This window comes from Intrasporangium mesophilum (genome assembly GCF_054783095.1).
The window spans coordinates 1-230,686 of sequence record NZ_BAAGRF010000029.1 but is presented as its reverse complement, the minus strand read 5'-3'; the positions used below and the strand labels follow the sequence as shown (position 1 = coordinate 230,686).

193 protein-coding genes, 1 tRNA gene, 1 pseudogene and 2 riboswitches (1 of these 197 cut by a window edge) are annotated in these 230,686 nt (G+C 70.6%); of the genes and pseudogenes, 123 read left to right on the top strand and 72 right to left on the bottom strand.

What is annotated here, in order from left to right; all coding sequences use genetic code 11:
• The 6 genes from ACYVLP_RS20955 to ACYVLP_RS20930 form a co-directional block, all read left to right on the top strand.
• Positions 1–276: the final stretch of a sensor histidine kinase gene (locus ACYVLP_RS20955; protein WP_460629253.1), read on the top strand. It extends 849 nt beyond the left edge of the window; the window shows 276 of its 1,125 coding nt (coding positions 850–1,125); its start codon lies beyond the left edge, outside the window; the stop codon is at positions 274–276.
• Positions 273–1,037: a LytR/AlgR family response regulator transcription factor gene (locus ACYVLP_RS20950; protein WP_460629252.1), complete on the top strand. Its 765-nt coding sequence runs from the start codon at positions 273–275 to the stop codon at positions 1,035–1,037. Before ACYVLP_RS20955 ends, ACYVLP_RS20950 begins: the two co-directional genes overlap by 4 nt.
• On the top strand, positions 1,034–1,435 hold the full coding sequence (locus ACYVLP_RS20945) for a hypothetical protein (RefSeq protein WP_460629251.1): 402 nt from the start codon (positions 1,034–1,036) through the stop codon (positions 1,433–1,435). Before ACYVLP_RS20950 ends, ACYVLP_RS20945 begins: the two co-directional genes overlap by 4 nt.
• Before the next feature lie 52 nt (positions 1,436–1,487).
• Positions 1,488–3,074 (top strand): sodium/solute symporter, encoded by a 1,587-nt coding sequence (locus ACYVLP_RS20940; RefSeq protein ID WP_460629250.1) that lies wholly within the window; start codon positions 1,488–1,490, stop codon positions 3,072–3,074.
• A 240-nt stretch (positions 3,075–3,314) separates the two neighbouring features.
• Positions 3,315–3,605 carry a DUF485 domain-containing protein gene (locus tag ACYVLP_RS20935; RefSeq protein ID WP_452268943.1) on the top strand — a complete coding sequence of 97 codons (291 nt, stop codon included), beginning with the start codon at positions 3,315–3,317 and terminating at the stop codon, positions 3,603–3,605.
• A complete protein-coding gene (locus ACYVLP_RS20930) occupies positions 3,602–5,248 on the top strand; it encodes a solute symporter family protein (RefSeq protein ID WP_460629249.1) in 1,647 nt (548 codons plus the stop codon). Before ACYVLP_RS20935 ends, ACYVLP_RS20930 begins: the two co-directional genes overlap by 4 nt.
• 210 nt (positions 5,249–5,458) lie before the next feature.
• Here ACYVLP_RS20930 and proB read toward each other — a convergent pair whose 3' ends face one another.
• Positions 5,459–6,571 (bottom strand): glutamate 5-kinase, encoded by a 1,113-nt coding sequence (gene proB, locus ACYVLP_RS20925; RefSeq protein ID WP_460629248.1) that lies wholly within the window; start codon positions 6,569–6,571, stop codon positions 5,459–5,461.
• 228 nt (positions 6,572–6,799) lie between these two features.
• Between proB and ACYVLP_RS20920 the strand changes: the two genes are divergently transcribed.
• The 4 genes from ACYVLP_RS20920 to ACYVLP_RS20905 all read left to right on the top strand — a co-directional run bounded on the left by ACYVLP_RS20920 (position 6,800) and on the right by ACYVLP_RS20905 (position 10,745).
• The gene (locus tag ACYVLP_RS20920) at positions 6,800–7,483 is read left to right on the top strand and encodes a GntR family transcriptional regulator (protein WP_460629247.1); all 684 of its coding nucleotides are present in this window, start codon (positions 6,800–6,802) and stop codon (positions 7,481–7,483) included.
• A gap of 73 nt (positions 7,484–7,556) precedes the next feature.
• Entirely contained in the window at positions 7,557–8,576 is a 1,020-nt protein-coding gene (locus tag ACYVLP_RS20915; RefSeq protein ID WP_460629246.1) for a 1-aminocyclopropane-1-carboxylate deaminase, read from the top strand.
• Between the two features lie 131 nt (positions 8,577–8,707).
• On the top strand, positions 8,708–9,991 hold the full coding sequence (locus ACYVLP_RS20910; protein ID WP_460629245.1) for a glutamate-5-semialdehyde dehydrogenase: 1,284 nt from the start codon (positions 8,708–8,710) through the stop codon (positions 9,989–9,991).
• Between the two features lie 46 nt (positions 9,992–10,037).
• A complete protein-coding gene (locus tag ACYVLP_RS20905) occupies positions 10,038–10,745 on the top strand; it encodes a class I SAM-dependent methyltransferase (RefSeq protein ID WP_460629244.1) in 708 nt (235 codons plus the stop codon).
• 99 nt (positions 10,746–10,844) lie between these two features.
• Here ACYVLP_RS20905 and ACYVLP_RS20900 read toward each other — a convergent pair whose 3' ends face one another.
• Positions 10,845–12,020, bottom strand: coding sequence for a glycosyltransferase family 2 protein (locus ACYVLP_RS20900; protein WP_460629243.1), 1,176 nt, complete (start codon positions 12,018–12,020; stop codon positions 10,845–10,847).
• A gap of 76 nt (positions 12,021–12,096) precedes the next feature.
• Here ACYVLP_RS20900 and ACYVLP_RS20895 point away from each other — a divergent pair, with 76 nt between their 5' ends.
• From ACYVLP_RS20895 to ACYVLP_RS20865, 7 genes are all read left to right on the top strand, one after another.
• On the top strand, positions 12,097–12,783 hold the full coding sequence (locus ACYVLP_RS20895) for a DUF402 domain-containing protein (RefSeq protein ID WP_460629242.1): 687 nt from the start codon (positions 12,097–12,099) through the stop codon (positions 12,781–12,783).
• A gap of 9 nt (positions 12,784–12,792) precedes the next feature.
• Positions 12,793–13,002 carry a hypothetical protein gene (locus ACYVLP_RS20890; protein WP_460629241.1) on the top strand — a complete coding sequence of 70 codons (210 nt, stop codon included), beginning with the start codon at positions 12,793–12,795 and terminating at the stop codon, positions 13,000–13,002.
• Between the two features lie 2 nt (positions 13,003–13,004).
• Positions 13,005–13,682 (top strand): nicotinate-nucleotide adenylyltransferase, encoded by a 678-nt coding sequence (gene nadD / locus ACYVLP_RS20885; RefSeq protein WP_460629240.1) that lies wholly within the window; start codon positions 13,005–13,007, stop codon positions 13,680–13,682.
• A complete protein-coding gene (rsfS, locus tag ACYVLP_RS20880) occupies positions 13,679–14,086 on the top strand; it encodes a ribosome silencing factor (RefSeq protein ID WP_460629239.1) in 408 nt (135 codons plus the stop codon). The genes nadD and rsfS overlap by 4 nt, the downstream gene beginning before the upstream one ends.
• Positions 14,083–14,742 (top strand): histidine phosphatase family protein, encoded by a 660-nt coding sequence (locus tag ACYVLP_RS20875; protein ID WP_460629238.1) that lies wholly within the window; start codon positions 14,083–14,085, stop codon positions 14,740–14,742. The genes rsfS and ACYVLP_RS20875 overlap by 4 nt, the downstream gene beginning before the upstream one ends.
• A 116-nt stretch (positions 14,743–14,858) precedes the next feature.
• Positions 14,859–14,934, top strand: a tRNA-Ala gene (locus tag ACYVLP_RS20870).
• A gap of 265 nt (positions 14,935–15,199) precedes the next feature.
• Positions 15,200–15,523, top strand: a complete 324-nt coding sequence (locus ACYVLP_RS20865) for a 2TM domain-containing protein (RefSeq protein ID WP_460629237.1) — start codon at positions 15,200–15,202, stop codon at positions 15,521–15,523.
• Between the two features lie 110 nt (positions 15,524–15,633).
• On the opposite strand, the gene ACYVLP_RS20860 is transcribed toward ACYVLP_RS20865, so the two are convergent.
• The 3 genes from ACYVLP_RS20860 to ACYVLP_RS20850 all read right to left on the bottom strand — a co-directional run bounded on the left by ACYVLP_RS20860 (position 15,634) and on the right by ACYVLP_RS20850 (position 20,819).
• Entirely contained in the window at positions 15,634–16,209 is a 576-nt protein-coding gene (locus tag ACYVLP_RS20860) for an HdeD family acid-resistance protein (protein ID WP_460629236.1), read from the bottom strand.
• 139 nt (positions 16,210–16,348) lie between these two features.
• Positions 16,349–18,457 carry a caspase family protein gene (locus ACYVLP_RS20855; protein ID WP_460629235.1) on the bottom strand — a complete coding sequence of 703 codons (2,109 nt, stop codon included), beginning with the start codon at positions 18,455–18,457 and terminating at the stop codon, positions 16,349–16,351.
• 1 nt (position 18,458) lies between these two features.
• On the bottom strand, positions 18,459–20,819 hold the full coding sequence (locus ACYVLP_RS20850; RefSeq protein WP_460629234.1) for a CHAT domain-containing protein: 2,361 nt from the start codon (positions 20,817–20,819) through the stop codon (positions 18,459–18,461).
• A gap of 105 nt (positions 20,820–20,924) precedes the next feature.
• A riboswitch (guanidine-III (ykkC-III) riboswitch) is annotated at positions 20,925–20,988 on the top strand.
• 10 nt (positions 20,989–20,998) lie between these two features.
• Here ACYVLP_RS20850 and ACYVLP_RS20845 point away from each other — a divergent pair.
• The 5 genes from ACYVLP_RS20845 (at position 20,999) to ACYVLP_RS20825 (ending at position 23,357) form a co-directional block, all read left to right on the top strand.
• On the top strand, positions 20,999–21,313 hold the full coding sequence (locus tag ACYVLP_RS20845) for a DMT family transporter (RefSeq protein ID WP_460629233.1): 315 nt from the start codon (positions 20,999–21,001) through the stop codon (positions 21,311–21,313).
• Entirely contained in the window at positions 21,313–21,666 is a 354-nt protein-coding gene (locus ACYVLP_RS20840) for a DMT family transporter (protein WP_460629578.1), read from the top strand. The genes ACYVLP_RS20845 and ACYVLP_RS20840 overlap by 1 nt, the downstream gene beginning before the upstream one ends.
• Positions 21,667–21,727: 61 nt before the next feature.
• A complete protein-coding gene (locus ACYVLP_RS20835) occupies positions 21,728–22,111 on the top strand; it encodes an ArsR/SmtB family transcription factor (RefSeq protein ID WP_460629577.1) in 384 nt (127 codons plus the stop codon).
• Positions 22,108–22,617: an SRPBCC family protein gene (locus tag ACYVLP_RS20830; RefSeq protein WP_460629232.1), complete on the top strand. Its 510-nt coding sequence runs from the start codon at positions 22,108–22,110 to the stop codon at positions 22,615–22,617. The genes ACYVLP_RS20835 and ACYVLP_RS20830 overlap by 4 nt, the downstream gene beginning before the upstream one ends.
• 128 nt (positions 22,618–22,745) lie before the next feature.
• Entirely contained in the window at positions 22,746–23,357 is a 612-nt protein-coding gene (locus ACYVLP_RS20825; protein WP_460629231.1) for a hypothetical protein, read from the top strand.
• Positions 23,358–23,399: 42 nt separating this feature from the next.
• Here ACYVLP_RS20825 and ACYVLP_RS20820 read toward each other — a convergent pair whose 3' ends face one another.
• Positions 23,400–23,774: a thioesterase family protein gene (locus ACYVLP_RS20820; RefSeq protein ID WP_452268879.1), complete on the bottom strand. Its 375-nt coding sequence runs from the start codon at positions 23,772–23,774 to the stop codon at positions 23,400–23,402.
• A 136-nt stretch (positions 23,775–23,910) separates the two neighbouring features.
• On the opposite strand from ACYVLP_RS20820, the gene ACYVLP_RS20815 reads away from it, so the two are divergent.
• A complete protein-coding gene (locus ACYVLP_RS20815; RefSeq protein ID WP_460629230.1) occupies positions 23,911–24,558 on the top strand; it encodes a lysoplasmalogenase in 648 nt (215 codons plus the stop codon).
• Between the two features lie 87 nt (positions 24,559–24,645).
• On the opposite strand, the gene ACYVLP_RS20810 is transcribed toward ACYVLP_RS20815, so the two are convergent.
• Positions 24,646–25,608 (bottom strand): hypothetical protein, encoded by a 963-nt coding sequence (locus ACYVLP_RS20810; protein ID WP_460629229.1) that lies wholly within the window; start codon positions 25,606–25,608, stop codon positions 24,646–24,648.
• Positions 25,609–26,064: 456 nt separating this feature from the next.
• On the opposite strand from ACYVLP_RS20810, the gene ACYVLP_RS20805 reads away from it, so the two are divergent.
• The 3 genes from ACYVLP_RS20805 to plsY all read left to right on the top strand — a co-directional run bounded on the left by ACYVLP_RS20805 (position 26,065) and on the right by plsY (position 30,641).
• Complete coding sequence (locus ACYVLP_RS20805; RefSeq protein ID WP_460629228.1) at positions 26,065–29,031, top strand: leucine--tRNA ligase; 2,967 nt, start codon at positions 26,065–26,067, stop codon at positions 29,029–29,031.
• Positions 29,032–29,148: 117 nt separating this feature from the next.
• Positions 29,149–30,036 (top strand): DegV family protein, encoded by an 888-nt coding sequence (locus ACYVLP_RS20800; RefSeq protein WP_460629227.1) that lies wholly within the window; start codon positions 29,149–29,151, stop codon positions 30,034–30,036.
• Positions 30,033–30,641, top strand: a complete 609-nt coding sequence (plsY, locus tag ACYVLP_RS20795) for a glycerol-3-phosphate 1-O-acyltransferase PlsY (protein WP_460629226.1) — start codon at positions 30,033–30,035, stop codon at positions 30,639–30,641. The genes ACYVLP_RS20800 and plsY overlap by 4 nt, the downstream gene beginning before the upstream one ends.
• A gap of 126 nt (positions 30,642–30,767) precedes the next feature.
• Here plsY and ACYVLP_RS20790 read toward each other — a convergent pair whose 3' ends face one another.
• The 5 genes from ACYVLP_RS20790 to ACYVLP_RS20770 form a co-directional block, all read right to left on the bottom strand.
• Entirely contained in the window at positions 30,768–32,834 is a 2,067-nt protein-coding gene (locus ACYVLP_RS20790) for an efflux RND transporter periplasmic adaptor subunit (RefSeq protein WP_460629225.1), read from the bottom strand.
• On the bottom strand, positions 32,827–33,807 hold the full coding sequence (locus ACYVLP_RS20785) for a DUF5666 domain-containing protein (protein WP_460629224.1): 981 nt from the start codon (positions 33,805–33,807) through the stop codon (positions 32,827–32,829). Before ACYVLP_RS20785 ends, ACYVLP_RS20790 begins: the two co-directional genes overlap by 8 nt.
• Before the next feature lie 63 nt (positions 33,808–33,870).
• On the bottom strand, positions 33,871–35,094 hold the full coding sequence (locus tag ACYVLP_RS20780; RefSeq protein WP_460629223.1) for an ABC transporter permease: 1,224 nt from the start codon (positions 35,092–35,094) through the stop codon (positions 33,871–33,873).
• Complete coding sequence (locus ACYVLP_RS20775) at positions 35,091–35,804, bottom strand: ABC transporter ATP-binding protein (protein WP_460629222.1); 714 nt, start codon at positions 35,802–35,804, stop codon at positions 35,091–35,093. Before ACYVLP_RS20775 ends, ACYVLP_RS20780 begins: the two co-directional genes overlap by 4 nt.
• Complete coding sequence (locus ACYVLP_RS20770) at positions 35,804–37,177, bottom strand: efflux RND transporter periplasmic adaptor subunit (RefSeq protein WP_460629221.1); 1,374 nt, start codon at positions 37,175–37,177, stop codon at positions 35,804–35,806. Before ACYVLP_RS20770 ends, ACYVLP_RS20775 begins: the two co-directional genes overlap by 1 nt.
• Before the next feature lie 349 nt (positions 37,178–37,526).
• Between ACYVLP_RS20770 and ACYVLP_RS20765 the strand changes: the two genes are divergently transcribed.
• Entirely contained in the window at positions 37,527–39,083 is a 1,557-nt protein-coding gene (locus ACYVLP_RS20765) for an outer membrane protein assembly factor BamB family protein (RefSeq protein WP_460629220.1), read from the top strand.
• 117 nt (positions 39,084–39,200) lie between these two features.
• Here the strand turns inward: ACYVLP_RS20765 and purU are convergent, their stop codons facing one another.
• Positions 39,201–40,043 (bottom strand): formyltetrahydrofolate deformylase, encoded by an 843-nt coding sequence (gene purU, locus ACYVLP_RS20760; protein WP_460629219.1) that lies wholly within the window; start codon positions 40,041–40,043, stop codon positions 39,201–39,203.
• Between the two features lie 191 nt (positions 40,044–40,234).
• Here purU and ACYVLP_RS20755 point away from each other — a divergent pair, with 191 nt between their 5' ends.
• Together ACYVLP_RS20755 and ACYVLP_RS20750 are read left to right on the top strand one after the other, a co-directional pair.
• On the top strand, positions 40,235–41,368 hold the full coding sequence (locus ACYVLP_RS20755) for a helix-hairpin-helix domain-containing protein (protein ID WP_460629218.1): 1,134 nt from the start codon (positions 40,235–40,237) through the stop codon (positions 41,366–41,368).
• A complete protein-coding gene (locus ACYVLP_RS20750) occupies positions 41,365–43,887 on the top strand; it encodes a ComEC/Rec2 family competence protein (RefSeq protein ID WP_460629217.1) in 2,523 nt (840 codons plus the stop codon). The genes ACYVLP_RS20755 and ACYVLP_RS20750 overlap by 4 nt, the downstream gene beginning before the upstream one ends.
• A 92-nt stretch (positions 43,888–43,979) precedes the next feature.
• On the opposite strand, the gene ACYVLP_RS20745 is transcribed toward ACYVLP_RS20750, so the two are convergent.
• The 9 genes from ACYVLP_RS20745 to ACYVLP_RS20705 form a co-directional block, all read right to left on the bottom strand.
• Complete coding sequence (locus tag ACYVLP_RS20745; protein WP_460629216.1) at positions 43,980–44,867, bottom strand: DUF1295 domain-containing protein; 888 nt, start codon at positions 44,865–44,867, stop codon at positions 43,980–43,982.
• Positions 44,864–46,201, bottom strand: coding sequence for a class I SAM-dependent methyltransferase (locus ACYVLP_RS20740; protein ID WP_460629215.1), 1,338 nt, complete (start codon positions 46,199–46,201; stop codon positions 44,864–44,866). Before ACYVLP_RS20740 ends, ACYVLP_RS20745 begins: the two co-directional genes overlap by 4 nt.
• A gap of 30 nt (positions 46,202–46,231) precedes the next feature.
• Positions 46,232–47,755, bottom strand: coding sequence for a gamma-glutamyltransferase (locus tag ACYVLP_RS20735; protein ID WP_460629214.1), 1,524 nt, complete (start codon positions 47,753–47,755; stop codon positions 46,232–46,234).
• 160 nt (positions 47,756–47,915) lie between these two features.
• Positions 47,916–48,863, bottom strand: coding sequence for a LysR family transcriptional regulator (locus ACYVLP_RS20730; RefSeq protein WP_460629213.1), 948 nt, complete (start codon positions 48,861–48,863; stop codon positions 47,916–47,918).
• Between the two features lie 80 nt (positions 48,864–48,943).
• A complete protein-coding gene (locus ACYVLP_RS20725; RefSeq protein WP_460629212.1) occupies positions 48,944–49,636 on the bottom strand; it encodes a RibD family protein in 693 nt (230 codons plus the stop codon).
• Positions 49,629–50,612: a lysylphosphatidylglycerol synthase transmembrane domain-containing protein gene (locus tag ACYVLP_RS20720; RefSeq protein WP_460629211.1), complete on the bottom strand. Its 984-nt coding sequence runs from the start codon at positions 50,610–50,612 to the stop codon at positions 49,629–49,631. The genes ACYVLP_RS20725 and ACYVLP_RS20720 overlap by 8 nt, the downstream gene beginning before the upstream one ends.
• Before the next feature lie 139 nt (positions 50,613–50,751).
• The gene (locus ACYVLP_RS20715; protein WP_460629210.1) at positions 50,752–51,870 is read right to left on the bottom strand and encodes a glycosyltransferase family 4 protein; all 1,119 of its coding nucleotides are present in this window, start codon (positions 51,868–51,870) and stop codon (positions 50,752–50,754) included.
• Complete coding sequence (locus ACYVLP_RS20710; protein ID WP_460629209.1) at positions 51,867–52,265, bottom strand: 6-pyruvoyl trahydropterin synthase family protein; 399 nt, start codon at positions 52,263–52,265, stop codon at positions 51,867–51,869. The genes ACYVLP_RS20715 and ACYVLP_RS20710 overlap by 4 nt, the downstream gene beginning before the upstream one ends.
• A 6-nt stretch (positions 52,266–52,271) precedes the next feature.
• The gene (locus ACYVLP_RS20705; RefSeq protein WP_460629208.1) at positions 52,272–53,261 is read right to left on the bottom strand and encodes a zinc-dependent alcohol dehydrogenase; all 990 of its coding nucleotides are present in this window, start codon (positions 53,259–53,261) and stop codon (positions 52,272–52,274) included.
• A 79-nt stretch (positions 53,262–53,340) separates the two neighbouring features.
• Between ACYVLP_RS20705 and ACYVLP_RS20700 the strand changes: the two genes are divergently transcribed.
• From ACYVLP_RS20700 to ACYVLP_RS20680, 5 genes are all read left to right on the top strand, one after another.
• A complete protein-coding gene (locus tag ACYVLP_RS20700) occupies positions 53,341–54,141 on the top strand; it encodes a CDP-alcohol phosphatidyltransferase family protein (protein WP_460629207.1) in 801 nt (266 codons plus the stop codon).
• Positions 54,138–55,970, top strand: coding sequence for an alkaline phosphatase family protein (locus ACYVLP_RS20695; protein ID WP_460629206.1), 1,833 nt, complete (start codon positions 54,138–54,140; stop codon positions 55,968–55,970). Before ACYVLP_RS20700 ends, ACYVLP_RS20695 begins: the two co-directional genes overlap by 4 nt.
• The gene (locus ACYVLP_RS20690; protein WP_460629205.1) at positions 55,967–56,368 is read left to right on the top strand and encodes a hypothetical protein; all 402 of its coding nucleotides are present in this window, start codon (positions 55,967–55,969) and stop codon (positions 56,366–56,368) included. The genes ACYVLP_RS20695 and ACYVLP_RS20690 overlap by 4 nt, the downstream gene beginning before the upstream one ends.
• A gap of 68 nt (positions 56,369–56,436) precedes the next feature.
• Positions 56,437–57,339 (top strand): Sir2 family NAD-dependent protein deacetylase, encoded by a 903-nt coding sequence (locus tag ACYVLP_RS20685; protein WP_460629204.1) that lies wholly within the window; start codon positions 56,437–56,439, stop codon positions 57,337–57,339.
• Positions 57,329–58,366 (top strand): phosphotransferase, encoded by a 1,038-nt coding sequence (locus ACYVLP_RS20680; protein ID WP_460629203.1) that lies wholly within the window; start codon positions 57,329–57,331, stop codon positions 58,364–58,366. The genes ACYVLP_RS20685 and ACYVLP_RS20680 overlap by 11 nt, the downstream gene beginning before the upstream one ends.
• 11 nt (positions 58,367–58,377) lie before the next feature.
• On the opposite strand, the gene lexA is transcribed toward ACYVLP_RS20680, so the two are convergent.
• On the bottom strand, positions 58,378–59,085 hold the full coding sequence (lexA, locus tag ACYVLP_RS20675; RefSeq protein ID WP_460629202.1) for a transcriptional repressor LexA: 708 nt from the start codon (positions 59,083–59,085) through the stop codon (positions 58,378–58,380).
• 247 nt (positions 59,086–59,332) lie between these two features.
• On the opposite strand from lexA, the gene ACYVLP_RS20670 reads away from it, so the two are divergent.
• From ACYVLP_RS20670 to ACYVLP_RS20645, 6 genes are all read left to right on the top strand, one after another.
• Positions 59,333–59,755 carry a LysM peptidoglycan-binding domain-containing protein gene (locus ACYVLP_RS20670; RefSeq protein ID WP_460629201.1) on the top strand — a complete coding sequence of 141 codons (423 nt, stop codon included), beginning with the start codon at positions 59,333–59,335 and terminating at the stop codon, positions 59,753–59,755.
• Positions 59,756–60,142: 387 nt separating this feature from the next.
• Complete coding sequence (locus ACYVLP_RS20665) at positions 60,143–60,481, top strand: hypothetical protein (protein ID WP_460629200.1); 339 nt, start codon at positions 60,143–60,145, stop codon at positions 60,479–60,481.
• On the top strand, positions 60,478–62,274 hold the full coding sequence (locus ACYVLP_RS20660; protein WP_460629199.1) for an alpha/beta hydrolase: 1,797 nt from the start codon (positions 60,478–60,480) through the stop codon (positions 62,272–62,274). The genes ACYVLP_RS20665 and ACYVLP_RS20660 overlap by 4 nt, the downstream gene beginning before the upstream one ends.
• A 95-nt stretch (positions 62,275–62,369) precedes the next feature.
• Positions 62,370–62,783, top strand: coding sequence for a cyclic nucleotide-binding domain-containing protein (locus tag ACYVLP_RS20655; protein WP_460629198.1), 414 nt, complete (start codon positions 62,370–62,372; stop codon positions 62,781–62,783).
• Between the two features lie 488 nt (positions 62,784–63,271).
• Positions 63,272–63,769, top strand: a complete 498-nt coding sequence (gene nrdR, locus ACYVLP_RS20650) for a transcriptional regulator NrdR (protein WP_460629197.1) — start codon at positions 63,272–63,274, stop codon at positions 63,767–63,769.
• A gap of 170 nt (positions 63,770–63,939) precedes the next feature.
• A complete protein-coding gene (locus ACYVLP_RS20645; protein WP_460629196.1) occupies positions 63,940–66,876 on the top strand; it encodes a vitamin B12-dependent ribonucleotide reductase in 2,937 nt (978 codons plus the stop codon).
• A 176-nt stretch (positions 66,877–67,052) separates the two neighbouring features.
• Here the strand turns inward: ACYVLP_RS20645 and ACYVLP_RS20640 are convergent, their stop codons facing one another.
• The gene (locus ACYVLP_RS20640; RefSeq protein WP_460629195.1) at positions 67,053–67,298 is read right to left on the bottom strand and encodes a hypothetical protein; all 246 of its coding nucleotides are present in this window, start codon (positions 67,296–67,298) and stop codon (positions 67,053–67,055) included.
• Between the two features lie 39 nt (positions 67,299–67,337).
• Between ACYVLP_RS20640 and ACYVLP_RS20635 the strand changes: the two genes are divergently transcribed.
• Positions 67,338–69,278 carry a heavy metal translocating P-type ATPase gene (locus ACYVLP_RS20635; RefSeq protein ID WP_460629194.1) on the top strand — a complete coding sequence of 647 codons (1,941 nt, stop codon included), beginning with the start codon at positions 67,338–67,340 and terminating at the stop codon, positions 69,276–69,278.
• Positions 69,279–69,311: 33 nt separating this feature from the next.
• Here the strand turns inward: ACYVLP_RS20635 and ACYVLP_RS20630 are convergent, their stop codons facing one another.
• Genes ACYVLP_RS20630 through ACYVLP_RS20620 form a run of 3 tightly spaced genes read right to left on the bottom strand, consistent with a single transcriptional unit; the run spans position 69,312 to position 71,322 of the window.
• The gene (locus ACYVLP_RS20630) at positions 69,312–69,941 is read right to left on the bottom strand and encodes a DedA family protein (RefSeq protein WP_460629193.1); all 630 of its coding nucleotides are present in this window, start codon (positions 69,939–69,941) and stop codon (positions 69,312–69,314) included.
• A gap of 5 nt (positions 69,942–69,946) precedes the next feature.
• The gene (locus ACYVLP_RS20625) at positions 69,947–70,552 is read right to left on the bottom strand and encodes a phosphatase PAP2 family protein (protein ID WP_460629192.1); all 606 of its coding nucleotides are present in this window, start codon (positions 70,550–70,552) and stop codon (positions 69,947–69,949) included.
• Between the two features lie 8 nt (positions 70,553–70,560).
• Positions 70,561–71,322, bottom strand: a complete 762-nt coding sequence (locus ACYVLP_RS20620) for a DedA family protein (protein ID WP_460629191.1) — start codon at positions 71,320–71,322, stop codon at positions 70,561–70,563.
• 138 nt (positions 71,323–71,460) lie between these two features.
• On the opposite strand from ACYVLP_RS20620, the gene ACYVLP_RS20615 reads away from it, so the two are divergent.
• The 4 genes from ACYVLP_RS20615 (at position 71,461) to ACYVLP_RS20600 (ending at position 77,145) form a co-directional block, all read left to right on the top strand.
• Positions 71,461–71,937 carry a BlaI/MecI/CopY family transcriptional regulator gene (locus ACYVLP_RS20615; protein WP_460629190.1) on the top strand — a complete coding sequence of 159 codons (477 nt, stop codon included), beginning with the start codon at positions 71,461–71,463 and terminating at the stop codon, positions 71,935–71,937.
• Between the two features lie 13 nt (positions 71,938–71,950).
• Positions 71,951–72,919, top strand: coding sequence for a M56 family metallopeptidase (locus tag ACYVLP_RS20610; RefSeq protein WP_460629189.1), 969 nt, complete (start codon positions 71,951–71,953; stop codon positions 72,917–72,919).
• A gap of 72 nt (positions 72,920–72,991) precedes the next feature.
• Complete coding sequence (locus ACYVLP_RS20605) at positions 72,992–74,578, top strand: 3' terminal RNA ribose 2'-O-methyltransferase Hen1 (RefSeq protein ID WP_460629188.1); 1,587 nt, start codon at positions 72,992–72,994, stop codon at positions 74,576–74,578.
• Entirely contained in the window at positions 74,575–77,145 is a 2,571-nt protein-coding gene (locus tag ACYVLP_RS20600; protein ID WP_460629187.1) for a polynucleotide kinase-phosphatase, read from the top strand. The genes ACYVLP_RS20605 and ACYVLP_RS20600 overlap by 4 nt, the downstream gene beginning before the upstream one ends.
• 30 nt (positions 77,146–77,175) lie before the next feature.
• On the opposite strand, the gene ACYVLP_RS20595 is transcribed toward ACYVLP_RS20600, so the two are convergent.
• Both ACYVLP_RS20595 and ACYVLP_RS20590 read right to left on the bottom strand, forming a co-directional pair.
• Entirely contained in the window at positions 77,176–77,589 is a 414-nt protein-coding gene (locus ACYVLP_RS20595) for a transferase (RefSeq protein ID WP_460629186.1), read from the bottom strand.
• A 170-nt stretch (positions 77,590–77,759) separates the two neighbouring features.
• The gene (locus ACYVLP_RS20590; RefSeq protein ID WP_460629185.1) at positions 77,760–77,954 is read right to left on the bottom strand and encodes a hypothetical protein; all 195 of its coding nucleotides are present in this window, start codon (positions 77,952–77,954) and stop codon (positions 77,760–77,762) included.
• Positions 77,955–78,044: 90 nt separating this feature from the next.
• On the opposite strand from ACYVLP_RS20590, the gene ACYVLP_RS20585 reads away from it, so the two are divergent.
• Both ACYVLP_RS20585 and ACYVLP_RS20580 read left to right on the top strand, forming a co-directional pair.
• Positions 78,045–79,319, top strand: a complete 1,275-nt coding sequence (locus ACYVLP_RS20585; RefSeq protein WP_460629184.1) for an adenylate/guanylate cyclase domain-containing protein — start codon at positions 78,045–78,047, stop codon at positions 79,317–79,319.
• Positions 79,320–79,384: 65 nt separating this feature from the next.
• Positions 79,385–80,395, top strand: coding sequence for an aldo/keto reductase family protein (locus tag ACYVLP_RS20580; RefSeq protein ID WP_460629183.1), 1,011 nt, complete (start codon positions 79,385–79,387; stop codon positions 80,393–80,395).
• A gap of 81 nt (positions 80,396–80,476) precedes the next feature.
• Here the strand turns inward: ACYVLP_RS20580 and ACYVLP_RS20575 are convergent, their stop codons facing one another.
• Together ACYVLP_RS20575 and ACYVLP_RS20570 are read right to left on the bottom strand one after the other, a co-directional pair.
• Positions 80,477–80,728 (bottom strand): DUF4242 domain-containing protein, encoded by a 252-nt coding sequence (locus ACYVLP_RS20575; protein ID WP_460629182.1) that lies wholly within the window; start codon positions 80,726–80,728, stop codon positions 80,477–80,479.
• 71 nt (positions 80,729–80,799) lie between these two features.
• Positions 80,800–83,430, bottom strand: a complete 2,631-nt coding sequence (locus tag ACYVLP_RS20570) for an ATP-binding protein (RefSeq protein WP_460629181.1) — start codon at positions 83,428–83,430, stop codon at positions 80,800–80,802.
• Between the two features lie 311 nt (positions 83,431–83,741).
• Between ACYVLP_RS20570 and ACYVLP_RS20565 the strand changes: the two genes are divergently transcribed.
• Positions 83,742–85,253 (top strand): S8 family serine peptidase, encoded by a 1,512-nt coding sequence (locus ACYVLP_RS20565; RefSeq protein ID WP_460629180.1) that lies wholly within the window; start codon positions 83,742–83,744, stop codon positions 85,251–85,253.
• A 78-nt stretch (positions 85,254–85,331) separates the two neighbouring features.
• On the opposite strand, the gene ACYVLP_RS20560 is transcribed toward ACYVLP_RS20565, so the two are convergent.
• Entirely contained in the window at positions 85,332–85,517 is a 186-nt protein-coding gene (locus ACYVLP_RS20560; protein ID WP_460629179.1) for a hypothetical protein, read from the bottom strand.
• A gap of 132 nt (positions 85,518–85,649) precedes the next feature.
• Between ACYVLP_RS20560 and ACYVLP_RS20555 the strand changes: the two genes are divergently transcribed.
• Positions 85,650–86,588: a universal stress protein gene (locus ACYVLP_RS20555; protein WP_460629178.1), complete on the top strand. Its 939-nt coding sequence runs from the start codon at positions 85,650–85,652 to the stop codon at positions 86,586–86,588.
• A 28-nt stretch (positions 86,589–86,616) separates the two neighbouring features.
• Here the strand turns inward: ACYVLP_RS20555 and ACYVLP_RS20550 are convergent, their stop codons facing one another.
• Complete coding sequence (locus ACYVLP_RS20550; RefSeq protein WP_460629177.1) at positions 86,617–87,504, bottom strand: IclR family transcriptional regulator; 888 nt, start codon at positions 87,502–87,504, stop codon at positions 86,617–86,619.
• Positions 87,505–87,694: 190 nt separating this feature from the next.
• Between ACYVLP_RS20550 and aceB the strand changes: the two genes are divergently transcribed.
• Positions 87,695–89,314, top strand: coding sequence for a malate synthase A (aceB, locus tag ACYVLP_RS20545; RefSeq protein ID WP_460629176.1), 1,620 nt, complete (start codon positions 87,695–87,697; stop codon positions 89,312–89,314).
• 4 nt (positions 89,315–89,318) lie between these two features.
• On the opposite strand, the gene guaD is transcribed toward aceB, so the two are convergent.
• The 19 genes from guaD to ACYVLP_RS20450 form a co-directional block, all read right to left on the bottom strand.
• Positions 89,319–90,608, bottom strand: a complete 1,290-nt coding sequence (guaD, locus tag ACYVLP_RS20540) for a guanine deaminase (protein WP_460629175.1) — start codon at positions 90,606–90,608, stop codon at positions 89,319–89,321.
• A complete protein-coding gene (gene xdhC, locus ACYVLP_RS20535) occupies positions 90,605–91,426 on the bottom strand; it encodes a xanthine dehydrogenase accessory protein XdhC (protein ID WP_460629174.1) in 822 nt (273 codons plus the stop codon). The genes guaD and xdhC overlap by 4 nt, the downstream gene beginning before the upstream one ends.
• Entirely contained in the window at positions 91,423–93,897 is a 2,475-nt protein-coding gene (gene xdhB, locus ACYVLP_RS20530; RefSeq protein ID WP_460629173.1) for a xanthine dehydrogenase molybdopterin binding subunit, read from the bottom strand. The genes xdhC and xdhB overlap by 4 nt, the downstream gene beginning before the upstream one ends.
• On the bottom strand, positions 93,894–95,414 hold the full coding sequence (locus ACYVLP_RS20525) for a xanthine dehydrogenase small subunit (protein ID WP_460629172.1): 1,521 nt from the start codon (positions 95,412–95,414) through the stop codon (positions 93,894–93,896). The genes xdhB and ACYVLP_RS20525 overlap by 4 nt, the downstream gene beginning before the upstream one ends.
• A 196-nt stretch (positions 95,415–95,610) precedes the next feature.
• Positions 95,611–96,450 (bottom strand): bifunctional allantoicase/(S)-ureidoglycine aminohydrolase, encoded by an 840-nt coding sequence (locus tag ACYVLP_RS20520; RefSeq protein ID WP_460629171.1) that lies wholly within the window; start codon positions 96,448–96,450, stop codon positions 95,611–95,613.
• Positions 96,447–97,817: an allantoinase AllB gene (allB, locus tag ACYVLP_RS20515; RefSeq protein WP_460629170.1), complete on the bottom strand. Its 1,371-nt coding sequence runs from the start codon at positions 97,815–97,817 to the stop codon at positions 96,447–96,449. The genes ACYVLP_RS20520 and allB overlap by 4 nt, the downstream gene beginning before the upstream one ends.
• Positions 97,799–99,046: a glycerate kinase gene (locus tag ACYVLP_RS20510; protein WP_460629169.1), complete on the bottom strand. Its 1,248-nt coding sequence runs from the start codon at positions 99,044–99,046 to the stop codon at positions 97,799–97,801. The genes allB and ACYVLP_RS20510 overlap by 19 nt, the downstream gene beginning before the upstream one ends.
• Before the next feature lie 8 nt (positions 99,047–99,054).
• Positions 99,055–100,833, bottom strand: coding sequence for a glyoxylate carboligase (gene gcl, locus ACYVLP_RS20505; protein WP_460629168.1), 1,779 nt, complete (start codon positions 100,831–100,833; stop codon positions 99,055–99,057).
• Between the two features lie 84 nt (positions 100,834–100,917).
• Complete coding sequence (locus tag ACYVLP_RS20500; RefSeq protein ID WP_460629167.1) at positions 100,918–101,973, bottom strand: 2-hydroxy-3-oxopropionate reductase; 1,056 nt, start codon at positions 101,971–101,973, stop codon at positions 100,918–100,920.
• The gene (locus ACYVLP_RS20495) at positions 101,895–102,731 is read right to left on the bottom strand and encodes a hydroxypyruvate isomerase family protein (protein ID WP_460629166.1); all 837 of its coding nucleotides are present in this window, start codon (positions 102,729–102,731) and stop codon (positions 101,895–101,897) included. The genes ACYVLP_RS20500 and ACYVLP_RS20495 overlap by 79 nt, the downstream gene beginning before the upstream one ends.
• Positions 102,732–102,842: 111 nt before the next feature.
• Complete coding sequence (locus ACYVLP_RS20490) at positions 102,843–104,234, bottom strand: 8-oxoguanine deaminase (RefSeq protein ID WP_460629165.1); 1,392 nt, start codon at positions 104,232–104,234, stop codon at positions 102,843–102,845.
• Positions 104,224–104,550: a hydroxyisourate hydrolase gene (uraH, locus tag ACYVLP_RS20485; protein WP_460629164.1), complete on the bottom strand. Its 327-nt coding sequence runs from the start codon at positions 104,548–104,550 to the stop codon at positions 104,224–104,226. The genes ACYVLP_RS20490 and uraH overlap by 11 nt, the downstream gene beginning before the upstream one ends.
• On the bottom strand, positions 104,550–105,071 hold the full coding sequence (gene uraD, locus ACYVLP_RS20480) for a 2-oxo-4-hydroxy-4-carboxy-5-ureidoimidazoline decarboxylase (RefSeq protein ID WP_460629163.1): 522 nt from the start codon (positions 105,069–105,071) through the stop codon (positions 104,550–104,552). The genes uraH and uraD (ACYVLP_RS20480) overlap by 1 nt, the downstream gene beginning before the upstream one ends.
• Positions 105,072–105,309: 238 nt before the next feature.
• Positions 105,310–107,253, bottom strand: a complete 1,944-nt coding sequence (uraD, locus tag ACYVLP_RS20475) for a 2-oxo-4-hydroxy-4-carboxy-5-ureidoimidazoline decarboxylase (protein ID WP_460629162.1) — start codon at positions 107,251–107,253, stop codon at positions 105,310–105,312.
• A gap of 23 nt (positions 107,254–107,276) precedes the next feature.
• Positions 107,277–108,191: a factor-independent urate hydroxylase gene (pucL, locus tag ACYVLP_RS20470; protein ID WP_460629161.1), complete on the bottom strand. Its 915-nt coding sequence runs from the start codon at positions 108,189–108,191 to the stop codon at positions 107,277–107,279.
• Positions 108,192–108,435: 244 nt separating this feature from the next.
• The gene (locus tag ACYVLP_RS20465) at positions 108,436–109,698 is read right to left on the bottom strand and encodes a DUF6986 family protein (protein WP_460629160.1); all 1,263 of its coding nucleotides are present in this window, start codon (positions 109,696–109,698) and stop codon (positions 108,436–108,438) included.
• A 157-nt stretch (positions 109,699–109,855) separates the two neighbouring features.
• Complete coding sequence (locus ACYVLP_RS20460; protein ID WP_460629159.1) at positions 109,856–110,281, bottom strand: SRPBCC domain-containing protein; 426 nt, start codon at positions 110,279–110,281, stop codon at positions 109,856–109,858.
• 213 nt (positions 110,282–110,494) lie between these two features.
• The gene (locus ACYVLP_RS20455) at positions 110,495–112,948 is read right to left on the bottom strand and encodes a Tex family protein (RefSeq protein WP_460629158.1); all 2,454 of its coding nucleotides are present in this window, start codon (positions 112,946–112,948) and stop codon (positions 110,495–110,497) included.
• Positions 112,949–113,048: 100 nt separating this feature from the next.
• Positions 113,049–114,461 (bottom strand): amidase, encoded by a 1,413-nt coding sequence (locus ACYVLP_RS20450; protein ID WP_460629157.1) that lies wholly within the window; start codon positions 114,459–114,461, stop codon positions 113,049–113,051.
• A gap of 130 nt (positions 114,462–114,591) precedes the next feature.
• On the opposite strand from ACYVLP_RS20450, the gene ACYVLP_RS20445 reads away from it, so the two are divergent.
• The 3 genes from ACYVLP_RS20445 to arfC all read left to right on the top strand — a co-directional run bounded on the left by ACYVLP_RS20445 (position 114,592) and on the right by arfC (position 116,054).
• Positions 114,592–115,026, top strand: a complete 435-nt coding sequence (locus ACYVLP_RS20445; protein WP_460629156.1) for a hypothetical protein — start codon at positions 114,592–114,594, stop codon at positions 115,024–115,026.
• 165 nt (positions 115,027–115,191) lie between these two features.
• On the top strand, positions 115,192–115,470 hold the full coding sequence (locus tag ACYVLP_RS20440; protein WP_460629155.1) for a hypothetical protein: 279 nt from the start codon (positions 115,192–115,194) through the stop codon (positions 115,468–115,470).
• On the top strand, positions 115,467–116,054 hold the full coding sequence (arfC, locus tag ACYVLP_RS20435) for a channel accessory protein ArfC (protein ID WP_460629154.1): 588 nt from the start codon (positions 115,467–115,469) through the stop codon (positions 116,052–116,054). The genes ACYVLP_RS20440 and arfC overlap by 4 nt, the downstream gene beginning before the upstream one ends.
• A 53-nt stretch (positions 116,055–116,107) precedes the next feature.
• On the opposite strand, the gene ACYVLP_RS20430 is transcribed toward arfC, so the two are convergent.
• Positions 116,108–116,854, bottom strand: coding sequence for a hypothetical protein (locus ACYVLP_RS20430; RefSeq protein ID WP_460629153.1), 747 nt, complete (start codon positions 116,852–116,854; stop codon positions 116,108–116,110).
• A gap of 179 nt (positions 116,855–117,033) precedes the next feature.
• The gene (locus ACYVLP_RS20425; protein ID WP_460629152.1) at positions 117,034–117,690 is read right to left on the bottom strand and encodes a DUF6318 family protein; all 657 of its coding nucleotides are present in this window, start codon (positions 117,688–117,690) and stop codon (positions 117,034–117,036) included.
• 345 nt (positions 117,691–118,035) lie between these two features.
• Between ACYVLP_RS20425 and ACYVLP_RS20420 the strand changes: the two genes are divergently transcribed.
• From ACYVLP_RS20420 to ACYVLP_RS20410, 3 genes are all read left to right on the top strand, one after another.
• Positions 118,036–120,852: an McrB family protein gene (locus tag ACYVLP_RS20420; protein ID WP_460629151.1), complete on the top strand. Its 2,817-nt coding sequence runs from the start codon at positions 118,036–118,038 to the stop codon at positions 120,850–120,852.
• A gap of 31 nt (positions 120,853–120,883) precedes the next feature.
• Complete coding sequence (locus tag ACYVLP_RS20415; RefSeq protein WP_460629150.1) at positions 120,884–122,119, top strand: McrC family protein; 1,236 nt, start codon at positions 120,884–120,886, stop codon at positions 122,117–122,119.
• Positions 122,120–122,245: 126 nt separating this feature from the next.
• Positions 122,246–122,830, top strand: a complete 585-nt coding sequence (locus tag ACYVLP_RS20410; protein ID WP_460629149.1) for a DoxX family protein — start codon at positions 122,246–122,248, stop codon at positions 122,828–122,830.
• A 155-nt stretch (positions 122,831–122,985) separates the two neighbouring features.
• Here the strand turns inward: ACYVLP_RS20410 and ACYVLP_RS20405 are convergent, their stop codons facing one another.
• Positions 122,986–123,663, bottom strand: a complete 678-nt coding sequence (locus ACYVLP_RS20405; protein ID WP_460629148.1) for a VOC family protein — start codon at positions 123,661–123,663, stop codon at positions 122,986–122,988.
• Positions 123,664–123,760: 97 nt separating this feature from the next.
• Here ACYVLP_RS20405 and ACYVLP_RS20400 point away from each other — a divergent pair, with 97 nt between their 5' ends.
• Positions 123,761–127,099 (top strand): TM0106 family RecB-like putative nuclease, encoded by a 3,339-nt coding sequence (locus ACYVLP_RS20400; RefSeq protein WP_460629147.1) that lies wholly within the window; start codon positions 123,761–123,763, stop codon positions 127,097–127,099.
• 9 nt (positions 127,100–127,108) lie between these two features.
• Here ACYVLP_RS20400 and ACYVLP_RS20395 read toward each other — a convergent pair whose 3' ends face one another.
• Complete coding sequence (locus ACYVLP_RS20395; RefSeq protein ID WP_460629146.1) at positions 127,109–128,554, bottom strand: ADP-ribosylglycohydrolase family protein; 1,446 nt, start codon at positions 128,552–128,554, stop codon at positions 127,109–127,111.
• 228 nt (positions 128,555–128,782) lie between these two features.
• On the opposite strand from ACYVLP_RS20395, the gene ACYVLP_RS20390 reads away from it, so the two are divergent.
• Positions 128,783–129,145, top strand: coding sequence for a hypothetical protein (locus ACYVLP_RS20390; RefSeq protein WP_460629145.1), 363 nt, complete (start codon positions 128,783–128,785; stop codon positions 129,143–129,145).
• Positions 129,146–129,152: 7 nt separating this feature from the next.
• Here the strand turns inward: ACYVLP_RS20390 and ACYVLP_RS20385 are convergent, their stop codons facing one another.
• Positions 129,153–129,680 carry a hypothetical protein gene (locus ACYVLP_RS20385; RefSeq protein ID WP_460629144.1) on the bottom strand — a complete coding sequence of 176 codons (528 nt, stop codon included), beginning with the start codon at positions 129,678–129,680 and terminating at the stop codon, positions 129,153–129,155.
• 18 nt (positions 129,681–129,698) lie between these two features.
• Between ACYVLP_RS20385 and ACYVLP_RS20380 the strand changes: the two genes are divergently transcribed.
• The 4 genes from ACYVLP_RS20380 to ACYVLP_RS20365 all read left to right on the top strand — a co-directional run bounded on the left by ACYVLP_RS20380 (position 129,699) and on the right by ACYVLP_RS20365 (position 136,528).
• Positions 129,699–130,094 carry a hypothetical protein gene (locus ACYVLP_RS20380; RefSeq protein WP_460629143.1) on the top strand — a complete coding sequence of 132 codons (396 nt, stop codon included), beginning with the start codon at positions 129,699–129,701 and terminating at the stop codon, positions 130,092–130,094.
• Between the two features lie 23 nt (positions 130,095–130,117).
• The gene (locus ACYVLP_RS20375; RefSeq protein WP_460629142.1) at positions 130,118–131,335 is read left to right on the top strand and encodes a lipid II:glycine glycyltransferase FemX; all 1,218 of its coding nucleotides are present in this window, start codon (positions 130,118–130,120) and stop codon (positions 131,333–131,335) included.
• Between the two features lie 74 nt (positions 131,336–131,409).
• Complete coding sequence (gene hrpA, locus ACYVLP_RS20370; protein ID WP_460629141.1) at positions 131,410–135,399, top strand: ATP-dependent RNA helicase HrpA; 3,990 nt, start codon at positions 131,410–131,412, stop codon at positions 135,397–135,399.
• 94 nt (positions 135,400–135,493) lie between these two features.
• On the top strand, positions 135,494–136,528 hold the full coding sequence (locus ACYVLP_RS20365; protein ID WP_460629140.1) for a proteasome assembly chaperone family protein: 1,035 nt from the start codon (positions 135,494–135,496) through the stop codon (positions 136,526–136,528).
• Between the two features lie 64 nt (positions 136,529–136,592).
• Here ACYVLP_RS20365 and ACYVLP_RS20360 read toward each other — a convergent pair whose 3' ends face one another.
• Positions 136,593–138,386 (bottom strand): DNA polymerase, encoded by a 1,794-nt coding sequence (locus ACYVLP_RS20360; protein ID WP_460629139.1) that lies wholly within the window; start codon positions 138,384–138,386, stop codon positions 136,593–136,595.
• A complete protein-coding gene (locus tag ACYVLP_RS20355; RefSeq protein ID WP_460629138.1) occupies positions 138,379–139,527 on the bottom strand; it encodes a MalY/PatB family protein in 1,149 nt (382 codons plus the stop codon). The genes ACYVLP_RS20360 and ACYVLP_RS20355 overlap by 8 nt, the downstream gene beginning before the upstream one ends.
• A gap of 195 nt (positions 139,528–139,722) precedes the next feature.
• Between ACYVLP_RS20355 and ACYVLP_RS20350 the strand changes: the two genes are divergently transcribed.
• From ACYVLP_RS20350 to ACYVLP_RS20320, 7 genes are all read left to right on the top strand, one after another.
• Complete coding sequence (locus tag ACYVLP_RS20350) at positions 139,723–140,472, top strand: EcsC family protein (RefSeq protein WP_460629576.1); 750 nt, start codon at positions 139,723–139,725, stop codon at positions 140,470–140,472.
• Between the two features lie 49 nt (positions 140,473–140,521).
• Positions 140,522–141,262 carry a YkvA family protein gene (locus ACYVLP_RS20345; RefSeq protein WP_460629137.1) on the top strand — a complete coding sequence of 247 codons (741 nt, stop codon included), beginning with the start codon at positions 140,522–140,524 and terminating at the stop codon, positions 141,260–141,262.
• 90 nt (positions 141,263–141,352) lie between these two features.
• Positions 141,353–142,963 carry a DUF4192 family protein gene (locus tag ACYVLP_RS20340; RefSeq protein ID WP_460629136.1) on the top strand — a complete coding sequence of 537 codons (1,611 nt, stop codon included), beginning with the start codon at positions 141,353–141,355 and terminating at the stop codon, positions 142,961–142,963.
• Between the two features lie 151 nt (positions 142,964–143,114).
• Positions 143,115–143,229: riboswitch (SAM riboswitch) on the top strand.
• Between the two features lie 17 nt (positions 143,230–143,246).
• Positions 143,247–144,521 (top strand): homoserine O-acetyltransferase MetX, encoded by a 1,275-nt coding sequence (metX, locus tag ACYVLP_RS20335; RefSeq protein ID WP_460629135.1) that lies wholly within the window; start codon positions 143,247–143,249, stop codon positions 144,519–144,521.
• Positions 144,522–144,700: 179 nt separating this feature from the next.
• Positions 144,701–145,099, top strand: coding sequence for a universal stress protein (locus tag ACYVLP_RS20330; RefSeq protein ID WP_460629134.1), 399 nt, complete (start codon positions 144,701–144,703; stop codon positions 145,097–145,099).
• Between the two features lie 332 nt (positions 145,100–145,431).
• The gene (locus ACYVLP_RS20325) at positions 145,432–147,186 is read left to right on the top strand and encodes an RNA polymerase sigma factor (protein WP_460629133.1); all 1,755 of its coding nucleotides are present in this window, start codon (positions 145,432–145,434) and stop codon (positions 147,184–147,186) included.
• A gap of 186 nt (positions 147,187–147,372) precedes the next feature.
• On the top strand, positions 147,373–147,690 hold the full coding sequence (locus ACYVLP_RS20320; RefSeq protein WP_460629132.1) for a hypothetical protein: 318 nt from the start codon (positions 147,373–147,375) through the stop codon (positions 147,688–147,690).
• Between the two features lie 53 nt (positions 147,691–147,743).
• Here the strand turns inward: ACYVLP_RS20320 and ACYVLP_RS20315 are convergent, their stop codons facing one another.
• From ACYVLP_RS20315 to ACYVLP_RS20305, 3 genes are read right to left on the bottom strand one after another with little or no spacing between them, the layout of a single operon-like run.
• The gene (locus ACYVLP_RS20315) at positions 147,744–150,050 is read right to left on the bottom strand and encodes a transglutaminase family protein (RefSeq protein ID WP_460629131.1); all 2,307 of its coding nucleotides are present in this window, start codon (positions 150,048–150,050) and stop codon (positions 147,744–147,746) included.
• On the bottom strand, positions 150,047–151,291 hold the full coding sequence (locus tag ACYVLP_RS20310; RefSeq protein WP_460629130.1) for a DUF58 domain-containing protein: 1,245 nt from the start codon (positions 151,289–151,291) through the stop codon (positions 150,047–150,049). The genes ACYVLP_RS20315 and ACYVLP_RS20310 overlap by 4 nt, the downstream gene beginning before the upstream one ends.
• A gap of 13 nt (positions 151,292–151,304) precedes the next feature.
• The gene (locus tag ACYVLP_RS20305) at positions 151,305–152,303 is read right to left on the bottom strand and encodes an AAA family ATPase (RefSeq protein WP_460629129.1); all 999 of its coding nucleotides are present in this window, start codon (positions 152,301–152,303) and stop codon (positions 151,305–151,307) included.
• 515 nt (positions 152,304–152,818) lie between these two features.
• Here ACYVLP_RS20305 and mraZ point away from each other — a divergent pair.
• The 18 genes from mraZ (at position 152,819) to ACYVLP_RS20215 (ending at position 174,020) form a co-directional block, all read left to right on the top strand.
• A complete protein-coding gene (gene mraZ / locus ACYVLP_RS20300) occupies positions 152,819–153,250 on the top strand; it encodes a division/cell wall cluster transcriptional repressor MraZ (protein ID WP_452268780.1) in 432 nt (143 codons plus the stop codon).
• Between the two features lie 323 nt (positions 153,251–153,573).
• A complete protein-coding gene (gene rsmH / locus ACYVLP_RS20295) occupies positions 153,574–154,581 on the top strand; it encodes a 16S rRNA (cytosine(1402)-N(4))-methyltransferase RsmH (protein ID WP_460629128.1) in 1,008 nt (335 codons plus the stop codon).
• A complete protein-coding gene (locus ACYVLP_RS20290) occupies positions 154,578–155,315 on the top strand; it encodes a hypothetical protein (protein ID WP_460629127.1) in 738 nt (245 codons plus the stop codon). Before rsmH ends, ACYVLP_RS20290 begins: the two co-directional genes overlap by 4 nt.
• A 682-nt stretch (positions 155,316–155,997) precedes the next feature.
• A complete protein-coding gene (locus ACYVLP_RS20285) occupies positions 155,998–157,830 on the top strand; it encodes a peptidoglycan D,D-transpeptidase FtsI family protein (protein ID WP_460629126.1) in 1,833 nt (610 codons plus the stop codon).
• A gap of 11 nt (positions 157,831–157,841) precedes the next feature.
• Positions 157,842–159,542, top strand: a complete 1,701-nt coding sequence (locus ACYVLP_RS20280; RefSeq protein WP_460629125.1) for a UDP-N-acetylmuramoyl-L-alanyl-D-glutamate--2,6-diaminopimelate ligase — start codon at positions 157,842–157,844, stop codon at positions 159,540–159,542.
• Entirely contained in the window at positions 159,539–161,035 is a 1,497-nt protein-coding gene (locus tag ACYVLP_RS20275; protein WP_460629124.1) for a UDP-N-acetylmuramoyl-tripeptide--D-alanyl-D-alanine ligase, read from the top strand. The genes ACYVLP_RS20280 and ACYVLP_RS20275 overlap by 4 nt, the downstream gene beginning before the upstream one ends.
• A complete protein-coding gene (gene mraY, locus ACYVLP_RS20270) occupies positions 161,032–162,117 on the top strand; it encodes a phospho-N-acetylmuramoyl-pentapeptide-transferase (RefSeq protein ID WP_452268774.1) in 1,086 nt (361 codons plus the stop codon). The genes ACYVLP_RS20275 and mraY overlap by 4 nt, the downstream gene beginning before the upstream one ends.
• Complete coding sequence (gene murD / locus ACYVLP_RS20265; protein WP_460629123.1) at positions 162,114–163,604, top strand: UDP-N-acetylmuramoyl-L-alanine--D-glutamate ligase; 1,491 nt, start codon at positions 162,114–162,116, stop codon at positions 163,602–163,604. The genes mraY and murD overlap by 4 nt, the downstream gene beginning before the upstream one ends.
• Entirely contained in the window at positions 163,601–164,878 is a 1,278-nt protein-coding gene (gene ftsW / locus ACYVLP_RS20260) for a putative lipid II flippase FtsW (protein ID WP_460629122.1), read from the top strand. Before murD ends, ftsW begins: the two co-directional genes overlap by 4 nt.
• 7 nt (positions 164,879–164,885) lie before the next feature.
• Positions 164,886–166,001 (top strand): undecaprenyldiphospho-muramoylpentapeptide beta-N-acetylglucosaminyltransferase, encoded by a 1,116-nt coding sequence (gene murG, locus ACYVLP_RS20255; RefSeq protein WP_460629121.1) that lies wholly within the window; start codon positions 164,886–164,888, stop codon positions 165,999–166,001.
• Positions 165,998–167,473 (top strand): UDP-N-acetylmuramate--L-alanine ligase, encoded by a 1,476-nt coding sequence (murC, locus tag ACYVLP_RS20250; RefSeq protein ID WP_460629120.1) that lies wholly within the window; start codon positions 165,998–166,000, stop codon positions 167,471–167,473. The genes murG and murC overlap by 4 nt, the downstream gene beginning before the upstream one ends.
• Positions 167,473–168,279 carry a cell division protein FtsQ/DivIB gene (locus ACYVLP_RS20245; protein ID WP_460629575.1) on the top strand — a complete coding sequence of 269 codons (807 nt, stop codon included), beginning with the start codon at positions 167,473–167,475 and terminating at the stop codon, positions 168,277–168,279. Before murC ends, ACYVLP_RS20245 begins: the two co-directional genes overlap by 1 nt.
• Before the next feature lie 427 nt (positions 168,280–168,706).
• Positions 168,707–170,035: a cell division protein FtsZ gene (ftsZ, locus tag ACYVLP_RS20240; RefSeq protein WP_460629119.1), complete on the top strand. Its 1,329-nt coding sequence runs from the start codon at positions 168,707–168,709 to the stop codon at positions 170,033–170,035.
• Between the two features lie 183 nt (positions 170,036–170,218).
• Positions 170,219–170,980 carry a peptidoglycan editing factor PgeF gene (gene pgeF / locus ACYVLP_RS20235; RefSeq protein ID WP_460629118.1) on the top strand — a complete coding sequence of 254 codons (762 nt, stop codon included), beginning with the start codon at positions 170,219–170,221 and terminating at the stop codon, positions 170,978–170,980.
• The gene (locus ACYVLP_RS20230; protein WP_460629117.1) at positions 170,977–171,702 is read left to right on the top strand and encodes a YggS family pyridoxal phosphate-dependent enzyme; all 726 of its coding nucleotides are present in this window, start codon (positions 170,977–170,979) and stop codon (positions 171,700–171,702) included. The genes pgeF and ACYVLP_RS20230 overlap by 4 nt, the downstream gene beginning before the upstream one ends.
• Before the next feature lie 41 nt (positions 171,703–171,743).
• Positions 171,744–172,226 (top strand): cell division protein SepF, encoded by a 483-nt coding sequence (locus ACYVLP_RS20225; protein WP_452268766.1) that lies wholly within the window; start codon positions 171,744–171,746, stop codon positions 172,224–172,226.
• A gap of 163 nt (positions 172,227–172,389) precedes the next feature.
• Complete coding sequence (locus ACYVLP_RS20220) at positions 172,390–172,674, top strand: YggT family protein (RefSeq protein ID WP_452268765.1); 285 nt, start codon at positions 172,390–172,392, stop codon at positions 172,672–172,674.
• A 134-nt stretch (positions 172,675–172,808) separates the two neighbouring features.
• A complete protein-coding gene (locus tag ACYVLP_RS20215; RefSeq protein WP_460629116.1) occupies positions 172,809–174,020 on the top strand; it encodes a DivIVA domain-containing protein in 1,212 nt (403 codons plus the stop codon).
• 144 nt (positions 174,021–174,164) lie between these two features.
• On the opposite strand, the gene ACYVLP_RS20210 is transcribed toward ACYVLP_RS20215, so the two are convergent.
• Positions 174,165–174,449 carry a hypothetical protein gene (locus ACYVLP_RS20210; RefSeq protein WP_460629115.1) on the bottom strand — a complete coding sequence of 95 codons (285 nt, stop codon included), beginning with the start codon at positions 174,447–174,449 and terminating at the stop codon, positions 174,165–174,167.
• Positions 174,450–174,455: 6 nt separating this feature from the next.
• Positions 174,456–175,229 carry a hypothetical protein gene (locus ACYVLP_RS20205; RefSeq protein WP_460629114.1) on the bottom strand — a complete coding sequence of 258 codons (774 nt, stop codon included), beginning with the start codon at positions 175,227–175,229 and terminating at the stop codon, positions 174,456–174,458.
• On the opposite strand from ACYVLP_RS20205, the gene ACYVLP_RS20200 reads away from it, so the two are divergent.
• The 3 genes from ACYVLP_RS20200 to ACYVLP_RS20190 all read left to right on the top strand — a co-directional run bounded on the left by ACYVLP_RS20200 (position 175,213) and on the right by ACYVLP_RS20190 (position 177,561).
• Positions 175,213–175,752, top strand: a complete 540-nt coding sequence (locus ACYVLP_RS20200) for a TraR/DksA family transcriptional regulator (RefSeq protein WP_460629113.1) — start codon at positions 175,213–175,215, stop codon at positions 175,750–175,752. The two genes, ACYVLP_RS20205 and ACYVLP_RS20200, sit on opposite strands and share 17 nt — an antisense overlap.
• A gap of 62 nt (positions 175,753–175,814) precedes the next feature.
• Positions 175,815–176,636: a signal peptidase II gene (locus ACYVLP_RS20195; RefSeq protein ID WP_460629112.1), complete on the top strand. Its 822-nt coding sequence runs from the start codon at positions 175,815–175,817 to the stop codon at positions 176,634–176,636.
• Positions 176,629–177,561: an RluA family pseudouridine synthase gene (locus tag ACYVLP_RS20190; RefSeq protein ID WP_452268759.1), complete on the top strand. Its 933-nt coding sequence runs from the start codon at positions 176,629–176,631 to the stop codon at positions 177,559–177,561. Before ACYVLP_RS20195 ends, ACYVLP_RS20190 begins: the two co-directional genes overlap by 8 nt.
• A 138-nt stretch (positions 177,562–177,699) precedes the next feature.
• On the opposite strand, the gene ACYVLP_RS20185 is transcribed toward ACYVLP_RS20190, so the two are convergent.
• The 3 genes from ACYVLP_RS20185 to ACYVLP_RS20175 all read right to left on the bottom strand — a co-directional run bounded on the left by ACYVLP_RS20185 (position 177,700) and on the right by ACYVLP_RS20175 (position 179,980).
• Positions 177,700–178,539 carry a hypothetical protein gene (locus ACYVLP_RS20185; RefSeq protein WP_460629111.1) on the bottom strand — a complete coding sequence of 280 codons (840 nt, stop codon included), beginning with the start codon at positions 178,537–178,539 and terminating at the stop codon, positions 177,700–177,702.
• A 165-nt stretch (positions 178,540–178,704) separates the two neighbouring features.
• Positions 178,705–179,517 carry a hypothetical protein gene (locus ACYVLP_RS20180; protein WP_460629110.1) on the bottom strand — a complete coding sequence of 271 codons (813 nt, stop codon included), beginning with the start codon at positions 179,515–179,517 and terminating at the stop codon, positions 178,705–178,707.
• Positions 179,510–179,980, bottom strand: coding sequence for an RNA polymerase sigma factor (locus tag ACYVLP_RS20175; RefSeq protein WP_452268938.1), 471 nt, complete (start codon positions 179,978–179,980; stop codon positions 179,510–179,512). The genes ACYVLP_RS20180 and ACYVLP_RS20175 overlap by 8 nt, the downstream gene beginning before the upstream one ends.
• A gap of 391 nt (positions 179,981–180,371) precedes the next feature.
• On the opposite strand from ACYVLP_RS20175, the gene dnaE reads away from it, so the two are divergent.
• From dnaE to ACYVLP_RS20100, 15 genes are all read left to right on the top strand, one after another.
• Positions 180,372–183,989 carry a DNA polymerase III subunit alpha gene (gene dnaE / locus ACYVLP_RS20170; protein ID WP_460629109.1) on the top strand — a complete coding sequence of 1,206 codons (3,618 nt, stop codon included), beginning with the start codon at positions 180,372–180,374 and terminating at the stop codon, positions 183,987–183,989.
• Positions 183,990–184,053: 64 nt separating this feature from the next.
• Complete coding sequence (locus tag ACYVLP_RS20165; protein WP_460629108.1) at positions 184,054–185,157, top strand: winged helix DNA-binding domain-containing protein; 1,104 nt, start codon at positions 184,054–184,056, stop codon at positions 185,155–185,157.
• The gene (locus ACYVLP_RS20160) at positions 185,157–186,104 is read left to right on the top strand and encodes a pseudouridine synthase (RefSeq protein ID WP_460629107.1); all 948 of its coding nucleotides are present in this window, start codon (positions 185,157–185,159) and stop codon (positions 186,102–186,104) included. Before ACYVLP_RS20165 ends, ACYVLP_RS20160 begins: the two co-directional genes overlap by 1 nt.
• A gap of 136 nt (positions 186,105–186,240) precedes the next feature.
• Positions 186,241–189,636, top strand: coding sequence for an ExeM/NucH family extracellular endonuclease (locus ACYVLP_RS20155; protein ID WP_460629106.1), 3,396 nt, complete (start codon positions 186,241–186,243; stop codon positions 189,634–189,636).
• 243 nt (positions 189,637–189,879) lie between these two features.
• Positions 189,880–193,377: a bifunctional lysylphosphatidylglycerol synthetase/lysine--tRNA ligase LysX gene (gene lysX, locus ACYVLP_RS20150; RefSeq protein ID WP_460629105.1), complete on the top strand. Its 3,498-nt coding sequence runs from the start codon at positions 189,880–189,882 to the stop codon at positions 193,375–193,377.
• The gene (locus ACYVLP_RS20145; RefSeq protein ID WP_460629104.1) at positions 193,378–194,493 is read left to right on the top strand and encodes an alpha/beta hydrolase; all 1,116 of its coding nucleotides are present in this window, start codon (positions 193,378–193,380) and stop codon (positions 194,491–194,493) included. It abuts the gene before it with no gap.
• Positions 194,486–195,355 carry an SGNH/GDSL hydrolase family protein gene (locus tag ACYVLP_RS20140; RefSeq protein ID WP_460629103.1) on the top strand — a complete coding sequence of 290 codons (870 nt, stop codon included), beginning with the start codon at positions 194,486–194,488 and terminating at the stop codon, positions 195,353–195,355. Before ACYVLP_RS20145 ends, ACYVLP_RS20140 begins: the two co-directional genes overlap by 8 nt.
• A gap of 72 nt (positions 195,356–195,427) precedes the next feature.
• Positions 195,428–197,566 (top strand): S9 family peptidase, encoded by a 2,139-nt coding sequence (locus ACYVLP_RS20135; RefSeq protein ID WP_460629102.1) that lies wholly within the window; start codon positions 195,428–195,430, stop codon positions 197,564–197,566.
• Positions 197,567–197,610: 44 nt separating this feature from the next.
• Positions 197,611–198,978, top strand: coding sequence for a histidinol dehydrogenase (gene hisD / locus ACYVLP_RS20130; RefSeq protein WP_460629101.1), 1,368 nt, complete (start codon positions 197,611–197,613; stop codon positions 198,976–198,978).
• The gene (locus ACYVLP_RS20125; RefSeq protein ID WP_460629100.1) at positions 198,975–200,147 is read left to right on the top strand and encodes a histidinol-phosphate transaminase; all 1,173 of its coding nucleotides are present in this window, start codon (positions 198,975–198,977) and stop codon (positions 200,145–200,147) included. Before hisD ends, ACYVLP_RS20125 begins: the two co-directional genes overlap by 4 nt.
• Positions 200,148–200,319: 172 nt before the next feature.
• Positions 200,320–200,928, top strand: coding sequence for an imidazoleglycerol-phosphate dehydratase HisB (hisB, locus tag ACYVLP_RS20120; protein WP_460629099.1), 609 nt, complete (start codon positions 200,320–200,322; stop codon positions 200,926–200,928).
• A gap of 16 nt (positions 200,929–200,944) precedes the next feature.
• Positions 200,945–201,583, top strand: coding sequence for an imidazole glycerol phosphate synthase subunit HisH (hisH, locus tag ACYVLP_RS20115; RefSeq protein ID WP_460629098.1), 639 nt, complete (start codon positions 200,945–200,947; stop codon positions 201,581–201,583).
• A 92-nt stretch (positions 201,584–201,675) separates the two neighbouring features.
• Complete coding sequence (gene priA, locus ACYVLP_RS20110) at positions 201,676–202,419, top strand: bifunctional 1-(5-phosphoribosyl)-5-((5-phosphoribosylamino)methylideneamino)imidazole-4-carboxamide isomerase/phosphoribosylanthranilate isomerase PriA (RefSeq protein WP_460629097.1); 744 nt, start codon at positions 201,676–201,678, stop codon at positions 202,417–202,419.
• A complete protein-coding gene (locus tag ACYVLP_RS20105; RefSeq protein ID WP_460629096.1) occupies positions 202,416–203,288 on the top strand; it encodes an SseB family protein in 873 nt (290 codons plus the stop codon). Before priA ends, ACYVLP_RS20105 begins: the two co-directional genes overlap by 4 nt.
• A gap of 26 nt (positions 203,289–203,314) precedes the next feature.
• The gene (locus ACYVLP_RS20100; RefSeq protein WP_460629095.1) at positions 203,315–204,676 is read left to right on the top strand and encodes a DUF445 domain-containing protein; all 1,362 of its coding nucleotides are present in this window, start codon (positions 203,315–203,317) and stop codon (positions 204,674–204,676) included.
• A 144-nt stretch (positions 204,677–204,820) separates the two neighbouring features.
• Here ACYVLP_RS20100 and ACYVLP_RS20095 read toward each other — a convergent pair whose 3' ends face one another.
• From ACYVLP_RS20095 to ACYVLP_RS20080, 4 genes are all read right to left on the bottom strand, one after another.
• Entirely contained in the window at positions 204,821–205,603 is a 783-nt protein-coding gene (locus tag ACYVLP_RS20095; RefSeq protein ID WP_460629094.1) for an ABC transporter permease, read from the bottom strand.
• Positions 205,600–206,631 carry an ATP-binding cassette domain-containing protein gene (locus ACYVLP_RS20090; RefSeq protein WP_460629093.1) on the bottom strand — a complete coding sequence of 344 codons (1,032 nt, stop codon included), beginning with the start codon at positions 206,629–206,631 and terminating at the stop codon, positions 205,600–205,602. Before ACYVLP_RS20090 ends, ACYVLP_RS20095 begins: the two co-directional genes overlap by 4 nt.
• A gap of 173 nt (positions 206,632–206,804) precedes the next feature.
• Positions 206,805–207,530, bottom strand: coding sequence for a PadR family transcriptional regulator (locus tag ACYVLP_RS20085; protein WP_460629092.1), 726 nt, complete (start codon positions 207,528–207,530; stop codon positions 206,805–206,807).
• A 63-nt stretch (positions 207,531–207,593) separates the two neighbouring features.
• Complete coding sequence (locus ACYVLP_RS20080) at positions 207,594–208,127, bottom strand: MarR family winged helix-turn-helix transcriptional regulator (protein ID WP_460629091.1); 534 nt, start codon at positions 208,125–208,127, stop codon at positions 207,594–207,596.
• Positions 208,128–208,196: 69 nt separating this feature from the next.
• On the opposite strand from ACYVLP_RS20080, the gene ACYVLP_RS20075 reads away from it, so the two are divergent.
• Complete coding sequence (locus ACYVLP_RS20075) at positions 208,197–208,631, top strand: organic hydroperoxide resistance protein (protein WP_460629090.1); 435 nt, start codon at positions 208,197–208,199, stop codon at positions 208,629–208,631.
• Positions 208,632–208,648: 17 nt separating this feature from the next.
• Positions 208,649–209,686: an NADP-dependent oxidoreductase gene (locus ACYVLP_RS20070; RefSeq protein ID WP_460629089.1), complete on the top strand. Its 1,038-nt coding sequence runs from the start codon at positions 208,649–208,651 to the stop codon at positions 209,684–209,686.
• A 76-nt stretch (positions 209,687–209,762) separates the two neighbouring features.
• Here the strand turns inward: ACYVLP_RS20070 and ACYVLP_RS20065 are convergent, their stop codons facing one another.
• Positions 209,763–211,826 (bottom strand): elongation factor G-like protein EF-G2, encoded by a 2,064-nt coding sequence (locus ACYVLP_RS20065; RefSeq protein WP_460629088.1) that lies wholly within the window; start codon positions 211,824–211,826, stop codon positions 209,763–209,765.
• 195 nt (positions 211,827–212,021) lie between these two features.
• Between ACYVLP_RS20065 and ACYVLP_RS20060 the strand changes: the two genes are divergently transcribed.
• The 16 genes and pseudogenes from ACYVLP_RS20060 to tyrS all read left to right on the top strand — a co-directional run bounded on the left by ACYVLP_RS20060 (position 212,022) and on the right by tyrS (position 230,104).
• Positions 212,022–213,362, top strand: a complete 1,341-nt coding sequence (locus ACYVLP_RS20060; RefSeq protein WP_460629087.1) for an MFS transporter — start codon at positions 212,022–212,024, stop codon at positions 213,360–213,362.
• A gap of 282 nt (positions 213,363–213,644) precedes the next feature.
• Positions 213,645–214,265 (top strand): annotated as a pseudogene (gene infC / locus ACYVLP_RS20055) (translation initiation factor IF-3); the annotation flags it as partial.
• Between the two features lie 216 nt (positions 214,266–214,481).
• Positions 214,482–214,676: a 50S ribosomal protein L35 gene (rpmI, locus tag ACYVLP_RS20050; RefSeq protein ID WP_452268732.1), complete on the top strand. Its 195-nt coding sequence runs from the start codon at positions 214,482–214,484 to the stop codon at positions 214,674–214,676.
• 99 nt (positions 214,677–214,775) lie between these two features.
• The gene (rplT, locus tag ACYVLP_RS20045) at positions 214,776–215,162 is read left to right on the top strand and encodes a 50S ribosomal protein L20 (protein ID WP_452268731.1); all 387 of its coding nucleotides are present in this window, start codon (positions 214,776–214,778) and stop codon (positions 215,160–215,162) included.
• A gap of 61 nt (positions 215,163–215,223) precedes the next feature.
• Complete coding sequence (locus tag ACYVLP_RS20040; RefSeq protein ID WP_460629086.1) at positions 215,224–216,027, top strand: TrmH family RNA methyltransferase; 804 nt, start codon at positions 215,224–215,226, stop codon at positions 216,025–216,027.
• Between the two features lie 37 nt (positions 216,028–216,064).
• On the top strand, positions 216,065–217,192 hold the full coding sequence (locus ACYVLP_RS20035) for a sensor histidine kinase (protein WP_460629085.1): 1,128 nt from the start codon (positions 216,065–216,067) through the stop codon (positions 217,190–217,192).
• A 200-nt stretch (positions 217,193–217,392) separates the two neighbouring features.
• The gene (gene pheS / locus ACYVLP_RS20030) at positions 217,393–218,493 is read left to right on the top strand and encodes a phenylalanine--tRNA ligase subunit alpha (RefSeq protein ID WP_460629084.1); all 1,101 of its coding nucleotides are present in this window, start codon (positions 217,393–217,395) and stop codon (positions 218,491–218,493) included.
• A 1-nt stretch (position 218,494) separates the two neighbouring features.
• Positions 218,495–221,053 (top strand): phenylalanine--tRNA ligase subunit beta, encoded by a 2,559-nt coding sequence (gene pheT / locus ACYVLP_RS20025; protein ID WP_460629083.1) that lies wholly within the window; start codon positions 218,495–218,497, stop codon positions 221,051–221,053.
• 133 nt (positions 221,054–221,186) lie between these two features.
• Positions 221,187–222,230 carry an N-acetyl-gamma-glutamyl-phosphate reductase gene (gene argC, locus ACYVLP_RS20020; RefSeq protein ID WP_460629082.1) on the top strand — a complete coding sequence of 348 codons (1,044 nt, stop codon included), beginning with the start codon at positions 221,187–221,189 and terminating at the stop codon, positions 222,228–222,230.
• On the top strand, positions 222,227–223,399 hold the full coding sequence (argJ, locus tag ACYVLP_RS20015) for a bifunctional glutamate N-acetyltransferase/amino-acid acetyltransferase ArgJ (RefSeq protein WP_460629081.1): 1,173 nt from the start codon (positions 222,227–222,229) through the stop codon (positions 223,397–223,399). The genes argC and argJ overlap by 4 nt, the downstream gene beginning before the upstream one ends.
• A complete protein-coding gene (gene argB / locus ACYVLP_RS20010; RefSeq protein WP_460629080.1) occupies positions 223,396–224,370 on the top strand; it encodes an acetylglutamate kinase in 975 nt (324 codons plus the stop codon). Before argJ ends, argB begins: the two co-directional genes overlap by 4 nt.
• 154 nt (positions 224,371–224,524) lie before the next feature.
• Positions 224,525–225,709 carry an acetylornithine transaminase gene (locus ACYVLP_RS20005; protein ID WP_460629079.1) on the top strand — a complete coding sequence of 395 codons (1,185 nt, stop codon included), beginning with the start codon at positions 224,525–224,527 and terminating at the stop codon, positions 225,707–225,709.
• Entirely contained in the window at positions 225,706–226,191 is a 486-nt protein-coding gene (gene argR, locus ACYVLP_RS20000; RefSeq protein ID WP_460629078.1) for an arginine repressor, read from the top strand. The genes ACYVLP_RS20005 and argR overlap by 4 nt, the downstream gene beginning before the upstream one ends.
• A gap of 180 nt (positions 226,192–226,371) precedes the next feature.
• Positions 226,372–227,775: an argininosuccinate lyase gene (argH, locus tag ACYVLP_RS19995; RefSeq protein ID WP_460629574.1), complete on the top strand. Its 1,404-nt coding sequence runs from the start codon at positions 226,372–226,374 to the stop codon at positions 227,773–227,775.
• A gap of 71 nt (positions 227,776–227,846) precedes the next feature.
• On the top strand, positions 227,847–228,485 hold the full coding sequence (locus ACYVLP_RS19990; protein ID WP_460629077.1) for a DNA-3-methyladenine glycosylase: 639 nt from the start codon (positions 227,847–227,849) through the stop codon (positions 228,483–228,485).
• Between the two features lie 359 nt (positions 228,486–228,844).
• A complete protein-coding gene (gene tyrS, locus ACYVLP_RS19985) occupies positions 228,845–230,104 on the top strand; it encodes a tyrosine--tRNA ligase (protein WP_460629076.1) in 1,260 nt (419 codons plus the stop codon).
• Positions 230,105–230,686: the final 582 nt, after the last annotated feature.

The window sequence follows — 230,686 nt, the reverse complement described above, 5'->3', positions numbered from 1 at the left end:
AAGCCGGGCGCCGGAGAGATCAGCATCCTGGCCCAGGACGCCGATCACGAGTGCGTCGTCACCATCGAGGACAACGGCGTCGGAGAGGACCCCGAGCGGGTTCGACGAGTGCTCGCGGGCGAGCCGGGCTCCGACTCCGTGGGCCTGGCGAACGTCGACGAGCGACTGCGGGCGGCTTTCGGCGACGACTACGGCCTCGTCGTCGAGACGGCACAAGGCGCGGGGACCAAGGTCATCGTGCGGCTGCCGAAGTTCCGACCCGGGGTGCACGTATGACGGGGGTGATCGACGAGCAGCGGCTGTTGCGGGTCCTCGCCGTCGATGACGAGGCCCCCGCACTCGACGAGCTGGTCTGGATGCTCCAGCGGCACGAGTGCGTTCGCCAGGTCATCCCGGCCGGTTCCGGCGAGGACGCGCTCCGGGTGCTGCACGAGCAGCAGGTCGATGCGATCTTCATGGACGTCCAGATGCCGGGGCTCAGCGGCCTCGACCTCGCGCGGGTGCTCGCGCGGTTCTCGACCCAGCCGCCCGTCGTCTTCGTCACCGCTCATGAGCGCCACGCCGTCGACGCCTTCGAGCTCAACGTCGTCGACTATGTCCTCAAGCCCGTCCGTGACGAACGCCTCGGGCAGGCGGTCCGCCGCGTCCTGCGCCAGGTGCATGGGCGCGAGGCCGTCACGAGCCCGGAGGACGACACCATCCTGGTCGAGCTCGCCGGGGTGAGCCGGCTCGTCCCGCGGTCCGACGTGCTCTTCGTCGAGGCCCAGGGTGACTACGCGCGTCTGCACACGGCGACCGAGAGCCACCTGGTCCGGGTGCCACTGACCACCCTCGCCGACCAGTGGCGCGACTCCGGCTTCGTCCGCATCCATCGTTCGACACTGGTCGCGATCGGCCACATCAGCGAGTGGCGCACGGAGGGCGGCCGGACCACCGTGATCGTCGGCGGCCACGAGCTCGTCGTGAGCCGGCGGCATACCCGGGCTCTGCGCGACCTGCTCGCGCGGCGAGCCCAACCCCGCCGGGGAACCCCGTGAGCACCAACCCCTCCCGCCCCGACGAGGGCGTCGCACGCACGCAGCGGGTGCGCGTGACGAGCCCGAGGACCTCGGCATCCCGGACCAGAGCCGTCTCCATCGCGTCCGAGATCGACGAGCAGACCCGGCTGGGAGAGGTGTACATCACCTCGCTCATGCGCAGCCAGCTGCGGCTCGCCATCGGAGTGCTCGGGGTGGTCGCCCTGACGCTCGGGGCACTTCCGCTGCTCTTCTGGCTCGTGCCGGCGATCGGGACCCTCGATCTTCTCGGCATCCCAGTGCCGTGGCTGCTTCTCACCGTCGTCGCGTTCGCAGAGGTCATCGTGCTCGGCCGGCTGTACGTCCGGCAGGCCGAGCGCAACGAGGACAACTTCAGCGACCTGCTGGACGAGCGCTGAGCACCGAGCAATGAGCACCACGCGATGAGCACCGAGCGATGAGCACTGAGCGATGAACAACACCGCCAGCATCGTCGCGGTCGTCCTCGTGTCCATCACCTCGCTGGCGGTGGGCGCTTTCGGGCTGCGGCTGTCGCGGACGATGAGCGACTTCTATGTGGCCTCGCGCGGGGTGAGCCCGGTGCTCAACGCGTCGGCGATCAGTGGTGAGTACCTCTCGGCCGCATCCTTCCTGGGCGTCGCCGGGCTCATCCTTGCGCGCGGGGTGGACATGCTCTGGCTGCCGGTGGGGTGGACGGCCGGGTACCTGCTCCTGCTCGTCTTCGTCGCTGCGCCGCTGCGCCGGTCGGGGGCATACACGCTGCCCGACTTCGCCCAGCTGCGGCTCGAGTCGCTCACCGCGCGACGTGCCTCGAGCCTGCTCGTCGTGGCGATCGGCCTGCTCTACCTCATCCCGCAGTTCCAGGGCGCCGGCCTGACGCTGCGCACCTTGACCGGTGCGCCGTCCTGGGTGGGCCAGGCCGTGGTCGCGGTCGTCGTGTGTCTGAGCGTGCTGCCCGGTGGCATGCGCAGCGTCACCCTCGTGCAGGCTTTCCACTACTGGCTCAAGCTCTTCGCCCTGCTGCTGCCCGCTTTCTTCTTCCTCGGCGTCCTCGCGTCGCGCACGAACCATCCCGAGGTCGGTGCGGTCGACGTCACCGACTGGGTCCGCCCCCTCCAAGGCCCCAACGCCCTCTACCTGACGTACTCCCTGGTCCTGGCGACCTTCTTCGGCACGATGGGCCTGCCGCATGTGGTCGTCCGGTTCTACACCAACCCCGATGGCCGCGCGGCCCGTCGGACGACCCTTGTGGTCCTGGTCCTGCTGTCGGGGTTCTACCTGCTGCCGGTCCTCTACGGCGTCCTCGGCCGGTTCTTCGCCTCGGACCTCGTCGCCGCGGGGAGGGCGGACTCCGTCGTGCTCGAGCTGCCGAGTCGTGTCTTCGACGGCCCCCTCGCGCAGGGCCTCACGGCGGTGCTGGCGGCGGGTGCTTTCGCGGCGTTCCTGTCGACCTCGACCGGTCTCGTCGTCTCGGTGGCGGGGGTGCTCAGCCAGGACATCGTCCGGTGGGGGAGCGGCCGGCGGCAGGGCATCCGTGGCTTCCGCCTGTCCACGGTGATCGCCGTGGCGCTGGCCGTCGTGCTCACCTTCGCCTCTGCGGGGGTGCCGGTCGCGCACGCGGTCGAGCTCGCTTTCGCCGTGGCCGCGTCGACCTTCTGCCCGATGCTGCTCCTCGGCATCTGGTGGCGCGGGCTCACGGCGGCAGGCGCGATCTGCGGGCTTCTCGCCGGCGGTGGGCTGTCCATGTCCGCCGTCGTGTCGACGACGTTCGGGGTCCAGATGCCGGGCTGGCTCGGAGTGGTCATGACCCAACCCGCCGCGGTCAGCGTGCCGATCGCCTTCGCGACCATGGTGACTGTCTCGCTCGCCACGCGGTCACACGCGCCGGAGCACGTCGCGCAGACGATGGTGCGCCTGCACGCGCCCGAGCACATCGACCTCAACCGGGGGACGTTCCACCCCGAGCGGTGGGAGTCGTCCGAGCCCGCCGGACGGCATACCGCTCATCGTGCACGGGTGACCGCTCGTCGCAGCTGAGGCTGCGCACACCGACCAGTCGACGCCGCTGGGCGATGGGCCGTGGCGGCTACCTGCCGTGCGCGTCCCTCGGTCCCTACGGTGGCACGCAGCCGACCGCGTGGTCGGTGGCGCGGAGCAACAGGGGACGCCGGATCGCGCCGACCAACCAGGAGATCACGCACGACGAAACCGCCCCCGGAGGTGGCCCTAGTGAGCAAAGAAGCTCTCGAGCGCGTGGAAGACGATGCCAACGTCGCCATGCAGAACTCGCCCGAGTTCGCCGAGCTGAGAAACAAGTTCAGGCGATTCGTGTTCCCGCTGACCGCGCTGTTCCTGGCGTGGTACTTCCTCTACGTGTTCCTGTCGGTGTGGGCCAAGGACTTCATGGGCACCCGCGTCTTCGGGAACATCACGTGGGGCCTGATCCTCGGGCTCCTGCAGTTCGTCTCGACATTCGCCATCACGATGTACTACGCGCGGTGGGCCGACCGGGAGTTCGACCCGCGTGCCGAGGCCCTCGCCCAGAAGATGGGAGGGCACCACCAGTGAGCGCCGTCATCACCGCAGCGCCGTCGTTCGCACCCGCTGCCACCAGCGTCGGCAACCCGGCCATCAATATCGCGATCTTCGCCCTCTTCGTCGTCGTCACCCTGGCGATCGTCATCCGGGCCTCGCGCAACAACCGCACGGCGGCGGAGTACTACGCCGGCGGACGCGCGTTCACCGGGCGCCAGAACGGCATCGCCATCGCCGGCGACTACCTGTCGGCGGCCTCGTTCCTCGGCATCGCCGGGGCGATCGCCATCAACGGCTACGACGGGTTCCTCTACTCGATCGGCTTCCTCGTCGCGTGGCTCGTCGCGTTGCTCCTCGTCGCCGAGCTGCTCCGCAACGTTGGCAAGTACACGATGGCCGACGTGCTCAGCTTCCGGCTGCGTCAGCGGCCGGTCCGCATCGCAGCGGCGATCTCGACGCTCGTCGTGTCCTTCTTCTACCTGCTCGCGCAGATGTCGGGAGCCGGCGGCCTGGTCGCCCTGCTGCTCGGCGTCGAGGGCCAGGTCGGGCAGCGCGTCGTCATCGCGATCGTCGGCGTGCTCATGATCTTCTACGTCATCTACGGCGGCATGAAGGGCACGACCTGGGTCCAGATCATCAAGGCGGTGCTGCTCATCATCGGGGCCGGACTCATGACCATCTGGGTCCTGGCCAAGTTCGGCCTCAACCTCTCGAGCCTGCTCGGCGACGCGTCGACAGCGTCGCAGGAGGCCGGTGGCAAGGACCTGCTCCAGCCGGGCCTGCAGTACAAGAACCCGATCGACTTCATCTCGCTGTCGATGGCGCTGGTCCTCGGCACCGCCGGCCTGCCGCACGTTCTCATGCGCTTCTACACGGTGCCGACCTCGCGCGAGGCCCGCCGCTCCGTGGTCTGGGCGATCTGGCTCATCGGCATCTTCTACCTGTTCACCCTGGTCCTGGGCTTCGGCGCGGCCGAGCTCGTCGGTGCAAAGGAGATCAAGGGCGCACCGGGCGCGGTCAACTCGGCGGCGCCGCTGCTCGCCTTCCACCTGGGCGGTGAGATCCTCCTGGGGATCATCTCTGCGGTCGCGTTCGCGACGATCCTCGCGGTCGTCGCCGGCCTCACCATCACGGCGAGCGCCTCGCTGTCGCACGACATCTACAACACGGTCGTGCGGGGTGGGAACGCCACGCCGGAGGAGGAGGTCAAGGTCGCTCGGATCGCCGCGCTCGTCCTCGGAGCGTTCGCGATCGTCGGCGGCATCTTCGCCCTCGGCCAGAACATCGCGTTCCTCGTGGCCCTGGCGTTCGCGATCGCGGCGAGCGCGAACCTGCCCACGATCCTCTACTCGCTCTTCTGGAAGCGGTTCAACACCAGGGGTGCTCTGTGGAGCATCTACGGCGGCCTCATCAGCGCGATCACGCTGATCATCTTCAGCCCGGTCGTGTCGGGCAAGCCGGTGGACCCGGTGACGGGCAAGAGCCCGTCGATGCTCCAGGGTGTCGACTTCCACTGGTTCCCACTCGACAACCCGGGCATCATCTCGATCCCGCTCGGCTTCATCCTCGGCTACATCGGGACGGTGACGAGCAAGGAGTTCAACGCCGCCAAGTACGCCGAGATGGAGGTCCGCTCGCTCACCGGCCACGGCGCGGAGGTGGCGACCCACCACTGACGTCGCACAAGCACTAGCCCCATCGAGTGGCCACGCACCCTCCCGCGGGTGTGTGGCCACTCGCCTGCCAGGGACCTGGCAGCCGGGGCGGCTGCTGCTGCGTCGCAGGGTATGCCGCGGGGCGGCCCCACGCTCACGCCCGGGTATGCCGCGTGGCCGGGCCGGACGGCATACCGCGCGGGTGGGGCTGGGACTCGGGCTTGACCGGGGTCAGAGGATGACGAGGTCGTCGCGGTGGATGACCTCGCGCTCGTACTCGGGGCCGAGGTCGCGGGCGAGCTCACGCGTCGACCGGCCGAGCAGCGCAGGCAGCTCCGACGACGAGTAGTTGACCAGGCCCCGGGCGACGGGGAGGCCTGCGGGTGAGCACACGTCGACCGGATCGCCCTCGTGGAAGGTGCCCTCGACGGCGGTGATGCCTGCAGGCAGGAGTGACTTCTTACGGTGGACGAGCGCGGTGACGGCGCCGTCGTCGATCACGAGCCGACCGCGGGCTGTGGTGGCGTGCTCGAGCCAGAGGCGGCGAGAGCGGCCTCGCACGCCGATCGGCAGGAACACCGTGCCGACGTCCTTTCCGGCGAGCACGTCCGCGACACGGTCGGCGGCCGTGACCGAGGTGAGTACACCCGCAGCCGTGGCGATCCGGGCGGCCTCGATCTTCGTGGTCATGCCTCCGGTCCCGACCTTCGAGCCGCTCCCGCGGATCTCGACGTCGACAAGGTCCTGCGGCCCGCGGACAACGGGGATCCGCGTCGTGCCGGGCCGGCTCGGCGGCCCGTCGTAGAGCGCGTCGACATCGGACAGGAGCACGAGCGCCTCGGCGTCTATGAGATGCGCCACGAGGGCCGCCAACCGGTCGTTGTCGCCGAACCGGATCTCGGTCGTGGCGACCGTGTCGTTCTCGTTGACGATGGGCATCGCTCCGAGGTCGAGCAGACGCTCGAGGGTGCGGCGGGCGTTCGCGTAGTGCGTGCGGCGTGTCATGTCATCGGCCGTCAGCAGGACCTGGCCGACGACGATGTTGTGCGCCGCGAAGGCCTGGGTGTAGGCCGCCAGCAGGGCACCCTGCCCGACGGACGCCGCGGCCTGCTGGCTCGCGAGGTCTCGCGGGCGCGACGCGAGCCCGAGGGGGCGGAAGCCCGCGGCGATGGCGCCCGAGCTGACCAGGACGATCTGCGTGCCGGCCAGGTGCTGGTGTGCGAGCGCGTTGGCGAGCGCGACCAGGCGGGCGTGGTCGATGCCGCCGTCGGTGCCGGTCAGGGAGCTGGAACCGACCTTGACGACGAGGCGCCTGGCGCCGCTGATGACCGAACCCGGTGACACACCTCGACTCTAGTGAGCAGTGACGGGCCGCTGTGGACACGTCCACGCCCGGCTCGTCAGTCGGCGTGCCGACGGACATACGAAGTCGCCCGTGCGGTGGCCGACCATGCGTGGACGGTCGGTGATCGCGGGTTTGATGTGTCCGTAGGGACAGAGGGAGCTGCCGGCCCGACCTGCGAGACGACCGAGGGCTTGACCGAACCGCCCGAGTGATGTGCAATATATTGCATGCCAATCCCGCAGACCGACGCGCCGCCACGACGGGCCCTGCTTCGCGACGACGTCTACACCCGCCTGCGCGACGCGATCGTTGACGGGACCCTGACGCCGGGAGAGCAGCTGCGCGACCAGGAGGTCGCAGCGTGGTTGGGGGTGAGCCGGACGCCGGTGCGTGAGGCGCTGCTCCGGCTCGGCCAGGCTGGGCTGGTCAATGCCGCGCCGGGCCGGTCGACGACAGTCGCCACGCTCGACGCGCGTGCCATCCGCGATGCCCAGGCCGTCGTCGCGTCGATGCACCAGCTCGCCGTGGAGCTCGCCGCCCCCCAGCTCGGCGCGAGTGACATCTCCTCGATGCGGGAGGCGAACGACCGCTTTGCGACGGCCTTGCGGCGCGGCGACGCCGAGGCGGCGGTCGCCGCTGACGACGACTTCCATGCCGTTGCGGTCCGGGCCGCGGCGAACCATGCGATCGAGACGGTCCTCGAGCAGTTCACCCCGGTCCTGCGCCGACTCGAGCGGCTCCGTTTCTCGTCCCTGTCCGGCCGCGCGTCCGTCGCCCTGCACGACCGGCTCACCGACCTCTGCGAGGCGGGCGACACCGCTGCAGCGGCCGAGGTCGCCCACGAGACCTGGGAGACCCTGCGCCCGCTCATCGCGGCGCTCGAGGACGCCGACGAGGACCGACCCACCTGAACGGCATCCCCGATCAGCATCGGGATGCCGGGAACCCAGCACGCCGACCACGCACGCCACGAAGGAGACCCGCATGTCCATCCACGACTTCGAGCGCTACCCGCTCACGTTCGGCCCCAGCCCCGTGCACCGGCTCGACCGGCTGAGCGCGCACCTCGGCGGCGCCCAGGTCTGGGCCAAGCGGGAGGACGTCAGCTCCGGACTCGCCTTCGGCGGCAACAAGACCCGCAAGCTCGAGTACATCGTGCCCGACGTGCTCGCCCAAGGGGCCGACACCCTGGTGTCGATCGGCGGGTACCAGAGCAACCACACCAGGCAGGTCGCGGCGGTGGCCGCGAAGCTCGGCCTCAAGTGCCGCCTGGTCCAGGAGAAGTGGGTCGACTGGGACGACCCCGTGAACGACAGGGTCGGCAACATTCTCCTGTCGCGGATCATGGGCGCCGATGTGAGGCTCGACCCGGCCGGTTTCGACATCGGGATCCGAAGGTCCTGGGAGGACGCCCTTGCCGAGGTCGAGGCGTCCGGGGGCAGGCCCTACGCCATCCCGGCGGGCGCGTCCGAGCACCCGCTCGGCGGGCTCGGCTTTGCAGGCTGGGCGTACGAGGTGGCCGCCCAGGAGCAGGAGCTCGGCGTCTTCTTCGACACCATCGTCGTGTGCACCGTCACAGGGTCGACGCACGCCGGCATGATCGCCGGGTTCGCCGCGCTCGAGGACGCCGGAGGGCGCCAGCGACGGGTGCTGGGCATCGACGCCTCGGCCACGCTGGACAAGACCCGCGACCAGGTCGGCCGGATCGCCCGCAGCACCGCCCGCCTCATCGGGCTCGAGCGTGACGTGCGGGACGACGAGGTCACGGTGCTCGAAGGCTGGGCGGGCGACCTCTACGGCATCCCGGTCGAGTCGACCATCGAGGCGATCCGCCTGTCCGGGCGTCTCGAAGGCATGATCATCGACCCCGTCTACGAGGGAAAGTCGATGGCCGGGCTCGTCGACCTCGTCACTTCCGGCGAGATCGGCAGGGACTCCACCGTCCTCTTCGCCCACCTGGGCGGCCAGCCCGCCCTCAACGCCTACAGCGGGATCTTCGGCTGACGCCATCTCACGGTCCTGGGGTCGAATCCACGAGCCCGCGCTGCTGCGCGACGGGTCGTATGCCGGCCCTCGCGGTCCCAGCCCACGGAAAGGATGCGTGACCCGCCGCCACGCAGACCTACGCTGGTCGCATGACGCAAGCGATCGACCCTGCCGTCGTCGACTACGTGACCGGTCTCGCCGAGCGGGCGCGGGTCGCCTCGCGACGGCTCGCCCTGATGTCACGCGCCGAGAAGGACGCCGCCCTGCTCCACCTCGCCGACGCCGTCGAGGGCGCCGCACGCGCCGTCGTCGCGGCCAACGCGCAGGACATCGAGCGGGGCCAGGCCAACGGCATGACCGAGAGCCTCCAGGACCGGCTGCGTCTCGACGAGTCGCGCGTGCGCGCGGTGGCCCAGGCGCTGCGCGACGTGGCCGCCTTGCCGGACCCCGTCGGCGAGGTCGTCCGGGGGTCCACGCTCGCCAACGGCCTGCAGATCCGTCAGGTCCGGGTGCCGATGGGCGTCATCGGCATGATCTACGAGGCACGCCCCAACGTCACCGTCGACGCCGCGGGGCTAGCCCTGAAGTCCGGCAACGCGGTCATCCTCCGCGGCGGGTCGGCGGCAGCAAGCACCAACCACGCGCTCGTCACCGCCATGCGCGACTCCCTTGCCGCACAAGGTCTTCCGGTCGACGCTGTCGCCCTCCTCGAGGAAGGAGGCCGCGACGCTGCTCGTGCCCTCATGACCGCTCGCGGCTACGTCGACCTCGTCATCCCGCGTGGCGGAGCGGACCTCATCCAGACCGTCGTCCAGGAGTCGACCGTGCCGGTCATCGAGACCGGCATCGGTGTGTGCCACGTCTACGTCGACCGGCGGGCCGACCTCGACAAGGCGCAGGCCATCACGCTCAACGCGAAGACCCACCGCCCGAGCGTCTGCAACGCGGCGGAGTCGCTTCTCGTGCATCGCGACGTCGCGGCCGACTTCCTTCCCAAGGCTCTGACGGACCTTGCCGGGGCCGGGGTGAAACTGCACGTGGCACCGGAGGTCACCGAGTACGCCGAGGCTGCGGGTGCGGCATACGACCTCGCGAGCGAGGCCGACTTCGGCACCGAGTGGCACGGCCTCGAGATGAGCGTCGCTGTCGTCGACGACCTCGACGAGGCCATGGAGCGGATCCGCCGGTACGGCACGGGCCACACCGAGGCCATCGTCACCGAGGACCGTGCGGCCGCACGACGCTTCACTGCGGAGGTCGACGCGGCGGCCGTTATGGTCAACGCGAGCACGCGGTTCACCGATGGTGGCGAGTTCGGCTTCGGAGCCGAGATCGGCATCTCGACCCAGAAGCTGCACGCCCGTGGCCCGATGGCGCTGCCTGAGCTGACCACGACCAAGTGGGTCGTCGAGGGCGACGGACACGTGCGCTGACGGGCGCGCGGGGGGCACTCCGGACCTGATGGCATGATGTCCCACCATGGAAGGCACCGAGGTCCGCAAGCTCGCTGAGCTGGAGGACACCCACTGGTGGTACCGCGAGCGTCGTCACCTCCTTGCCAAGGCGATCGCCGGGATGACCCCCGGCCGCGCCATCGACATCGGAGCGGCCGGAGGTGGCAACACCCGGGTACTGCGTGAGCACGGCTGGGAGGCCGTCGCTCTGGAGTACGGCGCCGACGGCGCGGAGGTGGCCCACACGCGCGGCCTGGCCACGCTGCGAGGCGACGCCACGAGCCTGCCGCTCGCGGACGACTCTCTCGACCTGGTCATCGAGTTCGACCTTCTCGAGCACCTGCACGACGACGACGCCGCCGTGTCGGAGGTGCACCGCGTGCTCAAGCCGACCGGCACATACCTCGTCGCCGTTCCGGCCGACCCGCGGCTCTGGTCCAGCCACGACGAGGCGGTCGACCACGTCCGGCGGTACACCCGCGAGGGCCTGCTCGACCTGCTCGACCGTGGACGGTTCGAGGTGACGGACGTGCGCTCGTGGAACGTGCTGCTGAGGCCGGTGGTCGCGATGCACCGCCGGACGAGCAGTGGGTCGGACCTCGAGGACCTCAACCCGGTCGTCAACTTCGGGCTGCGCACCATCATCACGGCGGAGCGCTACCTGCCCGTCAAGTCCCTGCCGGGCGTCAGCCTTCTCGTGCGCGCACAGCCGCGCGGCCACGTGCAGGGCTGACCGCGCGGCCGCGTGCAGGGCTGACCGCACGGCCGCGTGCAGGGCTGACCGCCGGGCCCACCCCGTGGCACTGGGGCCGGACCCGAGGCTGCCGAGGAATCAGCCGAGCAGCTGGGTGTGCTCCGGCGTGCCGGCCGGTGCAGTGTCCGGCGTCGTGCCCTGGGTGCCCGGCGTCCGCTCGGGCGAGGTGGCGCCCGGGTGCCCGTTGGCGCTCGGGTTGCCGGGAGAGCCGGCGGCAACGAGCGGTGCGACCGGTCGCGCGACCGGCTCACCGGTCAGGTGGATCGGGGCCTGGGTCGGCTGCGCCGGAAGCGGCGTGTCGGTGGGTCCGTGCTCTCGGACCTCGGTGGTCATCGAGTCGTAGGCGATGAAGTACGTCGGGCGGCCCTGCATGTGGGCGTACATGCGACCGATGTACTCGCCGAGGATCCCCACGCAGACGAGCTGGACGGCCCCGACGCCCGCGACGATCGCCACCGTCGAGGTCCAGCCGGCGACGGTGTGCCCCTGCGAGCGGGCGACCAGCGTGTAGATGAGCAGGAGCAGCGCGAGCACCGCGCCGCCGAGGCCGGCGAACGTGGCCATCCGCAGCGGGGCCGTCGAGAAGCCGGTCAGGGAGTCCAGCGACAGCTTGACCATTTTCATCAGCGGGTACTTCGACGATCCCGCCGCGCGCTCCTCGCGCTTGTACTCGACGGTGTCGGACGGGAAGTTCAGCGCGGGGACGATGAAGCGGAGCACGCGGTTGTGCTCGGGGAGGCTGTTGACCGCGTCGACCGTGGCCCGCGACATGAGGCGGTAGTCACCCGCGTCGGCGTGCGCCTTCGTCGGCGACATGAGGCCGATGAGCCGATAGAACATCTGCGCGGAGAACCGCTTGAACCACGTGTCGGTGGACCGGTCGCTTCGTACGCCGTAGACGACGTCGACACCGTCGTCCTTCGCGGCGGCGAGCATCTGGGGGATGATCTCCGGCGGGTCCTGCAGGTCGGCGTCAAGGGTCACGACGTAGTCGCCGAGCGCGCACACGAGCCCTGCTGAGATGGCGGCCTGGTGGCCGGCGTTGGCGCGCAGCCGGACCACCCGCAGCTGGGGCCACTCGCGGTGGTAGCGCTGCAGCAGGGCCGCCGTGAGGTCCTTGCTCCCGTCGTCGACCGCGACGACCTCGTAGGTCCCACCCATCCCGTCGAGCAGGGGGCGCAGCCGGTCGACGAGCAGGGGGAGCACCTCCTCCTCGTTGAACATGGGGATGACGACGGAAAGCTCGGGAACCATGACATCTAGCCTACGGCCGCAGGTGGGCTCGAACTGTCACCGTGCTGGGAGCCCGCTGTGCCGTACCGTTCGGACGGTGACGTCGCCGAGACCAGAGGGCCGCGGGGACCGGACGCCGCGGGCCGGCCTGCCTTCCGTCGGAGGTATGCCGCCCGGAGGCCTCGCCGTCGGCACTTCCGTCGCAGGGCGCTTCACGAAGTGGGGCGGAGGGCCGCACTGGGAGTGGGCCGGTCGCTATCTCGGTGCGGACGTCCACGGCCACTGGTGGTATGCCCCGCCCGGCACTCGGTGCGTCCGCCCGGGGATGGACTTCGAGGAGGCGGTCGGCTGGGTCTCGATGGTGCCGCACATCGGGGCGTATGCCGCGGGCTTCTACCCGGACCCCAAGGAGATCAGCGTCTACGTCGACATGACGACCGAGCCCCGCTGGCAGCGCCGGACCCCGGGGTCTCAGCTGGGGGACGGCCCGGACGCCCCGCTGTGGGAGGTGGCCATGGTCGACCTCGACCTGGATGTCGTGCTGACCCGGGAGGGCGACCTGTACGTCGACGACGAGGACGAGTTCGAGCAACACCGCGTCGAGCTTGGCTACCCCGCCGAGGTCGTCGCGCTTGCGCAGCACTGGCGCGATGTGGTCCTCGACGCGGTCGCGGCAGGGGACGAGCCGTTCGGGTCAGTGGGGCCCGGGTGGCTCCGCCGGGCCGAGTCTGGAGCGCTCGGCGGTCTCCCGGCCCGCCGGACGGCATACGGGGGCTGGCGCTAGGCTGACGGCATGTCTGATCGTGTCTTCGCGCTCGTTGCCGAGGGGGAAGCCGCTCGCGAGCTCCCCATGCCCGTGATCGTCTACTTCTTCATCGTCTTCGCGATCTTCCTGGTCCTTCTCGGGATCACCTGGACGTTCCGCAACACCGCGTACAAGGTGCGGCGTCCGGCCGCGCAGGACCCGCGTCACCCGAGCGGACCTGACGGGTCCCACCACTGAGCATGCGCCTCGGCGTGATGGGTGGGACGTTCGACCCGATCCACCATGGCCACCTCGTCGCCGCCAGTGAGGTCCAGTCGCTCTTCGGCCTGGACGAGGTGGTCTTCGTCCCGACCGGCCAGCCCTGGCAGAAGGCCGAGCGCCGCGTCTCACCCGCCGAGGACCGCTACCTGATGACCGTCATCGCGACGGCCTCCAACCCGCGCTTCACCGTCAGCCGGGTCGACATCGACCGGCCGGGACTGACCTACACGATCGACACGCTGCGCGACATCAAGGCCGACCGCCCCGACGACGAGCTGTTCTTCATCACCGGCGCCGACGCGCTCGCCGAGATCCTGTCGTGGAAGGACGTCGAGCGGCTGTTCGAGCTCGCGCACTTCATCGGCGTCACCCGCCCGGGTCATGTCCTGTCCGACAAGGGCCTGCCCGAGGACCGCGTCACCCTCCAGGAGGTGCCGGCGATGGCGATCAGCTCGACCGACTGCCGCGCGCGGGTCGCCGACGGCGAGCCGGTCTGGTATCTCGTGCCCGACGGCGTCGTCCAGTACATCAACAAGTACCGCCTGTATGCCGCTGAGCCGGCCGAGGCGGGCAGCGTCCTGCACGACCCGTCGACCCGTCCGACGAGGACCACGCGGGCCGCGCTCGAGACCCATCTGTCCCAAGGAGACTCGTGACCGCTCCAGAACGTTCCCTCCAGCTGGCCAAGGCGGCGGCTGTCGCCGCCGACGAGAAGCTCGCCGAGAGGGTGATGGCCATCGATGTCAGCGACCAGATGCCGCTGACCGACGTGTTCGTCATCGCGTCGGCGCCGTCGGAGCGCCAGGTCGGGGCCATCGTCGACGAGGTCGAGGACCGCCTTCGTGAGCTCGGCAGCAAGCCGGTGCGGCGCGAAGGGGAGCGGGACGGCCGGTGGGTGCTGATGGACTTCGGCGACATCATCGTGCACGTGCAGCACGAGGAGGAGCGGCAGTACTACGCCCTGGAGCGCCTCTGGAAGGACTGCCCCGAGATCGACCTGTCGACGATCGACACGCCCGAGCGCCCCAGGTCGGAAGAGACCGAGGACGCCGAGGCGTGACCACCGGGCCCCACGCGCCGGGTCCGCGGCGGATCGTCATCATGCGGCACGCCGAGACGGTCGACAACGCGGCGCGCGTCTGGCAGGGGCACAAGGACACCGACCTGTCCGAGCGCGGGCGTGAACAGGTGCGCGAGGCCGCACCGCACCTCGCGGCATACGGCCCGGTGCTGCTGTTCTCCAGCGACCTGCGGCGCGCGGCCTCGACGGCTGACGCCATCGCCGAGCTGACCGGGCTTGACGTGCGCCTCGACGCACGCCTGCGGGAGGTGCACGTGGGGCAGTGGCAGGGGATGCATGCCGACCAGGTCAAGGAGCAGTACCCCGATCTCATCGCGGCGCTCGACCGAGGGGAGGACGTCCCCAAGGGCGTTACGGGGGAGACCCGCGCCGACGTGGCCGCACGGGTCGGCGCAGTGATGCGGGAGGTCGAGCGGGAGCTCCTGCCCGGCGAGACGGCGGTCGTGGTGGCCCACGGCGTCTCGGGCCGAGTGGCGGCGGCGGAGCTCGTCGGGATGTCGCAGGACCTGTCCGACCGGGTGCTCCGAGGGCTGGACAACTGTCACTGGGTGGAGCTCGTCGAGGCCGGGAAGAGCTTCTCCAACGAGAAGAGCTGGCGGATCGCCGGCTGGAACCTCGGCCCCTGGCGGAGCTGAGCTGACGCCGGCCGGAGCGCCTCCGGGGCGCCTGTGGCGGCGCCCGATCCGATTTGGGATCGAGCCGGACGACCCGCTATTGTTACGCAGTCGCTTCACCGAGGTGACACCCGTACGGGGCTGTGGCGCAGCTGGTAGCGCACCTCCATGGCATGGAGGGGGTCAGGGGTTCGAGTCCCCTCAGCTCCACCAGATGCAAGAAGGGCCGGACATGCTTTTTCGTCCGGCCCTTCTTGCTTCTAGGGATATGTATGGGGGACTCGGGAGGAGCGAGGCACGAGCGACGGCTCCCCTCAGCTCCACCAGATGCACGTAGGGCCGGACATGCTTTTTCGTCCGGCCCTTTCGGCATCTCGAGACGTGTCTAGGCAGGCCATTGCGCGACTGGGCCGCGGGACGTTCGCCTCTGGCGCCGCGATCGCTGCTCCGCGATGGTCGGACCAGGAGGTGCACGTCAATGGACAACGAGACGAACATCGAGCGCGTCGACGCGACGGTCGATCGCACGGGAGCACAGGGCGAGGACGGTTTGCGGGCACAGGCCATCGAGACGCTGAAGAAGAAGGCGGACTTCCGCGTGCACCTGCTGGTGTATGCGCTCGTCAACGGCATGATCGTCGCGATCTGGATGATGACCGGGAGCGGCTTCTTCTGGCCGATCTTCCCGATCGCCGGCTGGGGCGTCGGACTGGTGATGCATGCCTGGGATGTCTTCATGACGAGGCCCCCGACCGAGATCGAGGTCACTCGCGAGATGGACCGGCTGCGCGACCGCACCTGACCACGGCGGAAGCCGGGTGGACGGCGATGGGCCGGACGAGTCACGTCCGGCCCATCCTTGGGTTCCGCCACCGGTGCGCGCCTCAGGCGGCCACGCTCAAGCGGCCACGCTCAGGCGGTCGCTGCGGGCGGGGGAGTCGTTGCCGGGCTCGCGAGCTCAGCGGTCTCTGCGTGGTAGCGGCCCATGATGAGCAGCGTCACGCCCTCGATGAGTGCCTCGATGCCGACGAGAACCCCGAGCAGCGTCAGCGTCGCGGCCCAGATGTTGAACAGGACGATGAGGCCAAGGATGGTCGAGACGACGCCACCGATGATGAGCACGACGCGGTCCTCCTTGTTCGATGCCGACACGACGAGGCGGACGATGCCCGAGACGAGGAAGAGCGCACCGGCCATGAGAGTCAGGGACAGCGCCGCGACCGACGGGTTGCGCACCATGAACAGGCCGAGCACGAACATCAGCGCACCGGAGAGGGCAATGAGCCAGAATTGGCCGCCCTCACGGTGGAAGAACGAGGCGACGAACGCCACGATCCCCGACAGCAGCAGCATCCATCCGATGAACAGCACCGAGACGGCGGTCGCGATCACCGAGTGTGCGAGCACGATGACGCCGGCGAGCAGAAGCAGGATGCCAAGCACGATGTCCCACCCGGTGCGCTTGCGGGCGAGGAACACTTCAGACATGAGTTGTCCTTTCGACGTCGACCACAGGTCGACCACGGACGCCCGTGGCACCTCCATCGTCGTCACACCCGTCACTTTTGGGATCATCCGATTCAGGTGAGACAGACGACGCAGGCCCACGTATGCCGCTCGGGCCGGCTCAGCGCGGACGTGACGTGACGACGAACACCGAGTCGGTGCGCCAGTCCGCGACGGCCGCCGACGACGTGCTGGGACCGAGCCGGCGGGTCCGCGTGCCATCGAGGGCACGGTCGAGGTTGGACGCCTCGTCCAGGGACCGGTCGCCGTGACCGCCTGCTGAAAGGGCATCGGCGCCGCGGGTCGTCGTCGCCGGCGTGGTCGCCGGTGATGGGACGGCGGTGACGTCGAGCTCGGCCTGCTCGAGGGACCTGGGGTCGAACTCGATCGTGCCGGTCACCACCATGAGCTGGTCGCGCAGTGACACCGTCCCGGCCTGCCAGAGCTCGTCCGACACCTGGCCGACGAGGTCGACGCTGGTGGCCTCGCCGGGCCCCAGGGCGACCGACCCAGCCGGGAACGCGTCGGTGAAGATGCCGTAGGTCTCCGTCAGGTCGAGCAGCGCGGCCCAGAGGGGCTCGGGGGTCGTGTTGACGAGGCCCACGGTGAACTGCGGAGCGGTGTCACCGGCATAGGAGATGGTGACGGTGCCGCCTGCCCCGACCGCGCCCGAGGGTGTCTCGATGGTCAGCTGCACGGCCCCGGCGGGCAGCCGGGTGCCCGCGTTCGACAGTCCGGAGAGCCGCAGCCAGCGGGCCACGTGTTCGAGCGCGGCGATGGTCCGCTGCTCGCGGCCCTCGCCGGCCACGACGGGGACGAGCGGTCGAGTGACTCCGGGCCGCGTGATGACGAAGCCGCTGGGGGTCGCCTCGACGACCAGGTCGGCGACCTCGGTGCTGGTGCCCGAGGCAAGGTCGACGAGGGTCTCGTCGGCGTTGTCGGCCGCGGCGCGCAGGGCGGCAGTGCCCGCGTCGTCGCCGACGACGCAGACCGTCATGGGTCGCAGCGGGATCGACGTGACCACGGCGCGGTACACGAAACCGGGGTCGAGGTCCGGTGCGAGGGCCACGAGGCTGCGGTCGGGCAGGACCTTGGTCACCCGGGCGGTGGCGAGTGGAGAACCCGAGGTCGCCCCGGTCAGCGGGTACACGGCGAGCTCGGTTGTGTCGTCGCCGATCGGCTCCGGGACGCCATGGACGGCGCCCGAGTCGATGGACCAGCCGTCCGGCATACGGCTCAGGGTCAGGGGCCGCGGCGTCGCTGGGATCGCGCCGCCGAGGAACGGACGGTCGAGCTCGGTGGCGTCGGCCGACTCGAGCTGCGGGTGCTGGTCGGAGACGCGGCCCAGGACTTCGGAGGTCACCATCCGCAGGACATCCCGGTACGACGGCCGCCCGTCGCCGCCGAGCAGCGCCGTCTCGAGCGCCGCCGACAGTGCGCCCCGCTGGCGCCCGAGCACAGTCACTTCCTTGGCCCGCTCCGAGGACCGGCACGCCGCCAGCAGCACGTGACGGGCGATGGGCAGCGACCAGCGCGGGGCAGCATCCCAGCGCGAGGTCGAGGCCGCTGCTGCCGTCGGTCCCGTGGGTGCCATGTATGCCGTGGATGCCGTGGATGCCGTTGGTCCGGTGGGTGCCGTCGATGCCACCGGTGCCGTCGTTGCCGTCGCTGCCGTCGATGCCGTGGCCGCGAGCCCGGCTACGCCGTCGAGGAACGTCGTCACGGGACGAGGCCTCGGGTCGACCGGAGCGAGCCGTACGACCTCGTCGGCATCGCGCGTCCCACCACCGGAGTGGCAGCAGTCGAGCACGACGAGCACGTGGCAGCCGGAGGCCGCCACCCCGCCGACGAGAATGGCGAGCTCCTTGTCGGCAAGGTCCCAGCAGCCCGGCTGGCGGCTGTCGAAGCACACGATCGTCTCGTTGCGGTGGTCGGGCTCGATGGGCCACAGCTCCTCGGGCGTGGCCTGCTGGGAGCCGTGCCCGCTGTAGTAGAACAGCGCGACGTCCTCGGCGCTCGCGCGGCCGAGGTGCTCGGTGAAGTGCCGGGTGACCGCGCTCCGGGTGGCCTCGGCGTCGGTCAGAGTGAGCAGGTCGAGGTCGTCCGCGCCGACCCGCTGCCGCAGCACGTCGGCGAAGACCACGACGTCGTTGACGCATCCCTGCAGCTGCGGCACGGGTGACGGGTAGGCGTCGATGCCGACGAGGAGGGCGTAAAGGCGACCAGGCATGTCACGAGGCGTCCGACAGCATGGCGGTCTGCCAGGTGCCGGGACGGTTCTGGTTGTCGGAGGACCGGTCGGGGTTGCTGCTGAGCATCGACCGAAGCGCCCAGGAGTGGGGGAGTGGGAACGCGTCGCTGATGTTGAAGTTGACCCCGAGGACGGTCCCCCGCGAGGGTGCCAGGTCTCGGCCGATCGAGGTCCACGGCACCTTTGCCTCGAGCTCGTACCCGTCGGAGGTGTTTCGCCGGGCGACGGTGATCTCGGGATGGGCCTTGCCCTTGACGAAGACGAGCACGCCGCCCCGACCTGTGCCCACGGGGTTGATCGCGGCTGCGGCGCCACGGTCGTCGTTGTCGAGCAGACCGATGATGACGTGGAAGTCGCGGCCCGGACGCAGGGGCGCGCTGCTCTTGAGCTTGCTCGGGTCGGGACCGATCTCGAACGACACCCCGTCTCCCTGGAACCATGCCGACGCCGGAGTCTGCACCGGCCGAATGTTGTCGTCGGTGACGACGAAGTGCACGTAGAGGCCGTCGGCGTCCCAGAGCGCCTGCCACTGGCCGCGCAGGCCGGGCTGGCGGTCAGGCGACGGTGTGATGGTCGCGGTGATGTCGTGGAACGGGATGGACCGCCAGTCGTCGAAGGACCCGTCGATCGTCGGCGCGACCGGGGCGCAGCCGATGGTGAAGTCCGAGCCGGCCGTGCTGCCGAGCTGCTCCGACGATCCGCACGCGACGGAGACGAGGGGGCTCTTCTGCAGCAGGCTGGGCAGGAACCGCCAGGCGGCCAGCGCGGCGACGATGACGGCGAGGAGCAGGAGCGGCCGCACCAGCTTGCGGAAGCGGAAGCGGTGATCCGCCGGCTCCTCTGCCGAAGGAGTGGGCTCCTCTCTTCGGGACGGGCCCTCCGGGTGCGGCGGTTGCCGGCCCGTGAGCGGGAGGGCGATGGTCGGCGGCGCTCCGCCGCTGCCCGCGGCCAGGCTTTCCCCGTCCGGGACTGTGGTCGCTCCGACGTCATGAGTCCCGGACGGCCCGCCGCCGGTGGCCGAGGGCAGGTCCGGACCCGGCGCCCGTTCTGGACCGCCTTCGACGGTCGGCCGGACCCGCTCGATGAGCTCGGTGACGTCCTGGTAGTCCGGTCGCTCGGCCGCGATCTGCTCGAGCATCGGCAAGGCGGTGCCGGGCGCCTGCGCCGCCAGCGCCCCCTGGGCGGCGTCGTAGAGCGACTCGAGCCGAGACTCCGTGCGGCCGGTCGATGCGACCGCCTTCGCGGTGACGTTGAACGGCTGGTCGGCGCCGGACCTGAGCAGGACGGCGGTGCCCCATTCGGATGCCTCGTCGGACACGGCCATGGCCTTGCGGACCTCGCAGATGGCGGCGTCGATGCCGAGCCCACGGGACAGGAAGTAGTAGAACTCGTGGCTGAAGACGAGGGCGGCCCGGTCGGAGATCTCGGTCTGCATGGCCACCACCGCGGGCAGGCCCTGGCGCACGAGCGCCTGTCCGACGCCCGAGAAGGCATCGCGACCCGAGGTGCGAGCACCCTCGCAGGCGTTGAGAACGGCCAGCTGGAGGTCGCGCGCGTCGTGCAGCAGGGTGCCGAGGCGTGCGCCGCTGACCCGGTGGGCGGTGCCGTCCTCGCGCTCGAGGACGAGCACCCCTTCCTGGGCCTGCTGGTCGAACCCGCCGTGACCGATGAAGTGAAAGACGTGGTAGTCGTCGAGAAGGGCTCGTTGGAGCGAGGTGAGGGTCGCGTCCTCGAGCACGACGATCTCGAGCTGCCCGGCCTTGACCAGGTCACCTGTCGTCGCGCGCAGCAGCTGCTCCTCCCGCTCGACCGCGAGCTCGGGCATGTCGCTCGGGCTTGAGATCATCACCAGGACGCGCATCGGTGGCTCGACCTCGACGGCCGGAGGCCGGTCGGCAGAGTCGATGAGCCGCACGACCGGCGTTTCCTGCGACAGCGTGAGGAAGCGGTCGAGGCGCGTGTCGTAGAGGTACTCCCAGGGCACCGGGTCGAGGTCGGGCACCGCGTCGAGGCGAAGGCGCAGCCGCAGGTCCTTTCCCTGGCTCGTCGCCGTCGTCAGGCTCTCCCGGAAGGCCCTGGCCACCTCGCCGGCGAGCAGCGCGTCGCCGAGCCTGCGGCCATAGTCCTTGACGTCGACCACCCTCGCCTCGGCAGGCACGAGCCGGCGCGAGGAGACCCTCGGCGGCCCGACGGCATTCATGAACTGCGCGAGCTCGACGAGCGAGAAGGGGAGCGTGAAGGGCGCGGAGACCTGGCCGGCGGGCGACGCGACGACGCGTGCGGCATACCCCTGGCCCTCGCGGGTGACGGCGAGGTCGAAGTCGAGATAGTCACGGCTCATGGCAATCCTCGGTCTGCAGGAACCGCACCTGCACTCGACAGTACGCTCGGCCGCATCGGGTGATACACGATTTCTGCCGGACACGCCCGATTGGTACGATCGAGATGAGCACGCAGCAGTGCGTGCGCGGACGAGGGAGCCGTACCCGCCCAGCGACAAGACGGCCGGAACGGTTTGCCATGTTCTGGCTTGTGCTTGTCGTCTCCGGAGCGCTGGAGGCCGTGTGGGCCACCGCGCTCGCCGCGTCTGACGGCTTCCGCCGTCCTCGAGCGACGGCTTTGTTCGCCGTGTCGCTGCTGTTCAGCATGGTCGGCCTCGCCTGGGCGATGACCGGGCTGCCCGGCGGGACGGCATACGCCGTCTGGGTGGGCATCGGTGCCGTCGGCACCGTCCTGCTCGCAGTGGCCCGCGGCCAGGAGCGGCTCGGTGCCGCCCGCGCTGTGCTGCTCGTGCTGCTCGTGGCGTGCGTCGCCGGACTCAAGGCGGTGGCATGATGCCGTGGCTCGTCCTGATCGCGAGTGCCGTTCTCGAGGCAGTGTGGGCGTCCGCGCTCGCGGCCTCCGACGGGTTGTCCGTGCTCGTGCCGAGCGTGGTGTTCTTCGTCGCCGGGACCCTGAGCATGGTGGGCCTGGCCCGCGCGACGCGCTCGATCCCCATCGGCACCGCGTATGCCGTGTGGACAGGTGTTGGGGCAGCGCTCACCGTGGGCTGGGCGATGGCCTTCGGCGGCGAGGCGTTCTCCTGGGCGAAGGCGCTGCTGCTCGCCGGAATCGTCGCAGCGGTCATCGGCCTCAAGGTCGTGGGGCACGGGACGCGGACCGACGATCTTCCTCAACCAAACGGTTGACAAAGATGGAAGGCGAGTTCTAAAGTCGTTGTCAACCAATTGGTTGACGACGAAGGAGCGCATCGTGACCGACGACCGACTGTCGCGAGTGTTCGGTGCACTCGCCGACCCGACCCGCCGCGACATGGTCGCGCGCCTGACGGACGGCGACGCGACCGTCGGGCAGCTCGCCGAGCCGTACGGCATGACGGTTCAGGCCGTCTCGAAGCACCTCAAGGTGCTCGAGGAGGCCGGCCTGGTCACCCGCACCCGCGAGGCGCAACGCCGACCGGTCCATCTGGAGGCGGAGGTGTTCGACCTCATGACCAAGTGGATCGAGCGCTACCGCCGGCAGGCCCAGGAGCGGTTCACCCGCCTCGACGCCGTTCTCGCCGAGCTGCAGGACTCGGACACGGAACGCGCACAGAGCACCTCACACCGCACATCACAAGGAGAAGCATCATGACCATCCAGACCTACCCGCAGGGCACCCACGAGACGACCATCGAGGCCGACCCCAACGTGCCGACCGTCAAGATCGTCCGCGACTTCGACGCCAGTCCGGACACCGTGTTCACCGCCCTCACCGACCCCGACCTCGTCGCTCGCTGGCTGGGGCCCAAGGACACCCCGATGAACCTCAAGCAGTGGGAAGCGACGACCGGTGGCAGGTACCGCTACGACGCCGTCCGTGGCGGCGAGGTCATTGCGAGCTTCTACGGCTCGTTCCACGAGGTCCGGCGTCCGCAGCGGATCGTCCAGACCTTCACCTGGGAGGGCATGCCGGACGGCGTGAGTCTCGACTGCACGACCCTCGAGGACCTCGGCGACGGCCGCACCCGCGTTGTCGTCCTGTCGGTCGTCGACTCGTTCGAGATCCGCGACGCCATTCTCGCGAGCGGGATGGAGTCAGGGGTGCTCGCCGGATACGAGGAGCTCGACGCGATCTTCGCGGAGCAGGCCGAGGGCTGATCCGCTGCCGGGCCGACGAGGGATCCGGCGACCGAACCGGTCGCCGGACCCTCGACGGTTTCGGAGTCCACGCTCGGACCATCGACGTTCGCCGGGTCGAACCCATCGGCCCTCACTAGGCTCCCGGCATGGGTTCCTGGTGGCTCGAGGCGCTCGGCTGGGTCGGGTCCGCGGTGCTGGTCTGGTCGCTGCTGCAGACGCAGCTGCGGCGGCTGCGCGTGATCAACCTCGTCGGCTGCGTCATCCTCATCGTCTACAACGGCATCAACCACGTCTGGCCGATGGTCGGGCTCAACATCGTGCTCGGTGCGATCAACATCTGGTTCCTGGCACAGATGTCCCGCGAGCGCCACGACGCAGCGAAGTTCACGGTGCTCGAGGTCGAGGGTGACGACACCTACCTGCGTCACGTGCTGCGCCGACACGAGGCGGACATCCGCGAGACGCACCCCGAGTTCGTGCACGACCCGTTCACGGGCGACCCGGCGTTCCTCGTCCTCAAGGGCGACGAGACGGTCGGCGTCGTCGTCATGCGCGACGCAGGCGCTGCCACCGCACAACTGCTCGTCGACTGGGTTACCCCGCGCCACCGTGACCTCACGCCGGGGGAGTTCGTCTTCGGTCCCGACGGGCCGTTCCGGCGACGCGGCTACCATCGCGTCGTCATGCCGCCGGGGATGGTGGAGCCGTACTACGAGGCGCTGGGGTTCCGCCGCGAGGGTGACGCCTACGTGCTCTGATGTCGCCTGAGAGTGCTGTGGCGGTGGTGCGGCGCCGTGGGCTCAGACGAGCCGCTGGCACCTGGCCATGAAGCGGTCGGGGTCGACGACCGCCCGGTGCACCTCACCGCGGGCGACCTCCTCGCCGTCGACGTCCTTGACCGTGACGTGACAGACCAGGCGACGGCCGTCGTTGATCGGCTCGGCACAGAGCACCACGACCTCGGAGCCGACCGCGCTGCCCCGGATGTGCTCCATCTTGACCATGGTCCCGACCGTCGTGTGGTCCGCGTCGATGCTCTGCTTGCACACCTGGAACGCAGCGTTCTCGCACCACGTGATGAGGCGCGGGGTGGCCAGAACCTCGAGGTCACCGCTTCCGATCGAGGCTGACGTGTCGTCGGCGGTGACCGTGTGGTGGAACTTGCGCATCGGCATTGGACGAGTCTGACAGAGAACTCTGTACGTGCCGATCTCGTCTCCACTGGCGAGTCAGCGCGAGCCACGGACCCGGCTGGGAATCGGTCTGCGTGTCCCGCTGTGCACGGCCGCGCGCTGCTGCGAGTCTGGCCAGGTGACCACGCACCTGTGGGTCCTCGGCGTCGCGCTCGGCGTGACCGCCGTGATCAACTGGGGCTCGGTGCTTCGGGGCGACTACATCGTCGAGCGGATCACCAAGCCGCTGTTCGTGCTGCTCCTCATGGGCGTGGCATGGTCGCTGTACTGGGAAGGGCGGGTTCCCGGGTCTCCGACCCTTCTGCCCGTCATTGTCGCCCTCGCGTTCAGCCTCGTCGGAGACATCGCCCTGCTCAACGCGACGGAGGTCCGGTTCCTCGTCGGGGTCGGCGCGTTCCTGCTCACCCATGTCGCGTACGCCTGGGCCATCCTCGAGACACCGAGGGCGGCTGGATTTCCTTGGTGGTTCCTCGGAGCCGTGCCCGCCGTGCTGGTCGCCCACCAGCTCGTCGGCCGGGACATCGTGCGCCACGCCGGGCACAACCGGGGTCCGGTCTTCATCTACCAGCTGGTTCTCACGGCGCTGGTGCTCGTCGCCGCATGGAAAGGCGATCCGGTCGTGGTCATCGGCTGCGCCCTGTTCATGCTCTCGGACTCGATCCTCGGGCATGACCGGTTCGTGCACGAGCGCCGCTGGGCGCCGCTCGCCGTCATCGTCACGTACCACCTGGCTCAGGTGCTCATCGTCGTCGGGCTCTTCCGCTGACCGGCCCATACCGCCCCACCCCGTCGAGTGGCCGCGTCGTCGCGTCACCCGGGCCGGGGTATGCCGTCGAGTGGCCGCGTCGTCACGTCATCCAAGCCGGAGAGCTCTTGAGCGCCCTTGCATCTGGCGCTGGATCGCCAGATCCATGGCGTGGCTTGAGAAGAACCGGGGCTCAACCCTCGCCAGGTTGAGGTCGCCGATGTCGACATGGAGCAACTTCGCGAACCGGATCAGCGTCGTGCGCCGAGCGCCCGCACCGTTCAGATCGTCATTCCAGATCTCTTCCACCTTCCAGCCGTCGTCCCGCAGCCCGGTCGCTCGCCGGTGGTCGCGCCGCCGGCGCGCGACTCCAGAATGGAAGAGTCGTCCCTGGTACTCCCCGACGACCTTGACCGGCTGCCCATTACGGTCTTCCAGCTCCCAGACCAGATCACCCACACCAAGGAGTAGGTCAGGGTCCCACGAGGCGAAGATGGGTTCATTGAGCTTGGGCTCAGGCAACCCGCCCCGCGTAAGGACGAGGCGTGCGACGGACTCACGGGCAGAGGCAGATCCAACTCGGATCTCGCCATAAGCCTCGAGCAGGGTTCGCTTGCCGCGGGGGCGGACTCGCGAAAGAACACTTGTCAGGAGTGGTTGCCGGCTGCCGAGCCTGGTAGCACAGGCGTCCCCGAGGACGACCAGGTCGTCCAGTCCCACGGGCTTGCCGCTGCCTACGAGCTCTCCTAGGTCCGTCCAGGTATCGGCCAGGCCGACCACGGGTAGCCCGCCCACCATGACAACAGCTCGTGGATGGAGGGCGCGGTGCCCGACAAATCCGGAGATGCGAACTCGGTTCTTGGTGATCGGCCGAAGGACATGAAGCCGATCGTCGTCCGCCATCGCATACGAGATCGGCAGGTCCAAGAGGCGCGCAGCCGTGACATGAGAGAACGCGCTTCCGTCAGGCACAACCGATAGCGCCGCATGACAGGCGACGTGAAGGTCGTGTCGTGCCGCCGCTGCGAGGTGATCGATGACCCAGTGATCCGTCGACTGTGTTGAGAGCATGAGATGACCGTGGCCCCGCTGGATGTTCGGGGGTGATGCGGCGAGAGTTCTGTGGATAACGCGTGGGCGGCTGCCGGGGATGTTGAGCCGCGGCCGTGACCGCGGGGCCGCTCGACGGGGATTTGGGGCTGCCACGCGGTGTTGAGGGCGGGCCACTCGACGGGGATTGGGGCTGCCAGGGGGTGTGGCTTACCAGGCCACTCGACGGCATACCCCGGCTTGGTGTCGCGACCATGGGGCCACTCGACGGGGGTGGGGTGTGGCTACGGGGCCACTCGTCGGGATTGATCCGGGAGCCCTGCGCTAACCTTGGGCACATGGCTGGTCTGCTGCTCCTTCCGCAGCCGCGTTGACCAAAGCCGGGTTCCCGGCATCAACGCGGCTCCCCCTCCTGCGCGAGGGGTTTTCTTTTGCCCGAAGCACGCGATCACCCACGATGCGACGAAAGAGATCGACATGAGCGAGCAGACCCAGAGCGAGCAGACGCGCGGGAGCCGGGACGAGACCCCGTTCCGCTACACCGCGCAGCTGGCGCAGACCATCGAGAACGACTGGCAGGACCGCTGGGAGGAGGACGGGACGTTCAACGCGCCCAACCCCGCCGGTCCGTGGGCCGAGCCCGAGAAGGTCGCGCGCCTCGGCGAGAAGCTGATCGTCCTCGACATGTTCCCGTACCCCTCTGGTGCCGGACTGCACGTGGGACACCCGCTCGGGTACATCGCCACGGACGTCTACAGCCGGTACCACCGAATGCTGGGCAAGAACGTCCTGCACGCCCTGGGGTACGACGCGTTCGGCCTGCCGGCGGAGCAGTTTGCGGTCCAGACGGGCCAGCACCCTCGGAAGACGACCGAGGAGAACATGACGGTCATGAAGCGCCAGCTGCGGCGTCTCGGCCTCGGCTTCGACAACAGGCGCAGCTTCGCGACGATCGACGAGGACTACTACCGCTGGACGCAGTGGATCTTCCTGCAGATCTGGGATGCCTGGTACGACACCGAAGCGGTCCGTGCCGACGGCGGTCGCGGCAAGGCGCGCCCGATCTCGGAGCTGGTCGAGGAGTTCGAGTCCGGCCGGCGGACCGTGCTGAGCCAGGACGGCCGGGGGTGGGGTGAGCTCGGCTCGACCGAGCAGGCCAAGGTGCTGGACGGCTTCCGCCTGGCCTACCAGTCCGAGGCGCCGGTGAACTGGTGCCCAGGCCTCGGCACCGTGCTGTCCAACGAGGAGGTCACCAACGAGGGCCGCTCCGAGCGCGGCAACTTCCCGGTGTTCCGGCGCAACCTCTCGCAGTGGATGATGCGGATCACCGCGTATGCCGACCGGCTGGCCGACGACCTTGATGGGGTCGACTGGCCCGAGAAGGTCAAGCTGATGCAGCGCAACTGGATCGGCCGGTCCCAGGGTGCCCGGGTGACGTTCCCGGTCGAGACCGCCAGCGGGGAGACCGCGGGCATCGACGTCTTCACGACCCGCCCCGACACGATCTTCGGTGCGACGTTCATGGTCGTCGCGCCCGAGCACCCGATCGTGGACTCCCTGGTTCCTCAGGGCGACTGGCCCGACGGCTCGAAGGACTCCTGGAAGGGCGCCGACGGCGACGCGGGCGCGACCCCGAAGGCGGCGGTGGCGGCATACCAGCTGGCTGCCTCGCGCAAGGGCGACGTCGAGCGGCAGACGGAGGGACGCGACAAGACCGGCGTCTTCACCGGCTCGTGGGCGACGAACCCCGTTACGGGAGAGCGGATCCCGGTCTTCGTGGCCGACTATGTCCTGATGGGCTACGGCACCGGCGCGATCATGGCTGTGCCCGGGCAGGACGTCCGCGACTGGGAGTTCGCCGAGAAGTTCGATGTCCCGATCGTTCGCACGGTCCAGCCGGATGAGGGCCACCCGGACGACGAGCCCTTCCTGGGCGACGGGGTCGCGATCAACTCCGCCAACGACCGCGTCTCCCTCGACGGGCTCCATGTCGCGGATGCCAAGGCGCGCATCATCGCGTATCTCGAGGACGCCGGCATCGGCCATGGCACGGTGAACTACCGCATCCGGGACTGGCTCTTCAGCCGTCAGCGGTACTGGGGTGAGCCGTTCCCGGTCATGTTCGACGACGACGGGATCGGGTATGCCGTCCCGGACGACCAGCTGCCGCTGGCCTTGCCGGACGTGCCCGACTATTCGCCGAAGACGTTCGACCCCGACGACGCGACAAGCTCGCCGGAGCCGCCGCTGTCCCGGGTGCCCGAGTGGGTGAACGTCCAGGTCGACCTGGGCGACGGCCGCGGCCCGCGCCACTTCCGCCGCGAGACCAACACCATGCCGAACTGGGCCGGCTCGTGCTGGTACTACCTGCGCTACCTCGACCCGGCCAACCACGACGCGTTCGTCGACCCGGAGAACGAGCGGTACTGGCTGGCCCGCCACGGCACGCCCGTCGCCGGGGCGCCCGACGGCACGGTCGACCCCGGAGGCGTCGACCTCTACATCGGCGGCGTCGAGCACGCGGTCCTGCACCTGCTGTACGCCCGCTTCTGGCACAAGGTGCTGTTCGACCTCGGCCACGTCGCGAGCGAGGAGCCTTTCCGGAAGTACTTCTCACAGGGGTACATCCAGGCCTACGCCTTCACCGACAGCCGCGGGCAGTATGTCCCGGCCGCAGAGGTGCAGGAGCAGGCGGGCAGCCACGGCGACGAGGCGACGTTCGTCTGGAACGGCCAGCAGGTCAACCGTGAGTACGGCAAGATCGGCAAGTCCCTGAAGAACTCCGTGAGCCCGGACGAGATGTACGACGCCTACGGCGCCGACACCTTCCGCGTCTACGAGATGTCGATGGGACCGCTGGAGCTGAGCAAGCCGTGGGAGATCCGTGCCGTCGTCGGCAGCCAGCGCTTCCTGCAGCGACTGTGGCGCAACGTCGTCGACGAGGAGACGGGCGCGGTGCGAGTCGCCGATGTCGAGCCGGACCAGGCACTGACCACCCAGCTGCACCGCACCATCGCGGGTGTCCGTGAGGACTATGACGGGCTGCGGTTCAACACCGCCATCGCCAAGCTCATCGAGCTGAACAACGCCGTCACGAAGCTGGACGTCCCCCCGCGGGAGGTCGTCGAGGCGCTCGTGCTCATGATCGCCCCCATCGCTCCGCACATCGCGGAGGAGATGTGGCGGCGGCTCGGTCACGAGGGGGGCATCACCTATGCCGCTTTCCCGGTCAGCGACGCCACGAAGATCGTCGAAGAGCTCGTCACCTGCGTGGTGCAGATCAAGGGCAAGGTGCGCGACCGGATCGAGGTCGCCCCTGACATCACCGAGGACGAGCTGCGCGAGCTCGTGCTCGCGCGGGACAAGGTCCGCGCGGCGACCGAGAACGGCGTGCGCACGGTCATCGTGCGCGCACCGAAGCTGGCCAACGTCGTTCCGGCCTGAGCACCGACGGGCCGCGAACCACGCGCCACGGCTCGTCCCGTGGGAAGGTGCGTTCGTGGCCTGTCGACCTCTGGCGGGTCCTGCATCATCGACGTCCACCGGCGGAAGGAGCGAAAGATGACCATCCGGATCGTCACGGACTCGACGGCATACCTGCCCGATGAGATCGTGCGCAAGCACGGCATCGAGGTCGTGCCGCTGCACGTCATCGTCGGCGGGCGGGACCACATCGAGGGCCGCGACATCTCGGCCGCCGAGGTGGCCGCGGCCCTGCGCGAGTACACCATCGTCACGACGTCACGGCCGACCCCGCAGGTGTTCGCAGAGACCTACGCGCGGCTTGCAGACGAGGGCGCGACCCAGATCGTGTCGATCCACCTGTCGTCACAGATGTCGGGCACGGTGGAGGCAGCACGCCTCGCCGCTGCCGAGTCGCGGGTGCCGGTTGAGGTGATCGACAGCGAAACCATAGGAATGGCAATGGGATTCGCGGTTGTCACCGCAGCTGAGTCCGCGGGTGGCGGTGCAGACGTCAAGGCTGTCGTCGACTCCGCGTGGGCCCGCCTTTCGCCCTCCGGGGTGTTGTTCTACGTCGACACTCTCGAGCACCTGCGTCGCGGCGGCCGGATCGGAGCGGCGTCGGCGCTGCTCGGGTCGGCACTCGCCATCAAGCCGATCCTCGCGGTGCGAGGCGGGCGAATCGTGCCGGTCGAGAAGGTGCGCACCTCCGCCCGGGCGGTCGCGCGGATCGAGGCGATGGTCGTGGACCACGTCAGGACCGGCGCAAAGGTCGTCGACATCGCCGTCCACCATCTCGACGCCGCGGAGCGGGCCGACCAGATCGCAGCCGACCTGCGCACCATGGTGCCCGGATCTCCGAAGGTGTTCGTCGTCGAGCTCGGCGCCGTCGTCGGAGCGCATGTCGGCCCGGGCACGGTCGCCATTGCCGTCGCTCCCCATCCGTGCGAGCCCCTTCCCGGTGCATCGGAGGTCACCGGGTCGTGACGACGGGCACACTGCTCGGCTGGGTCGCTGCGGTTGTTGTCGCCTTCCTCATCGGCTCGGTCAACCCTGCCACGATGATCGCCAAGGTCCTCGGGAAGGACCTCGCGGCGTCCGGTTCAGGCAACCCCGGAGCGACCAACGCGGGGCGGGTGCTCGGGCGCAAGTGGGGTGTGCTCGTCGGCGTTCTCGACGTGCTCAAGGGCTTCGTGCCGACCTTCGCTGCCGCGCAGTGGTTCGGCCCACACGTCGCGTATGCCGTCGGCATCGCGGCCGTGCTAGGGCACGTCTGGTCCCCCTTCCTTCGCGGGCGCGGTGGAAAGGGCGTCGCGACGACGCTGGGCGCGATCCTCGGCGCGGCCCCGTGGGTGGCGCTCGTAGTCCTCGTCGTGTTCGCCGCCAGCGTGGCTCTCACCCGCTGGGTGGCGGCCGGCTCGATCTTCGGCGCTCTGTCGATCATCGTCGTGGCCGTGCTCGTGTGGACCGGTCACGCACCGGGTGACGTCTGGACGGGTGTCTGGCTCACGGCGGTCGCGGCGCTGATCATGTGGCGACACAAGAACAACGTCATCGGCTGGTGGCGCCAGCGGCACCTTCCCGACGCCTGACCGGACCCTGCGCCGCGAAGGACTGCTCGACCGCGCACCCCAGCACGAACGCGGCGTTCGGTCGCGAACACGCTGTCAGCACAGTGAGCTCGGCATCGAACGCCGCCTTCGGTGCGTCGGGGTGGGCTATCCGTTGCGGACGGTGCCTGCGCCGCCCGCCCCGTTGCGGACGGTGCCTGCGCCGCCCGCCCCGTTGCGGACGAAGCCGCCGCCACCGAGTCCACGCAGACCGGTGTTGTTCGTCGGGATGGCCGCCGAGACGTCGGCGATGACGACGACATCGCCCTGACTCAGGCCCGAGAGCACCTGGGCATAGCCTCCGCCGACAGCGCCGAGGACGACGTTGCGGGTCTCCGGCGTTCCGTTGACGATGACGCTGACGGTCCCCGAGCCGCCCGTTCGGCCACCCACCGCCGACACTGGAACGCGAAGTGTGTTCGCGCTGCCGCCGACGTCGACGGAGACCGTTGCCGAGGAGCCTGACGCGAGCGCGACCGACGGGTTCGGCACGACGACCTTGGCGGGGTAGGTCGGCGTTGAGCCGCTCGAGCTCGAGGCCGGCAGCAGGTCGACGGACGTCACCGAGCCGTCCTCCTGCCTGGTCCCGCCCGCAGCCGTGATCGTGGCCTTGAGCCCTGCGGTCACGAGCTTCACGTCCGCGAGCGGGACGTTGACGATGACCTGGGCCGCGCCGTCGCCGACGATCACGACGCCCTGGGACGAGGTCGCGGTCTGCCCGTGGACGAACGGGACCGAGGCGACGACACCGCTGATCGGCGCCTTGAGCGTCGCGCCGTCCAGGTCGGCCTGTGCCTGGTCGACGGAGGCCTGGGCCTCGAGGATCGTCACCCGGTCGGAGGCGATCCGGCTGCTCTGGCTCTGCGCCGAGCCGGCGCCCGACCCACCGGCACCGCCCGAGCCGCCCGAGCCGCCCGAGCCGGATCCGCCAGAGGGTCCGTTCCCGGCCGGTGAGCCCGACCCTCCGGTGCCGCCGTCACTCCCGCTACCGCCGGTACCGCCGGTGCTGCTGTTCGAGGACTGTGACGACGGACCGGACCCACCCTGGGCCGCCTGGGAGGCCGCCGCCGCCGCGGCCGCCGCGGCCACCTGCTGAGCCAGGTGGGTGACGCTGCCGGCCAGCTTGGTCAACTCGGCCGTCGCGGCCTGCTGAGCGTTCGCAACGGTACGGAGCGCAGCCGCACAGGTGGCCAGCTCGGCCTCCGAGGGGCCGGCCTGGGTCGTGCCGGTCGGTGCCGGCGTGCTCACAGTCGGGTCGGGGGTGTTCGTCGGCGTCTCGGTCGGTGGCTCGCTCGGCGCCGTGGTTGGCGAGCCGGCCGGCGGTGTCGGAGAAGCCGTCGACGAGCTGGTGCCGCTCGGCGTGGGGGCGCCGGTGGTCGTCGGGCTAGCCGAACCGGTCGGCTGGGGAGTGCCGGTCAGCGAGAACAAGGCCGGCCGTGCATTGCCGCGGCTGGGCGGGCCCGAGGTGCCCCTGCCCGTGCCGGTGTCGCCGAGGACAGGTGCGCAGGCCGTCTGCTGCTCAGCCATCGCCGTGTCGACCTTGCGCTGCGCCTGCCGGAGCCCGCTCAGGTCGATCGAGGTCCCGGAGCCACCGGCGGACGGGCGCGAGGTGGACCCGTGTGATCCAGACGGGGTGGACGTGGAACTGCCGCCGGGCGCGGAGGAGGTCCGCCCCGAGGACTGCTTGCCCGTCGAGGTCTTCGCACCCGAGCTCGACCCGCTGGGCGAGGAGCCGGAGCCGCCGGACCCCGATGAGGAGGACGCGGACGAGGATGTGGAGGAGGACGTGGAGGTCGAGCTCTCGTCAGCCTCGAGGCTCGCCTCGGCCTGGGCCAGGGTCGCCTCTGCGTCGAGGAGGGTCGCGCGCAGCGCGGTCGGGTCCATGGAAGCCAGGACGTCCCCGGCCTTGACCCGCTGACCGACCTGGACGGACACGGAGCTGACCGTGCCACTGGCGGGGAACGTCGCCGTCACCTGGTCGAGGCGGCTCACGGACCCGGTCAGGGTGAGGACGGAGTCGACCGGTCCGGTCGTGACGCGTACGGTGCGGTACTGACCGGTCTCGTCCGACGTCTGACCCAGCGCGACGGCATACCCGCTCGCCAGCACCAGCACGGCGGCGGCCGAGCCACCGACGACGAACCAGCGGCGGCGAGGCGTGCGACGGTCAGGCATTGGGAGTTCCCGTCGGGGTGGCACCCGGCCTGCCCCCGCCGCCACCGAGGCGGAACCCGGTCGTACACGACCCGTCGACCGGCTGGCTCAGCTGGATCGTGGTCGCCGTGACGGCCCCCGTGTCGTCAGCCTTCCCGAATGCGGTGAGGCACACGCCGACCTTCACCGCAGATGCGCTTGCCTTGCCAGCGGTCGTGAATGTCGTCGACGCCGCATAGGTGACGGTGACCGGGGACGTCGCGGCGCTCGTCGTGCCGTTCTGGTCTCGCCGCGCGATCGGCTGGACCGTGAACGAACCACCGTCGACGGCGGCCACCTTGCCTGTCGCACCGCGGAACTGGGCCCCGAAACCGTTGGCACCACCGGTGGGTGCCCCTGAACCTTGCGGCCGCGCCGTCGGCTGGGGTGCGCCGCTGCCGTTCCCGAAGCCACCGCCCCCAGGGCCTGCGCCGCCGGGGCCACCGAACCCACCGCCACCGGCCAGGCCGGTCGTCTCGCAGGTGCCGTTGGTCGCGGGGAAGATCTCGACCGTCGCTGCGGCCACCGTGGTGCCACCGGCCGAGCTGGCGCTCGGGGTGCTCGTGGGGGTCGATCCAGCTGTCCCGGCCGGTCGTGCGGGTCGGGCCGACACGCAGTCACCCACCCGCAGGCTCGAGGCGGTGGTCGCAGTCTGCGCGGTGAACTTGGTGCTCTTGGTCCACGTCACGGCGGTCTGCGACTGGGTGCTCTGCACCTGGGCCGTGTTGCCCGTGACGTCCGCGACGAGCCCCGACGTACCGGGGAAGCCGCGGCCGCCGCCGAACTGGCCCTGCCCGCCGCCGGCGCCGCCCTGGGCGCTGCCCTGGGCCGGCGCGGTGGCAGCGCCGGCGGGTGGAGTGGCACCGCTGCCACAGGCGGCCAGGGCGAGCACTGAGGCGAGCGTGGCGGCGGCGGCCAGGACGGTTCGGGTGCGTCGGTCGACGGAGTGGGTCATCTCAGTGCTCACTTCTGGTCAGGACGGGGTCGTCGGGTGGGTCGAGACGCTGGCTGCGCGCGGTCATTCGCTGCGGAGTGCGTCGATGGGGGCGAGTCGCGCGGCTCGGTTGGCGGGGTAGACGCCGGCGGCGACCCCGATGACGAGCGAGACGAGCAGCGCCGCGGCCGCGGCCTCGATCGAGAGCGATACGGGCTGGCTGATGAGGCTGGGGAGCACGACGGCCCCCACCAGCCCCAGAGCGAGGCCGAGCACGCCGCCGACGAGCCCGAGCAGGCTTGCTTCGACAAGGAACTGGCGCAGGATCACCCTCGGCGTGGCGCCGAGCGCCTTGCGCAGTCCGATCTCGCGGATCCGCTCGGTGACGGAGACGAGCATGATGTTCATGACGCCGATCCCGCCGACGAGCAGGGAGATGGCCGCGATGCCGGCGAGCAGAACGGTGAGGATGTGCGCGGTGTTCGTGGCCGTCTGCACGAGTGACTCTTGGCTGCTCAGCGTGAAGTCCGCCGTGGCGGCGGTGACGCCATGCGCGGTGAGCAGGGCGTTGTTCGCCTCCTGGTATGCCGCCGACAGGGTGTCCTGTCCCGCGGCTTCGAGGTAGATGGTCGAGACCGCGGTTCCTCCGCTCGAGAAGGAGTTCGCGTAGGTCGTCGCCGGCACGACCACCTGGTCGTCCTGGTCGCCGCCGATGGTCGATCCGGCGGTGTTGAGCACGCCGACGACGGTGAGCTCGACACCGCCGACCGTCATCGTCTCGCCCACCGGTGAGCGCAGCCCCCAGAGCTCCTGGGCCGTGGTCGAGCCGATGACGGCGAGCCGGCCGGCCGCCGTCTGCTCGGCCTCGGTGAAGAACCGGCCGACCTGCACCGTCCGGGCCCGCACGCCGAGCCAGGACGGAGTCGTGCCGACGATGTTCGTGGTCCAGTTCGTGCCGTTGGCGACCACGGTCTGCTGGGACGACGTCACCGGTGCCACCGCGGCGATGTCGGGTGCGATCGAGCGGTCTTTGAGCACAGCGACGTCGGCGCTCGTCAGGGTGCTCGCAGAGCCGAAGCCGCCGCGGACGCCGCTGCTGCTCGTCGAGCTGCCCGGCGAGACGATGAGCAGGTTCGAGCCGAGCGAGTTGATCTGGTTCGCGACCTGCGCCTGCGCGCCCTGCCCGAGGCCGACCGTGAGGATGACGGCGGCGATGCCGATGAGGATGCCGAGCACGGTGAGGGCCGAGCGCATCCGGCGGGTCCGGATCGCGTCGAGCGCGGTGCGCAGGGTCTCTACCCAGCTCATCGCAGCACCCCCGGCGTTGCCACACGTGAGCTGTCGCCCATGACCTGGCCGTCGAGAATGTCGAACCGCCGCTCGGCACGCTCGGCGACGTCGTGCTCGTGGGTGATGAGCATGATGGTCCGCCCCTGCGCGTGGAGCTCCTCGAACAGCGCCAGCACGTCGGACGAGGACGCTGTGTCGAGGTTGCCCGTCGGCTCGTCGGCGAGGATCAGGTCCGGGTTGGTCACGAGGGCTCGTGCGACGGACACCCGCTGCTGCTGGCCGCCGCTGAGCTCACCCGGCTTGTGGTCGACGCGCGTGGAGAGCCCGACTCGCCCGAGGGCTTCGATGGCTCGCGTCCGGCGCTCGTCGCGGGGCACACCGGCATACGTCAGCGGGAGCTCGACGTTGCGCCACGCGCTCAGCGTCTGCAGCAGGTTGAACTGCTGGAACACGAAGCCGATTCGCCGGTTGCGCACATCGGCGAGCTGGCGTTCGCCCATCGTGCTGACGTCCTCGCCCGCGAGACGGTAGCTCCCGGAGGTGGGCACGTCGAGGCAGCCGACGATGTGCATGAGCGTCGACTTGCCAGACCCGGACGGGCCCATGACCGCGACGTACTCACCCTCGTCCACCGAGAGCGAGACCCCGCGTAGGGCCTCGACGCTGATGCTGCCGGTCCGGTAGCTCTTGCGCACCTCGTGGAGCTCGATGATGCGTGGTCGTGTCATCACCGGCCCTGGCCACCTCCCGGAGCACCGCCCGGAGGTGCCCCGAGGCCGCCTCCGAAGCCGCCGCCGCCGAAGCCACCACCGAGGCCCGTGCCGCCGAAGCCGCCGGTCCCGGTACGTCCCCCGTTGGTGCCCGTACCGGTCCCGGCCCCCCGCTGGAAGGTGGCGACGTTCATCTCGACCTGGTCGCCCTCGGCCAGGCCCTTGGTGATCTGGGTCTGGGCTCCGAACACCTGGCCGACGGTGACCGGTGTCGTCACGGTGGCGCCGTTCCTCACGAGTGAGACGACGGTCTGCCCGTTCTCGGTGCGCACGGCGAGGGTGGGCACGGTGAGGACGTCGTTGAGCTGCTTGACGACGATCGACACGGACACCGAGGTGCCCGCGTAGAGCCCGGTGGGCTTGCCGGTCACCGCGATGGTCACCGGGAACTGCGCGACGCCGCTCGAGCTCGAGGACGCGACGATGCCGACGGTCTTGACCGTGCCGAACACGGGCGTCGCGGATCCGGTGGGGATGATCGTGGCCTGCAGGCCGGCCTTCACGTTGGGCAGGTCCGCGTTGGTGACCGACGCCGTGACGATCCACGAGCTGGTCGAGATCACGGTGACTGCCGCTGTCGAGGAGGACTGGGAGCTCGAGCTGTTGGCGCCGCTGGAGCCGTTGCCCGCGCCGCCGTTGCCGCCGCTGCCGCCCGAGGCTCCGGAACTACCTGTGCCGGAAGAGGATCCGCTGACACGATCGCCCACCTGGGTGTTCACGCTGGCGATCACCCCGTCGAACGGCGCCGTGAGGGTGGCGCCGGCCAGCGCCTCTTGCGCCGAAGAGAGCTTCGCCTTCGCCGACGCGAGCTGTGCGTTGGCGGCGGCGATCGCAGCGGTGGTTCCGGACGAGCTGTCGTCGACCTGGGTCTGGGCCTGGTCGACCTGGGACTGGGCGAGCTCGACCTGGCTCTGCAGCGACGTGTCGTCGATCGTCGCGAGACGCTGACCCTTGGTCACCTTCTGCCCGACTGTCGCATCGAGGGTGGTCACAGTCCCGGCCGCACTGAACGACAGGTCCGCCTGGTTGGCGGGCTCCAGAGTGCCCGTGGACGAGACGGTCTGCTGCAGCGTCGAGCGAGATGCCGTGACGGTCCGCGTCTGAGCGGCCGCGGCGTTCGGGTCCTGGCGCCGGCTCAGGGCGAACGCACCGGCAGCCCCCGCCACGAGTACGGCTACCGCGACGACGACCATCCATCGGCGCAGTCGCCCGCGCCTTCGCGGCCGGCGCCCGCTCGCGGCCGTCTCCGCCGCCTCGTCCATCTCAGCTGGGTCGGCGGCTGCCTCAGGCCCGGGTATCCCGGACCTGCCTGGAGGGAGTGGCTCATCCATGTGCGGCGGACGTTCTGGTGGGGCAGTCGTCACGGGTAATCCTCCGAAAAGTCCCCGGGTTTGAGTTGTTCTCAGGACGCTAGGGACCGCGGCTAGAAACCACCGATGGAATTGCTGTGCTGAGGCTGTGGGACCGGACAGTTCGGGCGTTCGGCCCAGGCCCGAACGCGCTGGGGTGGAAGCGTCCCGGGCCCGCCAGCCAACTCCCGCGCCCGGCCCGTCAGGACAAGTCCGGACCTGTCCTCGAGAGTTTTCGAAACTGCTACCGCGCGACTCGCGCGGGTCTACGTTGGCCTGGTCCGACAGGGTCAACGGCGACCCTCTCGGGGTCGCCCAGCCGAGGAGCGACATGAAGAGCACACGAATGCGCGCACGGCTGGTCTTGGCGGTGGTGGCCGTTGGGTCACTGCTGATCGGGGGGCAAGCCGCAGCTGCGCCGGGGGGAACGGGTTGGAACTCTGCCGGGGGTGACCGGCAGAACACGAGATTCGCGGCGAACGAGTCGAAGATCTCGCCTGAAACGGTCGGAAACCTCACGATGAAGTGGGTGCTCACGACCGGGGGTGACGTCTCGGCCACGCCGGCGGTCGACGGGCAGCAGGTGTACTTCCCGGACTGGTCCGGCAACCTGTACGCCGTCAGCCGCGCCACCGGCGCGGTGGTCTGGCAGAAGAAGATGTCCGACTACACCGGGGTGCCCGGCGACAAGGCCCGGGCGACGCCCGCCCTGTCCGACACGGCCCTCGTCATCGGCAACCAGGGTCCGTTCGGCGGTGGAGGCGCCGTCGTCGCGGTCGACAAGGCCACCGGTGCTCTGCTGTGGAAGACCCAGCTCGAGAGCCACCCGGCTGCGGTCATCACGCAGTCGGCGACGATCTTCGACGGCGTCGTCTACGTGGGGACGTCCTCGCAGGAGGAGGCGTACTCGGTGATCCCGGGCTATGTGTGCTGCACCTTCCGGGGCAGCATGGCAGCGCTCGACCTCCGGACCGGCAAGATCCTGTGGAAGACGTACATGACGCCTGGCTCGAACTACCCCGGCGGAGCGGTCTGGGGCAGCTCGCCGGCGGTCGACACGAAACGCGGGTCCGTCTACATCGCGACCGGCAACAACTACAACCTTCCTCAGAGCGTCCTGGACTGTGTCGCTGCTGCGCCCCCGGCGGACAAGAAGGCCTGTCTGCCGGCCAACGACTACTTCGACTCGATCCTCGCGCTCGACATGCGCACCGGTGCGGTCAAGTGGGCGACCTCCGCGATCTCCTTCGACGCGTGGACGGCCGACTGCATCCCCGGCATTGGAGACGGGTCTAACTGCCCTGAGCCCCAGGGCCCTGACTACGACTTCGCCCAGGCGCCGGCGCTGTTCAAGACCACGACTGGGCGTGAGCTCGTCGGCGTAGGCCAGAAGAGCGGACAGTACTGGGCACTCGACCCCGGTACCGGGCAGGTGGCCTGGGTGACGGTCACCGGCCCCGGGGGCACGGCCGGCGGCCTCCAGTGGGGATCAGCCGTCGATGGCAAGCGGGTCTACGCCGCCAACGCGAACAGCAACGGCAAGCCGTGGACGCTGCCCGATGGGTCGGTCACCAGTACGGGTCTCTGGTCCGCGCTCGACGCAGCGACGGGGCAGCTCCTGTGGCAGACCGTGCCAAAGCACGGCGGTGGTACGTCCGGACCAGTGACGACGGCCAACGGCGTCGTTTTCGGGTGCTCCCTCGACGATAACGGTTACATGTATGCCCTTGATGCGGCCAGCGGGGCGGAACTCTGGGAGTTCGCCAGCGGGGGGTCGTGCCTGTCCGGCGCGGCGATCTCCAACGGCACGGTCTACTGGGGCTCTGGTTACAGCAACTTCGGCTTCGGGACCCCGAACAACAAGCTGTACGCCTTCACCGTGAAGTGACCTTCGAGCCGGGGCTCGGCTCAGGGGGGAGGGGAGGGTCGGCGACGTGGGAGCCCCCGCGTCGCCGACCCTCGTTCGTGACGGTGGGTCGCGGCATACCGGAGCCGGGCTGGTGGCTCAGAAGACGATCGTGCGTCGACCCGAGAGGAACACGCGCGACTCGGCGTGGTCGCGCACCGCCCGCGAAAGCACCCGCCGCTCGACGTCACGCCCGATCGCGACGAGTCGCTCGGGCGACTCCGCGTGGGTGACCCGGACGACGTCCTGCTCGATGATCGGCCCCTCGTCCAGGTCCGCGGTGACGTAGTGGGCGGAGGCTCCGATCAGCTTCACGCCACGGTCGTGCGCCTGGTGGTACGGCTTGGCGCCCTTGAAGCCGGGGAGGAACGAGTGGTGGATGTTGATCGCCCGTCCCTCGAGAGCGATGCACAGGCTGTCGCTGAGGATCTGCATGTAGCGAGCGAGGACGACGAGACCCACGTCGTTGGCGTCGACCATGCGCAGCAGCTCCGCCTCTGCTTCGGCCTTCGTGTCCGAGCTGACCGGGATGACCGTGAACGGCAGTCCGTAGTACTCGACGAGCCCCCGGCAGTCCTCGTGGTTGGACACGACGCCGACGATGTCGATCGGCAGGTCGCCCGACCTCCAGCGGTAGAGGAGGTCGAGCAGGCAGTGGTCGAACTTGCTGACGAGGATGATGGTCCGGCAGTGCTCGTCAGCGGGCCGGACGGCCAGGTGCTGGTGGGCGACGGCGGGGCTCTGCCGGATCGCCTCGAGCACTGCGTCGACCTCGGCGGCGTCGGCGTCGAACACGGTGCGCATGAAGAACAGGCCGGTGGCCTCGTCGGAGTACTGCTGGTTCTCGACGATGTTGGCCGAGACCGCAAGCAGGGCCGACGATACGGCCGCGACGATCCCCGGCCGGTCGTCGCACGTGAGGGTCATGATGTGCCTGGCCATTGGAGCAGTCTGGACCAGTCGCGCCCAGAGGCCGAAATCGGGACTGGCGCCGTCTCGGGCTGTGACCGTTCGCAGATGTGTACGCCGTGGCCCGCGAGGTGGCGTCCACACCCCCTTGCCCGCGTATGCCGTTGTCCCCAGGCCGAGCTCGCGTGGCGGCGCGTGGGTCGCCCGGTTCCTAACGTCGCCGTATGCCGTTCCGTCGCCTTCGCCCACCGACCGACCTGGAGCGCGTCGCGCGGATCCTTCGGGATCAGCCGGTCGGTCCGGTCGCCGGCGAGGCAGCGGCAGCCGATCGACCCGGCTCGGAAACCGGCGGGCTTGTCGCACCGGGGCGAGACGGTGCTCCGGACGGGGGTGCTGCCGACGACGTTGACTCGGACCTGTCTTGGGTCCCCGACCTTCCAGAAGGGCGCGGTGCCGCGCTCACCGGCCGGCTGAGTCGCGCCATCGACGAGGCCGGACCGAGGTCCGACGACGCCACCCGCCTCGACGCCGCCCTCAGGCGGGCTCGGCGGCCAGCGTTCCTCACGTTGCCCGACAGCGTGCGCGAAGGTCGCCGGTCGGTGTCGAGCACCGCGATCGTGGCGCTGGTCGCGCTCGCCGTCGCTGTCGGATGCGCCTTCGTGCTGCGGGTGCTCTGGGCCGAGCGATCGGTCGGCCCGGCCATCGCCCCCGGCGGCACCGGCTCCGTGGTGGTCGGAGGCACGCCTGTCGCTGCCGCGGCAGGTTCGAGCGCGTTCGGTGCCGCGTCCGAGGACATCCGTCCCACGGATCGCTTCGCGGGTAGTGCCTCGGCCCAGCCGTCGTCGGCCGGGCTGCCGGCGGCCGGTCCTGCCGGAGAGGTGGTGGTCGACGTCGTGGGGAGGGTGGCGCGCCCAGGTCTGGTCCGGCTGAGGCCGGGCGCTCGCGTTGCCGACGCGATCACGAGTGCTGGTGGCGCGAGCCGCGGGGCGGACCTCGGCGCGCTGAACCTGGCCCGGCAACTTGTCGACGGCGAGCAGGTCCGGGTCCCGAAGGTCGGTGAGGCGTCCGTGGCGGCCCCCGGTTCAGCACTCGGTGGCTCGTCCCTGGGGTCGGCAGGCACGGGTGGCCCGTCGCCGGGGCCCGGGGCCGCCGGGACCGCAGACGCGCTGGCCGTGAGCCTGAACTCCGCGGACCTGGCATCGCTTGACTCCCTGCCCGGAGTCGGTCCCGTTCTGGCGCAGCGCATCCTCGACTGGCGCACAGCGCATGGTCGATTCACGTCGGTCGACGAGCTCGGCGAGGTCAGCGGGATCGGCGACAAGCTGATGGCCCGACTGCGGCCCCGGGTCACCCTGTGAACAGCCATCGCGCGAGCCGCCGCTCCGTGGTCGAGCGCCGCTCCGTGGTCGAGCCGGCAGGTCGTGACCCCGTCCCTCGAGTGCGGCCGAAGGTCGAGCGGAGGCTCGACCTTCGGCTGCTGCTCCCGGTCCTGGTCGCCTGGCCGGTGCTCGGGTTCTGGGGTCTGCTCGCGCCGATCCCGCTCGTCGGCGCGGCGGGGCTGTGCGCGCTGGCGGCGGCATCGGCCATCCTGCTCACCGCGCGACGTGGAGGGCGGGCCGGTCGCCCAGGTGGTCGACCTTCACACGGTGCGGGTGCCGAGCCGCAGGCGCGTCGACTGGTGGCCCGTCTATCGGCGGTCGGGTCGTGGCTGCGTCCGGCCGCCGCGGTCCTGGCCGTTGTCGCCCTGCTGCTGGTGGCCGGGGTCGGCCACCGGTTGCTGCGATCCGTCGGCCCTGTGGAGGCCCTGGCGGAACAGCGGGCGGTGGTGACGATCGCCGCACGCGTTGCCGGGCAGCCGCGTCCGGTCGCCCAGGGAGCCGGATCGGCCAGGCGGGCCACGTCGGCCGTCGTGCTCGAGGTCGAGCAGGTGCAGGGCCGGGGAGAGCGCATGTCAGTCCAGACACCGGTGCTCGTCGTCGCCTCGGGCGGGCAGTGGGCCGCGCTCCGCTGGGACGAGCATGTGGCGGCGGTCGTGCGGCTGGAGCCGGCCCAGCCGGGCGACGACGTCGTCGCGGTCGCACGCCCGAAGGGTGCGATGCGAGTGACGAGCGCTCCGGGTGCTGTGTACGCCGCGGCAGAGCACGTCCGGAGCAGGTTCCTTGCCGCGACCGGCGATGTCTGGTCCGACGCGCGCGGCCTGGTCCCGGCTCTTGTCGTCGGTGACACGACGCGAACCCCTCCAGATCTGACCGAGGCGATGCAGGCGACCGGGCTCAGCCATCTCAGCGCCGTGTCCGGGAGCAACGTGACGCTCGTGCTCGCGGCCGCGGTCGGGCTGTGTGGGCTCGCCGGGATCCGCAGGCGGTGGCGCGCATTCGTGTCTGTTGTCGTCCTGGCGGCCTTCGTCGTGCTCGCTCGCCCTGAGCCGAGCGTGGTGCGTGCCGCGGTGATGGGAGCCGTCGGCCTGGCCGGCCTGTCCATGTCCCGTCGACGGGCGGGCGTGCCCGCGCTGGCCGGGGCCGTGACTGTCCTGCTCGTGTGGGATCCATGGCTGTCGCGGTCCTACGGCTTCGCACTCTCGAGCGTGGCGACACTCGGGTTGCTCGTGTTCGCGAGGCCTTGGGGTCTGACGCTGGCCAGATGGCTCCCGCGCCGCCTGGGCTGGCTGGGACCGGTCGTCGCGGTGCCCGTGGCGGCGCAGGTGGTGTGTGCTCCGATCGTCGCGCCACTGCAGGGTTCGGTCTCTCTGGTCGCGATCGTCGCGAACCTGCTGGCCGCCCCGTTCGTCGCGCCGGCCACGGTCCTCGGCGTCGCGGTCGCAGCCCTGTCCGTCGTGTCCATCACCGCCGCCGGATGGCTGGCGTGGGCTGCGGCCGCACCTGCCCAGGCCATCGCCGCCGTAGCGAGGTGGTGCGCCCAGACGCCGGGCGGTGTCATCGCGTGGGGAGACTCCGCAGGGGCCGCAGTCGCTCTCGCGCTCGTGACGACGGCGGTGATTGCCCTTGCACCCTGGGCCTGGCACCGCAGCCGGCACCGTCCGACCGTGGCGACGGCTGTCGTGCTCCTCACAGTCGGGTTCCTCGCGCCCACTGCTGCGCTCGCCTGGCCGCCGCCTGGATGGGTGCTCATCGCGTGCGACGTCGGGCAGGGCGACGCACTGGTGGTGGACCTTGGGCAGGGCCACGTCATCGTGGTCGACACCGGCCCCGAGCCCCGCCTCATCCGTGGATGTCTCGATCGAGTCGGGGCGACATCGGTCGATCTCGTCGTCCTCACGCACTACCACGCCGATCATGCCGAGGGGTTTGCCGGGGTGCTGGATCGGCCGGTCGGCGAGGTCCTCGCATCACCGGTCCGCGACCCGCCCGCGGAGGCGTTGCACGTGGCGCGCCTCGCGGCCCAGGCACAGGTGCGGGTGTCCGACCTCAGGGCCGGGCAGAGCATCTCGGTCAGGGGAGTCACCGCTGACGTGTGGTGGCCCGCTCGTCGCATCGACGCCGGGTCGGTGCCCAACAACGCGTCCATCGTGCTGACCATGCATGTCCGTGGTGTGACGCTGCTGCTCGCGGGTGACATCGAGCGAGAGGCGGCCGCAGAGGTTCTGCACGAGGCGGCGCTCGAGCCGGCCAGATGGGGCCATGTCGATGTCCTCAAGGTCCCGCACCACGGGTCGAGCAACCGCGATGACCGGCTTCTCGACCGGGTGGAAGGCCGCCTGGCCGTCATCAGTGTCGGCAAGGACAACGACTACGGTCATCCGGCGCCGTCGACGCTGCATGCGCTCGAGTCGCGGGGTTTCGAGGTACACCGCACCGACCTCGAAGGCGACGTCGCTGTCGTCGAGGACGCATCCGGCATACGTGCGGTGTCGCGGTGACGCACCGTGACCGTGCGGGCGCTCTCCTGGTCGAGTGGGCGACCCGTCCCACCAGCCCCACGCGGTCCCGGCGGGCCGAGGTATGCCGTACGTCAGGGACGCCCGGCCCGCTCACGTCGCGGAGGCCAGGGGACGAAGCCGCTCGTGCGCCGGACATAGTCGGCGTAGCCGGGGCGCCGGTCGCCGATGTCCTTCTCCAGCAGCTTCTTCCCCGTCCCGTTGTAGAGGTTCCACGTCATGACGGCGGGCGACAGGATCGTCAGCACGCCGGGCCAGGCGCTCGCGGCCACAAGGAAGAGCCCCGTCCAGACGCAGGCGTCGCCGAAGTAGTTCGGGTGTCTCGTGTACCTCCACAGTCCCGTGTCCAGCACCTTGCCCGCCGTCGTCGGGTCGCCGCGGAATCGCGTGAGCTGAAGGTCGCCGATGGTCTCGAAGACGAAGCCGACCACCCAGATCGCGACCCCGAGCCAGAGAACCCAACCGATCCCGCCCCGCTCGAACATGGCAACCTGCACCGGGAGCGACACGAACCACATGACCGCGCCTTGCGGCACATAGATGTGCCTGACGGCGTAGCCCGTGCGGCCGTCCGGAGCACGGGCCAGCATCGCCTCGTACCTCGGGTCCTCGCCTCGACCGCGCGAACGCAGCCAGACGTGCGCTGCCAGGCGCAGCCCCCAGACGGCGGTCAACAACAGGCTCGTCCACCGGCGCAGGCCGTCGCCAGATCCCGACGACGTGCCGAACGCGGTCACGGCGATGGCGACGAAGCCGAGCCCCCAGGCGACGTCGACGACGGCGTGCCGGCCGAATCGCAACGCGATGCCAAGGGTCACGGCCAGGACGACAGCCACAGAGAGCACCGTCAAGGGCAGCGTCCGGCCGAACTCGCCCAGCTCGAACCCGCTACCGATGCCCCCGGCATCCGCCGCGCTCCAGATGGCTGTGCTGGCAACGCTCGGCTCGGCGGGGACGGTCATCTGGCCCGGACCATCGGCATGGCGCTGCGCCCGTCGCCGGTCGGTCGGATGGCGAGGATCTGGTCGACACCCATCCGGCCCTCCTCGAAGGCCAGGGCGCCGCCGACCAGGTAGAGCCGCCAGACCCGCGCCACCTCTGGGCCCACGAGACCGACCACGCGGTCAAAGCAGCGCTCGAACGTCGCGTACCACGCCGAGACGGTCTGCACATAGTGCTCGCGAAGAGCGTGCACGTCGCGCACCTCGAGGCCGGCGCGCTCGATCATCGCGACAGTGTCGCCGACCGGGCGCATCGACATGTCCGGGGCGATGAACGCCTCGATGAACGGGCCGCCTCCCGGGCGGGTCGAACGCGACATCTGCTGGACGAGCACGCGACCGCCCGGACGCACCAAGCGACCGAGCTGACGTGAGAACTCGGGATAGTTGGCGTCTCCCACGTGCTCGCCCATCTCGATCGCGGACACGGTGTCGAACGGCCCGTCCGGCACTTCTCGGTAGTCCTGCAGGCGGATCTCCACCCGGCCTTCGACCCCCCGCTCCCGGATGCGCCGGTCGGCGAACGCCTTCTGCTCGCTGGACACGGTCACGCCCACGACCGTCGCGCCGTAGCGTTCCGCCGCGTGCACGGCCAGCGCACCCCACCCGCACCCGATGTCGAGGTGGCGGCTCCCCGGGCGCAGGTCGAGCTTGCGGCAGATCAGGTCGAGCTTGTCGCGCTGGGCGTCCTCGAGCGTGTAGCCGGGGTCGTCGCTCGTCCAGTACGCGCACGAGTAGACGAGATCGGGGTCGAGGATGAGCGCGTAGAACTCGTTCGACAGGTTGTAGTGGTGCTCGATCGCCCTCCGGTCACGGGTGAGCGAGTGCAGGCGGCCCCGGAGCCGTGCCTGTGACGCCGGCGGTGGCGGAGGCCAGCCGAGGCCGCCGAGGTCGGCTGCGGTCCGCAGCGATCGCGCGACTGCGGGCACCGACCTGGCGGCTCGCGCCGCACGAGCGATGCCGCTCGCCGGGCGAGGCCTCACGGGCGCAGGCTCCCGCACGGCGCGACGGATCCGGCGGAAGCCGTCGAGCAGGTCTCCCTCGACGTCGAGCTCGCCGGTGACGTAGGCCTGCGCGATGCCCAGCTCGCCTGGGTGCCGCAGCACGCGCCGGAGCGCGGCTGGGTCCAGCACCACGACGGTCGGCGCGTCATCCGGCCCGGTGGCGCTCCCGTCCCAGGCACGGACGCGAACTGGAAGCGGTTCGAGCCACGGACTCACGAGCTCGGCGAGCCGCTCGGCGACACTGGATCGGTGGCCGGCAGCAGTTGACGTCAGGCCGTCGGTGGTGGTCATGGCCGCTCCGTCCGCACTCAGACCACTCCGTCACGCCGACAAGCCGACTGCGGCCTCGCGGCGCGCATCGCCTGCGGCGACGAGTCCACGCTCCGCCAGCTCAGCCGCGCCGACACCGCCGAAATACATGTGCGGGCTCGGATAGGCATGTGAGACAAGGCCGCTCGCTGAGACGGCGGCTTGAAGCTCGTCCGACGGCTCGAGCTCGACTCGCGGCGACCCGTCCTCCATGAACCGCACATGGAGCCGCGGTGCGTCGACCGCCGCCTGAAGCGGTTCGCCCCGCAGCAGCACGCGAGCCAGCACCTGGAGGAGCGCGGTCGTGATCCGGTCCGCGCCGGGCGAGCCGATCGCGAGGGCGCCACCGGACGCGCTTCGAGCGGTCGTGGGTGCCATGTTCGATGCGAGTCGGGTCCCTGGCGGGACGGCGTGCAGGCCGAGGCGGTTGAGCTCCGGCTCACCGAGTGAGTTGTTGAGCAGGATGCCGGTACCGGGTATCACCATGCCGGCCCCGTACCCGCTCGACGTCGTCACGGCACAGGCCGTGCCGTGCTCGTCGACCGCAGACACGTGGGCGGTCGAGGCCGAGCTGGGCAGGCCAGCGAGTCCGTACCTCTCGACCGACGTCAGCAGGGCGTGCCCGTCGGCGTGCAGGTCGCGCGACCGGTCATGCACCCCGAGGCGATACGAGAGCACTCGCCGCTGGATGTCGATGACGTCCGTCCACGACCAGTCGTCGAGCCCGGCCAGCTCGCCGAGCATGACCGCGAGCATGGGTCCTCCCACCGACGGCGGGGGGTTGAAGGCGACGGTCCAGTCCCCGATGGCTCGCGTCGTCGGAGTGCGCAGGACAGCCTCGTATGCCGTCAGGTCGGCATGAGTGATCAGCCCTCCGTTCGCGGCCATGTCGTCAACGAGGACACGCGCCACGGCTCCGGTCGTCACGAGCGAGATCCCCTGTACCGCAAGGAGGTCGAGAACGTCGGCGAGATCGATGTTGGTTGACGTCTCGCCCGGCTGGAGCGCACCGCCGTCGGCTCCGGTCACGAGCGCGTGGGCCTCAGGGTCGTCGCCGAACAGGCTGTCGCGGACGATGCCGAGGTAGAGCGCTGCGGCGGCGCCGACGGGGTAACCCTGGCGGCAGGCTCGGGCAGCGGGCTCGACCAGCCGTCGCCAAGGAAGCCTCGCATATCGCTGCTGCGTGATCGAAAGTGCTTGCAGCGCGCCGGAGTTCGCCACGGAGCCGTGTCCGGCTCCAAGGTCGACACCGCCGCCGTAGTCCGTGTGCACCTGGCGGACGCCGCGGCCGAAGGCGGCCCGGTCCAGGCCGCGGCCGGGCATCTCGACGTTGCCGTCGATGACGACCGGATCGGCGCCGGCAGGCCAGATGTTGACGAAGGCGCCGCCCATGAGGCTGACGACACCGGGCTCGGTGCTCATCGCCGCGATGGCCGCCGCCACAGCGGCGTCGACGGCGTTGCCTCCCTCGGCGGCTGCCTCCAGCCCGGCCTCCAGCGCAACGGTTCCGGTGGCGGCGAGCGCGACCCGTGTCATGACGGCATTCTGGCCGAGATCGGCCCGCACGGCACGGACCGGCGGTGGGGACGGCATACGTCGTCGGAGCGAGCGTGACCCGCGAACGCCCGCGGCGGCGCCCACGAGCGGCCCTACACCGATCCGCCGCAGCCCTTGAGGGCGGTCGGTCGAAGGGCGCTCAGGCGCGCGCGGCGACGAGCTCGGCCGCCGAGACCCTCGGGTCGGCGCCGGCGGCCTGGCAGAGCGCGTCGAGCGCGGCGGCGACGGCGGGCACCCGCTGCAGGTCGGGCGTGGTGACCGCGAGGATCTGCCGGCGGGAGGCGGGGGACAGGGGCAGCGTGGCCACGTGGTCGTGCTTGGCCGCGTTGAGGATGAGGTCGGGAACCAGCGCCACCCCGAGGCCGGCCGTCACGAGGCCGAGCTGGGCGACATAGTCCTCGGTCTCGAACGCGACGTTGGGGCGGAAACCCTCGTGGTCGGCGAGGGACAGGAGATGGCCGCGGCATCGCGGACAGCCCGCGATCCACTCCTCGCCCGAGAAGTCGGAGAGCCGGGCCGTCCCAGCGCCGGCGAGCGGGTGCGCCGCGGGGACGACGAGCCGCACCTCGTCGTCCATGAGGCGGCGGGTGACGAGCAGAGACAGGTCCTCCTCGAGCTCGCCGAGGTCGGCGCCCTCGTAGGCGAACGCGACCGCGACGTCGCAGTCGCCGTTGCGCAGCGCCGCGAGCGACTCGGGCGGCTCAGCCTCGGTGAAGGTGACGGTGATGTCGGGGTGCTTGGCCTTGAGGATCGCCAGGGTCTTCGGCACGAGCGTGGCCGACGAGCTGGGGAAAGCCTGGAGCCGCACCCGACCGGCGCGCAGTCCGGCGATCGCGGTGATCTCCTCCTCGGCAGCGTCGAGCGCGGCGAGCACACCAACGGCGTGGCGCGCGAGCACCTGGCCGGCCTCGGTGAGTCGGACCTGCCGGCCGTAGCGCTCGACAAGCACGGTGCCAGTGCGCTGCTCGAGCCGGCGGACCATCTGCGAGATGGCGGGCTGGGTGAAGCCGAGCGCGTTGGCGGCGCTCGTGAAGCTTCCCTCGTCGGCAATGGCCTTCATGACCCTCAGGCCGGCAGCGTCGATCATGAACTCATCATAACCGATGATTATGCATTTCCCTCGTTCTCACACGTGGAGTGAGTGCAGACCTGCGCCCAGAGGCGCGCTCAGTCCATCCGGAACCGCTCGGAGAGCGCGTAGCGGAGCAGGACGACGTCGCCGATCTGGCGCACCTGGGCCAGGGTCGCCCGCCGCTCGGGGTTCCACGGGAAGCGCCCGTCGCCGACGAACCGACGCGCGCCAGAGTCGCCCACGAAGAACGGAGCCACGACCAGCTGCAGCTCGTCCGCGAGATCCGCGGTGAGCAGCTGCGTGTGCACCGTCCCGCCGCCCTCGACCATGAGCCGACGCACTCCACGGCGGTGCAGGTCCTCGCAGACCCGCTGCATCGTCACCGGCTGTCCGCCGTCGACGACTGTTGCGACCGCCCCGAGGTCCTGCCGCGCTGCGGACAGGGAGCCCGTCGCGCAGTAGACCAGCCTGTCGACATCGCCTGCGGTGAAGAACCGTGCGGTGCACTCGAGCTGCCCCGAGCCGGTGACGGTCACCTTGGTCGGCGACGCCGGAAGCCCTCGCGACACCCGCTCTGCCCGTCGGTCGGCTGACCGGACGAGCAGGCGAGGGTTGTCCTTCCGGATCGTCGTGGCGCCCACGAGGATCGCGTCGGACGCGGCCCGCTCGGCGTCGACCCGGTCGAAGTCCTCGTCGTTCGACAGCAGCAGACGTGTGGACGAGCACGTGTCGAGATACCCGTCGATGGACATGCCACAGCTGAGCAGGGTGTAGGGGCGCTCAGCCATGCGCCGCCCTGCGGTGGTCGGGTGCTGCCGCGGCCTCGGAGGCCCGCACGGGCTCCCTGACCGCCTCGCGGCCTCGGCGTCCCCACCGGCCTGCAAGGAGCAGCCCGGCCCCCGGCAGGCTGGCCACGAGCACCATGACACCGTAGATCACCGCCACCGCGACGCCCTGGTTCACGCCCAGCCCGGCGGCACCGAACGCCCATGCCGTGGCCCCCTCGCGGGGTCCCCAGCCGGCCAGGCTGAGCGGCACGGCCATCGCGATCATGACGACGAGTCCGAGCGGCAGCAGGCGCGCCGGCGACACCGCGACCCCAGCGCTGTGGGCGGCGATCCCGAAGGTCATGACGTTGCCGGCCACGGCCCCCACCGACGCGACGACGACGAGGACGGTATGCCGCCCGACCACCCCAGCGCGTAGGTCGTCGACCACTGTGCGCCCGACCCGCGAGAGCGCGGGATGGCCCAGCCTGCTGCCGGCGAGCGCTGCGACCGCGAGCACGATCGCGGCCACGACGAGGAGAAGGGCGGCGATCTGGACCGGGGCCCGCATGGGCGACGGCAGCCAGAGCACGGCGCCCAGGGCGACGATGACGAGCACGACCTGTCCGGCGGTTCGTTCCCAGACGACCGAGCGGAGCCCGCGCCCGACGTCGCCGGCGTCGCGGCCGCGGCGGACGCCTCGGCGAACGTCGCCGACGACGCCGCCGGGCAGCGTCACGTTGAGGAACTGGGAGCGGTAGTACTCCGCGACGGCCGAGCGCAGGGGCAGGGACACGCCGAGCCCGCGGGCCACGAGCGCCCACCGCCAGGCGCAGCACAGGGTGGTCAGCGCTGCGAGGACGGCCGCCGCCGACAGCGACCATCCGTCCACGCGGCGCAGGGCGTCGAGGAAGGGACCTGTGCCGATCCGCCAGGCCAGCGCGCCGAGGATCGCGGCACCAGCCAGGGGCCGCAGCCACCACATCTCGCGACGCATGCTCCTCCGGCCTTCCGCTGTGGACGTCCCACCCGGAGGACGTCTACGACCCGCCACGGGTTCAGCAGTCGCGGGTTCAGCAGTCGCGGCGGCAGCAGTCGCGGCGGCAGCCGCGTGTGCAGCCGGAGACGACGGCATGTCAGCCCGCCAGTCGCGCCAGGACGTTTGACACACGATGAGCCGTGGCGGTCCAGTCGGGCAACGTGCTTCGCCGCTCCCTGGCAGCCGTGCGCAGCCGCTCTCGCAGTTGGGCATCCGTCAACCACCTCCGCATTCCCTGAGCGAGTGCTTCGTAGTCCTCCGGTCGCACCAGCAGTCCAGGCGTCGAGTCCGACTCGGCGTGCGCGGCGGCGTGCGGGTTGGTGTGAGGAGATCCCGGGCCACCGTCCAGCGGGGCGAAGTCCGGACGCGCGCCCAGGGCCTCGGGCAGTCCACCCACGGCAGTTGCCAGCACAGGGAGCCCCCTCGCCAGCGCCTCGGTGACCACCATGCCGTAGGTCTCAGCGCGCGAGGCGAGCACGACCAGGTCGGCGGCGGCATAGGCGCGGTCGAGGTCGACGCGAGAGAGGGGCCCGACGAGGCGCACTCGGTCGTCGAGGCCGAGTCTCGCGGCCTGCTGCCGAAGGTCGGCCACGAAAGGCGGCTCGATCTCGAGCGAACCGGCGCACATGCAGCTCCAGGGCAGGTCGTCCACCAGGCCGAGTGCGTCCACGAGCAGGTCGTGCCCTTTTCCCGGCGTGACGGCCGCGACGCACAGCAGGCGGCCGCCGCCGTCCGTGCCCGGAGCCACGTCGGCGCGGTCGACTCCGGGCACGGCGACATGCAGACGATCGGGGTCGATTTCATAGAGCTCCCGCAGCCTCCGTCGCGTCCACTCGCTGGTGGTCACGATTCCTGCGGCCGTCGTGAGCACGTGACGCTCTCCGTCGTCGCCGGTGCCGTCCTGGCCCAACGGCATATGGACCAGGATCACAAGTCGCAGCCGATGTGCTTGCGGCACAAGCACATCCGCACAACCTGACGCGACGAGACCATCGACGAGGACAACCGCTCCCGTGGGCACCGCATCCAGCACACGGGCGAGCGCGGCGCGGGCCGCCTGGTCCGGGCGGGGCCACGTGCCCCCGACCAGGTGCTCTCGGATGGTCCAGCCGAGCGTGGCCAGCGCGTCACAGAGCCGACGGTCGTAGACGTTGCCGCCACTGGGCCGGTCGGCGCGGTGGACCGTGTCCGGGAGGACGGCGTGAACGTCGGTCACAGCGGGCGGTCGTACGACGCCCATGCCACGTGAGACTCGTGGAGGGTCACGGCGATCTCGGTGACGTGGTCCGCGGCCCGGCCCAGCCGGCCTGCGTGGACACGCTCTGCGAGCCGGTCGGCGACGAAGCGGGCCAGTGCCTCCGTCGTCGTGTTCGTGCCGACGAGCTCGGGCAGCTCGTCGAGGTTGCGGTACGACAGGCCCGCCATGACCTCGTTCACCTGCTGGGTAGCCAGCCCGATGTCGACGAGGATGTTGTCAGGGTCGAGCTCGGGGCCGCGGAATGTCGCGTCGACGACGTACGTGGCGCCGTGCAGCGCCTGAGCGGGTCCGAAGACCTCCCCTCGGAAGCTGTGGGCGATCATCATGTGGTCACGCACGGTCACGCTGAACATCCGCATTCACCCCTGTTCGTAGCTGATGGTGTGACAGATCGCCGCCATGGAACCGTCCGCGAGGCCGGCCATCACCTCGGGCAGGTCCTCGAACCGTGACCGGCCGGTGAGAAGGGCGTCGAACGCCGGGTCGCGGAGCAGGTCGAGTGCCAGTGCCAGCCGGTCGGCGGGCGTCCGCCGGACACGCCGTGACGTGGCGACCATCCCGACCTGGCTGGCCCGGACGGCGAGGCGGGACGAGTGGAACGACCCACCCAGGCGGAGCTGCACGGGCGAGTCGCCGTACCAGCTGAGGTCGATCACATTGCCTTCCATACCCAGCAGGTCCAGGGAAAGCTGCAGGCCTGCCGACGACGCGCTCGTATGCACCACGAGGTCGTGATCCGGCACCCAGCCCGCCGCGTCGTCGGGGCGGGCGAAGTCGACCCCGAGCCGTTGCGCGACCTCGGCGCGGGATTCGTCGATGTCGACGAGGGTCACGTGCACCCCGGGATAGCGCGCGAGCAGCGTGGCGACGGAGCAGCCCACCATGCCGGCGCCGACAACGGCGACGCGGTCCCCTACGAGGGGTGCGGCGTCCCAGAGCGCATTCACCGCCGTCTCGACCGTGCCCGCGAGGACCGCGCGGGCCGCGGGGACGTCGTCAGGGACGACGACGACCGACTCCGACCCGACGACGTATGCCGTCTGGTGAGGGTAGAGGCTGAACACCGTGCGCCCCGTGAGGTGGCTCGGGCCCTGTTCGACGATGCCCACGTTGAGGTACCCGTACTTCACCGGAGCGGGAAACTCGCCCTCCTGGTGCGGAGCTCGCATCGCGGCATACTGGCTCGGCGGTACCCGACCAGCGAAGACGAGCGACTCGGTGCCTCGGCTGATCCCGGTGTACAGGGTGCGGACGAGCACCTCACCCGGCGCCGGGTCCGGCAGGTCGGCCAGGCGGATCTCACCCCGGCCCGGCTCGGTGAGCCAGAACGCACGCGCACCCCTCGTCACGGGCCTAGCGTAGAGCCCGGGTGAACTCCGGCACCGGGCTCGTCGTCCTTGGTGCAAATCCCGAAGTGGCGGAGGCAGGATGCGTGCGGTAGTCCCCGGCGGGGCGGTGATCGGCTTCATCGGCGCCGCAGGCCTCCTCGGCACGCTCCACGCAACCGTGGGTCTCGGCACGGCGGGTTGGACTGTAGGGCTCGCCTCCAGCGTCGCACTGTGTCTGCTGCTGGCAGCCGGCCTCATCCACCGGTCCCAGCCTCGGCTGGGCCCGGCAGACCGCATCACGCTGACCCGCGCCGTGCTGGCGTGCGCAGTGGCTGCCCTCACCGCCGACGCGTTCGATGCGCCGCCTCCTGTCGGGACTCTCGTCGGGCTCGCCGCGCTGGCACTCGTCCTCGATGCGGTGGACGGCCGAGTTGCCCGGCGCACCGGGACCGTCAGCCCACTCGGCGCGCGTTTCGACATGGAGTCGGACGCGTTCCTCATCCTCGTGCTGAGTGTGTTCGTGTCCCAGCAGCTCGGCTGGTGGGTCCTGCTGGGCGGCGCGGCCAGGTACGCCCTGCTCGTCGCAGCGTGGCTGGCTCCGTGGCTGGCCCGGCCGATCCCCCCGAGGCGCTGGCGCAAGGCCGTGGCAGGCGTCCAGGGTGTCGTACTCACGGTCGCTGCTGCCGGGGTACTGGCTCCGACCGGCAACGCTCTGGTGCTCCTGACCGGTCTCGGCCTCCTCGCTGCCTCTTTCGGCACGCAGGTCGCCACCCTGTGGCGGACCCGGTCGCACCATGCGGTCGACGATGTCCAGGTCGGGGCGCCGGACGTCGCGCACGACGTCGCGCACGACATCGCACCGGGCGCCGCCCTGGCCGCTGCCCAGGTGAAGGCCTCATGACGGACGTGACGCCTGCGGAAGCACCAGAGCCTGGCGCGGCCGAGCTGGCCTCCCCAGCAGCCGGGCCGGCGCGCGCCAGGACCGTTGTGCGCTGGGTCGCGACGGTCCTTGCCGGTCTGCTCGTCTGGTTCGCGCTCGTTGCGCCTGAGGGCGGCAGACCGCTGACTCCGTTGGCCTTCCTTCGGGTTCCCGTCGAGGGGATCGTGCTGATCGGACTCGTGCTCGTCCTGCCGCGAGCACCACGACGCTGGCTCGAAGTGGTCGTGGGTGTCGTCCTCGGGCTGCTCGTCCTGGTGCGGATCCTCGACCTGGCCTTCCTGGCAGCGCTCTACCGTCGCTTCAACCCCGTGACCGACTGGCGGTATGCCGGCTCCGCGAAAGACCTCCTCGGCGACTCGGCCGGCGCTGGTGTCGCGGTGCTCGCGACCGCGGGGATCGGCCTGCTTGTCCTCGCTCTGCTCGTCCTCACGCCGCTGGCGATGGTGCGCCTCGGGACCGTCGTCGACCGCCATCGCGCCGGCGCTGTTCGCGTGGCGGCGGCCCTCGCGGCCGTCTGGGTCGCGGCTGCGGTCCTGAGCCTCCACCTGGTTCCGAGCTCGCCGCTGGCGTCCTCGAGCGCGGCGGCACTGGTCGCCGACGAGGTCGGCACGGTGCGGGCCAACCTGCACGACCGCGAGGTCTTTGCCCGGGCCATTCCAGTCGACCGGTTCCACGACGCCGCAGGCCCGGACCTGCTGACGGCCCTGCGCGGCAAGGATGTCGTGTTCGTGTTCGTCGAGAGCTACGGCAAGGTGGCGGTCGACAGGTCGCCCGACGTGGCTGCCGCGCTCGACGCCGGGAACAGCGCGCTGAGAGGCGCGGGATACGGGTCGGCGAGCGCCTGGCTGACCTCGCCGACCTTCGGCGGCATCAGCTGGCTCGCGCACTCCACGTTCCAGTCCGGTCTGTGGGTCAACAGCCAGCAGCGCTACGACCAGCTCCTCGACGCCCAGCGGTTCACCCTGAGCAGGGCCTTCGCCCGCGGCGGCTGGCGGACCGTCGACGTCATCCCTGCCAACCGCAGCGACTGGCCGGAGGGCAAGGCCTTCTACGGCTACGACCAGGTCTACGACTCGCGCACCCTCGGATATGCCGGGGAGGGCTGGGGCTACGCCCCGATGCCCGACCAGTTCACCCTCGCGGCGTTCGACCGCCTCGAGCTGACCCCTCGGGACCGGCCGCCCGTCATGGCCGAGATCGACCTCGTGTCGAGCCACATCCCCTGGGCACCGCTGCCCCGGCTGGTCGACTGGAACGCCATCGGCGACGGCTCGATCTTCTGGCAGCAGGCCGGCAAGGCCACACCACGTGAGGTGGTCTGGCAGACCCCCGCCGGCGTGCGGACGGCATACGGGCAGAGCATCGCCTACTCGCTCCGCAGCGTCGTGTCGTTCCTCGAGAGGACGCGTGACCGCAACCTCGTTGCTGTCGTCCTCGGCGACCATCAGCCCGTGAGCATCGTCTCGGGTGACGGAGCGAGCCACGACGTGCCGGTCTCGATCATCTCTCGCGACCCCTCTGTGCTCGACCGGATCTCCTCCTGGGGCTGGGCGTCGGGGGTGCGGCCCGGGCCGGACGCTCCGGTCTGGCCGATGGACCGGTTCCGGGACCGGTTCCTCACAGCCTTCGGCTCCACCTCGGCCAACGCCATGGCGGCACCCGCCTCGAGCACACAACCGACACCGGTCACTGAACCGTCGAGCCCCGCGGCTCGTCTTCCTCGGCAGGTAGTCCAACGCCGTGACGTCACACGTCGTCGCGGTGCGACCCGGACGATGGGAACATCATGAGAAGCCTCCGATATCTCGGTGCAGCAGCACTGCTCGTGTCCGCAGCGGTGCACCTGTACCTGTGGTTCAACGGTGTGCGCAACCAGTCGGTGGGGCCGATGTTCCTCATCAACGTCGTGGCGGGCGTCGTGATCGCCGTCCTGCTCGTGCGGTGGACGCACTGGATCCCGGCGTTCCTCACCCTCGGGTTCGGCGTGGCGACCCTGGGCGCCTTCACCATCGCGGCGACCGTCGGGCTGCTCGGTGTGCACACGACGTGGCAGGGGTGGGACGTGTTCACCGCCGCGGCGGCGGAGGTCGTCTGCATCGTCGTCGGTGGTGTCCTGCTCGTCGGCGAGCTCGGCGGCGCCAGGGCGCCGGCGCAGGGGGCGCAGACGCGCGGACGCCACGCGGCCTGACCCGCTCGGCCGGGCTGTTGCAGTCCGAGGACCCCAGGGCCGCACGAGGCGCCACGTAGGCTGTCCGAGTGCGGTCGCTGAGTGTCAACCGGGTGCTCCCGGAGCCTGTCGACCTCGGGACGTTCGACGACCTCGTCGACCTCGTCTCGGGGGGCGGGGTCCTCGTCCTGTCCGGTGCGGGGCTCTCCACCGAGTCAGGGATCCCCGACTACCGCGGACCCGACGGCACGCGACGCGTCCAGCCGATGACTTTCGGGGAGTTCAAGGGGTCGAGCGAGGCGCGTCGTCGGTACTGGGCGCGCAGCTACATCGGGTGGCAGCGCTTCAAGGCGGCGGAGCCCAACGACGGTCATCGCGTCGTGACCGACCTTCAGCGGGCCGGCTACGTCGGTCCCGTCATCACCCAGAACGTCGACGGTCTGCACCAGGCCGCGGGTGCCCGGGACGTCGTCGAGCTGCACGGGTCGCTCGAGCGTGCGGTCTGTCTCATCTGCGGGGAGATCACGACCCGGCTGGGTCTGCACGAGCGGATGACCGAGGCCAACCCCGGCTTCATGGCACGCTTCTCCGAGGCCGCGGCACGCGTCGGGTCCCAATGGGGCGAGCAGGTGCGCCCCGACGGCGACATCGTGCTCGCCGACGAGCTGGTCGACTCCTTCCACACACCCCGATGCCTGGTCTGCGGCAACGACACCGTCAAGCCGGACGTCGTCTTCTTCGGAGAGTCCGTGCCAAAGGCGTTGGTGGACAGGTGTTTTCGACTTGTCGACGACGCAGGTGCCGTGTTGGTGCTCGGTTCTTCGTTGTCGGTCATGAGCGGCTACCGCTTCGTCCGGCATGCCCATCAACGCGGCATACCGGTGGCGATCGTCACGCGGTCGGCCACCCGTGGCGACGCCCAGGCCACCACGAGAGTCCACGAGAGGCTCGGCCCCACGCTGCGCCGCCTCTGGAGTGCCCTTGAGCACTGACCCGCGGTGGTATGCCGCCCTGCCGGAGTCGGGCCCCGGCCCGTCCGAGCGCTGGACGTCCGCCGACTTCGCGGCCGAGCTGCAGGCGTGGGTGGGAGGCGCGCTGGGATCTCTCGGGCACGAGCTCGTCGGCCTCGAGCCGGTGCACCAGCGACCCTGGTCTACGGTGTGGCGCGCCCGGGCCGACGACGGCGGACTGTTCTGGGCCAAGCAGAACTGCGCACACCAGAGCTTCGAGGCGCACCTGCTCGTCGTGCTCGACCGCCTGGCCGGGGATCGGGTGGTCCCGGTGGCCGCGGCGGACATCGAGCGTGGCCTACACCTCGTGCCCGACCAAGGGCCGGTCTATGCCGAAATGGTGCCAGAGGACGACATCGACGCATGGTGCACGGTCGCCGTCGAGGCGATGCACCTGCAGCGCGAGCTCTTGGGGCGCGAGGCTGAGCTCGCCGCTGCCGGGCTCACGAGAATCCGCACGGCGGATGCTGCCGACTACGTGACCGCCCGGGCCGCGTCGCTCGCGGGCCTGCCAGCCGGTGACCCTCGACGGATGCCTGCGGACGAGGCCGCCACGGTGTGCGCACTCGATCCTGTGATCCGTGGCTGGGCGGCCCAGGTCGAGGCGCTCGACCTACCGGACACGTTGGTGCACAACGACCTTCACGAGCACAACGTCTTTGCGACAGACGGGCAGCTGCGCTTCTTCGACTTCGGAGACGCCGTGATCGCGAACCCGCTCTGGTCACTGCTCATCCCCCTGCGGGTGATGTCGAGCCGGCTGGAGGCCGGGGTGGATGACCCACGGTTGCGCCGGGTGGCGGACGCCGCAACGGAGGTGTGGGGTGACCTTCGGCCCGTCGGTGAGCTCCGGGCGGCCCTGCCGGCGGCCTTGCAGCTGGCGCGACTGGGTCGGGTCGAGGCGTGGCTTCGGGTCGTGGCGACGATGACGCCGTCCGAGCTGGCCGACTTCGGTGACTCGCCCAGCTGGTGGCTGGCATCGCTGCAGGAGGAACCGCCGCTGAGCTGACCGGTGACGGCTCAGACGCGGCGCAGGACGGCGGTGACCTTGCCGAGGATCGTCGCGTCGTCGCCGTCGATCGGCTCGAAAGCCTGGTTGTGGGGGAGCAGCCAGACGTGGCCGTCCTTGCGCTTGAACGTCTTGACCGTGGCCTCGTTGTCGAGCAGGGCCGCGACGATGTCGCCGTTGTCGGCTGTCTGCTGTCGTGACACCACGACCCAGTCGCCGTCGCAGATCGCGGCGTCGATCATCGAGTCTCCGACGACCTTGAGCAGGAAGAGCTCGCCCTCGCCGACAATCTGCTTCGGCAGCGGGAAGACGTCGTCGACGAGCTCCTCAGCAGTGATCGGCACTCCCGCGGCGATCCGACCCAGGACCGGGACGTATGCCGCCTGGGGACGCGAGTCGCCGCTGTCGGTCTCGAGGTCGTGGCGCTGCACGCTGAGGTCGATGTCGCCACGGCGCTGCGACGGGCGGGCGTCGGGCGAGACGACCTCGATCGCGCGCGGACGGTTGGGGTCGCGACGGACGTAGCCCTTCGTCACGAGGGCGTTGAGCTGGTGCGAGACGCTGGACGGGCTGGCCAGGCCGACCGCGTCACCGATCTCACGCATGCTCGGCGGGTATCCACGCCGGTCCACGGAGTTGCGGATGACCTCGAGCACACGCCGCTGGCGCACGGTCAGCCCGTCGCCCTTGTCGCGGTCGGGAAACTCGGTCACGCCCATGATGTCCCCTTCGTCGTGCTCGTCAGACCCCGATGTCCGGCTTGCGGTGAGCGCCGCTCGAGCGCTCGTGAGGGCCAGTGTCAGTGGTGACTGGTGTGGTTGGTGGTGTGAGAACAGCGTACGAGGTTCGAACACAGTTGCCAAACACCTGTTCGATGCGTGTCTCGACTTCGTCGAACAGACGTGCTACAACTCGTACAGACGTTCTATCGAACACCTGTTCGTTCGGCAGCAAGGGGAGGTCATCATGAGCGCCATCGTCGTCGAGGCAGCGCACCGGCAGCAGGCTCAGGGGGCCCTGTGCGACCCGCTCCCGTCCCCGCGCGGGCGTGGCCATCTCGTGCTCGTGCCCACCGGTCCGGATGCGCTCGGTCCGGCATCTAGGGCGCACTCACGTCTTCGTCTGACCCGGCGCGGGCGGCTCGTCATCGCGCTCCTCGTCGCCGCCGTTGTTGCCGTGCTCGGGGTGGCAGCGGCCGTCCAGCGCGCCGGCGCCGTCAGCGAGCCGCGGGTCATCACCGTGCAGCCGGGCCAGACCCTGTGGGGCATCGCCTCGCGGGAGCTGCCGGACCTGCCGGTCACCAGCGGCATCGTCGAGCTTCAGCTCGCCAACAGCCTGTCGACCTCGCAGATCCACATCGGTCAGCGGCTCGTCATCCCGACGCCCTGACGCCGCGCCGCCGGGCCCTCTTCTGGTGACAGGCCCGGCTCCATGGCAGCCGCGTTGGCTCCACCTTCAGCGGCTGGCGGTAGCGGCGCTTCGACCCCGCCGCTCTCGCCCGGACGCCGCACCCCAGATCGGGGTGCGGCGTTCTGCCATGCCTGGGCGGTGTTGAGTGAGCGCCGCGCCCCGCCTGTCACACGATGGGCCGGGCTGTTTGACGCGCGGGACGGAGCGCTCGCTCGACCCGGAACTGAGCAAGACGGCATTCCTCGCCGGCGATGGTGCGTCGCCCTGTGGACGGCCTCTTACGCCGTGCGCATCCCTGTGGATGACGCGATGCGACCGATCCCCTTGCCTCCATAGCCTGTTCGCTCCGACGAAGGGAGTGCAGGTATGCGGTATGCGGTGGACACCGACGCGCTGCAAGACAGCGCCGCTGCCCTTGACCTGGCGCTGCAGCGACTCGAACGGCTCGGCATCGTGCCAGTGATGGGCTCGGTCGCGACGGGTCTGCCCGGAGGCCGCGTGGCCGGCGCCGCGGCACGGCTCGCCTCGGTCTGGGAGTCGCGGGTGTCCGACACGAGGTGGATGCTGCGAAGCCTGGGCGGCGAGCTCGTCGCGGCCGCCGAGTCGTACGACGCGGTCGAGCGGGCTGTGGGGCGTGCCGTGGCCGACCGCGTGGTGGCCGACCGAGGGGCTGTGGCCGACCGAGGACGGGTTGGTGGCCCATGACGATCAGTGTGGGTGCCATCAGGTCCAGCCGGCCCGAGCTGCTCTCGGCCACGAGCCGCCGGCTGGAGGAGCAGCGCGAGCAGGTGCGCCAGATCGTCCAGACGGTCCTGCTCGGCGGCCAACAGGAACGCCGGTGGTCCGGCCTTGCGTCGGCCGCCGCGACCAACCGGTCGGCCCTGGTCGTCGGCAGGCTGGCCGGGCTCGCAGCCAGCATCGGGGCAAGCGGTCAGGCACTGAGCCACGCGGCTCTACGGCTCGCGGCGGCGGCCGAGCTGGTCCACCAGGCCGACCGCCGAGCAGCCGCGGCGGGCGCATGGGTCGACCACGAGGGGCAGATCTTCCTCCCCGTGCGTGGCACGTCGGGCGATCCCGTGCTCGACGCCCACGTGGCGCGCGAGGACGAGCTGATGCGCGCGGAGGTCACGGCCGCCCTATCCGAGGCGGTGCGCGTCGCGGCGCTGACCGACCTCCAGCTGGCGCAGGGCCTGCTGGCAGCAGCGCTGGAGAGCCCAGCGAGCACGCCCTGGATGCGACAGACACCAGGGACGCAGAGCGGCCCCCCTGGCGCGTCCGTGATGTCGGGCACCGGTGTGCTTACGGTGGTGCCACCCCCGCCGCTGGGGCGTGACGCCAGGAGCGTCTACGCATCCTCGGCCTGGTGGCGGTCGCTGACGGACGAGGAGTGTGGTCGCGTCATCGCCGATCATCCCGAGTGGGTGGGTCCGCGAGACGGGATCCCGGCCTCGGATCGCCACGCCGCCAATCTGGTCCTGCTCGCTCGGGCGGAGCGAGATGCCCAGGATGGGGCGCGCCGAGCAGACGAGGGCGCCCCTCTGTGGAACGGGAGCGAGCGGACGCGGGCCCACGACCGGCTCGAGGATCTTCGGGCCATCAGAGAGGTGCTCAGCCGGCGCGACGGCGTGCAGCGACGGCTGCTCCTCGTCGATGCGACCGACACCAACGTCAAGGCCGTGGTCGCGCTGGGTGACCCGGACCGGGCCCGCCACGTCGTCACCTACGTCGGTGGGCTGTCCACGACGGCCCGAGGGGACCTTCGCCGGTACGACGACGACCTCAAGCGGCTGCGGGCGCAGGCGCTGACGGTCGCACGCGGGGACGACGTCGCGGCCGTGACCTGGATGGGGTACAACGCGCCCCAGGTCGGCGAGATCGTCACCTCGATCGACCGTAACGTACTGAACGCCAAGCTCGCCCGCGACAATGCCGACGCGCTGGCCGACTTTGTCACCGGACTCGACGCGGCGCGGGACCGACCCGCCCACCAGGTCGTCTGGGCGCACTCGTACGGTGCGGTGCTCGCCGGTTTCGCGGTGCTGCGCACGAGCGCGATCGACGACGTGGCGGTCTTCGGTGCCCCTGGGCTGCCCTTCTCCAGCGTGGCAGAGACTGGCCTGAAGCCGGGCGCTCTCAACGTCCTGCACGCGATCGGCGACGATGTCGCTGACTACGGCTGGATCGTCCACGGCACCAAGGCCGCTGACGTTCTTGGGGCGACTCGGCTCTCGACGTTCGCCCTCGAGAAGCCCGGCTCGGGGTGCAACCACTGGCTGCGGCCACGGTCCGACTTCGTCGACCTGCGGCGGACCGCGGTCGGCCATTCGGACTACATGCGCGACGGCACCGACAGCGCCCGCAACCTCGTGGCCGTCCTTGCCGGTCGGCATGACCTGCTCTCCCCTGAGAGCAGCGACGAGCGAGCGTGCACCACGATCGGGCCCGGCTCGGGGCCGTTCGACCCGATGCGGTGGCCGGTGCTGGTCCCCGAACGTTGAGAGGCCCCCTTTGGGGTCATTGCCCTCCCGTTCGCGGGCTGCGAGGTCTACCGTCTGGGGCAGCGCCTCAACGTGGCGGACAGGAGGAGAGACGGATGAGTCTCAAGGAATCGCTCTGCGCGGTCGAGCTCTTCTGTGAGCTGCCCGACGACCTGGTCGACGAGATGATCGCGCGCGGCTCGACCGTCGAGGTCGGTCCCGGGGTCGAGATGGTCACCCAGGGAGACAACAGCACGGGGATGTACCTCATCATCGGCGGCAGCGCCGCGGTCAGCGTCGACGGCCATCAGGTGGGGCAGCTCGCGCGGGGGGACTACTTCGGCGAGATGTCGCTCATCGACGGCGCGACGCGGTCGGCCACGGTCACGAGCGGTCCCGAGGGTGCCACCGCCTTCCGGCTCTCGGCAGTCGCCTTCTCCGACCTGATCGAGGAGCACCCGCACACGGCCCTGCTTCTGCTCAAGGGCCTCGCGGGCCGGGTCCGCGCGCTCGAGGCGAACCGGCTCTGATCCGTCGGGAGCGCCCGGGCGGCTGTTGAGCCCGGGCGGTCTGTCATGCCCGCGGACGTCCGGCCCGGAAACGCAGATGGGGGAGTCAGGCCGCACTATGACCCCCACATCTGGGGTTCGCGTCTCGCGACACGCCGGGACGAATGGGACTGGTGTGGCGTTTGTGCAGGTCAGCGGGGTGGCACGCCGCAGACGCCGGAGATGCTTGCGAGGCGGGCGACGACAGGCCTACAGTTACCCCTACATCTAGTAGTTACATCGATGTAAGACATCCACATGTAGTCCCCAGCCCAACCGGGGTTACACACAGGTCATCCCCACGTCGTCCCCAGCGTCATCCCCAGGAGGCCGGTCCACGGTCTCGGCCGGTCCACGAACCCGGCCGAGACGGTGCGGCCCATGGGGGCCGCGGGACGGCATACGGGCGGCTTGGGCGATGTTGGACGACTGCACTGTGGGACGACCGGTAGGGAAGGGGGTGACGGCACGTGCACTGTCCGTTCTGCCGCCACACCGACTCGCGGGTCATCGACTCGCGCACCACTGACGACGGGACCTGCATCCGCCGTCGTCGGCAGTGCCCCGAGTGCAACCGCCGCTTCACGACGCTCGAGACCTCGAGCCTCAACGTCATCAAGCGGTCCGGTGCCTCGGAGCCGTTCAGCCGAGCCAAGGTGCTCTCGGGCGTGCGCAAGGCCTGTCAGGGCCGCCCCGTCACCGAGGACGACCTGGCCCTGCTCGCCCAGCGGGTCGAGGAGACCATCCGGTCGCAAGGAAACGCCGAGATCGAGGCGCACGAGGTCGGCATGGCCGTCCTCGAGCCGCTCCGCGAGCTCGACGAGGTCGCTTTCCTGAGGTTCGCCAGCGTCTACCAGGCGTGGGAGAGCCTCGAGGACTTCGAAGGAGCCATCGCGCTCCTTCGAGCCGAACGTGACGCGCTCGGGCAGGAGCCAGGTGCTCGGCCCGAGATCGGCGCGAAGCGGTAACCACCCCTCCACGAAGTCGCCGTCGCAAGGAACCTGGGCGAGCCCGGGCTGGCCGTGCGGCAGTGGGGACTGTCAGACCCCGGCGAGAGACTGGCAGAGAGCACAGAGACGAAGACGAACAGGTACGCGGCTCCGCGACGGGGCCACCACGGTCAGGGAGGCCGTACGACATGACGGAGATCGGTAACCGCACCTCTCGCTCGAAGGCTGGCGCCAAGGGCGTCAAGATCGAGCGCATCTACACCACGCCCGGCGTGCACCCGTACGACGAGGTGACGTGGGAGAAGCGCGACGTCGTCCAGACGAACTGGAAGACGGGCGAGACGATCTTCGAGCAGCACGGGGTCGAGTTCCCCGACTTCTGGTCGATCAACGCCAGCACGATCGTCACGACGAAGTACTTCCGCGGCGCGGTCGGCACGGACGCCCGCGAGTCGTCGTTGCGCCAGCTCGTCGACCGCGTCGTGCTGACCTACGTGGCGGCAGGCAAGCAGCACGGCTACTTCGCGACCCCGGCCGATGCGGAGGTCTTCGAGCACGAGCTGACCTGGGCCCTGGTGCACCAGGTGTTCTCGTTCAACTCGCCGGTGTGGTTCAACGTCGGCACCAAGTCACCGCAGCAGGTCTCGGCCTGCTTCATCCTCTCGGTCGACGACTCGATGGACTCCATCCTCAACTGGTACAAAGAGGAGGGAAAGATCTTCCAGGGCGGTTCCGGCGCGGGCCTCAACCTCTCGCGCATCCGGTCCTCCAAGGAGCTGCTCTCCTCCGGTGGAACGGCCTCCGGCCCGGTGTCCTTCATGCGGGGCGCCGACGCGTCAGCCGGCACGATCAAGTCCGGCGGAGCCACCCGCCGCGCCGCCAAGATGGTCGTCCTCGACGTCGACCACCCCGACATCGAGGAGTTCGTCGAGACCAAGGCGCGTGAGGAGGACAAGATCCGCGCGCTGCGCGACGCCGGCTTCGACATGGACCTCGGCGGCAAGGACATCGTGTCCGTGCAGTACCAGAACGCCAACAACTCGGTCCGGGTCACCGACGAGTTCATGCGTGCCGTCGAGGACGGCGCCGAGTTCGGCCTGCGCTCCCGACTCACCGGTGAGGTCATCGAGAAGGTCGACGCCCGTACGCTCTTCGAGAAGATCGCCAAGGCCGCGTGGGAGTGCGCCGACCCGGGCCTGCAGTACGACGACACCATCAACGCCTGGCACACCAACCCCGAGACCGGTCGCATCACCGCGTCCAACCCCTGCTCGGAGTACATGTCGCTGGACAACAGCTCGTGCAACCTCGCCTCGCTCAACCTGCTGAAGTTCCTGCGCGATGACGAGACGTTCGACGCTGTGACGTTCCAGAAGGTCGTCGAGCTCGTCATCACGGCGATGGACATCTCGATCTGCTTCGCGGACTTCCCGACCGAGCCGATCGGGGAGACCACGCGCAACTACCGCCAGCTCGGCATCGGCTACGCCAACCTCGGCGCGCTGCTCATGGCCACCGGTCACGGGTACGACTCGGAGGGTGGCCGGTCGCTCGCCGCGGCCATCACCTCGCTGCTCACCGGCGTGGCCTACAAGCGCTCCGCGGAGCTGGCCGCGGTCGTCGGGCCGTATGCCGGGTACGCGCGCAATGCCGATGCCCACAAGCGGGTCATGCGCAAGCACCAGGCGGCCAACGACAGCATCAGGACGCTGGACGCGATGGACCTGTCCGTCCACAAGCTCGCGACGAAGGCGTGGGACGACGTCGTCAAGCTCGGTGAGAAGAACGGGTACCGCAACGCCCAGGCTTCGGTGCTGGCGCCCACCGGGACCATCGGCTTCATGATGGACTGCGACACCACCGGTATCGAGCCGGACTTCTCCCTGGTGAAGTTCAAGAAGCTCGTGGGCGGCGGCTCGATGCAGATCGTCAACCTCACGATCCCGCGGGCGCTGAAGAAGCTCGGATACCAGCAGGAGCAGATCGAGGCGATCGTCGAGTACATCGCCGACAAGGGGCACGTCATCGACGCCCCTGGGCTCAAGCCCGAGCACTACGAGGTCTTCGACACCGCCATGGGCGCGCGCGCCATCTCCCCGATGGGCCACGTGCGGATGATGGCTGCGACGCAGCCGTTCCTCTCCGGCGCCATCAGCAAGACGGTCAACCTCCCCGAGTCGGCGACGGTCGAGGAGATCGAGGATGTCTACCTGCAGGGCTGGAAGCTCGGCCTGAAGGCGCTCGCGGTCTACCGCGACAACTGCAAGGTCGGCCAGCCGCTGTCCGATGCGGGGTCCACGGCCAAGGAGGCCAAGGCGTCGGGCGACGCGGCCGCCGAGGTGAAGGTCGAGAAGGTCATCGAGTACCGCCCCGTCCGTCGGCGGCTGCCCAAGCGGCGCACCTCGCAGACGACGTCGTTCGCCGTCGGCGGTGCCGAGGGCTACCTCACGGCCGGCACGTACGACGACGGGCAGCTCGGCGAGATCTTCCTGAAGTTCGGCAAGCAGGGCTCGACCCTTGCCGGCGTGATGGACGCGTTCTCGATCGCAGTCTCCGTCGGTCTGCAGTACGGCGTGCCGCTCGAGACGTTCGTCGAGAAGTTCACGAACCTGCGGTTCGAGCCGGCCGGCATGACCGACGACCCGGACGTGCGGATGGCGCAGTCGCTCATGGACTACGTCTTCCGGCGGCTTGCTCTGGACTACCTCGACTTCGACACCCGGTCGTTCATGGGCATCCACACCGCGGCCGAGCGGGCGCGCCAGGTCGAGACCGGCTCGTACGAGGCGATCGAGTCCGACGACTCCGACGACGGCGAAGAGCTGGCGGAGGAGCTTGCCTCCCTGCAGCAGTCGACGCCGGTGACGAAGAAGCCTGAGCCGAAGGCGGACCCGAAGCCCGAGGCCAAGGCGGAGCAGGCCGGACAGGTCGAGATCAAGTTCGGCGCGGGTGCCGCGTCGGCTCGCGAGGTGTCCGGCGAGGTCCACTCGTCGGCGGAGCTCTTGGAGAAGTTCTCCGGCCAGTCCGCCGACGCACCGATCTGCCTGACCTGCGGGACGAAGATGCGCCCGGCCGGATCGTGCTACGTCTGCGAGGGCTGCGGAAGCACGAGCGGCTGCAGCTGAGAGTCGTTGGACGAAAGGTCATCACGGTCGGCCGGCTGACCTAGCGACGACTGGGGCGGCACCTAGGAAAGGTGCCGCCCCAGTGTGCGTTCCGGGAATGCGCGCGGCGTCGTCCTGGTTGCGCGATACATACCCTGTGGGGGTATGTTGGAAGCGACTCAGGAGAGGACGCCATGTCACCGACCACCGAGCCCGGACACACTGAGACCTTTGCCGGCGACCAGCACGATCCCAGCATCGATGTCGAGCAGCACCACCACGGCGGCCACGAGGCCCACGCCGGTCACGAGGCCCACGCCGGTCACGAGGCCCACGCCGGTCACGAGGCCCACGCCGGTCACGAGGCCCACGCCGGTCACGAGGCCCACGCCGGTCACGAGGCCCACGCCGGTCACGAGGCCCACGCCGGCCATGGCGGCCATGGCGACCACGTCGGTCAGTTCCGTCGGCTCTTCTGGCTGATGCTGGTGCTGGCGGTGCCGACGGTGGCCCTGTCCAGCACCTTCGCGATGCTTCTTGGCTACGACCTGCCGCACGGTGGCTGGGTCGAGTGGGTGTCGCCGATCCTGGGCACCGTCATGTACGTGTGGGGCGGCCGGCCGTTCCTCACGGGAGCCGTGTCGGAGATCCGGTCCCGTCAACCGGGGATGATGCTGCTCATCGCGCTCGCGATCACCGTCGCGTTCGTCGCGTCGTGGGGCGCCAGCCTGGGCCTCCTGCACCACCAGCTCGACTTCTGGTGGGAGCTGGCCCTGCTCATCGTCATCATGCTGCTCGGTCACTGGATCGAGATGCGGTCGCTCGCCCAGACGACGTCCGCACTCGACTCCCTCGCCGCGCTCCTGCCCGACGAGGCGGAACGGATCGAGGCCGGCGCGGTGGTCACGGTTGCGCAGTCCGAGCTGCGCCGTGGGGATGTCGTCCTCGTCCGTCCAGGTGGAAGTGTCCCCGCGGACGGGCGGGTCGTCGACGGTCGTGCAGCGATGGACGAGTCGATGATCACAGGGGAGTCCCGCACCGTCACCCGGACCGTCGGCGACCCGGTGACTGCGGGCACGGTGGCGACCGACTCGGGCCTTCGGGTCGAGGTGACCGCCACCGGTGACGACACCGCCCTCGCGGGGATCCAGCGCCTGGTCGCCGAGGCGCAGGCCTCGACCTCTCGCGCGCAGCGGATCGCCGACGTGGCAGCGGGCTGGCTGTTCTGGTTCGCTCTCGGCTCGGGCCTGCTGACGGCGATCGTCTGGACCGTCATCGGACAGCCCGACGAGGCAGTCGTGCGGACCATCACGGTCCTGGTCATCGCGTGCCCTCACGCCCTGGGCCTTGCCATCCCGCTCGTGGTGTCGATCGCCACGGAGCGCGCCGCGCGCGGAGGGGTCCTCGTCAAGGACCGGCTCGCCCTGGAGCAGATGCGTGTGGTCGACGCGGTGCTCTTCGACAAGACCGGCACCCTGACCAAGGGCGAGCCGACTGTCGCTCACATCGCCACCGCCGACGGCGTCGGGACAGACGTCCTGCTCGCCGTAGCGGCAGCTGCGGAGGCCGACAGCGAGCACCCGCTCGCCCGGGCCGTCGTTCGCGCCGCGGCGGGCCGCGAGCTCACGGTGCCGACGGCATACGACTTCAGCTCCTCGCCCGCGGTTGGCGTCACGGCGACGGTCGACGGTGCCGAAGTGCACGTCGGAGGCCCTCGCCTGCTCGAGCAGCTCGGCCTCGACGAGGTTCCCGAGGCCGAGCAGTGGCAGCGCGAGGGCGCGACGATCCTGCACGTCGTGCGCGACGGCCACGTCCTCGGGGGCCTGGCTCTCGCCGACGAGGTCCGACCCGAGTCTCGCGAGGCGGTCGCGGCCCTGCGGCGACTGGGCATCCAGGTCGTGATGATCACCGGCGACGCGGAAGCCGTGGCCGCCTCGGTGGCCGGCGAGCTGGGGATCGAACGATACTTCGCGGGAGTTCGACCGGAGGACAAGGCCGCCCGTGTCCGCCAGCTGCAGCAGGAGGGGCTCACGGTCGCCATGGTCGGCGACGGCGTCAACGATGCGCCGGCGTTGGCGCAGGCGGACGTCGGACTGGCCATCGGGGCCGGCACGGATGTGGCCATCGCCTCGGCGGGCGTCATCCTCGTCAGCGACGACCCGCGTTCGGTGCTGTCGGTCATCCAGCTGTCGCGTGCGAGCTATCGCAAGATGAAGCAGAACCTGTGGTGGGCTGCGGGGTACAACCTCATCTCGGTGCCCCTTGCTGCAGGCGTGCTCGCACCGGTCGGGTTCGTCATGCCGATGTCGGTCGGCGCCATCCTCATGTCGCTGTCAACCGTCGTCGTCGCGCTCAACGCACAGCTGCTCCGCCGCCTCGACCTCGACCCGGCCACGAGCGCCCGAGCAGTCCTCGGCGGATGACCAGTTGCGCAACGCACACTCCAGCGCGGCGGCTCACTCATCGGGCTGGGCGGTCACCCTCTCGGCTCGCCGTCGTCGCAGCTGCCAGATGACCAGCGCGACCACGGCCAGCCCGAGCACGATGATGGCGGCGTCCTTGCCGAGGGCCTGCTCGACGGCGGTGTAGGACGCACCGGCGATATACCCGGCAAGGACGACGGCGGTGCCCCAGAGCACGCCGCCCGCGACGTTGAACGTCAGGAAGGTCCGGTACCTCATGTCGGACGTGCCCGCGAGGGCGGGCATGACCGCCCTGAAGAACGCGATCCAGCGGCCGAGCAACACGGCCCAGCCACCCCTGCGGGTGAGGAACGCTCGAGCATCGTCGATGCGGCTCCCATGGCGTGAAAGCACGCGCAGACCCAGGATCCTCGGTCCCAGATGTCGGCCGACCTCGAAGCCGACCGAGTCTCCGACGACCGCAGCGACGATCACGACCGCCAGGACGGCCGGCAGCGCGACGTGGCCGCGGTTCGCGGCAACTCCGCCCAGGATGGCCACGGTCTCCCCGGGCAGGACGAAACCGACGAAGAGCGCGTCCTCGGCGAAGACGATCGCCCCGGCGACAGCCAGCACCCACGGTGCGGGAGCGTTGAGGATCTTGTCCAGGAGGTCGCCGAGCATGGTGTTCAGACGCTGGGACGGGGGTGTTCAGGGCGAGGTGCGCACCACGCGTCGATCTGCGGGACGCGCCGCAGCCTCGCGGTGAGCAGCGTGAGGGGCACGCGCAGTGCGTACCAGCCGAGCCCCGCCACGAGAGCACCGAAGAGGAGGCCGGCCACGACGTCCTGCGGGTAGTGCGCGCCGACGTAGACGCGTGCGGCGGCCATGAGGACGGCTGCCACGGCTGCGATCACGCCGAGGCGTCGCGCCGCGATGAGCAGACCGACCGCGCACGCACCGGCCATGACGGAGTGGTCGGAGGGGAATGACCAGTCGGTGCTGCGGGCGACGAGCACGAGGGCGTCCGGGTGGACCATGAAGGGGCGTCGCTCGGCCACGAGGGAGACGATGGGCTGGTTCAGCGCCACGGCGAGGAGAGTCGCGACGCCGGCCCAGGCAGCCGCGGCGAGCCGGGCGTGGGGGGCATGCCTGGCACGCCACACGGCGAGCAGGATCAGAGCCCCGAAGAGGACCACGCCGTACGTGGCGAAGGCGGTCACGACGCCCTGCAGCCACGGCGTCGCGCGGGCGAAGTCGTTGATCGAGGCGAAGAGGTTCTCGTTCAGGTCCATGGGGCTTGTCACCATTGTCCTTCGTCGTGGCGCAGCGGCGCCGGGCTGGAGGCTGCCTCACGGGTGGTGGGCGATGAGTCGAAGGTCGAGGTGTCGGCGGAGACCGGTCCGGCCGCGGAGCTCATCGTCGACCGGGTCGCCCGTGATGTGGATACGCGGCGGCGGTGGCGCAGCCACTCGATGGCCACCGGGACGACGGACAGCACGACGAGTCCGACCACGACCAGGTCGATGCGGCTCTGAAGTCCAGGAAACACGCGGCCGAGGTAGTAGCCGAGCAGCGTGAGAGCCGTGACCCAGACCGCCGCCCCGACGGCCGACCACGTCAGGAAGTGGCGCCGGCTCATCCGGCTGGCTCCGGCGACGACGGTGATGAAGGTGCGCACGATGGGCACGAAGCGGCCGAGCACCAGGGCCTTGCTGCCGTGGCGTTCGAAGAACGCATGCGACCGGTTCAGGTGCTCGGCGTTGACGAAGCGGCCGTCGCGGCGGTAGAGCGCGGGGCCGGCGGCGCGGCCGATCTCGTACCCCGCCGCGTTGCCGGCGATCGCTGCCACGAACAGCACCGGCAGCACCACGCCGAGCGGCAGGTGCAGCTGACCGTTGGAGACGAACAGCCCGATCGCGAACAGCAGCGAGTCCCCGGGCAGGAACGGGAACAGCAAGCCGCACTCGATGAAGACGAACGCGACGCTGACCCACAGGAAGGCGGTGCCGAACCGGGTGAGGAGCGTCGCCGGGTCCAGCCAGCTCGCAGCATTGGCATGCATGGGGCGGGTCTCCTTCGGGGTGGTGCGACGTGGGCCATGAGGTCGGCCAGGTCGCGGAGCACGGGATTGGGTCAGGCCCGCCCTTCACGTGCATGATGGTCGTGACGAGTTCTGACTACTATCATCTTTGTAGTAGTTATGGCCACGGAAGGCAAGTTCATGGCAGTCGGTGACCGTGCGTCGCGTGCTCGCGGCGCACTGGAGCGAGACGTTCTCGCGGCCGTAGCCGCCTCGGCGACGCCGGTCTCGACGGGCGACGTGCACGCCGAGCTGGGCCCTGACCTCGCCTACACGACGGTGATGACGACCCTCGTGCGGCTGCACGACAAGGGCGTCCTGCGCCGCTACAAACGCGGCCGTGCCTTCGTCTACGAGCTGGCGACCCCGGTCGAGGACGTCGACGCCTCCATGGCCGCCCATCGCATGCACCGTCTCCTCGAGGGCGAGTCTGACCGCGCCGGGGTGCTCGCCCGCTTCGTCGCGGACCTGTCCACCGAGGACGGGGCACTGCTGGCCAGCCTGCTGACCGGTGGCGCGAACGACGCCGACGCAACCGCGTCAGGTTCCGGTATCCGCCCGACCCCGCCGCCGCCCGGCGATCCGCGGCAGGTCTGAGGGAGGGCGCGCGGTGACGACGTCGCTGCTCTGGCTGACACCGCTGCTTGCCGGGGTCCTGCTGGCTCACGTGTCGAAGCGTGTCGCGACCCTGTTGCCACCCGCCGTCGCGGTGCCCATCCTGACGACCGCGGCGCTGCTCACCGCCATCGCGACCGGATTCGCCCTCGCGGTCGCGGCCTTCGTCGCGGCCGCTGCCGTCCCAGCCGTGTCACGGGCCGCCATGTGGTCGCCCGACGTGGGCGTGGGCGCACCACCCCTGTGGCTCGGCGTCGCGGCGGCGGTCCTGGTCGGGTGGCTCGCGGTCGCCGCGCTGCGGCGCTTCGTGGTCGCCGGCCGGTCCATGGCCGACGCCGGACTGGCTTGCCACCGTCTGCCGGGGGCTGACCGCCTGGTCGTGCTGGACGACGAGCGGCCCGACGCCTTCGCCGTCCAGGGTCTGCCAGGCCTGCCGGGTCGCGCCGTGGTGTCGACGGGGATGCTGCGGGCTCTCACCCCTGCGCAGCGACGCGTGCTGCTCGCTCATGAGGACGCCCACGTGAGGGGCCATCACCAGCTGTACATCCAGGCCAGCGAGCTGGCAGCAGCCGCTAACCCGCTCCTTCGCCCAGCCGTGGCAACCGTGAGGGACACGGTCGAGCGATGGGCCGACGAGTCCGCAGCTCGCGAGGTGGGCGACCGCACGCTGGTCGCGCAGGCGCTGGCGCACGCCGCCGCTGCGAAGTCCACGAAGCCGCTGCGGCCGGGCAGCCGATGGACCGCGGTGCTCGAGATGAGCGGCGGACCCGTCGTCGCTCGGGCGCGGGCGATGCTGGCGCCGCCGCCGCGCTCGCGATGGCTGCTTGCGGCCGCACTCGCATGCCTGGCCCTGTCGCCTGCCCTCAGTGCGCTCGGGATCGGGCTCGCCGCGGAGGACCATTTCGAGCAGGCCCATGCCGAGTGTGTCGCTCTTGCCGTGTCGCCCTGCGGATCCCGGCCGTAGACGGCGCCCTGCAGCCACGAACCGCACCACAATTGCCGCGACCTCGGGCCCGGTCTCGGACACAATGTGCCGGTGCTGCTCACACTGACCGCGACCTCGGCACCCGGGTTTCCGGTGGCCTCGGACCTCGGCTTCCTGCTGCACAAGCATCCAGACCGAGTGCAGTCCTTCGAGTCCTCGGTCGGTGTCGCCCACGTGTTCTACCCGGAGTCGACGGCGCAGCGGTGCTCGGTCGCACTGCTCCTCGAGGTCGACCCGGTCGGCCTGGTGCGCAACAAGCGGTTCGGTGCGGACGGCTTCGCTCTGGCGCAGTACGTCAACGACAGGCCGTATGCCGCGTCCTCCCTGCTCGCTGTCGCGCTGGGTCGGGTGTTCGGCACAGCCATGAAGGGCCGGTGCTCGGCGCGTCCCGATCTCGAAGGAGCCCGCCTGACCCTGGAGGTGAAGGTGCCCGCAGTGCCGGCCCGCCGCGGCGGGCCCGACCTCGTCAGGGCCCTCTTCGAGCCGCTCGGGTGGGACGTCGAGGCGCGGCCGATCCCGCTCGACCGGGCGCGACCCGAGTGGGGGCTCTCGGAGTACGTGGACCTGACCCTGCGAGGCGAGCAGGTGCTCGCGGACGCGCTCGGGCACCTGTACGTCCTGCTGCCCGTCCTCGACGGCGCGAAGCACTACTGGGTGAGCCCCGACGAGGTGGACAAGCTGGTCCGCACGGGTGGCGGTTGGCTGGGTGATCACCCGGAGCGCGATCTCATCGTTCACCGCTACCTGGCCCGCCAGAGCTCGCTGGCCCGCGAGGCCACCGAGCGTCTCGAGGAGATCGACGACCGGCCGGCCGGTGATGGTGCGCTCGTTGACCCCAGCCTCGATCGGCGAGCCGCGGACGGCTCGGACGATGGGTCAGGAGACTCCTTCGGCGGCGCCGAAGGAGTCACCGGAGCCGGCGCGCGGGCAGGTGCCGTCGTCGCCGGTGTGCCGCTCGTGCGCCTTCGCCGCGAGGCGGTGCTGTCGGCGCTGCGGCGGCTCGGGGCCCGACGCGTTGTCGACCTCGGCTGTGGTGAGGGCGCCCTGCTGGCCGATCTCGTGGCCGATCCGTCCTTCTCCGATGTTCTCGGCATCGACGTGTCGTCGCGAGCGCTCGCCAAGGCGGAGAAGCGCCTGCGGCTGGACCGACTGCCCGACAGCCAGCGGGCCAGGGTCCGGCTCCGGCTGTCGTCGGTCACCTATCGCGACCAGGAGATCGCAGGAGCCGACGCGGTCGTGCTCATGGAGGTCATCGAGCACGTCGACCCGGACCGGCTGCCGGATGTCTCGAGGGCCGTCTTCGGGCACGCGCGGCCCGCGCACGCCGTGCTGACGACGCCGAACGCCGACTACAACGTTCTGTTCACGTCGCTGCCCGCCGGAGACCGGCGCCACCCCGACCACCGCTTCGAGTGGTCCCGCGCCGAGCTCGCGGCGTGGGCGGGTCACGTCGGGAATGCGTTCGGGTATGCCGTCGAGCTGGGCGGCATCGGCCCAGAGCACCCGGACCATGGGTGCCCGACGCAGCTCGCGGTCTTCTCGCGGGTGGACGTGACGGGCTCCGGCACGCCGACGGACGCGCCCTCCGAGCGGGCCGGCACCGCACCCCGGTCGGCTGCTGAGGGGGTGTCGACATGACACGCCGGATCGCGGTCCCCGAGCTGAGCCTCGTCGTCCTGGTCGGGGCGTCGGGCTCGGGTAAGTCGACGTTCGCGGCGCGGCACTTCGGCCGTTACGAGATCGTCTCGAGCGACGTCTGCCGCGGCATGGTCGCCGACGACGAGAACGACCAGTCAGCCTCGAAAGACGCGTTCGACGTCCTGGGCTACATCGTCGGGCGGCGGCTGGCCCGCGGGCGCCTGACCGTCGTCGACGCGACGAACGTGGCGCGCGACGCGCGCCGCCAGCTGCTCGACATCGCCAAGGAGCACGACGTGCTCCCCGTCGCGATCGTCTTGGACGTGCCGGTGGCGGTGGCCGTGGATCGGAACCGCTCGCGGCCCGACCGCGACTTCGGCGCCCGCGTGGTCCAGCGGCACCACGACCAGCTCCGCCGTTCGCTGCGCGGACTGGAGCGCGAGGGTTTTCGCAAGGTGCACGTCCTACGCGGTGTGGAGGAGGTCGAGGCGGCCGAGGTGGTCAGGGAGCGGCTCCTCAACGACCTCCGTCACGAGCACGGCCCGTTCGACGTCATCGGCGACGTGCACGGCTGCCTCGGTGAGCTGGTCGGGCTCCTCGAAGAGCTGGGGTACGTCGTTGCGCGAGACGGCCAGGGCCGGCCCGTCGACGCAGACCACCCGCAGGGCCGACAGGTCGTCTTCGTGGGCGACCTGGTCGACCGCGGACCGGACACACCCGGTGTGCTGCGCCTCGCCATGGGGATGCACGGAGCTGGACACGCGCTGGCCGTGCCGGGCAACCACGAGCACAAGCTCGTCAGGGCCCTGCGGGGCAACAAGGTCACCGTGAGTCACGGCCTCGAGACCACGCTGGCCCAGCTCGCCGGCGAGTCGGAGGAGTTCCGGACCGAGGTCGAGAAGTGGTGCTACGACCTCGTCTCGCACCTCGTCCTCGACGACGGACGCCTCGTCGTGGCTCACGCCGGGCTGAAGGAGGCCTACCACGGCCGTACCTCCGGCCGGGTGCGCTCGTTCGCGCTCTACGGCGACACGACCGGGGAGACCGACGAGTTCGGCCTACCCGTGCGGTACCCCTGGGCCCAGGACTACCGCGGCGCCGCGATGGTCCTCTACGGGCACACGCCGACACCCGACCCCGAGTGGGTCAACAACACGATGTGCCTGGATACCGGCTGCGTCTTCGGTGGTCATCTGACCGCGCTCCGCTACCCCGAGCGCGAGGTCGTCCAGGTCGCCGCGGAGCGAGTGTGGTACGAGCCGGCGAAGCCGTTTCCCGTCGCCGGGGCGGTGGACCCTGCAGCGGCCGGCGGGCCCACCCGCTCTGACGACGACCTGCACCTGTCCGATGTCCTTGGACGACGCGTCGTCGAGACGGCGCACCATGGCCGCATCAGCGTTCGCGGAGACCACGCCGCCGGCGCCCTCGAAGTCATGAGCCGGTTCGCGATGCACCCCCGGTGGGTGCCCTATCTGCCGCCGACGATGGCTCCCGTCGCGACCTCCACCGAGCCGGGGCTGCTCGAGCACCCGAACGAGGCGTTCGCGGCATACATCGCGGCAGGCGTGGACCGTGTCGTCTGCGAGGAGAAGCACATGGGCTCGCGTGCGGTCCTCGTGCTGACGCGCGACGCCGCAATGGCGGCAAGCCGTTTCGGGGCGGGGCCGGGGGAGACCGGCGCCGTCTACTCGCGCACCGGGCGGGCGCTGTTCGACCGGCCGACCACCGAGGTGCTGCTGTCCCGCCTGGGGCGGGCGATGGACGCAGCAGGCGTCTGGGACGAGCTCGGCACGTCCTGGGTCGTGGTCGATGCCGAGGTGCTGCCGTGGTCGCTCAAGGCCGGTGCGCTGCTGAGGCAGCAGTATGCCGCTGTCGGCGCAGCGGCCGGATCGTCGCTGCCCATCGCTCTCGAGGCTCTGGGTGGCGCCGCCAGCCGCGGCCTGCAGGTCGTGGAGCTGCTCGACCGTACCCGTCGACGTGAGGACGACGTGCGGCGATACGTCGAGGCGTACGGTCGGTATGTCTGGCCGACCCACGGCCTCGAGGGCGTCTCGTTCGCCCCGTTCCAGCTCCTCGCGTGGGAGGGCGGAGTCGGTGTCGAGCATGACCACCTCTGGCATCTGGACGTGGCGGACCGGCTGGTGGCAGCAGATCCTGACCTCTGGCGCTCGACTCGGCGGATGGTCGTCGACCTCGCAGACGAAGGCTCCCGCAGCGACGGGACTCGTTGGTGGCACGACCTGACCGACGCCGGCGGGGAGGGCATGGTCGTCAAGCCGCTCGCGAACCTCGTCCGCACCGCCAAGGGCCTGGCCCAGCCTGGGCTCAAGGTCCGTGGCCGCGAGTACCTCCGCATCATCTACGGCCCCGAGTACACCGAACCGGCCAACCTCGAGCGCCTGCGTGAGCGCAACCTCGGGCTGAAACGGTCGCTCGCCCTACGGGAGTACGCGCTCGGTCTCGAGTCGCTCGACCGGTTCGTGCGTGGCGAGCCCCTGTGGCGCGTCCACGAGGCCGTCTTCGCGGTGCTCGCGATGGAGTCGGAGCCCGCCGACCCACGGCTGTAGGCGGGCCGGCGGCATACTCCGTCGGTGCGGTCAGGCGGCCGCGCGACCGCCCGGCCCGGCGCGGCGGACCACCGCATCGTCGGCGATGGTCAGGTCGCCGTCGAGGACGACCCGGTCCCAGATGCGAGCGCGTGCGCCCACCTTGGTCCGGGGCCCGATCTTCGCACCGCGCCCGACCACGGCCTCCGGCCCGATGTGGGCACGGGTGCCGATCACGGCGTGCTCGTGCACAACGGCGCCGTGGTCGACCCACGCACCACTGCCGACTCGCACTCCGGCGCCGATGTGGGCGCCGCCGTCGACGTATGCCGACTTGTCGACGAAGGCCGTCGGGTCGACGGAGGCCGACCGCTCGACGAGCCCGTCGCCGTTCTCGTGGTGGAAGTACCGCAGGACACTCCCGTTGTCTTCCTCGATCTCCACGTACTTCTTCCGCTTCTGCATGACGTTCCACCTTCTCTCCGCGTTGAAGGCGCACGGCCAAGACGCGGCCGTGCGCACTTCGTACAACGTTCGAGTGAACTTGAGGATTCCGCGCTAGAGGCTCGGCCACCGAACGACAGACCGGTGCGCAGAGCCCACACCGCTCGGAGGCCTGTCGCGGCCTGTCGTGCTCACTCGACCTGTGATGCCTGGCGCTCCCTCGCGCCGCGTCGCAGCAGCACGACGCTCACCGCGACCACCCATACCCAGTAGCCCGTGTACGGCACCAGCCACGCGTTGGCGAACCCGATGTTCGCGGCATCGAAGGCGAAGTCCGCGAGGTCTCCTGAGATCCCACCGCGCGCGGTGGCCGTCGCCCCGGTCAAGACACCGTTCACGGCTGCGCAGGGCTGGTCCGGACCGGGACGCCGAGCAATTCCCGCACCCATCGCGCGGCCGGCCCTAGCATCAGGCACATGGGCGCATCCGACGTCCTCGCACCCGCGCCACGGCCCGAGTCGCATGGAGCGCTCCAGCGCCTGCTCGAGCGGCTCTCGACCATCGGCGCTCGCGAGGGGCGCACCGATGACGAAGGCCTGCGTCAGGGCACGCTGATCCTCGCCTCGGTGCTCATCGCGCTGCTGTCCTTCGTGTGGGTCGGCACGTACCTGGCGTTCGGGTACCCGCGGTCCGCCGCGATCCCGGCCGCGTACCAGCTGATCACCCTGGTGGGGCTCCTCGTCCTGTCGCGGACGAGCAACTTCGCGGTCTTCAGGACCACCCAGTTCGTCACCTTCCTCGTGCTCCCTGCGCTCCTGCAGGCATCGCTCGGCGGGTTCGTCGCCTCCAGCGGGATCGTGCTGTGGTCGCTTGTCGTCCCCTTGGCAGCGCTCGCGCTGGTCGGCCTGCGGCGCTCGCTGCTCTCCCTTGCGGCCTTCTTCGTCGTGGTCCTCGCCCTTGCCGTGCTCGACCCGTACCTGTCGCAGCACGCCGCACGACTGCCGAGCGGCGTGATCATCGCGTTCTTCGTGCTCAACGTCATCGGCGTCACGGTGAGCGCCTACATGATGCTGGGCTACTTCGTGGAGGAGCGCGAGAAGGCGCTGGCCGCGCTCCAGGTCGAGCAGGCGCGGTCCGAGCGGCTGCTGCTCAACGTCCTGCCGGCGCCGATCGCCCGGCGGCTCAAGACGAGCGACGGGGTCATCGCCGAGCACTACGACTCCGTCAGCGTGCTCTTCGCCGACCTCGTCGGCTTCACCGAGCAGTCCCAGGTCATGGCGCCCGGCGAGCTCGTCGAGCTGCTCGACCGCATCTTCTCCGCCTTCGACCGGCACGCCGACGCCGAGGGCATCGAGAAGATCAAGACGATCGGCGACTCCTACATGGTTGCCGGCGGGCTGCCTGAGCCGAGGCCGGACCATCTCGCGGCCGTCGCCCGGACGGCGCTGGCGATGCGGCATGAGATCGCCGACATCTCGAGCGAGCCCGGCTGTGAGTGGCTCGCGGTGCGGATCGGCATCGACACGGGGCCGGCCGTGGCCGGGGTCATCGGGCGGCGCAAGTTCATCTACGACCTGTGGGGCGACACCGTCAACACGGCGAGCCGGATGGAATCCCATGGTGTGCCAGGGCAGATCCAGGTGACCGAGCGAGTAGCGGCCGCGCTCGGCGACGCCTTCGCGGTCCGTCCCCGCGGGACGATCGAGGTCAAGGGCAAGGGCCTCATGACGACGTTCCTGCTCGACGGCTGAGACACCGGGCGTCCGCTGACCGGGCCGATGGGGCCCCCTCGGCGGCGCGGCATACGGTGGTGGTCATGAACTTCCGATACCTCGGCAACAGTGGACTCAAGATCTCCGAGATCACGTACGGCAACTGGCTGACCCACGGCTCGCAGGTGGAGAACGACGTTGCGGCCCAGTGCGTCCGTGCGGCCCTCGACGCCGGCATCAGCACGTTCGACACGGCCGACGTCTACGCGAACACCGCCGCGGAGACCGTCCTGGGCGAGGCCCTCAAGGGCGAGCGCCGCGAGGGCCTGGAGATCTTCACGAAGGTCTACTGGCCCACCGGACCCGGCGGCAAGAACGACACGGGCCTGTCCCGCAAGCACATCATGGAGTCGATCAACGGCTCGCTCCAGCGCCTCCAGACCGACTACGTCGACCTCTACCAGGCGCACCGCTACGACACCGAGACCCCGCTCGAGGAGACGATGCAGGCGTTCGCCGACATCGTCCGTCAAGGCAAGGCGCTCTACATCGGCGTCAGCGAATGGACGGCCGACCAGATCCGTGACGGCCACAAGCTCGCGAAAGACCTTGGCTTCCAGCTGATCTCGAGCCAGCCACAGTACTCCATGCTGTGGCGGGTCATCGAGGGCGAGGTCGTCCCCACCTGCGAGGAGCTCGGCATCAGCCAGATCGTGTGGAGCCCGGTCGCGCAGGGCGTGCTCACGGGCAAGTACCTCCCGGGCCAGCCGCTGCCCGAGGGGTCGCGCGCGACGGACGAGAAGGGCGGCGCCAGCTTCATCAGCCGGTTCCTCAACGACGACGTGCTCACGCGCGTGCAGGCGCTCAAGCCGGTCGCCGACGAGGCCGGCCTGACGATGGCGCAGCTCGCGGTCGCCTGGGTCCTGCAGAACGACAACGTGGCCGCGGCCCTGGTCGGGGCCTCGCGCCCGGAGCAGGTCGCCGAGAACGTCAAGGCTGCGGGCGTGAAGCTGGAGCCGGAGCTCATGGCCAAGATCGACGAGGTCCTCGGCGACATCGTGGTGCGCGACCCCGGCAAGACCTCCGAGACCGCACCCAAGACGCGCGTCGCCTGACGGCGCGAGTGCACCGGGTGGCGGCAGGAGCTGCCGTCACCCGGTCCCCTCACCCGGCTGTGCGTTGCAGGTCTTCGGGGCTCAGGCCCCTTCCTGCACCTGGTAGATGCGGTCGGCGACGAGGCCGTGCGCCTCGCGGTGCACGGTGTTCGCAGCCTCTGCATCCGGCGCCTCGACGAGGCAGAAGATCTGCCCCTTGTCCTCGTCGACCCAGTAGCGCAGGTAGTTGACGTCGTGTGAGCCCTGGGTCGCCAGGTCGGCCTGGTGCGCCTTGGCGACGTCGTTCATCGTGACCCCGTCGCCCAGCGAGTGGACGTCCATGAACAGTGGCATTTCCGGTCCTTTCGTGAAGTCGTTGACGGGTAAAGCGTCCGTCGTCGGCGCCACGTCGTCATGGGTGGCCGCTACCCATTCGTCGTCGCCAGGCCACCCATCTCGACCAGCTCGCGCCGGCTGCTGGCGCCGAGCTTGGCCAGGATCGAGGCCACGTGGTGCTCGGCGGTGCGGCGGGAGATGACGAGCCGCTCGGCGATGCCTGCGTCCGACAGGCCACGGCGGACCAGGTCGAGCACCTCCGCCTCCCGGGCCGTGAGGCCGTTCGGGTGATCGCGCGTCGTCGGGCGTGGCAGCCTGGGCGCCGGCCAGCCCCGGGCACGAAGCTGCGCCCGGGCGCGCGCCGCGGCCGCATGAGCGCCGATGCTCTCGAAGACCGCCACCGCCTCCGTGAGCGACTCGCGGTCGTCGCTGCGCGCGAGGGCGAGGCCCTGGTCGAAGGGGGAGTCGAGTGCAGCCCACAGCGTCGCGGCCTCGCGCCACCGCCCGGCGAGCTCGGCGGCATACGGCGGTGCGATGTGGTCCACCTCGCCGCTGTCCGCCGGGCCGAGCCACCGAGCGATCATGCCGCGGTTCCATGGGCAGTCAGACATCTGCGCGATCGGCCACGTCTCGGCTGCATGTCTCGCTGGCGAGTCGAGATCGCCTGCAAGCCAAGCGATCTCGCAGCGGGCCGCGACGACCGGGGCAACACGCTGGACCTCGCGCATCCCCTCGGCGAGCGCTGCCGCCCGATCGAGGAAGGCGTCGGAGCCGGGCTCGCCTGCCCGAGCGCGGGTCTGCGCCTGCGTGACCAGCGGCTCGACCGCTCCGACCGACGCGACGTCGGCGTGCTGGAGCACCGTCTCAGCAGCCATGGTCGCCTCCGCGTGCTCGCCTCGGTCGAGGTGGAACCGTGACCGCCATCCATGCAGGTACAGGGTCCATGAGTCGAGGTCGCGATCAGTGCAGTAGTCGATGCCCTCGTCGAGGTAGTGCCGTGCGTCGGCGTTCCGGTGCTGAAGCACGGCACTCGACGCGAGGTTGCAGTAGGCACGGGCGGCATGCTCGTGCAGGTCGGTTGCCCGTGCCTGGGCCAGGCTCTGGGTCAGCAGGTCCGTGCCCGCAACGTAGTCTCCCGCGCTGATCTCCATGGTGCCGAGGTTGTTCAGCGCGTGCACGCGCACCTCCGTCCTGCCTGGGCTGTCGGGCAGCCGCTCGACGAGCTGCAGGGTGCGGTCCCCCCATACGCGGGTTCCGGCCAGGTCCGCAGAGAGCATGCGAAGCTGCGTCGCGTTGCTGTAGGCGTAAGCGAGCTCGACGGTGGGGGAGCCTGGTTCCAGGACCTCGATCGCGAGGCGTGACTGCTCGACGGCGGCATCGTTGTCGCCGGCGAACCACTGGAGCCGCGACAGGCAGCGCCAGGCGTCCCCGACCCGCACGGTCTCGCCGAGCCCCTCCCAGATGGTCCGGGCCGCCTCCACCGCCTCGATCGCGCCCTCGATTGCGTCGGTCAGGTACAGCTCGTAGCCGAGGGCCCACAGCAGGTCGGCGCGCCGCGTCTCCGGGACGGCGCCGGGCGGCATACCGTCCGCGAACCGGAGGGCGCGGCGGTACTGCTCGACCGCTTCGCGATGCGCGCCGAGTGCAGCGGCACGGGCTCCCGCCTCGGGCGCGAACTCCAGCACGGCCTCGGCGTCGCCCGCGGCGTCGGCGTGGTGTGCGAGCCTGGCCGGGTCCGCACTGCGCTGTCGCAACGCCTTGAGCAGCCTGCGGTGTACATGGATCCGGCGCCCCGCCGGCACCTCGTCTGCGACGGCAAGACGCCCCAGCTCGTGCCGGAAGGTGATGTCGCCATCGCTCTGGTGGAGGAGTCCCCGGCTGAGCGGCTCGTCGAGCGTCAGCAGCCCGTCGTGGAGCAGCTCGTCCAACAGGTCGGTCTCAGCCCGGGACCCTGCGAGAGCCACGACCTCGAGGGCCCGCTGGGCAGGCTCGCTCAGGCGTGCGACGCGTGCGAGCACCGCGTCACGGACCGTCGGCGGGACCAGCGCCGCCCCGCCGGAAAGGACCTCGGTCACGAAGAATGCGTTCCCACCCGTCACCGCGTGCAGACGCGCGGCGTCCACGGGCGCATCGGCCGGGAACTCCTGGGCGTGCTCGCGGGTCATGGCCGCGACGGCCTTGGAGGTCAGCGCGGGCAGGTCGATCCGGCGCGTGCCGTTCGCGGAGGCGGTGTCCCCGAGCACCATCCGCAGCCCGCTCCCCGCGCCGAGGTCCTCGGGCCGGTACGTGACCACGACCAGTGTGTTGCAGCCGTGGACGCGGCGGGCCAGGTGCCGCACGAGGTCGAGCGTCGCCTCGTCCGCCCAGTGCGCGTCCTCGACGACGAGCAGATACGGCTCGCTCCCCGGCGGAGTGCGCAGCGCTTCGACCAGCCGCCCGAACACCTCGTGCCGCGAGGAGTCGCCCTGCCACACCCCTGCCGGGAGGCGTGGAAGCATCTCGACGAGAGGACCGAGCGGGGCCGGGGTCGCCGATCCGTCACAGGTGCCGACCGCCACCCGCGCCCGGTCGGCCGCGTCGGTGGCCACCTGGGCGACGAATGTCGACTTGCCGATTCCCGCCTCACCTGACACGTAGACGAGCCGTCCATGGCCCGCGGCCGCATCGTCGAGGTACCCAGCCATTGCGCGCAGCTGCTCGGCGCGCTCGTGGAGCGTCACCCGTCGATGCTACGAGCGGTCCCTGTATGCCGCCCGCGACTTCGCCCGGACGCCAACGGTCGGCGACGCCATTCCTCGCGGTGGGGGCCCATATCCCGGCGCGTGAGCACGCGAACCCCCGGACCGCAAAACCTGACGAAGGCCGCAAGTCTCCACCGGGCTTGCGACGATTGCTTCCGCGTGCCTGCGGTCGGGTCTACGTTCGGCAGCATGACCGCCAATGGGGACGGTCAGTCGACGGAGCGCGTCGCGCGCGACCGTCGTGGAAGTGAGGATCAATGTCCGTCTTTGCTTCTCGGGGAAGAACTCGGATGCTCGTCGCCGCGGCCGCCATCACGGCCGGAGCTCTTGCCCTCGCAGGCGTCGGCCCCACCACGGGTGCGTCGGCTGCGGACACGTCCCAGACCGGGACCGCCACCTACGTCGTCGTCTACCAGACAGGGGTATCGACGTCCGGCGCCGCCCAGGCCGTCGGCGCAGCCGGTGGCCAGGTAGTGGCCAACTACTCACAGATCGGCGTCGTCATCGCCAGATCGTCCAACGCGAGCTTCGCGAGCACCATGCGCGCGACAACCGGCGTCGAAGGGGCCTCTGCCACTGCGAAGTTCGCCACTCGCGTCGACGGCGGCAGCACCGACTCCGGCGCCGCAGACACGCCGGTCGGCAACGCGCCAGTGACCGACAACGACACCTTCTCGGGCCTCCAATGGGACATGGCACAGATCCACGTCCCCGAGGCCCACACGATCACGGGTGGGAGCCCGAACGTCGTCGTCGCCGACATCGACACCGGCCTCGACTTCACCCACCCCGACCTCGCGCCCAACTACGACGCGGCCGCAAGCGCCAACTGCACGAGCGGGACACCGACGGCGCTCGGTCCCACCAATGACGACAACGGCCACGGCACCCACACGGCCGGCACGATCGCCGCCGCGGCCAACGGCATCGGCATCGTCGGCGTGGCCCCCAACGTGAAGATCGCGGGCGTCAAGGCCGGCGACGCTGCCGGGTTCTTCTTCCCGGAGGCCGTCATCTGCTCCTACATGTGGGTGGCCGATCACGGTGTGGCCCTCACGAACAACAGCTACTTCGCCGACCCGTGGCTCTTCAACTGCAAGAACGACCCCGACCAGCGCGCCATCTGGCTGGCCGAGCAGCGTGCCCTCAAGCGCGCCCAGTCCAAGGGTGTCGTCTTCGTCGCGGCGGAGGGCAACCAGGCCGACGACCTGTCGCACCCCACGCAGGACGTCACGAGTCCCGACGACACCACGCCGGTGACCCGAGCCGTCACCAACGCCTGCGCGGTCATGCCGGTCGAGGTGTCGGGTGTCGTAGGTGTCTCGGCCACGGGCAACCTGGGCCTCAAGTCGTTCTACTCGTCGTACGGCTCGTCCAGCGTCGATGTGGCCGCCCCCGGGGGCGACTCGATCCTGCAGCGCACGGCCGCCGCACCGAACGGTCGTGTGCTGTCTGCCTGGCCGATGCAGGACATCGCCAACTGCCTGCCGGCGCGGCGTCTGTTCGACAGCTCCACCAACCCGCCGACGCTCTACTGCTACCAGCAGGGCACCTCGATGGCCTCGCCGCACGCCGTGGGGGTTGGAGCACTCATCGCGAGCGTCACCGGCAAGCGGGGCGGCGCCCTCGCGGCGGCGCTACAGAACGCCGTGGACCCGATCGCGTGCCCGTCGGACACGTCGGCCTACGACTTCTTCCCGGCCGTCGACAACGGCGCGCCGCAGACCTGTCAGGGCGGCACGGGACACAACAGCTGGTACGGGGCAGGGCAGGTGAACGCCCTCACGGCCGTTGGCGGCTGACCCTCTGTCGACGACCAGCGCGGATGCCGTCCGGCGGGCTCACGAGCCCACCGGACGGCATACGCCGGCCCGCTCCTGTCAGCCGTCGGCTCCTGGATCGGCGTCGACGACGTCACCCCGGTGGTACTCGTCGTCCATCTCGAGGTCGTCGATCTCGACCGGCCTCTCTGCCGGAGGCGCGGGCGGGGGCGCGTCCTGCTCGGCCTGGTCCCGGCGGTCGTCATCGATGAGGGGCACTCGAGTGTCGTCCGTCTGGTCAGTCATGCATCCAGGCCTACCCAAGGTCCGGGTGCGGCACAACCCCTGAGCCCGGCACAGAGTGCGAGCGGGATCACCCGCAGGGAATGACCTGTCGTCCGCAGGTCAGGGGCACGATGATCGTGAGGGATCGCTCCAATGGCGCCCGCACAGGAGGAGGACTCACACATGGACGGCAAGGACGGCACCCGAACGATCGTCGTCGGCTTCGACGGCTCGCCGGGCTCTGGGCAGGCTCTGGACTGGGCGGCCGCGACGGCCAAGGACCTCAGTGCGAAGCTCACAATCGTCCACGCGGTCAACCTCGGGATGATCCCGGGGTTCTCGATGTTCGACGGGAACGAGTACGAGAACACCGTCGACGACGCGTCGAAGTCGGTCCTCGACGACGCTCGCGCCCGTGCGCGGCTGCACCTCGACGACGCCGCGATCTCGACGTCCAACGACATGGGAACGCCGGCCGGGGCCCTGGTGGAGCTCTCAGCGACCGCAGATCTTGTCGTCACGGGCACGCGTGCCCGCGGTCGCCTCGCCGGCGGTCTGCTTGGCTCGACATCGTATTCGGTTGCGGCACATGCGAAGTGCCCAGTTGTCGTGGTCCGCGCGATGCACGGTGACGACGCTGCGCCGCCTCGGCCCGGTCCCGACCGCGCCGTCGTCGTGGGAGTCGACGACTCCGACCCCGCCAGCCGAGCGGTCGTCGCCGCCGCCGAGGTCGCCGCCTTGTCCGGGGCACCGCTACGGATCGCGTATGTCGCCCACGCACCCTCGATGGAGAGCTGGGCGTACGTCGAGACCTCGAAGGCCGGCAGTGACGCGACCCACCGGGTGCGCCAGCACGCCGACACCACGCTGGAGGCGGCCGCCGACCACGCCAAGGCTGCGAACCCCGACCTCGACGTGTCGACGGAGGTTCTCTACGGCGAACCGGGGCCGGTCCTGGCCGAGCTTGCGTCGACAGCGGGCCTGGTCGTCGTCGGGTCGCGCGGGCGTGGCGGCTTCGCGGGGATGTTGCTGGGCTCGACGAGCCACCGGCTCATCCACGACGCCACCTGCCCCGTCATGGTCGTGCGCTGACCGCACCACTCTGAGGTGGCGGATGCCGTCAGGGGCGCGTATGCAGCTCGGCCGCGATCGCCTCGGCGGCTGCATGCAAGGGCTCGATCGCAGTCTCGACCACGGCGTCGCCCATCCGCGGGAGTGGACCGGACATCGAGATGGCCAGACGGTCGTCGCCCGGCACGGCGACGGCGACACACCGCACGCCGAGCTCCTGCTCTTCGTTGTCGAGGGCGTAGCCGCGCCCGCGGGTGCGCTCGAGCTCGGCGATGAACTCATCGGGCGTGGTGATGGTGTGGGTGGTTCGTGTCGCCATGCCGGTGCGCGACAGCAGGGCCCGCACCGTGGCGTCGTCGGTCTTGGCCAGTATCGCCTTGCCGACCGCCGTCGTGTGCGGGTCGACCCGCCGGCCCACCTCGGTGAACATCCGCATGGAGTTCTGGGACGGCATGACCTGGCCGACGTAGACGACCTGGTCGCCGTCGAGCATCGCGAGGTTCACCGACTCGCCGAGCCGCGAGACAACCTGCGACAGGTGCGGCCGGGCCCAGGTTGCGAGTCGGCGAGAGGTCGTCTCGCCGAGACGGATCAGGCGCGGGCCCAGAGAGTACTGTCGCGAGGGCTCCTGCCGGACGTAGCCGAGGTCGACGAGCGTGCGCACCAGCCGATGGATCGTCGGCAGCGGCAGCCCGGTGTCATGGGCGAGCTGGGAGAGGCTGATGACCCCACCCGCGTCGGCGATCGTCTCGAGGATCGTGAACGCCCGGTCGAGCGACTGCACCCCGCCGGACCCCTTGGCCCCGCCGTCGCCAGCGCCGGAGCGGCCACCGGACCCGGCACTCGAGCGCGCACTGGACCGCGCGCTCGACTGGGCGCTCGAGCCGCTGGAGCCGCCGCCCGACGTCGCTCTGCCGGTCGAGGTGCGTGCGGGCATCGGTCCTGCCTCTCCTGGTCGGCCTCACCGAGAAGACTCTCGTTTGTGAGAAGTATTTTCCGTATGATGAAATCATACTCACGCGGGGCCGTGCGAGCAGCCTCGTGACGCAAGTCTTGCAGGCCGACCGGTGCCGTCGCCGACGCGACGTGCGCGTGTCCAGTCCCACCCGAGTCGCGAAGGAGCGAGCATGGCTGCCACCGGGTCCATCACCGTCCACGGCCCCACCGTCGAACGACAGGACGAGATTCTCACCCCGGAGGCGCTCGACCTCGTCGCCGACCTCCAGAGCCGGTTCGGCGCGCGTCGCGACGAGCTGCTCGCAGCCCGGGTCGCACGGCGGGCGGCGCTCGCGGGTGGGAGGACACTGGACTTCCTGCCCGAGACGCGCGGGGTGCGTGAGGGCGACTGGAAGGTGCCGCCGCCCCCCGATGCGCTGAAGGACCGCCGCGTCGAGATCACCGGCCCGACCGACCGCAAGATGGCGATCAACGCGCTCAACTCGGGCGCGAAGGTCTGGCTGGCCGATCTCGAGGACGCCAACACCCCCCACTGGCGTAACGTCGTCGGCGGTCAGGTGAGCCTTTATGACGCCGTCCGGGGGACGATCACGTTCACCAGCGTCGACGGCAAGGAGTACGCCGTGCGGGAGACCGGCTCGACGCCGGTGATCCTGCCCCGTCCGAGGGGTTGGCACTTCGACGAGGACCACCTGCGCATCGACGGCCGTCCGGTGGTGGCGGCGTTCGTCGACTTCGGGCTCTTCATGCTCCACAACGCCCAGGTGCTCGCGCGCCAGGGACGGGGGCCCTACTTCTACCTGCCCAAGATGGAGTCGCACCTCGAAGCGCGCCTCTGGAACGACGTCTTCACGCACGCGGAGCAGGTGCTGGGTCTGGAGCCAGGCACGGTCCGGGCCACGGTGCTCATCGAGACGATCACGGCCGCCTTCGAGATGGACGAGATCCTCTGGGAGCTGCGGGAGCACGCGGCCGGGCTCAACGCCGGCCGCTGGGACTACCTCTTCTCGATCATCAAGAACTTCCGCGACGCGGGGCCGGCCTTCACGCTGCCCGACCGCAACGACGTGACGATGAACGCGCCGATGATGAAGGCATACAGCGACCTGCTCGTGGCCACCTGCCACCGGCGGGGCGCCATGGCGATCGGAGGGATGGCGGCGTTCATCCCCAGCCGCCGCGACCCGGAGGTCAACGAGCGGGCGTTCGCCAAGGTGCGCGAGGACAAGACTCGCGAGGTGACGGCGGGCTTCGACGGCTCGTGGGTCGCTCATCCCGACCTGGTGCCGTTGTGTGCGGAGCTGTTCACCGCGACGCTGGGCGAGCGGCCCAACCAGCTCGAGCGGCAGCGCGACGACGTGTCCGTCGCCGGTGCCGACCTGCTTGCCGTGGACAAGACGCCGGGCGCGCGGACGATCGAGGGCCTGCGGGGCAACGTCGCCGTCGGGATCCAGTACGTCCACGCCTGGCTCTCGGGCAACGGAGCCGCCGGCATCAACAACCTCATGGAGGACGCCGCCACGGCGGAGATCTCCCGCTCCCAGGTCTGGCAGTGGGTCCACAACGACGTCGCGCTCGACTCGGGTGAGACGGTGACGCGTGAGCTCGTCGAGGACGTCGTGGAGCAGGAGTATGCCGGCCTGCGCGGTCGCATCGGGTCGGACGTTTTCGACGCAGATCCCTTGTGGGACAAGGCCCGTCAGCTCTTCGCCGACACGGCGCTCGCCGACATCTTCCCCGACTTCCTCACGCTGCCGGCATACGAGGTGGTTCTCGCCGACGGCGAGTGACCGACTACCCCTTGAGGCGGTCGCCGCCGACCCAGACACCGGCGACGTCAGCCGGGCACGCCAGGGCAAAGGCCTTGGCAAGGGCGTCCTCGGGAGAGCGGGCCTGTCGCAGGCCGACCTCGAGCGGGTCGCCGTCGACCGGCCGCACCCACAAGGCGTCGAACTGCTTGCCCACCGACAGGTCACCCACCTCGGAGTCCAGCCCGAGCGCCAGCGCCCCGGCGCGCGTCGCCAGGAACAGCAGGTCGGGGGAGGCGAGCGGAAGGCCCTGGTCACCGAGCAGCTGCTGGATGAAGTACGCCTGCAGCCCCTCCTTGAAGAGCGAGAACCCCGTGCCCGCCCCGACGTCGGAGCCCAGAGCGACCCGCGTGCCATGCTCGATGTGAGTGCGCAGCGGGAACAGGCCGCTCCCGAGGGCCGAGTTGCTCGTGGGACAGTGGGCGACGGAGGCCCCTTGGGATGCCAGCAGGTCCAGCTCCCGGGCCGTCGGGTGCACGTTGTGGGCGAGGACGGTGTTCGGACCGACGAGGCCATGCCGGTCGTAGGTGTCGCAGTAGTCCTGTGCGTCGACGAAAAGCCTTGCCACCTCTGCGATCTCGGCCGCGTTCTCGTTGACGTGCGACGTGAACCACGTGCCTGGGACGTCCTTGAGGACCGACCGACAGGCGTCGAGCATGTCGTCGCTGGCGGAGTACGAGAAGCGCGGTGTCACGGCATACCTCGCCCGTCCGCGACCGTGCCATCGGCGCGCCAGGGCGACCGCCTCGTCGTAGGTGCGCTCTGGACTGCTGAGGAGGGGCTCAGGGAGCGAGCGGTCGCTGACGACGAGTCCCGCCGTGACGCGTACGCCGACACGCTCGACCTCCTCGAACAGGACGTCGACCGCGCTTGCGAAGTGCGAGCCGAAGACGAGCGCGGTCGTCGTGCCCGCTGACACCAGGCCGCTGACGAACTCCGTCGCCACGGCGCGGGCGTAGTCGACCGACGCGAGCCGGGCCTCCTCGGGAAGCGCGCAATCGTCGAGCCACTGGAGAAGCGGCATACCGAGGGCGCCGATGATCCGCACTTGGGGGAAGTGCACGTGGGTGTCGACCATCCCAGGGAGCACGAGGCCGTCCCTGAGGTCGACGACGTCGTCGTCGCGATGCCGCCCGCTGACCTCGGCGAACGTGCCGCGCTCGGCGATGGTGCCGTCGACGACGCGCAGGGCGATGTCGGGGTCGGCCCGGAGGCGGATGCCCGAGGCGTGCTCCCCGCTGGGCGTGTCGAGAAAGGTGCCCCGGTAGATGGTCACCGGACGACCTCCGCGTCGGCGCGTGCGGTGGCAAAGCGCCGCAGGAGGTCCCCGGCGACGCTCACGGCGATGGTCGCGGGGTCCTTGCCCGGGATCTCGGGCAGGCCGATGGGTGTCGTGATGCGCGCCAGGGCGGCGTCGTCGTGACCCTCGCGCCGGAGCAGCACCTCGAAGCGCCGCCACTTGGAGGACGACCCGATCAGGCCGATCGATGCGAGGTGTCCGGAGCGCAGCGCCATGTCGCAGAGCGCCGCGTCCTCGGCGTGGTCGTGAGTCATGACCAGGACGTGTGTGCCGGCGGGCACCTGCCCGAGGACGACCTCGGGCACGGGGGAGTGGTGCACATGGATGCGGGCGACCGCATCGTTGAGCGGCAGGAGCCGGGCGGGCTCGACGTGAGCGGCGCGGGAGTCGACCAGGTGCAGCTCGATGTCGTGACGGGCGAGGATCCGGGCGAGCTCCAGCCCGACGTGTCCGATGCCGAAGATGGCGACGGCGGGCACCACCGCGAGCGGCTCGAGCAGGACCGTCACCTCCCCTCCGCAGCACTGCTGGCCGTGCTCGCTGGGAGCCTTGTCGCTCAACGACATCGTGAAGGTCTCGGGCGATGTCGCACCAGACTCGATCAGGGCACGGGCCCGCTCGACGGCCGTCGCCTCGAGGTTGCCGCCGCCGATGGTGTCCCACTCGGCGTCGGCTGCCACGACCATCTTCGCCCCGGCCTCGCGGGGCGCATGTCCCCGCACAGCTGTCACGGTGACGAGGACGCCGGCCAGGCGCTGCTCCCGCAGCGCCTCGACGGCGCGAACCCAGTTCATCGCCCGGCTCCGACCGACTCGGCAGACGTGACGGCGTCGCCGGCGTTCGGCGCCGGCACACCGTTGGACACCGAGGCGTCCTGCGCGGCGGAATGACCGGCCGCGAGACCGGCCCGCGAGGCACGCGTCGGCTCGTCGGCACCCGACTGCGACCGCGCCGCCTCGACAGCCCAGAAGACCGCCTCGGGTGTCGCTGGCGAGGCGAGGTCGACGCTGGTCCCCTCGGGCCCGAAGGCCGCCGCGGCCTGGCGCAGCGCCTCGCGAACGGAGAACGCCAGCATGAGGGGTGGTTCACCGACCGCCTTGGACCCGTAGACGACGCCCTCCTCGTGCGCATGCTCCAGGAGCGACACGTTGAAGACCTCCGGCATCTCGGAGAACGACGGCAGCTTGTAGGTGCTCGCGGCCTGGGTCGCGAGGCGGCCCCGGGTCGGACCGTCGCTCTCGTCCCACCGGAGGTCTTCGAGCGTGAGCCACCCTGCGCCCTGGACGAACCCACCCTCGATCTGGCCGATGTCGACCAGCGGGGACAGGCTCTCCCCGACGTCGTGGACGATGTCCACGCGGCGGGTGCGATAGGCGCCCGTGTAGCCGTCGACCTCGACCTCGGTCGCGGCGACGCCGTAGGCGAAGTACTTGAAGGGGGAGCCGTGCATCCGCGAGGAGTCCCAGTGCAGGCCCTCGGTGCGGTAGAAGCCTGCTGCCCACAGCTGGATCCGCTGGAAGTAGGCCTGGCTCACCAGGTCGTCCCAGGCGATCGGCTCGCCGCCTCCCAGCCCGCTGACGGCGCCGTCGGCGAAGCGCACGTCGTTCGAGTGCACGCCGAGACGCCCGGCGGCGACCTGGGCCAGCCGCCCCTTGATCTGCTCGCAGGCGTTCTTGACAGCGCCGCCGTTGAGGTCCGCACCTGAGCTGGCCGCGGTGGCCGACGTGTTGGGGACCTTGTCGGTGCGGGTCGGGGCGAGCCGCACTCGGCTCAGCGGGACGCCGAGGGTCGTCGCAGCGACCTGGAGCATCTTCGTGTGCAGCCCCTGGCCCATCTCGGTGCCGCCGTGGTTGATCAGCACCGAGCCGTCCTTGTAGACGTGCACGAGGGCGCCGGCCTGGTTGAAAGCCGTGAGGTTGAAGGAGATCCCGAACTTCACCGGTGTCAGCGCGACAGCCCGCTTGACGTCGTCGTGGGCCGCGTTGAAGACCGCGATCTCGGCGCGGCGCCGCTCGACGTCCCCGTTGGCGAGCACGCCGTCCCAGGCAGTGACGAGCCGCTCGGGGTGGCGCACCGGCTGGCCGTACGGCGTGGCCTGGCCCTCGACGTAGAAGTTGCGCCGGCGCAGCTCGATCGGGTCGAGTCCGAGCAGCGGCGCGCACCGGCCGAGGATGTCCTCGATGACGAGCATGCCCTGAGGACCGCCGAACCCCCGAAACGCCGTCTGCGACGTCTTGTTGGTCCTGGCGATTCGGCCCTGCACCCGGACGTCGGGGATCCAGTAGGCGTTGTCGATGTGGCAGAGGGCGCGCGCGAGCACGGGCTCGGACAGGTCGAGGCTCCACCCGCCGTCGGCGGTCAGCGTCGCGTCGAGCGCTTGGAGCCGACCCTCGTCGTCGAAGCCGACTCGCCAGGTGGCGTGGAAGCCGTGCCGCTTGCCGGTCATCGTGAGGTCCTGGGTTCGGTTGAGCCGCAGTCGAACCGGCCGACCCGTCAGGGTTGCCCCGAGGGCGGCGATGGCGGCGAGACCGTGCGGCTGCATCTCCTTGCCGCCGAAGCCGCCACCCATCCGCAGGCACTGCACCGTCACGTGGTGGCTCGCGAGCCCGAGGACGTGCGCGATGATCTCCTGCGTCTCGCTCGGGTGCTGCGTGCTCGACTGGGCGAAGATCTGCCCGTTCTCGTCGACCATGGCCAAGGCGCAGTGTGTCTCGAGGTAGAAGTGCTCCTGGCCGGCGAACTCGAGCTCGCCCGAGAACGTGCGGGTCGACCGCGTCAGGCCGGCCTCGACATCGCCGCGCTCGAGGCGCGGCCGTGCACCCTGGTAGGAGTCCGCCGCGATGGCCTCCGTCACTGTCACGAGGGCCGGGTGCGGGTCATAGTCGACCTCCACAGCGGCGGCGCCGAGCCGCGCGGCTTCGAGCGTCTCGCCGAGGACCCAGCACACCGCGTGACCGAAGTACATCACCTCCGTGGGGAACAGTGGCTCGTCGTGCTTGACCCCTGCGTCGTTGATGCCGGGCACGTCGGCAGCCGTGAGGACGCGCACCACGCCGGGCACGACGTATGCCGGCTCGACCCGCAGGTCGGTCACCGTGGCCCGCGCGTGGGGGGCCTGGACCGGCCACGCGTGCAGCACGCCGGCGGTCCGGCCCACGAGGTCGTCGGTGTAGAGCGCGGTGCCGGTGACGTGCAGGGCCGCGGACTCGTGCGGGACCTCCAGCCCGACGACGGGGTTCGCGGGTCGTTCGGAGAGCTGGCTCATGCTCCCACCTCCTGCTGGGTCGCGTTCTGGGCGTGGAGCTTGAGCAGCGCGGTGCCGAGCATCGTGCTCCGGTATGCCGCGCTGGCCCGATGGTCGTCCATGGGCGTCCCTTCGCGGCGCATCACGGCTGCTGCCGCCCGGACGACATCCTTTGTCCATGGCCGACCCTCCAGGGCGGCCTCGGTCGCCAGGGCTCGGACCGGGGTAGCGGCAACTCCGCCGAGGCCGATCCGGGCCTTCTCGACGACACCGTCCGAGATGGTCAGGGCGAAGCCGACCGCGACGCTGCTGATGTCGTCGAAGCGCCGCTTGGCGATCTTGTGGAATGCCACCACCGGGCTGAGGGGCAACGGGATGCGCACCGCCCGGATGACCTCGTCGGGCCTCCGCTGGGTCTGGCGGTAACCCGTGAAGTATTCCGCCAGCGGCACCTCGCGCTCGCCGCGCGCCGAGGCCAGGACCACGCCTGCCTCGAGCGCGAGCAATGCGGGCGGTGTGTCGCCGATGGGTGAACCGGTGCCGAGGTTGCCGCCGATGGTGGCGCCGTTGCGGATGAGGCGTGACGCGAACTGTGGAAACACCTCGTCCAGCAAGGGGACCCGGCCTTCGAGACGCGCCTCGATCTCGGACAGGGTGAGAGCCGCGCCGATCTCGATCGTGTCCTCGCCGATCGTGAGACCACGGAGCTGCTCGACGCGGTCGATCCCGATCACGTGACCGGCTCGGGTCCCTCGGAGGTTGACCTCCACGCCCCAGTCGGTCGAGCCGGCCAGCAGGACCGGGTCGGGGTGCTGGGCCATCAGGTCAAAGACGTCAGTCAGGTCGGCCGCGCGCGAGTAGCTGCCCGCCGTCGTGTCGAGGCGAGTGGCTACGGCGGCCGGGGGCGCCTGGTGGAGCCGGACCGCGAACGGGTCCGTCTCGTCCGGTGCTCCGAGGGCGTAGGCGGCGTCGCGGATCGGCCGGTAGCCCGTGCACCTGCAGAGGTTGCCGGACAGCGCGTGCAGGTCGAAGCCGTTGGGGCCATGCTCCACGTCGTGCTCCTGGACCCCCTCCACTCGGCCGGGGCGGTAGTACTCGGCGGCCATGCTGCAGACGAAGCCGGGCGTGCAGTAGCCGCACTGCGACCCGCCGCGCAGCGCCATCTCGCGCTGCACCGGGTGCAGGGCGGCCGCGGTGCCGAGGCCCTCTGCGGTGACGACCTCCTGGCCGTCGAGCGAGGCAGCGGGGATGAGACACGCGTTGATCGCCGTCCACTGGGTGCCTTCGGGCGAGCCGTCCGGCGCGAAGCCGGGCCGCGCGACGAGCACCGAGCACGCCCCGCACTCGCCCTCGGCGCAGCCTTCCTTGGCACCCGTGAGCCCGCAGGCGCGCAGCAGGTCGAGCGCACTCGTCCAGGCCGGCAGGGCCGCGAGGTCGAGCGCCTCGCCGTTGACCGTGACCGACGGTCCGCCGGCCGACGCGCCGGGTGCTTCAGGTGCCCCAGATGCTCCGGTGGTGGGGAAAAGGGAAGACGCCATTGTCCACTCCTCGTGGTGCAGGACTGCACCGCTCGGACCGATCAGCGAGGGATCAGCCGCATGGTTGAGGGTGAACCGAACCGCTGGTTATCCATGCCGAACAACGGTCGGGCGCTGCATCGATGGTACGCGGGGGGTCGCGCCAGGGGAAGGGTTCACCCAGGATTATTTCCGCTATGTGGATAGATGATTCCGATCAGAGGAACTGCCTCGACAGCTTCGCGTGCCGGTTGACGTCCTTGTAGAGCAGGTACCGGAACCGTCCCGGCCCACCGGCGTAGCAGGCCTGCGGGCAGAAGGCGCGCAGCCACATGAAGTCGCCCGCCTGCACCTCGACCCAGTCGTTGTTGAGCAGGTAGACGGCCTTGCCCTCGAGCACGTAGAGCCCGTGCTCCATGACATGGGTCTCCGGGAAGGGGATCACGCCGCCCGGCTCGAAGGTCACGATGGTGACGTGCATGTCGTGCCGCACGTCGAGCGGGTCGACGAACCGCTTCGTCGTCCAGGCGCCGTTCGTGTCAGGCATGGGCGAGGCGTCGATCTCCCTCTCGTGCGTGACGAAGAGCTCGGGCGGCTGGATGCCCTCCACCGGCTCGTACGCCTTGCGGACCCAGTGGAACGTTGCCGGCTCGCTCGCCGCCTCGTCGACCGACACCGTCCACTGCCACCCGGGCGGCAGGTAGGCGTATCCGCCAGCCTCCATGACGTGCTCGTCGAGGCCCGCCTTGAGCCGCAGGGTCCCGCTGACGACGAAGATGACGCCCTCGGCCCCGGGGTCGAGCTCGGGACGGTCGCTGCCGCCGCCGGGTGAGACCTCGACGATGTACTGCGAGAACGTCTCGGCGAAGCCGGACAGGGGTCGCGCGATGATCCACGTCCGGGTGCGCTCCCAGAAGGGCAGCACGCTCGTGACGATGTCGCGCATCGTCCCCCGCGGCAGGACGGCATATGCCTCGGTGAAGACCGCGCGGTCGGTCGTGAGGTCGGTCTGGGCCGGCAGCCCGCCGGTCGGGGCGTAGTAGCTCGGGGTGCTCATGCGTCTCCTCTCCGCAGCAGCCGCCCGCGCGGCTGAGCGTCGACGTCAAGGGGTATGCCGGCAAGCCAGGTCTGGCGCACGACGCCGGTCAGGGTGCGGCCGGCATACGCCGACACGGGGTTCTTGTGGGCCAGGGCGGCGGCGTCGACGACGAGCTCCTCGTCCGGGGCGAAGACAGCAAGGTCAGCGGCGAAGCCTTCCGCGATCCGCCCCTTCGTGGCCAAGCCAACCTGGCGTGCGGGCGCCTCGGCCATCCATCGCACGACATCGGGCAGGGCGAGGCCCCTCTCGCGGGCCCCGGTCCAGGTGGCGGCCAGCCCGACCTGCAGCCCGGCGATGCCGCCCCAGGCCTCGCCGAAGTCGCCGCTGTCGAACGCCTTGAGGTCGGCTGTGCAGGGAGAGTGGTCGGTCACGACGAGGTCGATGTCCCCGTCGACCAGTCCGTCCCAGAGCCGGTCTCGGTTCGTCGCCTCTCGGATCGGCGGGCAGCACTTGAACTCCGTTGCCCCGTCAGGGATCTCCTCGGCCGCGAAGGTGAGGTAGTGCGGGCAGGTCTCGGCACTCAGGGCGACGCCGTCCTCGCGGGCGCTGTGGATCATCGGGAGCGCGTCGGAGCTCGACAGGTGAAGGATGTGGGCCCTCGCGCCGGTCCATCGGGCCAGCTCGATGACCCCGGCGATGGCGAGGTTCTCGGCGCCTCGGGGCCGTGACCGCAGGAAGCCCGCGTACGCCGGCCCGGCGGCAGCGTGTGCGCGCTCGATCGCGTGCGAGTCCTCGGCGTGGACGATGAGCAGGGCCCCCAGGCGGGCCGTCTCGCGCATCGCATCCTCGAGCTCGTCCGGCTCGAGGTGCGGGAACTCGTCGACGCCGGAGTGGAGCAGGAAGCACTTGAAGCCGAAGACGCCCTCGTCGTGCAGCGGCTCCAGGTCGGCGACATTGCCGGGAACCGCGCCTCCCCAGAACCCGACGTCGACGAACGCCTGGTCGCGCGCCACGGCTAGCTTGGCCTCCAGCGCGGCGACGTCCGTCGTCGGGGGGATCGAGTTGAGCGGCATGTCGACGATCGTGGTGACGCCACCGAGGGCCGCCGCGCGAGTGGCGCTGGCGAAGCCCTCCCACTCGGTGCGACCCGGCTCGTTGACGTGCACGTGGGTGTCGACGAGGCCGGGCAGGAGCACCTCGTCCGCGGCGAGCTCGACGACGACGCTGGCGTCGAGCCCTCCCCCGGCGGACGTGGCCGCGAGGTCATCGAGGGCGGCGGCGGTGCGCAGCTGCACGATCCGGCCGTCGGCGATGCCGACGAGCGCCGCCTTGACGGTGCCGTCGACGACCGCGCGAGGCGCGCGGATCAGGGTGTCGAGAGCCATGCGGCGGACTCCTTCGTCGTACCTTCGAGTCCGACCGTATGCCGTGTGGCCGCCTCGGGCGAGCGATCGCCGAGCTCTGCAGTGGTGCCGGACGGGCCCGTGCCCAGCCGTCGTCGGAGCCGCTCGCCGATGCGCTCGCCGATCCGCTCCAGCGCCGGACCGGGAGCCGCGATCGACGCCTCGACCGAGCCCGCCTCGTCCGTCGTGGTGAGGACCGTCGCGAACCCCGCCGACTCCCACGTGGCCTGGTCGATGAGGCACCTCCCGGCAACCCCGACAACGGGCACGCCGGCGGCTCGCGCCGCCTCGGCGACCGCGGCCGGAGCCTTGCCGTGCAGCGTCTGCTCGTCGATCGACCCCTCACCGGTCACGACCAGGTCGGCGCCGGCGACCGCGTCTCGCAGCCCCGTGAGCTCGAAGACGATGTCGGCGCCTCGTCGCGATGTCGCACCGAGGGCCGCGATGAGGGCGAAGCCGACGCCACCGGCCGCACCCGCTCCGGGCGCGTCACGCAGGTCGCGGCCGGTCGCGTCCGCCACGAGGTCAGCCCAGTGGACGAGAGCCGCGTCAAGCAGCTCCACCTCGGCGGGGGATGCGCCTTTCTGCGGTCCGTAGACCGCCGCCGCGCCGCGCTGCCCGTTCAGCGGGTTGTCGACATCGCAAGCGACCACGAGCTCGACCTCGCGCAGCCGAGGGTGCAGCCCATCGAGGTCGAGGCTCGTCGCCTCGGCAAGCGGAGCACCGCCATCGGCGACGGAGCCGCCGTGGCGGTCCGTGATGCGCGCGCCCAGGGCGCCGAGCAGGCCGGCACCGCCGTCGGTGCTCGCGCTGCCACCGATGCCGACGACGATGCGCGTGCACCCCGCGTCGAGGGCGGACCGGACGACCTCTCCGGTGCCGCGGCTCGTCGCCGTGAGGGGGGCCGGTCGGCCCTGGGGGAGCAGGGCGAGCCCGCTTGCGGCGGCTAGCTCGACCACGGCGTCACCGCCCCGTCGCGCCCACGACGCCTCGACCGGCATACCTGTGGGTCCGGTGACGCGCACGGTCTCGCGGCGGAAGCCTGCCGCTACCGCTGCGTCGACCGTCCCGTCGCCACCGTCCGCGACGGGGATCATGACGACGTCGGCGTCCGGGCAGCCGGCGCGGATGCCCGCGGCGAGGTGTCCGGCGACGGCAGCCGCTCCGAGCGAGCCCTTGAACTTGTCGGGTGCGACGACGACACGTGGCATGGCGGACCTCAGTCGAGGTTGGCGTAGAGGGCTGTCGGTGCGTCGAGGTCGCTGACGGCGAGCTCCTCGAACTCGGTGACGGCCGCGATCGAGGTGCCCATGGACACGTTGGTCACCCGTTCCAGGATCACCTCCACGATGACCGGCACGCGGTGCTCGACGAGCAGCTTCTTCGCCTCCTCGAGAGCGGGCAGGATGTCGTCAGGCTCGTGAACGCGAATCGCCTTGCAGCCCAGCCCTTCTGCCACCTTGACGTGGTCGACGCCGTAGCCGTTGAGCTCAGGTGCGTTGATGTTGTCGAAGGACAGCTGCACGCAGTAGTCCATGTCGAAGCCTCGCTGCGCCTGACGGATCAGGCCGAGGTAGGCGTTGTTCACCAGCACGTGGATGTAGGGGATGTTGAACTGCGCCCCGACCGCGAGCTCCTCGATCATGAACTGGAAGTCGTAGTCGCCGGAGAGTGCGACGACGGTCGCTTCGGGGTCGGCCGTGGCCACTCCGAGCGCGGCAGGCACCGTCCAGCCGAGCGGCCCCGCCTGGCCGGCGTTGATCCAGTGACGCGGTTCGTACACGTGCAGCAGCTGGGCCGCCTGGATCTGGGACAGGCCGATGGTGCTGACGTAGCGGACGTCGCGGCTGAAAGCCTTGTTCATCTCCTGGTAGACGCGCTGCGGCTTGATCGGCACGACGTCGAAGTTCGTCTTGCGCCACAGCGTCCTCTTGCGCTCCGTGCAGTCGGCCAGCCAGGCGCTCCGGTCGGGAAGCACGCCCGCGGCACGGCGGGCGCGGGCCGCCTCGACGAGCAGGACGAGGGCCGCCTTCGCGTCGGACACGATGCCGTAGTCGGGTGCGAAGACTCGCCCGATCTGGGTGGGCTCGATGTCGACATGCACGAACGTGCGTCCCTGCGTGTACGTCTCGAGGTCGCCCGTGTGGCGGTTCGCCCAGCGGTTGCCGATGCCGAGCACGAAGTCGGACGCGAGCATCGTCGCGTTGCCGTAGCGGTGGCTCGTCTGGAGCCCGACCATGCCGACATTGAGCTCGTGGTCGTCCGGGATGGTGCCCCAGCCCATCAGGGTCGGCACGACGGGCACCCCGGTCAGCTCGGCGAGCTCGACGAGCAGGTCCGCCGCGTCGGCGTTGATGATGCCGCCTCCAGCCACGATGAGCGGACGCTCGGCGGCGGCGAGCATGTCCAGAGCCTTGTCGACCTGGGCGCGCGTCGCGGCCGGCTTGTACACCGGCAGCGGCTCGTAGGTTTCGATGTCGAACTCGATCTCGGCCATCTGGACGTCGATCGGCAGGTCGATGAGCACCGGACCAGGACGCCCGGACCGCATGAGGTGGAAGGCCTGCTGGAAGGTGCCGGGCACCTGCGCCGGCTCGAGGACCGTCACGGCCATCTTCGTCAGTGGCTTGGCGATCGACGCGATGTCGACGGCCTGGAAGTCCTCCTTGTGGAGCTTGGCGACCGGCGCCTGGCCGGTGATCGCGAGGATCGGCACCGAGTCGGCGCTCGCCGAGTAGAGGCCGGTGATCATGTCCGTGCCCGCCGGGCCGCTCGTGCCGATGCACACGCCGATGTTGCCGGCCCTGGTGCGGGTCCATCCCTCGGCCATGTGCGAGGCACCCTCGACGTGCCGGGCGAGCGTGTGGTGCAGTCCGCCCTGGGTCTGCATCGCCTTGTAGAACGGGTTGATCGCCGCTCCGGGCAGGCCGAACACGTGGGTGATCCCTTCCTTCTTCAGGATCTCCACTGCTGCCTGTGCTGCTGTCATGCGTGCCATGTCAGGTGTCCTTGAGTGAGGTCACCCCGCGGCATCCCTGCGTCTGTCGTGAGGATGGGTATGCCGTCCGGGTGGGGAGGTGGGTCAGGCGGGCCGCTGGCCCGATAGGCGCTGCACGCCGCGGAGCAGGCCGGAGTGGTCGAGGGCGCCGTCACCGTTGGCGCGGGCGGATGCCATCAGAGTCGCGATGAGGCTGCCCAGTGGGAGCACTACGCCGGCCTCGCGCGCTGCCGAGGTGACGATGCCCATGTCCTTGTGGTGCAGGTCGATCCGGAATCCGGGCTCGAACGAGTCCTGCAGCATGTTGTCGCGCTTCTGGTCGAGCACCTTCGAGCCCGCGAGGCCGCCACCGAGGACGGTGAGCGCGGCGTCGAGGTCGACGTCGTAGGCACGCAGGAAGACGACGGCCTCGGCGAGGGCCTCGATGTTCGCCGCGACGACGAGCTGGTTGGCCGCCTTGACGGTCTGGCCGGCGCCGTTGCCGCCGACGTGGACGACCGTGCGGCCGACCGTCTCGAGGACCGGCCGGGCCTGCTCGAAGTCCTCCGTCGCGCCGCCCACCATGATGGACAGCGAGGCGTTCTGGGCGCCCGCCTGGCCGCCCGACACGGGGGCGTCGAGGAGCCGGAAGCCCTTGCTCTTGGCCTCGGTGGCGAGCTCGGCGGTGACGTCCGGGCGGATCGACGAGAAGTCGATGACCAGTGTCCCCGGCTGCGCGTTCGCGAAGACGCCGTCGTCGGCGGCGAGGACGGTGCGGACGTCGGGGGAGTCCGGGACCATGACGGCCACGATGTCGGCCGCCTTGACCGCCTCGGCGATGGAGTCGGCTGCCCGGCCGCCGGCCTCGAGAAGGGGGTCGTAGCGGTTCGGCGTGATGTTGTAGCCGACGACGTCGTAGCCGGCGCGGGCCAGGTGGACGGACATCGGGCTGCCCATGATGCCGAGTCCGATGAAGGCGATGGTGGTCATGTCGATCTCTCCTCGATGCTGTGGTGCTGGTCGTGCAGGTCGTGCTTGCGTCGCTGGGGAGGCGGCCGGGTGGGACGCCGCTGGCCGGTGCCTCAGATGCGGCGAGCGGCGGTGAGCCAGGTGAGGCTCTCGGTGGTGGTGGTCGAGGGCTTGTACTCGAGGCCGACCCATCCGGTGTAGCCGCCGTCGGCGAGGCGCCCCAGGTAGTGGTCGAGGTCGAGCTCGCCGCTGCCGGGCTCGCCGCGCCCGGGCCAGTCGGCCACCTGGACATGAGCGATGGTGTCCCCGTAGGCCGTGACGGCGCGGTCGAGGTCGTCGCCGTTGTTGGCGAGGTGGAACAGGTCGAGCAGGAAGCCGACGTTGGCTGCGCCGGCGGCCCGGACGTCCCGGACGACGGCGTCGGCGTCAGCGGCGGTGCGCAGCGGGTACGGCTTGGGTCCGCTCACGGCCTCGACGAGGACGGTGGCGCCGATCCGGTCGGCGGCGTGAGCAGCGGCGATGAGGCTCTCTCGGCCCAGCGCGTCCTGCTCCTCAGGCGCCGACTCGTCGACCCGGTTGCCGTAGAGGGCGTTGAACGCGCCCGTGCCGAGGCGCTCGCCGATGCCAACGGTGACCTCGATGTTGTCGCGGAACTGCTGGACCCGGCCCGGGATCGAGAGCACTCCGCAGTCGGGCCCGGCCAGGTCGCCGGCGAAGAAGTTGAGCCCGGCGAGGCGCACCCCGGCGTCCTCGACCGACCGGACGAGCGCGTCGACGTCGCGGTCGGACGGCACCGGCTGGTCGGGCCAGGGCCACCAGAGCTCGATGGTGTCGAAGCCGGCGGCCTTGGCGGCTGCGGGGCGTTCGAGCAGCGGCAGCTCGGTGAACAGCATCGAGCAGTTGGCGAGGTAACGCAGACCTCCAGGTCCGCTGGGCGTCCGGTCTGCCATCTCATCACTTCCGTAATGTGGAAATAGATTTCCGATATGCAAAACTGTAAGGGGATGCCGATGGGCTGGTCAAGATCCAGAGCCCACCACGTGAGACGCCCGAGGAGCGCCTCAGGCGAGGACGGACGCCTTGCGCAGCAGCGATGTGCTCGCGGCCCGGAGAGCGGCGGCGAGAGTCTCCTGCTCGACTCTGACGAGCCGGTCGCGTTCGACGACGGGCCGGCCGCCGACGAGAAGCAGCTCGAGTGGTGGCCGGTCACCGAGCACGAGGCCGGCGACCGGGTCGGCGATGTCACCGTGGGCGAGCCCATCCACCCGCCACAGGGCGATGTCGGCGAGCTTGCCTGCTTCGAGCGAGCCGATCTGGTCGTCCCAGCCGAGCACCCGCGCGCCGCCGATCGTCGCGAGCTCGAGCGAGTCCCGAACGGTGAGCGCGGTGGGGCCGCCGACGGCGCGGGCGAACAGCAGCGCGTGCCGCGCCTCCTCGAGCATGGACGATGCCTCGTTTGACGCCGGTCCGTCGACGCCGAGGCCGACGGGCACACCGGCATCGCGCAGGGCACGAGCTCGGGCGATGCCTGCGCCGAGCCGGGCGTTCGACGACGGGCAGTGGGCCACGCCGGTGCCCGACCCCGCGAGCGTCCCGATCGCCTTGTCGTCCAGGTGGATGCCGTGGGCGAACCAGACGTCGTCCCCCAGCCAGCCGAGCGACTCCATGTACTCGACCGGCGTGCGGCCGAAGTGCTCCCGGCAGAACGCCGCCTCGTCGGTCGTCTCCGCCAGATGCGTGTGCAGGCGAACCCCCTTGTCGCGAGCCAGCGCTGCCGCCTCGCGCAGGAGGTCGCCCGTGACGGAGAAGGGCGAGCAGGGTGCGACACCGATGCGGGTCATGCTGTCGGGCGTCGCGTCGTGATGCCGGTCGACAGCGTCCGCGGTCGCCCGGAGGATGCGGTCGAGGTCCTCGACGACCTGGTCCGGCGGCAGGCCGCCCTGCGAGTGTCCGAGGTCCATGGAGCCACGGGTGGCCAGGAAGCGCAGGCCCACGTCCGCCGCGGCCGCGATCTCGGCGCCGAGAAGGTCACCTCCGCTGTGCGGGAAGACGTAGTGGTGGTCCATGCTCGTCGTGCATCCGGTGCGAGCGAGCCACCCCAGCCCGCCGGCGGCTGCCGCCTGGGTGATGTCCTCGTCGAGACCTGCCCAGACCGGGTAGAGGGTCGTCAGCCACTCGAAGAGGGTTGAGTCACAAGCGATTCCACGGGTCGCCCACTGATAGAGATGGTTGTGCGTGTCGACGAGGCCGGGCGTGGCGACGCAACCTCTGGCATCGACGACCCGGAGGGCGCGGTCCGTCGCAGTCTGCACGAACTGGCCGGACGCCACCCGCGCGATGCGCGAGCCGTCGATGACCACGTGCCCCACGGCATACTCGGTGCGGCCGGGATCCATCGTGACGACGGTGCAGCCATCGAGGACGACCCGCGCTCCCCGCAGCTCAGCTGCCACGGTAGGTGGAGTAGCCGAAGGGGTTGAGCAGCAGGGGCACGTGGTAGTGCTGTTCGGCATCGGCGATCGTGAAGGAGATCGTCACTTCGGGATAGAACCCGGCCCGGCCGGTTGCCCCGAAGTAGGCGGCGGTGTCGAAGCGCAGCCGGTAGACACCGGGGTCGAGCAGGTCCGGCCCGATGACGCCCACCCGGCCGTCGGCGTCCGTGGACGCCGACCCGAGCTCATGACCATCTGCGGTCTCCAGGGTGACCGGCACCCCGGCCGCCGGGACCCCACGGCTCGTGTCGAGGACGTGCGTGCTCAGGGTGCCCACTAGACCACGGCCTCGAGCCGGAGCAGAGCGATCTGCCGAAGCTGGTCGACCGTCTCGGCACGCTCCGACTCCTCGTCGTTGCGGAGGCGACGCCGCAGCTCGGCCAGGATCTCCTGCGCAGAACGGCCCGCCGCCCTGATGAGGAACACCCGGTCGAAGCGGTCCTCGTATGCCGTGTTGCCGGCCGCCAGCGCCGCCGCGACCTCGGCGTCGGACCGATCGACCCCCGACTGCTCCTGCGCCGAGCGGACGGCATCGTGCTCGGGCTCGCTCGCTCGCTCGCCGATGCGTGGATGTCCGGCAAGAGCCGACTTGAGCTCCTGGTCGTCGAGCTGCCGGGCCGCCCGGTCGGCCGTGTCGAACACGGCCGACCGGGCGGCATACGGCCTGCCGGCGAGGACCTCATCGGCCCAACGGCCGACTCCGAGGCACGCCAGGAGGCGCGGCCGCAGTGACTCGTTCGCCTCCGAGTTGAACTCCTCGAGCCTGAGGGTGGAGCGCAGGTCCGATGGGTTGCTCACGCGACACCACCATCCCGGGTGCGCCGCGCCGCCGGCATTGCCTGGACGCAGCGCAGCCGCGGCGCCGGCGTTGCCTGGTCGCAGCGCAGCCGCGGCGCCGGCGTTGCCTGGACGCAGCGCAGCGAGCTGGGTCCCACGCTCTGCGTGGGAGGAACGAGCAAGCGGAGCGGAGGAAGGGAACGCCCGATAGGCGCTGCGGCGCGCGCCGCAGCGATGCGAGGCGGCAAGTGATGGTGGCTCATGCCAGCTGGTCCACGTCGACGATGCGCTGGCGGGCACTGTGGATCGGGTTGGCGTCGGCGACGAGGTCGTCGAAGCGGTATGCCGCGATCTTGCTGATCTCGACGAGGGCGGCGGCATGCTCCTGGCTCGGGGAGTTGCCCAGCCGCTGCCACCCATGGCGCAGCACCTGCTTGAACGAGTCACGGTCGCGCACGCACGTGACGAGCGGGAAGCCGAAGCGCTCGCGGTACTGGTTGTCCAGGTCGGACAGCTCGAGATGGTCCTTCTCGTCGAGTCGGGTCAGGCCGAGCGACGACTGGTCACGCAGTGATCCCTCACCCTCCTCGCCACCGGCGACGCTCTCGGCGCCGAGGTCGGGGTAGGAGCTGATCAGCTCGAGCTGCTCCTCGCTGGTGGCGGCGAAGAGCGCCTCCTGGAAGGCCCGGCGAAGGTCGTTCGTGTCGGCGAACGGGCGCTGGTCATATGCCCGCTCGACGACCCAGTCCGGGCCCTGGAACAGGCCGCGGAAGGTGTCGACGAACTCGTCTCGGCTCATCTCGTTGACCTGGCTCAGCCGGATCAGCGCGCCCGGCGTGCCGGCGACGGCGGGTCCCCGCCTGCTCCCGACGTGGTGGAAGACGAGGTTGAGCAGGATCGCGGTGATGCTGCCCAGCGTGATGCCGGAGCCGAGGATGATCTGGGCCCACTCGGGCACGGCCTGAGAGACCTCCGGCTGGGCGGTGACATACATCGCCAGGCCCACGCTGGTCCCGACGATGACGACGTTCCGGTGGTCGTGGAAGTCGACTCGCGAAAGGGTCTGGATGCCGACGACCGCAACGGTCGCGAACATCGCCAGGGCCGCGCCGCCGAGCACCGGGTGCGGGATCCCGGCCACGATCGCTCCCGCCTTCGGGATGAGGCCGATGACGATCATGATCAAGCCGGCCGTCGCCACGACGTAGCGGCTCTTGACCCTGGTCAGCCGGACCAGGCCGACGTTCTCGGCGAAGCAGGTGTAGGGGAAGGAGTTGAAGACGCCGCCGATGGTCGTGGACACACCGTCGGCGCGCAGCGCCCGCGCGATGTCCTCGCGCTCGATGCGCTTCTCGACGATCTCGCCGGTGGCGAAGACGTCGCCGGTCGTCTCGACAGCGGTGATGAGCATGACGACGACCATCGAGATGATCGCGGCGATCGAGAACTTCGGCCAGCCGAAGTAGAACGGCGTCGTCACGCCGAACCAGCTCGAGGAGGAGACGTTGTCGAAATGGGCGTCCCCGAGAATCCAGGCCAGGGTCGTGCCGGCGACGAGGCCGACGAGCACGGCGATCGTGGCCATGAAGCCCTTGAAGACGCGCTGGATGATGACGATGAGGAAGAGCGTGCCGAGAGCGTAGGCCATGTTGCGCCCGCTCGACGGGTCTCCCTCGGGGCCGGCCCCGCCGACCGCGTCAGCGGCTGCCACGGGGAGCAGGGCGATGCCGATGATGAGGATCACCGAGCCGGTGACGACCGGCGGGAAGAAGCGAATGAGCCTGCTGAAGTACGGCGCGATGAAGAAGGTGAACAGGCCGGCGATGATCACCGCGCCGTAGATGACGAGCAGGCCCTCCGTGCCGCCCCCGGCCGCCAGGCCGATGGCGATCATGGGGGACACGGCCGTGAACGTGACGCCCTGAAGGAGCGGGAGCCGGACGCCGACCTTCCAGAAGCCGATCGACTGGATGATCGAGGCGATTCCGCAGGTGAACAGGTCGGCGTTGATGAGGTGGATGAGCTCTTCGGTGCTCAGGTGGATCGCGCTCGCGAGCAGGATCGGGACGATGACCGCGCCGGCGTAGAAGGCGAGGACGTGCTGGAAGCCGTAGACGAAGAGCTTCGGGGCGGGCAGCACCTCGTCGACGGGGTGCCGCGAGCGGCGCTGTGCGGGAGGCTGTTCGACGGTGGTCGTGCTCATGGTGGTGGTCCTTTCCGAGTCCGTCAGCAGAAGCCGGGCGTGGCGAGCCATGCCTGGGGGGCTGCCGGCACGTCGTCACGCAGGACGGTGGCTTCGATGAGGCCGTACGGCCGGTCGGCGGCGATGAAGACCTCGCCGTGGTTCTCGACGTCGGGGAAGCGGGAGAAGTCGACGAGGAAGTGGTGCTTGTTCGGGGCCGAGAACCTGATCTCGGCGATGTCCGGGTGCCGCTCGAGCACGGTCTGGCCCATGGCGTAGAGGGTCTCCTGCAGGGCCCGGCTGTACGTCGTGGCGAATACCTCGAGGAGCGAGTCGCGGACGCTGTCGTACGACTTGTTCCAGTCGACGTCGGTGCCGAGGTACCTCCAACGGGCTACGAGCGAGGTCGCGAGGATGCGGTCGTCGGTCTCGGCGAGGGTCGTGTACTCGTCTCTGAGATAGCCCTTGAACTCCGAGCCGGTCGACTTGAGCACGACGAGGTCCTTGAGCCCCGAGATGACGTGGGCGGTCCGATCTGCGGCCTGGGCGCCTCGGTCCAGGGTGACCACAGTGGTGCGGACGTCGCCGCCGCGCCGGACGAATGCGTGGTCGTGCCCGTTCTCGCCGACCGGGATCCGGTCCCAGGCGTACTGCTCGACCTCGATGCGCGCGCCGGTTGCGGCCGGGGCGGCGTCGAGGAAGCGGCCGGCGAGGGCCAACGCGTAGTCCTCCGGCGAGCTCACGCCGTGCTTCTTGGCGTACGCGAAGGCGGTGTTCTTCTGGGTGTCGGTGGGAAGGACCTTGGACTGGTCGCCCGTCACATGGGCGTCGGCGAAGTCACCCCGGAGCGAGGTCGACACGTTGAGGTCGGTGATCTCGTGGCGAGCCGTGTCGCGCGTGATGCGGACGACGCGGTTCTCTGCCTTGCCGTACTGGTTCGGTCCCAGAACGATGCTCATGTTTCAACTCCATTGTCGATGCGTGGCGGTTCTGCTCGCGACGGTGCTTCCCATCAGGGTGCCGTGGTCGGGGTCGCGTGGGGAGGGGTTCGGCCCTGGTGTTCTAGTTTCCGAGATGCGGAATTAAGTTATCGAATAACGGAAGGATATGGCTGGGCTCGCCGGGCGTCAACGGTCTGTCCGAGCCGGGTCGAGTGGAATCCCGGGTCGTATGCCGTCTCGCCGGCTCTCGGGGAGGGTGCCGTCAGGTGCGTCTGGCGAGGGCGGCCAGCTCGTCGCGGGAGAGTCCGGTGCGCGACATGGCGAGGGCCGGGTCGACGGCGCCGCAGTCGAGACCGCGCAGCACGAAGTCGGCGAGAGCGCGGGCGGTCGCCGGCTCGTCCATGAACTCGGACGCTCGGCGCGCGACGTAGTTGCCGAGCCTCGTCGCCGCCGCGTCGAATCCCTTGCGGTAGAAGGCGAAGACGGCCGCGTACCTCGTCGGCAGCTGAGCCGGGTGAAGGTCCCATCCCTGGTAGAAGCCGCGTGCCAGGGACCGCCCGACCAGCCGGTGGTGAAGGGCCCAGGCGTGGGCGAGGGCCTCCGGGCTGCCGACGGGGATGACGTTCGTGGACCCGTCGGAGAGGCGCACGCCCGTCTCTGCGGCGGCCACCTGCATGACGGCCTTGGCGTGGTCGGCAGCAGGGTGGTCCATCGCCTGGAACTCGGCGGCGATGCCGAGGGAGGCGGAGTAGTCGTACGTGCCGTAGTGCAGGCCCGTGCACCGGCCGGCGGAGACGTGGATCATGCGGGCCACCAGCGCGGTGCCGTCGGGACCGAGGATCGACTGTGGGGTCTCGACCTGGATCTCGAAGCCGATGGGGGTGCCGAGGGCGAGGTCGTGCTCCAGGCGGTCGGCGGCGTGGACCATCGCCTCCACCTGTGCGACGCTCGTCACCTTGGGTAGCGTGACCACGAACCCGCTTGGGAGAGAACCGTCTTCGGCGACCGCCTCGAGGAAGCGGGCCAGAGTGCGCAGGCCCCGGCGACGGGTCGGCGCCTCGAACGACTTGAACCGGATGCCCGTGAACGGTGGGGCCGTGCCATCGGCCAGGGAGTCGCGCAGCAGGGCCGCGGCGCGGTCGACGGCCGCGTCTTCGTCGGCGTCCGCGTGGTTGCCGTAGCCGTCCTCGAAGTCGATGCGAAGGTCTTCGATGGGCTCGGTCGCGAGCTTGCGGCGCACAGCCTCCTCGATCTCCGGGTCACCGACCAGCTCGGAGAACGTGTCGGCGTGGAAGTCGAGACTCTCCGCCGCAGCCGCACCCCACGCGGCCACCAGGTCAGGCTCGAGGCGGTCGGCCGGGACGTAGACGGTGTGAACCGGCTGCCGTCCGGCGCGAAGGCCCGGGTAGCGGGACGCGAGATCGCGGTCGGCCTCGAGCAGGAGGTCGTCGAGGGCGTCGGCCAGAGAGCCGATGTCCAGACGATCGCGCTGGTGAGTCGGGGTGGGCTGGTCGTTCCCAGGCATGGCGGCACTCCCTTGTGCAGAAATTCTGTTCTGCGGATAGTAACTTCTGCAATGCGGAAGTCAACGAGCGCGCCATGCCACGGACAGGGAGGCGGGCGCTTCACCCGCCGGACGGCATACGGCCCCGCGTCAGGCCGTCGTCAGATCCTCAGCGGTGTCAGGGCGTCAGGGAGGAGGCGAACCGGCCGAGCGCGTCGTCCCAGCGGTGCTTGTCGTTCGCGCCGTCTTCGGCGATGCCGAGGCCCTCGTGGTAGAGGTCGACGCGCGTGCTCTCCCCGTCGGGTTTGAGCTGGAGGTCGACGATGCTCAGCGGGCCGTCCTCGTGCGGATGCCAGGACACGCGGATCTGCTCGAGCGGGTGGTAGCTGCGCACGACACCGCACGGTCCCTCCGCGCTGTGCCACGACTCACCCTTGCTCCCGAGCACCACGCCGGTCCCGAGCAGGGCCTGCGTCCCACCGGGACTGACCAGGTGCCGCCAGACCTGGTCGACGGGCGCAGGCACGCTGACGCTCGCGTGCACGCCCGCGGGTGATCCCTCGAGCTCGGCGTCCTCAGGGATCGACTGCGTTGAACTGCTCATGGGCACCTCCGGGTCACGCGGCCGGCCCCTGATGGGCCGGACCCACCACAGACAGTCGACCAAAGGTTGGCGCCGATGACAATGCCCAAATGTCCTGACCCCGTCGCCCGTCGGCGTGTCGTCTGGAACGTCCCGTTCGAGGTGTTCGGTTCGAGGTGTGACGTCGGTCGATGCGGCGACTCTGTACCTCGATCCGAATACCTCGAGTCCGGCTCAGCCGGTGAAGCCGGCTCGTCGCAGGGCGTCGGCCATCGCGCCGTCGTACGGCCCGTCATCGCCTCGACGCCCGCGCTGGCCGCCCTGCTGCCCTTCCTGCTGCCCGCCACGTCCGCCCTGCTGCCCACCGTGCTGGCTGCCGCGGCCTCGTCGCGTGCCCTGGTCGCCGGCCCGCGACGCAGCCGACCCGCCCGAACCCGTCGCACCCGTCGCACCCGTCGAGTCGGGCGAGGCGGCACCAGGCACCTCGTCGTCGAGGCGCAGCGTGAGTGAGATCCGCTTGCGGGCGACGTCGACGGCGAGCACCTTGCAGGTCACCACGTCGCCGGGCTTGACGACCTCCCGCGGGTCCGACACGAACCGACGGGACAGCGCCGAGACATGGGCCAGGCCGTCCTGGTGCACCCCCACGTCGATGAAGGCGCCGAAGGCAGCGACGTTGGTGACGACACCCTCCAGCGTCATCCCGGGCCGGAGATCCTTCAGCTCCTCGACGCCGTCCCGAAAGGTCGCCGTGCGGAACGCCGGGCGCGGGTCACGGCCCGGCTTGTCGAGCTCGGACAGGATGTCGGTCACGGTGGGTAGCCCGAAGGTCTCGTCGACGAAGGTGGCCGGCCGGATCGCCTGCAGCGCAACGGTGTTGCCGATCAGCTGCTTCAGCTCGAAGCCGGTGTCAGCGAGAATGCGCCGCACGACCGGGTAGGCCTCAGGGTGCACCGCCGAGGAGTCGAGGGGGTCGTCGCCGTCCGCGATCCGCAGGAAGCCCGCAGCCTGCTCGAAGGCCTTGGCCCCGAGCCGCGGCACATCCTTGAGCGCGGCACGGGTGCGGAACGGGCCGTTCGCGTCCCGGTGCGCGACGATATGGTCCGCCAGACCCGCCGTGATGCCCGAGACCCGTGTGAGCAGGGGAGCGGAGGCCGTGTTGACGTCGACCCCCACCGCGTTCACACAGTCCTCGACGACGGCGTCGAGGGACCGTGACAGGGCGGTCTGCGGCAGGTCGTGCTGGTACTGGCCGACACCGATCGACCTGGGGTCGATCTTGACGAGCTCGGCGAGCGGGTCCTGCAGGCGCCTTGCGATGGAGACCGCCCCGCGCAGCGATACGTCGAGGCCGGGCAGCTCCTCCGAGGCATACGCGGACGCCGAGTAGACCGAGGCTCCGGCCTCGGACACGACGGCTGTCGTGAGACGAAGCTCGGGGCGGCGCTTGACGAGGTCGGACGCGAGCCGATCGGTCTCGCGTGATGCGGTGCCGTTGCCGATCGCGACCAGCTCGACCGAGTGGGCGGCACAGAGCTTCGCCAGGGTGTCGATGGAGCGGTCCCACTGGTTCTGCGGGACGTGCGGGTAGATCACATCGGTTGCCACGACCTTGCCGGTGGCGTCGACGACCGCCACCTTGACGCCGGTGCGAAAGCCCGGGTCGAGACCCATGGTCGCGCGGCTTCCGGCCGGGGCCGCGAGCAGCAGGTCGCGCAGGTTGGCGGCGAACACTCGCACCGCCTCGTCCTCGGCGGCCTTCCTCAGCCGCATCCGGACGTCGATGCCGAGGTGGACGAGGATCTTGGTCCGCCAGGCCCATCGGACGGTCTCGCCGAGCCACCGGTCGGCCGGACGGCCCTGGTCGGCGATCCCGAACCGGGCAGCGACGGCCCGCTCGTACGTGGTCGCGAGGGTGCCGGGCGTCGGTGCCAGCGTGGCCGCCGCGTCGCCGGGCTCGGGCGTCGGGTCCACGCTGACCGTGAGCACGTCCTCCTTCTCGCCGCGGAACATCGCCAGCACCCGGTGGGACGGCATACGGGACAGGGGCTCGGAGAAGCTGAAGTAGTCCGCGAACTTCGCGCCCTCGGTCTCCTTGCCGTCGCGCACGGTCGCGGCGAGGTGGCCGCTCTTCCAGAGCCGCTCGCGCAGCTCGCCGACGAGGTCGGCGTCCTCGGCGAACCGTTCGACGAGGATCGCGCGGGCGCCGTCGAGCGCCGCACCGGTGTCGGAGACGCCCGTGGCCCCGTCGACGTATGCCGCTGCCGCCTCCGCCGGGGTCAGGGCCGGGTCCGCGAGCAGGGCGTCGGCGAGCGGCTCGAGGCCGGCCTCACGGGCGATCTGGGCCTTGGTGCGGCGCTTGGGCTTGTACGGCAGGTAGATGTCCTCGAGGCGGGCCTTGGTCTCGGCCGCGAGCACCTGGGCGCGCAGCTCGTCGGTCAGCTTGCCCTGGTCGTCGATCGACGACAGGACGCTGGCTCGGCGTTCCTCGAGCTCGCGTAGGTAACCGAGCCGCTCCTCGAGCGTGCGCAGCTGAGCGTCGTCGAGACCTCCGGTGACCTCTTTGCGGTATCGGGCGACAAAGGGGACAGTCGACCCTCCGTCGAGCAGCCCCACGGCTGCCCGCACCTGGCCGTCACGGACACCGAGCTCCTCGGCGATCCGGTGCTCGATCGACTGCACTGCCACATCTGCTCCTTGCGACGACTACGCGAGACCCGCATTCTGCCGGGGCCGCTGCTGCGGCCGACCGGCGGGCCCGCGGGGATGGACAGCGTAGGCCGGGCGCTCAGCCGATGATGGGCCACCGCGGGGTGGTGCGAGGGTCACGGTGCTGCTCGAACCAGTCGAGCGCCCGGAGCACGCCGACGTCGTCGAAACGCCGGCCCGAGACCTGCAGACCGATCGTGCGACCGTCAGCGGTGAAGCCGCAGTTGGTCGTGCCTGCGGGTTGGCCGGACAGGTTGAATGGGGCGGTGAAGCCGATGTGCGACATGGCCTCGTCACCCTCGCCCCAGGGCATCGGCCACTCGGCGGGAAAGGCGACCATCGGGGCGACCGGAGACAGGACGATGTCGAACCGCTCGGTCCGGGCCGTGGTCGCCTGCTGGATCGCCATGATGCTCGAGTAGTCGCGCAGGACCGTACGGCCGTCGACGTCCCGCGCGGCCTCGACCCACCTACGGATGAAGGGCAGCACGAGTTCGCGCGCCTGCGGGTCGAGCGACTCCAGCTCGACAAGGGATCTGACCCGCCAGAACTGGTCGAGGTCCTCGAGCCACTCCTGCCGCATGAACGGCGCGACCGGCATGACGGTCGCCCCGGCATTCTCGAAGACCCCCGCCGCGGCCTCGACCGCAGACCGGATCTGCGGGTCGACGGGGCGTCCGCACCCGGCGTCGAGGTGCAGGCCCACCGTCAACGTGGCCGGGTCGAGGTCCTCGGTGTGCAGGACCGGGTCGAGGTGCTCCGGCGGCAGGCTCGTCCAGTCGCGGGCATCCGGCCGGCTGAGCACCGACAGGAGCAGCGCGGCGTCCGGCGCCGACCTCGTGATCGGTCCGGCGACGCGACCGAGGTAGGGGGTCTCGAGGGGCACACGGCCGGCGCTGGGCTTGAGGGTGGTCAGCCCGAGCCAGGTGCCGGGGAGGCGGATCGAGCCGCCGATGTCGGTGCCGACGTGCAGGGGCCCGTAGCCCGCAGCCGCGGCGGCCCCAGCGCCGGAGCTCGAGCCACCGGTCGTGAGCATCGGGTCCCACGGTGAACGGGTGATGCCATGCAGGCTCGAGACCCCGGAGCTCAACATGCCCCAGTCGGGCATGACGGTCGAGCCCAGGATGATGCCGCCCGCCTCCTCGAGTCGTTCGACGACAGGACTGCTGCGCGTCGGGACGGTGGCCGTCACTCCCGCGTTGCCGGACGGCATCGGGACACCGGCGCGCGCGAGGTTCTCCTTCACCGTGACCGGAACGCCGTCGAGCAGCCCACGCGGTATGCCGTCGTGCCAGCGGCGCTCGCTGGCGACCGCTGCCTCGACAGCGGCCCGCAGGTCGTGGACCCAGAAGGCGTTGAGGTCGGGCTCGCGTGCGGTAACGATGTCGGCTACGTCCCTGACCACCTCGACAGGGGACAGCGACCCTTCCGCGAAGCGCTCGAGGAGCTCCGTGGCGGGGAGAGCGGCGGGGCGGAGGTCGGGCAACGGCACTCCTCTCGTCGCTGCGGACTCGGCGACCTGCCTGGTCCCGGCACCGGACCCGTGGGGGATGACGGGTCTCCCACGCTACCCGTGTGGATAACGCGCCCGGACTGTCACCGCTCGCCGCCATCCTCGACTCATGCGATTCGCCGACCTTCCGAACGACTGGGCCCAGCGGCCGATCACCGACCCCGAGATCCTCGAAGGGGTCGTCGACCTCATCGCCACCGAGGAGTCGCGGTCCGACGGCGCGACCTACGTCCTGCTGTGCCATGAGAACCAGCGGCTGCTCCAGCCCATCTGCCTGCCCGACGAGCCCCGCCGGATGGAGCCGGTGGAGGTGCTCGAGGGCCTGACGAAGCTTCTGGCGGAGGCGGCAAGGCAGGATGTCCACGACGTCGTCATGGTGATCGCACGGCCTGGGCGGGCGGTTCCGACGCCTCGTGATCTTGACCGGCGCGCCGCCTTCGAGGGCGCGTGCCGAAGCACCGGCTTCGTGCTGCACGCGGTCGCCGTCGCGGCTCCTGGCGAGGTGTTCACCCTCCCGCCCGACGACGGGCGCGCCGCAGCCTGACCGGCACGGACGTCGCCGCCTTGACGGCAGCCACGGACGTGAGGCCTGTGGGACGAGGTCTGGCCAACTTCGTCGACTCCAAGCCACCAACCGCTCGACGGTCGCGGGTAGCGTCCGACGCGATGGCCGCCGCCCGGTGTCCATGTGTCGGCACAGGGAGACCCGATGGCTGAGCAGACCCGAAGAGCTCGTACGGTCATGCGTCGTTATCGCGCAGACATCGGCGGGTCCTGGTGGGGCGCGCTCGTCGTCGTGACCGTGGTCCTCGGCTTCGTGGGGCGCGGCGACGGTGGGTTCTGGGGCGCGTTCCTGTGGAGCGTCGTCGGGTTCGTCGTCGGCACGCTCATCGCCATCGCGATGTCCTCACGAGTGGTCGGTGCTCGGAGCGAGGCGGAGGCCTTCGCCGATGTCGACGTCGCCTCCGGCGATGGGACCGCGCGATGAGGTGGCTGATGATGTGCGTGGCCATCGTGCTCGGCGCCGGGATCACCTGGCTGTTGACGGTGCGGCGAGTCACCCGCCAGGTGACTCTGTCGTCCGCCACGGCCAACGGATCAGGGGAACGCCCGCCTCGAGCCGACGTGCTGGGCAACGAGGCGGCGATGGACGAGGCAGCGACGGACGAGGCAGCGACGGACGAGGCAGAGGGCTTCGGCGGCGCCACGACGCAAGAGAGCTCGTCGCGCATGGGATGGGACCGGACCTCTCAGGACGAGGACGCACTCTTCCCTCATGACCTCCATGCCGGCGACCGCGGGGTGACGGGCGTGCCCCCGATCCAGGGGGCGACACCGAACGGCGATCTTGCCGGGGTCACGGCTCCAGGCGCCGGCGCAGATCCTTCGCTGACGCCCGTCGACGAGGGCCCGACTGTGGGCGACCTCGGCCCAGAGCTCGGCGCCCCGGAGCGGGACGATCCCGAGGCCGCTGCAGGCGAGCCAGAGAGCGGCGGAGCGCACGTCACCGAGTCCGCGACGCCCGCAGCTAACGACGATCCACCTGTCCCCGGCCCCGCAGGCGTCCGCTGAGCCCGGGTCGTCACCGGTGTCTGCTGGAGTCCACGGCGACGGCCGGGCGGCTCTCAGCGCTGGACCAGCACGGCCCTCGCCTCGCGAACCGTGACAGGCGTAGCCGGCTGTCGCACGGTCACCGTGTCAGGGACAGCCACCCACTGCCCGTTGTCGATGCGGAACTCGCCGCCGAAGGTGACGTCGACTCGGGAGCTGAACCGGCCCGGTCGTGTGTAGGTGTGGACGATGTCACCGCCTGGATAGGTCCCGCCTGAGGAGTCGGTGGGACCGAGGGTCTCTCCGTCGCCGAACGAGTAGACGAAGCCCTTCAGAGTCGGGCGGATCTCGACGCGGTACCCGAACATGGTTGCCGGGTCTATGACGTCGACCTCTCCAGGTTGGTAACCATCGGCCTCCCACTGGACCCGGAAGAAGGTCCTGAGGTTCACCAACGTCGTATCGCCCTCGGGCTGCGACCGAACCCTCGCCTTCGCCCATACCGTGTTGTGGAATGCCTTCAGGATCATCGCGACGGTCGGCATCGTCGCGGCTCCGGGCACCATCTCAGGAAGACAGGTGGTTCCGATGTGGATCCAGCCCGCCAGATCCGAGTTGCCTGCAGGGGGACGCAGGGGCTTCCCGGCCGGGTCGACCCACATTCTGAAGACGTCGACAAGCGGTCCGGTGCCCTGGGCCACGGAGTTGCCCGCGCACGCGTCTACGGCCGCCTGGTAACAGATGCCGGATGACCCGAGGCCACCGATGTCGCACGCTGCGATGGCTGTGCGGTACGTCCATCGAGGGGAGCGGTCCGCCAACGCAGTGTCGTATTCGTCTCGGAGAGACCGGAGCTCATGCAGAGACAGCGTTGCGCTTGCCCCTCCCTTGTCGACCGCCCCTCCGATATCACCCGCCCACACTAGGTGTGGGACCAAGCAGGCAAGGCAGCTGAGCACGAAGACGAGGATCGTTCGCCGCGCCGCTCGCAAGCTTGGTGTCATGACACCGGACGGATGTCGATGAGCAGCCACCCGGAGTTGGTCCAGGAGAGAAAGTAGATCAAGCTCAGTCGCTTCTCCGAGTACGACTCATGGATCTGCCTCTGTTTGTCGATGACGTGACGCGTGTGCTGTTGAACCCGGGCAAAGACTCGTTGCAGCCCGTCTTGGGAGTTGAGGGCATGGACCATCGACGTCGACCCAGGTATGCCGTCGTATCGCCAGCCCTTCGTGAGGTACGCCGCGGCGTCTTTGACGGCACTTGCGCAGGCCTTCGCCCGTGCCAGATCGCACAGGGGTCTCAGGACCGCAGGGTCGGGGATCGTCCAGGCGCGGTTCCACTGGTCCATGAAGTACTCGACGAAGGCTTCGGCACCGTCTGCGCTGTGTTGGCGGGCCGCCGTCGGGAGCCCGTCGGGAAACGTCGGCGCCGGCCGTGCTGCTGGAACGGCCGCAGAGGCCAGGCTTGTCGGCCCGGCTGCGGTCGTGGTTGTCGCCGTCGCATCGGCGGTCACCCGTGTGATGCCGACGGGGCCGGTTGGACTCTCTGGGCCGGATGCGGAGCACGCGGCAAGCGCGACCAGCGCCACGAGCGCGGCGAAGGTGACGGCATACCTCCTCGGTGGCCGGCCTGGGCTGGTCCCGGATGCGCGCATCTGTGTCCCCTGACTCGTTCGCGTGGCGAAGCGTGTGGTTGCGATGGTATGAGATAATTTGTCGCTGGATGCCAACGTCTCACGATCTTCCCCGATCACCGCGTTACGCCGCGGACCTGGTCCACAGCCCTGCCCTCAGTCCTAGTAACCTGACAGCGCGAGTCAGGGCACTGGATCGCGACAAACAGGGGGCGTCGGACGACGGGATCCGAAGTCCGCACGGGCGACACACCCGTGAGTTCGGATCATCGCCGACCGGCAGGTAACCTTTTCCGCGGTCCTGTGCGCACCTCCACGCGTGCAGTAGCTATATCGCCCGTCACATGGGCGTTGCGAGGGAGCCCCATGACACGCACCGACAGTGTCGACGTCAAGCGTTGGCGCGCGAAGTACGCGCTCATCGAGCGTGCCGCCGAGGCGGACAAGGACGCCCAAGCACTGTTCGCCGAGCTCGACACCGAACGGTCCTCGCGCAACAACGAGCTGCGAGAGATCCTCGCCGACCTCACCGCGTCCAACGACCTGCTCGCCTTCAAGGAGTCGATGAACCACTGGGCCCGCAAGGACGGCCCGTACGTCGGCTTCGCAGCGATCGGCGGCCCGTGGCTCGCCGCGCTCGTGCGTCGCGCCGAGGAGGACTACGCCGAGGTCGTGGGCCTGCTCAAGCTCACCCTCCAGACGCCCGCCTCGCCGCAGGACGCCTCGGACAAGCTCCAGGCGGTCGACGCGTTCCTCGCGCGTGGCGGCGCGCGGGGCCAGCGGGCCCCCGGCCCGGGGGCGACGGCATACGTCCTCTCGCTCTTCTGGTCGACAGACGACGCGGGCGCCTGGCCGCTGATGTGGGAGAACGCGCCCCACACGCTCCAGCGCCTCGGCTGGCTCGAGCGGGGCCTGAGCCACGCCGAGCGGTACGTCGCGTTCGCTGACCTGTGCGCAGCGCTGCGCCCCGAGGACCCGCGTTATGCCGCACGCATCCTCTGGTACTTCAAGGAGACCGAGGCGTTCGTGGGCATCGCGCCCAAGGCGCTCGACATGTGCGTGGAGGCCGCGGAGATCGCGGCGGACTTCCGCCCCGCGACCGGCTACTCCAGCGGCAAGCGCGAGGACCGCGCCGGCGACCTTGCCCGCCAGCTGCGCGGCGAGGCCGACCACATCTCCGACAGCCTCATCGAGCGGCTCTCGAGCGAGACGGGGCTCTATCTGGAGGCGCCGACGCTGGCGCTGCAGCAGTACGCCAGCGAGGACTCGGCCTACCGCTCCGACCTGTATGCCGCGTGGATCCTCGTCGGCGGCGCCGGCGCGCCCGGCTTCCGCCTGTGGGTCACCCCGTCGGGCGTCGCGTTCGGCCTGCACGGGGGCTGGGAGGGCGAGTCCGACGAGCAGCACCGCGAGGTGGGCCTGCTCGTCCAGCAGCACCTCCCGCGGGGGCTCAACTTCATCAAGGTGCACGACGACGGCCGCACCGACCGCCTCGAGGTCGTGGGCCGGGACTACCCGTCGGGCGAGGCCTTCGTCGGCCGCTGGTGGAAGGGCGACACCGCGATCGGCCGGGCGGACTTCGCCGACGACATCATCTCCACCGCCCGCGCACTCACGCCGCTCCTTCGGTTCATGACCTCCAGCCAGCGCGGTGGCGCCGACGACCCGAGCCTCGAGCTGTCGGCGATCATCGACCTCGAGACCGAGCTCGAGATCTTCACCGCCGAGCGGCCGTACCCGACCGAGCGCGACGCGTGGCACCAGGAGCAGCGGCGGATCTTCGCGGCGTGCCTGTCGCGCGAGGGTCTCGAGGACTTCGACCTGCCCACGTTCAAGCGCATCGTGTCGACGCGCGGCTACGGCGACATCGGCGCCCAGTCGGTCCTCATCAGCTCGATCAACGCCCTCGACGCCGCGGGCATCGATGAGCTGCGGCTCGTGGTGCGCGAGCTGCTCTGGGGCGAGGGCCGGGACGAGGAGCGGATCAACCGGGTCCTCGGCACCGACGACATGCCCGTGCAGGGGTTCGGCGAGAGCGTCGTGCTCAAGCTGTTCGCCATCGCCCACCCCGAGCACTGGCTGCCACTGTTCACACTGGGTGGTGACTCCGGCAAGGTCGCGATGCTGACCCGCCTCGGCGGCCCGGCGCGCTGGACCGAGGGCAAGTCGCGCGGGCGCATGCACGTCGAGACGAACGCGCTGCTGCGCCAGATGTTCGACCCGCTGCTGCCCGAGGACCCGTGGGGCCAGGCTCAGCTGGCTCACTGGCTCATGCGCCGCTCCGACAAGGCGCTCATGCCCGACCACGACGCGCTGGGTGACGCCGCGTCCGACCTGCTCATCGGCGAGGAGTTCCTGCGCGAGATCAAGTCGCTGCTCGAGGAGAAGAAGCAGGTCATCTTCTACGGTCCGCCGGGCACCGGCAAGACGTACCTCGCGCAGCGGTTCGCGGCAGCCCTGCAGCCCGACCCGGCCAAGCGCGACATCGTCCAGTTCCACCCGAGCAGCTCCTACGAGGACTTCTTCGAGGGGTTCCGGCCGCAGATCGACCACCAGGGCCAGATGGTCTACGAGCTGCGCAAGGGCCCGCTGGCGCTGCTCGCCGAGGCGGCGGAGGCCGACCCGCTCACGCCGCACATCATGATCATCGACGAGATCAACCGCGCGAACCTCCCGCGTGTCTTCGGCGAGCTGCTGTTCCTGCTCGAGTACCGCTCGCACTCGGTGAAGACCTCCTACCGCCCGGACGAGGGCTTCGAGCTGCCCCCGAACCTCTACTTCATCGGGACGATGAACACCGCAGACCGGTCGATCGCGCTCGTCGACGCGGCCCTGCGCCGGCGCTTCGACTTCGTGCCGTTCATGCCGCACGACGGGCCCATGGAGGGCCTGCTGCGCCGCTGGCTGGAAGCGCACGGTGGACCGGTATGGGTCGCAGACCTGGTCGACCGGGTCAACGAGGATCTCCGGCGAGCCCTTCGCGGACCGCACCTGCAGATCGGGCACTCTTACTTCATGCGACCGGGCCTCGACGACGACGAGACGACGCTGCGTCGCATCTGGGACTACAACGTCTACCCGTTCATCGAGGACCAGCTGTACGGCCGGGAGCACGAGCTGGCGCAGTTCCGCTGGGAGAACGTCCGTGCCCGCTATGGCCAGTTCGACCTGACGCGCCCGTGACGCCGGCCGCCGACTCGCCGGTTGCGTTGCGATGAGCACGATCGAGCTGCCCCCGATCCCCGAGCACGGCCGCTCGGGGGCGGTTCGGCTGTCCCACGAGACGCGCGCCGCGCTCGTGGCCGCTGCCGGCGACCGGCTGATCATCCATGCCACGGCCGACCCGGACGTCGTGACGATCGGCGCGACCAGCTGGGTCGGTGCCCTCGCGGTCCCGGGCCTGGTCGTGCGGGTCATGCCGAGGGTCTCGGTCACGAACTTCTTCGCGATGCTCAGCGCGGGGGTGTCGCCCGAGTCGTTCGAGCACGAGCAAGTGACGTGGAGCGACACGGACGAGCTCATCGACGGCGTCGCCTACTTCGCGATCCGGCTCATCGACAACGCGACGATGCGGGGCCTCGTGCACGGCTACGTCGCCCGTGACGAGCGGATGAAGACCATCCGGGGCCGCCTTCTCGTCGAGGAGTTCGCCCGGCGCCCGTGGAGTGCTGCGGAGCCTCAGTGCCGGTATGACGACTTCACCTCCGACATCTCCGAGAACCAGCTCTTCCGGTGCACCCTGCAGGCCATGCTTGCCTGGCCGCAGCTGGCCCCTGAGGTCCGCCGCGAGGCCCTGCGCCTGCTCGGGCGCTTCGACGGTGTCAGCGACACGCCCGCGACCAAGCATCAGGTCCCGGTCCCGATCACGAGGCTCAACGAGCACTACGCCGACGCGATCCGCTTGTCGCGCATGGTGCTTCAGGCCATGTCGCTGAGCCACGAGGCGGGCGACCAGCAGGCCAACAGCCTCATGGTCGACATGGACGACCTGTTCCGTCGCTGGATCGTGCAGGAGCTGGACTTCCGGCTGGCGCCCGAGCTGCGCATCGAGAGCGACGAGGACGTGTGGCTCGACGAGGGCCGCGCGGTCACCATGGCCCCCGACCTCATCGTGCGGCGGGGGACCGAGGTCGTCCTCGTCGGCGACGCCACCTACTCGATGGGAGCCGACGGCTACCTGGCCTCCCGCGACTACGTGTCCCTCGTCGCCTACACGACGGCGATGGGCCTGCCCACAGGCCTGCTCGTGCATTGCAACAGCGACCGCACGCCGGAGTCCGAGATCGTCATCCGCAACGCCGGCACCCGCATCCTGTGCCGGCCGATCCGCCTCGACGGGTCGTATGCCGCTGTGCGCAAGTCGCTGGACTCGCTGGCCGACCTGGTGCGCGAGCTTGCCGACGCGCCAGGGGAGTTCGAGATCCCGACCCTGATCCGCGCGCGCCGCTGACCCGGGGTCGGGCTGTCTCACAGATCACACTCCTACGGGTTGTAGTAGATCTGCGTCGACTACTACGCTCTGTAGTACCGACAGAGAAGCTGCCGGAACCAATATCGAGTTCTGGAGTTGAGCACCATGGCCACCATCCACCGAGACACCCCCACACGGGGTAGCGCGAACGTCCCTGCCGCCGACCCGACCAAGGGCGTCGTCACGTTCCAGGAAGAGGTGGTCCGCTCGCGCGTGGCCCGTCGCTTCCTCGCCGGCCTGCGACTCGTCCTCGGCTTCACCTTCCTGTGGGCCTTCGTGGACAAGCTGTTCGGCCTCGGCTACGCCACACCGTCGGCCAGGGCCTGGATCAACGGCGGCACCCCGGCCCAGGGCTTCATGAAGCACGCTGAAGGCCCCTTCGGCCAGTTCTTCGCGAACATCGCCGGCCCGTGGGCCGACTGGCTGTTCATGGCCGGCCTGCTCGGCATCGGCGTCGCGCTGATGACCGGCGCGGGCCTCAAGATCGCCGCCTGGACCGGCGCCCTGCTCCTCGCCCTCATGTACCTGGCCGAGTTCCCCCTCGGTGCAGAGGGCATGACCAACCCGCTCGTCGACAGCCACTGGATTGAGGCCCTCGGCATCGCAGTCGTCGCCGCGACCTACGCAGGCGACACCTGGGGCCTCGGGAAGTGGTGGGGCCGCCACGTCGGTAACGGCTTCCTGAGGTGAGTGGGTCCGGTGGCCGCGAGATCCCCTGACCACGGCCACCCCGCACGGGCCCGACCGACCGGCCGGCCGGCCGGGCCCGAGCACACAGCGAAGGCGGTCCTCTCGGAGGACCGCCTTCCTGCATGCCCGGATCCGCTGCAGGTGCCGCCAGGGGCTCAGTCGGGCGTGAACGCGCAGAACTCGTTGCCCTCGGGGTCCTCCAGGACGGTCCAGCCGATCCCGCCGTCGCCCTTGTCGCGCACCACCGTCGCGCCGGCGGCGACGAGCCCCGCGAGGTCATCGGTGCTGACGTCGATGTGGATCCGGTTCTTCGTCGTCTTGGCCTCCGGTACCGTCCCGAACACGATCGTCTCGCAGGGGAGGCCCGGCACGCCCTCGAGGTAGCTGTAGCCGTCTGCTCGAGCGACATCCGCGCCGAGCACGCCGCCCCACCACAGGGCGAGCCGATGCGCGTCGTCCACCTCGCCTGCGACATCCCACACGAGCTCGTAGAAGCGGTTGGTGACCGGCTCGGCGCGGACGAAGACGCAGAACTCCTGCCCGTCGGGGTCCTGAAGGACCGTCCATCGCGGCTGCTCGTCGAAGACGACGGCGCCCGACCGCAGGGCGGGCTCGAGCGACTCGGCGTTGATGTCGATGTGCAGCCGGTTCTTCACGGTCTTGGGCTCGGGCACCCTGTTGAACCACACCATGACATGCTCGCCGACCCGCAGGCACGCGTCGCCGTCGTCATGGGGGTGTGACTCCCAGCCGAGCAGGGGGGCCCAGAAGTCCGACAGCGAAGGTGGGTCGGCGGCGTCGATGCAGAGGTCCTTGTACGTCGCGAGTGGCATTCTCCGACCGTAACGTCCCATCCGCGGGCCGGCCGCCCACGAGACCAGGGGGCGCAGCCTCCCGGGCGATGTCGGAGCCGGACGGCATACTCGCCACATGCAGCGCATCGACGGCCACCTCGTCCTCAGCCCCACGGACCTGACCAAGCACGTCGCGTGCGCGCACATCACCACGCTGGACCTTGACGCGCTCGACCACGGCACCGGCCCTGAGGTCGCCGTCGACGACTCGCTCAACCTCGTCTTCGCCAAGGGGCTCGAGCACGAGCGCGCGTATCTCGCGCAGCTGCGAGCCGACGGCCTCGACGTCGAGGACATCGCGCAGCTCGGCCTCAAAGGCCCGGCCGCTGAGGAGGCCACGCTCGAAGCGATGCACCGCGGCGTCGACGTGGTCTACCAGGCCACGTTCTTCGACGGTCACTGGGTGGGCCTGGCCGACTTCCTGCTGCGCGTCGACCTTCCGGACGGCGAGCGGAGCCTGCTCGGCCCGTGGCGCTACGACATCGCCGACACCAAGCTCGCCCGTCGGCTCAAGGTGCCCGCCCTGCTGCAGATGGCGACGTATGCCGCCCGGCTGGAGACGCTCCAGGGTGTGCCTCCGCAGTGGCTGACGGTCGTGACCGGCGACCAGCAGGCCCACCCGTGGCGGCTCGTCGATGTGGCGCCCTATGCGCGCCGGCGGCGGGCCGAGCTGCTCGACGCCATCGACCACCCGGCCCCCACGGAGGCCGTGCGCGTCCAGCACTGTGGCCAGTGCCGGTGGAAGGAGCGCTGTGCGAGCGAGTGGCTCGACCGGGACGACCTCATCCAGGTGGCTGGCATGCGCGCCGACCATCGGGCGCGCCTCATCGAGCTCGGCATCCCGACGGTTCGCGCGCTCGCTGAGTCTTCGGAGGTGCAGCTCGCCGGGGGGCTGTCGGTAGCCACTCGACGGCGGCTGCTCCAGCAGGCACGGCTGCAGGTGGCCGAGCGAGACTCGGGCGTGGCTCAGTTCGAGCTCCTCGATCCCGAGCCGGAGCGCGGCCTGCAGATGCTGCCGGCGCCCGACGAGGGTGATGTCTACCTCGACTTCGAGGGAGACCCGTGGGCCCAGGGCGGCGCCGGCCGGGAGTACCTCGCGGGCATCTGGACCCGGCAGGGGGAGTTCGTCGACTTCTGGGCGCACGACTTCGCCGAGGAGGGCCGGCTCACGACCGACCTCGTGGACTGGCTGACTGCGCGCTGGCAGCAGCACCCGTCGATGCACGTCTACCACTACGCGCCCTACGAGACGACGGCGCTCAAGCGTCTCGTCGGTCAGCACGCGACGCGTGAGGCCGAGTTGGACCAGCTGCTACGGCACGAGGTCTTCGTCGACCTGTACGCCGTGGTGCGACAGGGCGTCCGCATCAGCAAGGGCTCCTACTCCATCAAGAAGCTCGAGGAGTTCTACTGGGGTCACACCCGCTCCGCCGACGGCTCAGGAGTCGCGGACGGCCTGTCGTCCGTCGTCGAGTACGAACGCTGGCTCGCGGGCCGCGAAGACGGGGCACCCGACCAGGCGATCCTCGACGACATCCGGCGGTACAACGAGGAGGATGTCCGCTCGACGCTCGCCCTGCACGACTGGCTCGAGGACCGGCGGTCCGACCTGCAGGCCCGGGGGCACTCACTGACGCGGCCCGTTCCGGAGCCCCTGCGAGAGATCAGCGAGGAGGAGCGCGCCGAGATTCTCCTGGCTGAACGCCTCGTCGAGGCCGGTCACGAGCTGCTCGCCGGCTGCGTCGGCTGGCACCGCCGGGAGAAGCGGCCGGAGTGGTGGGACTTCTTCCACTACAAGGAGCTCGACACGGCTGAGCTCGTCGAGGACGGGACCGCGATCGGCGACCTCGGAGAGCCCGTCGAGGTCGGTCAGGTCAAGCTCTCACGGATCTGGCGCTACCCGTTCCCGCCGCAGGACTGTTCGGTCTCGATCGGCAAGTATGTCCCCGACGTCGACACCCACGTGCCTGTCGGCAAGGTGGTGGGCATCGACCCCGTGGCGGGCTGGATCGACCTGTCGATGAAGCGGACTCTCGACCCGCCCCGCCCGCGAGGGGTCGGCGGCCCGAGCCCGATCATGGATGCCGTCCTGCGCCAGTCCATCGCGCGGACCGGCGAGACCGTCCTGACGGGCGGGAGCAACCTCCCGGCGAGGCTCCTCGAGCGCGTCGTGCCTCCCGCCGAGGTGTTGGCCGTCCGGCCGGGAGAGACACCGAAGGACGCGGTGGTCCGGGTCGGGCTGTCGCTCGACGGCGAGGTGCTGGCGGTCCAAGGGCCACCGGGCACCGGAAAGACCTTCGCGGGGTCGGCGCTGGTTCGCGAGCTGCTCGACGCCGGTCTGCGTGTCGGCGTCACGGCCCAGTCCCACGCGGTCGTGCTCAACCTGCTCGACGAGGTCGCCCGACCCGCGTGGCACAAGGACGGCACGAACGCCGAGGAGGGTGAGGAGCCCGACGACCCGAACACCCTGATCCGGCACACGAAAGACAATGGCGCGATCGTCGAGGCTCTCCGGTCCGGTGAGGCGACCCTCGTGGGTGGCACCGCCTGGCTGTGGTCGCGCGAGGACCTGCAGGACTCGGTCGACGTGCTGGTGATCGACGAGGCGGGGCAGTTCTCGCTCGCCAACGCGGTGGCGGTGTCATCGGCGGCGAGGTCCCTTGTCCTGCTTGGAGATCCGCAGCAGCTGACCCAGCCGACGAAGGCCGTGCACCCCTATGGCTCCGGGGTCTCCGCCCTCGATCACCTCCGCATCGAGGGCGACGACGTCCACGACGTGATCCCGGCCGACCGAGGCATCTTCCTCGACCGCACGTACCGGATGCACCCCAGCCTCACGGCGTTCGTCTCAGAGCTCGCCTATGAAGGTCTGCTCGAGTCCGCCCCGGACCGCGGGCGGCTCGGTGTCGAGGCGCCGGGAGCTCTGTCGGGCAGCGGCCTGCGCTGGGCGCCCGTCGAGCACGCCATGGTTTCCGACCAGTCGAGCGACGACGAGGCGGTGGTCGTCCGCGACCTGGTGGCCGACCTGATCCAGGGCACCTGGACCTCTGCCGCGGGCGTGACCGCACCTGTCGGCCTCGACGACATCCTCGTCGTCGCCCCGTACAACGCCCAGGTCGCGACCTTGGCCAGGGCCTTGCCCGAGGGCAGCCGCATCGGCACCGTCGACAAGTTCCAGGGCCAGCAGGGCGCCGTCGTCATCTACTCGATGGCGAGCACGACCGCCTCGGCCGCGCCGCGCGGCGTGTCCTTCCTCTATGACCTGCACCGGCTCAACGTCGCGATCTCACGGGCCAAGGCGATGGCCGTCGTCGTCGGGAGCCCGCTGCTCATGGACGCCGCGGTCCACACGCCTGAGGAGCTGCGCGCAGTCAACGCCCTGTGCCGATTCGTCGACGAGGCCAAGCTCGTCTAGCCCCGCTGTTCAGGCGCCGTGCGCGGCCACGTGCCAGAGGCGTCCTTCGCCGCGGATGCCGGGCATCGCGGCGCGGATCGACCGCTCGGCCAGCTCGGGAGCGATCCCCAGGTCGACGGCATACCGGAGCGCGACGGCAGGGGTGCGCTGACCGCCGAAGTGGCAGTGGACGAGCACCCGCTTGCCCTCGGCCCGGAACTGTCGCAGCGCCGACGAGGCGTCGTCGAGGATGAAGTCGAGATGCGGGTTCGACTCCTCCTCGTCGTCCTCGTTGATCCAGAACTCGATGTGGTCACGTGCCGACATGCCTTCGGCCGGGATGTCCCGAAGCCCGAGCGGACAGAGCGAGACCACGGCCTGCACGTCGAGCTCACTCACACGTGCGAGGTCGGTGATGGTGCCCAGGATGATGTCGGGGTCGATCGGGTGGGGGACGCCGGTCGCCGGGATCGACGGGTCGGCCATCGTCTCGACGCTGGGCCATTCGCCAACGCGGCGCCCCCGCAAGGACGCCGACACGGCGATCTCGACGAGGTCGTGGGCCCGTAGGCCCGGCCAGCCGTGCACCATGCGGCGCCACTGGGTCGGCACCGCGGAGGCGCCGTAGCGAGCGCCGAGGAGCGAGCCGGCAATCGCTGCAACGGTGTCCGTGTCGTGTCCGGCTCGCACCGCCGCCTGGAGCCCGCGCTGCAGGTGCATCGCCGAGCCGTCACCCCGGTCGGTCGAGGTGATCGCAGCCCAGGCGTCCTGCAACGCCGTCACGGTGTATCCGTTGTCGCCGAACCCGCCCGGGTCGGCTCCCGTGGCCGCCTCGATCCAGTCGCCCCAGCGGCCCGTGTGGCACTGGCTCACGAGGTCGAGACCGGCAGTGAGGTCGAGACGGCCCTCGGTGACCGCAACCCGGATCGCCTCGGACCACAGCACAGCAGAGTCGCCGGCCAGCGGGTCGGCGTGCGTGAGCTCGGCCACCGCACGCGCGGCTCGAGCGGTGCCCTCGCGGTCGTCGAGGGTCGAGATCCCGACGATCGAGGTCCGCATCAGGGCGCCGTTGCCGGCGGTGAGGCCGGTGCGCGCGTGCAGCGCCTTGCTGGCCGCCGTCAGGCGCTCATGGGACGAGCCAGGCAGCTGCCTCGCCTCGGTGAGCACCGTTCGCGTCTGGATGCCGACGTCCGTGGCCCCTCGGTCGAGCCAGGCGGTGAAGGCGTCGGCGACCGCGTCGAGTGCGGACGGCGACGCGAGGTCCACTCCCTGGGCCGCCACCAGGGCCACGCACAGCGTCATCTGGGTGTCGTCGCTCCACTCGCCCGGCTGGTAGGGCCCGAGGCCTCCCCCCTTCATGACCGCTTCGCCGACTGGTGGCGCGGACATCTCGTAGGGCACCCCGAGTGCGTCGCCACAGGCCAGGCCGAGCAGGACCCCGGCGGCTCGGTCGACGGCGATCGGGCGGATGGACAACGGTGCTCCTCGCTGGGCGGCATACCTGGGCTGCCGGACGGGCAGCTGTCGGGTTTGGGACCTGGCAGACGTCATGGGCGCCGGGCAGCAGTCGCGCATGCCCGACGGCACCCGAAAGGACACCAGGCGTGAGCAGCAAACTACAGCGAGTTGCCGTCACGCCTGTGCACGGCCGCCCACCACGCCGTGCGTCAGCCGCTCCCACGCCGACCAAGTAGGCTTCCGCGCGTGCTTCAACCGCTCACCATCGTGCTGCTCGTGGGCTGCGCCGTCTTCGGGCTCATCGCCGCACACCACCTGCTGCGCAAGCGGCTTGTCGACGACCCGCTGATCCTGACCGGTGGCGCGCTCGAGGTGGCCCTGGTCGTCCAGCTCGTCGTCGGACTCTCCAGGTCGTCGGCCATCGCGGACGGGGCGGAGCGAGCGACCTTCATCGCGTACCTCTTCACCGTGCTCGTCGTCGTCCCGGCGGCGCTGTTCATCGCGATCAAGGAGAAGACGCAGTGGGCCATGGCAGTCGTCCTCGGCGGCGCGGTCGTCGTGGCGATCCTGGTTGCCCGCCTTCAGCAGGTCTGGAGCACCAATGTCTGACGCCGCGTCACGTCCCGAGCGGCGCCGTGAGCCCGCCCAGCAGCCGGAGCAGCCGGAGCAGCCGGAGCAGCCGGAGCAGCCGGAGCAGCCGGAGCAGCCGGAGCAGCCGGAGCAGCCGGAGCAGCCGGAGCAGCCGGAGCAGCCGGAGCAGCCGGAGCAGCCGGAGCAGCCGGAGCAGCCGGAGCAGCCGGAGCAGCCGGAGCAGCCGGAGCAGCCGGAGCAGCCGGAGCAGCCGGAGCAGCCGGAGCAGCCGGAGCAGCCGGAGCAGCCGGAGCAGCCGGAGCAGCCGGAGCAGCCGGAGCAGCCGGAGCAGCCGGAGCAGCCGGAGCAGCCGGAGCAGCCGGAGCAGCCGGAGCAGCCGGAGCAGCCGGAGCAGCCGGAGCAGCCGGAGCAGCCGGAGCAGCCGGAGCAGCCGGAGCAGCCGGAGCAGCCGGAGCAGCCGGAGCAGCCGGAGCAGCCGGAGCAGCCGGAGCAGCCGGAGCAGCCGGAGCAGCCGGAGCAGCCGGAGCAGCCGGAGCAGCCGCACACCGGTCACGGCTTCGGCCGGCTCCTGGTGGCCGTCTACGGCCTGCTGGCCCTGGCCGCGACAGGCCGCTCGATCCTGCAGATCACCGAGTACTACCACCGCGCTCCGGTGTCCTACATCCTCTCGGCGGTGGCCGCCGTCATCTACATCGTGGCCACGATCGGCCTCGCTCGCGGCGACCGTGCCTCGGTACGGCTGGCGCGGATCGCCCTGACCGTCGAGCTCGTCGGCGTCCTCGTCGTCGGGGTCATCTCGTATGCAGTCCCGTCGGCGTTCCCCGACAAGACGGTGTGGTCGCACTTCGGCTCGGGCTACGGCTACGTCCCGCTGCTGCTGCCCATCGTCGGCCTCTGGTGGATCCACCACACCACCGCGCGTGCGGACGCGGCCACCCCGCCAGACCCGGCGCGCTCGGCCGGGTGAGCAGCGCCGATAAGGTTTCGGCCATGACTGAGCCGACCCCTGCCACCGCTGCGCCGACGATCGCGGGCCCGCTGACGGTCCGGCCGATCACCGGCGACGAGGCCGTCGAGACCCTGCTCGAGGTCGGCGGGAGCTTCCTACAGACCCCGGCCTGGGCGCGGGCGAAGCAGGGCTGGCGGGCGACCCACCTCGGGTGGTTCGACGCCTCGGGTGCGCGGGTCGGCGCCGGCACGGTGCTGTCGCGGACCATTCCTCGCCTGCGGCGCACCTACGCCTACCTCCCCGAGGGCCCGGGGCTGCCGTGGGCCGGCGTCGCCGACGCCCCGTCCGCCTGGCTCGACCCGCTCGTGACGTGGGCTCGCTCTTCCGGCGCCTTCGCGCTGCGCCTCGGCTTCCCGGTGGCGTCGCGGGTGTGGGACCGCGAGCCGGTCAAGAAGCAGGTCGCGGAGGGTGGACTGCTCAGCTTCACCACGCTGCCGCCAGCGGTCGACAACCCCGTCGCCCGACGCCTGGAGGCGCATCTGGACGCGAACCAATGGCTGCCGCTCGGTGCCGACGGCGTCGCGGTCGGGCAGCCACGCCTGCTGTGCATCGTCGATCTCCGGGGCCGCACCAAGGACGAGCTGCTGTCCTCGATGAACCAGCAGTGGCGACGCAACGTCAAGAAGGCTGCGAAGGCCGGGGTGCAGGTGCGCGCCGTGGGCCCGGAGGGTCTGGACACCTTCCACGCGCTCTACGTCGAGTCCGCGGAACGTGACAACTTCCTCCCGCGGCCCAAGGCCTACTTCGACCTCATGGCACGGTCCTTCTCGGCGCAGGACGGCCAGGTCTGGGCCAGGTTCTACGAGGCGCACATCGACGGCGACGTGCTCGCCTCGGCACTGATGATCCGGTTCGGCAGAACCTTCTCCTACCTCTACGGGGGCTCGACCGAGCGCAACCGCGACGCCCGCGCCTCCAACGCGCTGCAGTGGCAGGCGATTCAGGATGCTGCGGACGCTGGCTGTGATGCGTATGACCTCAGGGGCTTCAACACGTCCCTCGGCGCGACGAGCCCGCTCACCGGTCTGTTGCTGTTCAAGCTCGGTGCGGGTGCCGACGTCGTCGAGATGGTCGGCGAGCGCGAGCTGGTCATCAGCCGCTTCTGGCACTTCGCGTTCGCGCGGGCCATGGCGTTGCGGATCGCGATCAACAAGCGGCGCAAGGCTGCCCGGGCGACCGCCGACGCAGCCGACATCTGAGCGCCGGGCGCCAGACCGCCCGACGTCGAATATCGGTTCGGTCGGCGATGGAGGGCACGCCTATCCTGACGGGCATGCCCGACGAGCCTCCCACCGCGACCCCGACGTCGCGGCAGCCTCGCAGGCGCGGTGGCCGCCGCCGGCCGGGCGGGAACGGCGCGCAGGGCCAGAGGCAGGCCACCCAGGCGGGCCGGTCGGGACGTATGCCGCTCACCCCCGAGCAGCGTGAAGCACGCCGTTCCGCTCGGGCCGCCACGGTTCCCGAGATCACCTACCCCGAGCATCTGCCGGTCGTCGACCGCCGCGACGACATCGCTGCCGCGATCCGGGACCACCAGGTCGTCGTCATCGCAGGCGAGACCGGGTCGGGCAAGACGACCCAGATCCCCAAGATCTGCCTCGAGCTCGGCCGGGGGCTCGACGGCACGATCGGGCACACTCAGCCGCGGCGGATCGCCGCGCGAGCCGTTGCCGAGCGGCTCGCGGAGGAGCTCGGGGTCGAGCTGGGCAGCGCGGTCGGGTACCAGGTGCGCTTCACGGACCAGTCGAGCCGCGACACGCTCGTCAAGGTGATGACCGACGGCATCCTCCTGGCGGAGCTGCAGCGCGACCGCGACCTGCGCCGCTACGACACGATCATCATCGACGAGGCCCACGAGCGGAGCCTCAACATCGACTTCATCCTCGGCTATCTCAAGCAGCTGCTCCCTCGCCGACCCGACCTCAAGGTCGTCATCACCTCGGCCACGATCGACCCCGAGAAGTTCGCGGCCCACTTCGCCGACCCCAGGACGGGGGAGCCGGCTCCGATCGTCGAGGTATCGGGTCGCACCTACCCGGTCGAGATCCGCTACCGCCCCCTGGTCGACCCGGATCGTCCGCAGGACGACGAGAAGGACATGATCACCGGCATCTGCGAAGCCGTCGAGGAGCTGTGGACCGAGCGACACACGGGCTCGTCGTCCGACATCCTCGTGTTCCTCTCGGGTGAGCGCGAGATCCGCGACGCGGCCGACGCGCTGAACGGGATGAAGCTGCCGGTCACCGAGGTCGTGCCGCTCTTCGCGCGCCTGTCCGCGGCGGAGCAGCACCGGGTCTTCCAGGCGCACACGGGACGCCGGATCATCTTGGCCACGAACGTGGCCGAGACCTCGCTGACCGTCCCCGGGATCCGGTACGTGATCGACACCGGCACGGCACGGATCTCGCGCTACAGCCAGCGCACCAAGGTGCAGCGGCTGCCCATCGAGCCGGTCAGCCAGGCGAGCGCGAACCAGCGTTCGGGCCGCTGCGGCCGCGTGTCCGAGGGTGTCGCGATCAGGCTGTACAGCGAGCTCGACTACGACAGCCGGCCAGAGTTCACCGACCCCGAGGTCCTGCGGACGAACCTCGCCTCGGTCATCCTCCAGATGACCTCTCTCGGGCTCGGCGACATCGCGCGCTTCCCCTTCGTCGACGCGCCGGACTCACGCCAGATCACCGACGGGGTCCGCCTCCTCGAGGAGCTCCAGGCCTTCGCGCCCGACTCCGAGGAGGACTCCGGAGACGCAAGCGGGCCCGGCGGGCGGGGTCGGCGACGTCCGGGACGCCGCCTGACGGCATACGGCCGCACGATCGCGTCGCTGCCTATCGACCCGCGACACGCCCGCATGGTCCTCGAGGCCGACAAGCGGGGCGTGCTGCGCGAGGTGCTCGTCATCGTCGCGGCACTGTCGATCCAGGACCCACGCGAGCGCCCCCTGGAGAAGCAGGAGCTGGCCAACGCCGCCCACAAGCGGTTCGCTGACGAGACGAGCGACTTCGTATCGTGGCTCAACCTGTGGTCGTACCTCCGCGAGCAACAGAAGGCCCTGAGCTCCAGCGCATTCCGCCGGATGTGCAAGGCCGAGTTCCTCCACTACCTCCGGGTGCGGGAATGGCAGGACCTCCATACGCAGGTCAAGCAGGCCGCGAAGCAGGCGGGCCTCGACGTGACCCGGGGGAGCGTGCACGGCGAGCCCGACACCGACGCCATCCACCAGTCGCTGCTGTCCGGACTGCTGTCGCACGTGGGCGTCCGTGACGAGCAGAAGCGTGAGTATGCCGGCGCGCGAGGTGCCCGTTTCGGCATCAGTCCCGGGTCGGCGCTGTTCCGCAAGCAGCCACAGTTCGTCATGGCCGAGGAGCTCGTGGAGACCACGCGCCTGTGGGCCCGGGTCAACGCCCGCATCGAGCCGGAGTGGGCCGAGCAGCTCGGCGCGCACCTGGTCAAGCGGCAGTACAGCGAACCCCGCTGGTCGGCACGACGGGGCTCGGCCGTGGCAACCGAACGGGTGACGCTCTATGGCGTCCCGCTCGTGGTCGGACGCGTCGTGGGTCTGGGTCGGGTCGACGCTGAGCTGGCCCGGGACCTGTTCATCCGGAACGCGCTCGTGGAGGGCGACTGGAACACCGAGCACCGATTCCTGCGCGACAACGCCGCGCTGGTCGAGCGGCTCGGCGAGCTCGAGGCGCGGACCAGGCGACGCGACATCGTCGTCGACGACAGCGCGCTGGTCGCGTTCTACGACAAGCGGGTCCCGGCCGAGGTCGTCTCGGGGCGTCACTTCGACACCTGGTGGAAGAAGGCACGGCGGGAGCAGCCTGACCTGCTCACATTCACCGAGCACCTGCTCCTACGGGACACCGCAGGCAGCATCGCCGACGCGGACCACCCGACGACCTGGACCCAGGGCGAGAACGTGCTGCCCGTGACGTACCAGTTCGAGCCGGGTGCCGAGCTCGACGGTGTCACGGTGCACATCCCGGTGGACCGGCTCAACCAGGTCACCTCCGACGGCTTCGACTGGCAGGTGCCCGGCTTTCGTGAGGAGCTCGTGACCGCGTTGATCCGGTCCCTGCCGAAGGGGATCCGGCGCAACATCGTGCCGGCGCCGGACCATGCGCGGGCGGTCCTGCCGGACCTCGACCCGGGGTCAGGGCCGCTGCTGCCCGCACTGGCGACCGCGCTGCGCCGACGGGCGGGGGTCGCTGTGGCCGCAGACGACTTCGACTGGGCTCGGGTGCCGAGTCACCTCACCGTGACCTTCAGCGTCGACGGGCCGGACGGCCGGCCGGTGGCGGCCGGCAAGGACCTCGAGGACGTCCGTGACCGGGCGACCCCGCAGCTGCGCCGGCAGGTGCGGCGGGCCGGCTCGGACATCGAGCGCACGGGACTCACGTCGTTCCCGGACGAAGGTGTGGCCGAGACCTTCGAGAGCGCGTCGGGCGTGCACGGCTTCCCCGCGCTCGTCGACACGGGCTCGGCCGTCGACCTGCGGGTGCTCCCGACCCGCCCGGAGGCCGAGGCCGAGCATCGGCTGGCCGTTCGCCGACTGCTGCTGCTCGGTATCACCCCACCGTGGCGCCAGATCCTCGCTCGGCTCACGAACACCCAGAAGCTCGCACTCGGCCACAACCCGCACGGCAGCGTGCCGGCACTCCTGGACGACTGCCTCGCAGCCGCGGTCGACGCCATCAGCGAGGATGCCGTCGCCGGGCGGGTCGACCACACGATCCGGGCGCGCGAGGACTTCGAGTGGACCCTGACGGCCGTTCGCACCCATACCACCGCCAAGGTCGTGCAGGTCGTCGGCCTCGTCGAGCCGATCCTCGCCAAGCACCTCACCCTGACCAACCGGCTCGCCGAGCTCGACCGGTCGGCGAGCCAGGCGATCCGGCCGATGCTGGCCGATGTGCGGGCCCAGCTGCGTGAGCTGGTGCGGCCCGGGTTCGTCGCCGACACCGGGTTCACGAGGCTGCCCGACCTCGACCGCTACCTCCGCGCGATCATGCACCGTCTCGACAGGGCGCCGGAGAACCTCGCGCGAGACACCCAGGCCCTCGAGCAGGTGGATCTCGTCGAGGGACGCTACGCAGACCTGCTCGAGTCGCTCCGCCCGGCACAACGTGGGTCCGCAGAGGTCGTCGAGATCGGCTGGATGATCGAGGAGCTGCGGGTCTCGCTGTTCGCGCAGTCGATCGGGACGGCATACTCCGTCTCCCCGCAGCGCATCCTCAAGGCGATCGCGCGGATCCTGCGCTGACCGCGCGGCAAGGGGTCCTCGGCGGGCCGGCAGGGAATCATGGGGTGCTGCCGGGCGTTGACCAACTCAACCGCGAGAGACGAAAGGCCAAACCGTGCAGGACCCGACTGAGCTCTTCCAGTTCGAGAGCGACACGTCACCGAGCATGCTGCAGGAGATGCAGGCCTCGGTGCTCGTGGTTGCCCTCGGCGGATTCATCGACGCCGGCCACACGCAGCGGCTGATGGCCGAGCAGATGCTGGAGGCGCACGAGTCGCGGGTCATCGCGTCGTTCGACGTCGACCAGCTCCTCGACTACCGCGGGCGGCGCCCGATCATGGTGTTCGACCGCGACCACTGGGCCAGCTACGACGACCCCAGCCTGCTGCTGCACCGAGTCGTCGATCGCGAAGGCGTGCCCTTCCTGCTGCTTGTCGGTCCCGAGCCGGACTACCAGTGGGCCCGGATGGTCGAGGCGGTCACCGCGCTCATCAAGGGGTTCGGCGTCAGCCTCACTGTCAGCGTCCACGGCATCCCCATGGCTGTGCCACACACGCGCCCGCTCGGGGTCACGGCTCACGGCACCAACCCGCGGCTGCTCACGGTCAACGAGCCGGCCTTCGGGCAGGTGCAGGTGCCGGCAAGCTTCTCGTCCCTGCTCGAGCTCCGGCTCGGCGAGTCGGGGCATGACGCGATCGGCTTCGCCGTGCATGTGCCGCACTACCTCGGCCAGAGCGAGTACGCCGACGCTGCCCTGCTCGGGCTGGAGCGCGTGCGTGCAGCGACGGGGCTCGACCTCGACCTGCGTGAGCTTGCCGCGACTGCCGGGCTCAACCGGGCCGAGATCACCCGCCAGATGGAGGAGTCCGACGAGATCACGGCCGTGGTCAGGGCGCTCGAGCAGCAGTACGACACCTTCCTCGAGGGCCGCCGGCAGCCCAGCCTGCTCGCCACGGACCTCACGGACCTGCCGACGGCCGACGAGATCGGGGCGGAGTTCGAGGCCTTCCTCAAGGACGTGACGGAGGACGACCGTGGTGGCTCGGACCGATCCTTCGGGGACGGGTCGGACGGCCCTGACGGTACGGACGGCACCGACTCCGACGGCCACGCGTCCGGCGGCGACCCCGCGAGCGGTCCCCAGGCCTGACCGGGCCTCGTGAGGAGGACGCGAAGCGTCGCCTCAGATCGCCGCGCCGAGGGTGGCTCGGACCTCAGGCCTTGGCGTCGCTCCACCGTCGCACGACCGACGTGTCGGCGACGAACCGCACCTGGTCCGTGCCGGCCCAGGTGCGGGACGCACTCGTGAGTGACCGCTCCACCGCGGCCACCGCCGCGCCCGCCTGATTCTCGGGCACGTGCACCAGCAGCTCGTCGTGCAGACACAGCACGATCTGCCCGCCGAGCGGCCGGACGGCGTGGCGGACGGTGGCCGCCCAGGCCTTGAACAGCTCGGCCGCGGATCCCTGGATGATCGCGTTGCGTGCATAGCGGCCCCGTGCCCCCTCGGCGCCCGACCACTCCGACATGGCCTCGGGTATGCCGTCCCGCGGCGTTCCGGGTGAGCTGTCCTGCGCCATCGGGCTGGTCAGAGCCTCCGGGCCGCTCGGCTGGGGCGGTGCGGATCCGAAGCGGATGAGCCGGCCGCCGTAGGTGCGGACCGGGCGGCGCGCCACGCCGTCTGCGTACGCGCGGTCGAGCAGTCCCATCGCGACGGGGTACGCGCGCTCGAGGTCCTTCAGGGCCTCGCCAGCAGGACCCGAGCGCTGGCCGTACATCGCGGCAAGGACCGCAACCTTCGCGGTGGGCCGGTCTGCCCCGAGCTTGGCCGCAACGGGCGCATAGAGGTCGTCGCTGCGGGTGGCTTCTGCGAACGCCCGGTCGGCACTGACCACCGCGAGCACGCGCGGCTCGATCTGGCCGAGGTCCGCCCGCACGAAGACGTGACCCGGGGCGGCGCGCACGGCGGCCCGCAGCGGTGCGGGCAGGTTGTGCAGGCCGTTCCCCGCGGTCATCCGGCCGGCGGCGCCGTCGCAGGCGGTCCACTCTCCTCGCAGCCGGTCGTCGGTGCCCACGCACTCGTCCAGCCACCGGTAGCCGTAGGTCGTGGCGATCCGCTCGTCCTTGCGCCAGCGGAGCAGGGCGTCGACGAGAGGATGAGTCTGGCGGTACGGCTCCAGCACGAAGGCCCTGGTGTTGGGAACCTCGACACCCACGGACTGAAGCAGCTCGCGCACCTGGCTTGGGTTGCGCAGGTCAGTCCGCTCGCGGCCGGGAGCGTGGCGCAGCACGTCGCGGTCACGTGCCGCCCGGATGCGGGCTGCGTCGGTGTCGTCGACCGGGCGCGGGCCCGCGGAGAGCGCGATGAAGTCCTCCGCCGCAGCGCGGTCGACAGGGAGGCCGTCCCGTTCCAGCTCGAGACACAGCACCGCGGCCGCGGACTCGGACCAGACTGTGCGCTGCGCTCGGGCGGCATCGGTCCCACTGGTCGACGCCAGCGAACTGGCCTGTGCCGCTTGGCATTCCAATGCGAGCTGTGCGAGCTCGCGGAGGCGGGTGGCGTCCGTTGCCCACGCTGCAGCGTCAGGTCTCAGGTGTCCCTCGGGGGTGTACAACGAGGTGTCGTCGCGCTCCGCGACGTCGAAGAGGTCGCCGTCGAAGCCGCTCAGCCGATGGGCCCGGGGTGTCGGCACGTCCGCCTCCGGGAGTCCTCGGCACCCCGCAACCACGTGTCCGGGCGTGGCCCACCAGCCGCCGTGGATGATCCGGTGCGCCTCGGCGAGGTCCCACGACCGGGAGACATCGACGCCTGCGCGCACGACCTCTCGCAGGGCCGATCCCGCCGCCCAGACGACCCAGCGTGGCGAGACCCGCCGGTCGAGATCGGTGACGAGCTGGGCAAGTCGCTCGCGTGGGGCCGTCTCCTCGACACCCGCGCCCAGGGCACAGACCTCGTCGGGCCCAGCGACCAGCGCGGCGAGCGGCGGGCCAGACGCCTTGTCACTCAAGGGATCTCGCGATCCGCGTCACAGCCTCGCGAAGGATCTCAGGTGACGTCGCGTAGTTGAGCCGGGCGTGCCCGGCACCGCCGGAGCCGTACATCGGTCCGTCGGAGAGGGCCACCCCGGCACGCTCCACGAGCTCCGTGCCCGGATGGTCGCCCAGTCCGAGCGGCCGGAGGTCCAGCCAGGCGAGATAGGTCGCCTCGGGCATCGTCAGCTCGGCGCCGGGCAGCTCGGTCTCAACGAGCTCGCCGAGGAGCCGACGGTTGGCGTCCAGCTCCGCGACCAGCCGGTGCACCCAGTCGCGGCCGTCGGAGTAGGCGGCCGTCTGGGCGATGACGCCTATATGGCTGGCCCCGAACGTGACGAACATGTGCAGCCGGCGCAGGTCGTCGACAGCGCGCTCGCCGGGCACGAGCACTCCAGCCTTGAGGCCGGCAAGGTTCCATGCCTTCGACGCGGAGGTCACCGTGACGCCGCGCTCCGCGCCCGGGACGGTGAGGTACGGCGTGAAGGTGCTCGTCGAGAAGACGAGCGCCCCGTGGATCTCGTCGGAGATGACCTGCACCGAGTGTTCGTCGGCGAGCTCTGCCAGGGCCTGAAGCTCGTCGGGGGAGTGCACAGTGCCGAGCGGGTTGTGCGGGTTGGACAGCAGGTATGCCGCACGCTCGGACCGCGCGGTCAGGTCGGCGAAGGTCTTTGCGAGACAGTCGATGTCGAGTCGGCCGGCTGCGTCGAGCGGCGCCTCCACGACTCGCCGGCCAGCTGCCTCGACCACCTCGTAGAAGGCGTTGTACACCGGCGGGCTGACGATGACCGGTCCGCCGACATCGGTGAACAGGCCGAGCAGGTGGGTGATGCCGGTGAGCACGTCGGCGACGCGCGTCGTCGTCGTCGGGTCGAAGGTCCAGCTCCACTCCGCCTCCGCGAACGAGGCGAGCGCAGCGGCATACGCGTCGGTCATGGCGTAGCCCGTGTCACCCCTGCGCACTGCCGCGGACACCGCGTCGACCACAGCAGGGCAGGGCGCGGAGTCCATCTCGGCGATCCACAGCGGGATCACGTCCGGGCCGTAGCGCCGCCACTTCACCGACGTTCGGTCGCGCCGGAGGCCATCGAGGCTGGCGCCGAGGATCCTTTCGCCCATGCCCCGACCTTACGAGAGCCGTCCGACGGTGTGCTGCGGGAGGGCGGCAGCCTCGTGAAGCGGGGCGCCGGGGAGGATTGGCCGACATCGTCGATGGCTTCCGCTGCCACGGGCCGGGCATCCGGCATACGGTGACGTGGTGGCCGTTCGTCGGCCCGATGACGCGACTTCGTGCAAGGGGTGGAGCCGGTGGGCATGTTCGGGGACAGCAACGCGGCGGTCAAGGCATCGGATGCCGCGGCCGAGGAGGCCCGCAAGCTGGCTGAGGAGACCGCGCAGGTTCGTGCGAAGGGCTCGTCCCAAGGAGGTCTGACCGCTGCTGCCACCCGTCTCGTCGAGCGGCTGGCCGACGTCGGGATCGACGGCAAGGGGCCGTTCGACTCGGCGCACCAGGTCGCAGCGACGGCCCTCAAGCATGCGCGCGGCGACACGGAGCAGGCGCTCAAGATCATCCGGCACGACCACCGCCAGATCGGCGCGGTGGGCGGCTTCGTCACTGGGCTCGGTGGCTTCTTCACGATGCCGATCTCCTTGCCCGCCAACGTGCTCGAGTTCTATCTCGTGGCCACGCGCTTGACCGCGGCGACCGCGAGGGTCCGCGGCTACGACATCGACCAGCCCGAGATCCGCTCGGCGATCCTGCTCACGCTGGTCGGCGCGGACCGCAACGACCTGCTCAAGAGGGCGGGGCTGCAGGCCGGCACCGGCAAGCTCTCGGCGCTCGCCACCGACCGCTTGCCCGCTCCCGCGCTGATGGTCCTCAACAAGGCCATCGGGTTCCGGCTGCTCGGCCGGATCAGCCAGAGCACCTTCGCCCGTCTCGGCCGCCTCCTGCCTGTCATCGGCGGGGTCGTCGGCGCGACGATCGACGTCTACCTCCTCAACCGGATCGGGCGGCAGGCCGCCAACGAGTTCCCGCCCGTCGTCCCGTTCGGGCACGCATGAGGTCTGGGCTCATGGGAATCCGCTCGCACCGTCGGTCGTTGGGTCGGGCATGAAGACCGCCTCGCGAATCAAGCTGGCAGCGACCGTCGCCTCCGTCGTGCGCGCGTCGACGCGCCCGGGCTCGCCGTCGCTCACCGAGCGCGCGCAGGCCGTGCCCCGCCTCGTGCGAGCGACGGTCGAACGCAGGTATGCCGGCGTGACCCTCGGCAAGCTCGGCCTCGTCGCCGGGGCCGTGGCCTACGTGGCGTCGCCGGTCGACCTGATACCCGAGGCGCTGCTGCCGGTTCTCGGAGCGGCCGACGACGCCGTGGTGATCACGTGGGCGATCAAGGTGTTCTTCGAGGAGACCGACCGCTTCATCGCCTGGGAGATCGGCCAGGGCCTGCATCGCCCCAGGGCCTCGACCCGACGCGGGCTCGCGGCCTGGTCGCGCTACGCATCGCCGGCGGGGTCCGAGGCATCCTCGGCCACGGTCCCCGGCGCCGCGACAGGACCGACCGTCCCGCGGCGAGACCGAGACTTCACCGGGGCGGCGGCGCCCGGACTCGCGGAAGGTGCGGGCACCCGCGGATCCGACTGGGCCCGAGGTGGTCCTCCTGGCGCCGGACGGACGGATGCAGGGGCTGGGCGTGGTTCGACGGGCACGACCGGTGCCACGGCTGGCGCCGGTGCCACAGCTGGCACCGGTGCCAGCGGCGGTCGCTCGGCGCGCACGCGCCTGCCCGAAGGCATGCGCGGAGCGGCCACGGACTACGTCATGGAGTCGGTGCGCAAGCGCCTCGAGCGCTGACTTTCCACATCCCCTCGCGCAGGCGCTGCTTCGTCCACAGGCGTCGTCCGAGGGGCGGCGCGGTGCCGCCCGGGCCGCCAGGCTCGGGGAATGCCGAAGATCTCGTTGTCGGGTGCTGCCGACCTGTTGAGCATCATCCCGTTCCAGCTGGGGTTCCACCCGTCACGGAGCGTCGTGGTCAGCTGCTTCCACGGCAAGCGGATCGGGCTGGTCGCTCGCCTGGACTTACCTCACGACGACCCTCGACAGGGCAGCCTGCAGCAGGCCGTGACCGAGGCGGTGGCCGTGCTCCTGAGCGAGAAGCCGTCAGCTGTGGCGCTTGTCGGCTTCGAGGACGAGGCCGGTGAAGCCAGCCCACTGATCGATGCGCTCAGTGATGCCATCGAGGCGGACCGCGTCATCGTCCGCGAGCGGGTGGTCGTGCGGGATGGCCGCTGGTTCGACCTACTCAGGGGCTGCTGCCCGGAGGAGGGGCATCCCGTGCCTGATCCGAGCGATGTGCCCGCGGTCGCTTCCTTCGTCGCCTTGGGGCACGCCCCGCTCCGCGGTCGCGACGACCTGTGGCAGGTCTTCGGGCCGCTGGACCAGTCCGATGCCCGGCACGAGCCGATCTCGTCCGGGATCGAGCAGTGGCAGCAGCGGTACGTCGAGGCGGGCGGACGGTGCGACCGGCGCGGTCTCCCAGACGGGTCCGGAGCGGTCTCGGGGCAGCCTGACGGTGGCAGGGATGTCGGCCTGGGCGACGGTTCGGACGAGGGCCTTGTTGACGGTTGGGACAACAGCCGGGACGACGAGTCCGTTGACGTTTGGGACGACGTTTGGGACGACGTTTGGGACGACGGGTCCGTTGACAGTTGGGACGACGGCTGGGACGGGTGGGGCGACGGCTGGGACGCCTGGGACGACGCCTGGGACGACGACTGGGGCGACGGCATGGGCGAAGCTCCCTCGGACGATGCCGAGCGTCTCGCTGCCCTCGAGCGACTCGTGAAGGAGACGCTGGAGGCGTGGGCAGGGCTGCTGCGAGGCGACCTCGAGGGCGCCGCCCTCGAGGACCGGCTCCCAACGATCGTCGGACCACTGCGCGACCCCTGGGTGCGCGGGCTGATCCTTGCGTGGCTCAGGTGTGACCCGGCGCTGCTCGACTCGTGGCCCACAGACCCGGCACAGTCTCTTGCTCTCCTCGTCGAGGCCGTCTCGCAGCCCACGTCCCCGATCGACCCGGGCGTTGCCCTGCTCGAGGGGGTGCAGCCCGGGCCGGGTCGCTCGCGCGCTTCCGTCCACGGCCATGAGCCGTCCGCCGGGGTCGGTAGGGTGCGACGCCCACGGCGCGGCAAGCGCAAGCGGGGCCGGCGACAACGCCGGGCGAGGTCCGGGGCAGCCGGCCAGGAGCTGGGGCCGGCCCGCGCGGCGGCACCCAGCACGGGGAGTGACCTCGGCTGGGATGACTGGGGTGCGGCCGCCGCCTCTCAGGCGATCCAGGCGCGGCTCGAAGCGGTCTGTCGCCTGACTCCGGCGCCACACGCGGCGCCGCTGCTTGCCCTGGTCGCGTCATATGCATGGTGGGGTGGCGACGGAGCGCGCGCCGGGATCGCGGCGGATCGGGCCCTCGAGGCCGAGCCTGACCACGCCCTCAGCCTGCTCATCCGCGAGGCCCTGATCTGTGGCTTGCGGGCCCAGACCGCCGTTGAGTCGTCGTGACTCGGCTCGGCGGCCTCGCCCGAGGCCCGCGGAGCCGCACGAGGATGCGCGCTCCGCACGTGTCGCCTGCCCTGGCCGACGACATGGCTTCGAGTCCATGTCGTGGACCGTGAGGTAAACGGCAGGCGGACGCTCGCGTATGGTGGTCCAAGGTCATGAGCACCAGTGACAAGCCCCGGCTCGCTGGTCGGCAACCCTCCTTCGCGGTGGGGTGCCCCGGGTGAGGACCTGGCCACGCCCGTCCCGGGTGTGTGCAAGCGCGAGCACCTAGGAGCAATCCGCCATGACAGTCACCGACCGGCAGCCGGTCCGAACGCGGCGTCCCGCGCGTCAGGTCGCTTCTGCGGGCCCTGACACGGCCGGGGCCGCGACACCTGTGTTGACGGCCCCAGCTGTGGTGCCGGCGGCCGCATCGGCAACCGTGGATGGCGCCGCCAGGCTGGACGGGGCCTGGCGCCAGGGCGACCCGGTCGGGAACCGGCAGTTCGTCGACATCGGTCCCGTCGAGCTCGAGCGCGGGGGAGTGATCCCCGAGGTCCGGATCGCCTACGAGACCTGGGGCACGCTGAACGAGGCGGCCGACAACGTCATCCTTGTCGAGCATGCCCTGACCGGAGACAGTCACGTCGTGGGCGAGGCGGGTGATGGCCATCTCTCACCGGGCTGGTGGAACAGCCTCATCGGTCCCGGGAGGCCCGTCGACCCCGCTCAGTGGTTCGTCGTGGCGGCGAACGTCCTCGGCGGCTGCCAGGGCACGACCGGTCCGTCCAGCACCTCCACCGACGGCCGATCGTGGGGGAGTCGCTTCCCGTACGTCACCGTTCGCGACCAGGTCGCCGCCGAGCGCGCACTGCTCAACACGCTCGGCGTGCACCGGCTCGCGGCCGTGGTCGGCGGCTCGATGGGCGGGATGCGCGCCATCGAGTGGGCGGTGACCTACCCCGACATCGTCGAGCGGTGCATCGTGCTGGCCTCGACGGCATACGCCACGGCCGACCAGATCGCGTGGTGCCAGCCGCAGCTCCTCGCGATCCGCAACGACCCGCACTTCGCCGAAGGCGACTACTACGACTCGCCCCGGCGTCCGGAGGCCGGGCTTGGTCTCGCGCGCCGGATCGCACACATCACCTACCGCACGGAGACCGAGCTGAGCGCGCGCTTCGGCCGTGAGGCACAGCTCGGGGAGGACCCGCTGCGCGCGGGCGACCGGGGCCGCTTCGCGGTCGAGTCCTACCTCGACCACCACGCCGGCAAGCTTGCGCGACGGTTCGACGCCAACTCCTACCTCGTGCTCACCGAGGCGATGAACTCCCACGACGTGGGTCGCGACCGCGGTGGGGTCGCGGCCGCGCTGGCGAGGGTCACGGCTGACTGCACCGTGGTCTCGGTCGACACAGACCGCCTCTACCCGCCGCGGCTCTCGGACGAGCTCCATATGGCCCTGCCCCGGTCTTACCGCAGGCACATCCGGTCCGACTTCGGACACGACGGCTTCCTCATCGAGGAGGAGCAGGTCGGCCGGATCGTCGCCGAGGCCCTTTCCCGGTCGGCTGGCTGACCAGCAGGCGGAGCAGCCCGCTGTTCGGTCGATGAGCGGCCGCCGGAGCGGCCGGCTCCGCGGTCGCTCGCGGGCTGGTCACAGTCACTCTGCGAGCACCGCCGCGCCGCGCGCCGCGGACCCCGATTTCGGGTACGGTTCGAGCACTGGTTGTTTCCGTCCCAAGGAGGTCCGGGGAAGTGGCCATCGTCGTTGGTTATGTCGCAACCAAGGAAGGTCGCGCGGCGCTCAAGCGAGCGGCCGAGGAGTGCGTCCTTCGAGGTACGAAGCTTGTCGTCATCAGCTCCCACCGGGGCGGCAAGGACTTCGACGCCGACGAGGCCAGCATGTTCGAGGGCGAGCTCTCACGCGTTCAGGCGATGCTCGAGGAGCAGGGGCTGCAGCACGAGGTGCGCCAGCTCGTGCGCGGCAACGACCCCGCCGAGGACCTCATCAGCGTCGCTGAGGAGGAGAACGCCGATTTCATCGTCATCGGCCTGCGCCGCCGTAGCCCGGTCGGCAAGCTGATCCTCGGCTCCAACGCCCAGCGCATCCTGCTCGACGCGAGCTGTCCCGTCCTGGCCGTCAAGGCCCTCTGAGCCCTTTCACGACGAGGCCGACCCAGGGCCAAGATCGCGGGAGGGCGCCCTGGGATCGGGTGGTCGAGAACCGTCGTCCAGCCGGTGTTGCGGTCGATCGTCGCCATGTGTGGGCGCGCGGATGCGTCGTGCGTTCGCCCGGATGCCGAACAGCGCTTTATAATGTCGGAGTACCGGAATGCACGAGGCGCGACCGAGAGATCGACTCAGGGATCGACTCCGACTGGCCAAGCTCCCCCGGCACGAACCCCCATTCTCGTTCGTTGTGATGATGCATGCCCGGAGTCGGAGCGATCATCTGACGAGACCCGCGACGAAAGGCGACTGCATCCGTGCCGAAAGCAACAACCGCTGGAGCTCCCAAGACCCTGCCGAAGGTGTTCCAGCACGAGGCGATCATGCAGCTCCTGGTCAAGGGGACCAGCAACGGGACCATCACCGGCACGGAGATCGCGCGCGCCCAGGCCGAGGCCGACCTCGACCTGAAGCAGATGAAGCCGGTACTGACGACGCTCGAGGCACACGACATCGAGATCGTCGTCGACGCGCCGCACTCCAGCACGAAGAAGACCCGCACTGGGACCAAGGGAGGCACAGTGGCCACCGCACGCAGCACCACGGCCGCGGCTACGAAGACCGCGACCAGCCGGACGACCGCACCCACGAAGGCCGCCGCCAAGAAGACCACGGCGAAGGCGACGGCCGCTCCTGCGACCAAGAGCGCGGCCGCGGCTGACGAGGCCGAGGTCAGCAAGACTGCGACCAAGTCGGCAGCGAAGGCAACGCCTGCCGCCAAGAGGGCCGCGACGAACGCCGGCGTCGCCAAGGCGGCCGCCAAGCCCGCGGTCAGGAAGACCGCGGCGAAGAAGGCGGCGACCAAGGCCGCCGCCAAGACCACCGATGCGGTTGACGCGACGGGCGACGCCGAGGACGAGGTCGAGGCCGGCGAGGCCGAGCCTGACGACGCGCCGGACGGTGAGCTCGAGGACGTCGAGGTCACCGACGAGGCGGTAGAGGCGGAGGAGCCCGAGGCGGAGGCAGAGGACCGCGAGGAAGGCGACGACGAGGACCGGCCTGCAGCGAGCGCTCCCGCGGCGGAGGAGTCCGAGGAGTCGGGCTTCGTCATCCGCGACGACGACGAGGACGACGCTCCCGCCCAGCAGGTCGTCACCGCTGGCGCGACCGCCGACCCGGTCAAGGACTACCTCAAGCAGATCGGCAAGGTGGCGCTGCTCAACGCCGAGCAGGAGGTCGAGCTCGCGAAGCGCATCGAGGCCGGGCTGTTCGCGGAGGAGAAGCTCAACTCCGGCGAGAAGTTCGACATGAAGCTCAAGCGCGAGCTGTGGTGGATCGCCCAGGACGGCAAGAAGGCGAAGAACCACCTGCTCGAGGCCAACCTGCGCCTCGTCGTGTCGCTCGCGAAGCGCTACACCGGCCGCGGCATGCTCTTCCTCGACCTCATCCAGGAGGGCAACCTGGGCCTGATCCGCGCGGTCGAGAAGTTCGACTACACCAAGGGCTACAAGTTCTCGACCTACGCGACGTGGTGGATCCGGCAGGCGATCACGCGCGCGATGGCCGACCAGGCGCGTACGATCCGCATCCCGGTCCACATGGTCGAGGTCATCAACAAGCTGGCCCGGGTCCAGCGGCAGATGCTTCAGGACCTCGGTCGGGAGCCCACTCCGGAGGAGCTCGCGAAGGAGCTCGACATGACGCCGGAGAAGGTCATCGAGGTGCAGAAGTACGGCCGCGAGCCGATCTCCCTGCACACGCCGCTCGGCGAGGACGGCGACAGCGAGTTCGGCGACCTCATCGAGGACTCCGAGGCGGTCGTGCCGGCCGACGCCGTCAGCTTCACGCTGCTGCAGGAGCAGCTGCACTCGGTGCTCGACACGCTGTCCGAGCGTGAGGCGGGTGTCGTCTCGATGCGGTTCGGCCTGACCGACGGCCAGCCGAAGACGCTCGACGAGATCGGCAAGGTTTATGGCGTGACCCGTGAGCGGATCCGCCAGATCGAGTCCAAGACGATGAGCAAGCTGCGTCACCCGAGCCGCTCTCAGGTGCTGCGCGACTACCTCGACTGAGACCCAAGAGTTCGCTCGACTCTTCGCAGGCCAGGTGCCCTTCATGGGCTCCTGGCCTGCGGCGCGTCTTGGGGCCTCCGATCCTCATTCAGGACGACGACGCGGAGTCATCCGCGCCCGGCGGGCCGAGTAGTCGTCGCAGACCATCTCGGTCGGCCCGAGATGACCCGGTCCGTCCTTGGCCTCGTGGCAACCGCTGTCCTGTTCCAGGCCCTCATGGGCCACACATCACCCGGGCCGCTGCTGACCGGGCTCGTTGGATACCACGGCCTCGCTCTTCTCGGCGCGGCCATGCTCGGTGGATTTGGGCCCGTCCTCAGTGCACTCTTCGCGCTCGCCGTCGCCGTGGTCGGGGTCAACGGTGCGAACGAACCCGCCTGGTGGGCCTGGCCGCTCGAGCCGGACGTCTCGACCCAGGCTGCAGCGGCCGCGGCGATCTGGCTGGTCGGCCTCGCGGCATACCTGCTCGGTCAGCGCCGGTCAGCCACCTGGAGCCGCGCCTGACCGGGCCTTACCCGCGAACCGACGCGAGCAGCCCGACCACCACACTCGATGGCCTACCCCCTGCGGCGGAACCGGTCCGGCAGGTCGCGCCACACCGTCACACCGGCCTCGGGCCACAGGAAGGACCGCAGCCGGATCTGCCACGCACGGGTGCGCCCGACCTGCCGCCGGATCGTCCGGATGTCGTGGTGCAGCCGGATCGCCTCTTGCGGTGTGGTGCGCTCGGGCAGGTCGTATCGCGCCTTCTCGAGGGTCGCTGTGACGCGCTGCATCGCAGTGGCGTTCGCCTCGTCGAGGTGGCCGTCGTGGACGTACCGGTTGCTCAGCTGCCGCAGCGTCGATCCCGGTGGAGGTCTGAGGCCGAGGTCGCGCAGGTGGGCTGTCAGGTCGAGCCACTCGGCCTCGATGAGGTCCTGCTGAGTCACTGCCGCGCGTCGGCGCCGGAGCCTGATGAACCACGCGGTGAGCGGCATGATGAACGCCGCGAGCAGACCGATGAGCACCGCGAGCACGGTCACGACGTTGCGGACGCTGAACACCGACCCGATCGTCTCGACGATGTTCTTGGGCGCGGCGGCGACGGTGTCGCTCTCCTTCGTCGTGCGGGTCACGTGCGGGCTGTTCGCGCCGCCGGAGGCGGTCTCGTCGACGGACCGCCCACCGCCGGTCGCGCCGGCGCCGGCGCCGGCGACGGCATACGGCGGGGGCGTGCCGGAGCGGGCGCCGGGGGTCGGCTCGAACCGGAGCCAGCCGTAGCCCTGGAAGTACAGCTCGGGCCACGCGTGTGCGTCGCTGGCCTTGACGATGTACTTGTCACCGGATCGCACGCCGGGCAGGAAGCCGATGGCCATCCGGCTGGGGATGCCCTGCGCGCGCGCCATCATGATCATCGCCGTCGCGAACTGGACACAGTAGCCGCGCTTGGTCTTCGCGAAGTTCTCGATCGGGTCGAGCAGGCGACCGTTCTCGTCACGCAGTGTCTCGCCGAGGTCGAGCGAGTACGTGTAGATCGACGTGTCGCGCAGGTGGTCCTGGATCGCGATCGCCTTGTCGAGCTCGTTCGTCTTCCCCGCGGTGACCCGGTCGGACCACTGCTGGATGAACTCGCGGGTGCGGTCCGGGATGGAGAGGTCGTCGGGGGTGATGTCGGGGGAGTCCGGGGCTCCGACCTGCTGCAGCAGCGGTGCGGCGGGGGCGACATCGGAATAGGTGATGCGGTAGCTGCTCACGGGCTGGGCGACCCGCACATCGCGTGTGATCGGGTCGATGGACCACGCGGTGCCCTCCATGGCGACGGCCACGACGGGGTACGGTGCCGCGACGTGCGGCGCCGCCAGCGTGTTGTCGGTGACGGACATGACGTAGTCGCGCCGGCTCGACGGCGGGGGTAGGGGCGCCGGGGCTTCGGGCTTGGGACCTGCTGACCCCACCACCGTCCACGCACCACGTGAGTAGTACGACGTGGCCAGGACGCGCAACGGCGGCCGCGTGAACGCTGTCGTCGTGTAGCTCAGCACGGGGGTCTGGTCGGCGTTGGTGAGGCTGCGGGCGAGGTCGAGTGTGTCGTTGAAGCCGACGGACCCCTCGCCGCCGCTGCCGGCCGTGCGGCCGAGGCCTTCGGTAAGGTACCGCGGCGGGAAGTGCGGCACGACCGCCGGGACGATCATGGCGATGAGCACGCCGACCGCGCCGAGCTTGAAAGCAGCAGCAGAGAAGGAGCGCATGGCAGCGCGGTCGTGCGCGACCTCGTCGACCTCGCTGTGCTCGGCCGCGCTTGCGGTGGCCCACCGGCCGAACGATGCCCGCGCAGTCGTGTGCAGCATGAGCAGCCACAGCGCCACGGGCACGATGAAGTAGCGCAGTGCCAGCGCCTCCTGGCCGTTGGCCGCGGTGATGAGGTATGCCGTCAGCAGCGGCAGGCCGGCCGCCGCGGGAGAGCGCCACGTGGCCGCCGTCGCGTCCACCGCGATGGCCACGAGCGCGACCGCGATGACGAGACAGAAGGTGACGCCCTCGTTGAGCGGGGCAGGGGCTGTGTAGCGCTGGATGGTCTCCAAGGCCTGCAGCCCGAAGGCGTTGGCGAGCTCCGCGGTGGTGCCGGTCGGGACCACGAAGAAGAACGTGTCTCCGGCGAACTTGGCGAGGATGAGGTAGCCGACGACGAGCACCTGGACGACCACGACAAGGATCTTGGAGCGGGTCGCGCCGCGCATGATGAGGCCGATGATGGCCACCAGCGCGATCACGGCAATGGCCTGCGACAGCCAGCTCGAGTCCGTGAACAGGCTCGTGATCGGCCAGATCGACGCCAGCGTGGCCAGGGCGGCCAGGAGCGTGATCCTCCAGCGGCGGCGTGTCATCGGCTGCCTCCAACGGTCGCGGCGGTGAGCACGGCCCACGCGTGGCTGATGTCCTCGTCGCGCTCCACCGCGACGGCGCGCCAGCCGGCCAGCCGCAGGGCGTCGACGTGGGCGAGGGCGTAGTCGGCGTGGGTGGTCCCGAAGGACCGGGAGTCGACGACGAACGCGAGGCCGGTCGTGCCGGGCTGGCGCAGGCTGGCCACCCGGGACGTGACGTCGCGGTCGTACGGCCCGACGATGGCGAGCACGAAGCCGCCCGTCGAGGCGAGAGACTGGGCGGCCCGCAGGATCTCGTCCTGGCCGGTGTCCTCACGCATCTCGGTCACGGCGAGCACGTCCAGGATCTCGTCGACAGTCATCGTGTCGGCGACGCGCGAGCTGTCCACCGTCTCCGCGCACACCAGGTGGACGGCATACCCGGACTCACACAGGTGCACGGCAACCGATGCCGCGGCAGTCACGGACCACTCGAACGAGCTCGACACTCCGGTGCCGCCGTGGGCGGCGGGTCGTGGGTCGATGAGCACGATGGCACGACGCTGGGCGGGACGGTCCTCCTGGCGGACCATGAGGTCGCCGGTGCGGGCCGTGGCGGGCCAGTGGATCCGCCGCAGGTCGTCGCCGTCGCGGTACTCGCGGATCGTCACGTCGTCCTCGCCGTGCAACGCGATGAGATGGGCCTGCTCACCCTCGGACCCCACACCCGAGCTGGGCTGGCGGCTCGAGGAGAGCGGGTGCACAGCGGGCAGGACGACGAGGTCCGTGGTGCCTTCGAGGACGGCATGGCGGTTCGCCAGCCCGAACGGGTCCTGCACCTGGACACCGAGCGGACCGAGACGGTGTCGCCCGCGCACGTGCGACCGGACGCCGTAGTCGATGGCCCGCACCCGGCCTGGCGGGATGCGGCCCACGACGAACCGCGGTCGGTCACCGAGGACGTAGTCGAGCCGTTCCTCGGCCAGGAAGATCGGCGTCGTGTTGGTCGAGACGTTCTCGAAGGAGAGTGTCACGTGGGCGTCCTGGCCGACGCTGATCCGCTCCGGGTGGCTGTGCCGCTCGATCCGCATCCGCGTCTTACGGGTGCGGACGAGCACGGCGGAGACCATCGGCAGCCCGATGAGGAGCACGCCGAACCGCGTCAGGTCGCGGAACCCGAAGATGATGCCGGCCAGCACGAGGACGATCCCGGAGCCGAAGAACGCGCGTCCCCGTGTCGTGAGGACGCTGCGCAGCGCGCGCATTGCTTCGGTCCTGTCAGCGTGCGGCCGGGGGCACCGGCACCTGGCGGAGCAGGTCGACCACGACCTCGGCGGTGGTGCGGCGAGCCAGCTGGGTCTCGCTCGACGGCATGAGCCGGTGGGCGAGGACCGGGGAGGCGAGCACCTGCACGTCGTCGGGGATGACGTGGTCGCGCCCGTCGAGAGCCGCATGGGCCCGCGCGGCTCGCAGCAGATGCAGCGCCGCCCGGGGCGAAGCCCCGAGGCGGAGAGCAGTCGTCGACCTGGACCGGCTGACCAGGTCGACGATGTACTGCCGCACCGCCGGACTCGCGTGGACCCTTGTCACGGCGTGCACGACCCGGTTGATCGTGTCGGCGTCGGTGACGGCGGTCAGCTTCTCCAGCGGCGACTCGGCCCCATGGCTCTCGAGCAGGTCGAGCTCGGCGTGCGGCGCGGGGTACCCCATAGAGATCCGTGCCATGAACCGGTCGCGCTGTGCCTCCGGGAGCGGGTACGTGCCCTCCATCTCGATGGGGTTCTGCGTGGCCATCACGATGAAGGGTGCCTGCAGGGGGTAGGTCGTGCCGTCGACCGTGACCTGCCGCTCCTCCATCGACTCGAGGAGAGCCGACTGGGTCTTGGGCGAAGCGCGGTTGATCTCGTCGCCGACCACGACGTTGGCGAAGATCGCCCCCGGCCGGAACTCGAACCGCCGCGCGTCCTGGTTGAAGATGCTGACGCCGGTCACGTCGCTCGGCAGCAGGTCGGGAGTGAACTGGATGCGCCGCACCGTCGCGTCGATCGACTTGGCCAACGCCTTGGCCATCATCGTCTTGCCGACTCCCGGCACGTCCTCGATGAGCAGGTGGCCCCCCGCGAAGAGCACCGTCACCGTGGTTCGCACCACGTCGGCCTTGCCCTGGATGACGCTCGTCATCGCCTCCATCAGGCGGTCTGCCACGCCGTGGACGAGGGCGAGGTCTGCGGCCTCGGCAACCGTCGTGGTGTCGAGCCCGGTGTCCGTCGTCGTCACGCTGTCCTCCGCTAGTCGTGTCCCCTGGTCGAATGCGCAGCCCTGCTCGTGGCGGGTGCGCGACCCGTCAGGTGATCTTCTCCCATGGACCCCGGGTGCCGGTAGTGACCACTCAGTCGTGACCGGATGGAGACCAACAGCAGCCCACGGCTCTGGTTCCACTTTCCACCACCCCAACGTCCTACGCACCGTTTCGGTTCGGTGAGATCGCGAGCTGGGACGGCCGGCAGGGCGTCCGGCGCCTCCACAACCCCCCACCCGCGTATGCCGGAAGGCCCGTTGCTCGTCCACGTCGGGGTCGCGACAGCCCCGGTTGCCGTCCGGTGTGTCCGGTTCGCTCCATGGTGGAGCGAAACCCCTCCACTTCACCCCACCTGCTCTGACCTGCGCAAACGCAGCGGAGATGGCCTCGCCGAGGCCCGGATATCGTTGACGGTGGAGCAAAGTGGAGTATCGTGGGGCGACAAGGAAGGGAATGGGGACGCCCGCGGGTCGACAAGGGGAGGTGGCGGACCATGTTTCTCGGGACGCACACGCCCCGGCTCGACGAGAAGGGCAGGCTGTTCCTGCCCGCGAAGTACCGCGACCGGCTCGCGGGCGGGCTCGTCGTGACCCGTGGCCAGGAGCGGTGTCTCTTCCTCTATCCCATGGACGAGTTCGTCGCTGTTGCCGAGCAGATGCGCCAGGCTCCGACCACGAGCAAGGCCGCGCGCGACTACATGCGTGTCTTCCTTTCCGGTGCCTCCGACGAGGTCCCCGACAAGCAGGGGCGGTTCACCATCCCGGCCAACCTGCGTCAGTACGCAGGGCTCGACCGCGAGGTCACCGTCATCGGAGCCGGATCGCGCCTCGAGATCTGGGACAGCTCGGTCTGGAACACCTACCTCGAGCAGACCGAGCAGAGCTTCGCGGACACCGCGGAGGAGGTGATCCCGGGCCTCTTCTGACCGCCACCCCGCCCCGAGCCACCGACAGCCGACGCACCCGAAGCACCCGACGCACCTAGGTGCCGGCCTCCAGCCGCCGCTCCCTCCCGAGACGACTTCCCCCGTCGCGGGCGACGCAGCGGATGGGGACCAGCCCCCAGGTGCCAGACGACCAGGCGGCGCCCAGACCGGCCGACCAGCCCAGACCGAACCGTCCAGCACCGGCGGCAACCCCTCCACCTTCACCCCGCACGGCAGACCCCTATCCCCGACCAAGTCACACCAGTCACATGCGTCACGTGCGCATCAGGACTCACAGCATCACGAGCGTGAAGGACAACACGATGAGCGACCGAGGACCGGCGCAGGGACGACACGTCCCTGTCATGCGCGACCGGATCCTCGACCTGCTCGCCCCGGCGCTGGAGCGTCCGGGAGCGATGCACGTCGATGGCACGCTCGGGATGGGTGGGCACGCAGAAGGCGTCCTCGAGCGCTTCCCGGAGTGCACGGTCGTGGGCATCGACCGCGACCAGGAGGCCCTCACCCTGGCGGGCGAGCGGCTGAGCCGCTTCGGCGACCGCTTCCGGCCCGTGCACGCTGTCTACGACGACATCGACGAGGTCGTGGCCGGCCTGGGCCTGCGGTCGGTCGAGGGGATCCTGTTCGATCTGGGCGTCAGCTCGCTCCAGCTCGACGAGGCCGACCGCGGCTTCGCGTACCGCGTCGACGCTCCGCTCGACATGCGCATGGACCAGTCGACGGGCCTCACGGCCGCGGACGTGCTCAACACGTACACCGCCGACGAGCTCACCCGAATCCTCAGGGAGTACGGCGAGGAGAGGTACGCGCGCAAGATCGCGAATGCCGTGGTGCGCGAACGCGAGTCGGCGCCGTTCACGACCTCGGCACGCCTGGTGGAGCTGCTGCGCCGGGTGATCCCGGCCGCGTCCCAGCGACAGAGCGGACACCCGGCCAAGCGCACCTTCCAGGCCCTGCGCATCGAGGTCAACGACGAGCTGGCGGTCTGGCGTCGCGCTATCGATGCCGCCATCGACGTGCTGGCGCTCCAGGGGCGCATCGCCGTGCTGTCGTACCACTCCCTCGAGGACCGCGTGACCAAGCGCGCGTTCACCGCCGGCGCGACCTCCAGCACCCCGCCGGGACTGCCCGTGGAGCTTCCGGAGCACGCGGCATACCTCTCGCTCGTGACCCGCGGCGCGGAGGAGCCCTCCGACGCTGAGGTCACGACTAACCCCCGCGCCGCCTCGGCCCGACTGCGCGTGGCCGAGCGGGTGCGCGACACGTCCACGCATTCAGCCCGCACCTCCAGGAAGGGAACCGACCGATGAGCCAGATGACCGCTGCGGCACGACCGCTGCGCGCCCCACGGCGCACGCCGGGCCCCGTGCCGCTCCGCGTCATCCCGACGCGGATCGCCCAGTCGGGCAACGGCGCGTTCGCCACGATCTGCATCGTCCTGCTCACCGCCGGGCTCATCGCGCTGCTGTTGCTCAACACCGCCCTGGCGCAGGGCTCGCTCGTCCTCGGCGACCTCCAGCGGGACTCGGCGCGCCTCGCCGACACCTCGAGCAACCTGCAGGAGGAGATCGACCGGTCCTCGGCCTCGGGGGCGCTCGCGCTCAGCGCGTCCCAGCTCGGGATGGTCCGGATGAACCAGCGGGGGTACATCGACCTGGGCACGGGCTCGGTCTCCGGAGAGCCGGAGCCGGCCACGAGGAACAACGCGTTCCCGATCGTGACCAGCCCGACGCCATCGAAGGTCACCGCCCAGGTCAAGAAGCTGCTCGACTCGGCCACGAAGGCGGCCAAGGCCCAGCAGGCCCCGCCCGCGGCTGCGGCCGCGGGGGCCGCTTCTGGTACGGCGACGGGCACGCCCACGGCCCCGCCCACCCCCGGCGCCACACCGACCGGACAGGCCACCGGACAGCCGACGGGGCAGGCCACTGGGCACGCGACGGGGCAGGCGACCGCCACGCCGTCCACGAAGCCCACTTCACCGCCCGCGGCGACAACCGCCCCCACCCCCTCCCGACCGGGCACGGCCCCGACGACGACGAGGTGACGCCGTGACCGAGCCGCGAGGCACCGACCCCCGCCGGGGCGCACGCACGACCGCGGGACGCACCGCAGGGCGGCCGACCCCCTCGGGCGCGACGCCGCGATCGACAGGCCCGAAGACCGGCCCGTCCGGGGCGTCCGGCCGCAGTGGTGCGACCGGACGTGGCACGGTTCCCGGTCGGCCCGGCACGACCGGTCGCCCGGCTTCATCCGGTCAGGCCGGCGCCGCCGGGCGAGGCGCCGCAGGCCGAGACACCACCAGTCGAGGCACCACCAGTCGAGGCACCACCAGTCGAGGCACCACCAGCCGAGACGCCACGGCGACCCGAGCCGGCAACGCGGGCCGCGGCCGTGGACCCGCGTCCGCGAAGAGCCCCGCGTCCGGCAAGGGATCTGCGTCCGGCCGGGGAGCGGCCTCAAACGCGCGTGCAGCGACGTCCGCACGCGCCGCGGCCGCAGGCGGACGGGGTGCCCCTGCGAGCGGGCGTACCTCGAACGGGCGGACCTCGAGCGGGCGCACCTCGAACGACCGAGTCCCGCCTGGACGCATCGCGAGCGGGCGCACCACGAGCGGGCGCGCCACGAGCGGGCGCGCGGCCCAGGGCACGCGCGGCCCGGCTCCGCAGGGCCGCGGCCCGGCGCCCAAGAGTCGGCCCGTCCCGCCGAGGCCGCCGCGACGCAGGCGGGTGCTGCGGCTCTCGAAGGCGAACCCGCGGCGTCGGGCCCGGATCCTGTTCGTCGCGATCCTGTTCGTCTTCACCATCTTCGCCGGGCAGCTGCTCCGGATCCAGGCGTTCGACGCCTCGGCGACCCAGGCGGCGGCGCTCAACAAGCGGTCCTTCGAGCAGATCACACCGGCGATGCGCGGCCAGATCCTCGACACGAACGGGCAGGTGCTGGCCGACTCCGTCGAGCGGTTCACGATCGCCGCCGACCCGAAGATCATCCCGGGGTACACCGTCGACGTCGGCGGCTCCCGTCAGAAGGTCGGCATCACGCGGGCCGCTGCCGACCTCGCCCCGCTTCTCGACATGAGCGCCACCCAGCTGACCACCCTGTTCACCCGCCCGAACACCCGGTATGTCGTGGTGAAGAAGGACGTCAACCCCGCGATCTATCGAGAGATCCGCGCGCTCGGCATTCCCGGGATCACCGGCGAGCGCACGGCACAGCGCGTCTACCCGACCTCGATGGCCCTCGGCCAGCTCGTCGGCTTCGTGCGCCCGGCCGACCAGAGCGGGGCGGCCGGGGTCGAGCAGATGCTCGACAAGACGCTCGCCGGCACCCCCGGCAAGACGATCGCCGAGCGAGCGCGGGACGGCTACATCATCCCGGGGTCGCAGCGCGTGGACACGCCTGTGGTCAACGGCCACGACGTCAAGCTGACCATCGACGCCGACCTTCAGTGGTACGCGCAGAACGCCCTCGCCAAGCAGGTCACCGCGGTCGGCGCCGAGTCCGGCACCGCGGTCGTGATCGAGGTGGCGACGGGCAAGATCCGCGCCGCCGCGAGCTACCCCACGTTCGACCCGAACGACCTCGCCGACGCCAAGCCGCAGAACCTCAACAACTATGCGTTCAACGACGCCTTCGAGCCGGGCTCGACCGGCAAGCTCATGACGATGGCGGCCGCCCTGGAGCAGAAGGTGATCACGCCTGACACCGGGGTGATCGTGCCGTCCCGGCTACCGCGGGCCGGCACCCGGTTCAAGGACAACGAGCCGCACGGCACCGAGTACATGACCGCCACCGGAGTGCTCGCGAAGTCGTCGAACATGGGCACGATGATGATCGGCGAGCGCGTCCCGCCGGCGATCATGGAGTCGTACTACCGAAAGTTCGGGGTGGGCTCGAAGACGCCTGTCGGGTTCCCAGGGGAGTCCGCCGGACTGCTGGCCAAGGCCAAGGACTGGGTCTCCACCCGGCGCTACACGGTGCTGTTCGGGCAGGGCTACGCAGTCACCGCCATCCAGCAGGCGAGCGTGTTCCAGACGATCGCCAACCGCGGAGTTCGAGTGCCCCCGTCGCTCGTCGAGGGCACCTACAACGACGCAGGGACCTTCGTCCCCTCCACGCCGACCACGCCCTACCGCGTCGTCACGCAGGACACCGCCGTGAAGCTGTCGCGGATGATGGAGGAGGTCACCGGCGAGAACGGCACCGCCAGCGCCGCTCGGATCAAGGGGTACCGCGTCGCCGGCAAGACCGGAACCGCTGACCGCTACGACGAGAAGCTCGGCCGGTACAACGGCTTCACCGCCTCGTTCATCGGCTTCGCCCCGGCCGAGAACCCCAAGTACGTCGTCGCGGTCTTCATCCAGAAGCCGAGCGCCGGCATGTTCGGCGGCATGCTCGCCGGGCCTGTCTTCAACCAGGTGATGACCTACCTGCTGGAGCGCACGGGAGCGCCGCCGAGCCCGAAGTCGACCCTCGACTACCATGTGTGGGCCACCAAGCCGCTGTCGCCCAGCGACCCCAGCGTCATCAGCAATGACCGGGCCAAGCGGGACGGCCTGTAAGTTGGGATGACGTGTCACCTTCCCCCATTCGACCCGCCACGTCGGGCGTGCTCCTTCGCGACGTGACGTCTCGGATCGAGGGCGAGCCGGGCGCCGCTGCCAATGTCCGCACCGTCCTGCCCGGGGGGCCCGAGGGCCGCTCCGGGAGCGGTTTCGCAGGCGCCGACGTGCGCGTGACCGGCGTCAGCCTCGACAGCCGCACGGTCTGCCCCGGTGACCTGTATGCCGCCCTGCCGGGGTTCAACGTGCACGGCGCGCGCTTCGTCGCCGACGCCGTGGCCCTCGGGGCGGTCGCGGTCCTCACGGACCCGGAGGGCCTGGCGCTCGTCGGCGAGCCGGCCGTCCCGACCCTCGTCACCGACGACCCGCGCAGCGTGCTGGGCGTCGTCGCGGCCGAGGTCTACGGTCAGCCCTCGCGCGACCTGACGATGATCGGTATCACCGGCACGAACGGCAAGACGACGACGGCATACCTGGTGGAGTCGGGGCTGCGCGCCCACGGGCAGCGCACCGGCCTCATCGGCACCGTCGAGACGCGGATCGGCGACGAGCGGGTCGAGTCGGTGCGCACCACCCCGGAGACGACCGACCTGCACGCGCTGCTCGGGCTGATGCGTGAGCGCGGCATCGACGCGTGCGTCATGGAGGTGTCGAGCCACGCCCTGCGCCTGCACCGTGTCGACGGCGTCGTCTACGACGTGGCCCTGTTCACCAACCTGTCGCAGGACCACCTGGACTTCCACCCCTCGATGGAGGACTACTACACCGCGAAGGCGTCGCTGTTCGCCCAGGAACGGTCGCGGGCTGCCGTTGTCTGCGTCGACGACCACTGGGGACGGCGCCTCGCCGCAGAGGCGACCGTGCCGACGACCACCCTCGCGACCTCGGGAGACCCCACCGTGCGAGCGACCGCCGACTGGGTCGTCGACGAGGGCGAGGCCGGTGCCTTCACGCTCCGCCATGGCGGGTCCGGACGTCAGATCGCGCTCGTCTCGCACCTGCCCGGGCACTTCAACGTCGCCAACACGGCCCTCGCCGCGCTCGCACTCGTGCTCTGCGGCATCCCCGACGCCGCGGTCGAGGCGGCGATGGCGGTCGCGCCCGACGTGCCAGGTCGGATGGAGGTCGTCTCGGCCGGCACGGCGGGCGAACCGCGGTGCGTCGTCGACTTCGCCCACACGCCCGACGCGGTCGACGCCGCGCTCGACGCGCTACGGCCCTCCACCTCCGGCCGGCTGATCGCCGTGCTCGGGGCCGGCGGCGACCGCGACCGCGGCAAGAGGCCGGCCATGGGCGCGGCGGCGGCTCGCCGCGCCGACATCGTCGTGGTCACCGATGACAACCCGCGGAGCGAGGACCCTGCCGAGATCCGCGCCGCCGTCATCGCCGGCGCCCGCGAGGCCGTCCGGGCGTGCGACGCTACGGCAACCGAGATCATCGACGGCGGGTCCCGCACCGCTGCCATCGCCGAGGCCGTCGCGCTCGCCACGGTCTGGGCGCCTGGTCAGGCCGATGCGGTCGGCCAGGTCGACGTCATTCGGCCGTCCGGCCGTGTCCAAGCAGGGGATGTCCGCCTCGTCGACACCGTGGTGGTGCTCGGCAAGGGTCACGAGAAGGGTCAGGAGATCAACGGAGTGAAGCACCCGTTCGACGACCGCGACGCGCTGCGCGCCGCACTCGCCGCCGCCACCACGTCAGGGGTGGCGCGATGATCCCCTTGTCTCTCAACGAGATCCGCGATCTCACAGACGGAGTCCTGCGCGGTGCCGACGCAGGTGACGCTGTCCTCGTGGACGGTACCGTGACGACGGACTCCCGCGACTGCGTTCCGGGCAGTCTCTATGTCGCCCGCGTCGGAGAGCATGCCGACGGGCATGACTACGTCGCCTCGGCGGTGGCCAACGGTGCCGTCGCGGCGCTGACGTCACACGCGGTCGACGAGGCGCCGTGCGTCGTCGTCGACGACGTGCAGACCGCTTTCGGACGGGTCGCTCGCGGTGTCGTCGACCGTGCGGCAGAGCTGCGGATCGTCGGCATCACCGGGTCGTCGGGGAAGACGACGACGAAGGACCTTCTCGCGTCGGTCCTGTCCTCGGTGGCGGAGACCGTGGCGCCGGTCAACTCCCTCAACGGCGAGATCGGCGTCCCGCTGACCGTCTGCCGGGTCACCCCGACCACGCGCTTCCTCGTCGCCGAGATGGGTGCCCGCGGTGTGGGCCACATCGCCTACCTCACGCAGATCGCGCCGCCTCAGGTCGGGATCGTCCTCAACGTCGGGACGGCCCACGTCGGTGAGTTCGGCTCGCGCGAGAACATCGCCATCGCCAAGGCCGAGCTGCCCCAGGCTGTGCCCGCCGAGGGTCTTGCGATCCTCAACGCCGACGACCCGCTCGTGGCCGCGATGGCCGACGGTCTCGGGTGCCGGGTGCAGCTCGTCGGCCTCTCCGCCGAGGCCGACCTCCGGGCGAGCGACGTGAGCCTGGATGAGCGCGGGAGAGCGGCATACACCCTCCTCAGCCCCGCGGGCGAGGCCCGGATCTCGTTGCGCTACAGCGGCGCCCACCACGTCGGGAACTCGCTGGCGGTCGCCGCTGCGGCCCTCGAGCTCGGCCTCTCGCTCGACCAGGTCGCCGCCGGGCTCTCGTCGGCAGAGCCCGCGAGCCGATGGCGGATGGAGATCACCGACCGGCCGGACGGCGTCGTCGTGGTCAACGACGCCTACAACGCCAACCCGGACTCGATGCGGGCGGCCCTCGACGCCGTCGCCGCCATGGCGGCGACCGGGGAGCGATGGGCGGTGCTCGGCGGGATGCTCGAGCTGGGACCCGACAGCGACGCGGAGCACGCCGCCGTCGGGGCGTATGCCGCCCGGCTGCGGCTGGACCACATCGTGGCCGTCGGTGCGGGTGCCCGGCCGATCTCCGATGCGGCCCCCGGGGCCGAGTGGGTCGAGGACAGCGAGGCCGCCCACGACCTGCTCGAGGCTCGGCTTCGCCCCGGTGACATCGTGCTGTTCAAGTCCAGCCGGGACAGCGGGCTACGGTGGCTCGGGGACCGGCTCGCCGGCATACCGTCTGGCGCCAGCAGCCCGACCACGGCACCGGGCGGGGCCGCGACTCAAGCCGGGACCGGTTCAGGGCAGACTGGCGCAGACGCGACACAGACACGAGCGACGGCGGGAGCAGGAAGGGTGGTCGAGCAGTGAAGGGTGTGCTCTTCGCAGCCTCGATCTCGCTGCTCATCTCGCTGTTCGGCACACCCCTGTTCATCAAGTTCCTCGTCAAGCGCGGCTACGGCCAGTTCATCCGCGACGACGGCCCGACCTCACACCACACCAAGCGCGGCACGCCGACGATGGGCGGCACCGTCATCATCGCTGCGACCCTCGGGGCCTACGCCCTCGCACACCTGTTCACTCTCAACCCGCCCACCGCGAGCGGCCTGCTCGTGCTGTTCCTCATGGCCGGGCTCGGCTTCGTCGGCTTCCTCGACGACTTCATCAAGATCAGCAAGCAGCGCAGCCTCGGCCTGCGCTCGAAGCAGAAGCTGGCCGGCCAGGCGCTCGTCGGCATCATCTTCGCCGTCCTGGTCCTGCTGTTTCCCAACGACCAGTACCGCACGCCGGCATCGCTGCTCGTGTCGTTCGTCCGAGACACCAACATCAGCCTCGCGCTGGGCGGAAGCAGCGTCGTCGGCGTGATCCTCTTCGTCATCTTCGCGAACGTGATGATCGCGGGCGCGTCCAACGGCGTGAACCTCACCGACGGTCTCGACGGCCTGGCGACCGGCGTCTCGACCATGGTCTTCGGTGCCTACGTCCTCATCAGCATCTGGACCTTCAACCAGAACTGCCAGACCAACCCCGGCATCAAGTGTTACGAGGTCCGAGACTCGCACGATCTCGCCCTCGTCGCCGCGGCCGGCATGGGAGCCTGCTTCGGGTTCCTCTGGTGGAACGCCACCCCCGCCAAGATCTTCATGGGCGACACGGGGTCCCTGGCCCTCGGCGGCGCGCTCGCGGGCCTGGCCATCACGACCCACACCGAGCTCCTGCTCATCATCCTCGGCGGCATGTTCGTCCTCGAGACGCTCTCGGTCGTGGCCCAGGTGGCTTCGTACAAGACGACTGGTAAACGGGTGCTACGGATGGCCCCGTTGCATCATCATTTCGAGATGGTCGGGTGGAACGAGGTCACCGTCGTGGTCCGCTTCTGGATCATCGCGGGCCTCTTCGTCGCGTTCGGTCTCGGTGTCTTCTACGCCGAGTGGGTGGTGGGGTCTCAGTGACCTTCGACCCGGCCTACGAGCCCAGGCCCGGCCTGACCCACCGGGACGCCGACTGGTCGGGCATCAACGTCCTCGTCGTCGGGCTCGGCGTCTCCGGTTTCGCCGCCGCCGACGCGCTCGCCGAGCGAGGCGCCCAGGTCACCGCCGTCTCGCGTGATGCCACCGATGCGATCGTCGAGCGCGCCACGATCCTCGAGATCCTCGGCGTCGACGTCCGCCTCGGACAGGAGCACCTGCACCGCGCGCCGGAAGGCACCGAGCTCGTCGTCACGTCGCCCGGGGTCCCGCCGCATGACCCGCTCATGCTCGCGGCCGCGACCGACGGCATACCTGTGTGGGGCGAGGTCGAGCTCGCCTGGCGGATGCGCGCGCAGGACGGCGCGGCCCCCTGGCTCACCGTGACCGGCACGAACGGCAAGACGACGACGGTCGGAATGCTCGCGTCGATCCTGCAGGCCGCCGGACTCCGCGCCACGTCGGCCGGCAACATCGGCACGCCCCTGCTCGAGGCGGTGCTGCACCCCGAGCCCTACGACGTGCTCGCCGTCGAGCTGTCGAGCTTCCAATTGCACTGGCAGCGGTCCGTCTCCGCCGTGGCGTCCGCGGTGCTCAACGTCGCGCCCGACCACCTCGACTGGCACGGCAGCTATGCCGAGTACCTCCGCGCCAAGGGCAAGGTCTACGAGAACACCCACCTGGCCTGCATCTACAACGTCGCCGACATCCAGACCGAGCAGCTCGTCATGGAGGCGGACGTCATCGAGGGCTGCCGCGCGGTCGGGTTCACGACCGGCATCCCCGCGCCCTCGATGGTCGGCATCGTCGAGGACGTGCTCGCCGACCGTGCCTTCGTCGAGCAGCGCCAGCGCTCGGCGGCCGAGCTGTGCACCATCGCCGACCTCCAGGGCGACGGGCCGCCTCCACCACCCCACTACATCGCGAACGCGCTGGCCGCGGCCGCCCTCTCCCGGGCCTACGGGGTCGGGCCGATCGCTGTGCGTGACGGCCTGCGCGCCTTCCGCCCCGACCCGCACCGCGTGGCCGAGGTGGCGACCGTGCGTGGCATCCGTTTCGTCAACGACTCCAAGGCGACGAACCCGCACGCGGCGGCCGCGTCGATCCGGTCCTTCGACTCCGTCGTGTGGGTCGCCGGCGGACTGCTCAAGGGCGCCGACGTCGACAGCCTCGTCGAGGAGATGCGTTCCCGCCTGCGCGGCGTGGTCCTGCTCGGCGCCGACCGTGACCAGATCGCGCAGGCCCTGACACGACACGCCCCGGATGTCCCCGTCGTCGACGTGTCAGAGACCGACACTGGGGTCATGGACCGCGTCGTGAGGGAGGCAGCGCGACTTGCCCACCGCGGGGACGTCGTGCTGCTGGCGCCCGCCGCGGCGTCGATGGACATGTTCGCCAACTACGGTGCGCGCGGCGACGCTTTCGAGGAGGCGGTTCGGCGGTTCGCAGCGGCAGCCGGGGGCGAGGCGTGAGCGCGACGACGGCCGGCGACAAGTCCTCGACGAAGGTCTCCTCGGGCTCACGGTCGCTGCCGGTCATCGGCAAGCTCGAGTCGCCGCTGACGACCTACTACCTCATTCTCGGCACGACGACCACGCTCGTGGTCATCGGCCTGATCATGGTGTTCTCGGCCTCGAGCGTCGAGGCGCTGCTGTCCGACGAGGCCTCCTACACCATCTTCGTGCGCCAGCTGGGCTTCGCCGTCGTGGGTGCTGTGGCCGCGGCCATCGCGGCGCGCATGTCCCTCGCCTGGTGGAAGCGGCTGGCCATCCCGGTCGTGGTCGTGTCCGCTCTGCTGCTCGCCGCCGTCATCCCGTTCGGCAAGGCGGTCGGCGGCAACCAGAACTGGCTCGTCGTGGGGCCGCTGCAGTTCCAGCCGTCCGAGCTGGCCAAGATCGGCGTCATCCTCGCGGGCGCCCTGATCTTCGCGAACAAGGCCTCGCGCATCGCGAGCACGCTGCACGTGGTGCTGCCCTACCTCGTGCCCGTCGTCGCGGTCATCATCGGGCTCATCCTCGCCGGTCATGACCTCGGCACAGCGATCGTCATCCTCGTCATCGTCGGAGCGGTCCTGCTCGTCGCAGGCGCCCCCAAACGCGTCTTCGCGCTGGGCGGGGTCCTGGCGGTCGCAGGCGTCGCCTTCCTCGTCACGAGCAGCTCGAACCGCACGAGCCGCATCTCGAACTTCTTCAACCCGGCCTGCCAGGCCGACCCGGACGGGTGGTGCGGCCAGTCGGTGCACGGCATGTACGCCCTCGCCGACGGCGGATGGTGGGGCGTCGGCCTCGGCGCGTCGAAGGAGAAGTGGGCGTGGCTGTCCGAGGCCCACAACGACTTCATCTTCGCGATCATCGGCGAGGAGCTGGGGCTGCCCGGCACGCTCGTCATCCTCGCGCTGTTCGGGATCCTCGCCTGGGCGTGCTTCCGCCTCGTGAGCCGCACCCAGGACCGCTTCGTGCGCATCGCCGCGGCCGGCATCATGGCCTGGCTGCTCGGGCAGGCGATCGTCAACATCGGCGCGGTGATCGGCCTCCTCCCGGTGATCGGCGTGCCCTTGCCACTCGTGTCCGCGGGCGGCTCCTCCCTGGTGACAACCCTGATCGCGCTTGGCATCCTGTTGTCCTTCGCCCGCAACGAGCCCGGCTGCCGGGCGCTGCTCGACGCACGCCCAGGCATGATCCGCCGCTCGCTCGCGGTCCTCCCGTCCCGCGTCCGATCGGGCGCCACCCGTCGCAGAAGTCGGTGATCCTCCGTTGTCCTCGCCAACCTCGGTCCTGCTCGCTGGGGGAGGCAGCGCCGGTCACGTCTCGCCGCTGCTCGCACTCGCCGACGCCCTGGTGCGCCGCCACCCGGGCCTGCGCGTGACCGCCCTCGGCACGCAGGAGGGACTCGAGGCGCGGCTCGTCCCGGCCCGCGGCTTCGACCTGCGGTTCGTGCCGAAGGTGCCGCTGCCTCGGCGCCCGAGCGGCGACCTGCTCCGGCTGCCCGGCCGGCTCAAGTCGGCCGTGGAGGCCGCCGGCCGGGCGATCGACGAGACGGGGGCGGACGTGGTGGTCGGCTTCGGCGGCTACGTCAGCACCCCGGCATACCTGGCGGCGCGGCGGCGCCACGTCCCCATCGTGGTGCACGAGCAGAACGCTCGGGCCGGCCTGGCCAACCGCATCGGCGCCCGGTGGACGAGCCATGTCGCGACCACCTTCGGCGGCACGGCGCTGAGGCATGCGACCCGGGTCGGGATGCCCCTGCGGCGCGAGGTCGCAACGCTCGACCGCGAGGCGAGACGAGTGGACGCGCGGGCCGGGTTCGGCCTCGCGCCCGAGCTGCCCACCGTTCTCGTCACGGGCGGGTCCCTCGGCGCGCAGCGGCTCAACGACGCCTTCAGCGCTCGCGTGGCGCAGCTCAGCAGTGCGGGCGTGCAGGTGCTGCACGTGACCGGCCTCGGCAAGGAGTTCGTCCCCGACGTGCCGGAGCACGGTGCCCCCTACGTCGTCCTGCCCTACGCCGACCGGATGGAGCTCGCGTATGCCGCTGCCGACCTCGTCGTGGCCCGCTCCGGAGCCAACACCGTCTGCGAGCTGACCGCGGTCGGCCTGCCCGCGGTCTACGTGCCCTTGCCGATCGGCAACGGTGAGCAGCGCCTCAACGCCGCCGAGGTGCTCGACGCCGGAGGCGGACTGCTCGTCGACGACGCGTCCTTCACGCCGACCTGGATCGACACCCACCTGGTGCCACTGGTCACCGACAGTGCCCGGGTCGCCCGGATGGCGGCGGCGAGCCGCGCGCTGGGCGAGCCTGCCGCCGACGAGCGCCTCGCCGACATGGTGGACGCTGCGGCTGCCGAGGGCCTCGCGGGCGGGAGGCCGTCATGACCGTCAGCCCCCACACCCCGTCCGTCGACGACCCGTTCGCGGCGGCCCGCTTCGACTTCAGGGCGCCGGTGCCGGACGCGAAGGACCTCGGCCGTGTCCACTTCCTCGCCATCGGCGGCGCCGGGATGTCGGGCGTCGCCCGCATCATGCTGGCGCGTGGCATCCCCGTCACGGGCAGCGACGCCAAGGACGTCCCGGTGCTCAAGGCTCTGGAGAGCGAGGGCGCCGGTGTCTGGGTCGGCTTCCACGAGGCGCACCAGGAGCGCGCCGACGCGGTCGTCATGAGCTCGTCGATCCGCGACGACAACGTCGAGCTCGTCGCCGCCCGGGCCCGCGGGGTGCGCGTGCTGCACCGCGCTCAGGGCCTCGCCGCACTCATGCACGGCCGCCGACCAGTTGCCGTGGCCGGCGCCAACGGCAAGACGACGACGACCTCGATGCTGACGGTGGCGCTTCAGGGATGCGGTCTGGACCCGTCCTTCGCCGTCGGCGGCGAGCTCGCCAAGCACGGCACGAACGCCCATGACGGCACCGATGACATCTTCGTGGTCGAGGCGGACGAGAGCGACGGGTCCTTCGTCGTCTACCGCCCCGAGATCGCGGTCGTCACGAACGTCCAGCCGGACCACCTCGACTTCTATGACAGCTTCACGGTCGTTCAGGCGGCCTATGCCGCGTTCGTCGGCACGATCCGGCCGGGCGGCCTGCTCGTCACCTGTGCCGATGACGTGGGCGCAGTGACCCTCGCGGAGCGCGCCCGGTCGACCGGCACCCGGGTGGTCACCTACGGCTTCTCGCCCGATGCGGACGTACGCCTGCACGACCACCGCGCCGACGGTGTCACGGCGACCGTCGGGCTGGTCGACGCCGGCGCCGAGCACACGATGACCCTGGCGGTGCCAGGGCGCCACAACGCGCTCAACGCGGCCGCTGCGTATGCCGCAGCCGTCCACGGCCTCGGCCAGCAGCCCGAGCGGGTGCTCGCGGGACTGGCCTCGTTCACCGGCACCCGGAGGCGGTTCGAGCCCAAGGGCGAGGCCGGCGGCGTCGTCGTCGTCGACGACTATGCGCACAACGCCGGAAAGGTCGCGGCCGTGGTCGAGACCGCCAAGGATCTCGTCGGTGGGTCGGGTCGGCTGGTGGCCGTCTTCCAGCCGCACCTCTACAGCCGCACCCGTGACTTCGCGACCGAGCTGGGCGCCGGACTCTCACCCGCCGACGTCGTGGTCGTGATGGATGTGTATGCCGCTCGCGAGGATCCGGTCCCAGGCGTCTCCGGGCAGCTCGTGGCCGATGCGGTGCGTGCGGCCCGGCCCGCTGCCGAGGTGCACTACGTCGCCTCCTGGTCCGAGGCGCCGCCCACCGTGGCCGGACTGGCTCGCCCCGGCGACCTCGTCCTGACGATCGGTGCGGGTGACGTGACGATGGTCGGGCCGGAAGTGCTGCGCCTGCTCGGCGGTGGTCCCGGGTGATGCTCGAGCGGGGGAGTGCTCGCCGGCGTTCCGGACATGGTGGCCGGGCGAGCGGCGGGGCGAGCGGTGGCAAGGGGGTGTCGTCCTCGCTGGCCCGGTTCGAGCGTCGCGCGGCGGCGGCCAGACGCCGGCCACGGGTCATTCTGGCCGTTCTCGTCGTGGCACTCCTGCTGGCCGGCGTCGCCGTCTGGCTCGGATGGTTCAGCACTGCCCTGAACGCGACGACGGTCGAGGTCCGAGGCGTCACCGGCCCCGCCGCCGCGCAGGTCAGGTCGACGGCGGCCGTGCCACTCGGGGTTCCGCTGCTGCGGGTCGACACCGACGCCGTGACACGCCGGGTCGTCGCCGCCCGCGAGTGGACCGATGTCAGCGTGAGCCGAAGCCTGCCCCACACCGTCGTGGTCACGGTCATCCCGCGCGTGGCGGTCCTCGCCGTGCGCAACCCTCAGGGTCAGGTGGACGTCGTGGATCGCGAGGGGTTCGCCTTCCGGACCGTCGCCTCGGCCCCACCCGGCGTGCCTCTCGTCACGTCGAGCGCGGACCAGGTGTCGGCTCAGGGCGTCGCGGCAGCACTCCAGGCTCTCGGCTCGCTGGAGCCCAAGCTGCGCGCCGCCGTCTCCGGCGTCACGGTGTCCGTGGCCGACCAGGTCACCTTCACGATCAAGCCCGACAAGGGCGCCCGCAAGACCGTGGTCTGGGGCGGTGCCGGCTCCGGGGAGCTGAAGGCGAAGCTCGTGAAAATCCTTCTGCCACAGCCTGGTTCGACGATCGACGTCAGTGTCCCGTCGTCGCCTGTCACCCGCTGAGCCCGGTTGCCGGACGGCGCTGCCCGCGCCCACGACGCCGCGGCGCGACGCATCGTGGCGGGCGCTGCAGGGCCGGCTCCGGGCTGGCTCGAGCCCGGCCGGCCGGGGTGACAGGGAGGCGCGAGACCGGGACGTGCCGCTGGGCCGAGGGTGGCTCGTGTGTCCGGTGGTGCTCGAGTGACCGGTGTGGTGTCCCTCCGGGAAACTGCGGAACTGCCCGGACGACACGCCGGGGCCTTGGTTGATCGGCCTACCGGCACGTCATACCGTCGGGGCACTGGTTCGTGACCAAACTGTAACCTTTATCCCTACGTTTAAGGTTTGAGGGGCAAGCGGCTCGGGACGAACCATGGCACATCCCCGACAAAGCGCCCAAGCAAAAGACCCATTTGCAGTACCGCACCACCAGTCAGGAAGGCCCACTCTCGTGGCAGCAGCACCGCAGAACTACTTGGCCGTCATCAAGGTCGTCGGCATCGGCGGCGGCGGCGTCAATGCCATCAATCGCATGATCGAGGTCGGGCTCAAGGGAGTCGAGTTCATCGCCATCAACACCGATGCGCAGGCGCTGCTCATGAGCGACGCCGACGTCAAGCTCGACGTGGGGCGCGAGCTCACGCGCGGCCTCGGCGCCGGCGCCGACCCGGAGGTCGGCCGCAAGGCCGCCGAGGACCACACGGAGGAGATCGAGGAGGTCCTCAAGGGGGCCGACATGGTCTTCGTCACCGCCGGTGAGGGCGGCGGCACCGGCACCGGCGGCGCCCCGGTCGTTGCCCGCATCGCCAAGAGCCTCGGAGCCCTGACCATCGGCGTCGTCACGCGCCCGTTCACGTTCGAGGGCCGCCGGCGCGCCAACCAGGCCGAGGCCGGCATCGGGCACCTTCGCGAGGACGTCGACACCCTCATCGTCATCCCCAACGACCGGCTGCTGTCGATCAGCGACCGCAACGTCTCGATGATGGATGCGTTCCGGTCCGCAGACCAGGTGCTCCTCTCCGGTGTCCAGGGCATCACCGACCTGATCACGACCCCTGGTCTCATCAACCTCGACTTCGCGGACGTCAAGTCCGTCATGCAGGGTGCCGGCTCGGCGCTCATGGGCATCGGCTCCGCGCGAGGGGAGGACCGCGCCGTCCAGGCTGCCGAGCTGGCCATCAGCTCGCCGCTGCTCGAGGCCTCGATCGACGGCGCCCACGGTGTCCTGCTCTCGGTGCAGGGCGGCTCGGACCTCGGTCTCTTCGAGATCAACGAGGCGGCCCGGCTCGTGCAGGAGGCGGCGCACCCGGAGGCCAACATCATCTTCGGCGCGGTCATCGACGACGCACTGGGCGACGAGGTTCGGGTCACCGTGATCGCGGCCGGCTTCGACAGCGGCGGACCCACCAAGCGCGAGGACGACCGGGCGCTCGGCCAGGTCATGGGCCGCAGCCAGCCCGCCGCCTCCAGCCGCCCGGCCGCTCCCTCCGCGCCCTACACCAATGGCGGGCACGTCGACCACGCACTGCCGAGCACGCCGCTGGCTCCGGCTCCGCAGGCCACCGCGCCGGCGCCCGCTGCGCAGCAGCTCCCGGCGCAGCACCCCGCTCCCGTCCACCAGGCCCCGGCCCAGCCTGCGCCGGCCGCTGCGACCGCGAGCAACGGGCAGCCAGGTCACGCCGCGGCGAACCACGCCGGGTCGAACCACATGCAGGCGCCGCCCCGTCAGGTCACCTTCGAGGACGCCGACGACCTCGACGTCCCCGACTTCCTCAAGTAGCCACCCACGCCTGGGACCGGTCGGCCCCGATCGAGTGAGCACCTCCTCCCGGCATGACCCGCGGAGCGAGGTGCTCACTCGTCCCGGCGGAGCCATCGCCCGGCCCGCCTGGTCATCCGTGTGTGCCTCGGGGACGGTCCCGCCCAAAGTCTGGGGACAACCGCACCCGTTAGGTTGGTCCCCGTGTTCTACTGGCGAGCTGCGGTCCCGACCGACGACCCCGACCGACTCGTCGAGGTCGGCTTCACGGGGAGGTCGGCCGGACGGGGGAGCGGGCCGTATGCCGGGCTCAACCTCGGCGGCCACGTCGGCGACAGCCCGGCGGAGGTCGAGGACAACCGGACCGCACTGGCAACCGAGCTCGAGCTGCCTCGTGACCGCGTCGTCTTCATGAACCAGGTGCACGGCAGCACGGTCGTCGAGGTCGCCGGCCCGTGGGCCGGCCCGGTTCCCGAGGCCGACGGGATCGTCTCTCGCGCAGCCGACCTGGCTCTGGGCGTGCTCGTTGCCGACTGCGTGCCCGTGCTCCTGCACGACGGCGAGGCCGGCGTCGTCGGCGCCGTGCACGCCGGCCGCCCAGGAATGCTCGAGGGGATCGTCGGTGAAGCAGTCGGGGCCATGCGCGACCTCGGCGCCAGGTCGATCCATGCGACGGTCGGGCCGTCCGTCTGTGGCCGGTGCTACGAGGTCCCCGACGAGATGGCGCTGGCCGCGGCCGCGGTGTCACCCGCGAGCGCCGCGAGGTCGTGGACCGGCACGACTGCGATCGACGTTGGAGCCGGCGTGGTGGAGCAGTTGGTGGCCAACGGCGTTGCGGTGCAATGGATCCCAGGATGCACTCGCGAGTCCGGAGACCTGTACTCCTACCGCCGCGACCGGCGGACCGGGCGGTTCGCGGGCCTCGTGGCGCTGCGCACGGGTCTCCTCGATCGCGGTCCGGCATGACCGCCGAGCAGCAGCGGCTCGAAGAGCTCGCCCACAACCTCGACGGCGTGCACGGGCGCATAGCCCGCGGCTGCGCCGATGCCCGCCGTGACCCGGCCGAGGTGACGCTCGTCGTCGTCACCAAGTACTTCCCGGCATCGGATGTGCTGTTGCTCCACCGGCTCGGCGTGCGCCATTTCGGTGAGAACCGCGACCAGGAGGCGGGCGAGAAGTTCCGGCAGGTGCGGCGCCTGGTCGCCGAAGCCGGGGACGAGGACCCGACGTTCCACTTCATCGGGCAGCTCCAGAGCAACAAGGCGCGGCACGTCGCCGGGTATGCCGATGTCGTCCAGTCGGTCGACCGGCGGAGGCTCGTCGATGCCCTCGGGAAGGGGGCCCACCTGGCGGACCGGCAGCTCTCCGTCCTGCTCCAGGTCAGTCTCGACGGCGACACCAGCCGCGGTGGCGCGCTGCCAGAGGACCTCACCGAGCTCGCGGACTCCGTTGCAGCACAAGGCCTGCTCCGCCTGGCCGGGGTCATGGCGGTGGCCCCGTTGGGCGCCGACGCCGACGACGCCTTCGCCCGGCTCCGGGAGGTGGCGGACGGCATACGTGCACGTCATCCCGGCGCTGACTGGGTCTCCGCGGGCATGAGTGGCGACCTCGAGGCAGCCGTTCGGAACGGGGCGACACACCTGCGTGTCGGTACCGCAATCCTCGGATCACGCCCGTCACTTCTGTAACGTCGGGTGGGAACCACAATCCGACGGTTTGGGAGTTGGCCATGGCAGGGGCACTACGCAAGACGATGGTGTACCTCGGACTCAGCGAGGAGGACCAGCGTCATGAACGCTATGACGACTACGACACCTACGACGACTCCGATCGCTACGACGACGAGCCCGAGCACACCGCCGCCGTCACGCCGCTGCCGACGAAGCGCCCTGTGGCCGCGGTCGTGCGCGACGTAGAGGTCGGGCGACTCAACCGGATCACGACGATCCACCCACGCACCTACAACGAGGCCAAGAACATCGGGGAGTGGTTCCGCGACAGCGTCCCGGTGATCATGAACCTCAGCGACATGGACGACGCCGACGCCAAGCGCCTCGTCGACTTCGCCGCCGGTCTCGTCTTCGGCCTGCACGGCACGATCGAGCGAGTCACCTCCAAGGTGTTCCTCCTGTCGCCCTCGCACGTCGAGATCTCCGCCGACGAGCCAGAGCCGCCCGCCGCCTCGACCCGCGGCTTCTTCAACCAGAGCTGAACGAGGCCGCTCCTGTCCCTTCTGTCCCGTCCGCTCGGACCACGGTCGAGCCCCGCCCCACCACGGGAGCGGGGCTCGACCGCGTCACCTCCTGCTATCGACTCCGTCTCGATTCGGCACCCCGGTTCACACGAATCCAGCGACATCAGCGACACTGGCGGACATGGATGCGTTCTGGACGATCTACGGGGTGGTGGTCTTTGCCTTCTTCATCGCCCTCATCGGTCGGTTCGTCATCGACTGGGTGCAGGTCCTGGCTCGGTCCTGGCGCCCGACCGGGCTCGTCCTCGTCATCGCCGAGGCGGTCTACACCGTCACGGATCCGCCCCTGCGCGCACTGCGCAAGGTGATCCCGTCGCCGAACCTCGGGGGTGTCCGGCTCGACCTCAGCTTTCTCGTCCTGATGCTGCTCACTTCGCTGGCCCTCAACGTGCCGAGCTTCTTCTGAAGAGCGGGGTGGTCGGCAGCCGGACGGGGGTCGGCGTGGCTGTCCTGACACACAGCTTCGGCGATGGCTTTGGTTCGTGACCGGAACGTTAGATACCGTTGGCCCGAACCATTACGTCTGTATCGAGGTGACACATGGCGCTTACGCCAGAGCAGGTGCTCAACAAGCACTTCCAAACCACGCAGTTCCGTCGTGGCTACGAGGAGCGGGACGTTGACGACTTCCTGGACGAGATCGTGGCGGAGATGCGTTCGCTCATCGAGCAGCGTGACGACTACCTGAAGCAGCTCAACGACTGCCGCGCCAGCAAGAACCAGTCGGCCGTCCGCGGCGCCGACGGGCCGACCGCTGCCATGCCGGCGGTCGGACGCCCCGGCGACGACGCCAAGCTCGGCGGCCTCACGGCGAAGATCCAGGACGCCGAGCGCGCCTTCAAGGCCGCGACGGACCGAGCGGCCAAGGCCAAGGCGGACGCGGACAACGCCGAGCGCCTCGCCAGGGAGCGGATCGACCGCGCCAAGGCCGAGGCCGAGCGCGCCGAGGCCGCAGCGAAGGCGGCCGTCGACTCGCAGGCTCTCAACGACGCCCAGGCCAAGCTCAACGGTCTCAACACCCAGGTCGCCGATGCCGAGGCCCAGCTCGCCAAGGCGCTCGAGAACGCTCGGTCGGCCGATGAGCGTGCCGCTCGCGCGCAGGCCGACGCCGATGCCGCCAGCGCCAGCGCAGCCCGCCTGCGCGACGAGGCCGCCAAGGCTCCGGCTGTGGCCGCCGCAGCTGCCGCCACCCCGGCAGCGGTCAACGCCGACGCCGCGGGCGTCATCGCGCTGGCCCAGCGGCTGCACGACGAGCACGTCGCTGCCGGTGAGACGCGCCGCAACGAGCTCATCTCCGAAGCGGAGAACCGGCACCGTGAGCTGCTCGCTACGGCTCAGGCGCGACACGACGAGCTGCTCAGCACCGCCCAGTCGCGCCACGACCAGCTGACGCGTGAGGCCGAGCAGATCTCCTCGACCGCCGTCGCCCAGCGCGACCAGATGCTCTCCGAGGCCACGAGCCAGCGCGACCAGATGCTCTCCGAGGCGACCGCGCGCCGGGACGAGATGCTGACCGAGGCTCGCGAGCGCTCGACCGGCATGGTCGCCGAGGCGCAGCAGAAGAAGGCGGCTCTGCTCGAGGAGCTCGACAAGCAGAAGGGCCTGCTCGACCGCCGGATCGCCGAGCTGCGGGGCTTTGAGAAGAACTACCGCTCGAACCTCAAGTCCTACATCGAAGGCCAGCTGCACGACCTGGACACGAACGTCCAGGAGCCGGCGGCCGCGAACGCCGGGAACGGCGGGCAGGGCTGAGCCACCACCTCATACAGACGCACGCAGGCCGTCCGGGAACGTTCTCGGCCGGCCTGCGTTGTATGTCAGAGGCGAACAGTTGGCCCCAGCATGCGTTTCGCGTTTGTGCGTGGCACGTGCGGGGCTTATTGTCAGCCCCACTTGTCAACGTCGGCGGCATGAGCGACGGAGGGGTCTGATGGCGGCGAAGAAGACGACGGCGGTGAAGACCGCCGCGAAGAGCACGAGCAGGACACCGACCAAGGGCACGCGAAGCACGACGAGCAAGCCCGCGAGCACGGCGACCGGCACAGCCACGACCAAGGCCACGAGCAAGGCCACGAGCAAGGCCACGAGCAAGGCCACGAGCAAGGCCGCGACCGCGGCGAAGACCGCCAGACCCTCGTCCGCCACCTCTCCGGCAAGACCGGCCAAGAGCACGTCGGCCAAGCGTGCTCAAACCTCCGCGGCGAGCGCCACGGCGTCCCCCAAGGCAGCGGTGCGCAAGGCCGCGGCTCCCACGGCGAAGGTGGCCACGAAAGCGAAGGCGGCCACGAAGACCGTCGTCAAGGCGGCGACCAAGGTGGCTGGTGTCGCAAGCAAGGCCGCCGCGAAGGCCACGCCGAGGTCCGCCACGACGGCGAGGTCGACGTCCAACTCCACCGCCAAGGCCGTGACCAAAGCGGTCGATGCGACCAGGACGGCCACCAAAGCGGCAGCGAAGAAGTCACCCGCGGCCAAGGCGGGCACGAAGACCGCCACCAAGGCAGCCAGCAAGGCTGCGACGAAGCCTGTGACGAAGACCGCCACGAAGACGGCGGCGAAGACCGCCACGAAGACGGCGGCGAAGACCGCCACGAAGACGGCGGCGAAGACCTCCACGAAGGCGGCGGCGAAGACCGCCACGAAGGCAGCACCCAGGACGGCGACGAGCAGGGCCGGCGTCAAGGGCGCGGACCCGACGCCGGCCACGGCCACGCGGGCGGCCACGAAGGCGGCCGCCACGAAGAAGGCCGCAACCGCCGCCCAGACCCGTGCGGCCGCCAACGGGACGGCCACCAAGACGGCCGCCAGGACGGCCTCCAAGACGGCTGGCACGACAGCCACGAAGGCGACGGCACGCAAGTCCGCCGCTGGCACGACATCCACAGCCAAGGCGACGGCGGCCCGCCCGGTCGCGAAAGCCACGGCGAACCGAACCAAGAAGGCAGCAGTGACGACGAGTTCCACCGCAGGGTCCCGCACGGCGGCCACGGCCGCACCCAGTGCGGCCACCGCGAAGAAGACGGCATCACGCGGCGCAGCCAAGAGCGCCGGCAGCGCGGCCGCCACGACGCAGACCAGCGCTCGACGCATCGCCGAGCAGCTGCGCGTCAAGGACGACGAGAGCCCATGGAGCGAGGCCGAGATCAGTGAGGTCCGCGAGGTCCTCCTGGAGGAGATCGAGCAGCACCGGCAGGAGCTTCAGGTGGCCGAGGAAGAGCTGGATGACCTCCTGCGCGCCTCCGGTGACGGCGCGGGCGACGACCAGGCCGACGCGGGTGCCATGACCGCCGAGCGCCAGCACGAGATCTCGGTCGCTGCCAACGCTCGCGGCAGCCTCCGCCAGGCGGAGCACGCGCTCGAGCAGCTCGAGGCCGGCACCTACGGGATCTGCGAGAACTGCGGCAACCCGATCGGCAAACTTCGACTCCAAGCCCGTCCTCGTGCGACCCTGTGCATGACATGCCAGGAGAAGCAAGACCGCCACTGACCCAGAGCCACGCCGCGTCGACGCCCCCTGTGGGCGTCGACGGCGTGTCCGCCCCAGATACCGTGACCAGTACCCCCACTGAGACATCCCGCCCGACCGCGGCGCGGCGCAAGCGTCTGTTCGCGCTGCTCGCCACCGTCGCCATCCTCGCCTACGCGACCGACCAGGTGAGCAAGGCGATCGCCCTCGACGTGCTCGCCGACGGCGAGTCGCGACCTCTGCTCGGCAGCTTCCTCAGCTTCCGTCTGATCGGCAACCCGGGCGCGGCGCTGTCGCTCGGAGCGAACAACACGTGGATCATGACCGGGATCGCCCTCGCGGTCCTCGTTGCGATCATCCTCGTGGCGCGCCAACTCGGCTCGTGGGCGTGGGCGCTGGCCCTGGGCCTGCTGCTCGGCAGCGCGGTGGGCAACCTCACCGACCGTTTCGTCCGTCCACCGGGCGGTGGTCAGGGCCACGTCGTCGACTTCATCAACTACAACCAGTGGTTCATCGGCAACGTCGCCGACATCTGGATCGTCAGTGCGGCGATCCTCATCGTCATCCTCGCGATGGTCGGGATCGGCGTCGACGGGCGTCGCGAGCATCGCTCGCACGGCGATGTCGACGCGCCGGAGCCGGCGGAGGCTGCACCAGCGCGCGTGCCAACGCAGACGATCGCCGACGGGACTGATGACGCCACCGTGACCGTGCGCGACCACGCGACCGCCGATCTGGCTGACGAGGCGACCGTGACCGCGCCCGACGGCGCGACCGTGACCGCGCCCGACCACGCAACCGTGACCGCGCCCGACGACGCGAAGGACGGCGCACCGAGGGCGGCGACGAGCCACGTGACGCCGGACGCGAGCGGCGCGGCGCCGGGGGAGCGTGACGATGCCTGACGTGCGCACGGTCCTCGTGCCGGACGGTCTCGAGGGCGAGCGCGTCGACGCAGGCGTGGCCCGCCTGTTCGGCCTCTCCCGCACCAAGGCGGCCGACCTCGCCGCCGACGGGCACGTCGTGCTCGACGGCAAGGCGGTCGCCAAGTCCGAGCGCCTCTCGGCGGGGTCCATGCTCGAGGTGTCGCTGCCGAGGCCCGAGGAGAGCCCGTCCCTGCAGGTCGTGGCGGAGCCGGTCCCCGGCATGCGCATCGTCCACGACGACGACGACATCGTCGTGGTCGACAAGCCCGTGGGGGTCGCTGCCCACCCGAGCGTGGGGTGGAACGGCCCGGACGTCGTCGGGGGGCTGGCCGCCGCCGGCTACCGCATATCCACCTCGGGGGCACCGGAGCGACAGGGCATCGTCAGCCGGCTCGACGTGGGCACTTCGGGGCTCATGGTGGTGGCCAAGAGCGAGTATGCCTACTCCCGGCTCAAGCAGGCGTTCCGCAGCCGCAGCGTCGACAAGACGTACCACGCGCTCGTCCAGGGCCTCCCGGACCCCGTCGTCGGCACGATCGACGCTCCGATCGGGCGGCATCCCGGACACGAGTACAAGTTCGCCGTCATGAGAAGTGGGAAGCCCTCGGTGACTCACTACGAGGTCATCGAGGCGTTCCGTCACGCGAGCCTGCTCGACATCCATCTCGAGACGGGCCGTACGCACCAGATCAGGGTGCACTTCGCGGCGCTGCACCACCCGTGCTGTGGTGACCCGCTCTACGGTGCGGACCCGAAGCTCGCGGCGCGACTGGGCCTCGAGCGCCAGTGGCTGCACGCCGTCGGGCTCGGCTTCGAGCACCCAGGCACGGGGGAGTACGTCCACTTCGAGAGCGAGTACCCCGCCGACCTGCAGCGGGCCCTCGACATCGTCGCCACGTTCTAGACCTTCACCCTCAACCTGACGGTCACCCCGAGTAGCCGACCGCAACACACCCGGAAACCGGCTGGTCACCATAGTTGCAACTAGGCCAACCAGCCGGTTTCCGGGTGTGTTGCCGGGGAACGGTCAGTGGGGGCGTGCCTAGTCCGATGTGAACCCGACGGGTGCCGGGCGTGCCTGCTCGTCGGTGCCGCCCTGGAACGTCGGGGCACCACCCTGCCCAGACGCGCCCGGGGCACTGGCCGGCATACCGTCGTCGTCACTGGCAGTCGCCGGGACGCCTGCCCCGGGCCTCCGGGCTCGTCCGACGACGAAGCCGACGCCCAGCGCGGCTATGGCCGCCACCAGCGTCAGCCACCACGGGTAGCCGCTGGAGACCCGGGAGGCCGTCGGCGCGGTGGGAGCCGACTGGGCTGCAGGCGCGGCGGTCGCGGTGGAGCGTGGCGTTGCGGACGACGAAGGGGCGTCGCCGATCACGCCGAGCGAGGTGAGGGTGTCCACGAGCAGGGTGGCGTCGGCCGGCCGGTGCCAGATGGCCGGCTTGTCGAACAGGCTCGTGCTGTCGTAGGAGAGCGTCGTGCTGACCCACACGTCCTTGCCGTCCAGGTAGATCGCGTCGATCCGCCACGGCGACACGTCGTGGATCATCCACGTGAGGCGGAGCTGGCTGCTCATGAAGCTGTCCTTGGGGCGGGACTCGCCGACCGGTGCGTTCATGACGTCCAGCGCCCGAGAGAGGCTTTCGTAGGCCGGGCTTCCGGTCAGGGCGCCGCTCGCGCGCGACTGGTCGTAGTTGACGATGAGGACCGAGGTGGGCCCGCCCGCAACAGCGGGCGAGGCCCCGACGAGCAGCGCGCCGACGAGCGCGGCAACCGTCGCAGCCCCGGCCGCGACCAGCCGGCGCGCCAGGCGCACGCGCCCGCGGGGTGCTTCGCGTGTCGAGCAGCGGATCTGCCTCCGTGAGGGCGGTCGTGGGGTCATGAGCTGCCTCCTGTCGTATGCCGGTGGGACGGCCGGAGCCCTCCGATCCTGGGTATGCCGGTCGGGGGCCGATGTGCTGGCTGCCCGGGACCGGTGGCGAGTCGCCACTCGACCAGTCCCGTCGGTGACACAACACCGCCGCCGCGTCGGTGGTTCGGCTCGCGGTCAGCGGGCAGACTGGGCGATCTCGATCGCCTCCGCGAGGGTCCTCGGGCCTTCGAGCCGGTACGTCACCTCGGCCGACTGGCCGGGCACCACCCAGACCAGGGTCGGGCCGGCGAGCCGGGGCTGGTCGCGGTGGGTGGTCCCGGTGCGGTCGACCCACTCGATGAGGTGGGGCGACCCGAACCACACCGCCTCGTCGCCGCTCACCTGGGTCGGGGTCACCGCATTCCACACCGTCTTGAGGTAGCCCCACGAGAGCGACCCGGCAAAGACGTCGAGCCTGGTGGTCCGTCCGTCGCGGACCCAGGTCAGCTCGGCGAGCCGGCCCTCACGGGCGACGGCGACTTGGGACGGAGGGCCGAGGGCCACGGGCACCGCGATGTGGGATCCGACCGCCCGCTCGGCCTCCGCAAGCGTGGCCGCCGTGGCCCCGGGCTCGGGCGCGATCGTGGCCCCGGGAGCTGTGGTCGGCAGTCCGCGCGGCGCCGGTTCCTCCCGGACGACGACCCCGCCGATCCGCAGCAGCTCGAGGACGGCTGCCCGGACGGGTGGGATCAGGGCGAGCAGGAGCACCGTCGCGGCGGCGATCGCCCAGCCGAGACGTCGCCCGTGGAGCCAGCGCCGGGCCGAAGGGCCTGCCGGGCTGGACCCGCCGAGGACCGCACCGCCGGAGGGGTCGGATGCCGGGTCGGGACCCACGTCGATCCGTGCGAGCACGGCCGCCACGAGGTCGTCGGGCGGGGGCGCGGTGACGATCGACCGGCCGAGCTCGACCAGCTCGCGCTCGAGGACGTCGAAGCTTGGCTCAGGCATCGGCCATCACCTCCCGCAGCGACCCGAGCGCCCGGTGCAGCCTCGACTTCACGGTGCCGGCCGGGATCCCCAGGGTCTGCGCCGTCTCCGCCTCCGAGAGCTCCAGCAGGTAGCGGCACGTGACGACCTCGCGCAGGTCGTCGGGCAGGGCGCTGACAGCCTCGAGGAGGGCGGCGCGGCGGGTCGTCGTCACGGCCTCGTCGGCGGGATCCGCGACGTGCTGGACCACGGCCTCCTCGCCCGCGACCCGCAGCTCCCGCAGCGCCCGCCGGCTGCGGCCGCGCTGCAGGTTCCGGGTCTCGTTCACGACGATCCGCAGCAGCCACGGCCGGAAACCCGCGCCGTCGCGGTAGCGCGGCAGGGCCCGGTACGCCTTCACGAACGCCTCCTGCACCACGTCGTCGGCCTCGTTGCCGGCACCCGAGAGCACAGCGAGCCGCTTGGCCATCGGGGCGTGCAGCATCACCAGGACCGCGTATGCCGCCGGGTCCCCCCGGCGAGCGCGAGCCAGTGCCGCCGCCTCCTGCGCCGTGTCGATCGGTGCCTCCGCCCTGTCCGTGCAGTCCTCTCCCTGCAGCCTCGCCCGCTGAGCTGTGCGCCCGCAGCCTCGCCGTGGCCGGGCTCACCTGCGATGGTGCCGTGCTGTCGACCTGTCTACACCGCCGCGCGCCGATCGGTTCGCGATCGTGGGCGCCGGCACCTCCGGTCGAGGTGAAAGGTCGCCGAACAGCCCGACTCTCGACCTCGACACCGGTACCTCGAATCAGCCGACGGTGGGGGTGGAGTGACATCCCGCGCGACACCCCGCGCGACACGCCGAGGGGCGTCGGTGGGCAGGCTTAGACTCGTCCACGATGTCGACCGATTCCGCCCTTTCGCAGACCCGCTCCAACCCTGCGAGCGACCCGAGCTTCGTGCACCTGCACGTGCACACCGAGTACTCCATGCTCGACGGGGCGGCCCGGATCGGCGACCTCTTCAGCGAGGCCGCGCGGATGGGGATGCCGGCGCTGGCCACGACAGACCACGGGTACGTCTTCGGCGCCTACGAGTTCTGGAAGAAGGCACAGGGGACCGGCGTCAAGCCGATCATCGGGGTCGAGGCATACATCACTCCGGGCACCCACCGGACCGACCGGGCCAAGGTCAGCTGGGGCGACGGCGGGCGCGACGACGTCTCCGGCGGCGGCGCGTACACCCACATGACGATGCTCGCCGCTGACAACGACGGCATGCACAACCTCTTCCGCATGAGCTCGATCGCCTCGCTCGACCAGGTGTACACCAAGTGGCCGCGCATCGACCGTGACCTGCTGTCGACGTACGGCAAGGGCCTCATCGTCACGACCGGGTGCCCGTCGAGCGAGATCCAGACCAAGCTGCGCTTCGGGTTGTACGACGAGGCCCGGGCCGTCGCCGGCGAGCTGCGCGACATCTTCGGCGCAGAGAACGTCTACTGCGAGCTGATGGACCACGGGCTCGACATCGAGCGGCGCGTCCAGAAGGACCTCATCCGCCTGGCGCGCGACCTCGGCCTGCCGCTCCTGGCCACGAATGACCTGCACTACACCCGCGCCGAGGACGCCAAGGCGCACGCCGCGCTGCTCTGCGTCCAGTCCGGTTCGACCTTGATGGACCCGAACCGCTTCAAGTTCGATGCGGACGACTTCTACCTCAAGTCGCCCCAGGAGATGCGCCACGTCTGGCGCGAGCTGCCCGAGGCGTGCGACAACACGCTCCTGATCGCCGAGCGCTGCGAGGTGTCGTTCACCGAGGGCGAGGGGCGCTACATGCCGCGCTTCCCCTGCCCCCAGGGCGAGGACGAGACGTCGTGGTTCATCAAGGAGGTCGAGACCGGGCTGCAGCGCCGGTTCCCGGAGGGGGTGCCTGACTACGCACGCAAGCAGGCCGCCTTCGAGGAGGACGTCATCGTCTCGAAGGGCTACGCCGGATACTTCCTCGTCGTCGCCGACTTCATCAACTGGGCCAAGCGCAGCGGCATCCGCGTCGGCCCGGGCCGTGGTTCCGGCGCCGGGTCGATGTGCGCGTACGCCATGGGGATCACCGACCTGGACCCCGTCCCGCACGGCCTGATCTTCGAGCGCTTCCTCAACCCCGAGCGCATGTCGATGCCCGACTTCGACGTCGACTTCGACGAGCGCCGACGCGGCGAGGTGATCCGCTACGTCACCGAGAAGTACGGCGAGGAGCGCGTGGCGCAGATCGTCACCTACGGCACGATCAAGGCCAAGCAGGCCCTCAAGGACGCCAGCCGGGTGCTCGGCCACCCGTTCGCCATGGGCGAGAAGCTCACCAAGGCGATGCCGCCCGACATCATGGGCAAGGGCATGCCCCTGGCCGACGTGTTCAACCCGGAGTCCAAGCGCTACAACGAGGCCGGCGACTTCCGGGCGGTGCACGACGAGGACCCGCAGTCCCAGGAGGTCGTCGCGACGGCGCTCGGCCTCGAGGGACTCAAGCGCCAGTGGGGCGTGCACGCCGCCGGCGTCATCATGAGCAGCGAGCCGCTCGTCGACGTCATCCCGGTCATGCGGCGGCTGCAGGACGGCCAGATCATCACCCAGTTCGACTACCCGAGCTGCGAGTCGCTCGGTCTGGTCAAGATGGACTTCCTCGGCCTGCGCAACCTGACCATCCTCGACGACGCGATCGAGAACATCCGGCTCAACCGCGACGAGGAGATCGACCTCGACGAGCTGTCCAAGACGCTCGACGACCGGGCCACCTACGAGCTGCTGAGCCGTGGCGACACGCTCGGTGTCTTTCAGCTCGACGGAGGCGGCATGCGCTCGCTGCTGCGCCTCATGCAGCCGGACAACTTCGAGGACATCTCCGCGGCCCTGGCGCTCTACCGCCCCGGCCCGATGGGCGTCAACGCCCACACGAACTTCGCGTTGCGCAAGAACGGCAAGCAGGAGCTGATCCCGCTCGACCCGCAGCTGAAGGGCAAGCTGCAGGGCGAGATGATCGAGGCGCTCGGCCCGATCCTCGGCATGACCTACGGCCTGGTGATCTACCAGGAGCAGGTCATGGAGATCGCCCAGAAGCTGGCGGGATACACCCTCGGCAACGCCGACCTGCTCCGGCGGGCCATGGGCAAGAAGAAGAAGGAGGTCCTCGACGCCGAGTACGTTCCCTTCTCAGAGGGAATGAAGGCCAACGGCTTCAACGAGGCCTCGATCGCCGCGCTCTGGGGTGTCCTCGTCCCCTTCTCGGACTACGCCTTCAACAAGGCGCACACGGCGGCATACGGTCTCGTGTCGTACTGGACGGGCTATCTCAAGGCCAACTACCCCGCCGAGTACATGGCGGCCCTGCTCACCAGCGTCCGCGACGACAAGGACAAGTCCGCGCTCTATCTCAACGAGTGCCGGCACATGGGCATCAAGGTGCTGCCGCCGGACGTCAACGAGTCGATCGCGAACTTCGCCGCCGTCGGCACGGACATCCGGTTCGGCATGGCCGCGATCCGCAACGTCGGCCTGCCGGTCGTCGAGGCGATCATCGCCGCGCGCGAGGAGAAGGGCGCCTTCGCCTCGTTCAAGGACTTCCTGTCCAAGGTGCCGGCCGTCGTGTGCAACAAGCGCACCATCGAGTCGCTCATCAAGGCAGGCGCGTTCGACAGCCTCGGCGAGAGCCGGCGCGGCATGGTCGAGGTGCACGAGCAGTACATCGATGCTCTCGTCGAGGTGAAGAAGCAGGAGGCGATCGGTCAGGACAGCCTGTTCGGCTCGTTCGGCGGGTTCGGTGCCGACGACGACACCCCGGGCGGGGCCGGGACGTTCGACGGCCTCCCGCCCGTGCCGGCGCTCGAGTGGGACAAGTCGACGCTGCTGTCCTTCGAGCGCGAGATGCTCGGCCTCTACGTGTCGGACCACCCGCTGTTCGGCATCGAGCACATCCTGCAGGCGCACGCCGACACCCCGATCGCCTCGCTCATGGGCGATGACCCGAAGCCCGACGGCACCCCGGTCACGGTCGCCGGGCTCATCACGAGCCTTCAGCTCAAGCGCACGAAGAAGGGCGACCTCTGGGCCATCGCCACCGTCGAAGACCTCGACGGCGCCATCGAGTGCCTGTTCTTCCCGTCGTCGTACCTGACCTACTCCACGATGCTCGCCCAGGACACCGTGTGCGCCGTCAAGGGCCGGGTCAGCGCGCGTGACGACTCCATCTCGATCTTCGCCCAGGAGCTGACGATCCCCGACATCAAGGAAGGCCCGCGTGGGCCCGTCGTGCTGACCCTGCCGCTCGGGCAGGTCAACCAGGCACGCGCCGAGCGGCTCAAAGAGATCCTGCGCGAGCATCCGGGCGCCACCGAGGTGCAGGTCAAGCTGACCCAGCCGGGCCGGTCCGTCCTCATGACCCTCGACGACTCGCTTCGGGTCAACGCCACCTCAGCGCTGTTCGGCGACCTCAAGGCCCTGCTCGGGCCCGCCTGCCTCACCTGAGCCGATGCCTGGTCCAACGATGCCGGGTCCGCCGTGCCGGTATGCCGTCCGGCGGGGGTGACACGTGAAGGCGGAGCACCAGCGTGTCTGGCGCCGGCGGCGGATGGCGGCACTAGGCCTGGCCCCGGCGCTCGGCACTGCGGCTACGCCGACCTCGGCGCTGGCCGTCACCCGTGAGCTCGGGGCCTTGCAAGCCCAGGACTACGCCAGCGGGGTCTGGTCGCTCGGCGTCCGTTCGGGCCTGACGCTCGAGCAGGTCGAGCAGGCCGTGCACGACCGGGAGATCGTGCGCACCTGGCCGATGCGCGGCACGATCCACTGGGTCCCGGCCGAGGACGCCAGGTGGATGTGCCAGCTGCTCGCGGCCCCGCGCGGCACGGCCCTCGCGACGCGATATGCCCAGCTCGGCCTCGAGGAGTCCGACATCGAGCTGTCGGGCCGCTTCTTCCAGGAGCACCTCACCGAGCCGATGAGCCGCCCGGACGTCATCGCGCTGCTCGTCGAGGCAGGCATCGACCCAACCGGCCAGCGGGCCTATCACCTTGTCGGCCACCACTGTATGACCGGGCTGCTGTGCCAGGGACCGATCATCGGCAGGCAGCCGAGCTTCGTCCTCATCGACTCGTGGGTTCCGCTGTCCCGCAAGCCATCCCGTGAAGAGGCCATGGCGACCATGGCCTCGCGCTACCTGCGGAGCCATGGCCCGGTGACCGAGAAGGACCTCGCAGGCTGGATGAACAAACCCCTCGGCTTCACGCGCGAGGCGCTGGCTCTCGTCGACGGACAGGTGGTCCGTGAAGAGAATGACGGCGACGTGTGGCTGAGCCACGTCGACTCCCGCGGACCCGTCGGCCCGGCTGGCGTGCACCTGCTCCCGCAGTGGGACGAGTTCCTGCTCGGGTTCAAGTCGCGCGACGTGACCCTGCCCCCGGAGCACTTCGTCAAGGTCGTCCCGGGCCGAAACATGGTCTTCAAGCCGACGCTCGTCATCGACGGCGAGGTCGCAGGCACCTGGCGCCGGGTGCAGCGAAGTTCACAGGTGCGGGTCGAGGTGAGCCCGTTCCGGACGTTGCCCGAGCGGCGCTGGCGCGACGTCGACCGGGCTGCGGCGGCATACGGCCGTTTCCTCGGCACCGACGTCGAGGTCGTGCGCGCCGAGGAACACTGATGGCACGCGGCGGGATCCCGCCGTCGCCGCTGCCGCCACGCCACGGTGTCGACGCGCAGCGCTATCGCATGCCGCAGTCCGGGCCGTGGTCCACGGTGCGCGACCACCTCGTCGAACGCCTTGCCCCTCATCTGAGCGCCGACGACGTCGACCGGATGCTGGCATCGGGCGAGTTCGTCGACGCCACAGGCGTGCCCGTGCCTGTGGACGCACCCTTCGTACCGCGTTCCGCCGTCTGGGCGCACCGTGACCTGCCCGACGAGCCCCTCGTGCCGTTCGAGGTGGACATCCTGCACCGCGACGAGCGCCTCGTGGTCATCGACAAGCCGCACCACCTGTCGACGATGCCGCGAGGGCGGCACGTCGTGCAGAGTGCGCTCGCCCGCACTCGAGTCCTGACGGGGATCGACCGGCTCACGCCCGCACACCGTCTCGACCGGCCGACCGCGGGCGTGCTGATGTTCACCACCGAGCCGCGGTGGCGGGGGGCGTATCAGCGAGCGTTCGCCGAGGGGCGGGTCCACAAGGAGTACCTCGCCGTCGCGCCGCTCCGCTCCGACCTGAGCCTGCCCGTCGTCCGGCGCACCCACGTCCTCAAGGAGCATGGCACCCACCAGGCGCGCGAGATCGCCGGCGCGACCCCCAACGCCGAGACGCTCATCGAGCTCGCGGCGGTCAGCGGCGACCTCGGGCTCTACCGGCTGACACCGAGGACCGGCCGCACGCACCAGCTGCGGTGCCAGCTGCACGGCCTCGGCATCCCGATCGTCGACGACCCTCTGTACCCGGTCGAGCACGACCGCGCGCCGGACGACTTCTCGGCGCCCCTCCAGCTGCTCGCTGCCGTGCTCGAGCTGACAGACCCCGTCGACGGGTCACCGCGGCGGTTCGTGTCCCGCCGCACGCTCGACGCCTGGCCGGGGGCCTGGCCGCTCGAACTGCCGTGAGCCTCAGGGCTGTCCGGCGTGGTCAGGGGACATCCTCTGTTCACAATTCGGTCCCGCGCTCGCCGCGCAGAAGGGGTCACCGCGGTCTAGGGTGACCGGCAGACCGCGCGGAGGAGCCGGTCTCAGGGAGGAACTCATGCCGCAATCTCGTCCTGTCCTGCGTCGGGTAGCCGGGCTCACCGCCGTGGCTCTCGCCGTGGGACTCGTCCCCTTCGTCGCCGGGGCTCAGAACGCCTCGGCGGCGTCGACAGACCTGTTCTTCAGTGAGTACATCGAGGGCACCAGCAACAACAAGGCGCTCGAGATCTACAACGGCACCGGCGCCGCGGTGAACCTCAGCGGGTACAGCGTCCAGATGTACTTCAACGGCGCAACAACCGCCGGTCTGACGATCGGCCTCACCGGCACAGTCGCGAACGGCGACGTGTTCGTGCTCGCCAACGCTGCTGCCAGCTCCACGATCCTGGCCCAGGCGGACCAGCAGAGCACCGCGACCAACTGGTACAACGGCGACGACGCCGTAGTGCTGGTCAAGAGCGGCGCCGTCATCGACTCCATCGGACAGGTCGGCTTCCGTCCGACCAACGAGTGGGGGTCTGGCCTCACCTCGACCATGGACAACACCCTCCGGCGCAAGTCGAGCATCTCCGCCGGCGACACCGTGACCAGCGACGCGTTCGACCCGTCGGTCGAGTGGGACGGCTTCGCCACGGACACCTTCGACGGGCTGGGCTCGCACACTGCCGTAGCTGTCGACAACCCGCCGGCCGTGGCCTCGACCTCGCCGGCCGCGAACGCGAAGGCCGTCAACCGGGCCACGAATGTCACGGTGACGTTCTCAGAGGACGTGGACCTGACCGGAGACTGGTTCGACCTGACCTGCTCGGTCTCCGGAGACCACGCGGGCACCGTCACCGGCGGCCCGACGGCATACGTCATCGACCCGACGGACGACTTCGCGGTCAACGACAACTGCTCGCTCACGGTCAAGGCAGCCAACGTCGCCGACCGTGACCAGACGCCGGACGCGATGACGGGCGATGTCGTCGTCCCCTTCACGACGGCCCTCGACCTCTCGTGCACTCAGCCCTACACGACGATCCCCGCGATCCAGGGCAGCGGCGCCACGGTCGCCCTGACGGGCACGCGCACCACCCAGGGTGTCGTCGTGGCCGACTACGAGGGTGCGAGCCCCGCGTTGCGCGGCTTCTACCTCCAGGACCCGAGCGGTGACGGCGACCCAGCCACGTCGGATGGCATCTTCGTGTTCGAGGGCAGCAACGCCGACACGGTCAGCGTGGGCGACCTCGTCCGCGTCACCGGCACGGCTGCGGAGAACCAGGGACAGTCGCAGATCTCCGTGGGCACGATCCTCAAGTGTGGCACCGGCACGGTCAGCCCGACGCCGGTCAGCTTCCCGGTGTCCAGCGACATCTTCCTCGAGCGCTACGAGGGCATGCTCGTGTCGGTCCCGCAGGAGATGACGGTGACCGAGCACTTCCAGCTCGGCCGCTTCGGCCAGGTCGTGGTCTCGTCCGGCGGGCGCCTCCAGCAGCCCACCAACGTCGTTGCCCCGGGCGCGCCCGCGGCCGCCCTGCAGGCGTCCAACAACCTGCGCCGCCTCATCATCGACGACGGGTCGCAGGCCCAGAACCCCGACCCGATCGTCTGGGGACGTGGTGGCCAGCCGCTCTCGGCGAACAACACGCTGCGCGGTGGTGACACCGTGGCGGGTGCAGTCGGCGTCATGACGTACACGTGGGCCGGCAACAGCGCGAGCCCCAACGCCTACCGGCTCCGCCCGATCGGCGCGATGGACGGCTCGGCGCAGTTCACCGCTGTCAACGAGCGCCCGACCTCGGCGCCGGTGGTCGGTGGTGACCTGCGCGTCGTGGGCATGAACCTGCTCAACTTCTTCAACACGTTCACCGGCTGCACCGGCGGGGTCAACGGAAGCCCGATGGACTGCCGCGGGGCGACCAGCAGTGTGGAGTTCGACCGGCAGTGGGCCAAGACGGTGGCAGCCGTAAGCGGGACCCACGCCGATGTCGTCTCGTTCATGGAGATGGAGAACGACGGCTACGGGACCGCCAGCGCCGTGCAGTTCCTCGTCGACAGGCTCAACGAGCAGGACGGTGCCGGCACCTGGGCGTTCATCAACGCCGACGCCCGGACCGGGCAGGTCGACGCGCTGGGTGACGACGCGATCAAGGTCGGCATGCTGTACAAGCCGGCCACAGTCACCCCGGTCGGCAAGACCGCAGCCCTGAACTCCGTGAAGTTCGTCAACGGCGGCGACGGCGCGCCTCGCAACCGTCCGGCCCTGGCACAGGCGTTCCAGGACAAGGCGACCGGCGGCGTCTTCATCGCTGTTGCGAACCACTTGAAGAGCAAGGGCAGCGAGTGCGACGCCCCCGACGGCAACGACGGCCAGGGCAACTGCAACCAGGTGCGAGTCAACGCGGCCACTGAGCTGGTCGCCTGGCTCGCCACCGACCCGACGCAAACCGGTGATGCGGACGTCCTGCTCCTCGGCGACATGAACTCCTACGCCAAGGAGGACCCGATCAAGGTGTTCAAGGACGGGGGCTACTCCAACCTCATCGCCGACCGCAACGGCTCGGAGGCGTACTCCTACGTCTTCGACGGGCAGTGGGGCTACCTCGACCACGCCCTCGCGTCGGCGTCCATCGACAGCCAGGTCACCGGTGTCGCCGACTGGCACATCAACTCCGACGAGCCATCCGTGCTGGACTACAACACGGACTTCAAGTCGCCCGGCCAGATCGCCTCGCTCTATGCGCCCGACCAGTTCCGGATCTCCGACCACGACCCCGTCGTCGTCGGTCTCGACCTGACCAACGCGGCACCGGTGGTCGGTACGGTGAGCGGCACGCCGACTCAGGTGGGCACGTCCGCCACCGTCAGTGCCGCGTTCACGGACGCCGACCGTCTCGACGCGCACACCGCCACGATCTCGTGGGGTGACGGGTCGAGCAGCGCCGCGACCATCACCGGTGGCACGGTGAGCGGGAGCCACACGTATGCCGCGGTGGGCCTCTACACGGTCACCGTGACCGTCACCGACCAGTGGGGCAACGCGGGCTCTTCGAGCCTGAAGCCGCTGGCCGTCTACGACCCGAGCGCCGGCTTCGCCACCGGCGGCGGCTGGGTCACCTCGCCCCAGGGGGCACTGGTCTCGGCCCCGTCGCACACCGGCAAGGGCTCGTTCCAGCTCAGTGCGGCATACCCCGCCGGGGCCGCGACCCCGAACGGCTCGTTGACGTACAGCCTGGCCGGGACGCAGTTCGTCCTCGCGACGACGTCGCTCGACTGGCTGGTCGTCTCGGGCGACACGGCCGCCTTGTCCGGCCCCGCCACGCTGAACGGCGAGTCCGGCTACCGGGTGACCGTGACGCTGACCGACCGGGGCAAGAGCGACACCCTGCGCGTCGTCGTCGTGGGTTCGAGCGGTGCCGTCGTCTACGACAGCGGGGCGCAGGCGGTCCAGGGTCAGGTCGTCCTGCACTGACCCAGCCGGAACGCGGTGCGGCCCCGGAGTCCCAGCGGCTCCGGGGCCGCGTCGCGTACGCTCGGTCGCTGCCGCTCGTGGCGACCGGAAGGCCGTGACCGGGGGTACGCCGCGGGCACGCCGAGACGCACGCCGAGGGCACGACGAGGCGCGTGCCGGGGCATTCCGGGCGCGTAGGCGACACACAAATGGCTCCCTGCAGACGTCCAGCCGACATCCAGCCGAGAGGGCCATCGTCCTCACATGGGCAAGAGAGTCGCCGCTTCGCCACCGCGCCACCGTTCCGCGCGGTTGCTGACCGCCATCCTCGCTGTGGCGACGTTCGCCGCCGTGCTGCTGGCCGTCTTCGACCGCGGCCCCCACCGGCCGGGGCTGGCCGAGCTCTTCTTCGGTCTGCTCAACATCCCGGTCGCACCGACGCTCCTGTCGGTCGTCGTTCTGGCCCTGGTGACGCGAGCCCTGCTGGGCCGCAAGCGAATCGGCCTCTGGGCGGTCGTCGCCTTCCAGGTGGCGGGCATCTACCTGGGGATCGTCGCCCTCCTGCCCAGCGCACCGCTGCCCTTCGACGAGCTGTGGGACACCCGCGGCGACTTCAGCCGCGGCCTCGAGGTGGCGGCGATGGTCGTCGCGATCGCCATGCTGTGGTGGCTGTGGCGCCTGCACTCCGTCTTCACCGCGCGGCTCCAGCCGGGCTCGTGGTGGCTGGCCCTGACCGCACTGGCCGTCGGAACGCTCGTCACGCTCGGTGTGACCTCGCTCATGCTCGACGCGACGGGAGCGCCCCAGGGGCAGGTCACCGGCGTCGTCGCGACCGTCCTGGCCGGTATCGGCGGGGTGAGCCGTCGCTCGCTCGCCGGCATACCCCCGTTCGTCGTCGATGTGACGGCCGTGCTCGCCACGGCGACGATCCTCGCCTCGGTCGGGCTCTTCCTCGCCTCGTCGCGGGCGCGCAGCCGGTGGTCCCCTGACCGGGAGGTCGCACTGCGCTCCTTGCTGGCCGAGTACGGCGCCGAGGACTCGCTCGGGTACTTCGCGACCCGCCGTGACAAGGCGTCGGTGTTCGCACCGGACGGACGGGCGGCGGTGACCTATCGCGTCGTCAACGGGGTGTCGCTCGCGTCTGCCGACCCGGTCGGAGCCGGGGACGCGTGGGCCGCCGCGATCGCGGCGTGGCAGGCCGAGGCGCGCGAGTTCGGCTGGCTCCCCGCGGTGCTGTCGGCGAGCGAAGCCGGGGCCCGGGCGTATGCCGCTGCCGGCCTTCGCGTGATGCTCATGGGCGACGAGGCCATCCTCGACCCCGAGCGGTTCGACCTCCGGCGCGGCTCTCTCGGGGCCGTCCGCCATGCGGTGAAACACGCCCGACGGGCCGGCATCTCGATCCGGGTCAGGCGCCAGGACGACATCAGCATCGACGAGCTTGCGACCCTGATGGGCCAGGCGGAGGCCTGGCGCGGCGACGACGGCGAGCGTGGCTTCTCGATGGCGCTGGGCCGGGCGGCCGACCCTGCGGACGGTCGCATCGTCTATGTCACTGCGCACGAGGAGGGCGGCGTGGTGGTCGGGCTGCTCACCTTCGTGCCCTGGGGACGCTCCGGACTGTCTCTCGACCTCATGCGGCGAAGCCCGCAGGCCCCGAACGGCGTCACCGAGCTGTCCGTGGCGGAGCTGCTGGGGCGGTCGCGCCAGCTCGGCGTCACCCGGGTGTCGCTCAACTTCTGCATGTTCCGCGGCATCTTCGCCGACTCGGCGCGACTGGGCGCGCGTCCCATCACCCGGTTCAACGCCTCGCTCCTCGGTGTGCTCGACCGCGTCTGGCAGCTCGAGAGCCTCTACCGCGCGAACGCGAAGCTCGAGCCCACCTGGGAGCCGCGCTTCCTCTGCTACGACGACGCAGTGTCGATGCCGCAGGTTCTCGTGGCCGCCGGCGCCGCCGAGGGATTCCTCCCTTGGCCCGGCCGCGGCCACGCCGTCCAGGCCCCCCTGGATCCTGAGCATCTCGAGCTGGTCGAGTCCACCGTCGCAACCGTCGAGGCACGCGCCGAGCACCAGGCGCTGGTGCGCCACCGCTCGGGCCAGTTCGGCCACCGTCTTGCTCGGCTGGAGGCCATGCGCGCTGCAGGCCGCGACCCGTTCCCGGTCGGCGGCGGTCAGCCGACGACGACGCTCCCGGCACTGTCGGCACTCCTGTCGGAGTCACTGGTCTTGGATCGCCCGGGTCGAGTCCTCGCCTCGACGCGCGGTGGACGCGTCGGAGTGGCCGCCCGGCCCTTGACCGGCTGCCTCGCGGCGTCGCACGTGCATCGAGATGGTCACTCGACCGCGCCTCGCGTGGGCCTACGGGACGACGACGGGCACACGCGCGACGACGGCCCCGTGCTGTCGGTCGTCGGCCGGGTGCGGGACCTTCGCGACCACGGCTCGGTGGTGTTCGCGACCCTCGTCGACGGACGAATCGCCGTACAGGTTGTCCTCGACCCGAGCACCGCCGGGTCGCCCGACGAGGTCAGGGACTTCGCGCGGTTCGTCGACCGCGGCGACCTCGTCCGCGTCGAGGGCACGGCCGGTGCGTCGCGGAACGGCACGCCCAGCCTGATCCTGCGCTCCTGGCGGATGGAGGCCAAGTCGTTGCACCCCTTGCCGTTCCGTGCCCTGTCGGACCCGGAGGCGCGCCTGCGCCAGCGGTCGGCCGACCTCGTCGTCCACCCGGAGACCGTCTCCCTGCTGCGGTGCCGCTCCCAGGTCGTGGCGGCCGTGCGCGACACCCTCGGCGGCCTGGGCTTCACGGAGGTCGAGACTCCGATGCTGAACACCGTCCACGGCGGCGCGACCGCGCGCCCGTTCCGGACGTTCAGCAACGCCTACGGCCTGGACCTGTCGCTTCGGATCGCGCCCGAGCTTCACCTCAAACGGCTTCTGGTCGGCGGCCTCGGCCCGATCTTCGAGCTCGGCCGGAGCTTCCGGAACGAGGGCGCCGACGCGACCCACAACCCGGAGTTCACCTCGCTCGAGGTGTACCAGCCACACGCCGACTACGCGACGATGCGCATCCTGGCCGAGCAGGTCATCAAGGCGGCGGCCAGGCGAGTCCATGGCCGAGAGGCGATCCCGATCCCGGGCGCGGGGCAGGCACGGACGGGTGCCGTGGGCGCCGACCTCGTCGATGTCAGTGCGCCGTGGCCCGTCGTGCGTGTCCTCGACGCCGTGTCCGGCGCGGTGGGCGAGCGGGTCTCCCTCGAGACCGACCCGGACCGTCTCATCGAGCTGGCCCATGCCCACGGAGTCACGGTGCCCGCCGACCGCGGCCCGGGCGCGATCATCGAGGAGCTGTATGCCGAGCTCGTCGAAGCCGTCACCGCGATGCCGACGTTCTACGTCGACTTCCCGCAGGAGACCTCGCCCCTGACCCGACCGCACCGCGCGGTGCCCGGGCTGGTCGAGCGCTGGGACCTCGTCATCGCCGGGATGGAGGTCGGGACGGCATACAGCGAGCTGACCGACCCCGTCGACCAGCGGAACCGGCTCACCGAGCAGTCCATTCGGGCGGCGGCCGGCGACCCCGAGGCGATGGCGGTGGACGAGGACTTCCTGTTCGCACTCGAGCTCGGGATGCCGCCGTCCGGCGGCCTCGGGATCGGCATCGACCGCCTGGTCATGCTGCTGACGAACACCTCGATCCGGCAGGTCCTGACCTTCCCGTTCGTCCGGCCTCTCGAGACGGCCGGCCCGGGAGGGGGACGCTGAATGGAGCTCACCGGGACCCCGCTCATCGTGCTGCTCGTCCTCCTCGCGGTGGCCTGCTTCGCCGTCATCGTGCTCGGGATACCGCGTCGTGGCACACCGGTCGTGCGGATGGCGACCCGGGGCGTCGAGGTGCTGCTGCTCAACGTCGTCGTGCTGGGCCTGTTCGGCGCCCTGCTCAACGACCAGTACCTCTTCTACTCGAGCTGGTCGGACCTGCTCGAGAACGGGTCGCCACAGGTGGAGAGCCACCACGGTGGCTCGCCGGGCGACGTCGTGAGCGCACACCTGCACGGGCAAGGGCTGACCAGCGTCGTCCAGCCCGCGTCGCTGCCCCCGCTGCCAGACCCGGGGTCGCGGCTTCAGACGTACAGCGTCACGGACCCGCACACCGGGAGCGGGGGACAGGTGCTCGTGTACCTGCCGCAGGGCTACGACCCGGCGTCGCACCGGACCTATCCCGTGATCGAGGGTCTGCACGGCTTCCCCGGCGGTCCGGCCGGCTTCGCAAAGCTCGACTTCTTCAGCTCCGCCGACCAGCTCACCGCCGAGCACAAGCTGGCGCCGTCGATCTTCGTCGTGCCGATGATCGACACCCCGCCGAGCCTCGACACCGAGTGCGTCAACGGCGGGCCCGGTCTGCCCCAGACCGACACGTGGCTGTCCCGTGACATCCCCGCCTGGACGGTCCAGCACTTCCGGGCCCGTCCCGGTCGCACGTCCTGGGCGACGATGGGGTACTCGTACGGCGCCTGGTGCGCCGCCGAGCTCACCATGCGGCACCCGGACGTGTTCGGCGCCTCGATCGTCCTGCTCGGGTACTTCCGGCCCGACTTCAGCCCGTACTACGACCCGCTCACGCCGGCGTCGCTGCGCAGCTACGACCTCATCCATCTGGCGCGGACCGACCCACCACCGGTCGCGGTCTATGTGCTCACCTCGCACGAGGACCCGCTGTCCTACGCGAGCAGCTCGAAGTTCCTCAGCGTGGCCCGGGCTCCGCTCGACGCCACGGGCGTCGTGCTGCTCCACGGCGGCCATCGCACCGCGGTGCTGACGCCCTACGTCCCCGGCGCCCTCTCCTGGCTGGGCGCGACCCTGCCGGGGTTCCATGCATGAACCGCGCGGGCTCAAGGCCCATCACGTCGGCCTTGCGCTCGGTGCGCTCGCGATCCTCGCCGTCGTCGTGACCCTCGTGGTCGGGGCGGGGCCGTCGCCGTCCACGACCGCGTCGGCCGGAAGGACGACGCTGAGCGACCCGTCGGCCAGCGGCACCAGCGCCCCGGAGCTGCACGTCGTGGCCATGGGCGACTCCGTCCCCACTGCGAGCACCTGCGGCTGCACGGGCTACGTCGAGCTGCTCGGCCAGCGACTCAGCGAGCTCACCCACCGGCCCACCGTCGTGCACAACGACGCCACCGACGGATGGACCACCGCGGATGTCGTGGAGGATCTTGACTCCGGGCCGACCCGCGCTGACCTCGTCGACGCCGACCTCGTCGTGGTGGAGATCGGGGCGAACGACTTCGACTTCAGCCGGGTGGACGACCCTTCCTGCTACCCGGCGTCGACGTCGTCGTGCTGGGCCTCGACCATCGACGGTCTGAAGACCGGCCTGGCTCAGATCGTCGACACCGTGAAGACCGTGGACCGGAACCCCGAGCTGCGCGTCGCGGTCGTCGGGTACTGGAACGTCACGGTCGACGGCGCCGTCGGCCGCGCTCGCGGCCAGGACTTCGTCGCGGGAAGCGACAGCCTCACCCGGACGGTCAACGCGGCGATCGACGATGTCGCCCAGACCTCCGGGGCCACCTATGTCGACGCGTACACGCCGCTGAAGGGCAGCTCCGGCGACCGAGACCCGACGCCGCAGCTGCTCGACGACGGCGACCATCCGAACCAGAGCGGGCACCAGCTGCTCATGCAGGCGGTCCTGTCGACCCTGCTGCGAGAGGGCGCTGTCGACTCCTGGGCCCGATGAGAACCGATGACGGCTCATGGCGCCCGACGAGGCGAGCGTGGGCACCGGCGCCGGCCCACCTAGACTGCGCGCATGCAGCGCCCCCCGACCGCCCGGCGCCAGCCGGTCACCCGGACCCATCACGGCGACACCGTCGAGGACCCGTACGCCTGGATGGCCGACCGGGACTCGCCGGAGCTGCGTGACCTGTTGCTTGCCGAGAACGCCTGGGCCACCGAGCAGACCGAGCACCTCCGTCCGCTGTCGGAGCAGGTCTTCGCCGAGTTCCGCTCGCGCATCGAGGAGACCGACCTGTCGGTCCCGGTGCGCCACGACCGGTGGTGGTACTACTCCCGCACCGTCGAGGGCGAGCAGTATGCCGTGGAGGCCCGCGTGCTCGTCGCCGACCACCCGCAGCGACCGGCGCTGGAGGGCGGCCGGCCGCCGAGCGGGGAGGAGGTCGTCCTCGACCAGAACGCCGAAGGGGCCGGGCACGCCTTCTTCGCGGTGGGCGCGAGCGAGGTCTGCCCGGAAGGCGACCTGCTGGCGTATGCCGTCGACATCGAGGGCGACGAGCGCTACGACGTGCGCGTGAAGCGGATCGCGACAGGCGAGCTGCTCGACGACGCCGTCCGCCGGACCGGAGGGTCGCTCGCCTGGTCCCTCGACGCGAGGCACTTCTTCTACACCAGGGTCGACGACGCGTGGCGGCCGTACCAGGTGTGGCGGCACGAGCTGGGCACTCCGGCGGACCGCGATGTGCTCGTCCACGAAGAGACCGACGAGCGGTTCTACATCGGCGTCGGCACGTCGCGGGACGACCGGCTCGTCATCATCGCCATCGGCTCGAAGACGACGTCGGAGTTCCGGCTCGTCGACGCGGCGGAACCGCTCGGCGAGCCCCGGGTCGTCGCCCCCCGGCGGCAGGGGGTCGAGTACGACATCGAGCCGTTCGGGGACCAGCTGCTCGTCACCCACAACGCCAACCGGGTCAACTTCGAGCTTGCCGTCGCGCCGGTGACCTGCTCCTCGAGCGAGGAGTGGGAGGCCCTCGACGTCACCACCGAGGACGAGTACGTCACGGGAGCAGAGGGCTTCGACGGCTTCCTGGCGATCTCGTTCCGGCGGGAGGGGGCCACCGGAGTCCGCGTCGTGCTCCGGGACCCAGCGGCCCCCTCTGGCCTCGGTGAGGTCCACGACATCGAGGTGGGCGAGCCCATCGGCACGCTGCTCGTCGGTGTGAACCCCGAGTCGTCCACCCCGACGCTGCAGGTCATGCACGAGTCTCTCGTCACGCCGAGGGCGGTGCAGGACTACGACGTGCGGGCCCGGACCTTCACGCTGCTCAAGCAGCAGCGTGTCCGTGACGGCCATGACCTCAGCCAGTACCGGCAGCGGCGCGAGTGGGCGGTCGCCGCGGACGGCACGCGCGTCCCGATCTCGGTCGTGCACCGGCACGACGTGCCGGCCGACGGCACCGCCCCCGGCCTCCTGAGCGCGTACGGCGCCTACGGCATCCCGAGCGACCCGTGGTTCTCGGTGCTGCGACTGTCCCTGCTCGAGCGCGGGTGGGTGTTCGCCATCGCCCACGTCCGCGGAGGGTCAGAGATGGGCAGGTCGTGGTACGACGACGGCAAGCTCGAGGCCAAGCCCAACACCTTCTCCGACTTCGTCGCCTGCGCCGACCACCTCATCTCGACCGGTATCGTCGCATCGAACCGCCTTGCGGCGGAAGGCGGTTCGGCTGGGGGCCTGCTCATGGGCGCGGTCGTCAACGACGCCCCCGACCGGTTCTGCTTCGTCCACGCCCAAGTGCCGTTCGTCGACCCGCTCACGACGGTGCTCGACCCGAGCCTTCCGCTGACGGTCGCCGAGTGGGAGGAGTGGGGCAACCCCCTCGAGGACCCCACGGCATACGCGCTGATCAAGTCCTACGCGCCGTACGACAACGTCCGGCCGGGCCGACGGCACCCGAGCCTGCTCGTGACGACGAGCCTCAACGACACGCGCGTGTACGTCACGGAGCCGGCCAAGTGGGTCGCCGCGCTGCGCTTCGCCGATCGCGACGTGCCCGACCCGGCACCGATCGTCTTCCGCACCGAGCTTGCCGCCGGCCACGGCGGACAGTCGGGCCGCTACGACCTGTGGCGGCAGTGGGCCTGGGAGACGGCGGTCCTCATGGACCAGACGTCGCCGCCGGGCGGGGGCGCGGCCGGCGCCTCCGCAACCTGAGACGCGGCGTCCCGGCTGGTGGGACGGCTCCTAGACTTTGACCCATGATGTCCAGCCTCGACCTGCGCGGACGCACGCTCGACGTGCGCTTCCTGCGCGGGGCCCTGCCCCGAGCCGAGTTCGACGTCACGGCCGCCCTCACGCAGGTGCGGCCGATCTGCGAGGACGTCGAGCATCGCGGGGCAGCGGCGCTGCGAGACCTGGGGGAGCGGTTCGACGGCGTCCGCCCGACCCACCTGCGCGTGCCCTCCGAGGTGCTGCGCCGCGCCCTCGACGGCCTGGATCCCGACCTGCGCGCGGCGCTCGAGGAGTCCATCCGGCGGGCCCGCGTGGTCCACGCCGACCAGCGCCGCACGGACACAGTCACCCAGGTCGTGCCCGGCGGCACGGTCACCGAGCGCTGGGTCCCGGTCGACCGCGTGGGCCTCTACGTGCCCGGCGGGCTCGCCGTCTACCCGAGCAGCGTCATCATGAACGTCGTGCCGGCCCAGCTGGCCGGGGTGGGGTCACTCGCTGTGGCCTCGCCGCCCCAGCGCGAGAATGTCGGCGACTTCGTCGGCTACCCCAACCCGACCATCCTCGCCACGTGCGCCCTGCTCGGTGTCGACGAGGTGTATGCCGTCGGAGGCGCCCAGGCGGTCGCGATGTTCGCCTACGGCTTCGTCGACGACGACCCCGAGCTCGGTGAGGTCGACGGGCTGCGCGTCGCGTGCGAGCCGGTGTCGATGGTCACCGGTCCCGGCAACATCTGGGTCGTCGCCGCCAAGCGGCTCCTCAAGGGCCTCATCGGGATCGACGCCGAGGCCGGCCCCACCGAGATCGCGATCCTCGCCGACGACTCGGCCGACGCCGACATCGTCGCTGCAGACCTCATCAGCCAGGCCGAGCACGACCCCCTCGCGGCCTCGGTGCTCGTCACCGACAGCGACGAGCTCGCCGAGGCGACCCAGCAGGCGCTGGCGCGGCGCGTGCCCGCCACCAAGCACACGGAGCGGGTGGCCGAGGCACTGTCCGGACGGCAGTCCCGCATCGTCCTGGTCGACGACATCGCGGCGGGCCTCGACGTGGTCAACGCGTATGCCGCCGAGCACCTCGAGATCCAGACCCGCGATGCCGCGGACGTGGCCGCCCGGGTGCGCAACGCCGGCGCCATCTTCGTCGGGCCCAACGCCCCCGTCAGCCTCGGCGACTACGCCGCGGGCTCCAACCACGTGCTGCCGACCGCCGGCTGCGCCTGCCACTCCAGCGGCTTGTCCGTGCAGTCGTTCCTGCGCGGGATCCACGTCGTCGACTACGACGAGGCGGCCCTGCGCGAGGTGGCCCACCACGTCGTCACGCTCGCTCAGGCCGAGGATCTTCCGGCGCACGGCGAGGCCGTCACGGCCCGGTTCGGGGACGAGGTGCCGCGATGAGCGCAGATGCCCCGAGCGACGTCCAGCGGCTGTTGCGCGAGGACCTTCGGGGGCGGACGGCCTACGGCGCGCCCCAGCTCGACGTGCCCGTGCGGCTCAACACCAACGAGAACTCCTACCCGGTTCCCGCGATCGTCGTCGAGGCGATCATGGCGGCGCTCGCAGACGACGTGGCGGGTCTCAACCGGTACCCCGACCGCGACTTCACGGACCTGCGCAAGGCGCTGACGGCATACCTCGAGAAGCAGTCGGGCGTGGCGGTGACCCCCGAGCAGGTCTGGGCGGGCAACGGGTCCAACGAAGTGCTGTCCCACATCGTGCAGGCGTTCGGCGGGCCCGGCCGGGTCGCGCTGGGCTTCACCCCGTCCTACTCGATGCACCCGATCATCAGCGAGACGCTCGGCACCACCTGGGTCGACGGCCTCCGCGGGTCGACGACGTTCGACCTGACACCGGAGTCGGCTGCTGAACAGGCCCACTCAGCGAACCCCTCGGTCGTCTTCCTCTGCTCGCCGAACAACCCCACCGGCACGGCCCTGCCGTTCGAGGTCATCGGCGCGGTGCTCGCTGCGGCGCCGGACGCCATCGTCGTCGTCGACGAGGCCTACGCCGAGTTCGCGCGGCCCGGGACGCGCAGTGCCCTCACCCTGCTCGCCGACCACCCACGCCTCGTCGTCACGCGCACGATGAGCAAGGCGTTCGCCTTTGCCGGTGGCCGCCTCGGCTACCTCGTGGCCTCCGCCGAGCTCGTCGACGCGCTGCGCCTCGTGCGGCTGCCCTACCACCTGTCCACGCCGACACAGACCATCGCGCGGGTGGCACTCGAGCACGCCGACGTCATGCTTGCGACCGTCGAGGTGATCAAGCACCAGCGCGACCGCATCGTCGACGGCCTCGCGGCGATCGGGGCCACGCCCGTGGCCAGCGACAGCAACTTCGTCCTCTTCGGCGGCCTCGCGGACGAGCGGGCGACCTGGGAGGCGCTGCTCGATGCTGGTGTGCTGGTCCGCGACGTCGGCATACCGCACCACCTGCGGGTCACCGCCGGTGACCCTGACGAGACGACGGCGTTCCTCACGGCGATGGCCACGATCGCGCCGACCCACGTCGTGCCACCGAGCGACGATGCCCGCGCAACGCCCGAGCCCCTGGAAGGTGATCCTGCATGAGCAGTGTTGAATGGCACCTCCGCTTCGCTTCGGCGCGTGCCACGGCGCCTTTGAGGCCTTGCCTTCCTCCGCTCCGTTCGCTCGTTCCTCCCACGCAGAGCGTGGGACCCAGCTCGCTGCGCTGCGTCCAGGCAACGCCGGCGCCGCGGCGTTTCCTGGAAGGTGATCCTGCATGAGCAGCTCCAACCGCACGGCGAAGATCAGCCGGGCGACCTCCGAGTCATCGGTCGACCTGTGGCTCGACCTCGACGGCACCGGGCGGTCGGAGATCTCCACGGGCGTGCCGTTCTACGACCACATGCTCGCCTCGCTCGCGAAGCACTCGCTCATCGACCTCACCGTCCGGGCCACGGGTGACGTCGACGTCGACGTCCACCACACCGTGGAGGACACCGCCATCGTGCTCGGCCAGGCCGTGCGCGAGGCGCTCGGCGACAAGTCCGGGATCTCCCGGTTCGGCGACGCGACCGTGCCGCTCGACGAAGCGCTCGCGCACGCCGTGGTCGATGTCGCCGGCCGGCCCTACGTCGTGCACGAAGGTGAGCCCGAGGGCCAGCAGTACGCCCTCATCGGCGGGCACTTCACCGGGTCGATGACCCGGCACGTCTTCGAGTCGTTCGCCTTCAACGCCGGCCTGTGCCTGCACGTGCGGGTGATCTCCGGCCGCGACCCACACCACATCGTGGAGGCGCAGTTCAAGGCCGTGGCACGTGCGCTGCGCGCCGCCGTGGCCCGCGACGACCGTGTCGTCGGTATCCCCAGCGCCAAAGGTGCTCTCTGACGATGGCGGCGCTGTCATGACGGCCGACGTCGTCGTCCTCGACTACGGGAGCGGCAACGTCCGCTCTGCTGTGCGCGCGCTCGAGCGGGTCGGAGCGTCGGTGACCCTGACCGCCGACCCGGTCGCCGCGCTCGAGTGCGACGGGCTCTTCGTTCCCGGTGTCGGCAACTTCCACGCATGCATGGCCGGCCTCGCCGCGGCGCACGGGCCCAGGATCATCGGCCGCCGGATCAGCGGCGGGCGTCCGGTGCTCGGGATCTGCGTCGGGATGCAGGTGCTCTTCGACGGCTCCAGCGAGCCGTCCGAGCGGCCGCTCGAGGGTCTCGGGCAGTGGCCGGGCACGGTGGAGCGGCTGCCGGCCGACATCGTGCCTCACATGGGCTGGTCCGAGGTGGAGGTCGCCGACGGGTCGGCGCTGTTCGCCGGGGTCGAGCACGAGCGCTTCTACTTCGTCCACTCGTATGCCGTCCAGCGCTGGACGCTCGAGGCCACGGGAGCCTTCCGTGCGGTCGCGCCGAGGGTGACGTGGGCGCGCCACGGTGCGCCGTTCGTGGCGGCGGTCGAGAATGGACCCCTGTCTGCGACTCAGTTCCACCCGGAGAAGTCCGGCGACGCCGGTGCACACCTGCTCGAGAACTGGGTGCGCAGCCTCTAGCCCGGCGCCCACCGTCCGGCCAGAAAACCGGTAGCCGGCGTCCCTCCGGGCCGTCGCCCAACCCACAGATCACCTTCAGGAGTCACACCGAGATGACCGACCAGCCGCGCCTCGAGCTGCTGCCCGCCGTCGACATCGCCGACGGCCAGGCCGTCCAGCTCGTCCAGGGAGTCGCAGGCAGCGGCGGGCAGTTCGGCGACCCATGGGAGGCTGCGAAGGCCTGGCAGGAGCAGGGCGCCGAATGGATCCACCTCGTGGACCTCGACGCCGCCTTCGGTCGGGGCAGCAACCGCGACCTGATCGCCTCGATCGTCGGCCGCCTCGACCTCGCCGTCGAGCTGTCCGGGGGTATCCGCGACACCGACTCGCTCGAGGCGGCACTGGCCACCGGCTGCCGACGGGTCAACATCGGCACCGCCGCGCTGGAGGACCCCCAGTGGACGGCCTCGGTCATCGCCGAGCACGGCGACCGGGTGGCGATCGGCCTCGACGTCCGCGGGACGACCCTCGCCGCGCGGGGCTGGACCCGCGAGGGTGGAGACCTCTGGGAGACGCTGCAGCGACTGGACCGCGAGGGGTGCGCTCGCTATGTCGTCACCGACGTCAACAAGGACGGCATGCTGCAGGGCCCCAACGTCGAGCTCCTCCGGGGCGTGTGCGCCAGGACCGACCGGCCGGTCGTGGCCAGTGGCGGCGTGTCGACGCTCGAGGACATCCGGGTCATCCGTGGTCTCGTGGGCGAGGGCGTCGAGGGGGCCATCGTCGGCTCGGCCCTCTACCGCGGTGCCTTCACGCTGCCCGAGGCACTCGACGTCGCCGGGCGACCGGGATCATGACGGGCCCTGCACACCACGACCACTCGGCGGCACACCTCGACGCCCAGGGCCGGCCCGCCGACTCGGCAGGCCAGGCGTGGGCCGGCAAGAACATCCCGTCCCACGGGTTCGCCGACGACACCGGTGCGGCCGACCCGAAGGTCCTCGCGCTGCTCGAAGGGCGCGCGCGCTCCGCGTCCGCAACCGCGGCCTCTGCGGCCTCTGGGGCCTCTGGGGCCTCTGAGGCCTCTGTGGCCGACGCCGCTGAGACCGGCGAGACCGAGGCCGACCTCGTCGCGCACGTGGCCCGCACCCGCTGGCTGGTGCCGGTCGTCGCTGTGGCGTCAGACGTCGACGAGTCCGGCGAGCACAGGGTCGAGACTCGCAGCGACATGGCCGCCGTCATCCTCAATGCACCGGACGGGCAGCGCGCGCTGCCGATGTTCACCTCGCTGGCGAGCCTGAGCGCCTGGGACCCTGACGCCCGCCCGGTTCCGGTCTCGGCTGCAGCCGCCGCGCGGGCCGCGATCGGTGAGGAGTGTCACGTGCTCGTCGTCGACCTCGGGTCGCCCCACACGACCGTGCTGCGCCCCAGCATGCTGTGGGCACTGGCCCTGGAGCGCGAGTGGCGACCGAGCCACGACGACGAGCACGTCGCCGCTGCGGTGGCCGCGGCCGTGCGCGGCGAGGAAGCCGTCGCCGGCCACCGGCTCGAGGCGGGGGAGCCCGCCGGAGCCGGTGTCCTGCGTGTGGTCCTGGTGCTGCGCCCGGGCCTCGGCGCCGACGACGTGCAGGCCCTTGCGACACGGATCGGGGAGCGGATCGCGACCGATGGAGAGACCCGTGCGAGGATCGATGCTCTGACCTTCGCGCTCGAGACGGCGCGCTGAGCAACACACCCGCGGAGGTGCCGCACGTGGACACCACACCCCAGGCCACTCGGGAACGCCCGCCGGGGCCATCCGACCCGGCCACGTCCGCGGCCAGAGCGCCGCACCGGAGCGCAGCGCCGCCAAGCGGCCCACTCGGGTTCATCGTCGACCCAGCGCTCGATGCCCAGCGCAGGCGGGACCTGCGACGGATGCGCCTTGTGGCGACCGGGCTGCTCGTCCTCGCAGCCATCGTCTACATCCTGACCAGAGGCCACGACGACGGCGTCCTCGGCTTTGTCAACGCCGGTGCGGAGGCGTCGATGGTCGGCGCGTGCGCCGACTGGTTCGCGGTCACGGCCCTGTTCCGCCATCCGCTCGGGCTCCCGATCCCGCACACCGCCCTCATCCCGCGCAAGAAGGAGATGATCGGCCGGAGCCTCGAGGAGTTCGTCAGCGAGAACTTCATGCGCGAGGACATCATCCGCGACCGGGTGCTCGACGCCGAGCCGACTCGGCGTCTCGCCGAGTGGGCACTGGCTCCCGGGCACGCGCGACGTCTCGTCGACGAGGTGGCGACGGTCACGGTCCACGCGCTGCACCGCATCCCCGACGACGACGTGCGCGCGATCATCGAGCAGGCGGTGCTGCCGCGGCTGATCGAGGTGCCGGTGAGCCCGCTGGCCGGCAGCCTGCTCGACCAGGTCGTCCGTGACGAGGCGCACGCGGGCCTCGTCGACCTCGCTCTCGACGAGATCCGCATCTGGCTCGTCGACAACGAGGACCTCTTCGAGTCGCTCATCGTCCAGCGCGCACCCACCTGGGTTCCCGACGCGATCAACGACATCGTCGCCCGCAAGATCCACACCGAGGCGCTGAAGTGGGTCGCCGACGTGCGCCGCGACCCCAAGCACGATGTGCGCATCGCCCTGGACAAGCTGCTCATCGACCTGGCCGACGACCTCCAGCACGACCCGGTCACGCAGGCCAAGGCGGAGCGACTCAAGGAGCGTCTCCTCACGCACCCGCAGACGGCGGACACCGCGATGGCGTTGTGGCGCTCGATGCGCGAGGTCGTGATCGCCGCGCTGGAGGACGTCGACGGGCCGGTGCGCGTCCGTGGCGTCCAGGAGGTCACCGCCCTGGCCGAGCGGCTGCTCGCCGACCGGTCGCTGCGCGACCGCATCGACGCACGCATCTGCGACGCGACGGTCTATGCGGTCGAGCGCTACGGCACGGAGATCACCCAGGTGATCAGCCACACCATCGACCGCTGGGACGGCAAGGAGACGGCCGAGCGGGTCGAGCTCCAGGTGGGGCGCGACCTGCAGTTCATCCGGATCAACGGCACCCTCGTCGGCGGTCTGATCGGCATGCTCATCCATGCCATCTCGCTGCTCATCCCCTAGCGAGCCAGGACACCAGGAGCGCTCACTCGACCCGGGCACCTTCCCGGGTCGAGCGAGCGCGCCGTCCCACCCGCCCCTGCAGGTCGAGTGAGCGCTGGTCGAGTGAGCGCTTCGTCACGCGCGTAGCTGGGCGGCGCCTCGGCCTCAGAGCGAGCGCTGGTACGCCGCGAAGGCCTTCGTCGCGAGCCAGCTCATGATGGCGGCGAGGGCTGCGAGAGCTCCGAGGCGGGGCCACACCGCGGCCCAGTCGGTCGCGGACGACAGCGCCTCCCGGCTCACCACGACAGCCCAGTCGAGGGGGTTGTACGTCGCGACGGTCTGCAGCCAGGACGGTGCGAGCGCTGGGTCCATGATCGCGGAGGAGACGAACGCCAGCGGAAGCGACAGCAGCTGGCTGATGCCGATGAGCGCGTTCTGGTCCCTGGCGAGCAGGGCGACCGCGTTGCTCAGCGCGGCGAACACGATCGTCAGCAGCACCGCCGCAAGGAAGGTCAGGAGTATGCCGGGGAGCGGGTTGTCGAAACGGGCGCCGGCGGCATACGCGATGACGACGATCACGGACGTCTGCACGATGCACGTGATGCTCTGGTAGGCGATGGTGCCGTTCATCAGGGCGCCGCGACGCACGGGGGAGGCGAGCAGGCGGTCCATGACGCCGAGGTTCATGTCCTCGATGTACTGCGTGCCCGCCCACGCCGCCGAGAACAGCGCCGTCATCATGACGACCCCTGGCGTGAGGAACTCGAGGTACGACTGGCCGCCGGCCCCGAAACCTGGAATCTGCACTGCACTCTGGAACAGCGCTCCGAACAGCAGCAGCCAGATGGCGGGCTGCACGAGAGTGATGACGACGAAGGCCGGCTGGCGCACGAGCGAGCTGACCGACCGCCTCGTCATGAGGGCCGAGTGCGTCACGAGCGTGGTCACGATGCCACCTCCTCGAACGCGCGGCCGGCATGGCGCAGGTACACGTCGTCGAGTGACGGCCGGGCCAGCGTGGCGGAGCTGACGTCGATGCCGCCCTGCTCGAGCACCGCCAGCGCGGTCGGGATCACGCTCGCGCCGCGGTCGGCCCGGGCGCGAACCGTGCGTCCCTCGTGGACTATGTCGACGAGAGAGTCCAGCTGCGAGAGTCGCTGTGCTGCAACGGATCCCGATGCCGGGTCGGCGAGCTCGAAGACGAGGCTGTCGCCTCGGAGCTCGCTCTTGAGCTCATCCGGCGAGCCGTGGGCCACGAGCCGGCCGTGGTCGACGATCGCGAGCCTGTCGGACAGGTGGTCGGCCTCGTCGAGGTAGTGGGTCGTGAGCAGCACCGTCATCCGGTCCACGGAAGCCATGCGTGCGATCTCGGCCCACATCTCGGCCCGAGCCTCTGGGTCCAGGCCGGTCGTCGGCTCGTCGAGGAAGAGCACCGCCGGCCGGTTGACGAGACCGATGGCTACGTCGAGCTTGCGGTTCATCCCGCCGCTGTACGTCTTCGTGAGGCGGTCGGCGGCCTCGGCGAGCCCGAACCGTTCGAGCAGCTCGTCGGAACGGTGCCGCGCGTCGGTGTGGCTCATGCCCTGGATGCGGGCGGCCATCTCGAGACTCTCCCGACCCGTCATCAGGGGTGCGGCGCTCGGCTTCTGTGACACGAGCCCGATGGCGTGGCGCACGGCCGAGGGATCGGCGAGCACGTCGTGACCTGCGACCCGGGCGGCGCCCGAGTCCGGTCGGGAGAGCGTGGAGAGGATGCGGACGGTCGTCGACTTGCCGGCGCCGTTCGGCCCGAGCAGGCCGAACACCTCGCCGGACCGAACCCGAAGGGTGAGTCCGTCGAGGGCGCGAACGGGCGGCTTGCGGCGCCCGGCCGAGTACGTCTTGACGAGGCCGACGGCCTCGATGGCCCAGGTCTCGCCGGGCGGCGGTGAGCTCGGGGTCGCGACCTTGGCGGCCGCGACGGGGTGCTGCGTCATGATGACTCCTTTGGTGGCTCCGCGCGGACGCGCGAGGCGCTGATGGGGGAGTCGGTCGACGCTCCTGCCGTAGGCTCGTGGTGTGCCTTGAGTGCCCAGGTGGCAGGTCGCTTCGACCAGCTCGAGGAATGGCCCTCGGCCCGGCGTTGCCGCGCCGGGTCGAGGGTGCCGGCTCAGTCTCCTGGTGCTGCGGCCGGTGGCTCGCCGCCGGCGCCCAGGGCGTCCAGCTCGGCGAGGATGCGTCCCTCCTCTCCGAGGTAGCGCACGGGATCGGCGAGGATCTGGTCCATCGACTCACCGGAGGCCCTCAGCTCGTGGAGCTTGCGCCAGGCCTTGGCGCCGCCGAGGGCGCCGGAGCGGATGTCGGCTGCGAGCGCAGCGGCATACTCCCGCTCGGCACGCAGCATGGTCTCACGGAAGATGCTCTCCACCAGGAAGATCTCGGGGAGCCCGTGCTCGCGGGACCAGTCGTTGGCGGACTTGATGCTGAGCAGCTCGAGGTCGAGCCGGGTGACCCGCTCGAGCAGCAGCAGCGCCGCCTGGTCGGGCGGGAGCCCGGCCATGAGCGAGAGCGCCGACTCGAGCGACGACGGGTCGTCCGTCGGGGTGCTGAGCAGCTCGGACAGCCAGTCCTCGAACTCGTCGGCGCCGGCGGGCGTGATCGCGTAGACCGTGCGCTCCGGGCGGTTGCCCTCGCGGATCCGCTGCTGCTCGACGATGAGGCCGTGCTTCTCGAGGGCGGCGACGACCGAGTAGAGCGAGCCGTAGTTGAGCTTGATGCTCTTCTCCTTGCCGCGGTGGCGCAGCGTCTGGCTGATCTCGTAGGGATGCATCGGCCGCTCCCCGAGGCAGGCGAGCACCGCCAGGGCCAGTGGGTTGTTGACGCGGCGGCGGGTCATGAGTCCTCCAGTTCGAATACTTGACTCAGAGTATTCGAACTGGAGGCAGGAAGCAAGAGAGGCTCAGGGAAGCGGGGTGGTGTCGTCCTCGAGCGTGTCGACGAGAGCTCGCAGCGTGCTGCGCAGCTCGGCGAGGCGGGCGCGGTCGAGGCCGCTGCGCTCGACGATCGCCCGGGGTATGCCGGCCACCGCCGCCAGGCGCTCGCGCCCAGCGGGAGTGAGCTCGACGCGGACCCGGCGCTCGTCCCCCGGGTCGCGATGGCGGGCGACGAGGTCGGCCGCCTCCATCCGCTTGAGCAGCGGCGACAGCGTGCCTGAGTCGAGGCGCATGAGGTCGCCGAGCTCGCCGACGGTGAGGGCACCGTGCTCGCCGATCGTCATGAGGGCGATGTACTGCGGGTAGGAGAGGCCGTGCTGTTTGAGCAGCGACCGGTAGACGGCGTCGAAGGCTCGCACGGTCGTGTGCATGGCGTAGCAGATCTGGGCGTCGAGCCGGAGGTCGGCAGCCACCGGCGGAGCGGACGCGTCCGGCGAAGCCGTGTCTTGATCCGTGGCCATCGGCGCCGACCGGCGCGTCGCGGACTTGGCAGGACTCATGTGTCGAGCATACAATCCAATTGCGCACAACTCAATTGTGCGCCATAGACCCTAGAGAAGCGGAGCACCATGACCACCGTCACCGACCGTCCCAAGGCCCTCTACGTCGCCTCGGCGACCGCGTCCGGTCGAGAGGGCCGCGCCGTCACGTCCGACGGGCGCCTCGACGTGACGCTCGCCGCACCGCGCGAGCTCGGCGGGACGGGCGAGGGCACCAACCCCGAGCAGCTCTTCGCCACGGGGTATGCCGCATGCTTCGCGAGCGCGCTGGCGCTCGTCGCGCGCCGCCGGAGGGTCGAGGACTTCGACGCCGCGGTGACGGCCGACGTCAGCTTCTCGGGCAACGCCCGTGACGGCTTCGGGCTGGGCGTCATCCTCAACGTGGAGCTCCCGGAGGGCATCGACCCCGACCTCGGCCGCGACCTGGTTGAGACCGCGCACCGCGTCTGCCCGTACTCCAACGCGACTCGCGGCAACATCCCGGTCGAGCTCGTGATCGCGTGAGCGAAGAAGCGATGGACGTGAGCAGCACTGTGCCCCAGTCGATTCCGTCAGCCGGCGAGCGGCCGCGAGAGGTTCGGCTCGAGCGCCGCCCCGTCGGATGGCCCCGTCCAGAGGACTTCTCCATCGTCGAGAGCCTCCTTCCTGCGCTCGGCGCCGGCCAGGTCCGAGTACGCAACGTCGTCATGTCGGTCGACCCGTACATGCGTGGACGGATGAGCGACGCGAAGTCCTACGCCGAGCCCTACGCGCTCGGGGAGGCGATGCACGGAGGTGCGGTCGGCGTCGTCGAGGAGTCCCGCGCCGACGGGTTCGCGGTCGGGGACCACGTCCTCCACGGGCTGGGCTGGCGCGAGGTGTCTGTCGTGGACTCCGGCTCGGCACGTGTCGTCGACACGACGAAGGCGCCCGCGTCGGCGTATCTCGGCGTTCTCGGCATGACCGGCCTCACGGCATACGCGGGCCTGACCCGGATCGCCCCGGTCAAGACGGGCGACGTCGTGTTCGTGTCCGGCGCCGCCGGCGCCGTGGGGAGCGTGGCCGGCCAGGTGGCCAAGGCGCTGGGGGCGTCTCGCGTGGTCGGCAGTGCCGGCTCCGACGAGAAGGTGCGCCACGTGCTCGACGACCTGGGCTTCGACGCTGCCTTCAGCTACCGGGACGGGAAGGTCTCTCGGCTATTGCGGGAGGCTGCACCGGACGGGATCGACGTCTACTTCGACAACGTCGGCGGCGACCACCTCGAGGCCGCCATCGGGTCGCTGCGGCTCGGCGGCCGGATCGCGATCTGCGGCGCCGTCTCCGCCTACAACGCGACCGAGCCCCCGCCGGGCCCCCGGAACCTGTCACGCCTGATCCAGACCCGCGGCACCATCCGCGGCTTCCTCGTCGGCGACCACTACGACCTCGCTGCCGAGTATGCCGCCCGCGCCGCCGGGTGGCTCGCCGACGGGACCCTCACGTCGCGGGAGACGTTCGTGGACGGCCTCGAACACGCGGTAGACGCCTTCCTCGGCGTGCTGCGGGGCGACAACGTGGGCAAGATGCTCGTCCGGCTCTGACTTCCGAGCAAGCGACGACGCCCGCCGCGAGGCGGGCGTCGTTGATGGTTCACGGCGGACGGGGGGCCGACTCCTGTCAGCTCTTGAGCAGCTCCTTCGCCTTGTCCGCCGGCAACAGGTCGTGACGCACCGGCTCGCGGACGAACGATCCAGTGCCGTGCGAGACGGAACGCAGGTCGATCGGGTAACGCGAGAGCTCCGCCTGGGGGACCTCGGCATGCACGACCGTCCAGCCCCCGTCGTCGCCCAGCCCGTCGGCGGGTTCGGTCCCGAGGACCTGCCCACGGCGACCTCGCAGGTCCGACATGACCGCGCCGAGGTACTCGTCCGCCGTCGTGATGTCGACCCGGTCGATCGGCTCGAGCAGGGCCATCGTCGACTCGTTTGCGGCCTCCTTCAGGGCAAGGGCGGCGGCCGTCTGGAAGGCGACGTCGGAGGAGTCGACCGAGTGGGCCTTGCCGTCGGTCAGGGTGATCCGTACGTCCACCACCGGGTGTCCGGTGAGCAGCCCCTTCTCGAGCTGAAGGCGTGCACCCTTCTCGACAGAGGGGATGAACTGGCGCGGCACGGCACCGCCGACCACCTTGTCGACGAACTCGAAGCCCGCCCCTCGAGGAAGGGGCTCGATCTCGATGGAGCACACGGCATACTGCCCGTGGCCGCCGGACTGCTTGACGTGGCGTCCCTGCACCGAGCACTTGCGCACGAAGGTCTCGCGCAGCGCGGTGCGGTAGGGCTCCGCCGTGACGGTCACGCCATAGCGCTCGGCCAGCTGTCCGATGAGGTCGTCGACGTGGGCCTGGCCCATCGTCCAGAGCACGACCTGGTCGGTCTCCGGCGAGTGCTCCATGCGCATCGTCACGTCCTCGGCGACCAGGCGCTGCAGGGCGCCCGCAAGCTTGTCCTCGTCGGACTTGGTCGCTGCTCGGATCGCGACCGGCAGCTGCGGCTCGGGCAGCAGCCAGGGCGCGACGACGGACGGCCGGTCGCTCGACGACAAGGTGTCCGACGTCTCGGCGCGGGTCAGCTTCGACACGAGGACGATGTCGCCCGCGATCGCGGTGCCGCGGGGGCGGTGCGTCTCGATGAACGGGGCGGCCAGAGGGCCGACGCGCTCGTCGTCGTCGTGGCTGGGGTGCCCGGCCACCTCGCGGCCGACGAAGTCACCGAGGTGGCCTGACACGTGCACGGTGTCGTCGACGCGGAGTGTGCCGGCGAAGACCCGGACGAGCGAGAGACGCCCGACGTACGGATCGGTCGTCGTGCGCACGACCTCGGCCACCAGCGGCTGCGATGGGTCGCAGGCGACCCCGCTGATCGCGCCGCCTGCCGGCGTTGTCACGGCGGGCAGAGGATGGATGCCGGGGTCGGGGAACGCGCGCTCGATGAGGCCGAGCAGGTCGTCGACGCCGGCGCCGGTCAGAGGGGCGACAGGCAGGATCGGGAAGAAGGTCCCGTGGGCGATCGCGGTGCGCAGGTCGGCGATGAGGGCGTCGGTCTCGATCACCTCGCCCTCGAGGTAGCGGTCGAGCAAGGTCGCGTCCTCGGACTCCTCGATGACCGACTCGATGAGGGCGTTCCGCGCGTCCTCGTGCTCCGGACCCGCCTCGGTGAGCAGGCCGACCACGTCGGTCACCTCGCCCTCCTTCACGATCGGCCAGTGCGTGGCCTGCGCGTCACCGAACGTGCGGCGGCACACCTCGATCGTGGTGGCAAAGTCGGCGCGGGGCTGGTCGAGGTGCGTCACGGCGACAGCGCGCGGCATGCCGACCGCGGAGCACTCACGCCACAGGAGCGAGACCGGCCGGTCGATGTCGTCGGCGCCCGAGACCACGAAGATCGCCGCGTCGGCGGCGCGCAGCCCAGCGCGCAGGTCGCCGACGAAGTCGGGATAGCCGGGGGTGTCGAGGAGGTTGAGGGTGACGCCGTTGCTCTCGAAGGAGGCAGCGGTGAGGCTCGTCGTTCGCACGTGCTCGGGTGTGCCGGAACGCTGTCCGGGCACCCTTGCTGCGACGAGAGCCTCGAAGAGTGCGGTCTTTCCGGCCCCGCCGGGACCGACCAGCACAACGTTGCGGATGTCCTGCGGCGAGGCGGGGTTGGGGGCCGCAGGAAGTTCTGATCTGCCGGTTGCTCGCGCCATGACCCCACCTTTCTCCTGTTAACAGCCGGTTACAAGATCCCGGCGTCGTGTGCCGTCGCACACGCGTCGTGGCCGCGCCCCTGGACGCTGACCGGCCGGCTCTCCGGTGGCGTCGGACCCCTCGTGAGGACCGGGGGGAAGGGCACGGATGAATGGATGTGCGCGCCGTCGGTGACGGGTGACAGGCTTGGCGTCATGAACCTGGGGGCCTACCGACCGGTGCTCGCGAACCGCGACACCCGCAACGCTCTCGTGCTCGGGTTCTTCATCCGTGTCCCGATGTGGGCCGGTGCCGTCATCCTCACGCTGCACGTCGTGACCTCGCTCGGCCGCAGCTACGGCGAGGCCGGCCTTGTCACGGCGGCCTCGACCCTGGCCGTGGCCATCTCGGGTCCCTGGCGCGGGCGGCTGCTCGACCGGATCGGCCTGCGGCGGACCGTCGGGCCCTCGCTCGTCGTCCAGGTCGTGTGCTGGTCGATCGCCCCGTGGGTCTCCTATGCGCCGCTCATCGCGTTCGCCGCGCTCGCGGGCCTGTTCGTCGTGCCGACGTTCTCGATCCTGCGCCAGGTCATCATCCGGTCGGTGCCGAGCGACCAGCGCCGGACGGCGCTGTCCCTCGACTCGTCCGCCACGGAGCTGTCGTTCATGGCCGGCCCGGCCATCGGGGTGTGGCTGGCGACGGCGTGGGACACCGGGTGGGCGCTGCTGGTCTGCGAGCTTGCCTCCGCGGCCGCCGGGTTCGTGCTGTGGCTCGTCAACCCGCCGCTGCGGTCGGCGACCCCCGAGCACCCGGCCGGCGACCCCGCCGCCTCCGGCGAGGAGCTCGGCGAGGGCGCGCGTGCGGAAGTCATCGCCGACGGTGCCGTGTCCGATGCCTCGGTCGCCGTCGAGCCGCCTCACGGGCGCGCGTTCCGCGGCTTCATCACCATCGGCGTCGCGGCCGTCTACCTCGCCGCTCTGTGCTCGACCCTGGTCCTCAGCGGCACCGACGTGTCCATCGTCGCGGCCCTGCGTTCCTTCGGGCAGACGAGCTCGATCGGCTGGGTCCTGGCACTCTGGGGCGCCGGCTCGCTCGTCGGCGGCCTCGTCTACGGCGCCTGGCACCGCTCGATCTCGGTCTTCTGGCTCCTCGCCGGTCTCGCGGCCACCACGGCCCCGGTCGCGCTGGCGAGCGGTGTTCCGGCCTTCGCGGTGCTCATCACCATCTCCGGCCTGCTCTGCGCGCCGACGATCACGGCTACCGTCGAGCAGCTGAGCCGGCTCGTCCCGGAGCGCCACCGCGGCGAGATGATGGGCTGGCACGGCTCCGCCATGACGGCCGGGTCGGCCATCGGCGCACCGGTCGCCGGCTTCGCGATCGACCACGGCGGGTGGCAGTGGGGCTTCGTCGTCGTCTCCGCCCTCGGCGTGGTCATCGCCGGCCTCGGTCTGCTCGTGTCGCGCCGCCGCCGCGGCCCGTCCGATGTCTCCAGCGGGCCGTCGGTGCGCGTCGTCGATTCGGACCACGTGGTCCCGGCTGCTAACATGGATCACTGACCAGCCGTCATCCCGCACCCGCCACGCGCGGAGGCGAGAAGACGGAGTGCAAGAGAAGCTCGCTTCCACCCGCGTCGACCACACGGTTGCCGGGTCAAGGTCCGCTCGTCGGAGCAGCGCCCTCGTGGCGTCAGACCGGCGAGCCGCGTGCCGCGAAGGCATCCTTCGCCACGCGTCACCTTGGGCTCCTCGTGCACGCACGGGGAGCCTTTCTCGTTGTGGTCGGCAAGCACGACGCAGTACCCCGTAGGTCACACCATTCATCAAACTTAGGAGCACCACATCAGCGAGCCTCGCATCAACGAGCGCATCCGGGTCCCGGAAGTGCGTTTGGTTGGCCCTAACGGCGAGCAGGTCGGCATCGTTCGCGTCGAGGACGCGTTGCGTCTGGCGGAGGAGGCGAACCTCGACCTCGTCGAGGTCGCCCCGATGGCCAAGCCGCCTGTCGCCAAGCTCATGGACTTCGGCAAGTTCAAGTACGAAGCCGCCATGAAGGCACGGGAAGCACGCAAGAACCAGGTCAACACCGTCATCAAGGAGATCAAGCTCCGTCCGAAGATCGACCCGCACGACTACGGCACCAAGCGTGGCCACGTCGAGCGCTTCCTCAAGGCCGGCGACAAGGTCAAGGTGACGATCATGTTCCGTGGGCGCGAGCAGTCGCGACCGGAGCTCGGGCGTCGTCTGCTCGAGCGGCTGGCCGAGGACATCTCCGAGCTCGGCTATGTCGAGTCGGCCCCGAAGCAGGACGGCCGCAACATGATCATGGTGATCGGGCCGACGAAGAAGAAGGCGGAGGCCAGGGCCGAGCAGCGACGCGCACGCGACCGCGCTGTCACCGAGGCACCCACCGAGGCACTCACCGAGGCACCCACCGAGGCACTGACCGGGGCACCCACCGAGGCACTGACCGGGGCACCCACCGAGGCACTCCCCGAGCAGCAGACCGGCACCATCATCGCCGAGGCGCCGGCCGCAGAGCAGAACGACGAGGCCACCGCGGCCGCCGAGTAACAGGCGCCCAGTGACTTCCGGCGGGCCTACCGAGCAGATCGACAGGCCCGCCCCACTGACCACGTACGTCCCCGTACGCACGCAACACGAAGGAGATCGGCCACCATGCCGAAGATGAAGACGCACAGCGGTGCGAAGAAGCGGTTCCGACTGACCGGCAAGGGCAAGGTCATGCGGGAGCAGGCCGGCGGTCGCCACCTGCTCGAGCGCAAGTCGTCGCGCTACACCCGCCGCATCGCCGGCGACGTCGAGGTCGCGCCGGCCGACGCCAAGAAGGTCAAGAAGCTCCTCGGCAAGTGAGCCGAGACACCCAACCATCAGCATCTCGCTGAGCAACCGGGTCCGTCTCGGTAAGCCAGCAGTACCAAGCACTGCGTCACGCAGAGAAGGAGTATTCACGTGGCACGCGTGAAGCGGGCGGTCAACGCCCAGAAGAAGCGTCGCGTCGTCCTCGAGCGCGCGAGCGGCTACCGCGGGCAGCGGTCGCGTCTCTACCGCAAGGCCAAGGAGCAGGTCACCCACTCGCTGGGCTACGCCTACCGTGACCGTCGCGCCAAGAAGGGCGACTTCCGTCGTCTGTGGATCCAGCGGATCAACGCTGCGGCCCGCGCCAACGGCATGACGTACAACCGGTTCATGCAGGGCCTCAAGGCCGCCGGTGTCGAGGTCGACCGCAAGATCCTCGCGGACCTCGCCGTCAACGACGCGCCGGCCTTCACCGCCCTCGTCGAGCTGTCCCGCGCGAATGTCGCCGCGGCTGCCGACAAGGCCGGCGACGCCGCCTGAGGTCGACCCCCGACCTCACGCCGTCACAGGCACACGACATCACCGGGCGCCGGGACACCCCGTGCTGACCAACACCCGTTCCGACCGGGTCAAGGCAGTGCGGGCGCTGTCCCGGCGCTCGGCGCGTTCGCGCACCGGCGAGTTCCTCGCCGAGGGTCCGCAGGCGGTCCGTGAGGCGGTTGCCTTCCGTCCTGAGCTCGTGCGTGACGTCTATGTCACGCCCGAGGCGGCCACCCGGCATACCTCCATCGTCGCGTCGGCAACGGCCGCGCGACTGTGGGTGCACGAGGTGAGCCCCGAGGTGCTCGCTGCGATGTGCGACACCGAGTCTCCTCAGGGCATCGCCGCCGTATGCCGGATGCTCGACGTCCCGCTCGACGTGGCCCTCGCGGACCTGCCGCCCGACGCGCTCGTGTGCGTCCTGACGAACGTCCGTGACCCGGGCAACGCGGGCACGGTGATCCGCGGCGCCGACGCCGCCGGCGCCGATGCCGTCATCGTCAGCGACGCGAGCGTGGATATCTACAACAGCAAGGTGGTCCGCTCGACCGTCGGCTCGCTGTGGCACCTTCCGGTCAGTCTCGGGGCGACCGTACCTGAGATCCTGGCCGCTCTCCGCGAGCGCGGCGTGGCCCTGCTCGCGGCCGACGGCTCAGGGTCGACGCTGCTGCACGACGCGGACCTCGCCCGCCCCCACGCCTGGGTGATGGGCAACGAGGCCTGGGGCCTGCCCGAGCAGGTGCGCGACGCCTGCGACGACGTGGTGCGCGTGCCGATCTACGGACATGCCGAGTCGCTCAACCTCGCGATGGCGGCCACCGTGTGCCTGTACGCCTCTGCCGAGGCCCGTCGCACTCGTCGTTGAGCACCCAGCCCGGGCGCACGTCGCTATCCTTCCCAACATGACCTCCGTCGACGGAGCCGGTGATCACCTGCCCGAGTCGGCGGCTGGGATGGCGCCGGTCGGGATGCTGGGAGAGCTGCTGCCGGACGGGCTCGTCGTGGTCGGTGGTGACCGCAGGATCCGGTTCGTCAACCGCGAGGCCCTCCGGATCCTCAGGTGCGAGCGCGCCGACGTGGAGGACCGCCCCCTGCTCGAGGGTCTCCCGTTCACGGACAAGTACGGGCGTGACTGGTGGGCGCACACGGATCCCTGGGGAGGCTTGACGTCGAGCCCGGGCCACCGGGAGAAGCTTCTCGTCGCGCCCAAGGGCCATGACGTGCTCGTCACTGCCCGCTACATCCACTCCAACAGGGACGACCGGCTGGAGCGAGTCCTGATCGGGCTCCGTGATGCCGAGGCCAGGCAGCGCGCGGAGCGAGACCAGGCGACCGTGCTGTCCACCGTGGCGCACGAGCTGCGGGCCCCGCTGACCTCCGTCACCGGGTTCACGAGCAGCCTGCTCCGTCGATGGGACCGCTTCACCGATGAGCAGAAGCGGCTCATGATCGAGACCATCGAGGCGGACGCGAAGCGCCTGACCCGCCTCATCACCGAGCTGCTGGACATCTCCCGCCTCGACTCGCACAGCCTCAACCTGCGGCTCGGGCCGGTGGATCTTCAGGCCCTGCTCAAGACGCACGTGGTGCGGCACGAGCTCGGCCGGTCTAGTGGTGCGGTCCAGCTGCGGCTGGGGGAGCGGGCCACGACGGAGGGCCTTCCGGAGATGTGGGCCGACACCGACCGCCTCGAGCAGATCTTCTTCAATCTCATCGAGAACGGCCTCCAACACGGGGACGGCCGGGTCACGGTGACGCTCGAGCGTGACGGGCCCATGGGCACGGCGACCGAGTCCGTCGTGGTGCACGTCGACGACGAGGGCGAAGGCATCCCCCCTGCGGACCGCGAGAAGATCTTCGGCCGGTTCTGGCACGGCCCGTCCAACGCGAGCACCGGCCTTGGCCTGTACGTGGTGCGGGGCCTCGTCGAAGCCCACCAGGGTTCGGTCGTCGCCGACCAGAACGACGCCGGTGGCGCGCGGTTCGTCGTGCGGCTGCCGTCCGGGGTGCCCGACGTCGTCGGCTCGTAGCCCACGAGAAACGGCTCGACGCCGCCCCTAGACTGTTTCGCACGCCCGCCCGACCTGTCGTGGCGGGCCGTCCTCGCGGGCACCCAGTGCGCCGACGGGCCCAGCGAACCACCCAGAACACTCAGAACGAACCAGCCGATCCCAGCACCAGCCAGCACCGACCCCGAACCTTCCCCGACGAGAGCAGCGAACGCACGCCGATGTCCGGACCTAACACGAACTACGACCCAGTCGAGGTCTCAGCGCTCGACCCGGCCAACATCGAGGCCGCCGTGGCGGCCGCCCTGGCCGCGATCGCCGGGGCGACGAACCTCGACGAGCTCAAGACTGCGCGACTCGAGCACCAGGGCGAGAAGAGCCCGTTGGCCCTGGCCAACCGAGAGATCGGCGCTCTTCCACCGAGCGCCAAGGCCGAGGCGGGCAAGCGGGTCGGCGAGGCCCGCGGTCGCGTGAGCCAGGCTATCTCGGCCCGCCAACGGGAGCTCGAGGCCGAGCGGGACGAGCGCATCCTGGTCGAGGAGCGCGTCGACGTGACCGTCCCGACGGACCGCCGCCAGCGCGGCGGGCGACACCCGATCGAGCTGGTCGCGCAGCGCCTCGCCGACGCCTTCGTCGGCATGGGCTACGAGGTCGCCGAGGGGCCGGAGCTGGAGGGGGAGTGGCTCAACTTCGACGCCCTCAACCTCGGCCCAGACCATCCGGCACGGCAGATGCAGGACACCTTCTTCCTCGACCCGGTCGACTCGGGGATGGTCCTGCGCACCCACACCTCGCCGGTGCAGATCCGCAGCATGCTGACCCGCACGCCCCCGATCTACATCGTGGCTCCCGGGAAGGTCTTCCGCACCGACGACCTCGACGCGACGCACACGCCCGTCTTCCACCAGATCGAGTGTCTCGCGGTCGACAAGGGCCTGACGATGGCGCACCTGCGCGGCGCCATCGACGCGTTCGTGCGGATCATGTTCGGCGAGGACACCCGCACCCGGGTGCGCTGCTCCTACTTCCCGTTCACCGAGCCGTCGATGGAGACCGACTTCGTCTGCTTCGTCTGTCACGGCGAGGCCGCGCCGGGCGAGTGCCGGACCTGCGGCGGGTCAGGCTGGATCGAGCTGGGTGGCTCGGGGATGGTCAACCGCAAGGTGCTTCGCGCCTGCGGCATCGACCCCGACGTCTACTCGGGCTTCGCCTTCGGGCTGGGAATCGAAAGGGCACTCATGCTGCGCCACGGCGTCCAGGGCATGCACCAGATGGTCGAGGGCGACGTCCGGTTCTCGCAGCAGTTCGGGAGGGTGGTCTGACATGCGCGCACCACTGACGTGGCTCGCCGAGTACACCGATCTCGCGCCCGGTGCCAGAGGTGCCGACGTGGCCGCTTCGCTCGTGTCGGTCGGCCTCGAGGAGGAGGACCTCCACGGCGGCGACATCACCGGTCCGGTCGTCGTCGGGCGCGTCCTCGAGTTCGAGGAGCAGGTCCAGAAGAACGGCAAGCCGATCCGGTTCTGCGTGGTCGACGTGGGCGAGCACGGCCAGATGGAGACCGAGGGCATCCACCAGGAGATCGTCTGCGGCGCGACGAACTTCGAGGTGGGCGACCTCGTGGTCACGTCCCTGCCGGGTGCGATGCTGCCCGGGGGCTTCCACATCAGCGCCCGCAAGACGTACGGCCGCATGTCCAACGGCATGATCTGCGCGGAAGACGAGCTCGGGATCGGGCACGACCACTCGGGCATCATCGTGCTGCCTCGGCTGCTCGGCGCCGACCACGTGGCGGGCGTCCAGCCCGGTGACGACGCCATCGCCCTGCTCGGCCTGGGCGAGGAGACGATCGAGGCGAACGTCACGCCCGACCGCGGCTACTGCTTCGCGGTGCGTGGGCTCGCTCGTGAGTACTGGCACAGCCAGGGCAGTCCGACCGGAGGGTTCCGCGACCCGGTCGACATCGACACCCCGGACGCCAACGGCGACGGGTACGACGTCGAGCTGAAGGACGAGGCGCCGCTCGACGGCGCCGACGGCTGTGACCGCTTCGTCGCCCGGGTCGTCCGGGGCGTCGACGCGTCGCGTCCCTCGCCCGCCTGGATGCAGAAGCGCCTCGCCGAGATGGGCATGCGACCCATCAGCCTCGCCGTCGACGTGACCAACTACGTCATGCTCGCCGTGGGCCAGCCGCTGCACGCCTATGACCTTGACCAGCTCCGCGGCCCGATCGTCGTGCGACGCGCTCGCCTCGGAGAGACCCTCACGACGCTCGACGACGTCGAGCGTGCCCTCGACGCCGAGGACCTGCTCATCACCGACGGAGGCGAGCACGTGCTCGGCATCGCCGGCGTCATGGGCGGCGCATCCTCTGAGGTCACGGCGACGACGACGAACGTGCTCGTGGAGGCGGCCCACTTCGACCCGACCTCGATCGCGCGGTCCTCGCGGAGGCACAAGCTCGTCACCGAGGCGTCCAAGCGGTTCGAGCGTGGCGTCGACCCCCAGGCGTCGGCGGCTGCCGCGCAGCTGGCCGTCGACCTTCTGGTCACCCACGGCGGAGGTGCTGCCGACCCGGGCGTGACGGATGTGGACCGCACGACGAGCCCGGCGGCATACCGCCTCGACGTCACTGAGCCGACCCGGATCGTCGGGGTCGACTACTCCCGTGACCGGGTCGTGCAGATCCTTCGGGACCTCGGCTGTGAGGTGGCCGACACGGGCGACCCGCGGTACGTCGACGTGACGCCACCGTCGTGGCGGCCTGACCTCGTCAACGACTCGCCGGGGCCGGACTACGCCGAGGAGGTCGCGCGGATCGACGGGTACAACAACATCCCGTCGGTGACGCCGACCCCGAGCGAGGGGCATGGGCTCACCCATGGCCAAGAGGTCCGGCGCGTTGTCGCGGATGCGCTGGCGGGCGTAGGTTTCACCGAGGTCCTGACCTACCCGTTCGTCTCCGAGGAGCTTGCGGACCAGCTGATGCTGCCGCCCGACGACGACCGCCGACTGGCCGTGCGCCTGGCCAACCCGCTCTCTGAGGAGCGGCCGCTGCTGCGCACGTCCGTGCTGGCGAGCCTCGTCGACGCCCTGCGACGAAACGTCTCACGCGGGCACAAGGACGTCGCGCTGTTCGAGCTCGGGCTCGTCTTCCGGCCCCACGGGCCGCTCGGCCGGGCTCCGATCCCGACGGTGTCGGCACGACCCTCGGACGACGCGCTCGAGGAGCTGTATGCCGCGGTCCCCGCCCAGCCGCGCCACGGTGCGGTCGTCGCGAGCGGGCTGGTCGAGCAGGCCGGCTGGTGGGGTGACGGGCGAGCCGCCGACTGGAGTGACGCGGTGGAGGCCGTGCGCAGTGTTGCCGCAGCGCTGGCTGTCTCCGTGCGAGTCGACAACGACCCCGGCCACGCGCCGTGGCATCCGGGCCGATGTGCACGGATCACGCTCGAGGACGGCACGCTGGTCGGGCACGCGGGCGAGCTGCACCCCAAGGTGCTGGCGGCGCTCGACCTGCCGGCCCGCACGGTCGCGGCCGAGTTCGACGTCGATGTGCTGACCGAGGCGAGCGACCGGGCCGTGCAGGCTGTGGAGTTCTCCACGTTCCCGCCGGCGCTCACCGATATCGCGTTGCTCGTGCGGTCCGAGGTCGCGGCCGCCGACGTCGAGGACGCGCTGCGGGCGGGCGCCGGGGAGTCCCTCGAGTCGGTGACGCTCTTCGACGTCTACGAGGGCGAGCGGATCGACGCGGGCCACCGGTCTCTGGCGTACCGGCTGACGTTCCGCGCGGCCGACCGGACGCTGACGACCGACGAGGTCAACGGCTTCCGCGACGCGGCGGTCGCGGCCGCGGCCTCGGCCACCGGAGCCATCCAGCGCTGACGCCTCGCCCCGCAACACACCCGGAAACCGTGGGCTCCGCATAGTTGCAACTATGCGGAGCCCACGGCTTCCGGGTGTGTTGCCTCTGGGGTTGGGATGCAGGACTATGCATCGATGTGTATAGTCATGCATTGTGATCAGGGCAGCAGTTGCGGGGGCGAGCGGCTACGCCGGAGGAGAGATCCTTCGGCTGCTGCTCGCCCACCCGCAGTTCGAGGTCGGCGCCGTCACGGCGGCCAGCAGTGCGGGTGAACGACTCGGGGGCGTCCACCCGCACCTGCGCCCATTGGCCGACCGCGTCATCGAGGAGACCAACCTCGAGACGCTGTCGGGCCATGACGTCGTCTTCCTCGCGCTGCCGCACGGTCACTCGGCCGCGCTCGCGGCCCAGCTGCCCGACGACGTCGTGGTGGTCGACTGCGGCGCCGACCACCGGCTCGACTCCGCCTCGGTCTGGACGACCTTCTACGACACGCCGTATGCCGGCTCGTGGCCGTACGGCCTCCCCGAGCTCCCAGCGCCCGACGGCAGCACGCAGCGGGACCGCCTCTCGGGTGCTCGCCGGATCGCCGTCCCGGGCTGCTACCCGACCGGCATCTCGCTGGCCCTCGCGCCGGGACTCGTGGCCGGTCTGCTCGAACCCGACGACATCGTCGTGGTCGCCGCGTCCGGCACGTCGGGAGCCGGCCGGTCTCTGAAGCCGCACCTGCTCGGGAGCGAGGTCATGGGCTCGATGTCGCCCTACGGGGTCGGGGGAGTCCACCGCCACACCCCCGAGATCGAGCAGAACCTGTCGCGGGCAGCGGGCCAGCCGGTGACCGTGTCGTTCACGCCGACCCTGGCGCCGATGCCCAGGGGCATCCTCGCGACGTCCACCGCACGTCTGCGCGCTGGTGTCGACCCGTCCCAGGTCCGGACGACCTGGGAGAAGGCGTATGCCGCTGAGCCCTTCGTCCACGTGCTTGCCGAAGGGTCGTGGCCGGCGACCGCGAGTGTCGTGGGCAGCAACAACGTCGACCTCCAGGTGGCTGTGGACGAGCGTGTCGGCCGGGTGGTCGTCGTCTCGGCCGTCGACAACCTGACCAAGGGCACCGCCGGTGCCGCCGTCCAGTGCGCCAACCTCGCCCTCGGCCTCGACGAGACGCTCGGGCTTCCCCGGACGGGGGTGGCGCCATGACCGGAATGACGTCCCAGGCGACCGTGCAGCTGCCCCAGGGGTTCCGCGCTGCGGGCGTCACGGCCGGGCTCAAGGCCAGCGGCAGGCCGGACCTCGCGCTCGTCGTCAACGACGGCCCGGACCATCACGCGGCCGCCGTGTTCACCAGCAACCGTGTGGAGGCGGCGCCGGTGACCTGGTCCCGGCGGGTGGTGTGCGACGGCCGGGTCGATGCCGTCGTGCTCAACTCGGGCGGCGCCAATGCCTGCACGGGAGCCCAGGGCTTCCTCGACACGCACCGCACGGCAGAGCACGTTGCAGCCACTCTCGGGGTGTCCGCGGGCGACGTCGTCGTCTGTTCGACGGGCCTGATCGGCGAGCTGCTTCCGATGGACAAGCTCCTGACCGGCGTCGACGCGGCCGCTGCGGCACTGTCGCCCGAGGGCCACACCGACGCTGCCGTCGCGATCATGACGACCGACACCGTCCACAAGGTCGCGACCCACGTGGGTGCAGGCTGGTCGGTGGCCGGGATGGCCAAGGGGGCAGGCATGCTCGCCCCGGCCCTGGCCACGATGCTCGTCGTCATCACGACCGACGCCGTCGTCACCGTCGACGATCTCGACGCCGCCCTGCGCGCGGCCACGGCGGTGTCGTTCGACCGCATCGACTCAGATGCCTGCATGTCGACCAACGACACCGTCGTGGTGCTGGCCTCGGGCGCCTCGGGCGTCGCAGCCGACCGCGAGGAGCTGACCCAGGCTCTGACTGACGTGTCGAGCGACCTGGCGCGACAGCTCATCGGTGACGCCGAAGGAGCGTCGCACGACATCGCCATCGAGGTGTGCAACGCAGCCACGGTCGACGACGCTCTCGAGGTCGCCCGGGCGGTCGCCCGCAACAACCTCTTCAAGTGCGCCATCTTCGGCAACGACCCCAACTGGGGGCGCGTCCTGGCAGCGGTCGGCACGACCGAGGCGGCATTCGAACCTGCCGCCCTGGACGTGACCATGAACGGCGTCCAGGTCTGCCGTGCGGGTGGCGTCGGCGAGGACCGCACTCTCGTCGACCTCGCGCCCCGCGAGGTGCACGTCCTCGTCGACCTTCATGCCGGCGCGCAGACCGCGACCGTATGGACCAACGACCTCACCCACGACTACGTCCACGAGAACTCGGCCTACAGCACATGACCGCACACTCGACATCGGGCCCGACCTCGCCCGCCCTGCCGGCCCACCAGAACCTCCGCGGCCTCATCGATGCCGCCGCGATCCGGGTGGCCGGCGCCAAGGCCGCGACACTGGTCGAGGCCCTGCCCTGGCTCGAGCGCTTCCGTGGGGCGCTCGTCGTCGTCAAGTACGGCGGCAACGCGATGGTCGACGAGGCGCTGAAGGCCGCGTTCGCCGAGGACATCGCCTTCCTCCGGTATGCCGGTCTGCGGCCGGTGGTCGTCCATGGTGGCGGTCCCCAGATCAAGGCGATGCTCGAGCGCGTCGGGCTGGAGAGCGAGTTCCGGGGCGGCCTGCGCGTCACGACCCCAGAGGTCATGGACATCGTCCGCATGGTGCTGACGGGCCAGGTCGGGCGCGAGCTCGTCGGCCTGCTGAACCAGCACGGCCCGATCGCCGTCGGCCTCTCCGGCGAGGATGCCGGGCTGCTCGGCGCCCGTCGGCGCGGCACCGTGGTCGACGGCGAGGAGGTCGACCTCGGCCTCGTCGGCGATGTCGAGAGCGTGAACCCCTCGGCGATCATCGACATCCTGGACGCCGGCCGGGTCCCCGTGGTGTCCACCGTCGCCCCGGACCTCGATGTCGAGGGCCAGATCCTCAACGTCAACGCGGACACCGCGGCCGCGGCCATCGCCGTCGCCCTCGGCGCCGAGAAGCTCGTGGTGCTCACCGACGTGGAAGGCATCTTCGCGGACTGGCCGGATCGTGGCTCGCTCCTGTCGACCATCGACGTCACGGCGGCCAAGGCACTGCTGCGGCGGGTCGACGAGGGCATGGTGCCCAAGCTGGAGGCGTGCATCCGAGCCGTCGAGGGGGGCGTTCCCCAGACGCACGTCGTGGACGGCCGCAAGCCGCACTCGATCCTGCTCGAGATCTTCACCGACGAGGGCATCGGCACGATGGTGCTTCCCGACATCAGGTCCACGCCATGACATGGCTGTATGTGATTTCACCTCCGGCGCCTGATGGGCGTTGCCTTCCTCCGCTCCGCTCGCTCGTTCCTCCCACGCAGAGCGTCGGACCCAGCTCGCTGCGCTGCGTCCAGGCAACGCCGGCGCCGCGTGCTTCTCAGGATGGTGACTTCGCATGAGTACCGGTAGTGAGCTTCTCGAGCGCTACTCCAGCGCGATGGTGCAGGTCTTCGGCACCCCGCAGCTGGTCATCGCCTCCGGCCACGGTTGCTGGGTCACCGACGTCGACGGCAAGCGATACCTCGACCTGCTCTCGGGGATCGCCGTCAACGCGCTCGGCCACGGGCACCCGGCTCTCGTTCAGGCCGTTGCCAAGCAGGCCGAGTCGGCGATCCACGTCTCCAACTTCTTCACCTCGGAGCCGGCGATCCGGCTCGCCGAGCGCCTGCTCGTCCTCTCGGGCGCCCCGCACGGCTCGGGCGCCTTCTTCGCCAACTCCGGGACGGAGGCCACCGAGGCCGCCATCAAGCTGTCCCGCCGCACCGGACGGTCCAGGATCGTGGCGCTCGAAGGATCCTTCCACGGGCGGTCCACGGGTGCGCTCGCGCTGACCCACAAGGCGGCCTACCGGGAGCCCTTCGAGCCGCTCATCCCGGGCGTCGTCTTCGTGCCACCCGGCGACGAGGTGGCGCTGCGAGCCGCCGTGGACGACACGACGGCGGCCGTCTTCCTCGAGCCCATCCAGGGCGAGGCCGGGGTGCAGGAGCTGTCGGACAACTATCTGCGAGTGGCCCGCGAGGTGACCCGCAGCCACGGCGCCCTCCTCGTGCTCGACGAGATCCAGACGGGCGTCGGGCGCACGGGGGACTGGTTCGCCCACCAGCGCTCGGGCGTCGTGCCCGACGCCATGACGCTGGCCAAGGGGCTCGGCGGCGGCGTGCCGATCGGGGCACTGGTGACCTTCGGCGCCGAGGTCACCGGGATGCTGACCGCCGGCCAGCACGGGACGACCTTCGGCGGCAACCCCCTCGCCTGCGCTGCCGGTCTCGCCGTGCTCGACACGATCGAGCGCGACGGGCTGCTCGAGAACGTCAACCGTGTCGGGGCCCTGCTCGATCAGCTCGACGTTGCCGGCGTCTCCGGGACGCGTGGCCGCGGGCTGCTGCGCGCGGTCGAGCTGGACGGCATACCCTCGTCGGCGGCGATGGTGGCCGCCCGCGACGCCGGCTTCATCGTCAACGCGGTCACCCCGACGGCGCTTCGCCTCGCCCCGCCACTGGTCCTCCACGAGGACGAGCTCCAGGGCTTCGTCGACGCGCTCCCGGGCATCCTGGCGACCGCGGGCGAGGCTGCCTCATGAGCCGGACACAGCGGCAGCGACGCATCGTCGAGCTGCTTCGCCATCACGCGGTCCACAGCCAGGGAGAGCTCGCCGACCTGCTCGTCGCCGAGGGCACGGAGGTGACGCAGGCGACGCTGTCGCGCGACCTCGTCGAGGTCGGCGCCGTCAAAGTGCGCCGCGGTCGCTCGCTCGTGTATGCCGTCCCGGGCGAAGGCGGAGAGGTGGCCGCCGTGGGGTCGTTGGGGGACTCCGCCTCCGCCAGGCTGCGGCGCACCTGCGAGGAGCTGCTCGTGTCGGCGACCCCCGCGGCCAACCTCGTCGTGCTGCGCACGCCGCCGGGCGCAGCGAACTACCTCGCGTCCGCGATCGACCAGACCCGCGACCCGGACGTCGTCGGCACCATCGCCGGCGACGACACCATCATGATCGTGACCGTCGGCGCCAAGCGCGCGACCGCAGTGGCGGAGCGGCTCCAGGCCCTTGCGGGCACTCGCGACTGACACCGGAGGAGACCTCTCGTGACGAACCATTCAGACCCCGACTCGCAGGCTGCGGCGCCGGCATTGCCTGGACGCAGCGCAGCGAGCGGGGAACGAGCGAGCGGAGCGGAGGAAGGCAACGCCCACGAGGCGCCGCGGCACGCGCCGGAGCGAAGGGAGGCGCCAAGCAACGTCGCGCGAGTGAGCCTGTGGGGTGGTCGCTTCTCCGGCGGTCCCGACCAGGCACTGGCGGCCCTGTCGAAGAGCACGCACTTCGACTGGCGCCTCGCCCCGCAGGACATCGCCGGGTCGCGGGCGCACGCCCGCGTGCTCCACGCAGCGGGCCTGCTCACCGAGGACCATCTGATCGGGATGCTCGACGGCCTTGACCGCCTCGAGGCCGACGTCCGGTCGGGTGCGTTCCAGCCGGCAGAGGACGACGAGGACGTGCACACGGCCCTCGAGCGAGGACTCATCGACCGGGTCGGTCCCGACCTCGGTGGGCGCCTGCGTGCCGGTCGGTCGCGAAACGACCAGGTGGCCACCTTGTTCCGCATGTACCTGCGCGAGCATGCCCGAGTCGTCGGTGGGCTCGTCCTCGACGTCGTCGATGCCCTGGTGGCCCAGGCGAGGCAGCACCTCGGTGTCGCGATGCCCGGGCGCACCCATCTGCAGCACGCGCAGCCCGTTCTGCTCAGCCACCACCTGCTGGCCCACGTGTGGGCGCTGCTGCGGGATGTCGACCGGCTCCGCGACTGGGATGTCCGCACTGACGCCTCCCCCTACGGGTCCGGTGCGCTCGCGGGGTCGTCGCTCGGGCTCGACCCGGAGCTCGTCGCCAAGGACCTCGGCTTCGCCCGAGCGGTGGAGAACTCGATCGACGGCACCGCGTCCCGCGACTTCGTGGCCGAGTTCGCGTTCGTGGCGGCGATGACGGCGGTCGACATCTCGCGGATCGCCGAAGAGGTCGTCATCTGGGCGACCAAGGAGTTCTCCTTCGTCACGCTCGACGACGCGTACTCGACCGGGTCGAGCATCATGCCTCAGAAGAAGAACCCCGATGTCGCCGAGCTGGCCCGGGGCAAGGCCGGGCGGCTCGTCGGCGACCTCGCCGGCCTGCTGACGACGCTCAAGGCGCTGCCCCTGGCGTACAACCGCGACCTTCAGGAGGACAAGGAGCCGGTCTTCGACGCCGTCGACACCCTCGAAGTGCTCCTGCCGGCCTTCTCCGGGATGGTGGCGACGCTGACGTTCCACACCGACCGTCTCGAGTCGCTCGCCCCTCAGGGCTTCGCCCTGGCGACCGACATCGCCGAGTGGCTCGTCCGCGAGGGTGTCCCGTTCCGCGTCGCTCACGAGGTCGCCGGCGCGTGCGTGCGCGACTGCGAGGTGCGCGGGATCGAGCTGTGGGACCTCACCGACGACGACCTGGCCCGGATCAGCGAGCACCTGACGCCCCGGGTCCGTTCCGTCCTGTCGGTCGAGGGCTCGCTGGCGTCGCGGGATGCGGTCGGAGGGACCGCGCCGGTCCGGGTCGCCGAGCAGCTCGTCGCGGCTGCGGAGCGCGCGTCCCTCGCACGCACGTGGGTGAAGGCCGACGTCTGATGGGTCGTACGCGTGGGTGAGGGCGTTGAGAACGGGGCGGTGACGCCGCCTGCGGCGGCTACGTTGGCCGCGTGAGCGCCGACGACCGACTGCCGCGCGAGTTCTTCGCGCGCCCCGCCGTGGAGGTCGCCCCAGAGCTGCTCGGGTGCCACGTGGCCTACGGTGGCGTCGCCATCCGGCTGACCGAGCTCGAGGCGTATGCCGGTGAGCGGGACCCCGGCTCCCATGCGTTCCGGGGGATGACCCCGCGCACGAGGCCGATGTTCGGGCCGGCCGGTTTCACTTACGTGTACTTCACGTACGGCAACCACTGGTGCCTGAACCTCGTCGTCGGCGAGACCGGCACGGCCGAGGCGGTGCTCGTCAGGGCGGGTGAAGTGGTCGCTGGACATGAGCTCGTCCGCTCCCGGCGTGGCACGGCGAGCGAGCGCGACTGGGCCAGGGGGCCGGGACGGCTTGGCCAGGCGCTCGCGCTGTCCGGTGCGCAGAGCGGCCTGGACTTCTGCCGGCCGGCGCTCGGGGAGCCGATCGACCTGGTCGTGTCCGGGGCTGGCGTACCCGTGGCTCCAAGCCAGGTCGGCGTCGGGCCGCGAGTGGGGGTGAGCGGGGCGGGTGGCGACGGGACGGCATACCCGTGGCGGTTCTGGATCCGAGACGACCGCCACGTCTCCGCCTACCGCCCCGGCGTCGTTAGGAACCGGCGCCGGTGAGCGAAGCGAGGCGCCAAAAGCATGGCTGCGGCACGCGCCGCAGCGGAGCGAGGCGCCAAGAGCATGCCGCGGCGCCGGCGTTGCCTGGACGTAGCGCAGCGAGTGAGGTACGAGCGAGTGCAGCGGAGGAAGGCAACGCCTGAGGGGCGCCGTGGCACGCGCCGCAGCGGAGCGAGGCGCCAAGAGCATGCAACGCCTGAGGGGCGCCGTGGCACGCGCCGCAGCGGAGCGAGGCGCCAAGAGCATGGCGCCAGCCAGCATGCGGGACCGTCGGCAACCTATTGGCCCGCCGGCGGCCGCGTAGGGCAGGCTGTGCGCGTGGGGAGAGCCCACCTGACGACGAGAGGACACCGATACCCGTGACCGACATCCTGGACGAGCTGCAGTGGCGCGGCCTGGTGGCACAGTCCACCGACGAGGCGGCGCTGCGTCAGGCACTCGCGCAGGGACCGATCACGATGTATTGCGGCTTCGACCCGACCGCGCCCTCACTGCACTTCGGCAACCTCGTCCAGCTCGTCGTGCTGCGGCACTTCCAGCGGGCCGGACACCGGGTGATCTGCCTGGTGGGCGGGTCGACCGGGCTCATCGGTGACCCCAAGCCGACGTCGGAGCGGGTGCTGAAGACGAAGGAGCAGACGGCCGACTGGGTCGCCCGGATCCAGCAGCAGGTGCGGCCGTTCCTCGCCTTCGAGGGCGACAACGCCGCGCTGCTCGTCAACAACCTCGAGTGGACCGCGCCGATCACCGCCCTGGACTTCCTGCGAGACATCGGCAAGCACTTCCGGGTCAACCAGATGGTCCGCAAGGATGCCGTGGCTGCGCGCCTCGAGAGCGAGCAGGGGATCTCGTACACCGAGTTCAGCTACCAGATCCTGCAGGCGCTCGACTTCCTCGAGCTCTACCGCGCCCACGGGTGCACGTTGCAGACGGGCGGTGCCGACCAGTGGGGCAACCTGACAGCCGGGGTCGACCTCGTGCATCGCGTCGAGGGGGCCGGCGTGCACTGCTTCACGACACCCCTGCTCACCGACGCCGCTGGGACCAAGTTCGGCAAGTCCGAGGGCAACGCGATCTGGCTCAGTGCGGAGATGACGAGCCCGTACGCCTTCTACCAGTACTGGATCAACGTCGAGGACGCGTCGGTCGTGAAGCTGCTCAAGGTCTTCACTGACCGGACGCCCGAGGAGATCGCCGAGCTGGAGCAACAGGTCGCCGAGGAGCCGTTCCGGCGCACAGCCCAGAAGATCCTGGCCGCAGACGTCACAACCCTCGTGCACGGCGCTGACGCCACGGCGGCGGTGCAGGCTGCCTCCGAGGCGCTGTTCGGCAAGGGGGAGCTGACCGCTCTTGACGCGCGGACTCTCGACGACGCGACGGCAGAGCTGCCCGGAGCGCAGGTCCCGGTGGGCACGACCATCGTCGACGCCCTCGTGGCGGTCGGGCTCGTCGACTCACGCAACAACGCCCGCAGGGCGATCGGCGATGGCGGGGCGTCGCTCAACAACGTCAAGGTGACCGATCCTGAGCTCGTGCTGGCCGACGACGACTTCCTGCACGGCTCCGTGGCGGTGATCAAGCGCGGCCGAAGGAACCTCGCGGCGGCGCGCAAGGCCTGAACAGGCTCGCCGCCAGCCCTCGGCGCACTCAGAAGGGGCGGATTCCGTTGTGATGCAACGAGATCCGCCCCTTCTGGCGTCCGGAGGGGTCCGCGATTTGTGTTTCGCGCCGGGGCCGGGCTAATGTTCTCTTCGTCAGCCCGACAGGGAGGAACGGACGCCACAGCGGCGGCGAGAAATCGCCCGCGAAGTAGGCCGGTCCCGGGGCAGACACCCAGCCGAAGAGACACCGGTGATCCGGTGCGCTCGGACGTGGGTCCGCCGCCTCAGGCGAGTGCGATCTGACCGCCCTACAGGTGCGGCTCACAGGTTGACTTCCACGGGCGCGGCGGGTAAGTTAGAAGGGTTGCCCCGGAGTCCGGTCGTTTGGCTGGGTGATGGTGTGTGTCCGATTCTTGAGAACTCAACAGCGTGTCAAAAATCGATGCCAATACCTCGTTGCAGGGTCTTTTGGTCCTGCACGATTTTCCTTTGGTTGACAACGAATATTCAGCAGTTATTGCTGGTGTTCTTGCTCGGCTAGTGATTGACCCTTCGTGGGTGTTTGTTTTCAACGGAGAGTTTGATCCTGGCTCAGGACGA

Bases quoted from the DNA above. Each gene is read 5' to 3' on its own strand.
- ACYVLP_RS20950 (WP_460629252.1), top strand. From the start codon at position 273: ATGACGGGGGTGATCGACGAGCAGCGGCTGTTGCGGGTCCTCGCCGTC.
- ACYVLP_RS20940 (WP_460629250.1), top strand. From the start codon at position 1,488: ATGAACAACACCGCCAGCATCGTCGCGGTCGTCCTCGTGTCCATCACC.
- ACYVLP_RS20935 (WP_452268943.1), top strand. From the start codon at position 3,315: ATGCAGAACTCGCCCGAGTTCGCCGAGCTGAGAAACAAGTTCAGGCGA.
- ACYVLP_RS20920 (WP_460629247.1), top strand. From the start codon at position 6,800: ATGCCAATCCCGCAGACCGACGCGCCGCCACGACGGGCCCTGCTTCGC.
- ACYVLP_RS20915 (WP_460629246.1), top strand. From the start codon at position 7,557: ATGTCCATCCACGACTTCGAGCGCTACCCGCTCACGTTCGGCCCCAGC.
- ACYVLP_RS20910 (WP_460629245.1), top strand. From the start codon at position 8,708: ATGACGCAAGCGATCGACCCTGCCGTCGTCGACTACGTGACCGGTCTC.
- ACYVLP_RS20905 (WP_460629244.1), top strand. From the start codon at position 10,038: ATGGAAGGCACCGAGGTCCGCAAGCTCGCTGAGCTGGAGGACACCCAC.
- ACYVLP_RS20900 (WP_460629243.1), bottom strand. From the start codon at position 12,020: ATGGTTCCCGAGCTTTCCGTCGTCATCCCCATGTTCAACGAGGAGGAG.
- ACYVLP_RS20890 (WP_460629241.1), top strand. From the start codon at position 12,793: ATGTCTGATCGTGTCTTCGCGCTCGTTGCCGAGGGGGAAGCCGCTCGC.
- nadD (WP_460629240.1), top strand. From the start codon at position 13,005: ATGCGCCTCGGCGTGATGGGTGGGACGTTCGACCCGATCCACCATGGC.
- ACYVLP_RS20865 (WP_460629237.1), top strand. From the start codon at position 15,200: ATGGACAACGAGACGAACATCGAGCGCGTCGACGCGACGGTCGATCGC.
- ACYVLP_RS20860 (WP_460629236.1), bottom strand. From the start codon at position 16,209: ATGTCTGAAGTGTTCCTCGCCCGCAAGCGCACCGGGTGGGACATCGTG.
- ACYVLP_RS20855 (WP_460629235.1), bottom strand. From the start codon at position 18,457: ATGCCTGGTCGCCTTTACGCCCTCCTCGTCGGCATCGACGCCTACCCG.
- ACYVLP_RS20850 (WP_460629234.1), bottom strand. From the start codon at position 20,819: ATGAGCCGTGACTATCTCGACTTCGACCTCGCCGTCACCCGCGAGGGC.
- ACYVLP_RS20845 (WP_460629233.1), top strand. From the start codon at position 20,999: ATGTTCTGGCTTGTGCTTGTCGTCTCCGGAGCGCTGGAGGCCGTGTGG.
- ACYVLP_RS20840 (WP_460629578.1), top strand. From the start codon at position 21,313: ATGCCGTGGCTCGTCCTGATCGCGAGTGCCGTTCTCGAGGCAGTGTGG.
- ACYVLP_RS20830 (WP_460629232.1), top strand. From the start codon at position 22,108: ATGACCATCCAGACCTACCCGCAGGGCACCCACGAGACGACCATCGAG.
- ACYVLP_RS20825 (WP_460629231.1), top strand. From the start codon at position 22,746: ATGGGTTCCTGGTGGCTCGAGGCGCTCGGCTGGGTCGGGTCCGCGGTG.
- ACYVLP_RS20820 (WP_452268879.1), bottom strand. From the start codon at position 23,774: ATGCCGATGCGCAAGTTCCACCACACGGTCACCGCCGACGACACGTCA.
- ACYVLP_RS20810 (WP_460629229.1), bottom strand. From the start codon at position 25,608: ATGCTCTCAACACAGTCGACGGATCACTGGGTCATCGATCACCTCGCA.
- ACYVLP_RS20805 (WP_460629228.1), top strand. From the start codon at position 26,065: ATGAGCGAGCAGACCCAGAGCGAGCAGACGCGCGGGAGCCGGGACGAG.
- ACYVLP_RS20800 (WP_460629227.1), top strand. From the start codon at position 29,149: ATGACCATCCGGATCGTCACGGACTCGACGGCATACCTGCCCGATGAG.
- ACYVLP_RS20790 (WP_460629225.1), bottom strand. From the start codon at position 32,834: ATGCCTGACCGTCGCACGCCTCGCCGCCGCTGGTTCGTCGTCGGTGGC.
- ACYVLP_RS20785 (WP_460629224.1), bottom strand. From the start codon at position 33,807: ATGACCCACTCCGTCGACCGACGCACCCGAACCGTCCTGGCCGCCGCC.
- ACYVLP_RS20780 (WP_460629223.1), bottom strand. From the start codon at position 35,094: ATGAGCTGGGTAGAGACCCTGCGCACCGCGCTCGACGCGATCCGGACC.
- ACYVLP_RS20775 (WP_460629222.1), bottom strand. From the start codon at position 35,804: ATGACACGACCACGCATCATCGAGCTCCACGAGGTGCGCAAGAGCTAC.
- ACYVLP_RS20770 (WP_460629221.1), bottom strand. From the start codon at position 37,177: ATGGATGAGCCACTCCCTCCAGGCAGGTCCGGGATACCCGGGCCTGAG.
- ACYVLP_RS20765 (WP_460629220.1), top strand. From the start codon at position 37,527: ATGAAGAGCACACGAATGCGCGCACGGCTGGTCTTGGCGGTGGTGGCC.
- purU (WP_460629219.1), bottom strand. From the start codon at position 40,043: ATGGCCAGGCACATCATGACCCTCACGTGCGACGACCGGCCGGGGATC.
- ACYVLP_RS20755 (WP_460629218.1), top strand. From the start codon at position 40,235: ATGCCGTTCCGTCGCCTTCGCCCACCGACCGACCTGGAGCGCGTCGCG.
- ACYVLP_RS20745 (WP_460629216.1), bottom strand. From the start codon at position 44,867: ATGACCGTCCCCGCCGAGCCGAGCGTTGCCAGCACAGCCATCTGGAGC.
- ACYVLP_RS20740 (WP_460629215.1), bottom strand. From the start codon at position 46,201: ATGACCACCACCGACGGCCTGACGTCAACTGCTGCCGGCCACCGATCC.
- ACYVLP_RS20735 (WP_460629214.1), bottom strand. From the start codon at position 47,755: ATGACACGGGTCGCGCTCGCCGCCACCGGAACCGTTGCGCTGGAGGCC.
- ACYVLP_RS20730 (WP_460629213.1), bottom strand. From the start codon at position 48,863: ATGATCGACGCTGCCGGCCTGAGGGTCATGAAGGCCATTGCCGACGAG.
- ACYVLP_RS20725 (WP_460629212.1), bottom strand. From the start codon at position 49,636: ATGGCTGAGCGCCCCTACACCCTGCTCAGCTGTGGCATGTCCATCGAC.
- ACYVLP_RS20720 (WP_460629211.1), bottom strand. From the start codon at position 50,612: ATGCGTCGCGAGATGTGGTGGCTGCGGCCCCTGGCTGGTGCCGCGATC.
- ACYVLP_RS20710 (WP_460629209.1), bottom strand. From the start codon at position 52,265: ATGTTCAGCGTGACCGTGCGTGACCACATGATGATCGCCCACAGCTTC.
- ACYVLP_RS20700 (WP_460629207.1), top strand. From the start codon at position 53,341: ATGCGTGCGGTAGTCCCCGGCGGGGCGGTGATCGGCTTCATCGGCGCC.
- ACYVLP_RS20695 (WP_460629206.1), top strand. From the start codon at position 54,138: ATGACGGACGTGACGCCTGCGGAAGCACCAGAGCCTGGCGCGGCCGAG.
- ACYVLP_RS20690 (WP_460629205.1), top strand. From the start codon at position 55,967: ATGAGAAGCCTCCGATATCTCGGTGCAGCAGCACTGCTCGTGTCCGCA.
- lexA (WP_460629202.1), bottom strand. From the start codon at position 59,085: ATGGGCGTGACCGAGTTTCCCGACCGCGACAAGGGCGACGGGCTGACC.
- ACYVLP_RS20670 (WP_460629201.1), top strand. From the start codon at position 59,333: ATGAGCGCCATCGTCGTCGAGGCAGCGCACCGGCAGCAGGCTCAGGGG.
- ACYVLP_RS20665 (WP_460629200.1), top strand. From the start codon at position 60,143: ATGCGGTATGCGGTGGACACCGACGCGCTGCAAGACAGCGCCGCTGCC.
- ACYVLP_RS20660 (WP_460629199.1), top strand. From the start codon at position 60,478: ATGACGATCAGTGTGGGTGCCATCAGGTCCAGCCGGCCCGAGCTGCTC.
- ACYVLP_RS20655 (WP_460629198.1), top strand. From the start codon at position 62,370: ATGAGTCTCAAGGAATCGCTCTGCGCGGTCGAGCTCTTCTGTGAGCTG.
- ACYVLP_RS20645 (WP_460629196.1), top strand. From the start codon at position 63,940: ATGACGGAGATCGGTAACCGCACCTCTCGCTCGAAGGCTGGCGCCAAG.
- ACYVLP_RS20640 (WP_460629195.1), bottom strand. From the start codon at position 67,298: ATGGCCGCCATGGCCGGCGTGGGCCTCGTGACCGGCGTGGGCCTCGTG.
- ACYVLP_RS20635 (WP_460629194.1), top strand. From the start codon at position 67,338: ATGCTGGTGCTGGCGGTGCCGACGGTGGCCCTGTCCAGCACCTTCGCG.
- ACYVLP_RS20630 (WP_460629193.1), bottom strand. From the start codon at position 69,941: ATGCTCGGCGACCTCCTGGACAAGATCCTCAACGCTCCCGCACCGTGG.
- ACYVLP_RS20625 (WP_460629192.1), bottom strand. From the start codon at position 70,552: ATGGACCTGAACGAGAACCTCTTCGCCTCGATCAACGACTTCGCCCGC.
- ACYVLP_RS20620 (WP_460629191.1), bottom strand. From the start codon at position 71,322: ATGCATGCCAATGCTGCGAGCTGGCTGGACCCGGCGACGCTCCTCACC.
- ACYVLP_RS20615 (WP_460629190.1), top strand. From the start codon at position 71,461: ATGGCCACGGAAGGCAAGTTCATGGCAGTCGGTGACCGTGCGTCGCGT.
- ACYVLP_RS20600 (WP_460629187.1), top strand. From the start codon at position 74,575: ATGACACGCCGGATCGCGGTCCCCGAGCTGAGCCTCGTCGTCCTGGTC.
- ACYVLP_RS20595 (WP_460629186.1), bottom strand. From the start codon at position 77,589: ATGCAGAAGCGGAAGAAGTACGTGGAGATCGAGGAAGACAACGGGAGT.
- ACYVLP_RS20585 (WP_460629184.1), top strand. From the start codon at position 78,045: ATGGGCGCATCCGACGTCCTCGCACCCGCGCCACGGCCCGAGTCGCAT.
- ACYVLP_RS20580 (WP_460629183.1), top strand. From the start codon at position 79,385: ATGAACTTCCGATACCTCGGCAACAGTGGACTCAAGATCTCCGAGATC.
- ACYVLP_RS20575 (WP_460629182.1), bottom strand. From the start codon at position 80,728: ATGCCACTGTTCATGGACGTCCACTCGCTGGGCGACGGGGTCACGATG.
- ACYVLP_RS20565 (WP_460629180.1), top strand. From the start codon at position 83,742: ATGCTCGTCGCCGCGGCCGCCATCACGGCCGGAGCTCTTGCCCTCGCA.
- ACYVLP_RS20560 (WP_460629179.1), bottom strand. From the start codon at position 85,517: ATGACTGACCAGACGGACGACACTCGAGTGCCCCTCATCGATGACGAC.
- ACYVLP_RS20555 (WP_460629178.1), top strand. From the start codon at position 85,650: ATGGCGCCCGCACAGGAGGAGGACTCACACATGGACGGCAAGGACGGC.
- ACYVLP_RS20550 (WP_460629177.1), bottom strand. From the start codon at position 87,504: ATGCCCGCACGCACCTCGACCGGCAGAGCGACGTCGGGCGGCGGCTCC.
- aceB (WP_460629176.1), top strand. From the start codon at position 87,695: ATGGCTGCCACCGGGTCCATCACCGTCCACGGCCCCACCGTCGAACGA.
- xdhC (WP_460629174.1), bottom strand. From the start codon at position 91,426: ATGAACTGGGTTCGCGCCGTCGAGGCGCTGCGGGAGCAGCGCCTGGCC.
- xdhB (WP_460629173.1), bottom strand. From the start codon at position 93,897: ATGAGCCAGCTCTCCGAACGACCCGCGAACCCCGTCGTCGGGCTGGAG.
- ACYVLP_RS20525 (WP_460629172.1), bottom strand. From the start codon at position 95,414: ATGGCGTCTTCCCTTTTCCCCACCACCGGAGCATCTGGGGCACCTGAA.
- ACYVLP_RS20520 (WP_460629171.1), bottom strand. From the start codon at position 96,450: ATGAGCACCCCGAGCTACTACGCCCCGACCGGCGGGCTGCCGGCCCAG.
- allB (WP_460629170.1), bottom strand. From the start codon at position 97,817: ATGGCTCTCGACACCCTGATCCGCGCGCCTCGCGCGGTCGTCGACGGC.
- ACYVLP_RS20510 (WP_460629169.1), bottom strand. From the start codon at position 99,046: ATGCCACGTGTCGTCGTCGCACCCGACAAGTTCAAGGGCTCGCTCGGA.
- gcl (WP_460629168.1), bottom strand. From the start codon at position 100,833: ATGGCACGCATGACAGCAGCACAGGCAGCAGTGGAGATCCTGAAGAAG.
- ACYVLP_RS20500 (WP_460629167.1), bottom strand. From the start codon at position 101,973: ATGGGTCGGCCTCGAGTACAAGCCCTCGACCACCACCACCGAGAGCCT.
- ACYVLP_RS20495 (WP_460629166.1), bottom strand. From the start codon at position 102,731: ATGGCAGACCGGACGCCCAGCGGACCTGGAGGTCTGCGTTACCTCGCC.
- uraD (WP_460629162.1), bottom strand. From the start codon at position 107,253: ATGAGCACGACCACCGTCGAACAGCCTCCCGCACAGCGCCGCTCGCGG.
- pucL (WP_460629161.1), bottom strand. From the start codon at position 108,191: ATGAGCATCGTTCTGGGACCGAACCAGTACGGCAAGGCAGAGAACCGC.
- ACYVLP_RS20465 (WP_460629160.1), bottom strand. From the start codon at position 109,698: ATGCCTGGGAACGACCAGCCCACCCCGACTCACCAGCGCGATCGTCTG.
- ACYVLP_RS20460 (WP_460629159.1), bottom strand. From the start codon at position 110,281: ATGAGCAGTTCAACGCAGTCGATCCCTGAGGACGCCGAGCTCGAGGGA.
- ACYVLP_RS20445 (WP_460629156.1), top strand. From the start codon at position 114,592: ATGCGATTCGCCGACCTTCCGAACGACTGGGCCCAGCGGCCGATCACC.
- ACYVLP_RS20440 (WP_460629155.1), top strand. From the start codon at position 115,192: ATGGCTGAGCAGACCCGAAGAGCTCGTACGGTCATGCGTCGTTATCGC.
- arfC (WP_460629154.1), top strand. From the start codon at position 115,467: ATGAGGTGGCTGATGATGTGCGTGGCCATCGTGCTCGGCGCCGGGATC.
- ACYVLP_RS20425 (WP_460629152.1), bottom strand. From the start codon at position 117,690: ATGCGCGCATCCGGGACCAGCCCAGGCCGGCCACCGAGGAGGTATGCC.
- ACYVLP_RS20420 (WP_460629151.1), top strand. From the start codon at position 118,036: ATGACACGCACCGACAGTGTCGACGTCAAGCGTTGGCGCGCGAAGTAC.
- ACYVLP_RS20415 (WP_460629150.1), top strand. From the start codon at position 120,884: ATGAGCACGATCGAGCTGCCCCCGATCCCCGAGCACGGCCGCTCGGGG.
- ACYVLP_RS20410 (WP_460629149.1), top strand. From the start codon at position 122,246: ATGGCCACCATCCACCGAGACACCCCCACACGGGGTAGCGCGAACGTC.
- ACYVLP_RS20405 (WP_460629148.1), bottom strand. From the start codon at position 123,663: ATGCCACTCGCGACGTACAAGGACCTCTGCATCGACGCCGCCGACCCA.
- ACYVLP_RS20400 (WP_460629147.1), top strand. From the start codon at position 123,761: ATGCAGCGCATCGACGGCCACCTCGTCCTCAGCCCCACGGACCTGACC.
- ACYVLP_RS20375 (WP_460629142.1), top strand. From the start codon at position 130,118: ATGACTGAGCCGACCCCTGCCACCGCTGCGCCGACGATCGCGGGCCCG.
- hrpA (WP_460629141.1), top strand. From the start codon at position 131,410: ATGCCCGACGAGCCTCCCACCGCGACCCCGACGTCGCGGCAGCCTCGC.
- ACYVLP_RS20355 (WP_460629138.1), bottom strand. From the start codon at position 139,527: ATGGGCGAAAGGATCCTCGGCGCCAGCCTCGATGGCCTCCGGCGCGAC.
- ACYVLP_RS20350 (WP_460629576.1), top strand. From the start codon at position 139,723: ATGTTCGGGGACAGCAACGCGGCGGTCAAGGCATCGGATGCCGCGGCC.
- ACYVLP_RS20345 (WP_460629137.1), top strand. From the start codon at position 140,522: ATGAAGACCGCCTCGCGAATCAAGCTGGCAGCGACCGTCGCCTCCGTC.
- ACYVLP_RS20340 (WP_460629136.1), top strand. From the start codon at position 141,353: ATGCCGAAGATCTCGTTGTCGGGTGCTGCCGACCTGTTGAGCATCATC.
- metX (WP_460629135.1), top strand. From the start codon at position 143,247: ATGACAGTCACCGACCGGCAGCCGGTCCGAACGCGGCGTCCCGCGCGT.
- ACYVLP_RS20315 (WP_460629131.1), bottom strand. From the start codon at position 150,050: ATGACACGCCGCCGCTGGAGGATCACGCTCCTGGCCGCCCTGGCCACG.
- ACYVLP_RS20310 (WP_460629130.1), bottom strand. From the start codon at position 151,291: ATGCGCGCGCTGCGCAGCGTCCTCACGACACGGGGACGCGCGTTCTTC.
- mraZ (WP_452268780.1), top strand. From the start codon at position 152,819: ATGTTTCTCGGGACGCACACGCCCCGGCTCGACGAGAAGGGCAGGCTG.
- rsmH (WP_460629128.1), top strand. From the start codon at position 153,574: ATGAGCGACCGAGGACCGGCGCAGGGACGACACGTCCCTGTCATGCGC.
- ACYVLP_RS20290 (WP_460629127.1), top strand. From the start codon at position 154,578: ATGAGCCAGATGACCGCTGCGGCACGACCGCTGCGCGCCCCACGGCGC.
- ACYVLP_RS20275 (WP_460629124.1), top strand. From the start codon at position 159,539: ATGATCCCCTTGTCTCTCAACGAGATCCGCGATCTCACAGACGGAGTC.
- murC (WP_460629120.1), top strand. From the start codon at position 165,998: ATGACCGTCAGCCCCCACACCCCGTCCGTCGACGACCCGTTCGCGGCG.
- ACYVLP_RS20245 (WP_460629575.1), top strand. From the start codon at position 167,473: ATGCTCGAGCGGGGGAGTGCTCGCCGGCGTTCCGGACATGGTGGCCGG.
- ACYVLP_RS20230 (WP_460629117.1), top strand. From the start codon at position 170,977: ATGACCGCCGAGCAGCAGCGGCTCGAAGAGCTCGCCCACAACCTCGAC.
- ACYVLP_RS20225 (WP_452268766.1), top strand. From the start codon at position 171,744: ATGGCAGGGGCACTACGCAAGACGATGGTGTACCTCGGACTCAGCGAG.
- ACYVLP_RS20220 (WP_452268765.1), top strand. From the start codon at position 172,390: ATGGATGCGTTCTGGACGATCTACGGGGTGGTGGTCTTTGCCTTCTTC.
- ACYVLP_RS20215 (WP_460629116.1), top strand. From the start codon at position 172,809: ATGGCGCTTACGCCAGAGCAGGTGCTCAACAAGCACTTCCAAACCACG.
- ACYVLP_RS20190 (WP_452268759.1), top strand. From the start codon at position 176,629: ATGCCTGACGTGCGCACGGTCCTCGTGCCGGACGGTCTCGAGGGCGAG.
- ACYVLP_RS20185 (WP_460629111.1), bottom strand. From the start codon at position 178,539: ATGACCCCACGACCGCCCTCACGGAGGCAGATCCGCTGCTCGACACGC.
- ACYVLP_RS20180 (WP_460629110.1), bottom strand. From the start codon at position 179,517: ATGCCTGAGCCAAGCTTCGACGTCCTCGAGCGCGAGCTGGTCGAGCTC.
- ACYVLP_RS20175 (WP_452268938.1), bottom strand. From the start codon at position 179,980: ATGCTGCACGCCCCGATGGCCAAGCGGCTCGCTGTGCTCTCGGGTGCC.
- dnaE (WP_460629109.1), top strand. From the start codon at position 180,372: ATGTCGACCGATTCCGCCCTTTCGCAGACCCGCTCCAACCCTGCGAGC.
- ACYVLP_RS20160 (WP_460629107.1), top strand. From the start codon at position 185,157: ATGGCACGCGGCGGGATCCCGCCGTCGCCGCTGCCGCCACGCCACGGT.
- ACYVLP_RS20155 (WP_460629106.1), top strand. From the start codon at position 186,241: ATGCCGCAATCTCGTCCTGTCCTGCGTCGGGTAGCCGGGCTCACCGCC.
- lysX (WP_460629105.1), top strand. From the start codon at position 189,880: ATGGGCAAGAGAGTCGCCGCTTCGCCACCGCGCCACCGTTCCGCGCGG.
- ACYVLP_RS20145 (WP_460629104.1), top strand. From the start codon at position 193,378: ATGGAGCTCACCGGGACCCCGCTCATCGTGCTGCTCGTCCTCCTCGCG.
- ACYVLP_RS20140 (WP_460629103.1), top strand. From the start codon at position 194,486: ATGCATGAACCGCGCGGGCTCAAGGCCCATCACGTCGGCCTTGCGCTC.
- ACYVLP_RS20135 (WP_460629102.1), top strand. From the start codon at position 195,428: ATGCAGCGCCCCCCGACCGCCCGGCGCCAGCCGGTCACCCGGACCCAT.
- hisD (WP_460629101.1), top strand. From the start codon at position 197,611: ATGATGTCCAGCCTCGACCTGCGCGGACGCACGCTCGACGTGCGCTTC.
- ACYVLP_RS20125 (WP_460629100.1), top strand. From the start codon at position 198,975: ATGAGCGCAGATGCCCCGAGCGACGTCCAGCGGCTGTTGCGCGAGGAC.
- hisB (WP_460629099.1), top strand. From the start codon at position 200,320: ATGAGCAGCTCCAACCGCACGGCGAAGATCAGCCGGGCGACCTCCGAG.
- hisH (WP_460629098.1), top strand. From the start codon at position 200,945: ATGACGGCCGACGTCGTCGTCCTCGACTACGGGAGCGGCAACGTCCGC.
- priA (WP_460629097.1), top strand. From the start codon at position 201,676: ATGACCGACCAGCCGCGCCTCGAGCTGCTGCCCGCCGTCGACATCGCC.
- ACYVLP_RS20105 (WP_460629096.1), top strand. From the start codon at position 202,416: ATGACGGGCCCTGCACACCACGACCACTCGGCGGCACACCTCGACGCC.
- ACYVLP_RS20090 (WP_460629093.1), bottom strand. From the start codon at position 206,631: ATGACGCAGCACCCCGTCGCGGCCGCCAAGGTCGCGACCCCGAGCTCA.
- ACYVLP_RS20085 (WP_460629092.1), bottom strand. From the start codon at position 207,530: ATGACCCGCCGCCGCGTCAACAACCCACTGGCCCTGGCGGTGCTCGCC.
- ACYVLP_RS20080 (WP_460629091.1), bottom strand. From the start codon at position 208,127: ATGAGTCCTGCCAAGTCCGCGACGCGCCGGTCGGCGCCGATGGCCACG.
- ACYVLP_RS20075 (WP_460629090.1), top strand. From the start codon at position 208,197: ATGACCACCGTCACCGACCGTCCCAAGGCCCTCTACGTCGCCTCGGCG.
- ACYVLP_RS20065 (WP_460629088.1), bottom strand. From the start codon at position 211,826: ATGGCGCGAGCAACCGGCAGATCAGAACTTCCTGCGGCCCCCAACCCC.
- ACYVLP_RS20060 (WP_460629087.1), top strand. From the start codon at position 212,022: ATGAACCTGGGGGCCTACCGACCGGTGCTCGCGAACCGCGACACCCGC.
- rpmI (WP_452268732.1), top strand. From the start codon at position 214,482: ATGCCGAAGATGAAGACGCACAGCGGTGCGAAGAAGCGGTTCCGACTG.
- ACYVLP_RS20035 (WP_460629085.1), top strand. From the start codon at position 216,065: ATGACCTCCGTCGACGGAGCCGGTGATCACCTGCCCGAGTCGGCGGCT.
- pheS (WP_460629084.1), top strand. From the start codon at position 217,393: ATGTCCGGACCTAACACGAACTACGACCCAGTCGAGGTCTCAGCGCTC.
- pheT (WP_460629083.1), top strand. From the start codon at position 218,495: ATGCGCGCACCACTGACGTGGCTCGCCGAGTACACCGATCTCGCGCCC.
- argJ (WP_460629081.1), top strand. From the start codon at position 222,227: ATGACCGGAATGACGTCCCAGGCGACCGTGCAGCTGCCCCAGGGGTTC.
- argB (WP_460629080.1), top strand. From the start codon at position 223,396: ATGACCGCACACTCGACATCGGGCCCGACCTCGCCCGCCCTGCCGGCC.
- ACYVLP_RS20005 (WP_460629079.1), top strand. From the start codon at position 224,525: ATGAGTACCGGTAGTGAGCTTCTCGAGCGCTACTCCAGCGCGATGGTG.
- argR (WP_460629078.1), top strand. From the start codon at position 225,706: ATGAGCCGGACACAGCGGCAGCGACGCATCGTCGAGCTGCTTCGCCAT.